This is a genomic window from Vibrio sp. HA2012, from assembly GCF_002812955.1.
In the GTDB taxonomy this organism is placed as follows: domain Bacteria; phylum Pseudomonadota; class Gammaproteobacteria; order Enterobacterales; family Vibrionaceae; genus Vibrio.
Genome location: NZ_PFXK01000001.1, coordinates 229,264 through 459,949 on the forward strand (window position 1 = coordinate 229,264; position 230,686 = coordinate 459,949).

The 230,686-nt window shown below is 44.4% G+C and carries 226 protein-coding genes, 4 tRNA genes, 1 pseudogene and 2 riboswitches (1 of these 233 cut by a window edge); of the genes and pseudogenes, 129 read left to right on the forward strand and 102 right to left on the reverse strand.

The window, feature by feature from the left end:
• The first annotated feature begins 74 nt into the window (after positions 1-74).
• Positions 75-275, forward strand: coding sequence for a DUF4250 domain-containing protein (locus CSW98_RS01025; protein WP_100798590.1), 201 nt, complete (start codon positions 75-77; stop codon positions 273-275).
• On the opposite strand, the gene CSW98_RS01030 is transcribed toward CSW98_RS01025, so the two are convergent.
• From CSW98_RS01030 to CSW98_RS01040, 3 genes are all read right to left on the reverse strand, one after another.
• Complete coding sequence (locus CSW98_RS01030) at positions 263-1,183, reverse strand: LysR substrate-binding domain-containing protein (protein ID WP_100798591.1); 921 nt, start codon at positions 1,181-1,183, stop codon at positions 263-265. The two genes, CSW98_RS01025 and CSW98_RS01030, sit on opposite strands and share 13 nt — an antisense overlap.
• A 99-nt stretch (positions 1,184-1,282) precedes the next feature.
• Positions 1,283-1,711, reverse strand: coding sequence for an META domain-containing protein (locus tag CSW98_RS01035; protein WP_100798592.1), 429 nt, complete (start codon positions 1,709-1,711; stop codon positions 1,283-1,285).
• Between the two features lie 153 nt (positions 1,712-1,864).
• The gene (locus tag CSW98_RS01040; RefSeq protein ID WP_100798593.1) at positions 1,865-3,067 is read right to left on the reverse strand and encodes an MFS transporter; all 1,203 of its coding nucleotides are present in this window, start codon (positions 3,065-3,067) and stop codon (positions 1,865-1,867) included.
• Between the two features lie 169 nt (positions 3,068-3,236).
• On the opposite strand from CSW98_RS01040, the gene CSW98_RS01045 reads away from it, so the two are divergent.
• Complete coding sequence (locus CSW98_RS01045) at positions 3,237-4,115, forward strand: LysR family transcriptional regulator (RefSeq protein WP_100798594.1); 879 nt, start codon at positions 3,237-3,239, stop codon at positions 4,113-4,115.
• Between the two features lie 14 nt (positions 4,116-4,129).
• Here the strand turns inward: CSW98_RS01045 and CSW98_RS01050 are convergent, their stop codons facing one another.
• From CSW98_RS01050 to radD, 4 genes are all read right to left on the reverse strand, one after another.
• Complete coding sequence (locus CSW98_RS01050) at positions 4,130-4,642, reverse strand: hypothetical protein (protein WP_100798595.1); 513 nt, start codon at positions 4,640-4,642, stop codon at positions 4,130-4,132.
• 228 nt (positions 4,643-4,870) lie between these two features.
• The gene (gene chrA, locus CSW98_RS01055; protein WP_100798596.1) at positions 4,871-6,010 is read right to left on the reverse strand and encodes a chromate efflux transporter; all 1,140 of its coding nucleotides are present in this window, start codon (positions 6,008-6,010) and stop codon (positions 4,871-4,873) included.
• Positions 6,011-6,257: 247 nt separating this feature from the next.
• On the reverse strand, positions 6,258-6,536 hold the full coding sequence (gene rplY / locus CSW98_RS01060; protein ID WP_100798597.1) for a 50S ribosomal protein L25: 279 nt from the start codon (positions 6,534-6,536) through the stop codon (positions 6,258-6,260).
• A 205-nt stretch (positions 6,537-6,741) separates the two neighbouring features.
• Positions 6,742-8,475: a DNA repair helicase RadD gene (radD, locus tag CSW98_RS01065; protein WP_100798598.1), complete on the reverse strand. Its 1,734-nt coding sequence runs from the start codon at positions 8,473-8,475 to the stop codon at positions 6,742-6,744.
• A 103-nt stretch (positions 8,476-8,578) separates the two neighbouring features.
• Here radD and rsuA point away from each other — a divergent pair, with 103 nt between their 5' ends.
• From rsuA to fabV, 10 genes are all read left to right on the forward strand, one after another.
• Entirely contained in the window at positions 8,579-9,277 is a 699-nt protein-coding gene (gene rsuA / locus CSW98_RS01070; RefSeq protein WP_100798599.1) for a 16S rRNA pseudouridine(516) synthase RsuA, read from the forward strand.
• 56 nt (positions 9,278-9,333) lie between these two features.
• Positions 9,334-10,521 carry a Bcr/CflA family multidrug efflux MFS transporter gene (locus CSW98_RS01075; RefSeq protein WP_100798600.1) on the forward strand — a complete coding sequence of 396 codons (1,188 nt, stop codon included), beginning with the start codon at positions 9,334-9,336 and terminating at the stop codon, positions 10,519-10,521.
• Positions 10,521-11,204: a DUF2913 family protein gene (locus CSW98_RS01080; protein WP_100798601.1), complete on the forward strand. Its 684-nt coding sequence runs from the start codon at positions 10,521-10,523 to the stop codon at positions 11,202-11,204. Before CSW98_RS01075 ends, CSW98_RS01080 begins: the two co-directional genes overlap by 1 nt.
• A complete protein-coding gene (locus tag CSW98_RS01085; RefSeq protein ID WP_100798602.1) occupies positions 11,204-12,583 on the forward strand; it encodes an MATE family efflux transporter in 1,380 nt (459 codons plus the stop codon). The genes CSW98_RS01080 and CSW98_RS01085 overlap by 1 nt, the downstream gene beginning before the upstream one ends.
• Before the next feature lie 270 nt (positions 12,584-12,853).
• The gene (locus tag CSW98_RS01090) at positions 12,854-13,525 is read left to right on the forward strand and encodes an ABC transporter ATP-binding protein (RefSeq protein ID WP_100799134.1); all 672 of its coding nucleotides are present in this window, start codon (positions 12,854-12,856) and stop codon (positions 13,523-13,525) included.
• Positions 13,506-15,962 (forward strand): ABC transporter permease, encoded by a 2,457-nt coding sequence (locus tag CSW98_RS01095; protein WP_100798603.1) that lies wholly within the window; start codon positions 13,506-13,508, stop codon positions 15,960-15,962. Before CSW98_RS01090 ends, CSW98_RS01095 begins: the two co-directional genes overlap by 20 nt.
• Positions 15,963-17,081 carry a lipocalin-like domain-containing protein gene (locus CSW98_RS01100; protein ID WP_100798604.1) on the forward strand — a complete coding sequence of 373 codons (1,119 nt, stop codon included), beginning with the start codon at positions 15,963-15,965 and terminating at the stop codon, positions 17,079-17,081.
• A gap of 157 nt (positions 17,082-17,238) precedes the next feature.
• The gene (nhaA, locus tag CSW98_RS01105) at positions 17,239-18,432 is read left to right on the forward strand and encodes a Na+/H+ antiporter NhaA (RefSeq protein WP_100798605.1); all 1,194 of its coding nucleotides are present in this window, start codon (positions 17,239-17,241) and stop codon (positions 18,430-18,432) included.
• 241 nt (positions 18,433-18,673) lie between these two features.
• A complete protein-coding gene (locus CSW98_RS01110) occupies positions 18,674-20,956 on the forward strand; it encodes an acyl-CoA dehydrogenase (RefSeq protein WP_100799135.1) in 2,283 nt (760 codons plus the stop codon).
• Between the two features lie 84 nt (positions 20,957-21,040).
• Positions 21,041-22,243: an enoyl-ACP reductase FabV gene (gene fabV, locus CSW98_RS01115; protein WP_100798606.1), complete on the forward strand. Its 1,203-nt coding sequence runs from the start codon at positions 21,041-21,043 to the stop codon at positions 22,241-22,243.
• Positions 22,244-22,315: 72 nt separating this feature from the next.
• On the opposite strand, the gene CSW98_RS01120 is transcribed toward fabV, so the two are convergent.
• Both CSW98_RS01120 and CSW98_RS01125 read right to left on the reverse strand, forming a co-directional pair.
• A complete protein-coding gene (locus CSW98_RS01120; RefSeq protein ID WP_100798607.1) occupies positions 22,316-23,998 on the reverse strand; it encodes an aspartate:alanine antiporter in 1,683 nt (560 codons plus the stop codon).
• Between the two features lie 203 nt (positions 23,999-24,201).
• Positions 24,202-24,465, reverse strand: a complete 264-nt coding sequence (locus CSW98_RS01125; protein WP_100798608.1) for a GrxA family glutaredoxin — start codon at positions 24,463-24,465, stop codon at positions 24,202-24,204.
• A 406-nt stretch (positions 24,466-24,871) separates the two neighbouring features.
• On the opposite strand from CSW98_RS01125, the gene CSW98_RS01130 reads away from it, so the two are divergent.
• Entirely contained in the window at positions 24,872-25,603 is a 732-nt protein-coding gene (locus tag CSW98_RS01130) for a substrate-binding periplasmic protein (RefSeq protein WP_100798609.1), read from the forward strand.
• 312 nt (positions 25,604-25,915) lie between these two features.
• On the forward strand, positions 25,916-27,142 hold the full coding sequence (locus CSW98_RS01135; RefSeq protein WP_100798610.1) for an iron-containing alcohol dehydrogenase: 1,227 nt from the start codon (positions 25,916-25,918) through the stop codon (positions 27,140-27,142).
• Positions 27,143-27,193: 51 nt separating this feature from the next.
• Here the strand turns inward: CSW98_RS01135 and CSW98_RS01140 are convergent, their stop codons facing one another.
• The 4 genes from CSW98_RS01140 to CSW98_RS01155 form a co-directional block, all read right to left on the reverse strand.
• A complete protein-coding gene (locus CSW98_RS01140) occupies positions 27,194-28,048 on the reverse strand; it encodes a MurR/RpiR family transcriptional regulator (protein ID WP_100798611.1) in 855 nt (284 codons plus the stop codon).
• A 258-nt stretch (positions 28,049-28,306) separates the two neighbouring features.
• Positions 28,307-29,971, reverse strand: a complete 1,665-nt coding sequence (panP, locus tag CSW98_RS01145; RefSeq protein WP_100798612.1) for a pyridoxal-dependent aspartate 1-decarboxylase PanP — start codon at positions 29,969-29,971, stop codon at positions 28,307-28,309.
• 104 nt (positions 29,972-30,075) lie between these two features.
• Positions 30,076-30,984 (reverse strand): LysO family transporter, encoded by a 909-nt coding sequence (locus tag CSW98_RS01150; protein WP_100798613.1) that lies wholly within the window; start codon positions 30,982-30,984, stop codon positions 30,076-30,078.
• A gap of 127 nt (positions 30,985-31,111) precedes the next feature.
• Entirely contained in the window at positions 31,112-32,032 is a 921-nt protein-coding gene (locus tag CSW98_RS01155; RefSeq protein ID WP_100798614.1) for an HDOD domain-containing protein, read from the reverse strand.
• Positions 32,033-32,433: 401 nt separating this feature from the next.
• Here CSW98_RS01155 and CSW98_RS01160 point away from each other — a divergent pair, with 401 nt between their 5' ends.
• The 6 genes from CSW98_RS01160 (at position 32,434) to CSW98_RS01185 (ending at position 38,870) form a co-directional block, all read left to right on the forward strand.
• Positions 32,434-33,024, forward strand: coding sequence for a TfoX/Sxy family DNA transformation protein (locus CSW98_RS01160; RefSeq protein ID WP_100798615.1), 591 nt, complete (start codon positions 32,434-32,436; stop codon positions 33,022-33,024).
• A gap of 202 nt (positions 33,025-33,226) precedes the next feature.
• Positions 33,227-34,255: an ABC transporter permease subunit gene (locus CSW98_RS01165; RefSeq protein WP_100798616.1), complete on the forward strand. Its 1,029-nt coding sequence runs from the start codon at positions 33,227-33,229 to the stop codon at positions 34,253-34,255.
• A 3-nt stretch (positions 34,256-34,258) separates the two neighbouring features.
• Positions 34,259-35,299, forward strand: a complete 1,041-nt coding sequence (locus CSW98_RS01170; protein WP_100798617.1) for an ABC transporter permease — start codon at positions 34,259-34,261, stop codon at positions 35,297-35,299.
• 31 nt (positions 35,300-35,330) lie between these two features.
• Complete coding sequence (locus CSW98_RS01175; RefSeq protein ID WP_100798618.1) at positions 35,331-37,160, forward strand: extracellular solute-binding protein; 1,830 nt, start codon at positions 35,331-35,333, stop codon at positions 37,158-37,160.
• A gap of 23 nt (positions 37,161-37,183) precedes the next feature.
• Positions 37,184-38,041, forward strand: a complete 858-nt coding sequence (locus CSW98_RS01180; protein WP_100799136.1) for an ABC transporter ATP-binding protein — start codon at positions 37,184-37,186, stop codon at positions 38,039-38,041.
• Between the two features lie 7 nt (positions 38,042-38,048).
• Entirely contained in the window at positions 38,049-38,870 is an 822-nt protein-coding gene (locus tag CSW98_RS01185) for an ABC transporter ATP-binding protein (protein ID WP_100798619.1), read from the forward strand.
• A gap of 37 nt (positions 38,871-38,907) precedes the next feature.
• On the opposite strand, the gene CSW98_RS01190 is transcribed toward CSW98_RS01185, so the two are convergent.
• The 3 genes from CSW98_RS01190 to CSW98_RS01200 all read right to left on the reverse strand — a co-directional run bounded on the left by CSW98_RS01190 (position 38,908) and on the right by CSW98_RS01200 (position 42,129).
• Positions 38,908-39,450, reverse strand: a complete 543-nt coding sequence (locus CSW98_RS01190) for a hypothetical protein (protein WP_100798620.1) — start codon at positions 39,448-39,450, stop codon at positions 38,908-38,910.
• Between the two features lie 217 nt (positions 39,451-39,667).
• Positions 39,668-40,165: a response regulator gene (locus CSW98_RS01195; protein WP_100798621.1), complete on the reverse strand. Its 498-nt coding sequence runs from the start codon at positions 40,163-40,165 to the stop codon at positions 39,668-39,670.
• A complete protein-coding gene (locus tag CSW98_RS01200; RefSeq protein ID WP_100798622.1) occupies positions 40,165-42,129 on the reverse strand; it encodes an ATP-binding protein in 1,965 nt (654 codons plus the stop codon). Before CSW98_RS01200 ends, CSW98_RS01195 begins: the two co-directional genes overlap by 1 nt.
• Positions 42,130-42,359: 230 nt before the next feature.
• On the opposite strand from CSW98_RS01200, the gene CSW98_RS01205 reads away from it, so the two are divergent.
• Together CSW98_RS01205 and serC are read left to right on the forward strand one after the other, a co-directional pair.
• On the forward strand, positions 42,360-43,595 hold the full coding sequence (locus CSW98_RS01205) for a DUF945 family protein (protein ID WP_100798623.1): 1,236 nt from the start codon (positions 42,360-42,362) through the stop codon (positions 43,593-43,595).
• Positions 43,596-43,792: 197 nt separating this feature from the next.
• The gene (serC, locus tag CSW98_RS01210) at positions 43,793-44,878 is read left to right on the forward strand and encodes a 3-phosphoserine/phosphohydroxythreonine transaminase (protein ID WP_100798624.1); all 1,086 of its coding nucleotides are present in this window, start codon (positions 43,793-43,795) and stop codon (positions 44,876-44,878) included.
• 110 nt (positions 44,879-44,988) lie between these two features.
• Here serC and cydC read toward each other — a convergent pair whose 3' ends face one another.
• The 7 genes from cydC to CSW98_RS01245 form a co-directional block, all read right to left on the reverse strand.
• A complete protein-coding gene (gene cydC / locus CSW98_RS01215; RefSeq protein WP_100798625.1) occupies positions 44,989-46,710 on the reverse strand; it encodes a heme ABC transporter ATP-binding protein/permease CydC in 1,722 nt (573 codons plus the stop codon).
• Positions 46,703-48,481 (reverse strand): heme ABC transporter permease/ATP-binding protein CydD, encoded by a 1,779-nt coding sequence (gene cydD, locus CSW98_RS01220; protein ID WP_100798626.1) that lies wholly within the window; start codon positions 48,479-48,481, stop codon positions 46,703-46,705. The genes cydC and cydD overlap by 8 nt, the downstream gene beginning before the upstream one ends.
• 109 nt (positions 48,482-48,590) lie before the next feature.
• Complete coding sequence (gene trxB / locus CSW98_RS01225; RefSeq protein ID WP_100798627.1) at positions 48,591-49,553, reverse strand: thioredoxin-disulfide reductase; 963 nt, start codon at positions 49,551-49,553, stop codon at positions 48,591-48,593.
• A 162-nt stretch (positions 49,554-49,715) separates the two neighbouring features.
• The gene (locus tag CSW98_RS01230) at positions 49,716-50,420 is read right to left on the reverse strand and encodes a TSCPD domain-containing protein (protein WP_100798628.1); all 705 of its coding nucleotides are present in this window, start codon (positions 50,418-50,420) and stop codon (positions 49,716-49,718) included.
• Between the two features lie 30 nt (positions 50,421-50,450).
• Positions 50,451-52,604, reverse strand: a complete 2,154-nt coding sequence (locus tag CSW98_RS01235) for an adenosylcobalamin-dependent ribonucleoside-diphosphate reductase (protein ID WP_100798629.1) — start codon at positions 52,602-52,604, stop codon at positions 50,451-50,453.
• 172 nt (positions 52,605-52,776) lie between these two features.
• Positions 52,777-53,418: a SanA/YdcF family protein gene (locus CSW98_RS01240; protein WP_232733457.1), complete on the reverse strand. Its 642-nt coding sequence runs from the start codon at positions 53,416-53,418 to the stop codon at positions 52,777-52,779.
• 21 nt (positions 53,419-53,439) lie between these two features.
• Positions 53,440-53,763, reverse strand: coding sequence for a DUF3392 domain-containing protein (locus tag CSW98_RS01245; protein ID WP_100798631.1), 324 nt, complete (start codon positions 53,761-53,763; stop codon positions 53,440-53,442).
• A 335-nt stretch (positions 53,764-54,098) separates the two neighbouring features.
• Between CSW98_RS01245 and CSW98_RS01250 the strand changes: the two genes are divergently transcribed.
• Entirely contained in the window at positions 54,099-54,476 is a 378-nt protein-coding gene (locus tag CSW98_RS01250) for a transporter (RefSeq protein WP_232733458.1), read from the forward strand.
• 166 nt (positions 54,477-54,642) lie between these two features.
• On the opposite strand, the gene CSW98_RS01255 is transcribed toward CSW98_RS01250, so the two are convergent.
• From CSW98_RS01255 to CSW98_RS01275, 5 genes are all read right to left on the reverse strand, one after another.
• The gene (locus CSW98_RS01255; RefSeq protein ID WP_100798633.1) at positions 54,643-55,749 is read right to left on the reverse strand and encodes a phosphoribosylaminoimidazolesuccinocarboxamide synthase; all 1,107 of its coding nucleotides are present in this window, start codon (positions 55,747-55,749) and stop codon (positions 54,643-54,645) included.
• A 152-nt stretch (positions 55,750-55,901) separates the two neighbouring features.
• Positions 55,902-56,264 carry a hypothetical protein gene (locus CSW98_RS01260; RefSeq protein ID WP_100798634.1) on the reverse strand — a complete coding sequence of 121 codons (363 nt, stop codon included), beginning with the start codon at positions 56,262-56,264 and terminating at the stop codon, positions 55,902-55,904.
• Positions 56,265-56,450: 186 nt separating this feature from the next.
• Positions 56,451-57,362: a J domain-containing protein gene (locus CSW98_RS01265; RefSeq protein ID WP_100798635.1), complete on the reverse strand. Its 912-nt coding sequence runs from the start codon at positions 57,360-57,362 to the stop codon at positions 56,451-56,453.
• A 13-nt stretch (positions 57,363-57,375) separates the two neighbouring features.
• Positions 57,376-58,068 (reverse strand): DUF2786 domain-containing protein, encoded by a 693-nt coding sequence (locus CSW98_RS01270; protein WP_100799137.1) that lies wholly within the window; start codon positions 58,066-58,068, stop codon positions 57,376-57,378.
• Positions 58,069-58,239: 171 nt separating this feature from the next.
• Entirely contained in the window at positions 58,240-58,926 is a 687-nt protein-coding gene (locus tag CSW98_RS01275; RefSeq protein WP_100798636.1) for a DUF3334 family protein, read from the reverse strand.
• Positions 58,927-59,120: 194 nt separating this feature from the next.
• Between CSW98_RS01275 and ydiJ the strand changes: the two genes are divergently transcribed.
• Together ydiJ and CSW98_RS01285 are read left to right on the forward strand one after the other, a co-directional pair.
• Positions 59,121-62,159, forward strand: a complete 3,039-nt coding sequence (ydiJ, locus tag CSW98_RS01280; RefSeq protein ID WP_100798637.1) for a D-2-hydroxyglutarate dehydrogenase YdiJ — start codon at positions 59,121-59,123, stop codon at positions 62,157-62,159.
• 2 nt (positions 62,160-62,161) lie between these two features.
• Positions 62,162-62,623 (forward strand): methyltransferase family protein, encoded by a 462-nt coding sequence (locus CSW98_RS01285; protein WP_100798638.1) that lies wholly within the window; start codon positions 62,162-62,164, stop codon positions 62,621-62,623.
• Positions 62,624-62,642: 19 nt separating this feature from the next.
• Here the strand turns inward: CSW98_RS01285 and CSW98_RS01290 are convergent, their stop codons facing one another.
• The gene (locus CSW98_RS01290) at positions 62,643-63,368 is read right to left on the reverse strand and encodes a DUF3581 domain-containing protein (protein ID WP_100798639.1); all 726 of its coding nucleotides are present in this window, start codon (positions 63,366-63,368) and stop codon (positions 62,643-62,645) included.
• 176 nt (positions 63,369-63,544) lie between these two features.
• On the opposite strand from CSW98_RS01290, the gene CSW98_RS01295 reads away from it, so the two are divergent.
• Positions 63,545-63,772, forward strand: a complete 228-nt coding sequence (locus CSW98_RS01295; protein WP_100798640.1) for a hypothetical protein — start codon at positions 63,545-63,547, stop codon at positions 63,770-63,772.
• Between the two features lie 137 nt (positions 63,773-63,909).
• Here CSW98_RS01295 and CSW98_RS01300 read toward each other — a convergent pair whose 3' ends face one another.
• Complete coding sequence (locus tag CSW98_RS01300; RefSeq protein ID WP_157810305.1) at positions 63,910-65,943, reverse strand: extracellular solute-binding protein; 2,034 nt, start codon at positions 65,941-65,943, stop codon at positions 63,910-63,912.
• A 516-nt stretch (positions 65,944-66,459) separates the two neighbouring features.
• Between CSW98_RS01300 and CSW98_RS01305 the strand changes: the two genes are divergently transcribed.
• Positions 66,460-67,665 (forward strand): tyrosine-type recombinase/integrase, encoded by a 1,206-nt coding sequence (locus CSW98_RS01305; protein ID WP_100798641.1) that lies wholly within the window; start codon positions 66,460-66,462, stop codon positions 67,663-67,665.
• Here the strand turns inward: CSW98_RS01305 and CSW98_RS01310 are convergent.
• A complete protein-coding gene (locus CSW98_RS01310) occupies positions 67,634-67,858 on the reverse strand; it encodes a hypothetical protein (RefSeq protein ID WP_198517250.1) in 225 nt (74 codons plus the stop codon). The genes CSW98_RS01305 and CSW98_RS01310 overlap by 32 nt on opposite strands.
• A gap of 114 nt (positions 67,859-67,972) precedes the next feature.
• Here CSW98_RS01310 and CSW98_RS17845 point away from each other — a divergent pair, with 114 nt between their 5' ends.
• Positions 67,973-68,053: a hypothetical protein gene (locus tag CSW98_RS17845; protein ID WP_443083644.1), complete on the forward strand. Its 81-nt coding sequence runs from the start codon at positions 67,973-67,975 to the stop codon at positions 68,051-68,053.
• Positions 68,054-68,144: 91 nt separating this feature from the next.
• Here the strand turns inward: CSW98_RS17845 and CSW98_RS01315 are convergent, their stop codons facing one another.
• From CSW98_RS01315 to CSW98_RS01375, 12 genes are all read right to left on the reverse strand, one after another.
• Positions 68,145-68,885 (reverse strand): substrate-binding periplasmic protein, encoded by a 741-nt coding sequence (locus CSW98_RS01315; RefSeq protein WP_157810306.1) that lies wholly within the window; start codon positions 68,883-68,885, stop codon positions 68,145-68,147.
• Between the two features lie 72 nt (positions 68,886-68,957).
• Positions 68,958-69,182 carry a hypothetical protein gene (locus CSW98_RS01320; protein ID WP_100798644.1) on the reverse strand — a complete coding sequence of 75 codons (225 nt, stop codon included), beginning with the start codon at positions 69,180-69,182 and terminating at the stop codon, positions 68,958-68,960.
• Positions 69,183-69,202: 20 nt separating this feature from the next.
• On the reverse strand, positions 69,203-69,520 hold the full coding sequence (locus tag CSW98_RS01325; protein ID WP_100798645.1) for a hypothetical protein: 318 nt from the start codon (positions 69,518-69,520) through the stop codon (positions 69,203-69,205).
• Positions 69,517-69,945, reverse strand: a complete 429-nt coding sequence (locus tag CSW98_RS01330) for a hypothetical protein (RefSeq protein WP_100798646.1) — start codon at positions 69,943-69,945, stop codon at positions 69,517-69,519. Before CSW98_RS01330 ends, CSW98_RS01325 begins: the two co-directional genes overlap by 4 nt.
• Positions 69,942-70,640 carry an ASCH domain-containing protein gene (locus CSW98_RS01335; RefSeq protein ID WP_100798647.1) on the reverse strand — a complete coding sequence of 233 codons (699 nt, stop codon included), beginning with the start codon at positions 70,638-70,640 and terminating at the stop codon, positions 69,942-69,944. Before CSW98_RS01335 ends, CSW98_RS01330 begins: the two co-directional genes overlap by 4 nt.
• A 9-nt stretch (positions 70,641-70,649) precedes the next feature.
• Positions 70,650-72,332, reverse strand: a complete 1,683-nt coding sequence (locus CSW98_RS01340; protein ID WP_100798648.1) for a phosphoadenosine phosphosulfate reductase domain-containing protein — start codon at positions 72,330-72,332, stop codon at positions 70,650-70,652.
• Positions 72,333-72,776, reverse strand: coding sequence for a hypothetical protein (locus CSW98_RS01345; protein ID WP_157810307.1), 444 nt, complete (start codon positions 72,774-72,776; stop codon positions 72,333-72,335). It abuts the gene before it with no gap.
• Between the two features lie 45 nt (positions 72,777-72,821).
• Positions 72,822-73,823, reverse strand: a complete 1,002-nt coding sequence (gene yejK / locus CSW98_RS01350; protein ID WP_100798650.1) for a nucleoid-associated protein YejK — start codon at positions 73,821-73,823, stop codon at positions 72,822-72,824.
• A gap of 80 nt (positions 73,824-73,903) precedes the next feature.
• Positions 73,904-74,200, reverse strand: coding sequence for a hypothetical protein (locus CSW98_RS01355; protein ID WP_100798651.1), 297 nt, complete (start codon positions 74,198-74,200; stop codon positions 73,904-73,906).
• A gap of 821 nt (positions 74,201-75,021) precedes the next feature.
• Positions 75,022-75,597, reverse strand: a complete 576-nt coding sequence (locus CSW98_RS01365) for a hypothetical protein (RefSeq protein ID WP_100798653.1) — start codon at positions 75,595-75,597, stop codon at positions 75,022-75,024.
• 27 nt (positions 75,598-75,624) lie between these two features.
• Positions 75,625-76,104, reverse strand: coding sequence for a helix-turn-helix domain-containing protein (locus CSW98_RS01370; RefSeq protein WP_100798654.1), 480 nt, complete (start codon positions 76,102-76,104; stop codon positions 75,625-75,627).
• A 620-nt stretch (positions 76,105-76,724) separates the two neighbouring features.
• Complete coding sequence (locus tag CSW98_RS01375; RefSeq protein ID WP_100798655.1) at positions 76,725-77,405, reverse strand: S24 family peptidase; 681 nt, start codon at positions 77,403-77,405, stop codon at positions 76,725-76,727.
• Between the two features lie 118 nt (positions 77,406-77,523).
• Between CSW98_RS01375 and CSW98_RS01380 the strand changes: the two genes are divergently transcribed.
• Genes CSW98_RS01380 through CSW98_RS01435 form a run of 13 tightly spaced genes read left to right on the forward strand, consistent with a single transcriptional unit; the run spans position 77,524 to position 83,995 of the window.
• Complete coding sequence (locus CSW98_RS01380) at positions 77,524-77,757, forward strand: hypothetical protein (protein WP_198517251.1); 234 nt, start codon at positions 77,524-77,526, stop codon at positions 77,755-77,757.
• The gene (locus CSW98_RS01385; RefSeq protein ID WP_100798656.1) at positions 77,754-78,146 is read left to right on the forward strand and encodes a hypothetical protein; all 393 of its coding nucleotides are present in this window, start codon (positions 77,754-77,756) and stop codon (positions 78,144-78,146) included. The genes CSW98_RS01380 and CSW98_RS01385 overlap by 4 nt, the downstream gene beginning before the upstream one ends.
• A gap of 2 nt (positions 78,147-78,148) precedes the next feature.
• Positions 78,149-78,373 carry a hypothetical protein gene (locus tag CSW98_RS01390; protein WP_100798657.1) on the forward strand — a complete coding sequence of 75 codons (225 nt, stop codon included), beginning with the start codon at positions 78,149-78,151 and terminating at the stop codon, positions 78,371-78,373.
• A 1-nt stretch (position 78,374) separates the two neighbouring features.
• Positions 78,375-78,755, forward strand: a complete 381-nt coding sequence (locus CSW98_RS01395) for an HNH endonuclease (protein ID WP_157810308.1) — start codon at positions 78,375-78,377, stop codon at positions 78,753-78,755.
• A complete protein-coding gene (locus CSW98_RS01400; RefSeq protein ID WP_100798659.1) occupies positions 78,752-79,582 on the forward strand; it encodes a phage replication initiator YdaU family protein in 831 nt (276 codons plus the stop codon). Before CSW98_RS01395 ends, CSW98_RS01400 begins: the two co-directional genes overlap by 4 nt.
• A gap of 6 nt (positions 79,583-79,588) precedes the next feature.
• A complete protein-coding gene (locus CSW98_RS01405; protein ID WP_100798660.1) occupies positions 79,589-80,230 on the forward strand; it encodes a DUF6475 domain-containing protein in 642 nt (213 codons plus the stop codon).
• A gap of 6 nt (positions 80,231-80,236) precedes the next feature.
• On the forward strand, positions 80,237-80,620 hold the full coding sequence (locus CSW98_RS17595; protein ID WP_198517252.1) for a hypothetical protein: 384 nt from the start codon (positions 80,237-80,239) through the stop codon (positions 80,618-80,620).
• Entirely contained in the window at positions 80,617-80,970 is a 354-nt protein-coding gene (locus tag CSW98_RS01410) for a hypothetical protein (protein ID WP_198517253.1), read from the forward strand. The genes CSW98_RS17595 and CSW98_RS01410 overlap by 4 nt, the downstream gene beginning before the upstream one ends.
• Positions 80,967-81,179, forward strand: a complete 213-nt coding sequence (locus tag CSW98_RS01415) for a hypothetical protein (protein WP_100798661.1) — start codon at positions 80,967-80,969, stop codon at positions 81,177-81,179. The genes CSW98_RS01410 and CSW98_RS01415 overlap by 4 nt, the downstream gene beginning before the upstream one ends.
• A 36-nt stretch (positions 81,180-81,215) precedes the next feature.
• Positions 81,216-81,686, forward strand: a complete 471-nt coding sequence (locus CSW98_RS01420) for a VRR-NUC domain-containing protein (protein ID WP_100798662.1) — start codon at positions 81,216-81,218, stop codon at positions 81,684-81,686.
• Positions 81,683-82,471, forward strand: coding sequence for a TIGR02642 family protein (locus tag CSW98_RS01425; RefSeq protein WP_100798663.1), 789 nt, complete (start codon positions 81,683-81,685; stop codon positions 82,469-82,471). Before CSW98_RS01420 ends, CSW98_RS01425 begins: the two co-directional genes overlap by 4 nt.
• A 14-nt stretch (positions 82,472-82,485) precedes the next feature.
• Complete coding sequence (locus CSW98_RS01430) at positions 82,486-82,788, forward strand: DUF4406 domain-containing protein (protein WP_100798664.1); 303 nt, start codon at positions 82,486-82,488, stop codon at positions 82,786-82,788.
• A gap of 13 nt (positions 82,789-82,801) precedes the next feature.
• Complete coding sequence (locus tag CSW98_RS01435) at positions 82,802-83,995, forward strand: tyrosine-type recombinase/integrase (protein WP_100798665.1); 1,194 nt, start codon at positions 82,802-82,804, stop codon at positions 83,993-83,995.
• On the opposite strand, the gene CSW98_RS01440 is transcribed toward CSW98_RS01435, so the two are convergent.
• Positions 83,985-84,323 (reverse strand): cell envelope integrity TolA C-terminal domain-containing protein, encoded by a 339-nt coding sequence (locus CSW98_RS01440; RefSeq protein ID WP_157810309.1) that lies wholly within the window; start codon positions 84,321-84,323, stop codon positions 83,985-83,987. The genes CSW98_RS01435 and CSW98_RS01440 overlap by 11 nt on opposite strands.
• Before the next feature lie 694 nt (positions 84,324-85,017).
• Here CSW98_RS01440 and CSW98_RS01445 point away from each other — a divergent pair.
• The 34 genes from CSW98_RS01445 to CSW98_RS01605 all read left to right on the forward strand — a co-directional run bounded on the left by CSW98_RS01445 (position 85,018) and on the right by CSW98_RS01605 (position 113,311).
• Complete coding sequence (locus CSW98_RS01445) at positions 85,018-85,674, forward strand: DUF8453 domain-containing protein (RefSeq protein ID WP_100798667.1); 657 nt, start codon at positions 85,018-85,020, stop codon at positions 85,672-85,674.
• Positions 85,675-86,374: 700 nt separating this feature from the next.
• Positions 86,375-86,713 (forward strand): hypothetical protein, encoded by a 339-nt coding sequence (locus tag CSW98_RS01455; RefSeq protein WP_100798669.1) that lies wholly within the window; start codon positions 86,375-86,377, stop codon positions 86,711-86,713.
• Positions 86,714-86,853: 140 nt separating this feature from the next.
• Positions 86,854-87,318, forward strand: coding sequence for an acyltransferase (locus CSW98_RS01460; protein WP_100798670.1), 465 nt, complete (start codon positions 86,854-86,856; stop codon positions 87,316-87,318).
• Between the two features lie 168 nt (positions 87,319-87,486).
• Positions 87,487-87,693 carry a hypothetical protein gene (locus tag CSW98_RS01465; protein ID WP_100798671.1) on the forward strand — a complete coding sequence of 69 codons (207 nt, stop codon included), beginning with the start codon at positions 87,487-87,489 and terminating at the stop codon, positions 87,691-87,693.
• On the forward strand, positions 87,690-88,214 hold the full coding sequence (locus CSW98_RS01470; protein ID WP_100798672.1) for a glycoside hydrolase family protein: 525 nt from the start codon (positions 87,690-87,692) through the stop codon (positions 88,212-88,214). The genes CSW98_RS01465 and CSW98_RS01470 overlap by 4 nt, the downstream gene beginning before the upstream one ends.
• Positions 88,207-88,539: a hypothetical protein gene (locus CSW98_RS17485; protein WP_157810310.1), complete on the forward strand. Its 333-nt coding sequence runs from the start codon at positions 88,207-88,209 to the stop codon at positions 88,537-88,539. The genes CSW98_RS01470 and CSW98_RS17485 overlap by 8 nt, the downstream gene beginning before the upstream one ends.
• Positions 88,448-88,732, forward strand: coding sequence for an Rz1-like lysis system protein LysC (gene lysC / locus CSW98_RS17850; RefSeq protein WP_443083641.1), 285 nt, complete (start codon positions 88,448-88,450; stop codon positions 88,730-88,732). Before CSW98_RS17485 ends, lysC begins: the two co-directional genes overlap by 92 nt.
• A gap of 66 nt (positions 88,733-88,798) precedes the next feature.
• Positions 88,799-89,212: a hypothetical protein gene (locus tag CSW98_RS17490; RefSeq protein WP_157810311.1), complete on the forward strand. Its 414-nt coding sequence runs from the start codon at positions 88,799-88,801 to the stop codon at positions 89,210-89,212.
• Positions 89,199-90,080, forward strand: a complete 882-nt coding sequence (locus CSW98_RS01480) for a terminase (RefSeq protein ID WP_100798673.1) — start codon at positions 89,199-89,201, stop codon at positions 90,078-90,080. Before CSW98_RS17490 ends, CSW98_RS01480 begins: the two co-directional genes overlap by 14 nt.
• Positions 90,073-90,363 (forward strand): hypothetical protein, encoded by a 291-nt coding sequence (locus tag CSW98_RS01485; RefSeq protein ID WP_100798674.1) that lies wholly within the window; start codon positions 90,073-90,075, stop codon positions 90,361-90,363. The genes CSW98_RS01480 and CSW98_RS01485 overlap by 8 nt, the downstream gene beginning before the upstream one ends.
• A 2-nt stretch (positions 90,364-90,365) precedes the next feature.
• The gene (locus CSW98_RS01490; RefSeq protein ID WP_100798675.1) at positions 90,366-91,346 is read left to right on the forward strand and encodes a LamG-like jellyroll fold domain-containing protein; all 981 of its coding nucleotides are present in this window, start codon (positions 90,366-90,368) and stop codon (positions 91,344-91,346) included.
• Positions 91,343-91,540 carry a hypothetical protein gene (locus tag CSW98_RS01495; RefSeq protein ID WP_100798676.1) on the forward strand — a complete coding sequence of 66 codons (198 nt, stop codon included), beginning with the start codon at positions 91,343-91,345 and terminating at the stop codon, positions 91,538-91,540. Before CSW98_RS01490 ends, CSW98_RS01495 begins: the two co-directional genes overlap by 4 nt.
• 116 nt (positions 91,541-91,656) lie before the next feature.
• Positions 91,657-93,315, forward strand: coding sequence for a terminase large subunit (locus CSW98_RS01500; RefSeq protein ID WP_100798677.1), 1,659 nt, complete (start codon positions 91,657-91,659; stop codon positions 93,313-93,315).
• Positions 93,315-95,405: a portal protein gene (locus CSW98_RS01505; protein ID WP_100798678.1), complete on the forward strand. Its 2,091-nt coding sequence runs from the start codon at positions 93,315-93,317 to the stop codon at positions 95,403-95,405. Before CSW98_RS01500 ends, CSW98_RS01505 begins: the two co-directional genes overlap by 1 nt.
• Positions 95,406-95,534: 129 nt before the next feature.
• A complete protein-coding gene (locus CSW98_RS01510; RefSeq protein WP_157810312.1) occupies positions 95,535-96,353 on the forward strand; it encodes a KilA-N domain-containing protein in 819 nt (272 codons plus the stop codon).
• 283 nt (positions 96,354-96,636) lie between these two features.
• Positions 96,637-97,239 carry a Rha family transcriptional regulator gene (locus tag CSW98_RS01515; protein ID WP_100798680.1) on the forward strand — a complete coding sequence of 201 codons (603 nt, stop codon included), beginning with the start codon at positions 96,637-96,639 and terminating at the stop codon, positions 97,237-97,239.
• A gap of 198 nt (positions 97,240-97,437) precedes the next feature.
• Complete coding sequence (locus CSW98_RS01520; RefSeq protein WP_100798681.1) at positions 97,438-97,935, forward strand: hypothetical protein; 498 nt, start codon at positions 97,438-97,440, stop codon at positions 97,933-97,935.
• A 144-nt stretch (positions 97,936-98,079) separates the two neighbouring features.
• Positions 98,080-98,736: a hypothetical protein gene (locus CSW98_RS01525; RefSeq protein ID WP_100798682.1), complete on the forward strand. Its 657-nt coding sequence runs from the start codon at positions 98,080-98,082 to the stop codon at positions 98,734-98,736.
• Between the two features lie 163 nt (positions 98,737-98,899).
• Positions 98,900-99,805 (forward strand): Gp49 family protein, encoded by a 906-nt coding sequence (locus CSW98_RS01530; protein ID WP_232733459.1) that lies wholly within the window; start codon positions 98,900-98,902, stop codon positions 99,803-99,805.
• 127 nt (positions 99,806-99,932) lie between these two features.
• The gene (locus CSW98_RS01535; protein ID WP_100798683.1) at positions 99,933-100,904 is read left to right on the forward strand and encodes a hypothetical protein; all 972 of its coding nucleotides are present in this window, start codon (positions 99,933-99,935) and stop codon (positions 100,902-100,904) included.
• 75 nt (positions 100,905-100,979) lie between these two features.
• The gene (locus tag CSW98_RS01540) at positions 100,980-102,194 is read left to right on the forward strand and encodes a N4-gp56 family major capsid protein (RefSeq protein ID WP_100798684.1); all 1,215 of its coding nucleotides are present in this window, start codon (positions 100,980-100,982) and stop codon (positions 102,192-102,194) included.
• A 54-nt stretch (positions 102,195-102,248) separates the two neighbouring features.
• Positions 102,249-102,626: a hypothetical protein gene (locus CSW98_RS01545; RefSeq protein ID WP_100798685.1), complete on the forward strand. Its 378-nt coding sequence runs from the start codon at positions 102,249-102,251 to the stop codon at positions 102,624-102,626.
• A 57-nt stretch (positions 102,627-102,683) separates the two neighbouring features.
• Positions 102,684-103,130 carry a hypothetical protein gene (locus tag CSW98_RS01550; RefSeq protein WP_100798686.1) on the forward strand — a complete coding sequence of 149 codons (447 nt, stop codon included), beginning with the start codon at positions 102,684-102,686 and terminating at the stop codon, positions 103,128-103,130.
• Positions 103,131-103,134: 4 nt separating this feature from the next.
• Positions 103,135-103,716: a hypothetical protein gene (locus CSW98_RS01555; protein WP_100798687.1), complete on the forward strand. Its 582-nt coding sequence runs from the start codon at positions 103,135-103,137 to the stop codon at positions 103,714-103,716.
• Positions 103,716-104,327, forward strand: a complete 612-nt coding sequence (locus tag CSW98_RS01560; protein ID WP_100798688.1) for a phage adaptor protein — start codon at positions 103,716-103,718, stop codon at positions 104,325-104,327. Before CSW98_RS01555 ends, CSW98_RS01560 begins: the two co-directional genes overlap by 1 nt.
• Entirely contained in the window at positions 104,324-106,363 is a 2,040-nt protein-coding gene (locus CSW98_RS01565) for a hypothetical protein (RefSeq protein WP_100798689.1), read from the forward strand. Before CSW98_RS01560 ends, CSW98_RS01565 begins: the two co-directional genes overlap by 4 nt.
• Positions 106,364-106,442: 79 nt before the next feature.
• A complete protein-coding gene (locus CSW98_RS01570; protein ID WP_100799142.1) occupies positions 106,443-108,047 on the forward strand; it encodes a hypothetical protein in 1,605 nt (534 codons plus the stop codon).
• Complete coding sequence (locus tag CSW98_RS01575; protein WP_100798690.1) at positions 108,047-109,795, forward strand: phage tail tip fiber protein; 1,749 nt, start codon at positions 108,047-108,049, stop codon at positions 109,793-109,795. The genes CSW98_RS01570 and CSW98_RS01575 overlap by 1 nt, the downstream gene beginning before the upstream one ends.
• Before the next feature lie 7 nt (positions 109,796-109,802).
• On the forward strand, positions 109,803-110,126 hold the full coding sequence (locus tag CSW98_RS01580) for a hypothetical protein (protein WP_100798691.1): 324 nt from the start codon (positions 109,803-109,805) through the stop codon (positions 110,124-110,126).
• Positions 110,126-110,530: a hypothetical protein gene (locus tag CSW98_RS01585; protein WP_100798692.1), complete on the forward strand. Its 405-nt coding sequence runs from the start codon at positions 110,126-110,128 to the stop codon at positions 110,528-110,530. Before CSW98_RS01580 ends, CSW98_RS01585 begins: the two co-directional genes overlap by 1 nt.
• On the forward strand, positions 110,517-111,176 hold the full coding sequence (locus CSW98_RS01590; RefSeq protein WP_198517254.1) for a hypothetical protein: 660 nt from the start codon (positions 110,517-110,519) through the stop codon (positions 111,174-111,176). The genes CSW98_RS01585 and CSW98_RS01590 overlap by 14 nt, the downstream gene beginning before the upstream one ends.
• A complete protein-coding gene (locus CSW98_RS01595) occupies positions 111,176-111,544 on the forward strand; it encodes a hypothetical protein (protein ID WP_100798693.1) in 369 nt (122 codons plus the stop codon). The genes CSW98_RS01590 and CSW98_RS01595 overlap by 1 nt, the downstream gene beginning before the upstream one ends.
• Positions 111,545-111,554: 10 nt before the next feature.
• Positions 111,555-111,794: a bacteriocin gene (locus CSW98_RS01600; RefSeq protein ID WP_100798694.1), complete on the forward strand. Its 240-nt coding sequence runs from the start codon at positions 111,555-111,557 to the stop codon at positions 111,792-111,794.
• Positions 111,794-113,311, forward strand: coding sequence for a hypothetical protein (locus CSW98_RS01605; protein WP_100798695.1), 1,518 nt, complete (start codon positions 111,794-111,796; stop codon positions 113,309-113,311). The genes CSW98_RS01600 and CSW98_RS01605 overlap by 1 nt, the downstream gene beginning before the upstream one ends.
• A gap of 30 nt (positions 113,312-113,341) precedes the next feature.
• Here CSW98_RS01605 and CSW98_RS01610 read toward each other — a convergent pair whose 3' ends face one another.
• From CSW98_RS01610 to CSW98_RS01620, 3 genes are read right to left on the reverse strand one after another with little or no spacing between them, the layout of a single operon-like run.
• Entirely contained in the window at positions 113,342-113,656 is a 315-nt protein-coding gene (locus CSW98_RS01610) for a helix-turn-helix domain-containing protein (protein WP_100798696.1), read from the reverse strand.
• Positions 113,657-113,682: 26 nt separating this feature from the next.
• Positions 113,683-114,132 (reverse strand): helix-turn-helix domain-containing protein, encoded by a 450-nt coding sequence (locus tag CSW98_RS01615; protein ID WP_100798697.1) that lies wholly within the window; start codon positions 114,130-114,132, stop codon positions 113,683-113,685.
• Positions 114,133-114,182: 50 nt separating this feature from the next.
• Positions 114,183-114,524, reverse strand: coding sequence for a DUF4258 domain-containing protein (locus tag CSW98_RS01620; protein WP_100798698.1), 342 nt, complete (start codon positions 114,522-114,524; stop codon positions 114,183-114,185).
• Positions 114,525-114,958: 434 nt separating this feature from the next.
• Between CSW98_RS01620 and CSW98_RS01625 the strand changes: the two genes are divergently transcribed.
• From CSW98_RS01625 to CSW98_RS01640, 4 genes are all read left to right on the forward strand, one after another.
• Positions 114,959-115,561: a Rha family transcriptional regulator gene (locus CSW98_RS01625; protein WP_100798699.1), complete on the forward strand. Its 603-nt coding sequence runs from the start codon at positions 114,959-114,961 to the stop codon at positions 115,559-115,561.
• A gap of 96 nt (positions 115,562-115,657) precedes the next feature.
• Positions 115,658-115,924: a BrnT family toxin gene (locus tag CSW98_RS01630; protein ID WP_100798700.1), complete on the forward strand. Its 267-nt coding sequence runs from the start codon at positions 115,658-115,660 to the stop codon at positions 115,922-115,924.
• The gene (gene brnA, locus CSW98_RS01635) at positions 115,911-116,156 is read left to right on the forward strand and encodes a type II toxin-antitoxin system BrnA family antitoxin (protein WP_100798701.1); all 246 of its coding nucleotides are present in this window, start codon (positions 115,911-115,913) and stop codon (positions 116,154-116,156) included. The genes CSW98_RS01630 and brnA overlap by 14 nt, the downstream gene beginning before the upstream one ends.
• Positions 116,157-116,335: 179 nt before the next feature.
• Positions 116,336-124,681 (forward strand): PLxRFG domain-containing protein, encoded by an 8,346-nt coding sequence (locus CSW98_RS01640; RefSeq protein ID WP_100798702.1) that lies wholly within the window; start codon positions 116,336-116,338, stop codon positions 124,679-124,681.
• Positions 124,682-125,069: 388 nt separating this feature from the next.
• On the opposite strand, the gene CSW98_RS17495 is transcribed toward CSW98_RS01640, so the two are convergent.
• From CSW98_RS17495 to CSW98_RS01655, 4 genes are all read right to left on the reverse strand, one after another.
• Positions 125,070-125,234: a hypothetical protein gene (locus CSW98_RS17495; RefSeq protein ID WP_157810313.1), complete on the reverse strand. Its 165-nt coding sequence runs from the start codon at positions 125,232-125,234 to the stop codon at positions 125,070-125,072.
• Positions 125,231-125,572 carry a type II toxin-antitoxin system HicB family antitoxin gene (locus CSW98_RS01645; RefSeq protein ID WP_100798703.1) on the reverse strand — a complete coding sequence of 114 codons (342 nt, stop codon included), beginning with the start codon at positions 125,570-125,572 and terminating at the stop codon, positions 125,231-125,233. Before CSW98_RS01645 ends, CSW98_RS17495 begins: the two co-directional genes overlap by 4 nt.
• The gene (locus tag CSW98_RS01650; RefSeq protein ID WP_100798704.1) at positions 125,569-125,823 is read right to left on the reverse strand and encodes a type II toxin-antitoxin system HicA family toxin; all 255 of its coding nucleotides are present in this window, start codon (positions 125,821-125,823) and stop codon (positions 125,569-125,571) included. Before CSW98_RS01650 ends, CSW98_RS01645 begins: the two co-directional genes overlap by 4 nt.
• 272 nt (positions 125,824-126,095) lie before the next feature.
• On the reverse strand, positions 126,096-126,806 hold the full coding sequence (locus CSW98_RS01655; protein ID WP_198517255.1) for a Rha family transcriptional regulator: 711 nt from the start codon (positions 126,804-126,806) through the stop codon (positions 126,096-126,098).
• 491 nt (positions 126,807-127,297) lie between these two features.
• Here CSW98_RS01655 and thrS point away from each other — a divergent pair, with 491 nt between their 5' ends.
• The 7 genes from thrS to pheT all read left to right on the forward strand — a co-directional run bounded on the left by thrS (position 127,298) and on the right by pheT (position 135,334).
• A complete protein-coding gene (gene thrS, locus CSW98_RS01660) occupies positions 127,298-129,223 on the forward strand; it encodes a threonine--tRNA ligase (RefSeq protein ID WP_100798706.1) in 1,926 nt (641 codons plus the stop codon).
• Between the two features lie 3 nt (positions 129,224-129,226).
• A complete protein-coding gene (gene infC, locus CSW98_RS01665) occupies positions 129,227-129,778 on the forward strand; it encodes a translation initiation factor IF-3 (RefSeq protein WP_100798707.1) in 552 nt (183 codons plus the stop codon).
• 105 nt (positions 129,779-129,883) lie between these two features.
• On the forward strand, positions 129,884-130,078 hold the full coding sequence (gene rpmI, locus CSW98_RS01670) for a 50S ribosomal protein L35 (RefSeq protein WP_100798708.1): 195 nt from the start codon (positions 129,884-129,886) through the stop codon (positions 130,076-130,078).
• Between the two features lie 42 nt (positions 130,079-130,120).
• Positions 130,121-130,474, forward strand: a complete 354-nt coding sequence (gene rplT / locus CSW98_RS01675) for a 50S ribosomal protein L20 (protein ID WP_040992521.1) — start codon at positions 130,121-130,123, stop codon at positions 130,472-130,474.
• 129 nt (positions 130,475-130,603) lie between these two features.
• Positions 130,604-131,713: a GGDEF domain-containing protein gene (locus CSW98_RS01680; RefSeq protein WP_100798709.1), complete on the forward strand. Its 1,110-nt coding sequence runs from the start codon at positions 130,604-130,606 to the stop codon at positions 131,711-131,713.
• Between the two features lie 217 nt (positions 131,714-131,930).
• The gene (gene pheS / locus CSW98_RS01685; protein ID WP_100798710.1) at positions 131,931-132,914 is read left to right on the forward strand and encodes a phenylalanine--tRNA ligase subunit alpha; all 984 of its coding nucleotides are present in this window, start codon (positions 131,931-131,933) and stop codon (positions 132,912-132,914) included.
• A 17-nt stretch (positions 132,915-132,931) separates the two neighbouring features.
• A complete protein-coding gene (pheT, locus tag CSW98_RS01690) occupies positions 132,932-135,334 on the forward strand; it encodes a phenylalanine--tRNA ligase subunit beta (protein ID WP_100798711.1) in 2,403 nt (800 codons plus the stop codon).
• A 67-nt stretch (positions 135,335-135,401) separates the two neighbouring features.
• On the opposite strand, the gene glgC is transcribed toward pheT, so the two are convergent.
• Positions 135,402-136,655: a glucose-1-phosphate adenylyltransferase gene (gene glgC / locus CSW98_RS01695; RefSeq protein WP_100798712.1), complete on the reverse strand. Its 1,254-nt coding sequence runs from the start codon at positions 136,653-136,655 to the stop codon at positions 135,402-135,404.
• A 582-nt stretch (positions 136,656-137,237) separates the two neighbouring features.
• Between glgC and ihfA the strand changes: the two genes are divergently transcribed.
• Positions 137,238-137,534, forward strand: coding sequence for an integration host factor subunit alpha (gene ihfA / locus CSW98_RS01700; RefSeq protein WP_100798713.1), 297 nt, complete (start codon positions 137,238-137,240; stop codon positions 137,532-137,534).
• Between the two features lie 88 nt (positions 137,535-137,622).
• Here the strand turns inward: ihfA and CSW98_RS01705 are convergent, their stop codons facing one another.
• On the reverse strand, positions 137,623-138,819 hold the full coding sequence (locus tag CSW98_RS01705; RefSeq protein WP_100798714.1) for a cystathionine beta-lyase: 1,197 nt from the start codon (positions 138,817-138,819) through the stop codon (positions 137,623-137,625).
• Positions 138,820-138,888: 69 nt separating this feature from the next.
• Positions 138,889-140,340: a cardiolipin synthase gene (gene cls / locus CSW98_RS01710; RefSeq protein WP_100798715.1), complete on the reverse strand. Its 1,452-nt coding sequence runs from the start codon at positions 140,338-140,340 to the stop codon at positions 138,889-138,891.
• A gap of 377 nt (positions 140,341-140,717) precedes the next feature.
• On the opposite strand from cls, the gene CSW98_RS01715 reads away from it, so the two are divergent.
• From CSW98_RS01715 to CSW98_RS17600, 5 genes are all read left to right on the forward strand, one after another.
• Positions 140,718-142,052, forward strand: a complete 1,335-nt coding sequence (locus tag CSW98_RS01715; RefSeq protein WP_100798716.1) for a sodium-dependent transporter — start codon at positions 140,718-140,720, stop codon at positions 142,050-142,052.
• A gap of 89 nt (positions 142,053-142,141) precedes the next feature.
• Positions 142,142-142,831 (forward strand): TIGR01621 family pseudouridine synthase, encoded by a 690-nt coding sequence (locus tag CSW98_RS01720; RefSeq protein ID WP_100798717.1) that lies wholly within the window; start codon positions 142,142-142,144, stop codon positions 142,829-142,831.
• A gap of 23 nt (positions 142,832-142,854) precedes the next feature.
• Positions 142,855-143,802 (forward strand): class I SAM-dependent methyltransferase, encoded by a 948-nt coding sequence (locus CSW98_RS01725; RefSeq protein WP_100798718.1) that lies wholly within the window; start codon positions 142,855-142,857, stop codon positions 143,800-143,802.
• 49 nt (positions 143,803-143,851) lie between these two features.
• On the forward strand, positions 143,852-145,081 hold the full coding sequence (pepT, locus tag CSW98_RS01730; RefSeq protein WP_100798719.1) for a peptidase T: 1,230 nt from the start codon (positions 143,852-143,854) through the stop codon (positions 145,079-145,081).
• 29 nt (positions 145,082-145,110) lie between these two features.
• Entirely contained in the window at positions 145,111-145,278 is a 168-nt protein-coding gene (locus CSW98_RS17600) for an entericidin EcnAB (protein WP_198517256.1), read from the forward strand.
• 65 nt (positions 145,279-145,343) lie between these two features.
• Here CSW98_RS17600 and CSW98_RS01735 read toward each other — a convergent pair whose 3' ends face one another.
• From CSW98_RS01735 to CSW98_RS01750, 4 genes are read right to left on the reverse strand one after another with little or no spacing between them, the layout of a single operon-like run.
• Positions 145,344-145,736, reverse strand: a complete 393-nt coding sequence (locus CSW98_RS01735) for a GspS/AspS pilotin family protein (protein WP_100798720.1) — start codon at positions 145,734-145,736, stop codon at positions 145,344-145,346.
• The gene (locus CSW98_RS01740; RefSeq protein WP_100798721.1) at positions 145,736-146,032 is read right to left on the reverse strand and encodes a YciI family protein; all 297 of its coding nucleotides are present in this window, start codon (positions 146,030-146,032) and stop codon (positions 145,736-145,738) included. Before CSW98_RS01740 ends, CSW98_RS01735 begins: the two co-directional genes overlap by 1 nt.
• A 10-nt stretch (positions 146,033-146,042) precedes the next feature.
• The gene (gene yciA, locus CSW98_RS01745) at positions 146,043-146,459 is read right to left on the reverse strand and encodes an acyl-CoA thioester hydrolase YciA (protein WP_100798722.1); all 417 of its coding nucleotides are present in this window, start codon (positions 146,457-146,459) and stop codon (positions 146,043-146,045) included.
• A 12-nt stretch (positions 146,460-146,471) separates the two neighbouring features.
• Positions 146,472-147,005, reverse strand: a complete 534-nt coding sequence (locus CSW98_RS01750) for a septation protein A (RefSeq protein WP_100798723.1) — start codon at positions 147,003-147,005, stop codon at positions 146,472-146,474.
• 247 nt (positions 147,006-147,252) lie between these two features.
• Between CSW98_RS01750 and CSW98_RS01755 the strand changes: the two genes are divergently transcribed.
• Positions 147,253-148,716, forward strand: a complete 1,464-nt coding sequence (locus CSW98_RS01755) for an FAD-dependent oxidoreductase (protein WP_100798724.1) — start codon at positions 147,253-147,255, stop codon at positions 148,714-148,716.
• A 65-nt stretch (positions 148,717-148,781) separates the two neighbouring features.
• Here CSW98_RS01755 and CSW98_RS01760 read toward each other — a convergent pair whose 3' ends face one another.
• From CSW98_RS01760 to CSW98_RS01790, 7 genes are all read right to left on the reverse strand, one after another.
• Positions 148,782-150,050: a dicarboxylate/amino acid:cation symporter gene (locus CSW98_RS01760; RefSeq protein WP_443083642.1), complete on the reverse strand. Its 1,269-nt coding sequence runs from the start codon at positions 150,048-150,050 to the stop codon at positions 148,782-148,784.
• Between the two features lie 289 nt (positions 150,051-150,339).
• On the reverse strand, positions 150,340-151,146 hold the full coding sequence (gene trpA / locus CSW98_RS01765; protein ID WP_100798726.1) for a tryptophan synthase subunit alpha: 807 nt from the start codon (positions 151,144-151,146) through the stop codon (positions 150,340-150,342).
• Positions 151,146-152,336, reverse strand: a complete 1,191-nt coding sequence (gene trpB / locus CSW98_RS01770) for a tryptophan synthase subunit beta (protein WP_100798727.1) — start codon at positions 152,334-152,336, stop codon at positions 151,146-151,148. Before trpB ends, trpA begins: the two co-directional genes overlap by 1 nt.
• A 14-nt stretch (positions 152,337-152,350) precedes the next feature.
• Positions 152,351-153,748, reverse strand: coding sequence for a bifunctional indole-3-glycerol-phosphate synthase TrpC/phosphoribosylanthranilate isomerase TrpF (gene trpCF / locus CSW98_RS01775; protein WP_198517257.1), 1,398 nt, complete (start codon positions 153,746-153,748; stop codon positions 152,351-152,353).
• A gap of 7 nt (positions 153,749-153,755) precedes the next feature.
• On the reverse strand, positions 153,756-154,754 hold the full coding sequence (gene trpD / locus CSW98_RS01780) for an anthranilate phosphoribosyltransferase (RefSeq protein WP_100798728.1): 999 nt from the start codon (positions 154,752-154,754) through the stop codon (positions 153,756-153,758).
• Between the two features lie 40 nt (positions 154,755-154,794).
• On the reverse strand, positions 154,795-155,373 hold the full coding sequence (locus CSW98_RS01785) for an aminodeoxychorismate/anthranilate synthase component II (protein ID WP_100798729.1): 579 nt from the start codon (positions 155,371-155,373) through the stop codon (positions 154,795-154,797).
• A 10-nt stretch (positions 155,374-155,383) separates the two neighbouring features.
• Entirely contained in the window at positions 155,384-156,949 is a 1,566-nt protein-coding gene (locus CSW98_RS01790; protein ID WP_100798730.1) for an anthranilate synthase component 1, read from the reverse strand.
• Between the two features lie 386 nt (positions 156,950-157,335).
• On the opposite strand from CSW98_RS01790, the gene rnm reads away from it, so the two are divergent.
• Together rnm and CSW98_RS01800 are read left to right on the forward strand one after the other, a co-directional pair.
• Positions 157,336-158,202 (forward strand): RNase RNM, encoded by an 867-nt coding sequence (gene rnm, locus CSW98_RS01795; protein WP_100798731.1) that lies wholly within the window; start codon positions 157,336-157,338, stop codon positions 158,200-158,202.
• An 8-nt stretch (positions 158,203-158,210) separates the two neighbouring features.
• Positions 158,211-158,831: an L-threonylcarbamoyladenylate synthase gene (locus tag CSW98_RS01800; RefSeq protein ID WP_100798732.1), complete on the forward strand. Its 621-nt coding sequence runs from the start codon at positions 158,211-158,213 to the stop codon at positions 158,829-158,831.
• A 57-nt stretch (positions 158,832-158,888) separates the two neighbouring features.
• On the opposite strand, the gene CSW98_RS01805 is transcribed toward CSW98_RS01800, so the two are convergent.
• A complete protein-coding gene (locus CSW98_RS01805) occupies positions 158,889-159,479 on the reverse strand; it encodes a DUF2057 family protein (protein WP_100798733.1) in 591 nt (196 codons plus the stop codon).
• A gap of 308 nt (positions 159,480-159,787) precedes the next feature.
• Between CSW98_RS01805 and CSW98_RS01810 the strand changes: the two genes are divergently transcribed.
• Complete coding sequence (locus CSW98_RS01810; protein ID WP_100798734.1) at positions 159,788-161,251, forward strand: cobyric acid synthase; 1,464 nt, start codon at positions 159,788-159,790, stop codon at positions 161,249-161,251.
• Between the two features lie 117 nt (positions 161,252-161,368).
• On the forward strand, positions 161,369-162,277 hold the full coding sequence (gene rluB, locus CSW98_RS01815) for a 23S rRNA pseudouridine(2605) synthase RluB (RefSeq protein WP_100798735.1): 909 nt from the start codon (positions 161,369-161,371) through the stop codon (positions 162,275-162,277).
• A 71-nt stretch (positions 162,278-162,348) separates the two neighbouring features.
• On the opposite strand, the gene CSW98_RS01820 is transcribed toward rluB, so the two are convergent.
• Together CSW98_RS01820 and efpL are read right to left on the reverse strand one after the other, a co-directional pair.
• Complete coding sequence (locus CSW98_RS01820) at positions 162,349-162,669, reverse strand: HI1450 family dsDNA-mimic protein (RefSeq protein WP_100798736.1); 321 nt, start codon at positions 162,667-162,669, stop codon at positions 162,349-162,351.
• Positions 162,670-162,706: 37 nt separating this feature from the next.
• A complete protein-coding gene (gene efpL, locus CSW98_RS01825) occupies positions 162,707-163,276 on the reverse strand; it encodes an elongation factor P-like protein EfpL (RefSeq protein ID WP_100798737.1) in 570 nt (189 codons plus the stop codon).
• Between the two features lie 147 nt (positions 163,277-163,423).
• On the opposite strand from efpL, the gene CSW98_RS01830 reads away from it, so the two are divergent.
• Positions 163,424-164,203 carry a nucleotidyltransferase domain-containing protein gene (locus CSW98_RS01830; RefSeq protein WP_157810314.1) on the forward strand — a complete coding sequence of 260 codons (780 nt, stop codon included), beginning with the start codon at positions 163,424-163,426 and terminating at the stop codon, positions 164,201-164,203.
• Positions 164,204-164,231: 28 nt separating this feature from the next.
• On the opposite strand, the gene CSW98_RS01835 is transcribed toward CSW98_RS01830, so the two are convergent.
• Positions 164,232-166,595 (reverse strand): DNA polymerase II, encoded by a 2,364-nt coding sequence (locus tag CSW98_RS01835; RefSeq protein WP_100798738.1) that lies wholly within the window; start codon positions 166,593-166,595, stop codon positions 164,232-164,234.
• A gap of 323 nt (positions 166,596-166,918) precedes the next feature.
• Between CSW98_RS01835 and uvrY the strand changes: the two genes are divergently transcribed.
• From uvrY to CSW98_RS01860, 5 genes are all read left to right on the forward strand, one after another.
• Positions 166,919-167,563, forward strand: a complete 645-nt coding sequence (gene uvrY / locus CSW98_RS01840; RefSeq protein WP_100798739.1) for a UvrY/SirA/GacA family response regulator transcription factor — start codon at positions 166,919-166,921, stop codon at positions 167,561-167,563.
• A gap of 6 nt (positions 167,564-167,569) precedes the next feature.
• Positions 167,570-169,402: an excinuclease ABC subunit UvrC gene (gene uvrC / locus CSW98_RS01845; RefSeq protein WP_100798740.1), complete on the forward strand. Its 1,833-nt coding sequence runs from the start codon at positions 167,570-167,572 to the stop codon at positions 169,400-169,402.
• 49 nt (positions 169,403-169,451) lie between these two features.
• Positions 169,452-170,009, forward strand: a complete 558-nt coding sequence (gene pgsA, locus CSW98_RS01850; RefSeq protein ID WP_100798741.1) for a CDP-diacylglycerol--glycerol-3-phosphate 3-phosphatidyltransferase — start codon at positions 169,452-169,454, stop codon at positions 170,007-170,009.
• A 207-nt stretch (positions 170,010-170,216) separates the two neighbouring features.
• A tRNA-Cys gene (locus CSW98_RS01855) sits at positions 170,217-170,290 on the forward strand.
• Between the two features lie 7 nt (positions 170,291-170,297).
• Positions 170,298-170,373: transfer RNA gene (locus CSW98_RS01860), tRNA-Gly, on the forward strand.
• Positions 170,374-170,491: 118 nt separating this feature from the next.
• On the opposite strand, the gene CSW98_RS01865 is transcribed toward CSW98_RS01860, so the two are convergent.
• From CSW98_RS01865 to amrB, 4 genes are all read right to left on the reverse strand, one after another.
• Positions 170,492-170,791 (reverse strand): isoamylase early set domain-containing protein, encoded by a 300-nt coding sequence (locus CSW98_RS01865; RefSeq protein ID WP_100798742.1) that lies wholly within the window; start codon positions 170,789-170,791, stop codon positions 170,492-170,494.
• 222 nt (positions 170,792-171,013) lie between these two features.
• A complete protein-coding gene (locus tag CSW98_RS01870; RefSeq protein WP_100798743.1) occupies positions 171,014-171,334 on the reverse strand; it encodes a hypothetical protein in 321 nt (106 codons plus the stop codon).
• Positions 171,335-171,459: 125 nt separating this feature from the next.
• The gene (gene amrA, locus CSW98_RS01875; RefSeq protein WP_100798744.1) at positions 171,460-172,053 is read right to left on the reverse strand and encodes an AmmeMemoRadiSam system protein A; all 594 of its coding nucleotides are present in this window, start codon (positions 172,051-172,053) and stop codon (positions 171,460-171,462) included.
• Positions 172,025-172,807, reverse strand: a complete 783-nt coding sequence (gene amrB / locus CSW98_RS01880; protein WP_100798745.1) for an AmmeMemoRadiSam system protein B — start codon at positions 172,805-172,807, stop codon at positions 172,025-172,027. The genes amrA and amrB overlap by 29 nt, the downstream gene beginning before the upstream one ends.
• 52 nt (positions 172,808-172,859) lie before the next feature.
• Between amrB and amrS the strand changes: the two genes are divergently transcribed.
• The 6 genes from amrS (at position 172,860) to CSW98_RS01910 (ending at position 177,861) form a co-directional block, all read left to right on the forward strand.
• Positions 172,860-173,906 carry an AmmeMemoRadiSam system radical SAM enzyme gene (amrS, locus tag CSW98_RS01885; protein WP_232733460.1) on the forward strand — a complete coding sequence of 349 codons (1,047 nt, stop codon included), beginning with the start codon at positions 172,860-172,862 and terminating at the stop codon, positions 173,904-173,906.
• A gap of 141 nt (positions 173,907-174,047) precedes the next feature.
• Positions 174,048-174,248: a hypothetical protein gene (locus CSW98_RS01890; protein WP_100798747.1), complete on the forward strand. Its 201-nt coding sequence runs from the start codon at positions 174,048-174,050 to the stop codon at positions 174,246-174,248.
• 244 nt (positions 174,249-174,492) lie between these two features.
• A tRNA-Leu gene (locus CSW98_RS01895) sits at positions 174,493-174,579 on the forward strand.
• A gap of 14 nt (positions 174,580-174,593) precedes the next feature.
• Positions 174,594-174,669, forward strand: a tRNA-Gly gene (locus CSW98_RS01900).
• Between the two features lie 92 nt (positions 174,670-174,761).
• Complete coding sequence (dbpA, locus tag CSW98_RS01905; protein WP_100798748.1) at positions 174,762-176,147, forward strand: ATP-dependent RNA helicase DbpA; 1,386 nt, start codon at positions 174,762-174,764, stop codon at positions 176,145-176,147.
• Between the two features lie 118 nt (positions 176,148-176,265).
• The gene (locus CSW98_RS01910) at positions 176,266-177,861 is read left to right on the forward strand and encodes an ABC-F family ATPase (RefSeq protein ID WP_100798749.1); all 1,596 of its coding nucleotides are present in this window, start codon (positions 176,266-176,268) and stop codon (positions 177,859-177,861) included.
• A gap of 72 nt (positions 177,862-177,933) precedes the next feature.
• On the opposite strand, the gene CSW98_RS01915 is transcribed toward CSW98_RS01910, so the two are convergent.
• On the reverse strand, positions 177,934-178,527 hold the full coding sequence (locus tag CSW98_RS01915; protein ID WP_100798750.1) for a hypothetical protein: 594 nt from the start codon (positions 178,525-178,527) through the stop codon (positions 177,934-177,936).
• A 264-nt stretch (positions 178,528-178,791) separates the two neighbouring features.
• On the opposite strand from CSW98_RS01915, the gene CSW98_RS01920 reads away from it, so the two are divergent.
• From CSW98_RS01920 to CSW98_RS01935, 4 genes are all read left to right on the forward strand, one after another.
• Positions 178,792-180,498: an EAL domain-containing protein gene (locus tag CSW98_RS01920; protein WP_100798751.1), complete on the forward strand. Its 1,707-nt coding sequence runs from the start codon at positions 178,792-178,794 to the stop codon at positions 180,496-180,498.
• Positions 180,499-180,813: 315 nt separating this feature from the next.
• Entirely contained in the window at positions 180,814-181,611 is a 798-nt protein-coding gene (locus CSW98_RS01925; RefSeq protein ID WP_100798752.1) for a transporter substrate-binding domain-containing protein, read from the forward strand.
• 58 nt (positions 181,612-181,669) lie between these two features.
• Positions 181,670-182,617: an amino acid ABC transporter permease gene (locus CSW98_RS01930; RefSeq protein WP_100798753.1), complete on the forward strand. Its 948-nt coding sequence runs from the start codon at positions 181,670-181,672 to the stop codon at positions 182,615-182,617.
• 22 nt (positions 182,618-182,639) lie between these two features.
• Positions 182,640-183,365, forward strand: a complete 726-nt coding sequence (locus CSW98_RS01935; protein ID WP_100798754.1) for an amino acid ABC transporter ATP-binding protein — start codon at positions 182,640-182,642, stop codon at positions 183,363-183,365.
• Positions 183,366-183,423: 58 nt separating this feature from the next.
• On the opposite strand, the gene nfsA is transcribed toward CSW98_RS01935, so the two are convergent.
• From nfsA to CSW98_RS01950, 3 genes are all read right to left on the reverse strand, one after another.
• A complete protein-coding gene (gene nfsA, locus CSW98_RS01940; protein ID WP_100798755.1) occupies positions 183,424-184,146 on the reverse strand; it encodes an oxygen-insensitive NADPH nitroreductase in 723 nt (240 codons plus the stop codon).
• Between the two features lie 89 nt (positions 184,147-184,235).
• On the reverse strand, positions 184,236-185,420 hold the full coding sequence (locus CSW98_RS01945; protein ID WP_157810315.1) for a cation:proton antiporter: 1,185 nt from the start codon (positions 185,418-185,420) through the stop codon (positions 184,236-184,238).
• A gap of 78 nt (positions 185,421-185,498) precedes the next feature.
• The gene (locus tag CSW98_RS01950; RefSeq protein ID WP_100798757.1) at positions 185,499-189,710 is read right to left on the reverse strand and encodes a transporter substrate-binding domain-containing protein; all 4,212 of its coding nucleotides are present in this window, start codon (positions 189,708-189,710) and stop codon (positions 185,499-185,501) included.
• A 201-nt stretch (positions 189,711-189,911) separates the two neighbouring features.
• Here CSW98_RS01950 and CSW98_RS01955 point away from each other — a divergent pair, with 201 nt between their 5' ends.
• Positions 189,912-190,559, forward strand: coding sequence for a LysE family translocator (locus CSW98_RS01955; protein WP_100798758.1), 648 nt, complete (start codon positions 189,912-189,914; stop codon positions 190,557-190,559).
• Positions 190,560-190,615: 56 nt separating this feature from the next.
• On the opposite strand, the gene CSW98_RS01960 is transcribed toward CSW98_RS01955, so the two are convergent.
• The 4 genes from CSW98_RS01960 to CSW98_RS01975 all read right to left on the reverse strand — a co-directional run bounded on the left by CSW98_RS01960 (position 190,616) and on the right by CSW98_RS01975 (position 194,061).
• Complete coding sequence (locus tag CSW98_RS01960) at positions 190,616-190,849, reverse strand: thioredoxin family protein (RefSeq protein ID WP_100798759.1); 234 nt, start codon at positions 190,847-190,849, stop codon at positions 190,616-190,618.
• Positions 190,850-190,872: 23 nt separating this feature from the next.
• Positions 190,873-192,174 carry a permease gene (locus CSW98_RS01965; protein ID WP_100798760.1) on the reverse strand — a complete coding sequence of 434 codons (1,302 nt, stop codon included), beginning with the start codon at positions 192,172-192,174 and terminating at the stop codon, positions 190,873-190,875.
• Positions 192,175-192,200: 26 nt separating this feature from the next.
• The gene (locus CSW98_RS01970; RefSeq protein ID WP_100798761.1) at positions 192,201-192,521 is read right to left on the reverse strand and encodes an ArsR/SmtB family transcription factor; all 321 of its coding nucleotides are present in this window, start codon (positions 192,519-192,521) and stop codon (positions 192,201-192,203) included.
• A gap of 160 nt (positions 192,522-192,681) precedes the next feature.
• The gene (locus tag CSW98_RS01975; RefSeq protein WP_100798762.1) at positions 192,682-194,061 is read right to left on the reverse strand and encodes an alanine/glycine:cation symporter family protein; all 1,380 of its coding nucleotides are present in this window, start codon (positions 194,059-194,061) and stop codon (positions 192,682-192,684) included.
• Between the two features lie 148 nt (positions 194,062-194,209).
• Positions 194,210-194,310, reverse strand: a riboswitch (glycine riboswitch).
• 2 nt (positions 194,311-194,312) lie between these two features.
• Positions 194,313-194,437: riboswitch (glycine riboswitch) on the reverse strand.
• Positions 194,438-194,638: 201 nt separating this feature from the next.
• On the opposite strand from CSW98_RS01975, the gene CSW98_RS17605 reads away from it, so the two are divergent.
• Both CSW98_RS17605 and CSW98_RS01980 read left to right on the forward strand, forming a co-directional pair.
• Complete coding sequence (locus CSW98_RS17605) at positions 194,639-194,797, forward strand: hypothetical protein (protein ID WP_198517258.1); 159 nt, start codon at positions 194,639-194,641, stop codon at positions 194,795-194,797.
• 25 nt (positions 194,798-194,822) lie between these two features.
• On the forward strand, positions 194,823-195,566 hold the full coding sequence (locus CSW98_RS01980; protein ID WP_232733461.1) for a chromosome partitioning protein ParA: 744 nt from the start codon (positions 194,823-194,825) through the stop codon (positions 195,564-195,566).
• A 12-nt stretch (positions 195,567-195,578) separates the two neighbouring features.
• On the opposite strand, the gene CSW98_RS01985 is transcribed toward CSW98_RS01980, so the two are convergent.
• The 4 genes from CSW98_RS01985 to CSW98_RS02000 are packed head-to-tail and all read right to left on the reverse strand — an operon-like array spanning position 195,579 to position 200,304.
• Complete coding sequence (locus CSW98_RS01985; protein WP_100798763.1) at positions 195,579-196,733, reverse strand: ABC transporter permease; 1,155 nt, start codon at positions 196,731-196,733, stop codon at positions 195,579-195,581.
• Complete coding sequence (locus tag CSW98_RS01990; RefSeq protein ID WP_100798764.1) at positions 196,720-197,877, reverse strand: ABC transporter permease; 1,158 nt, start codon at positions 197,875-197,877, stop codon at positions 196,720-196,722. Before CSW98_RS01990 ends, CSW98_RS01985 begins: the two co-directional genes overlap by 14 nt.
• Positions 197,878-197,881: 4 nt before the next feature.
• Positions 197,882-198,856, reverse strand: coding sequence for an HlyD family secretion protein (locus CSW98_RS01995; protein ID WP_100798765.1), 975 nt, complete (start codon positions 198,854-198,856; stop codon positions 197,882-197,884).
• A complete protein-coding gene (locus CSW98_RS02000) occupies positions 198,853-200,304 on the reverse strand; it encodes a TolC family protein (protein WP_100798766.1) in 1,452 nt (483 codons plus the stop codon). Before CSW98_RS02000 ends, CSW98_RS01995 begins: the two co-directional genes overlap by 4 nt.
• Before the next feature lie 189 nt (positions 200,305-200,493).
• Between CSW98_RS02000 and CSW98_RS02005 the strand changes: the two genes are divergently transcribed.
• Positions 200,494-200,979 carry a GNAT family N-acetyltransferase gene (locus CSW98_RS02005; RefSeq protein WP_100798767.1) on the forward strand — a complete coding sequence of 162 codons (486 nt, stop codon included), beginning with the start codon at positions 200,494-200,496 and terminating at the stop codon, positions 200,977-200,979.
• Between the two features lie 46 nt (positions 200,980-201,025).
• On the opposite strand, the gene yidA is transcribed toward CSW98_RS02005, so the two are convergent.
• A complete protein-coding gene (gene yidA / locus CSW98_RS02010; RefSeq protein WP_100798768.1) occupies positions 201,026-201,835 on the reverse strand; it encodes a sugar-phosphatase in 810 nt (269 codons plus the stop codon).
• A 152-nt stretch (positions 201,836-201,987) separates the two neighbouring features.
• On the opposite strand from yidA, the gene queC reads away from it, so the two are divergent.
• Positions 201,988-202,683, forward strand: a complete 696-nt coding sequence (gene queC, locus CSW98_RS02015) for a 7-cyano-7-deazaguanine synthase QueC (protein WP_100798769.1) — start codon at positions 201,988-201,990, stop codon at positions 202,681-202,683.
• Positions 202,684-202,742: 59 nt separating this feature from the next.
• On the opposite strand, the gene CSW98_RS02020 is transcribed toward queC, so the two are convergent.
• Entirely contained in the window at positions 202,743-203,096 is a 354-nt protein-coding gene (locus tag CSW98_RS02020; protein ID WP_100798770.1) for a DUF2750 domain-containing protein, read from the reverse strand.
• Between the two features lie 213 nt (positions 203,097-203,309).
• On the opposite strand from CSW98_RS02020, the gene nagK reads away from it, so the two are divergent.
• Entirely contained in the window at positions 203,310-204,224 is a 915-nt protein-coding gene (nagK, locus tag CSW98_RS02025; RefSeq protein ID WP_100798771.1) for an N-acetylglucosamine kinase, read from the forward strand.
• A 78-nt stretch (positions 204,225-204,302) separates the two neighbouring features.
• Here nagK and CSW98_RS02030 read toward each other — a convergent pair whose 3' ends face one another.
• From CSW98_RS02030 to mobA, 3 genes and pseudogenes are all read right to left on the reverse strand, one after another.
• Positions 204,303-204,569, reverse strand: a complete 267-nt coding sequence (locus CSW98_RS02030; protein ID WP_100798772.1) for a DUF2960 domain-containing protein — start codon at positions 204,567-204,569, stop codon at positions 204,303-204,305.
• Between the two features lie 13 nt (positions 204,570-204,582).
• A pseudogene (gene mobB, locus CSW98_RS02035) lies at positions 204,583-205,095 on the reverse strand (molybdopterin-guanine dinucleotide biosynthesis protein B); the annotation flags it as partial.
• Positions 205,092-205,664 (reverse strand): molybdenum cofactor guanylyltransferase MobA, encoded by a 573-nt coding sequence (mobA, locus tag CSW98_RS02040; RefSeq protein WP_100798774.1) that lies wholly within the window; start codon positions 205,662-205,664, stop codon positions 205,092-205,094. The gene mobA and the pseudogene mobB, both read right to left, overlap by 4 nt.
• Before the next feature lie 197 nt (positions 205,665-205,861).
• Here mobA and CSW98_RS02045 point away from each other — a divergent pair, with 197 nt between their 5' ends.
• The 3 genes from CSW98_RS02045 to CSW98_RS02055 all read left to right on the forward strand — a co-directional run bounded on the left by CSW98_RS02045 (position 205,862) and on the right by CSW98_RS02055 (position 210,866).
• Positions 205,862-207,307, forward strand: a complete 1,446-nt coding sequence (locus CSW98_RS02045) for a sigma-54-dependent transcriptional regulator (protein WP_100798775.1) — start codon at positions 205,862-205,864, stop codon at positions 207,305-207,307.
• A complete protein-coding gene (locus tag CSW98_RS02050) occupies positions 207,307-209,334 on the forward strand; it encodes a sensor histidine kinase (protein WP_100798776.1) in 2,028 nt (675 codons plus the stop codon). Before CSW98_RS02045 ends, CSW98_RS02050 begins: the two co-directional genes overlap by 1 nt.
• A gap of 311 nt (positions 209,335-209,645) precedes the next feature.
• The gene (locus CSW98_RS02055) at positions 209,646-210,866 is read left to right on the forward strand and encodes an ammonium transporter (RefSeq protein ID WP_100798777.1); all 1,221 of its coding nucleotides are present in this window, start codon (positions 209,646-209,648) and stop codon (positions 210,864-210,866) included.
• Between the two features lie 90 nt (positions 210,867-210,956).
• On the opposite strand, the gene cobB is transcribed toward CSW98_RS02055, so the two are convergent.
• The 5 genes from cobB to potA all read right to left on the reverse strand — a co-directional run bounded on the left by cobB (position 210,957) and on the right by potA (position 215,747).
• On the reverse strand, positions 210,957-211,667 hold the full coding sequence (cobB, locus tag CSW98_RS02060) for a Sir2 family NAD+-dependent deacetylase (protein WP_100798778.1): 711 nt from the start codon (positions 211,665-211,667) through the stop codon (positions 210,957-210,959).
• 155 nt (positions 211,668-211,822) lie between these two features.
• On the reverse strand, positions 211,823-212,863 hold the full coding sequence (locus CSW98_RS02065) for an extracellular solute-binding protein (protein ID WP_100799146.1): 1,041 nt from the start codon (positions 212,861-212,863) through the stop codon (positions 211,823-211,825).
• Positions 212,864-212,977: 114 nt separating this feature from the next.
• The gene (gene potC, locus CSW98_RS02070; protein WP_100798779.1) at positions 212,978-213,763 is read right to left on the reverse strand and encodes a spermidine/putrescine ABC transporter permease PotC; all 786 of its coding nucleotides are present in this window, start codon (positions 213,761-213,763) and stop codon (positions 212,978-212,980) included.
• Positions 213,760-214,620 carry a spermidine/putrescine ABC transporter permease PotB gene (gene potB / locus CSW98_RS02075; RefSeq protein ID WP_100798780.1) on the reverse strand — a complete coding sequence of 287 codons (861 nt, stop codon included), beginning with the start codon at positions 214,618-214,620 and terminating at the stop codon, positions 213,760-213,762. The genes potC and potB overlap by 4 nt, the downstream gene beginning before the upstream one ends.
• A complete protein-coding gene (gene potA / locus CSW98_RS02080) occupies positions 214,617-215,747 on the reverse strand; it encodes a spermidine/putrescine ABC transporter ATP-binding protein PotA (RefSeq protein ID WP_100798781.1) in 1,131 nt (376 codons plus the stop codon). Before potA ends, potB begins: the two co-directional genes overlap by 4 nt.
• 237 nt (positions 215,748-215,984) lie before the next feature.
• Here potA and CSW98_RS02085 point away from each other — a divergent pair, with 237 nt between their 5' ends.
• The 3 genes from CSW98_RS02085 (at position 215,985) to ttcA (ending at position 218,684) form a co-directional block, all read left to right on the forward strand.
• Positions 215,985-216,830: a DUF2189 domain-containing protein gene (locus tag CSW98_RS02085; RefSeq protein WP_100798782.1), complete on the forward strand. Its 846-nt coding sequence runs from the start codon at positions 215,985-215,987 to the stop codon at positions 216,828-216,830.
• Positions 216,823-217,701 (forward strand): glucosaminidase domain-containing protein, encoded by an 879-nt coding sequence (locus tag CSW98_RS02090; RefSeq protein WP_100798783.1) that lies wholly within the window; start codon positions 216,823-216,825, stop codon positions 217,699-217,701. The genes CSW98_RS02085 and CSW98_RS02090 overlap by 8 nt, the downstream gene beginning before the upstream one ends.
• A gap of 89 nt (positions 217,702-217,790) precedes the next feature.
• Complete coding sequence (gene ttcA, locus CSW98_RS02095; protein WP_100798784.1) at positions 217,791-218,684, forward strand: tRNA 2-thiocytidine(32) synthetase TtcA; 894 nt, start codon at positions 217,791-217,793, stop codon at positions 218,682-218,684.
• Positions 218,685-218,722: 38 nt separating this feature from the next.
• Here ttcA and uspE read toward each other — a convergent pair whose 3' ends face one another.
• A complete protein-coding gene (gene uspE / locus CSW98_RS02100; RefSeq protein WP_100798785.1) occupies positions 218,723-219,670 on the reverse strand; it encodes a universal stress protein UspE in 948 nt (315 codons plus the stop codon).
• Between the two features lie 174 nt (positions 219,671-219,844).
• A complete protein-coding gene (gene fnr / locus CSW98_RS02105; RefSeq protein WP_100798786.1) occupies positions 219,845-220,597 on the reverse strand; it encodes a fumarate/nitrate reduction transcriptional regulator Fnr in 753 nt (250 codons plus the stop codon).
• A gap of 295 nt (positions 220,598-220,892) precedes the next feature.
• On the opposite strand from fnr, the gene CSW98_RS02110 reads away from it, so the two are divergent.
• A complete protein-coding gene (locus CSW98_RS02110) occupies positions 220,893-222,107 on the forward strand; it encodes an FIST signal transduction protein (protein ID WP_100798787.1) in 1,215 nt (404 codons plus the stop codon).
• Between the two features lie 18 nt (positions 222,108-222,125).
• Positions 222,126-224,219: an ATP-binding protein gene (locus CSW98_RS02115; RefSeq protein WP_100798788.1), complete on the forward strand. Its 2,094-nt coding sequence runs from the start codon at positions 222,126-222,128 to the stop codon at positions 224,217-224,219.
• Between the two features lie 160 nt (positions 224,220-224,379).
• Here CSW98_RS02115 and CSW98_RS02120 read toward each other — a convergent pair whose 3' ends face one another.
• Both CSW98_RS02120 and matP read right to left on the reverse strand, forming a co-directional pair.
• A complete protein-coding gene (locus CSW98_RS02120) occupies positions 224,380-224,688 on the reverse strand; it encodes a DUF3634 family protein (RefSeq protein ID WP_100798789.1) in 309 nt (102 codons plus the stop codon).
• Positions 224,689-224,702: 14 nt separating this feature from the next.
• The gene (matP, locus tag CSW98_RS02125; RefSeq protein WP_100798790.1) at positions 224,703-225,152 is read right to left on the reverse strand and encodes a macrodomain Ter protein MatP; all 450 of its coding nucleotides are present in this window, start codon (positions 225,150-225,152) and stop codon (positions 224,703-224,705) included.
• Positions 225,153-225,338: 186 nt separating this feature from the next.
• Between matP and CSW98_RS02130 the strand changes: the two genes are divergently transcribed.
• Positions 225,339-226,994: a S16 family serine protease gene (locus tag CSW98_RS02130; RefSeq protein ID WP_100798791.1), complete on the forward strand. Its 1,656-nt coding sequence runs from the start codon at positions 225,339-225,341 to the stop codon at positions 226,992-226,994.
• A 65-nt stretch (positions 226,995-227,059) separates the two neighbouring features.
• Entirely contained in the window at positions 227,060-227,578 is a 519-nt protein-coding gene (fabA, locus tag CSW98_RS02135; RefSeq protein ID WP_100798792.1) for a bifunctional 3-hydroxydecanoyl-ACP dehydratase/trans-2-decenoyl-ACP isomerase, read from the forward strand.
• Positions 227,579-227,732: 154 nt separating this feature from the next.
• Here fabA and rmf read toward each other — a convergent pair whose 3' ends face one another.
• From rmf to CSW98_RS02150, 3 genes are all read right to left on the reverse strand, one after another.
• Positions 227,733-227,906: a ribosome modulation factor gene (rmf, locus tag CSW98_RS02140; RefSeq protein WP_100798793.1), complete on the reverse strand. Its 174-nt coding sequence runs from the start codon at positions 227,904-227,906 to the stop codon at positions 227,733-227,735.
• Between the two features lie 166 nt (positions 227,907-228,072).
• Positions 228,073-229,977 (reverse strand): DUF3466 family protein, encoded by a 1,905-nt coding sequence (locus CSW98_RS02145; RefSeq protein ID WP_100798794.1) that lies wholly within the window; start codon positions 229,975-229,977, stop codon positions 228,073-228,075.
• Positions 229,978-230,686: the final stretch of an ABC transporter ATP-binding protein gene (locus CSW98_RS02150; RefSeq protein ID WP_100798795.1), read on the reverse strand. It continues 1,214 nt past the right edge of the window; the window shows 709 of its 1,923 coding nt (coding positions 1,215-1,923); the start codon falls outside the window, past its right edge; its stop codon occupies positions 229,978-229,980.

The following is a 230,686-nucleotide window of genomic DNA, read 5'->3' on the forward strand; positions in this document are numbered from 1 at the left end:
TCTGCTTCCGACACTTTCATAATGCCGGATATGGGCTAATACTTATCTGTGTATCCAAGCAGAGGAGTACTATCATGGACTTGAGTAATGTACAAAATACCGACAGCATCATTTTACTGGGCATTGTAAATGAAAAGTTGCGTCTTGAATGTGATAGCTTTGAAGAGCTGGTCTCTAAATATGAAGTGGATGTTGAAAATCTGATAGGAAAACTGGATGTACTCGGATACCAGTATGATCCGCTCACAAACCAGTTTAAGTCCTACGAAAGATAAGGCAGTTTTATTCCTTCCAGATGATTCTCTGATTGCTGTCGTGCTGTGTTGAAGAAAGCCTGCAGGTAGCGTTTGTCGGCTTCGGCACTGCGTACGGCAGCAAAAAGACGGCGTTTCAGACCATCGCCCAGTGGCAGAGTGCTGATCAAGCCCTGACGGGAAAACTCGCTGATGGCCCAGTTTGGTAGAGAAGCGACACCCAGCCCGGCTGATACCATTTGTACCAGCATCAGGGTGTTGTCGGCCTGTTTCCATTTTTTCGGCTCTACTCCTGCCGGTTGCATAAAGTGTTTGACCACATCCAGTCTCTGTTTGGGGACAGGATACGAGAGCATGGTTTCATTACGCAGATCCTCCGGTTCAATATGGCTTTGAGCCGCAAGGGGATGATTGATTGCTGTTATCAGGCGCATCTCAAAGTCAAACAGTGGTTCATAATGCACATCTGCGCGGGGGAGAATATCAGAAGTGATGACCAGATCCAGCTCACCGGCCAGCAAGGCCGGAATGGGGTCAAAACCAAAACCAGAGGAAAAGTCTAGTGTGACGTTCGGCCAGGAAATCTGGTATTCCTTCAGTGCTGGCATCAGCCACTGGAAACAGGAATGGCAGTCTATAACCATATGCAGACGGCCGTTAATATCTTCTTTCAGTCCAGCCAGTTGTTGTTCGGCACTTATAATTTTAGGCAGCAGTTCGTCGGCCAACTTCAGTAATATTTCGCCTTCAGAGGTAAACTTTACCGGGCGGGTTTTACGCAGAAAAAGCTGACCACCGATACGTAATTCCAGATCTTTAATCTGATGGGATAATGCCGACTGAGTCAGGTGCAGCGATGTTGCTGTTGCGGTCAGTGAGCCTGTTTCTCGTAGAGAAGCGAGTGTTCGCAAATGCTTAACTTCTATCATTAATTAACCTAATGCCTTTTCAGCGTTTATGAGATTGCCTCATGATTCAGTTAATCTACCAGCCAATCAAAGCGGTGTAAACGTCTGGATGGCTATAAGTTATTGCTGTAAGTGCTTAAAGGTCAGCGTCTGATTTTTATTCGTAAGCTGCATCATCTCACCGGAAAGCGTGATGCTACTGTTTCCTGTCAGTAACTGAGACAATGAGTATTCTACGTCCATTACTTCACCGAAACATAACTTCTGAGTCTGATTCATCTTTTCTACGTGAAATTGGTTTTCTTTTAATACACCCAAACCGGAGAACTGGTTACAGCCGGTAAAACCGGAAGTTTGCATATCATCATCAACTTCCAGGTATGGCGTTTTTTTCTGCAGCATCGGGCTAAGTGGTTTACCGTCTATTTCTGCCAGAGTCCAGCGGTTGTGCTGTAAAGCGGCTTCTGTCAGGGCGTTGGTGGTATTGCCATTACATGCACAGGCTCCTATCGCGGCGGGTAGTAACAGTGCGGTTAACTTTGCTTTCATCAGTGATTCCGTAAACAGAGAGTAGATATTTTCTGAGTATATACCTAAGTGACCTCATGATGCAGGCTTCAGAGATATAGGTTAAATAAAGCATAAGCTAAGCAATGGAATCATCAGCCCAAGGATGCTGTTCGGGCTGATGAATATGGAGAATCAGGCAGCTTGCTGAGAGGCTTTTCTGCTTTTCAAGAACAGGAGATGGCAGATAGCAACAAGGAAAATGCACAGAATCAGTGTCAGTTGTGTAGTTTCCAGTACGCCAGCCCAGCCTTTAATTAAATAAGACGGCTCCAGAATAAAGACACCCGCACTGGCACCCGTATAGTAAAACAAACTGTATAGAGCCTGAGCACTGCCTTTGGCTTTTTTCACGCTGCGACTGACAAGCGCACTGGCTTGTGCATGACAGAAGAAAAAGCCCATTGCCATCAAGACCATGCCAAGAATCAACAGCAGCAGCTGTTCCCTACCCAGCAATAGATTTGCCACCAGCATCATCGTGATGCCAACAGCCATTCCCGTGATTAGGCTATGTTTTTTAGCATATTTCCCAGCAAATGAGGAACTGGTGGTTCCGCCCAACAGCGTAAGAAACATCATGCTGCGGATATCACTCGGCAGATGATAAGGGGCGGCCTCCAGCACCAGCATCAGGTAGTTGGATAGATTGACAAAGCAGCCAAAAGCCAGACCGATAATCAAATAAATAACCATCAGTTGTGGTCGTTTCAGATGGTGGCCAAAAGCCAGCAGGCTAGGTTTCAGATGAAATTCAGACGGGCGGAAGTGACGCTGCTTTGGCAGAGTAAAGCGGACGATTATAAACAGAATTACGCTGATAGTTCCGATAAGATAACCGGAAGCCTGCCAACTGCCGAAATACTCTGCACTGATCCCGGCAAGCAGACGGCAACTTATGCCACCGAGCGTATTAGCTGCAATGTAAAAACCGACGGCAGCCGGCAGCCAGCTTTTTCTCAGTTCATCCCCCAGCAGGGGAATCGCCACTGCTGGGCAAACAGCAAGAAACATGCCCTGAATAAATCGCAGAGTAAGAAATAACGGATAGTGGTCAATCAGTGGCAAAAGAAAAGAAATACAAAGACCCGCTGCGGTTCCGACCAGCAGAATATTGCACCGCCCAATAGCATCAGACCAGCTGGCAAAGAACAGCAGCCCCAGTCCCATACCGAATAGTGATGCAGACATGGCAAGACTGGCTGACATGGAAGAGACGGAAAAACTTTGCTGTAACTGAGGGAGTAACGGCTGCAGCCAGTAAATATTAGAAAAAGTGACAATAGAGCAGAGACAAACAGAGAGTGTCAATCGACGGTAATGGGTTAAATTTTTCACAGCTAATGAAACTCGGGATCAAAATAGTAAGAACAAGGAACCTGAATAGAATAACGACAGGATTACAATAAATAAAATATTCTATTTTTATACTATCTATAGTTTTTGTTTATGGTTAGAATCGGGGGGAGAAAAAACCACGGATAAGGTGGCACAGTAAGAGGTTTTTATGGAATTTCGGCAGTTAAAACATTTTATTGCTGTAGCAGAATCCGGAACGATATCTGCGGCATCACGTCAACTGAATTTGGCTCAGCCAGCGATAAGCAGCAGCATTAAGAAGCTTGAAGCAGAATTAAATATGCCATTATTGCACCGCAGGGAAAGGGGGGTCAGCCTGACCGGTGCCGGAACCCATTTTTTACAGCATGCCAGACAGATTTTACAGCAGGCCAGTGATGCAAAGTTATCAATGCTGGCTTTGGATGGATTGGAACAGGGTGAAGTTACCATCGGCGTACCCAGCATGATTGGCTCTTATTTTCTACCGCCTTTGCTGATGGCATTTAAGCACCAATATAGCAACCTGACGCTGAATATTTTTGATGATGGTACGCGGAATATTCGTCAACTGTTGCTGGATGGAGAACTGGAGTTGGGGGTTATTGCTGATACTTATCTGCGTCCGGAGCTGGATAGTGCCCCACTGGTACAGGAAGAAATGGTGGTTTGTATGTCTCCGGATCATCCGCTGGCAGAAAAGGAGCTGATAGAGTACAAGGATTTTCTTGCTTATGAATTGATACTGTTCCAGAAGAGTTATTACCACCATTCTCTGATTGAGAAGATCAGCCGTGAGATGCAGATAGTACCGAAAGTCGCTTTTTCTACCAACCTGCTGCCTCTGATTAAGTCGGTTATCCGGCAGGGGTATGCTATATCCCCCATGTGGAAAGTAGCGACACAGGACGATGACCAAATTATTACCCGGCCATTTAAAAAACCTTTTTATATTGATCTCAGTCTGGCATGGCGGCGCGACAGCTACCTCTCCAGAGCCAATCAGGTCTTTCGTGATTTTATTCTGGAGAATGCAGCTGCCGGTTAAGAGTAGCCCATCTGTCAATTTGATGTCAGGCTATCACACAGAGCCATTATTTCACTAATGGTTTCTTGTGACAGTTCTGCACAGTAGGCTGACGGGTTACTTTCATTGGTATCACACATGATCTTGGATTGTGACCCCGGGTTAATCCGAAGAACCTGACAGCTTCTGTCATCAAATTCGGTTGTAAAGTCATACTGAACAGCTACTTTTCTGGCAATATCAGCCGCGATATCTTCAGCGGTATCTTTAAAGGTTGCCCCGACTAACTGTGCAGTTTGTGAATCGGTTGAACTGATCACCTCGGCAACACCCGGGCATAAGCTGATAATTTGATGGGTGATTTCTGTACTCAGAGTAACCTGATCCATTGCTGGATCTTCTGGGTTGAAAGTTTCTCCGCTACTAAAATCACCACAGTCAATGGCCATACTAAAATCGGCACCCTGACCGGAAGCGGTTTGAGAATCTTCTGCTATTGCCGGTATGGCGAGTAAAGCTGCAAGTATTGATAATATTAGATATTTCATACCCTTACCTTCCTGTATCTGGCAAATGAAATAGCTGCAGAAACTATTCAGAGTTCGATTCTCTTAAATAACTTCCACCACTAGTCTAGTAATAGCAGAAACCGGAAGAAAGGCGTGTTTTATTATTAATACATTTGTCAATTTATCACTAAAAATTACATTGCCAGTAATAGGCACAGCAATAGTGGTTGCCATATTATTTAACGCAATATCTGCACTTGTACGGATTCATAGCAGTAATAAACCGGCAAAAAGAAACAGAGCCACCATCCATACCAGAGGCAGTTTAAGCTGTTTTTGCAAGAATAATCCCAGCAGAATCAGAGCGAAGTCAGATGAGTTGTTTACCGCACTAAGAAAGACAGGTTGATAAAGTGCGGCAGCAAGTAAACCCGCTACAGCGGCATTTACTCCGTTTAACGCTCCGCTGATTTTCGGAATAGAAGCCAGCTTTTGCCAGTGTTTCAGTACTCCCAGTAACAACAGGAACCCGGGAAGAAACACGCCGGCGGTTGCCAACAATGCTCCGGCTACCGGAGAATCCGGCTGCATAACATAACCGATATAGGTTGCAAAGGTGAACATGGGGCCGGGAACAGCCTGCGCGGCGGCATATCCGGTTAAAAATGCATCCGGGGAAATCTGTTCGCCGACGATATGTTGCAGAAGGGGTAACACGACATGTCCGCCACCGAACACCAGACTTCCTGTCTGGAAAAATGCACTGAACAGTCCCGGGAGTGTCTGTTGCGGCACAATCAACGGCAGGGCAAACAGCAGCAGAATAAACAGAATAAGGGGAAACCAGAATGGACGGAATGATTCTCCAGAATAAGGTTTTGTGTCTGATTGCAGGAACAGACTGCCGATAATCGCAGCCAGAATAAGCATCAGTATCTGAGTGAAAATTCCGGGAATGATCAGCTGAGCCATTGCTGTGAAGACGGCGATGCTGACGGGGAGCATCGTCTTGCAGAAGTTATTAAACATCCCCCATGCAGCATCAGCAACAACCACAACAGCCAGTAACTTCAGACCATGAATGGCTGATAGAAGTGCAGGTTCTCCCGACAAACCGGTACTTATGGAGGCCAGTACAAACATAATCATGATGGATGGAAGAGTAAATCCGAGAAAAGCAGCTACAGCTCCGGGCAGCCCGGCATGCCGGTAACCGATAGCAAACCCCACCTGGCTGGAACCGGGGCCGGGTAAAAATTGGCTGAGAGCAACAAGTTGTGCGTAATCGCCTTCGCTGAGCCATTGCAGTCTTTCGACAAAAGTCCGGCGGAAGTAACCGATATGAGCTGCCGGCCCCCCGAAACTAATCCAGCCTAGTGCAAAAAATATTTTAAAAACGGAAAACATGCTGCTTATCTCATCAATATGGTGAATGATAAATTCGGGATATATTGCTAATAATAGAACCCAGAATAATTACATTTTTATGACAGCGATAATATTGACGGTTGGTTAGGGGGGGGGGAAATAGCGAAACCCCAGATTGTTGGTAGCAATCTGGGGTTTCTGATTTTTAGATTTTCCAGTTGGTAAGACTGGTTTATCTGATATGCAAAAGGATTGGAATTATCCGATAATTCTTCTGGTAAAAGAATTAGATGCGGATGAAGTCCATGTGCTCAACTTTTGGCTTAAACACGTGACGCTGTACGTCTTGTGGCTTAACCTTAACTTCAGCACCGTTGATAACCAGAACGATACCTTCGTAGAACTCTGGCTTGTCCATTTGGTTGATCACGTCATCGTGGTTTAGAGCGATAGATACAGGTGCTTCAGTTCCACCATAAACGATTGCTGGGAATTGACCAGCGAGACGTAGGCGGCGGCTCGCACCCTTACCTAGCTCAGTACGTACTACTGCTTCGAATTTCATAGTATTTACTCTCAAATTGGGTAAAAAATAGATCCATTATCAACATAGCGACCTGGTCGATAATGCTAACCGTTCCGGAATAACGGGTTGTTACTCCTAAAACGAGCGCGGATACTATCATTATTGGTATTTTTGAGCAATAGCAGGACGATGTTTTTAGCCGTTCAGTGTAGATTTGTTTCCGGCTGACTTTTCTGTAACAGGATTAGTGCAGTTCATCGTCGAAAATCTTGTCTCTCAGTTTCCAGAAACGCCCGGATTTTCGGGCTATCACAAACTGTGGCAGACGAAATCTGTGCTGGTGGCTGACAACTTTCACCGGGGTGTTTTCTGTAAAGGGACGATGACGATCTGCCAGATGCGGGCGTACAAATTGCTGATGAAATGTCAGTTTCTGCTTCTGTGTGCTCAGTGACCAGAATTCATGCACCTGAGCATGGTTATCTCCGGTGTAGGTGACTTTCAGCTGATTTTTTCCTGACGAGTCTTTGTGCACTGAGAATTGCATCTCCCTGCACTCAAAGACTAGTGCATCTTTCAGACTCAGGGCTTCCCTCAGCTTTTTATCCGGATCGACGAGTGTTGTGTCACATTCATGGCAGATCCGGGCGGCAATATCATTGTCGGCTCCGCACTCATTACAGTATTTGGCCCGAAAGCGGTAGCCACAGTGTTCCCGTTCGCCATTTTCATCTTCAAAATAGCCCTGACAGCGACGACCGTAGTGCTCAAGCAAAAAACCATTTGTATCCAGTTTTCCCCAGAAATTATTGTTAAAACCACAGGCCGGGCAGGGAATAGTAATGATTTCGCTGGATGAATCCGGTTTAGGATCGCCAACCTCCGGCTGATAAAGATCGTAATTGTTACCAGCGTAATCAAGGATAAGACACTCCTGCTTCCCATCGGCCAGACGCAAACCTCGACCGACGATTTGCTGATAGAGGCTGACAGATTCTGTCGGTCTTAAAATTGCAATTAGATCAACATGTGGTGCATCAAAGCCAGTAGTCAAAACTGAGACATTGACCAGATATTTGATTTGCCGTTTTTTAAACTGACGGATAATCATATCCCGCTCGGTTGTTGGCGTATCACCAATGACAAGAGCAGACTCCCGATCAGGCAGAAGGCTGAGGATTTCTTCCGCATGACGGACGGTGGCTGCGAAAATCATAATACCGGCTCTGTCAGCTGCAAGCCGGATAATTTGCTGAATAATCTGGGGGGTGGCTCGTTTTGCATTTTCAATGACCATATCCAGTTCGGATTCTTTATATCTGCCGGTAGATGCAGGCTTCAATTGAGAAAAATCATAGCTGAGTACCGGGGCATCGATCATTTTTGCCGGGGTCAGAAATGCTTCATCCAGCAGATAGCGGATTGGCAGTTCGAAAATACAGTCCCGGAAAAAACGGGGTTCATCACTACGCACCTGACCCCGTGTGTGATACTGATAAATCCAGCCCAGTCCCAGACGATAAGGTGTTGCTGTCAAGCCCAGAACTTTTATCCCCGGATTCACAGCCTGAAGATGGGTGATCACCTTTTGGTAGCTGCTGTCTTTGTTATCGGGAACGCGGTGACACTCATCAATAATCAGCAGGGAAAACTGATTGGCAAAGGCATCCAGATTCCGAACCACTGATTGAACGGAGGCAAAAATGACCTGCTGATCCGTTTCTTTTCGTCCCAGACCTGCAGAAAAAACAGCGCCCTGCAATCCATATCCTTCATATTTGGCGTGATTTTGTTCTACCAGTTCTTTGACATGAGCCAGTACGAGTACTCGTCCTTTTGCCAGCCTGGCCAGTTCTGCAATAACCAGACTTTTTCCTGCTCCGGTCGGTAGAACAATTACTGCCGGAGATGAATGTTGACGGAAGTAGTGAATAACCGCCTTAACGGAATCACGCTGATAGGGACGCAGGGTATACATAAAAAGTGTGAAATAGCTCAACTATTGGGATAAAGGAGCATATAATAACGTATTCTTATCCGGATTGTCTCAGGCGTTCGGATGACACAAAAAAGAGGTATAAATGCGACTGGATAAATTTTTATGTGACGCTCTTGGCGCGACCCGAAAAGAAGCCATTAAAATCATCAGAAGTGGTGATGTTACGGTAGATGGTAATGTACAAAAAAGTGGTTCTTTTCAAGTAACGGAAGGTCTTTGTGTTGAATGGCAGGGAAAAGAGATAGCCATGCAGGGACCAAGATACATCATGTTGTATAAACCGGAAGGGTTTGTGTGCTCGCATGAAGATGGATTTAATCACACGGCATTTGTATTGCTGGATGAAGTCAGACAGGATGATTTGCACTTTGCAGGCAGGCTGGATGTGGATACTACCGGGCTGGTACTGATCACGGATGACGGTAAATGGTCTCATCGTATTACGTCCCCGAAACATAAGTGTGACAAAACATATTATGTCTGGCTGGCTGACCCTGTTCAGGATAATTATGCTGAATGCTTCAGACAGGGCATTGAACTCCGAAATGAAAGAGAGCGTACTCTTCCTGCCGAGCTGGAAGTCCGGGCTGAAAAAGAAGTTCGCCTTACCATACATGAAGGTAAATACCATCAGGTAAAACGTATGTTTGCGGCTTTAGGTAACAAAGTTGAAGCACTGCACCGGGAACGCATTGGCGACATCGTCCTGGATGAGTCGCTTGAACCGGGAGAATATCGTTATCTGACCGAACAGGAAATCAGTTCTGTCTGGAAAAAATAAGCATCAGCTATTTTTTCCGGAAAATAATCTTTTTATTCAAATAATACTGGAAAGCTATGTCAAATAAACAGGTGCAGCTTACATTTGTGCTGCTGTTGGTTCTTGGGGCAATAGGGGCTTTGACGCCTTTTGCTATAGATATGTATTTACCGGCAATGCCGATAATTGCAAAAGATTTAGGTGTGGATGCCGGTGCAGTGCAGATCACACTGACAACCTATACGGCAGGATTTGCTATTGGGCAGTTAATCCACGGGCCGCTTGCCGACAGCTTTGGTCGCAGACCTGTTTTGATCTTCGGCATCGTTTTTTTTGCTGTGGGGTCGGTTGCCTGCGCTCTGACATCTGATATCGACACTCTGACCTATATACGCGCTGCACAGGGTTTTGCCGGAGCGGCGGCTGCAGTGATTATCCAGGCAGTTGTACGCGACATGTTTGACCGGGAAGAATTTGCCCGTACTATGTCGTTTATTATCCTCGTTATCACAGTGGCGCCACTGATAGCACCTATGTTCGGCGGATATTTATCGGTCTGGTTTGGCTGGCGTTCTGTATTCTGGTTTCTGACGATTGTTGCCCTGTTGGTTATTTTGGCTGTGTACTGGAAGATCCCGGAGACCCTGCCGGAAGAAAAAAGACAGCCGCTGCGTCTTAAAACTACGATGCAAAATTATATTCGCCTGTCTATGAATCCGGTTGTGGTTGGTTTGGTATTATCCGGTGCATTTTCTTTTTCTGGTATGTTTGCATTTTTAACAGCGGGTTCGTTTGTTTACATCGACATTTATGGTGTGCCACCGACTCAGTTCGGCTATTTGTTTGGTCTGAATATTGTTTGTTTGATCACTATGACTAGTATCAACAGCCGGCTTGTTATCAGGAAAGGCTCTCATAGTATGATGCGCCTGGGGTTGACGATTCAGATGGTAGCGGGTCTCGGTTTGTTTATTGGTTGGCTGTTTGATCTGGGACTATGGGGTATTGTTCCGTTTGTGATGTGTTATGCCGGAACACTTTCCACGATTGGCAGTAATGCCACTGCTTTGTTGCTATCCGGTTATCCGGATATGGCCGGAACAGCCTCTTCGCTGGCCGGGACGTTGCGGTTTGGCATGGGATCGATTGTTGGCACCATCGTCGCGGCCATGCCGGGTGATGCCGCCTGGCCGATGATATTAATGATGAGTTTATGTGCATTGTTATCCGGAGTGATGTACTGGACATTAGGGAAAAAAGCGTAATGGCTGACTATTATATTGAATTACAGAATCTGGTTAATACTGCGCTGCTAGAGCTGGAACAAGAACACAACAAAGGCCGACTGGCCGATACCCCAGTAAGCAATACCCATTTTCTTGTTCGCTGGGTTACAAAAAGCCTGAAGACTCAACGTTTTCCCCGCAGTGTCGGTGATGACCTGACTCGCTGGCAGAAAGCAGGGCGAAGTAAAGGTACGGCATCTGATCTCTTGTTTACGTTCCGGAGTATTTCCGATTTCTACCGGCATCATTTTCCTGCTGATACGGAACCGAAAGCGATTACCGATAAAGATGTGGAAGCTTTCCTCGACCTGATGGAGAAAGAAAACTGGAGTGTATGTACAGAATATGATCTGACGGAGAAAATCCAGCTGTTTACCGAAGGAGATAACTCTCTGGTGTTGTGTGCAAAACAGTGTGTGGAATGTTTTGCCAAAACAGATATGGATGGTGACACTAATGATGCCGAAGTATTGATCAGACCTGTCAGTCTGTTTGTGCGGGGAAATCATGCCCGCTTTATTCAACTGGCAGCAGAAGCCGGATTTCTGGTACATAAAAGAACAGATTATAAATCCATCGTGAAATATCACGGCGAATATATTATCTATCCATTTAATAAGGGAACTCAGTTGGCTGAGATTCCAATCGGATTTAACCAATAATGCAAAATGCACTGACACTGGTTTTTCAGCATACCAGAGGGGAATTTATTCGTCGTCTGTTTGCTATTGCTTTGCCTATTACCCTGCAGAATATTCTTTTTTCCAGTCGTGGCTTGGTAGATGTACTGATGCTCGGTCAACTTGGTGAAGCGGATGTCGCTGCCGTAGGGGTAGCGAGCCGGGCGATGTTTGTTACGACCATTATGCTGGTTGGCGTAAATATGGGAGGAGCGTTATTGACGGCTCAGTACTGGGGTGCTGGAAATAAGCAGGGTGTGAAAGAGAGTACGGCACTTACTTGGATTATTGCCAATACCTTTGCCGCATTAGTGGTTGTACTGTTTTTGTTTTTCTCTGTTGATATTATGGGACTTGCTACTGATTCTCCGGAGGTTATTCAGCGTGGAAGTGATTATATTATTATCACCTCTTTTAGCATGTTTGCTGTTGCCTGTGTCAGTAGTATGGCGGTGGGGTTAAGAGCCATGCACCGGCCGGGTGTCAGTACTTTTTTCAGTGGAATAGGTATTTTATCCAATGTTGTTCTCAACTGGGTGCTGATATTTGGTCATCTGGGTATGCCGTCTATGGGAATAAAAGGGGCGGCTATTGCAACAGTATTAAGTGGAGTGATTGAAGTCGCCTGCTTATATTTTTTCCTGTATTCGCAGAACCATCTTCTGGCATTTCGTTTGGATGTTATTCGCTCTGCGTTGACTCAGGATAAAGTTATCCGTTTTTTGAAACTCTCATTACCGACAACATTTAATTTCTTTGCCTGGGCTGCCGGGATGTTTTCTTATCATGCCATCATGGGACAGACTGGCGTTCAGGGGTTGGCTGCTTTGTCAGTAATGACTCCGGTTGATCAGCTCTCGTTCAGTTTGCTTATTGGTATGGCAAATGCGGCCGGGGTACTGACGGGAAATACGATTGGAGCAAAAAAATATGACGCCGTCTACTATCAGTCAATCGGACTACTGATGCTTAGTGTTTTGGTGGGTATTTGTGTGTCTATCCTGCTTTATTTTGTCCAGGTTCCGATCCTAGATGCATTCAGTGCATTGACGGAGGAGACTCGACTTCTGGCGGATAAATTTATTCTAGTTCTGTGTGTCGGAATTATTATTCGTTCGGTTCCGTTGACTCTGGTGGTCGGGGTTCTTCGTGCTGGTGGTGACGTAAAATACTGCCTGTATCAGGATCTGGCAACTCAATGGCTGATTGGGGTTCCTGTTACTGCGTTGGCGGCTGTCTGGCTTGGTGTAAATCCGGAGTGGGTATATGCTCTGTTTCTGCTTGAAGAAGCGATTAAATGCTTCAGCAGTTTTTCCCGCCTTAAAAGTAAAAAGTGGATCCGGAATTTGATCGATAATTAATGTGCGGTCATCCGGATATTAATCTGTCTGGATGACGCAAATGTAAATTGCAGTAAGCAAATATTTATTTTACGCTCCAAAAATAATTAAAGAACAAAATACGTAATATTATTTTGATAAATTACAATTTTTTTTGATAAAAAATAGATATTAGTCGGTGGTTTTTGTTCGAATATTATTAATATTGTGATCAATTCATCAAAATGCTTTCGGAACAGATCAATTTGGTGTAGATTCTCTTTCCTGTTTTGCAGCCATGAGAATGTTTTAATGTTAAGACTGTCCGACCTGAGTAAAGGCTTTGTAGATGGTGGTGAATTTCATCCCGTGCTACAAGGGGCAGAACTTGAATTAAAACAGGGTGATCAACTGGCTTTGATGGGGGAGAGCGGCTCAGGTAAAAGTACGCTTTTGAACCTGATTTCCGGTCTGGATACCGTTGATTCTGGTGAAATATGGTTTCCCGGATTTCCGATGCATGACAGTGCTGAATCTAAACGTACAGCTTATCGCCGTAATAATATCGGCCATATATTTCAGCAATATAACCTCCTGCCTACGTTAAATATTGCAGATAACATTCGTTTTTGCCGTCAGCTTAAAGGCATGCAGGAGAATTCGAGTTTATGGCGACAGATCTTATCCGCTCTGGATCTGATGCCGCTTCTTGGCCGTTATCCGGAAGAAGTATCCGGCGGTCAGCAGCAGAGAGCTGCAATCGCACGGGCACTGTATATGGAGCCTAAATTGTTACTGGCCGATGAGCCGACTGGCAGTCTTGATGAACGGAATGCCGAGGCAGTAATGCGTCTGTTAACGTCACTAACCCGTAAACTTGAATGTACGCTGCTGCTGGTGACCCACAGCGAAAAAGTGTCCCGGCATATGGATGGCTGCATTCGGCTTCAGGGAGGACAACTGCATGTTGTGGCCCATAGCTAAAGCATTACTGGGTCATTATCGTCGTCATCCTCTGCAAATTGTTCTTGTCTGGCTTGGTCTTACTCTGGGCGTGTCCATCTATGTCGGTGTCGCAGCGATTAATCATCATGCGTTGCAGAGTTATGCCAGCGGTGAACGTTTATTTTCCCATGTGTTGCCTTATCGAATCAGCCCGAAACACAGCGCCACGAAAATTCCTCAGGGGTTTTATATTCAGTTGCGCAGAGAGGGCTTTTATCAGTGCGCTCCGTTCGACCTACTGCGTGGTGAAACCAGTGAAGGAAAAGATTTTGTCATTATCGGGGTTGATCCACTGGCTTTGGTGAATACGCATCCGGTAAAAGGTAGCGATATTATCTCGGTAACGGATATCATGCATCCGCCGTATCCTTTATTAGTCAGTGCGGATTTAGCTTCTTATCTGCAGAAAAAATCTGGTGAGTACATTGTTCTGGCGAACGGATATCATTTGGGTCCGATCCTGATTGATGACAAGAACCGTGTGGATGGTACGCGGGTCGTTGCAGATATGGCGCTGGTCCGGATGTTGAATAAAACCGGAGGGTTCTCTTTTATCGGCTGTGCGGATATGCCGGCAGAGAAGATTGAGCGGCTGAAACAGATGCTGCCTGATGGAATGAGTCTTTCTCATGGTTCCCGTACCGAACTGGAATCTCTGACCCGGGCTTTTCATATGAATTTGTCGGCAATGGGAATGCTGTCATTTGGCGTTGGTCTGTTTATCTTTTATCAGGCCATGTCACTTTCTTTTATTCAGCGGCAGCCCTTAGTCGGAATCCTGCGCCAAACCGGAGTATCAAGCTGGCAACTGATTCAGGCACTATTTATTGAGTTGCTTATTCTTATTGTCGTATGTTGGCTCTTTGGTAATGTCTTCGGTCTGATACTGGCTGATCAGTTAATGCCGTCGGTATCTATTACTCTTGCTGATCTTTATGACGCCAATGTCGGGTTTAATATTCACTGGAGTAAGGTCTGGCTGCTGGATAGTCTGCTGGTATGCATAGCTGGTACTTTATTATCCTGTAGCTGGCCGTTGATCCGTTTATTAAGAACTCAGCCGATAAGGCTGTCTGCACGCCTGTCGCTGGTGCGTTTCGCCGGGTTGGAGTTTTACTGGCAGGCACTGATTGCTTGTGCCTGTTTTCTTATTCTGATCACTGTTTATCAAACTCAGGATATGACACCGGAAAACGGCTTTTTGTTGATCGCATTGCTGATGCTCTGTGTCGCACTGTTTGCCCCGTTTATTATTTTCAATCTGTTTAATATCCTTTCTTATATATTGCGCTGGGTTAAAGTCCGCTGGTTATTTGCGGATGCGGCAGCCAGTATGAGCTATCGAGGTGTTGCAGTGATGGCATTTATGCTGGCAATGGCTGCAAATATTGCGATAGGAACAATGATTGGCAGCTTCAGGATCACAACAGACCACTGGCTGAGCCAGAAACTGGCTGCGGATATCTATATTTATCCAACTAATAATTCGGCTCCACGTATTGTTGAGTGGCTGACTCGTCAACCTGAGGTCGGGGATGTTTGGTGGCGCTGGCAGGATGAAGTCCGGACCCATTCAGGAATGCTGCAGGTTGTCAGTACCGGAGATTCTATCGGAGAGCAGGACGCACTGACGGTTAAACTCGCCATTCCTGATTACTGGTATCTTCTGCACAACTCTCAGGGAGTTATGGTGAGTGAATCAATGGCGCTGAAAAAAGGGATCCGTCCGGGGGATTTTCTTACAGTTGATGAGCTGGCTGATAGCAAGTGGCAGGTCCTCGGGGTGTATTACGATTATGGCAATCAGTATAACCAAATTATTATGTCGCATTCCAACTGGATAAAAGAGTTTACCGGACAGGGTAATGTCGGTCTGGAAGTACACCTTGTCGGGGGGGCGGATGCAGAAAGTCTGACCACCCGTCTGGACAGTTATTATCACCTTCCTCCTGAACGGGTATTTGATAACAGCAGCCTGCGTGATCAGGCGATGCGTATTTTTGACCGCACTTTTACGATTGCTGACACCCTGGGAAAACTGACGCTGGTGGTTGGTGTTTTTGGTATTTTCTTCGCGACAGTTGCCGGAGAAATGTCCCGGCAGCGTGATGTTGCATTGCTGCGCTGCTTTGGTATGTCAGCTAAGGAACTGATCACACTGAGTGCGGTACAGCTATTTATTTTTGGTGCCATTTCCGCTCTGATAGCCATTCCTTTGGGGCTGGCGATTGCAAAAATCATGGTAGAGGTGGTTCTTAAACAGTCTTTTGGCTGGTCGATCCAGTTCTACATGATGCCGTGGGACTATGTGTCGGTTTTTGTCTGGACTATGGCGGCCTTGCTGGTTGCTGGTGTTCTGCCACTATCTGAACTGGTCAGACGCACACCGATAAAGTCACTAAGGGATGCGCTATAGATGTTGTTCAGTGCTTCGTGTCCGTGGAAAAAACATATTCTGACCGCCGCTATCTTACTGGTGGTGGTTGCGCTGCTCATTATACTGAATGTGAGTTTTCCGGTAAAAAATTATCCGGCGAGCCAAGAGTCTGGTTCGAACAGAGTCCCGGAGACTGTTTTTGATATCGTGTCACCGGAACATCCCCTTAGCTTGCCGGATGATTTTCGTTTTCATCCCGGATATCAGAATGAAGTGTGGCGTTTTTTTGCTGATCTGATTGACGCTAAAGGGCAACGTTACACCATCCAGTGGAATTATTACCGCATTGCGCAGGACAGCCGTACGGCCAGTGGTTGGCAAAATTCTCAGTTGTATGTCGCGCAGGTGGTTGTTACCGCAGGAAAACGTGTATGGAGAGAGCAGCGTCTGGCTCGTGGCGGTATTGGTCAGTCTGGATTCCGCGCACACCCATTCCGGTTGTGGATTGATAACTGGAGCTGGCATGCTCTTGGGGCGGCTCCATTTCCCGGTATGCTGAATATCAGCAGCGATGATTTTTCTGTTCAGATTAATATGAGCACTGCAGGCGCTTATGTGTTGGATGGTCTCGGTGGTTATCAGAAGCAGCATGATATCTTTCCGATGGCAGCTTACCAGCTCAGTGCGCCTTTTCTGGATATTGCCGGAGAATTGACGCTGGAGGGACTTCCTGTTCCGGTTAAAGGCCGCGCTCATTTGACTAAAGTATGGGGAAACAACCTTATTAATAATGGCGCAGGACATCAGGATGAGTTTGTTTTGCATCTCAATGATGGCAGAAGTCTGGCACTGCACCGGGTTTTGTTCCGTCATCATGCTGCATTTAATTACGGCACACTGGCTGACAGACAAGGAAACACCATATACCTGCAGAATAAAGACGTGGATGTTTTCCCGGAATCCTATACGGATTTATCTGATGAGCTTCAGATTCCTGTACGCTGGATTATTTCTGTTCCGGAGCACCATATCCGATTGACGGTCAGTCCAGACAACAGTGAACTCTGGCACTCCTTTGTTATTCCTTACTGGGAAGGTTCCATAACAGCATCCGGTTCGCATAAAGCCCGTGGCTACATGCATTTGTCGGGATACTAGTCATAACCCATGTGTTTAGTTCGGGAAAATATTGATTAACAGTTAAACACATCGGATATTCCGATGTTTTAGTGCTAAACAAACGATTTTTTTCTTTACAGGGTACGATATACGCTCTACACCATAAAATAAAAAACAGATTTATTATGGTGATGAGATGACTGACGCGATTCGGTATTTTTTTAAAATGGAATCCGCTGCCGGGATTATCCTTGTAGTTGCTGCTGTACTGGCTATGCTGGTGGCTAATTCTCCTTTAGGGGATGTCTATACCTCTTTTTTACATACCTATGTATCGGGTATGTCTGTCGTTCACTGGATCAACGATGGCCTGATGGCTGTCTTTTTCCTGCTTATCGGATTAGAAGTTAAACGGGAACTGATGGAAGGGGCTCTGAAGTCCCGGGAAACGGCCATATTTCCTGCTATAGCGGCTGTTGGTGGCATGCTGGCTCCGGCATTAATTTATCTGCTATTTAATATGGGAAACACACTGGCACTCCAGGGGTGGGCTATTCCTGCAGCAACAGACATTGCGTTTGCTCTGGGTATCATGGCTTTGCTGGGAAGCCGGGTTCCGGTCGCACTAAAGGTATTTTTACTGGCACTGGCTATTATTGATGATCTCGGCGTTGTAGTGATTATTGCCTTTTTCTACAGCAGTGATCTGTCGGTTCTGTCTCTGGCTGTCGCTTTTCTGATGACGGGCGTACTGTTTATGTTGAATGCCCGACATGTCAGCAAATTGTCCTGGTATTTGATAGCCGGAGGGATCCTCTGGGTTGCCGTACTTAAATCAGGTGTACATGCTACGCTGGCCGGTGTTGTTATAGGGTTCGCAGTGCCACTGAGAGGCGCGGATACATCGTATTCTCCGCTGAAGCGACTCGAACATGCTCTTCACCCGTATGTTGCGTTCGCGATTCTACCGCTGTTTGCTTTTGCCAACGCCGGGATTTCTCTGGAGGGGATTTCTGTCTCCGGTCTCACAGCCATGCTTCCGTTGGGGGTGGCGTTTGGACTATTGATAGGTAAGCCTCTGGGAATCTTTACTTTTAGTTGGCTGTCGATAAAAACCGGACTGGCAAAATTACCCGAAGGCGTGGGGTTACGGGAAATTTTTGCGGTATCCGTTTTATGCGGAATCGGATTTACCATGTCGATATTTATCTCATCACTGGCATTTGCTGGTAATGAGCCTGCCTTTGATACTTATGCAAGGCTGGGAATCCTAATGGGATCAACAACCGCAGCGGTTACCGGGTATGTGCTGCTTAACCTGTTCTTGCCAAAATCTGGGGTAAAAAAAAGCCCAATCCAAAGTGGGCTGGGCAATAAACATAGGAGTTAATAAGAAAAGCAGCATACCTGAGTGAGCCAGTAAGAAATCATGTCTGGCGACTTGCAAGACTATCGAAAGGCACTGTTCACTACACTGGGTATAGACAGGAGTAACAGTGAACAGTTCCCTGATGACTGAAAAAAATTTCTGAAGCAGAATGAACCGTATCAAATAGCGTCTCTTTTTCAGGTAGGAATCTTTGTTTGCAGCTAAGATTTCTACAACAGAACAAAAAGATAGAGAGGCTGTTATGTGTTCGATCAGAAGACATTGGATCAGTGACCCTGCGTTCCGTTTTTTTAAGAAGGTACTGCCGCCCTTGTCTGAAACTGAGAAAGAAGCGATGGAATCCGGTAGTGTCTGGTGGGACGGAGAGCTGTTTTCTGGTCATCCCGACTGGCAAAAACTGCTGAACTATCCTAAACCAAGACTGACTCATGAAGAGCAGCAATTTATTGACCATCAGCTTGAGACTTTGCTGGCTATGCTGGATGATTATCAGATGGTTAAACGGGACAGAGATCTTCCTCCTGCCGTATGGGATTATCTGCGTAAGGAAGGTTTTTTTGCTTTTATTATCAGCAGACAATATGGTGGACATGGCTTTTCGGCTCTGGCAAATTCAACCATAGTGACAAAAATAGCCTCCCGGAGTGTCAGTGTCGCTTCCACTGTCATGGTTCCTAATTCTCTTGGACCGGCGGAGCTGTTGTCCCGTTATGGAACTGAAGCGCAAAAGCGGTTTTGGTTGCCACGTCTGGCGGATGGCAGAGATATTCCCTGCTTTGCGTTAACCAGTCCTGACGCTGGATCTGACGCAGGGAGCATTCCGGATGAAGGAATTGTCTGTCGGGATGTTTTTGATGGTGAGGAAACTATCGGCATAAAACTTCACTGGAATAAGCGTTATATCACATTGGCGCCTGTAGCGACAGTACTTGGTCTGGCCTTCAAGTTGTATGATCCAGATGGCCTCATTGGTGATAAAAAGCATATCGGCATCACGCTGGCACTTATTCCGGCGAACCATCCCGGTGTTGAAACGGGAGAACGGCACGACCCTATGGGACTGGCGTTTATGAACGGTCCGACACGGGGACATGATGTCTTTATTCCGCTGGACTGGATTATCGGTGGTCAGGCGTTTGCGGGTAAAGGCTGGCGTATGTTGATGGAATGCCTGTCGGCAGGACGTGGCATTTCTCTTCCCGCGATGGGAACAGCGATTGGTCATCTCACGGCTCGAACCTGCGGGGCATATGCCTATGTCCGGAAACAGTTCGGTTCTCCTATAGGAACGTTTGAAGGTGTAGCACAGAAACTGGGACGTATTGGAGGACTGACTTATCTGTTGGAAGCTACCAGAATTCTGACGACAACAGCTCTCGATCTGCAGGAAAGGCCGGGAATTGTAACGGCTATTGCCAAATCCCATATGACGGAGATGGCCCGAATCCTCATGAATGATGCTATGGACATTCATGGCGGGCGAGGGCTGCAACAGGGGCCAATGAACTATCTGGCACAGCATTATAGTGGAACACCGATAGCCATTACCGTAGAAGGCTCCAATATTCTGACCCGTAACCTGATGATATTCGGGCAGGGAGCCATTCGCTGTCACCCATATCTTTTGCATGAGATGGCAGCAGCAATGATATCCGATCCGGAAGAAGGTGCTGGTGAGTTTGATCGTCAGTTGCCCGGACACATCGTACATACCGTGAAAAATGCTATCGGTACACTGGTCGCTGGTATTACCGGAGCCAGATTCATCCGAAGTGGTATTAGTGGAGAAACCTGCGGTTATTATCGTGATCTGACCCGGATAAGCAGGGCTTTGGCATTGAGTGCAGAGATCGCAATGATCGTTTTGGGGGGGAATTTAAAGCGTAAAGAGATGATTTCTGCTCGGCTTGGTGATGTGCTCAGCTATCTTTATATGGCCTCGGCGGTACTGAAACGCTATGAAAATGATGGTCGTCAGCAGAGTGACCTTCCTTATGTTCATTACGGGGTTCAGCATTGTTTACATTATGCAGCCATTGCATTGCAGGAGACCTGTACGAATTTTCCGCAACCTTGGGTTGGTAAGCTGTTAAGCCTGTGGATGTTTCCGCTGGGGAATGGCTTTCGAAAACCAACGGATGCACTGACCATTCAGCTCGCTGAAACATTGATGATGCCTGGAGCCCATCGGGAAAGACTCACCTGTTTATGCTATGTCGGAGAGTCGGAAACAGACGCGGTGGGATTGGTTGAACGGGCTTTTCAGTCTCTTTATGCGATTCGTCCGCTGGAGCGAAAGCTGCGTCAGGCAGAGAAAGCAGGAAGGATTCCTTCTGGTGGAATGGATGAACCCCGGCTCAGACAGGCACAGGCATCGGGCATTCTCACTGCCACGGAAGTCGAAGCCATACTTAATGCTGAAAAATTGCGTACGATGGCCATTCAGGTTGATCACTTTAGCAAGGATTTCTCTGAAGTCTTGACCTTCGGCAATTCAGGCTCTATAAGAACTCCAACCACTTAGGAATTAAAAGGAAATGCTAAGAAAAAGGGTGCGCTCTCTCTCTTTACCTTTTATCCTTTGACCGTTTTGTTAAGGAAGTTGAATATGATCATCAAACCAAGAATTCGTGGATTTATCTGTACAACCACTCACCCTGTTGGTTGTGAAGCAAATGTAAAAGAGCAAATCGCATATACTAAGACTCAGGGGGCGATTAATAATGCACCTAAACGTGTGCTTGTTGTCGGTTCTTCCAGCGGCTATGGCTTGTCTTCCCGTATCGCTGCGGCTTTCGGTGGTGGAGCATCAACAATTGGTGTCTTCTTTGAAAAAGCCGGTACGGAGAAAAAAACGGGGACGGCAGGATTCTATAATGCGGCGGCTTTTGACAAGCTGGCTCATGCAGAAGGTCTGTATGCCAAGAGCCTGAATGGCGATGCGTTTTCAAATGAAGCGAAACAGAAGACCATCGAACTGATTAAAGAAGATTTGGGTCAGGTCGATATGGTGGTGTACTCACTGGCTTCACCAGTACGTAAAATGCCAGAAACCGGTGACGTGATCCGTTCTTCTCTGAAGCCAATCGGTGAGACCTACACATCTACAGCGGTTGACACTAATAAAGATGAAATTATCGAAACCAGTGTTGAACCGGCAACCGAACAGGAGATCAAGGACACAGTTACCGTTATGGGCGGTGAAGACTGGGAATTGTGGATCAATGCTCTTGCAGAAGCCGGTGTCTTGGCTGATGGCTGTAAAACCGTTGCGTATAGCTATATCGGTACTGAGCTGACCTGGCCAATCTACTGGGACGGTGCTCTGGGTCAGGCGAAAATGGATCTGGATCGAGCGGCTGATGCACTCAATACCAGGCTTGCTGCGACTGGCGGTAGCGCTAATGTTGCGGTACTGAAATCGGTCGTAACTCAGGCAAGTTCTGCAATTCCTGTCATGCCTCTGTATATCGCAATGGTATTTAAAAAAATGCGCGAAGAAGGGGTACATGAAGGTTGTATGGAACAAATATACCGCATGTTCAGTCAGCGTCTGTATAAAGAAGACGGCAGTGCTCCGGAAGTCGATGAGAAGAATCGTCTGCGTCTGGATGACTGGGAACTGCGAGATGATATCCAGGGACATTGTCGTCAGCTATGGCCTCAGATCACAACTGAAAACCTGAAAGAGCTGACTGATTACGAAGATTACAAAACCGAGTTCCTGAAACTGTTCGGCTTTGGTATTGAAAGTGTAGACTACGATGCTGATGTAAATCCGGCAGTGGCATTTGATGTAATTGATATTTGATAGAGATATCGTATGTCTGAAAAAACCGTTTGCTCTTGGCAAACGGTTTTTTATATAAACCGATTATCTCTATCAGCTCAGGATAATCAATATCGTCCCGGCCAGTGTCATCAGAATATTGGCGATAGCATAAGTGCCTGCGTAGCCGAGAGCAGGGATGGTTGAACGAGCATAATCGTTCACAATGTCCATTGCCGGAGCGCAGGTTCTGGCACCAATGATGGCTCCGAACAACAGAGCCCGGTTCATTTTAAACACATACGCACCAACCAGATACGCCATAACAACTGGAAGCACACTGACGACAAAGGCAACCGCGATAACCTGTATACCTACTTCACTCAGATAAGTAAAAACATCTGCACCGGCATTGAGTCCGATACCGACCATAAAAAACATCAGTCCGAGATCTTTCACCATATTCAGAGCTCCCTGAGGGACATAACCGAAAGTAGGGTGGTTGGCCCGCAGGAATCCCAATGTGATACCGGACAGCAGTAGTCCGACGGCATTACCCAGGCCAAAGGTAACCTGACCGAATGTCATCGTGATCAGACCAAACAGGATACCCAGAATGAAAAAGCTGCAGAATGCCAGTAGATCGGATATCTGGCTGTGGATAGAAATAAACCCGATGCGTTCGGCTAATCCGTGCACCCGGCTCTTTTCACCACTGACCTGAAGTATATCGCCTTTGGCCAGAACAATGTTCAGGTCCATCGGCATCTCAATCTGAGCTCGGACAACACGGTTCAGGAAACAGCCGTATTCGGCAAGATTAAGATCAGAAAGCTTCTTACCGGCAATGCTGTCACTTTTTACGACGATTTCTTCTTCGACAACTCTCAGATCAAGCAGGTTACGGTCGAATACTTCTTTTCCGTTCCTGAAACTGGGATCCAGCCGGGCATGGCTGTCCGGGTAGCCTACCAGTGCAATCTCGTCACCTTCCTGCAGAATGGCATCGCCGTCTGGATGGGCAAGGATACCGCTCCGGCGAATGCGTTCAATGTAACAGCCAGTTTGTCGGTAGATACCCAGTTCTCTAAGGTTTCTTCCGTCGATCCAGTCGATAAGCTCTTGCCCGACACGATAAGCCCGGATAATAGGCAGGTAGACCTTTCTTTGTCCGGCATTACCGATTCCTCTTTCCTGAGCAATACGTTCAGCACTGTCACGCAGATTTTCTTTTTGCAACTTGGGCAGAAGTTTTGCAAATAAAATCATGCTGATGAGACCGACAAGATAAGCAAGTGCATATCCGACGGACAGGTTTTGCATCACAATATTCATGTCCATATTGTGTGGCAGAGTCGCGAGCCCGGAATTTAGAGCATCTTGTGCACCGACCAGAACAGGGGTAGCGGTTAAGGCACCAGCCATCACACCTGCAGCAAGACCATATCCCAGCCCCAGATAATGGCTGGTAAAGTAGGTTAGACTGATGGCGGTCACCAGAACAATTAGGCTGAGTAGTAAATAATGCTTACCGTCACGGAAAAAAATACCAAAAAAGTTTGGGCCGGCTTCGATACCGACACAGTAGATAAACAGCATAAAGCCGATGGTCAGGGCTTCGTGGTTAAAAGAGAAGCCGATATTCCCCATGATGAGGGCTGTAAAAAGAACACCAATAGAGTTGCCCAGTTGTAGACTTCCGAAACGGATTTTGCCGATAGCAAGCCCGATAGCCAGAACAACAAAAATTAGCAGAATGGGATTTTGTTCAAGGATGATGGCGACATCTATATTCACGGTTTAGCTCAAACACACGTTGTGGCAAAAAGAAGAGTAATGAGAGAAATTGTATATGAATAATGAGAAATGATAAGGAAAAATTAGTGTTAACAGGAAAATAATGTGGGCGATTCAGCTATAGCAGCTTTATCTGCGGGGATCTGGCATAGATTACCCGGTAAAGCTGCTGAAGCGAATTTGTTCACTTAGGTTCAACAGGTCTAATTGTACAGTTCCAGATGTTCAACGGCATAAGCTTCAAATTCGGTGCATCCGCCGATATGTTTCTGATCAATAAAAATTTGTGGCACCGTAGTAACGGGTTTTCCTGCCCGTTTTTCCAGATCTGCTTTGGTGAGTCCGGCGACATTGATATCAATATAACTGTATGTGAAATTATCCCGCTTTGCCTGCAACTGTTCTGCGATTCTATGAGCTCTTACACAATATGGGCATCCCGGACGGCCAAAAATCTCAACAACCATGCATATTTCCTTATCTGTTCATTTGGAGTATTGCACTACTATGCATCAGGAATAGCAGGAAATAAAGAGGGAAACCGGCTTGCTTTATGCGGAGCATCTAAAAGTTTTTATCCATTTTGCTGATCCTTAGCCAATTAGGCTTAGTGATACGGTATTTACACAGTTCTATTTACACTCTTATTAAGAGTTTAGTTACTGGATAGAGCTAGGGTGATGTTGACCTGATTTTTTATCTCATTGTTGTTCCTTCAATCTTTAGCATCTCATGATTCTGATGTATTGATCAAATTTGCATACTTCTAAAATAGGATTGATCGACATCTTGATGCTATTATTAATTGACTGATACTAATAAAAATGTTGATGGTTATCGTAACTATATAACAAACTTTTTGGGTCTTATGTCATGAAATATTTATTGATAGTTATGCTCATAATTTCAATGCCAATTAATGCTGATACATTCAGAGCCCATTGCCGTGAAAGAGCTCCAGAACTAATACCTAGAGATGAAGGGTGTAGTGGCCCAGTTGCTGAAATTGTTGAGCTTGCAGTTCAACGAATGGGACACACCATAAAGTGGTCTAACGTACCTTGGGCAAGAACTATAACGGTTGCTGAGTTCGGTGATGTTGACATCATTCCGAGACATTCAATGAATGCTAAACGTGATGTTTTTCTTAATTCAGTAGCCTATGGTTACAGCATTCGAAAAGTGTATTACATGATTGCTCCCACAAAAAATATTAAAATTAACAAATTTGAAGATTTAATCCCATATAAAATTGGAGCATTGCGCGGGAGTTTTTATTCAGATTTATTTGCTAATTCATTAGGATTAAATAAATATTTTTTCAACAACACAGAGCAAATGGTAAATATGCTTGAGAGTGGTCGTATAGATATTGCTGTCACTTCTTCAAATCATGATGTAGAAAAGTTTCGAATGATAAAAGGTGTTAGAGAAGCAGAATATATAGAATATTTTTATAACGGTAGATATATAAGCATTCCTAAAAAATCGCCGATGTCAAAATATTATAATAATTTTCAAAGCATTATAAATGATATGGTCTCTTCTGGGGAGATAGGTGTAATATTCAACAAATATGGCCTTAAAGCACCAGCGCAGAAATAAGACATTTAGAGAATCCCTACGACCAAGATTCCGGTGATGACTTTTCTACTGGAATCCATGTCAACTTGTTAGTTGTGTGTTCTGACATTTTGATGACCATTAATTAATTCTATTTACAGGCCGCTTTTTCGGGATGTGCCCTTTTTGCCTAGAAAGTAGGCCTAAGATCAAACTTTTTGTTGAAATTTCTCCCTAAAATCAAACGTATGCTACTGTATTTATTAGTATTGTTTTTTGTTTGTTTTTGATAAAGAACTTACTCAAAAAACCACTTAACTATCTGTTATATATAGAAAATAAGGTGGGTTAGAATTGTTTCAGTTTATGACGGCGGCCAGAATTATTTTTGGTGAAGGGGCACTAGCCTCGTCCCTTTCTTTATTTAACCACTATGGGTACAGCGTACTGCTGGTGACCGGAAGAAATCACCAGAGAGCGGCTCAGGTTATAGGGTATCTGAATAGCCAGAATATGCGTTATCAGCATGTCTCTGTTTACGGGGAGCCTCATATTACAATGGTTGAGGAAACGGCGGTTATGGGGCGACGTTTTAAACCTGATATGGTTATAGCGATTGGTGGGGGGAGTGTGCTGGATATGGGAAAAGCTCTGTCTGCTATAATTCCTAACCACGGCGATGTGTATGATTATGTGGAAGTTGTCGGCAGAAATGTACCACTAAAAACAAAATGTTTGCCACTAATCGCCATCCCGACAACAGCCAGTACCGGAGCAGAAGTGACCAATAAGGCGGTACTCAGATCCGGGCAGGATAAAGTCAAAGTCAGCTTGCGCAGTCCAGACATCCTTCCCGATGTCGCTATTGTGGATCCTACTCTTACCTATGATACAGATGCGTATCTGTCTGGCCGGGGGGCAATGAAAACCTTTACCCATTTAATGGAATCTTACGTCTGTGGAGACCCTAACCCATTGGCTGACATGGTCTGTGAGGAAGGACTCCGGCGACTGAACCGGGCGATTATATCTGGATGTCTGGAAAATGATTTTAAGGCAAGGGCTGATCTTTCCTTTGCAGCAATGTTGGGGGGGATGGCAATCTCAAATACTAAGCTGGGGGCGGCGAACGGTCTTGCGTCATCTCTAGGTGGAAAGGTTCATGCTCCGCATAGTGTTATAACGGCAAGGCTCGGGCCTTTTGTTATGGAAGAAAATATCAGTGCTGCCAGGCAGGCAGGCAGGAGTGATCTGCTGCACCGTTACCGGAAAATTGCCCGTATAGTGTCAGGAAATCCTGATGCAGATGAAGAAGAAGGCGTTGAGTGGAGCCGAAATATGCTTGAGCGTTTTCATCTGCCTCTGCTGACGGAGTTTGATATCTGTTCAGTTTCTTTTGAACAGGTGGCTCGGGATGCAATGAAGTCTTCTTCTATCAAAGGGAATCCATTACCGTTAACGGAAGAACGGTTGATCCGTATTCTGCAAAAAGTCTGTGAGGGGCAAGGTGTCAAAACCCGACAGAATCCAGCAGATATTCCAGTAGAAAAAATACATATTAAAGAAGTCTCACACAGATAGGCTGAGACAGAGTCAACCCTCCCGCCGACTGCTACGGGGGAGGGAACATAATCAGAACTGAGTAATTTTATCGTAACGAGAGTCTTTTAGCGCTTCTTTTACACGCTTCAGGTTTTCTCTGAAACCAGTGCCACGTCTTAGTGTAAAGCCTGTGGCCAGAACATCAATAACTGTCATTTGTACTACACGGCTTGCCATTGGCATATATACGTCGGTGTCTTCCGGTACGTCAAGCGTAATGGAGAGAGAGGCCGCCCGATCCAGTGGTGAATCTTTTGCGGTTACAGCAATGACGGTAGCACCATTTTCTTTTGCCAGACCCGCAACCTCGACCAGACTTTTCGTTCTGCCTGTATGAGAAATCAGAACCACAACATCATTATCCGTGCAATTTATACAGCTCATGCGCTGCATAACAATGTCTTCAAAGCAGGCAATCGGGATATTAAAACGGATAAATTTATTCTGGGCATCTTTTGCTACTGCTGACGATGCGCCAAGCCCGAAAAAGGAAATTCGCTTCGCCTGAGTCAGAAGATCCACCGCACGGTTTACCTGAGCAGCATCAAGACTGTTTTTAGCTACGTCCAGACAAGCCATGGTTGATTCAAATATCTTATGTGTGTAAGCATCCGGACCATCATCTTCTTCCACATTACGGTTTACATAAGGCGTGCCATTGGCAAGGCTTTGTGCAAGGTGCAGCTTAAAATCGGGAAAACCCTTGGTATCCAGACGACGACAGAAACGGTTAACCGTCGGTTCACTGACGTCCGCCATTTTAGCCAGAGTTGCAATACTTGAGTGGATTGCCGTCTGGGGAGAAGCCATGATCACTTCAGCGACTTTACGTTCTGATTTGCTGAAGTTATCCAGACTTTTTTGTATCTTTTCTAGTGTATTCATAAGATTAGACAGTAAATTATATACTACTCACACGTCCATTCGTTGGAGCTATTTTACCTAGCCAGAATGAACCTACAACTTGATTTCAGTATAAACCTAAGTGTTCTGCTGACTGAAACAAAAGCACCTTAAAAACAGAATTTATTGGCGAGAATATGACAAACCTCAAACAAAATTTCAGTTTTGGAAGCCCGATAAAAGGCCGGTTAGTGCTAAGTTGCGGATAATCGGCCGGGAATGATTAGTTAATTACATAAATCAGAAAGAAAGTTTCAATTTGGTTGATGTGATTTCCTGAGCCAATTTATCAATTTCCTGTAGCAGTGAGTGACAGTGTCCGGCGATCTCCCTTTGTTCCTCCAGTACGGCTGACAGAATAGATTCTGTTGTCAGTGGATTGGCCAGAACGACTCGGAAGACAATGGTATCCCTGTGTCCCCATTGTCCTGGATTCAGTCGGGTGCGGGAAACAAATGATTTACCGGATTCCCTCTGTTTTTTCTGAATATATTTGGTCAGATCATTCAGCAGACGGTGTAATTTATCCTGTTGGTCTCCCGTTGCTATTTTCAGTGCAGCCTGTGCATAGCAAGGGACATAGCGGTAGGTGAGCAGACACAGCTCTGGTTCCGAAATCAGCTCAAAATCGTCCTGTTTCTTGATCAAATCGGCAAAATAACGAGCTTTATTAATACTCTGATCAATCAAGAGTTCGTATCCTGGCCGGCTAATGATATGCATACAGGCATACACCAGCATAGCCATGCCGGATCGGGATCCTTCCAGCGTGTGGCTGCCCAGGTCTTTAGAGCCCTGACGCAGAATATATTCGGCGTGATGTTCAATAACTGAAACGGCGTCCGGGTTCTTAAATAGTACCATTCCTGCTCCCATAGGCAGGTACAGCTGTTTGTGGGCATCGATCGTGATGGAATCAGCCAGTTCGATACCGTCCAGAAGATAGCGATTATTTTCTGACATCATGGTAGCTCCACCCCAGGCGGCATCTACATGAAAATGACATCCTTCCTGTTTGCTGATGGTGGCTATTTCCCGCAATGGGTCGATATTGCCGGTTTCTGTTGTACCGGCCACACCCACAATAGCAAATGGTTTAACGTTTTCGGCTTTTAATGCCTGAATTTTCTGTTTAAGATCCTGTGTACAGATGCGGTTATTGTCATCGGTTTTTACGGCGACAAGACGATTCTGGCCAATACCAAGCACATTCGCTGCTTTTTTCAGGGAATAGTGTCCTCGTTCCGATACCAGTATAGCGAGATCATCATAACCATAGTATTTCATGGCTCTAATCAGACCTTCATTTTCCACACCGGCAAAAGTACCGTCAGCTTTCAGCGCATTGTTCCTGGCTACCCAGAGTGCGGTGATATTAGCAATGGTTCCACCCGAACAGAAGGCTCCCAGAGAGTGATTGGCACTGTGCATCCAGCGAGTGTAAAAATCATCATTCTGTGCATAAAAGAGCTTATGCAGCATGCCCAAAACCTGACGTTCCAGAGGAGTAAACGCTTTTGAGGTCTCAATTTTTACCAGATTCTGATTCAAGGCGATCATAATCTTAGACAAGGGCATCAGGAAATAGGGAAGAGCCGATGTCATATGGCCAATAAAACTGGGCGCAGACGTATGCACAGAATGTGATACCAGTGTATCCAGAAGATGTTGAGTATGGTCTGAGACAAATGAAGGTTTTTCCGGCAGCGTTGGGTTAGCGAAGTCTTTCTCGATATCCTGCAGTTTTTTTTCTTCGGCAACAATGTGCTCTCTCAGAAACTGATTCAGGTTCTGAGACAGTTCAGCTTCAATTTTGGACAAGGTAGAGTCAGGTGCTTCCGGCACGGTAAAAATCCGGAGCAGGCTTTCAAGGCTGACATCTGCTGTTTTGTTTTCCGCTAACATACTCGTATTGCTTTTATATGTACTTATTTGATTCTGGCGGGACAATCTAAACGAAAACCGAACCAAAGTCCCGTTTTAATTCGGTAAACTCTTTTTTCCCTTTGCTACACAGGACCCAGAGAGACAAAAAACAGTATAAACAGGGGAACGACCAGACTGAGAATAAACCCGCTGACGATTGCAACAGGAACACAACGAACGCCTCCGCTTGTCTGAATTACCGGGAGAGTAAAATCCATAGCGGTTGCACCGGCATAGCCAATAGCGGTACAGGGTCTGTTTCTTATCATCAGTGGAATTGTAACCAGAGCTACAAGTTCCCTGAACAGCTCAAGCATAAAGGATGCTCCACCGAAGACGGGGCCAAATGCATCCCCCATCAGAATACCCGACAGGGAATACCAGCCAAAGCCGGATGCCATGGCCAGAGACTGATACAGCGGCAGGTCAAGGAGCAGTGCCGCGATGACACCGCCGAGCCATGAAGAAAGGATCATCACCAGAGAAATGAGCATTCCGTGCTTGTTCAACAGTATTTGTCTCAATGTCAGGCCACTGTTGCGTAACTGGATTCCGATGAAAAATAACAGCAGAAACAAAATCCATTCAATAGCGGTATCTACCCAGTACAGATTGAACGGTAACATGAGCCCTGCCACCAGTCCGCTGCCGACGATCATGATCAATATCAGTGAATCCTTTAGCATGCTGACAAGAGGAAGTGGTTTGCCGGATTGTTCTGATTTCAGTGGAAGTATCTTGTCGATAAGAGGCAAAACAGAATAGTTACAAAGACCGATCAATACAAAAAAACTTCCGCTATAGAGAAGAATGCTTTGTAGATTACTGCTGAGATTATCCAGAGCGGCGAGACTCATTCCCATCAGGAACAGGATGATATAGACAATATTGGCAGTATATCGGTTGATGGTATTCAGCAGGTTCCTGCTGGAAAGAGAAAACAGATATCCCAGGAGCAGAGGGGCAAAGATAAACAGCATTCCGGTAAACATAGCAAACGTCAAACAGCCTTGAAAATAGAGATAAAAACGGGGATACCCATGGTATCCCTATTTACGCAGTGAATAAATAAGCCGATCGATACTGACAAGATGACTGGCAGTTATAAGCGATCGATATCTACAGGCCAGTGGAATTCATTACGTCATGGATCCGGGTCTGAAAATCAGGTTCGCTGAGATTACTGAGCTCAAACAGCGCCTCAGCACCGACAAGATTAAATTCGACATAGTGGTCATCAATGTTTTCGTCCTGACGGCGGAACATCAGCAGATGGTTAGCCATCCGGGCAATGTCCAGATAGGAAATATCTTCTTTCGCCGTACCAGATTCTTTATTTGTCGCAACCTCGATAAAGTCATGGTCAAACCCCCATTCCTGCAGTACCAGTTTGCTGGTGGAAGGGCAGCGGGAATTAAAAATCTGCATAGCAAGATTGTGATCCAGATAATTACCGCGATCCAAATAGAGGTGATACTCATTAACCAGACAAAAAAGTCCGATGTCGGCCAATAGACCCACTAGCAGAGATTTCTCTTCTTCTAGATAGCTGTATTCTCCGTTGGAATGCTTCAGTATTTCCTGAGTAACCAGCACCATGGTTGCTGCCAGCTCTCGGGATACAGTCGCACTTTTGACCAGTATGGTGTTGCACTTTTTATCCAGATTAACGGAGTGTTTCATCTGCTCGATTGCCTGAGCAGTCACAATATCCCGGACACGCATGATTCCCAGACGGGAAACGGCAGTGTGAAGGTCGGTACAGGAAATATTTCTTCTGTTAAAAACTACAGAGTTGGCGACCCGGATTACGACGGCTGCCAGACTGGGGTCTTCAATAAGACAATCAGAAATTTCCGGAATACCGGTTTCTTTTTGGGTGCATAATTGTTGTATTTTCAGCACAACATCTGGAATAGGGGGAAGAGTAATTTTCCCCATGGTAATGGAGTGTTCAACAAGTTGAGCAAACTCAGATTCGAGGCTTTCTAAAAGGAGCGTCTTATTTTCTGGTAGCCAATAAAATGATAGATGATTCATGCTGATTTCTTTTCTGTAGCTTCTTTTCTAATAGTACAGTCTGATTCCTTAAATTAGCAACATAACATAAAGAAAAATCAGTGATATCGAGTCTGTTTCTAATTGCAAATAAGATTAATATTTTTTAGTTAAAAATTAACACGGCTTACAAATAGCAAAAAGTGTGATGCTTTGCTGCGAAAGTGTGATCTTTGGCGGGTTTATTTTTATCATTGGTCTTACTTATTTTTCGCTGTTAAGTATGATTGTATTGCTGCTGTGGAATATCCAATACCAATAAGAGAACAAAAAATGTTCTCAGAATAAAAAACAACATACCGCCCAGTTGATGGTTACATGTACCTGTGTGGTTTTTATTGATGCAACGGGGGGAAGAGTAACTGATGTTGGAGGTATAAATAATGGATATGGCTAAGCAGCCGTTTTGTGATTATGCCGTTAAATTTGGAAAGTATCAGATACGATCCATGTTTGGCGGTTTAGGTCTGTTTCAGGAGCAGGCGATGTACGCGTTACTTGCTGACGATATCGTTTTTATCCGCGGAGGTGGATCGTTAGACGACAGGCTGAAAAAGCTTGGGTGTGAAAAGTATCGCCATGTCAAAAAGCAGACAACAGCAACAGTCAATTATTACGATATTACCCACCTGTATGAGTCTCAGGATGGCAGGCTGGATGAGTTAATCCGGGCTTCAATAGAATATGCTATCGAGGACAGAAAGACCCAATATACGACAGGTCCTCTTCGGTTAAGAGATCTTCCTAATATGCAATTAACTCTGGAAAGAATGCTCAAAAAAGCGGGTATTGAGGATGTGGCTATGTTTATGGACCTCGGTGCAGAACGTGTATTTAAAAAGGTACAGGAGAAGTATGGCAATAATGTGGATATCCGTCTGCTCTGGCGCTTTGCCGGTGCGGTTGATGGTGTTCACTGGAGACTTTTACAGGAATCCCGAAAAGAGGCTTTGAGGAAAGCCTGTAATCTATAAGATACGGTCGTTTTCTGGCACGGTTTCAGAACAACAACATTTACACCAGAGACAGACACTAACCCGGCAGCGCCGGGTTTTTTTATCCATTTCTGAGAGCAGGTTTCCTGCATTGCACAAGGATCTTGAGGTTATTGGGGTATATCACTATGATAATCAATATGATGTACTAATTATTCCTGACCTGAGGGGACAGATCTGAGTGCTGGATTATTTTTTGCGCAGGATGGTACTGGTAATACCGACATTTATCGGTATCACTATTTTAATTTTTGCAATAACCCGTTTGGTTCCGGGTGGACCCGTGGAGCGCATGCTGGCTAGTATGCAGTTTGAGTCAGGGGAAACAGCGTCAGCTGTAACGGATGTCGGTGCCAGTTCAGCACTGTCGGATGATCAAATTGCACAGCTTAATGAATTCTATGGTTTGGATAAACCGGTTACAGAAGCTTATTTTGAATGGTTGACTAAGCTGGTGGCTCTGGACTTTGGAGAATCAACCCGCTATTACGAACCGGTTACAGGTATGATTGCTGAACGTTTGCCGGTTTCTCTTTTTTATGGTGGTATGACGTTCTTTTTTGCTTATTTTATCTCTATCCCTCTTGGCTACTATAAAGCGCTCAAGCATGGTTCCTGGTTTGATTCTGCATCTTCTATTCTTATTTTTATTGGTTATGCATTACCCGGATATGTAGTCGGTGTGCTTCTGATCACCTGGTTTGCCTATAGTCTGGAATGGTTCCCGATGGGGGCGTTTACCAGTGATGACTTTGACGACTATGCATCCTTGTATGAGCAGGTCAAAGATATCCTGTGGCATGCGGTTTTGCCGCTGATTTGTTACCTGATTGGTGATTTTGCTACCTTAACAATGACGATGAAAAATAACCTGATGGAGAACCTTTCGGCGGACTACATCCGTACAGCTATCGCGAAAGGTTTACCTTTTAATCAGGCCGTCCGGAAGCATGCTCTCAGAAATAGTCTGATCCCTGTTGCCAGCCATTTCGGTAATTCTCTGTTATTTTTTATGAGTGGTTCTTTTTTAATCGAAGTTATATTTGATATTGATGGCATTGGTCTTCTGGGGTATGAATCAATAGTAGAACGGGATTATCCGGTTGTTATGGGGATCGTCGCAATTAATGCCGCTATGCTATTAGTGGGAAATATTTTGTCTGATATTTGTGTTGCTCTGGTTGATCCGCGCGTTAAATTTGGGGGATAGAAAATGTTTCACTTTGATCCCTTAACACGGAAAAAAATAATGCGTTTTAAAGAGATAAAACGTGGGTACTGGTCATTTATTATTCTAATAACATTATTGATACTTTCCTTATTTGCTGAATTTTTCATCAATAGTAAAGCGCTGGTCGTAAAATATGAAAGTGAATATTATTTTCCCGTCATTAGCGATGTTATTTCCGGAACCCAGTTCGGGCTGGACTACAGTGCAGAAACCGATTATCGGGAATTAAAGCATCGTTTCACCGGGGACAGTAATAATTTTGTACTTATGCCAGTAATTCCGTGGAATCCTTATGAACAAGATTTTAGTGGTGACTACCCGCCGACAGCACCGGATGTGGAAAAGCAGCACTATCTCGGAACAGATGTTATCGGTAGAGATATTTTGGCACGATTGGTGTATGGGTTTCGTATCGCGATGGGATTTGCTCTGATCACAATGCTGATATCGTATGCAATAGGAACTGCTGTCGGATGTGCAATGGGCTTTTGGGGCGGAGCATTTGATTTGATTCTGCAGCGTTTGATAGAAATTTGGTCTATGGTGCCGTTTTTATATGTCATTATGATTTTGGTTTCGATTATTCAGCCTACATTTATGCTATTTGTCGGTATCAATGTGCTGTTTGGCTGGATGGGGATGACTTGGTACATGCGAACCATGACCTATAAAGAATCCGCTCGTGAGTATGTTCTGGCAGCCAAAGCTTTGGGAGCTTCAACAGCGAGAATCTTGTTTAAGCATATTCTTCCCAATACTATGGTGATGATAGTGACGCTCGCTCCATTTACGATTGCCGGTAATATTACGGCATTGACGGCTCTTGATTATTTGGGACTGGGGCTGATGCCACCGACCCCGAGTTGGGGCGAATTGTTACAGCAGGGCAAGTCAAATCTGGATTCTCCGTGGATAGTCATTTCTGTTGTGGTATCCATTGTGGCAGTTCTGGTTATGGTCACTTTTATCGGAGAAGCTGTCAGAGCTGCCTTCGATCCTAAAAAATTCACACGCTATAGCTAAAATCAGCGGCTATAAACGACAGGGATGTTTTATGAAAAAGTATCAACTAGTTTCGGGACTGTATCTTATTGTATGGGCGAGTTCTGTCTGTGCTGCACAGTTACCAGATAATTTACATTGGATCTCGAATATGAATGAGCCGCTGTTTGCCTCTGAAGAGGCTCGTTTTGGTGGTACGTTCCGGACTTATATCAGCAGTTTTCCCCAAACATTTCGGACAATAGGTCCGGACGCGAACGGAGCATTCAGAGCGTGGCTGCTGGATGCTCAGCCATCGCTTGTTACTAAACATCCGGATACAGGCAAATGGATCCCATCTATTGCTACTGAATGGGCATTTGGTTCGGATAATAAAACAGTATTTTACCATTTGAATCCCAAAGCTGAATGGTCTGATGGCGAGCCGGTCACCGCTGACGATTTCACCTTTATGCTGAAATTGATGCGTTCGAAAGATATCGTTGCGCCCTGGTATAACACCTATTACACCACGGTACTGAAAGAGATTTCCAGGTACGATGACCACACCATATCGGTAACACTGACTGAAGCGAAAGATAAGCAGGATTTACTATACAGTACCAATATGGCTCCGAGGCCGGAACATTTTTATGCACCAGTCAATGATAAAAACGGAGACGGTATATCCGATGATTTTGTGCGTCGCTATAACTTCAAAATAGAGCCGACCACATGGGCTTATGCTCTGGATAAGGTAAAAAAAGGGCGCTCATTAACCTTTAAGCACGTCGGTAAAGACTGGTGGGGTTACAGCAATCCCTATTATCGTAATAGGTATAATGTTGAGAAAATCCGGATTCAGGTTATCCGGGATACCGACATCGCGAAAAAACATTTCGAGAAAGGTGATCTGGATGCCTTTGCGGTGATTTTGCCTTCGTTGTGGCATGAGAAAACCCACAGTGAGCCGTATCAAAAAGGTTATATCCATAAGTACTGGGGGTTTAATCAAACTCCACAAGGAGCGGGCGGACTTTGGCTGAATACCGATAAATCGCTGCTCAGTGATATTAATGTGCGTAAAGGTATCGCCTTGGCAACTGATTTTGATGGCATGATCAAAAAAGTGCTGCGTGGCGATTATATGAGAAAGCCTAACGCTCTTGGGGTCGGACAGGGAAATTATACCAATACGGATGTGAAAGCTCCGCATTTCGATCCTAAACTGGCGGTTCAATATTTTATAAAGGCAGGATTTACCTCGATTGGTGAAGATGGTATCCGGATGAATGCTGGCGGAGAACGTTTATCATTTGCCATTACCTACGCAGCCCGGTTTCATACGCCGCGCATCGCTTACCTTAAAGAGCAGGCTAAGTTGGCTGGTCTGGAATTTACGCTTAATCTTATTGATGGTTCTTCGGCATTTAAATATGTTAATGAGAAGAAACATGATATCTCGTTTCACGATATGGGTTCCGGGGAAGTACCGCAATATTGGGAATATTTTCACTCCAGCAATGCACATAAACCGCAGACCAATAACTTCACCAATTTCAGTACACCGGAGCTGGACAGGTTGATTATGGATTACCGCAATGAATTCAGTACTGAAAAAAGAGAAGCACTATCCCGGCAAATTCAGAAAATTGTAGCTGATGCCAGTGTTATTGTACCGGGTTATATGGTGCCATATACGCGGGAAGCTTACTGGCGCTGGATGAAATTACCCCAGCAACCAATGACGAAAAAAACAGAAAGTTTGTTTAGCATTGGTGCACCTTATGATCTTGGAACCTACTGGATCGACCCAGATACCAGAAAAGAGACCTTATCCGCGATGGATAAGGGGACATCTTTTACTCCGGTAACTATCGTAAATGATACTTATAAATACTGATACCCGAGATTATGACAGACAAAATGACAGTAGATACAGTACCGGAAACTATTTTAAGTGTTCGGGATTTGGAAACCGAATTTCTGACGGATGAGGGGACGATTACGGTACTGAAAGGCGTCAGTTTTGATGTTAAAGCTGGGCAGACGCTCGGACTGGTCGGAGAATCCGGTTGTGGAAAGAGTGTCACATCTATGTCGGTTTTAGGCTTGCTACCTCAGCCTTATGGCAGGGTAACCGGGGGGAAAGTTCTCTATCGTGGTACGGATCTGCTGAGATTACCGGCAGAGCAGTGGCATACCATGCGGGGAAATCATATTTCTATTATCTTTCAGGATCCGATGACAGCACTCAACCCGGTACACAGTATCGGCAAACAATTGGATGAAGTGCTGGTACTGCACCGACCCGATTTGAGAAAGAAAGAACGCTGCCAGTATGCACTGGAGATGCTGGAAAAAGTCCGGATCCCTCAGCCGGAAAAAAGGATGAATGAGTACCCGCATAATTTGTCTGGTGGTATGCGGCAAAGGGTCATGATAGCAATGGCTCTGGCATGTAAACCGGACATTCTGATTTGTGATGAACCAACGACAGCTCTGGATGTTACGGTTCAGGCATCCATTCTGGAATTGATGCTCGATCTGCAACAGGAAACCGGAATGGCGATGATTTTTATTACCCATGACCTTGGTGTAGTGGCTGAAATTTGTGATGATGTTGCCGTTATGTACGATGGCAGAATTGTGGAATATGCGGATGTATTCAGTTTGTTTGATCATCCTCAGCATCCTTATACTGAAACATTGTTGAGTCTGATGCCGGGAATAAATAAGCCAGCCAAACAGATGATTGATATTAAACCGTACAATCCGGAGTAAAGGGCGGATGGATGAAATAATTCGTATTGAAGAGTTGGCACTGCATTTTACCTCTGGGGGCGGAGTGTTTCGTAAGGGATACTGCATAAAAGCGGTGGATGGGGTGTCATTGCATGTGTCCAGAGGTGAAACGCTCGGACTGGTCGGAGAATCTGGCTGCGGAAAAAGCACTTTGGGACGAGCGATCCTGAAGCTGTATAAGCCGACCAGCGGACGTATTTTTTTTGAAGGAAAAGATATCACCGGGCTGAGTAGCCGTGAGATGAGATCTCTCAGAAAGGAGATGCAGATCGTTTTTCAGGATCCGCTGGAATCCCTGAATTCACGTCATACGGTGGGAATGATTATTGAAGAACCTTTTATTATCCATAACATAGGTACGAAAGAAGAACGTAAACTGTGGGTGGAAGAATTACTGATAAAAGTCGGCTTACCGGTCAGCTCCGCAAACCGTTATCCGCATGAATTTTCCGGGGGACAGAGGCAGCGAATCGGTATTGCCCGGGCGATAGCCCTTAAACCTAAGCTACTGATATGTGATGAATCTGTATCTGCTCTCGATGTCTCTGTTCAGGCTCAGATCCTGAATTTACTGTTGAAACTGCAGCAGGAGATGGCACTGGCAATGATTTTTATCTCGCACGACCTTTCTGTGGTTAGGCATATTTCTGACAGAGTTGCGGTGATGTATTTTGGAAAAATTGTGGAATACGGAACTGTTCGGGAAATTTTTATAAATCCACAAGCGGAATATACTAAAACCTTACTTGCTGCTATTCCTGTGACTCACCCTTCGCAACGACGGAGAAAGCAAAAGGAGCCGCAATAGCGACTCCTTCTGAGCTCGGATAACCGGGAACAGGTGTTCAGAATTTAAAACGAGTCGTGAATACAACCTGATCGTCGTAAAAGCCGTTAACCGTACCTTCCAGACCTAGTGTAAACAGTTCGGTTGAATGAAAACGGGCGAATACAGTGCCCACGATGTCATCATCAGCATCAATATCCACATAACCCACGCGCCCACCAACTTCCAGTTGTGGACCAAGCCATTGGCGGACACCAATATTCAGTTCCAGACCCATCTCAGAATTCATATCGTCATTGTCAACCAAACGTCCCAGCATCTCACCTGTCAGGTCTGCCCAGTTGTTGATTGGTGCATGGAAACCCAGACCAGCAGAAAGGTTGTAATCTTGGTCGAATTCGGAATCTCCACGAACAATAGCGTGAGCATTAGGATGGATGGATTTACTGTATGCTCCGCCAAACGTTACCGGATTCATACCAATACGAGCTTCTATATAGTCGTAGCTAAAGTTGCTCATTGTTGTACGGTCGGGATCCTGAGCTGAAAATACACTGCTTGATGCCAGCAGAAGGCCAGCGGTAATTAGAATTTTACGCATAATAAAGTAAACCTATGTCCTGAATGTTTATTCCTGATGGCAGTATACCTGCTTTAGTCTGAGAGACAGTACTTGATTACTCATAAAGTTACCAAAATTTTGTCACTAAACCCTTTTCAGATTATAAATAAGCAAGTTAAATGCCATAAATACATATGCGTTTTTATTCAGCAAGTTTTTCCTGGGGTTGTTACTCTGGATTTCGTAGAAAATCACATTATTCGCCAAATTCACTTCGTTTCGCGGCAATGGCATTAAATATTTTTTCTGTATCGAGTACTTTTCCCCATGGCATCAGATCCGCCTCATTGTCTATCATGTACTGCGTTAGCTGCTGAGTCAAAGTTATGACGAGTTCGTCCTTCTGCCATGGTTTGGCTATGTAGTAATCAAGGCTGGCGCTATTGACCGCCTGAACGGTGTCTTCCAGATCCGCCTGACCGGTAAGCAGCAGTTTTTTGGCAGGACGGGTTGTTTCATACTGGTTGAGCTCAATAAGAAAACTGATCCCGGTCTGTTCCGGCATAATATGGTCACATAAAATAAGTGCCAATTTTATGTCGTCATCTGCGTATTCAGCAATAACCTCTTTGGCTTCCGCGACCGATTCGGCTCCTTCAATAATAAAATGCTCTTCAAAGCGGGATAGATCCTGCACAACACTGTCCAGAACTTCTCGTTCATCATCCACGCATAAAATCAGATATTTTTTCATTATTTTTCCTTATTCGGGTTAGTCAGATGAATAGGATTATTTTGTTCGAAGGGGAGCCAGACAATCATTCTGGTGTATTCTTCGGGGCTGGACTCTACTTCAATCCATCCGCCATGCTGTGCCATAATCTGCTGGCAGACAGAAAGCCCTATCCCCAGTCCAAAATTGCCTTCTTTTTTGGTTGTATAGTTCAGTTCAAATATTTGTTTCCTTTTTTCTTCCGGAATGCCGTGTCCATTGTCCTCAAAAATAATTCGGGCAAAGTTCTTAGCATGCTTTCTGGCAGTTTCTGTGCTGATTTTCAGGCAGCCTTTTTCCGGGAAAGCATCAATGGCATTAGAAATCAGGTTAGTCCACACCTGCTGTAATGCAATAGGAAGGCAGAGAATTTCCGGAAGAGGTTGATATTCTTTTATAACCTGATGGAGTTTGAGTCTGTTTTCAAAGATAACCAGAGTGTCTTCTATACCTTCATGAATATCGACCTTATGCATTTTTTCATCGTCTGGACGTGCATAGCCTTTGAGGCTTTTCACCATATCGGCAATACGTTTTGCACACACCTGAATCGACCTGAGGGTTGAACCGGTAATATGGTATTTTTCCAGACCACTTACCGTATTGTTCAGGCTCCTGCTTTCCCGGCTTAGCTGTAAAATTTCCTGTAGGTCTCTGTGCAGACCGAGCTGGACAATTTTCTTAGCCAGCTGTTTGTCACCGACTTGAGTAAGGATATCTTTACTCTTCTGGCGGATTTCTGACGTTGACATGGGACGAGACTGCATGGCTGCCCGGAGGATATGAGTTCCCAGCTCTTGATGAGATTCCGGTAACGGTGAATGGATCAGTTCATCAAGTCTGGTTGTCAGGGTATCCGCCCCCCGTAGAATTGCGGCCACCGGGTTATTCAGTTCATGAGCTACTCCGGCAACCAGCTGTCCGAGCATGGCCATTTTTTCCCGCTCGATCAATTGTTGATGAGCGCTTTCCAGTGACTCCAGTGTTTTCTGCAGTTCCATCTTGGTACAGATACTTCTTTGCAAACGGCGGTTAAAATGGCGCAGCAGCAGGTTGGTAAATAACGGCAGTAGCTCACTGTTGCTATGCATAACCTGTGAAAATACATCTTTATCCAGCTTTATCACCTTGGTTCGGGTCAGGGTAACCCCTGTAGAAAATGAACGTTCGCCGGTGACAAAGGACATTCCCCCTACAATGTTACCTTTGGTGTGCCTGACGACTTCTCTTTGTATGCCTGTATCATCGGTTTTATAGAGTGCCACTTCACCTTCCACGATAAACCAGAGAAAGCGGTTCGGTTCACCCTCTACCGTAAGAAGGTGGTCAGGTGAGTAGGTACGGCAGGCATTGGTTTCATCCTTCTCAGAGAAAAAATGCAGTAAAGCACCGATGACTTTATCTGCCAGATAAGAGTCACTTAGTTCATGAAAATCGTGGATAAATCCCGGCTGATATGAACCGACTCTCTGTTCGATATGAGCACTGAGAATGCGTGATTGATCCAATACGCTGCTGTAATGCAGCCAGTCTTCCTGTTTCAGGCTCAGGATAAAGGTCGTCAGCTCTCTGGTGGCAGTTTCCAGCAATACACCAGCATTGAATGGTCGGGTCAGACAATAATTCAGATGGCCTTCATTGATGGCTGTAATAATGGGGGCAGTATCGTTTTTTTCACAGATCAGAACGGTTCTGGAATTCTGACAATGAGACAGTTTAACGGTTTTGCCCAGAAATTCAGCCCCGGACAGAGATTTATCTGATGTGGTTACGAGCATTGCAACGGTTTGTTCCTGTTGCTGAATCTGAGTCATAAGTGACTCTGCTTCGTCCGGAGAACTGATACAGAATAGATCGAAATGTGTCGTTAGAGGCTCCAGCTCATTTTTAAAGCTTTCTGTCGCTGCTGGGTCATTCTCTAAATAGAGTAAAACGTATGGATTCACGCTAACCTCGGCTCAGTTTTATTGTCACTGTAGCAACTTTCCGGAGATCCGGATGAGATATAACCAGAAATATGATCTATTCAGTGTTTTTACTCCGAAAAGGCTGATTTGTCTCAAATTTTTAACTTTACCCAGGTTTTCGCCCTTATCTGTATTATCTTACCTGCAGTTCCTATAGACTTTGGCCGCTAAGGTTCGTTCATTTCGATGGGTTAGGTAGTAAGAAATATATGCAGCAATTAAAAAAAATAGCAATGGTAGGCGGTGCGATCGCACTGGCCGCATGCTGGCCTCTGGCCGTAGGACAAATAGGTCAGAAACTGGTGCACAATGGCATTCAGGATATGCAGATGCAAGGGTATTCTGCTGAGCTGATCAGCTATAAGCGGGGCTATCTGTCTTCTGTTGCAGTGACGCATTATGCTATTAGTGATCCTGTAACAAAACAGCGACTTGAGCAGGATGGTTTGCCAACGGAAATAAGTCTTAAACATAAGATACGACATAGCCTGTTTAGTATTAACACTGAAACTGTACCTGTAAGTGATGCTGATATTCCTGCAGTGCTACATACCACAACGCAGCTAAATGGTAATACAGAGTTTACTCTGTTTGTCGACACAATTAACCATACGAATGATGATGGTAGCCTGATTGAGGTTGCTTCTTCAGAAATGAAAGGACATGTTTCGGTATCGGGACAGGTAGATTTCATACTGGATGTACCGTCAGTTAATTTGGGGTTTGTTAATGGTGAGGCATTGCAGATCCATGAAATTAAAGGTTCCGGAGATGGAATAAAGGAAGACGGGTTCTTATTAGGATCGCATCAGTTTATGCTGAAAAATATTACGCTGACCGGAGCGGATAACGTTGCATTATTTCAGGGGAGTGACATTAGTTACCAGATCCGATCGCAAAAAAATAAGCAGAATGAGCGAATTGATTCAAGGCATATCCTACAGGGCAGTCAGTTTATTACCGCGGGTGAACATGTGGATAAGGCTCTGATTGATTTTACCTGGGGGGATCTGGATATTAAAACGATGCAGGCACTGACGGAACAGAACGAAGATGACCCTGCCTCTCTGAGTGCATCTGCAGATGCCTTTTTCAACAAAGGATTTTATTTTGCAGTGAATGACATGCAGATTTCTGTCGGTGATGGTGGATTGTTCGATACCAGGTGGAGACTGACACTACCAGAAGGTGTGGCGAATATCACTGCTGATATGAGTAAAATACTTCCTGTTTTGGAAGGTAATCTGAGCACTTTTATTTCTGGTGAAATGCTGGTCAGATATCCGTATTTCAAACCGGGACTGGATGAGTTGATTATGATGGAAATGGCGAAAGAGACAGAGAAGGGGATTCAAATCAATGCTGAGATTAAGCAGGGTAATGTTGAATTTGAAGGCGGAGCAAAAGTACCTTTATTTTCTTTGCTCTTACCCGTATTCCTTTAGATCTGGCTGCTGATAGTGCCGAAAAATCTGTTTTTTTACCTCAGGAGGCCTTCGGGCCTCTTTTTTATACTTTTTCTGTACCTGAAAACGTGGTATTACTTTAGATCCTGTTTACCTTTCTTTTTCTCCGGCTGGTACGGGCTGAAAGGTCAATAGTTCCAATGTCTTTATCATAATTAGCAGGAGCAATCGCCACCATGGATACGATTTATAATTTCAGTGCAGGACCGGCAGCATTACCAAAACCGGTGATGGAGCAGGCACAGTCAGAGCTGGTTAACTGGAATGGGTTGGGCACGTCCGTTATGGAAATCAGTCACCGTAGTAAAGAATTTATTCAGGTGGCAGAAGAGGCGGAGCAGGATCTGCGTGATTTACTGAATATTCCGGATAACTACAAAGTGCTTTTTTGCCAGGGCGGAGCTCGTGCTCAGTTTGCAGCTGTACCTTTGAACCTGTTGGGAGATGCAGAAACTGCAACGTATATTGATGGCGGATACTGGGCAGAAAGTGCTATCGATGAAGCCAAAAAATATTGTGAACCGGATGTTTTTGTCGCTAAAACGGAAAAAGACGGCAAAATTGCTATTCTTTCTGCTGATCAGTGGCAGATCGCAGATAAAGCTGCGTATGTGCATTTTTGTCCGAACGAAACGATTGACGGTATTGAAATCAATGATCTGCCGGTTACCGATAAACCTATCGTAGCGGATATGTCTTCTACGATTCTTTCCCGTGCAATCGATGTTTCAAAATATGCGGTTATCTATGCCGGTGCACAGAAGAACATCGGCCCTGCCGGTATCTGTATTGCTATTGTACGTGACGATATGCTGGGGCTGGCAAAAGACGTTCTTCCTAGCGTGTTGGATTACAAGGTACTGGCGGAAAAAGACTCAATGTTTAATACACCGCCTACTTTTGCGTGGTACCTGTCCGGTCTGGTGTTTAAATGGCTGAAAAGTATTGGTGGCGTAGCGGCGATGGAGAAGATCAACCGCGAAAAAGCGGCTTTGCTTTACAACTATATTGATCAGTCTTCATTTTATAAGAATGGTATTCATCCGGATAACCGTTCTATCATGAACGTACCGTTCCAGTTGGAAAAGCCTGAACTGGATGCTAAGTTCCTGGAGCTGGCGAAAGAGCAAGGGCTGGTGGCTTTGAAAGGGCATCGGGTCGTAGGGGGGATGCGGGCTTCTATCTACAATGCTATGCCTCTGGAAGGTGTGGCCGCACTCGTTGACTTTATGAAGAAATTTGAAGCCGAATACGCAGCCTGACAGCAGAGTAACGCCTGTGTATTATTCAGGTTGAGGTAAAAAGGCGGGAAGAAATCCCGCCTTTTTTATTACCAACTTCATGCGGCTCAAAGATTTTCCGGTGGCTGCTACTATAGGGTCTGGTGCAATTGATAGTAACGTCCTCTGGTATGCATCAGTTGCTGATGGGTACCTGATTCTGCAATCTTCCCAGCTTCCATCAGACAGATATAATCCATAGTCTCCAGATTGACCAGCCGGTGGGTGATGAAGATAACTGTTTTTCCGGCAAAATGCGCATTAAGCAGGGTCATGATTTGCTGTTCAGTTTGCTTATCCAGTCCTTCTGTCGGTTCATCAAGCAAAAGTATCGGAGCATCGTGTAATAATGCTCTTGCGATGCCTATGCGGCGTTTTTCTCCTCCGGAAAGTTGCCTGCCTCCATCACCCAGCCAGCAGTCCAAGCGCTTATCTTCAAGCAATGTATGCAGTCCGACCCTGAGCAGTATCTGTTCCAGTTCTGTATCTGTTGCTGTGGGTTTGGCCATTAGCAGATTTTCCCGCAGAGAACCGTTGAGGATGTCCACCCTCTGACTAACGACAGACATCGTTTCTCGCAGAGTTTTCTCACTTATCTTTGTCAGTGGTGTACCAGCTAGAGAAATCGAACCTCCAGTTACATCTCGGTAGCGGCACAGCAACTGAATCAGTGTTGATTTTCCTGAGCCGGTCTGACCGAGTATCGCCATTTTTTTGCCTGAGCCGAGAGATAAATTAACCGAATTCAGTGCCGGAGGTTGATCATCCGTGTAATGGAATGAAACATTATTGAAGACAATATCATACTGCTCTGAGTTGAGTTCACCGGCGTCTGGAAAGCAGACATCCGCTTTACTATGAGTAATCTCATTCAGACGGCGGGCAGAAGTGAGTGTCTGGCCAAGATGCTGAAATGCACCGGCGACAGGCATCAGGAGTTCAAAACTGGCCATAGTAGCGAAAGCAAGCATAGCGATTAGCGGATCTGGCGGATTTCCGCCGACGCCATCGGCTGCCAGCCATATTACCAGCGTGAGAGCCCAGCCATTGCATAGCATCAGTAAAGCACTGGCAATTCCTGTTAGATGGGCATTAACATATTGGTTAGACAGTAGTTTTTTCTGTGTTTTCAGAATGGTATCCAGATAGTGGCTTTCAGCACCGAACAATACCAGCTCACTGTGTCCTTCCAGCCAGTCTAGTGTTGATACACGCAATGCCGAGGTATGGTGTGTCTGTGCCTGGCCATTGTGTTTGCCTAACCGGTAGAAGAGTATTGGCCAGATTAGCAGCATACTACTCAGGATCATACCGAGGGTCAGGCCGATTGTCAGGTCAAAAAAGCAGAGAAACACTGTCAGAGTGATAATACCCAATGCCCCGACGAGCATAGGGCTGAACAGACGCAGGTAGACGTGATCCATAGCATCGACATCAGCAACCAGGCGGTTGAGCAGGTCACCGTCCCTGATATTGGATAAGCGCCCCGGAATCAGTGGGGTCAGCTTGCGGAAAAAAAACACCCGCAGCTCTGTGAGCAGTTTGAATGTGGCATTGTGACTGACAACTCTGTCTCCCCAGCGTCCTGCAGTCCGCCAGATGGCAAATCCGCGTACCCCTCCGCCCGGGAGCATATAATTGAAGGCCTCACGGGCAATCGACATGCCGGCCACTGCGGCAGCGGAAATAAACCACCCGGATAAGGTCAGCAGACCGACAGAAGCAAACAGCGTAGCAAATGCCAGTAATACTCCCAGAGACAAGCTGAACCAGTGTTGTCTATACAGCTTCAGAAAGGGGATTAACTCACGCATCAAGATCTCCTCTATTATTCTGGCTGCGGACTTTGAGCATTTCAGCAAAAAGCCCGGCAGATGAGGCCAGTTCTGAATAGGTGCCGGACTCGGTAATCGTTCCGGCCTGCATAACCAGAATATGGTCAACGGTTCTCAGGTGTTCAAGCTGATGGGTGACCATGAGTGTGGTTTTACCCTGAATGTTATTTTTGATCCCTTGCATTACCAGTTTTTCACTTCTGGCATCCAGGCTGGCGGTGGGTTCATCCAGCAGCCAGAAGTGTCCCTGCTGCAGCATGGCTCTTGCTAGTGCCAGCCTTTGTGCTTGTCCGACAGATAGACCGCCGGAGCGGTCACTGACTTGATAATCCAGACCATGCTGGCGGATAAATTCAGCAGAATACGAATCGTCAATAACCTCAGACAGAAGGGTATCGGAGATTGTGTTTTTACCCAGAGTGATGTTTTCTCTGATACTGCCATGCAGCAGGAGAGGGTTTTGACCTACCCAGCTAACCTGTTTTCGCCACTCACTCAGGTTACACTGATTCAGTTCAGTACCATTTATTTTCAGGCTGCCCTGATAGGGTAGAAATCCAAGTAGAGCATTAAGTAATGTTGTTTTTCCCGCTCCGCTGGGACCAACCAGAGCGCTGGTTTTGCCTGGATTCAGGGTAAAAGAAACCGGCCCAATCAGTGTTTTTCCTTCTGGGGTCAGAACGATAAGTTTGTCGGCTTCTATTTGGATAGAAGCCGGATTCGGCAGTGATTGGTCACCCCCTTGCATCGCAGAAACATCGGTTTCCAGAAACTGTACAATACTTTCGGCTGCACCAACAGCTTGGGCTTTTGCATGGTAAAAGGTTCCCAGATCTCGCAGGGGTTGGTAGAACTCCGGAGCCAGGATCAGAATAAACAATCCGGAGAATAAACTGACCGGTGTTGAGTAGTGCCCGAAATCCAGTTCGCCAATATAACTGAAACCGAAATAAACTGCCGTCAGGGCTATTGATATTGAGGTGAAAAATTCCAGTACGGCAGAAGAAAGAAAAGCTACTTTTAGCACATCCATCGTACGCAGGCGAAATATCTCGGAAGCGCCTCTGAGCACTTCTGTTTCTGCATCAGCCCGGTTAAACAGACGAATAGTGGTCATTGATTGTAACCGGTCGTAAAAATGTCCGGACAACCGTTGCAGGGCTTTGAAGTTTTTCTGGTTTGCTTCTGCGGCTTTTATGCCGACGAAAGCCATAAAGATAGGAATCAAAGGTGCGGTCAGCAAAAATATCAGCCCGGCAGCCCAGTTTACTGGAAAGACAACGAGTAGGATTAGCAGGGGCACTGCTCCCGCAAGAGTCATCTGTGGTAGGTAGCGGGAAAAAAAGTCCTGCATTTCTTCAACCTGTTCCAGTAATAATGTCGCCCATACCCCGGCAGGTTTTCCTTTAATATAAGCAGGTCCCAGAGTTCTGAGTTTATCCAGGATTAAACTACGGATGTAGATACGAACCTGTTCACCGCACCGAAACCCTGTCACTTCCCGCCCCCAGGAGCATACCGAACGACTCAGTACTGTGGCAGCCAGCCCAATAAAGTGAGGGATAAGTGCCATTTTATCATTTTGTTCAATAATAAGCTGATGCAGAATGTCAGCTAATAAAGCGGCTTGTCCCAGCAATAACAGGCTGGACATTACGCCAAGTGTAATATTTGCTATCAACCAGCGCCGGGCTAATTGGCTTTGTTGTGTTAACCATTTGTTGAGCTGTTTTTGTCTGATCTTATCCATTATAGAAGGCTTTATATTTATAATATGGAAGTGAAAGTAGTGATGGGATCCGGCGATAGCAGAATAAGGATACAAAGCAAACGACCTTGTATCCTTGCCGGTTCATGGCTTATTGATTATCAGCCAGTTCGTCCAGATACTTTTCTGCATCCAGTGCTGCCATACAGCCTGTACCCGCAGAAGTAATAGCCTGACGGTAGTTATGATCCATTACATCACCGGCAGCAAACACACCTTTTATACTGGTTTGAGTCGCATTGCCGTTTAATCCCGATTGCACAACGAGATAGCCGTTATGCATTTCCAACTGATCGGCAAAAATGGCTGTGTTTGGTTGATGGCCAATGGCAACAAAAACCCCCATAACATCCAGCTCTTCAGTAACCTCAGACTGGGTATCTTTTAAGCGGACACCTGTGACGCCCATATCATCGCCGAGAACCTCATCCAGTATTCGATCCGTATGCAGGATAATATTGCCGCTTTCAACTTTATCCTGCAGGCGTTGCAGCAGAATTTTTTCTGAGCGGAAGCCCTGACGGCGGTGTATTAGATGAACCTCAGATGCGATATTGGACAGATACAGGGCTTCTTCTACGGCCGTATTGCCCCCCCCGATCACGGCAACTTTCTGATTGCGATAAAAGAAACCGTCACAGGTAGCACAGGCGGAAACCCCCCGGCCTTTAAACGCTTCTTCAGATTCAAGTCCCAGATATTTTGCTGATGCTCCCGTAGCGATGATCAGAGCATCACAGGTATATGTTGCACTTTCACCGGTTAAACGGAAAGGGCGAACATTCAAATCCGTTTGGGTTATCTGGTCAAAAACTATCTCTGTGTTAAAGCGTTCGGCGTGAGCTTTCATCTGCTCCATCAATGCTGGTCCGGTCAGCTCTTCATTGCCACCGGGCCAGTTTTCAATTTCCGTTGTGGTAGTAAGCTGACCACCTTGCTGCATCCCGGTTATGATGACCGGATTTAGGTTAGCTCGGGCAGCGTAGACTGCCGCCGTGTATCCGGCTGGGCCAGATCCCAGGATAAGAAGACTATAGTGCTTTACTTCACTCATTCGTGATGACTCCATGGCTGATTTTATTTTTTGATTATAAAACTAATGTGGGGATAAAAACTAATAGATGCAAGGCTTAAGATATTCCTAACTGTACAGATCCCGATGAGAAAAAGGATCTGTACAGGGTAGAAAAGTAGCGACGACATTAAATAATACAGTTTAACCGCACTTTGACTCGCCGCAATTCAGGCAGGTTTGGCAGTTATCAATGATAACGACTGCTTTGGCATGACATTTATAACAAAGGGTGGCATTTTCCGGAAAACTGCTGCTATCATCCGGATTCTCTGCTTCTGCTGCTTCCGGAACCGATTCTGCCTCAATTCGGGTCAGTTCTTCTTTTTTGGATTCCAGAAAAGCCTTGCGGTGTTCATCCATTTCGGGTTTATCCAGTAAGCCTATTTCCAGCAAGTGTTGCTCGATGACATTGCCGATTTCAGCGATCAAAGAAGGTACATATTTCCCTTTGTTCCAGTATCCTCCGCGAGGATCGAATACAGAACGGAGTTCTTCAACCAAAAATGTACAGTCTCCGCCTTTACGAAAAACGGCGGACATGATTCGTGTCAGTGCAACTATCCACTGATAGTGTTCAAGGCTTTTGGAGTTGATAAACACCTCAAAGGGGCGACGTATTTCGTGTTCCGTGCCTTTGTTGAGGATTACGTCGTTGATAGTGATGAACAGAGAATGCTCAGATACGTGTTCCGGAGTTTTTAGCTTATATGTCGACCCCATCAGTTTTTCCGGGCGGACGATGGTTTCGTGCATTTGCTGTATTTCAGGCTGGGCTTCCTGATTCTGCTTTTCTTCATCGGATTTTATATTGAAGCCAATGATTTTTTTATCTATTTTCTTAACCATAGTGAATTCTCGAACAGGTTTATTCCAGACTTAATATTTACCGTAGTAGCCTTCTTTTAGTGCGTCATAAAGATTGGCTGCGGTATGGGTTTCTCCATCGTATTCAATCTCTTCGTTACCTTTTGCTTCCAAAAGACTGCCGTCTTCCAGCGTAAATACATAGGTTGTATTTTCCAGATCCTGCTCCCGGATCAGAACACCCTGAAAGACTTCCGGATTAAAGCGGAAGGTAGTACAACCTTTCAGACCTTTGTCATACGCTTCCATATAGATATCTTTAAAGGATTCAAACGAGAAATCGGTTGGTACATTCGCTGTTTTGGATATGGATGAGTCAATCCAGCGCTGGGCTGCAGCCTGAACCGCAACATGTTGAGATGGGGTAACATCATCGGCTGCAATAAAGTATTCAGGCAGCTTTTCATTTTCTTTTTCTGTATACGGCATTGCCTTAGCATTGACCAATTCCCGGTAGGCAAGCAGTTCGAAACTGAATACATCCACACTTTGTTTCGATTTTTTACCTTCGACGATAAGGTTGCGGGAGTAATGATGAGCAAAGCTCGGTTCGATACCGTTACTGGCATTATTGGCCAGTGACAAGGATATGGTGCCTGTTGGGGCAATCGATGTATGGTGGGTAAAACGACATCCGTGTTTTGCAATCTGTTCAACCAGTTCGGGCTCAATTGAAGCTAGTTGTTGCATATAACGACTGTATCGGGCGTGTAGTATTTTTCCTTTCACGCTATCGCCAATCTTTATGCCGTCATCGGCCATTTCCGGACGGAGGCGCATCAATCTCGGTGTGATTTCATAATCTTGTTCCATGATTGGGGCAGGGGCTTTCTCTTTTGCCAGGGCGAGACCTTCTCTCCAGCCTGCCATGGCCATCTCCCGAGAGACCCGATCGGTGAACGCGATCGATTCGTCACTGCCGTATTTTTTTCTTAACATGGTGAGGGTTGATCCCAGACCGAGAAAACCCATACCGTGACGGCGTTTACTTTCAATTTCAGCTCTTTGTTTTTCTAGTGGTAACTGATTGATTTCAACAACATTGTCCAGCATGCGGGTAAAAATAGTGACGACTTTCTGATAGGTATCCCAGTCAAAAAATGCCTGCTCAGTAAACGGATTGCGTACAAATTTTGTCAGATTAACTGACCCCAGCAGGCAGGCACCATAAGGTGGCAATGGCTGTTCACCACATGGGTTGGTTGCCCGAATTTCTTCGCAGAACCAGTTATTGTTCATCTGATTGACTTTATCAATAAGAATAAATCCCGGTTCGGCATAGTCATAGGTGGAAGCCATTATCATGTTCCACAGGTTACGGGCTGGTAGTGTGCGATAGATCTTACAGGCTACGCGTCCCTGACTGTCTTCTGCCAGTTCTTCTCTTATTGGCCAGTCAGTCCAGGTAATCGTAGGATCTTTGTTCAGATCAATACCATCCTGTCTGGCTTCCTTTGCAGTAATAGGGAAGATAAGCTGCCAGTCCTGATCGTGTTTGACGGCATGGATAAAATCTTCGGTAATCAGTAATGAGAGATTAAATTGCCTCAGTCGTCCATCTTCCCGTTTTGCCTTGATAAACTCGAGTATATCCGGATGACGGATGTCCATCGTTCCCATCTGAGCACCGCGTCTTCCTCCGGCTGAAGAGACGGTAAAGCACATTTTGTCATAAATATCCATAAAGGAAAGCGGGCCGGATGTATAGGCTCCAGCTCCCGAGACGAAGGCTCCGCGAGGGCGGAGGGTGGAAAAGTCATACCCAATCCCACAACCGGCTTTCAGCGTCAGTCCTGCTTCATGCACCTTATTCAATATATCGTCCATGGAATCATGAATGGTGCCGGATACAGTACAATTGATCGTTGATGTGGCGGGTTTATGCTCAAAGGCACCGGCATTAGAAACGATACGCCCTGCAGGGATAGCACCGTTCCGCAGCGCCCAAAGGAACGCTTCATACCATTTTTGCTGACTTTTAGTTTCCAGTGTGGAGAGTGCTGTGGCTATACGCTGAAAAGTGCCATCCAGATCCTGGTCGATAGGGACTCCCTGCTTTGTTTTGAGTCGGTACTTTTTATCCCAGATATCCAGTGAAGTCGGCTGATATTTGATGTCGGCAGTTGAAGAGTCAATGGTGTTTTTGGAATGGTAACTATTTGCCATGTCAGGATTTTTCCTTATATTAGCTGCGGTATCGTATGGTTTTCCGCCAGTTGAGCTATATAATCAAAACACTGAAATGCACATTATTCAAGCTTTGTTTATACTTGTTGATGCACTTACCGAGGTCAGTTTTACCTGCAGAGCTGGCCTGTTAAGGAGCCCTGATTCTATATTATTTAATGGGTTCTTTGGGGCCGAGAAATTTAGGTTGAGTATGAAAGATATAGAGATCGAGCATAGCCTTGACTCTTGCCAGTGTTTCTCTGGCCCGGATCATTCGGCCTGAATACTGAAGAGGACCGGGAACGGCAAGGCATACAGCGCTGATATGAAAATGATTAGCGATAAATAGCGCCCGTTCACAGTGAAATTGTTGTGTGATGATAATGAATTCATCCGCTTCAAATATTTCTCTGGCCCGGATAATCGAATCCAGCGTTCTGAATCCGGCATAGTCAAGATGGATGGCTTTCTCCGGTATATCGGCTTTTAGTAGATCGCGTTTCATTGTCCATGGCTCATTATAAGAGCGATGTGCATTGTCGCCACTGAGCAAAAATGCGCTGACTTTTCCTTTTTTGTACAGGCCAATGGCTGCTTCAATACGATGCGCATAGTAGTCGTTCAGGGTTTTCCCCAGATACTTACTGGTTCCCAGTACAAGAGCTACATTGAAATCCGGAAGATCATTGATCTGATGAAAAATCTGTCCTTCTGTCTGCCAACTGACAGAACGGTCAATCAACGTAATACCGGCTGCAAATAAAGCAACAGCAAGTATTAATATCAGAGTCCGATATGACGTTAGCGACATTTTCATCTGTTAAGGTTCACCCTATACATGGCGGTTTTTTTGAGCCCACATGCCAATTACAATAAAGCATACTATGATGGCTGCAAACATCGTACCCGGCTCAGTGGTACGTAAAGTATGTGACAGATAAGGAGTGGCTTTTACAATAGCCAATCCATAACCAAAAGCATTCAGCAATATAAAAGCAGCCGTACGGATAATAAAGTGATAACCCGCCAGCAGTTTTCGCATTAACCGGTTAATTTCTCCACCAAACATAACCAGCAGACAAGCGACCAGTGCGGTAGAAATTTCACCGGTGTAGGGAAGGATATATCTGCCAGCGGGAGCCATAATCTCTAACATCGTTGATTACTCATTCATTTTGCCTGTTATTGATATTAACAAAAAAAAAGAAAAATAGGGAAGTTAGTGTGTTATTTTATTGTTGCTCACATGTTTCTTGCGTGTTTAATTTTCTCGAAATAAAAACAGTCAGAATATTTGATATGCCGTGTTTTGCGTACATAAGTGATACTTAACAATAAAGAAGTGTATAAATTGTGTTAAAAAATAGTATTTATATTCTATTTAATCTTATTTTTAATAAATAGAAAGATTTTTCGAATATATTCTCTTGCCAGAAATTAAAGCTTGGGCGATAGTAGTATTATGTCGTTGCCAGTATGTCGGGGGGCATAATGGAAAAACAACAAACTATTTCTGCTGTATTTGATTACACAACATTTCTTGGGGCGTCGAGTTGTAAAAAATGGACGTTCCTTGAAGTATTCAGTTCTGTAGTTCCTATATTTGGAACCATCCTGAATAAAAAAGTTCAGGAAGATGTGATTCCAGAAGAGAGATTATGGCAGCATGCGATGAATGAGTTATCGACTCAGGACAGTGATGTACATAACCTTATCCGCTTACTGGAACTGGCTAAGGCTGAGGGGATAGATGAATTGACTTTAATGATGCCTTACGATCTGGACAGCCAGCAACTGAACTTCATTTCTGCCAGAACACGCACACATATACATCAATCTGCGCAGGATGAATTTACTATTTATTTGTAAATATATCAGCGGATACTTATTTTTGAGTATTTACTTTATTGTTTATTTTGTAAATATAAATAAAAAAGGTTCATCAGGAATGAACCTTTGGGTTAATCGTTTTCGTGGTCAGTTAAGACAATATTTTATTAACTAAAATAATTATTGATAGATCACAATATACAATTTACTCAACAATCAGATCATAGTTGTCGCGTAAGATATCAATAATCTCTTGTTTAGGATTCTCGCTCAAAGCAATTTTCTTACCGGTGATCTTTTCGGCAATGCCCAGATAGACATCAGAAATTTTGCGGATTTCAGATGCCGGGAGTGCATTATCACGAGCCAGTCTCATGCGCTCGTTCATTCGCTCTTTATTCAGCAGAATATCCGGATCAGGGAAATGATTTAGCAGAAACTGGCGGAAGCCTTCTTTTGAGTTCTCTACGATATTACCGGTCTGGTATTCTTTCGCATCCCAGATACGGGAAGAATCAGGAGTACCGACTTCATCCATATAGATTAATTTTTCAACACCTTTTGCATCGGTTACATAACCGAACTCGAATTTGGTATCGACAAAGATTTGGTCAACTTTACCCAGCGCATCACTGATCACCTGAAAGCCTTCTTTCAGAAGTTTTTCATACAGGGAAATATCTTCCGCTTTATTGAAATTAAATGCTGCAAAGTTGTCTTCTATACTTTGGCGGGAGATATTGACATCATCCGCTTCAGGAACGCCGGGAATGCCTTTCAGAATGCCTTTTGTCGATGGTGTGATAAGCAGTTCCGGCAGTGATTTATCTTTTTCGAGACCTTCAGGAAGGTGGATACCACAAAATTCACGTTCACCTTTTGCATAGGAGCGCCACATAGAGCCGGTAATATATTTGCGGCAGATAGCTTCAATCATGACTGGCTTAGCTTTTTGTACAATCCAGATAAAAGGGTGGGGAATATCAAGGATATGACTGTCAGCCAGACCATTTTCCTGAAATAGTTTAAACCAGTGGTTGGAGATTGCATTCAGTGCGGCACCTTTACCCGGTACACCTTTGAGGCCGTTTTCACCATGCCAGATACAGTCAAAGGCAGAAATCCGGTCACTGATGACCATAATCGCCAGAGGAGCATCAGGGGCAACATTGTAGCCTTTTTCTTTGATCAGTCGTTGACTGTCTTCTGCGGTCAGCCAGTAAACGGAACGCACCTTCCCGCTATGTACAGGTTTATCTGTACGGATTGGAAGATCATCATTTACGGCAAGAACTTGGTCGGCGAGGCTCATTTCAGGATTCCTTCTCTTCATACGCTAACGGGCGCATCATACCAGAACTTTGTAAAGTCTCCAGATAAAAAGGCAAACGTTTGCTCTGGCGTTTGCCGCACGTAAAAACTTTCCCGTCAACTGGTGATCCTGAGGTTACTTAACTTGATTAATTAATGGTATGTTCGTGAACAAGTATTCCGGGCAACAAAAAAGACTTCACAATGATGTTGTCTGGCTATCTGTTCAATGACGTGCCGGCTGCTGGCAGAAAGCTGGTCACTGGCAATAATAGCACTGGCAGTACCGGCCTTGATGGCTTTAATCACAATCTCTTCTTCTGAAAGGCTGGAGGAGTGTTTGATCTGGATGATGTTGTTACAGTTAATATGATAACGTGACAGCTCTTCATAGGAAGGTCTCGGGCATTCAGAAGTGAATAGAACCCATTGTTTTTTATGAGATAGCAGCGCTAAACGATCCGACAAAAGCGAAACAGATGAAGAAAAGCCGTTTGTTGTGTTTACCTGAAGCATATTAACTGTCCTTATATACATACTGTATGAATTAACAGTATGTTGTTTTGGACAGATATGCAAGCTTTTTTTGCTGAAAATAACAGCAGTTTTATTCAGGAAGTGGAACAGTGAAGGGAAAAGTTCTGTAGTACAAAATGGTACCAACAGACGATGCTAAGGGGAAAACAGCTTCTCTGATGAAAGTCAGCTGTTTTTTTTGTATTTAGAGATCAGTTTTACTGCCGCATTAAGACGTTGCATCTCACTGCTGCTACCACCGGCATCAGGGTGATAAATCCGGCAAAGTTTTTTGTACCTAAGTTTTAAGGTGTTGTCGTCCGGAAGATTATCCGGAGAATAGCCCAGTACGGCACAAGCAGTATTCAGTCTGGACTCTTTGCCCTGTTGCTGCTCTTTCTGTAACTGAGTATGCATTTTTACCATTTGTTTCTGCTGGAGGTTATGTTTTTTGCTGAGTTGATGAAGTTGTCGTGTCAGGCGGGCGGTATCCGATTTCAGTTTGTAAATGTGCTGACTTTCCTTCTGGCGGCGTGATCTTTTTACTACGGTGTACAGCAAGGCAAACAGTAGTACGGTTACAATGATGATGATGTCTGTCCGGATAGCATTATACTGCTCAGGCGGGGGAGATATTGGCTGTGGAATGTGGCTGTCATCAGAAGCGAGATCAAGCTGTTGAATTGCTGAAATTTGTCTGGCTCTGCGTTGGTTAAATTGCAGTTCCAGAACGCGGGAATAGGCCTCTTCCGCCTGAGGGTAGTGATGCTCTGCAGCTATCTGATACCAAACGGACGCCTGAATCAGATCCGGTGTCGGTTGTTGCTTTTCAAACCACAGTCCCAGTTCATATTGAGCCTGATTATTGCCAGTGGCGGCAGCCCGGGTATACCAATAGAGTATTTGCTGGGTATTTTTTTTCAGCCCGTCTTTTTGATAAGCATGAGCGAGTTCAAGTTGCGCCTGAATGTCTCCATTTTCTGCCTTATTTTGTACTTTATCTAAAGGTTCAGATCGGGTAGGCAGAGAAACAAAAAGTATCATGACGGATAACAGTATTACTATCGGGCGAGAAAAGTGAAAACGAGGATCGTTCATGATACTGGCTCTGTCAGGTTTTTTGTTTCAGCCTTTTTGAAGGCTGAGACCCATCTATAGGGCGGTTTACCGATATCTTTCGTCCTTTTTTCAGGCCGACTTCATAGTCTGCGGTCAGGTTTTTCATCGCTTCTTTTAATTGTTTCTTGAAGGTTTCCCTGTCGATGTTTTTGAATTCACGGTCAATATAGTTATTGATTTTGTTATTGGAGTCATCGTCTGGTGCAATTTCCGGTAGCTTTTCCAGTGCACCTTCGACCCAGCCGGAGACGAATGAATTTACTCTGCGGGTAACTTCAGCACTGCTGGTTCCTGAACCGGCAAAGCTGTTCCGGAACTGTCCGGTATGCTCATTCATTTCTCTGTAGATAATATCGAATGCAAAAGCAGCAAAAATCGCCCGGTCTGCTTCACCGATAAATTCTGCCCGCTTCAGTCCCTTATGATTGACCAACACGGCCTCAACCCCAAACTTTGTGTTGATTCCACGTATAACTCTTAATAGGGTAGAGCTGATGTGCGCAGGCAGCAAGTGTGTCGATTTGGTTTTACCCATTTTGATAAACTCAATATCATCTTTGTCCAGACCATATTTAAGCATCAGCCTGTGAGCCATCCTGATCGCCTGAGCGGCTTCGTTCACATTTGCTGAATTACCGAGTTCCAGGCACTTGGCAATTTTTTTCAGGGCTTTTTGTTTATCTATCGACATAATTACTGACTTTCAGATTTCTTCACTGGGGTGAGAAAAGTCAGCCATTTTACCGTTATCCACGAGTAAGCTCAAGGTGTACAGTGGTTTTTGTTTTTTAATTTATTGATATATAAATAAAAAAAGCTGCCAATAAGCAGCTTTAGGGGGTGAGTGTCTGTGTGGTTAAATGCCCAGTTCATCCAGCAGACTGTCCGCTGCACTCATGGAGATAGCATCTTCTTTCATGGCTTCAGTAGCGGCAAGTTTCATGCGTTCGGCTTCAAGAATCGCGTCCGGGCTTTCATCTTCTTCGATGTCAAAATCTTCCAACTGGATAAATTCTGTTTTATCCATCGCCAGCTCTAGATAGAAAATATTATTTTTCTCTGTAGAGAAAGTGACACGGCGAGCTTGAGGTCGATCCAGATTGGTATCTACCGAAAGCTGAACCTGTTTGGTGATTGCTAACATTTTGGGCTGGTTTTGGGTGATATTAGTTTTTAAATCTTTACGGATTTTATTGGTAAAGTCTCCAACCAGCTGGTTCATTAACTCTCCCAGAACATCGCCAACTTCATCTGAAGTATGAAGGATAGCCAGTTCTTCTTCAGGCATTCCCATGTTGCGCATGTAATTGGAATAAACTTCCAGAGCAGCCTGAGATGTAAAATTGATAACAACCAGTCCGGAAAAGCCGCCGTCAAACAGAACAAAACAGCCGAAGTCCGGGCGTAGACAAGTTTTATTGATTTTTTGCACCATGGCGGAATAAGTTGTTCTTGAGCCGGTTGCTTCTGTTAGTACAGAAGAAACAGACTGGCAGAGTTTCAGTAAAATATCATCAGTCGTGACAACGCGATTTTTTTTCATTTTTTTACCACTTACGAAAGAACGTGCGCTCATTATGAATAAAAACACGCATCGGGTCATTAAATTTGATGGGCATTTTTGTTTTTCTCAAATGACAAATGTTGTAAAGTGACCGCAATCATAAAAATGCAATTACTCAGAATGTATTGAACCCAGGCTGACAGGGATCAGCGCTATTGGGAGCAGGAAGCAGAATGTTACCAAGACTTGAACTCCAGACAGATATTGATCCGGTTGTGATTAAATATCTTGATGAACTTTCTTATGCCGGTTTTTCCGGTGATATCGAAACTCAATATTCCAGCCGGCTGGCTGTTGCCACGGATAACTCCGTCTATCAACAACTGCCTCAAGCCGTCATTCATCCCAGAACAACAGAGGATGTTGTTCTTATCGGTAAAATCAGTGCTAAACCCGAATATGAACGGGTGACCTTTTCTGCCCGTGGTGGCGGTACGGGGACTAATGGGCAGGCACTGACCCGCGGCATCGTTGTTGACTTGTCCAGACACATGAATAAGGTACTGGAAGTGAATGCCGAAGAAGGCTGGGTTCGGGTTCAGGCTGGTATCATTAAAGATCAGCTGAATGATGCGGTTCGTCAGTACGGGCTATTTTTTTCTCCTGAGCTTTCAACCAGTAACCGTGCAACCTTAGGCGGTATGATCAATACGGATGCATCGGGGCAAGGCTCTCTGGCGTACGGTAAAACGTCAGATCATGTATTGTCAATTCAGGCCGTGTTTGCAGACGGTTCTGTCTATGAAACGGATAATTCATCCGGTCAGCCCGTTGAGGGTGAACTCGCTTATACGGCGCTGCAGATAACGCAATCTGTCTGTACAGAAAAACGTCAACAGATCCTGGCGAAGTTCCCTCCGCTTAACCGTTTCCTTACCGGATATGATTTGAAGAATGCTCTGAGTGATGACGGCGAATTTAATCTGACGCGCGTGCTGTGTGGTTCAGAAGGTTCGCTGGCCTTTGTCACAGAAGCAAAACTGAATCTTACTCCCATTCCTAACGTCCGGACGTTGGTCAATATCAAATACAACAGCTTTGATGCGGCGCTGAGAAATGCTCCTCTAATGGTCGCTGCGAATGCACTGTCTGTGGAAACTATTGACTCAAAAGTGCTGAATCTGGCGAAGCAGGATATTGTCTGGCATACCGTCAGTGAGCTGATCACTGATGTACCTGATAAAAATATGCAGGGGATCAATATCGTTGAGTATGCTGGACAGGATGAAGCTGAAATCAGCCAACAAGTCGGTGCGTTGACCGAACGGCTGGAACAGATGGTTGAAAAAGAAGAAGCCGGTATCATTGGCTATCAGGTCTGTGACGATCTATCGAGTATCAACAAAATTTATGCCATGCGTAAAAAAGCGGTAGGCTTGCTTGGGGCGGCAGAAGGAAAAGCTAAACCGGTTCCTTTCACTGAAGATACGTGTGTGCCACCGGAAAATCTGGCCGATTTTATTGCTGAGTTCCGTACACTTCTGGACAGTAAGAATCTTCAATACGGTATGTTTGGCCATGTTGATGCCGGTGTGCTGCATGTGCGTCCTGCATTGGATATGTGTGATCCTGCACAGGAGATGCTGATGCAGGAGATTTCTGACCGGGTTGTGGCTCTGGTATCAAAATACGGTGGTCTGATGTGGGGCGAACACGGTAAAGGATTCCGTTCAGAATACGGACCAGAGTTCTTTGGTGAAGAGCTGTTTACGGAACTGCGTCGGGTTAAAGCGGCTTTTGACCCGCAGAATAAGATGAACCCGGGTAAAATCTGTACTCCGCTAGACAGTAATGCCGAACTGGTCAAAGTTTCAGGTACCAAGAGAGCCCATTATGACCGGCAGATTGATGTTGAAGTCCGGGATAGCTTTAAGCAGGCGATGGAGTGCAACGGTAATGGGCTCTGCTTTAATTATGACACCAGTTCACCCATGTGTCCGTCAATGAAGATTACTGCTGATCGCCGGCATTCTCCCAAAGGACGGGCGGGACTTGTCCGCGAATGGTTGCGTCAGTTGTCAGAGAAAGGTATCGATATTCTGGATCTTGAGCAGCAGACTCTGGAGCGTACACCAACAATTAAGATGATGATTGAACGGGTACGTAATAGCCTGAATAAGCGCCATGAAGACGATTTTTCTCATGAGGTTTATGAAGCGATGAATGGATGTCTGGCTTGTAAGGCATGTGCAACACAGTGCCCGATTAAAGTGGATGTTCCCAGTTTTCGTTCGCGTTTTCTGAATATTTATCATACACGTTATCAGCGTCCGCCTAAGGACTATCTGGTGGCGAACATTGAAACTATGTTGCCACTGATGGCTAAAGCTCCCAAATTGGTCAATGCAGCAATATCGCAAAAGTGGGTAGAAGATCTGACCAAATGGTCAGTAGGGTATGTTAATACGCCTTTGCTTTCGGTTCCTACGCTTAAGCAGAGAGTTGCAACGCAAGAGATCCGTCAATTTGATCTGCAGGCTCTGAGTGCTCTTTCTCAGCAGGAACGTGATGAATATGTTCTGGTCGTTCAAGATCCGTTTACCAGTTATTATGATGCGGAAGTAGTGGATGATTTTATCTCATTGATCAAAAAAGTGGGTAAAAAGCCGGTTCTGCTGCCGTTTAGACCCAATGGTAAGGCTCAGCATATTAAGGGTTTCCTGAAGCAGTTTGCCAAATCAGCGGAAAATACGGCGGCATTTTTATCACAACTGGCTGAACTTAATATACCTATGGTCGGCGTTGATCCGGCAATGGTACTTTGTTACCGGGATGAATATACCGAAATTCTGGGTGCCCGGCGTGGTCAGTTTGATGTGTTAATGGTACATGAGTGGATGTTGGATAAACTGGATACGTTTAAGATCAAAGGTCCTTCTTCCGAACCGCCGTGGTATCTGTTTGCACATTGTACAGAAAAAACGAAATTACCGAATGCAGAAAAAGAGTGGGTCACTATTTTTAAATTTTTTGGCGGAGTTCTTGAACCTGTGTCTGTCGGATGTTGCGGTATGGCAGGAACATTTGGTCATGAAGCGGATAAGCTACAGATGTCTCGTGATATTTATGACCTCAGTTGGGAACCTAACCTGCAAAAATTGCCTAAAGAACGCTGTCTGGTCACCGGATATTCATGCCGTAGTCAGGTAAAACGGTTTGAGGAGGCCAAACTGAAGCATCCTCTGCAGGCTTTGCTGATACTGCTTGGCTGACGATGAGGATTGTCGAACTGAAAATCCCACCGGTATTTTTGTTTATTGCTACTGGTGGGGTGATGTACGGACTGCATGCTGTCGGGTTGAGTTTATTTGTTCCCTTTCCGATGCGATTTGTTTTTTTTGCTGTTTGCTTTTTTGCCAGCGGCATTTTCGGACTAGGGGGCATTTATGAGTTCAGGAAGCATAAAACGTCGGTACATCCGGTTGACTTGCATAAGGCTGTAAAGGTGGTCGATTCCGGTATGTTCAGCTTTTCACGCAACCCCATGTATGTCGGCTTACTGCTTCTGCTGACAGGCTATGCGTATTATCTTCAGGATTTAATCAGTGTTGGCTTGTGTGGATTATTTGTATGGTATATGAACCGGTTCCAGATCACTCCGGAAGAGCGGCATCTTGAACAGAAATTTGGTCAGGAATATCTGGATTATAAACAGAAGGTAAGAAGGTGGTTCTAGTGACCACCTTGTTCTTTATTTAAGCGGCAGAGGCTATTTGTTCCAGAAATGCATTTTTGCGTTCGTGGAAAAGACAAACTAACGCATCGACGGTATCTTGATCATAAGGCTTCAGGCCGCTGGCTATCATGCGTTTTTTACCACTTCCAATGACAAGGTCGTTTTCTTTAAAAGCAAAGTTCATGGTAACGACTCCGCGCTTGCCTTCTACATCAAAGGTCGAGCCTGTATATTCTATTTCCGGATGTGTCATATCCAGACGTTCAAATTCAATTTCCATGCTTTCGTAAATAACCAGCGGGCGCTGGCCATTGATCATGACTTGTTGCTCTTCCATCAGAGGAACCATTATGTGTGGAAAGTTCATTCCGGAGAACTGTACGTAATTAGTCACTACATGCTCTATAAAGGCTGGGTCATAACTACGTTCGCCTTCCCGGGACATACTCAGGTACTCTTTACCGCTTTCATCAATAAGCGCACTTTCTTTTTCACACCGGTTTTCAACTTTCAGGCTGACTCCATCCGTCACCATGCCGGAAAAGGCGAAGCTCATCTTTTGGCTGATGCCTTCGGTCTTAAGCAGCACAGCAAAAAGAAGATCGCCCGGTACACAAAAACGTTTACTGTCTTCATCGTGGATAGGGTTGAAGTCACCTGCAACCTTCTTGGCAAAGTGGCTTGCCTGTTGACGTGTAAACAGGATTTGTTCGTTTTCGTTTGAAAAATAAGAAGTTAGAAACATGATTCTCTTTCTGTAGCCAAAACTGTGCTGAATTATATACAAAGTCATGACATAAATGGTCTATCCAGTGCGATTTATTTCGTTTTTTTACACGCGGACTAAACTTTAGGGCTACACTTAAAAAGTTAATAAATGGTTAACATGCAGAAAATTGTCAACCGAAAAGGATAAAAATTATGGCTAGGAAATTTACCCGCATTGAGTTTGAAGATGGTAGTGTTGTTGTAGTCAAAACTGCAGGCAGTGCCAGCAATAGCGATGAATACATGGTCGAGGGCAATCAGGTATCAAGCTGGGGATTTAATACCTGTTTCGAAAACATTTCTTATGGCAATCTGGTCAGCCGTGTCATTGATAATACAGGCAAGAGAGTCGTCAGAACGGTTTCTCATTCCATAAAATAGCTGTGGGGCTTGAGTTCTGAACGGAACGAATCATTAAAAATACAAGGGAAGCCGGTTGGCTTCCCTTTTTCGTTTGTAGTGAACCGCTTTCAGTAATGAGTAAAGAGACAAAACAAGGTGTAAGGACAGAAGCCGGTTTATTTCAGATAACCTGAATCACGCATTTGTTTAGAGACCTGAGCCTGAGATTGCTTGAGAGCTTCATTTACACTTATATTCCCCCGCAGTACTTCAGCTATATTTTCCCCGACCAGACTGCCGATACCGACGAATTCCGGTATCCCGACATACTGAACGCCCACATACGGAACCTGCGTCTGTGTCTGTGCTTTTATACTGACGTTTTTCAGTGCATTTAATACAAACGGTGCAAAAGGTGCTTTTTGCTGGTATTCCGCCGTTGAGTAGGTTGAAAGACGAGTTCCCGGAGGCACTGAAATCCAGCCGGAGTTTTTGGCAACACGTTGAATATATTCTCTGGATGTTGCCCAGTGGATAAATGTCATGGCTGCATCTTTATTGACTGAGGATTTGGGAATAGCAAGCGCCCATGACCACAGCCAGTTAGCCGGTCTGATATTCTTCGGCGCAGCAGCGAAACCGACTTTATCTGCAACAGATGAAAAATCAGGGTTATATAATTGTCCGGCGGCAACAGTAACATCTACCCATATTGCACAATGTCCCTGAGCAAACAGGTTCAGATTTTCCAGATAGCCATTTTGAACACTATCTGGAGGGCCGTATTGCGAGATAAGCGTGACATAATAGTTTAATGCCGTCTCCCATTCCGGGGTTGTTAACTGAGGCTCCCATTTCTGGTTAAACCATTGCCCTCCAAAAGCATTGACAAAAGAGGTAACGATGCTGGTGTTCTGCCCCCAGTCAGCTTTTCCTCTCAGGCATATCCCATATGTGCTGTTTTCCGGAGAATGCAGTTGTTGTGAAAATTTCTGAATGTCTGCAAATGTCGGCTGAGAAGGCATATGTATACCTGCGAGCTTAAACAGATCCTTACGGTAATAAGTCATAATGCTCTCGGCATAAAATGGAGCAGCGTATAATTTATTTCTATAAGAAAGGGCTTCTCTCAGTGCTGGGAGAATATCTTCCGGCTGGTAATCATCAGGGAGCGTATCTAATGGCGTAAGCCAGTGTTTTTCTGCCCAGATAGGTACTTCGTAGTTGCCTATCGTCATCACATCAAAATGTGCTTCAGAGAGGGCCAGGTCGCTCAGCAGTCTGTGTCTGAGCACATATTCTTCCATTTCTTGCCATTCGAGTTTGATTCCGGGGTGTTGCTGCTCAAACTCATCGGACAGAGAACGCATAATTCTCATATCGGGATTATTTACGGTACCTATCGTCAGATGAACACTATCGTCGTGAACGGTACTACCGGGCAGCAATCCATGGCGAACCCTGATATTGTGTAATGTACCGTCTTTTTGCATTCCGTTCAGACCACGGTTAAATGCAGTGGACAGAGTGTCACTGATCCCTGAAAATTTTGAAAATGCGATATGGAATTTTTCTTCAGATAATTCGGGTCGGACAAACTCTAATCTTCCGATGTAGTGTGGGCGTTTATCTATCATCAGCTTTGCTGCTGTATATTTATCGATTAAAGCAAAATTGACTCGTCCTGCATACAACATGTCCAGACTTTGCAAATCCCGATCAACTTTGATTAGTTTTATATCGGGAAACAAGTTGATGAGTGGCAGCAAACCGCTGTCCCGTACTAATGCGACCCGCAAATTTGCCAGAGTCTGTAACTTTTCCATCAGGCTATGAACCGTATATATCGCATAAGGAAAATGGTCTTCCTTTCGTTTCAACAATCCAACACTTCCTCCGGGAAAAGGTGCCGACATAATGAATTCTTTATCGATCCTGTCACCGGGGTATACCGGAACGATACCATCCAGTTTTAATTTTGGCAGCAGAGCCTTTGCCCTTGCCCATGGATAAAAAACAAGCTCAGTTGTATATCCCTCACGCCGGAAGGCTTCAGAGACGATATCACTAACATAGCCGTTGTTTGGTAGATTTTGGCCGATATAGGGTTCTCGTTCCCCAGTGACCAGATGGACAGTCTTGCTCTGTGCAGACGTGGAAGGAATGAAAAGCATCAGGAGTAACATACAACACGCTTTGTTTATTGGCATACATTCCTCCTTAAATATTTAAGTAAGTATAGTCGGAGAAAAAGATCTTACATGCGTTGTGGTAAATACCCGAGCCAGTGAATTTTATATAAATTAATGTTATAAGGTAGCGGTTTTGTGTTCCATCAGATACAATGCGCAACGTCACAAATCATAAGGTTAATTCGCGTTACTTCATTCTTTTCTCTGATTATAAGTGCGTAGGTATTCCTGAATTTGTACCAAATTGTAATTGGGTGATTCTGGTTTACTTCTAATTTTATGATTTTTCTGACAAAATAAACTAACCATGTGTTGCTTGGTGTAAGTCACAGCTAGATTTTTAGCAAAATTCCACCCCTAAATAATCCATTCAAAATCATTCAGATTATTCATTAAAATCAATTTGTTACATAGATTATAGGCTAAGATTTTAATCTGATAACTTGTGTTTTATTCGATTTTTTTCACTTGCATTCAAAAAAAATTTGTACCAAATTTGTACCAAATATTTTTGGTACAACAATTAGGGAAAACATGTCTTTCACCGATGCTTGGCTTAGAGCTACTAACGGTAAGCCATACAAAGGAAAAGCTGAGATTACCTATCGTAATGGTGTTGGTGTTCGTGTCAGCCCGAAAGGTAAGATCACTTGGATCTATCGTGCTCTTGTAAATGGCAAGCCCATAAAAATGAAAATAGGCGAGTACCCGGGTATGAAAATATCAGGTGCTATGGGTGCTGCTGAAAAATTAATTGAAGATACGAAACGAGGCGTTGATCCTCGCGCTGGCATTCAATCAAAGAAAAGTCCAGTTACTATCAATTACGTCATTGACTACTGGTTAGAAAACCATGCCAAACGAAATGTGAAGCAATGGCCAGCACTTGAAAAAATGTTTAGAACCGATATTTCAAAGACGTTGGGTAACTGCTTGGTTTCAGAACTGGAATTAGTAGACTACTTAAATGCGTTTGCTCAAGCCCGTAAGCGAGTAAGCGAAAAACATGCAGCAAACCTGATGGCGAGATTCAAAACGGTTCTGTCATACGCTGTACGCCATAGCCTTATTAAATTTAATCCTATTGCTGAATTGATTAAAACTGACGTTGGTAAGCCTGTAACAGCGAAAAAGAGCAAGCAATCTATAAATGCTGTGCGCCCACTATGGGAAGGTATCTCACAAATTCACATTCATGAAAGTAATAAAAACTTTTTACGCTTGATGATGATTTTTGCAAATAGGGCAAACGAACTAAGGCTTGCAAAGAAAAGTGATTTTGATTTGAATGAGATGATCTGGACCGTTCCGGAGGCCCATAATAAGACAAGAAAAAAAAATGGTGGGGAAATAAAAAGAGCCATACCGCCGTTGGCTTTAGAAGTGATTAAAAATCAGTTAATGCTATATCCGAACTTTAAGATTATGTTTCCGGCTGTAGCGATAGATGAAGATCGCCCAATGTCGGCTAACACTCCAGGTAATTTTGGTGAGAAACTTGCTGATTATATTCAGAGCAAAGGTTATCCGAGGACCACTAACCATGATATGCGCCGCACAGCTCGTAATATCTGGGAGCAAATAGGTATTCCATATCATGTTAGTGAAACAATGCTAGGCCACAAAGTCCATACAGGCGTTCAGGCGCACTATCTGGACTATGCGTACATTGATGAACAAAGAGAGGCGTATGCCAAATGGTGTGACATTATTCTAACGGGATCACCTGTCCAGGCTTAATCATTCCTTGCTCAACAGCCCAATCACGGAAGGCTGCGTATGGCCGGCAACCTTTCATGCCTGGAATCGGTTTCGGTAGTCCGAAATTGTGAGTCAGTCTCCATAGCGTAGGCTGGCTCACTCCGAGCAACTCTTTAATGCGAGAGTCTTTGATTATTAACGGTTCTGTGATTTCTGTATGATTGTTGGTCATGGTCATTACCTCAATAATTTTCCTCCTCCCTGATTCGTTATAGAAGAAGGATTCAATTTGTTTGTTGTGCTCTTCAAATTGGTCAGCAGGTATTTACTGCTTTGATTTAAAATAATAAATGATAATTTTGGACATGCTGAAGGAAATCGAGTTTTAGTTACTTTTGCGGAACAGATTAGTTTTTGGCGACTGTGAACTTCTGTTTAATTGGGTGTTTTCCTCAGGGTTTTCTGAGGCATCATTAGTTAGGGAGCAGTACATCCGGATAACATATATTATGCTAATGTTAGTACAGCCATTTATCATATATTTTTTGTAATTCACCGGTTTTCTTCATTTGCTCAATAGCATTAAAGATACTCTTAGCGATTTCATCAGGAAAGTTTGGTCCTGTTGCAATGTAGACATGTTTAACATCACCAATGGAAGGTCCTATTTGCAAATCATTGGCGTTCTGTCCAATTTGTTTCCAAGAGTACATAGCAATGACATCTGAATCAGCAATAATGTGGACTCTTTTATATAAAAGTTTCATTGCATTTTTTTGTGCTGTTTTTGCTCCGCTATCAAGCGATAAGCCTATTTCATTTAACATCGGTATTATGGCATGTCCATGTACAACGCCAATTTTTTCCCCATTTATTTCACTTATTGATTTTAAGGGTGGGAATTGTCCAAATGTGTAGAATCGGTATTCTGTAGCCATAATTTCTGCAACCCATTTGTATTTATCTTCTCGTATACTTGAGCGCGTAAAAGGTATAATGGCAATTAGCTCATCTTTAGACTCTTGAATTTTTCGTGTAGCTCTTATCCAGGGGGTGTGGAAGTCGAGCTTAAATGTGGGAGCTCCGTAGTCAGTTGCCTTATTAAGAATATCGACTGCAATACCAACAGGTTTCCCTTCAGAAATGCCACAAAATGGCATAGCTTCCAGCGCATAAACTTTAACGGTTGCAGCAAAAAGGCTTTTACTAACAATTAATTGTATAATCAGTAGTAAAAAGAGACATAGTTTTTTAATCATTGTATCGTCCTGAACAATCGGTAACCTATAATCCATTATAGGCTAATTATTATACACTACTGATTAGATTATCTATAGGTGACTTAGTAGAGAGGAACACAAATCTGTTACTTCGTCTGGTTCATCAGCAATAAGCACGATGTCCCTAAGCCCGTCTTTTAACAAAGCAATTTGCTCGCGCTGCTCTTCGCTTTCTCTGGCTTTACGCAGTGCGTAGTCCATCAGGCTTTCGTCTTCAGCCATATCGGCAGGGTAAGGGATGGTGTAGGAAGGTTGGGGTAATTGTGCTTGGCTCATATGGCCTCCAGATTGAATTTTTAACAAAATACGGAATTTAACAGGGTGGTGCGTGTGTCTGTTTTGTTTTGGACTTGGCGGTCCGGAACAAGAACAATGGCGTGTCGCAATGCGCCGGAAGAATTGTCATGAGTAAAGGGGAAGGAGCCTTCCAGCCGGTACAGTGCGCTACGGATCGCCGCTTTTGGTAGCCCAAGCGTTGCCTCTAATTCATTGACAGAGAAAGCCCCGCCATCTTCAATCAGGAACTTACCTACCACGATTCTGGCAGAGCCTGGATTGAAGGTGGCATTAAGCTTGGCAATGGCTTCTTTTATTACCTCGTCTTGTTTTTTCATGCGGCCTCCTGCAATAGCGCCTTTAGCTCTTCCAGTTTGGCGAACGGGCTATCGTCTGAGCTTTCCCAGGGAAATTCACCAGAAAATCCCATAATTGGTTTAACCACGCTTAGATATTGCATAATTGTCATATCCATTAGTCGCTTGCATTTCACCCTTGATTTGATCATGCTCAGCCGAAGGGGCTCCATTTCAAGATTAAAATCAATCCCAACCTCTTTCGCGCCTAGTGATAGTTCAGCCATGTGAATCACTGCATTTACCGCTCTTTCAAAGTTTCCAATCAATTGGCGGCCTGATTTAACGTGAGTTACTTCAAATCGCCCAAACTCACACATAGTTACAGCAAGCCCATCACAACCATGTAAGGTGTAAGCCGGAACATCAGTCCAACCGGAAGGTGTTATTACCTTTATCGTGATCATATGGCCTCCAGTTCTGCTAATACATCGTTGATGTTTTTATGGATAACCTCGAATTCGATTACCCAGACGTAAGGGTTCGGATTATCAGTTCCATAAAGATCACACCAGAGCCTTAAGAATGAATATCGATGAGGATTTTCTAGTGGCTTGTTTGTATCTTGATATGGTGTAACTCCCTCTTTAATGGCTTGTTCTTCGGTGATATCTTTAACTCGCTCAATCCGAACATCAGCTACTCTCAGGGTTAATCGGCTGGCCCACTTAGGCATATGGATTGATGGAGTCCAGCGACTAACCAATCTTTCTGTCGTAATGTCGTAGAATTCAGGTTTTGGGTCTGTTGCTGCATAAGTGCAATATTTGGGATCGTTGAATTTATCTTTGTTTTCCCAATATTCTCTCTCCATTTCCTGATCAAATAGCGGACCTTGAAATGTCTCGCGAACCCAAATCAGATCATCAACAAAGCAAGGGGCGGTAACCAAATTACTCTGTGGGAAGTCTGTTCCTACGCCTTTACGAACCAGAGCACCCCATTTCCCTTTTTTGGGGTGTGAGCTGGTTATTTTGGATAACTTTCTGTCATGCAGCTCCCAGCCGCCTGGAATATTTAGTGGCCGACGAGTAACAGTCTTTCGCCCGTCCAGCAGAGCTTTCACCATTTCGGTATTGAAGATCATTGGTTTTGCTTTCATGCGGCCTCCTTATTCGCAGAATATATGCTCACCAAACTGACAGTTCATAACGCTGCCGTCGTACTCTATTGGCTCGCCTTTTCGATCGGTCATTGCCCACTTGATAACATCATGGATGCCTACGCCAACCATCCCAGCACGAGGTATAAAGAACCCTGTATTGAAGTCTTTAAACGGAACACCTTCTTTATCGGCTCTCCAGTAGGAGTATCTGTTCAGGTGTTTAATGACCCGCTCTATCTGAGCTATCCTCTGAACCGCTTCTTCATCTTGTGCAAATTGACGAATCTCGGCTTTGTTAGACATAATGCAAGGCCAGCAGCCCACGCGATCAGCTCCCTGTAGATACAAAGGGTTAGGTTCTATCCCTAAGTATTTATGTAACGCAAATACATCCTGAACTTTCCATTTATGAATAGGTAGGAACGTAAACAGAAACCCGTCACCTCTTGGATCTTCACTAAGCCAGTTATAAGTAGAACGCTTCACTGATTCCTCAGCTCTAACACCGGACCAGTTGATCACCTCGCCGTCACACTCAGAAAGAGCGATTTCCAGAACCTGATGCTGAGAAACTTCTATCTTCAGCTCTCTGGTGCAGAATCTGGCCAGCCTAGTTGGCATAGAGCCGTGAACAATACACAAATCAAAAAATACGTTACCAGTTGGCTTGGTAAGCGAAACCGCCAATTCAATCTGCTCATCTGTCATTGGTGGGATAACCTCACCCGCATATACCCCCTGGCGGATGACATAAGGTTTTGCCCATGTTTCTCTGATCCTTTTTCTGCGATATTCAAAACGTGACTCGGGAATTTCCAGTTTGTACATTTCAACCGGTTGAGAGCCACTCCCAATATTGTCATGAAGTGTTTTGATATATTCGTAGGTATCAGGATGCTCGTTATCGGTATCACAGAAAATTGCCCGGTAACGCCCCTCAGTAGCAATATTGCAGATTGCTTTTGTTACCGTAGAGTCTTTACCACCCGACACGCTAACGATATGCTCGCGCTCCATATCATCAGCGCAAAAACTCGTACGATAAGCCGCTATGGTTTCATCGAGTAATGTTTTTACATCGGAGAAATGGATGGCTGGAGCCGTTAGCACTGATTTTGGTTTTTCTTCTTTAGGGCATTGATCATCAATCCAATGCAACTCAGTAACATTTGAATCAACCGATAGATCCCACACTTGCCAGCAGTAAAATACAGCACTGCTTAACCCGTTATCATACCCACCTTTATTGCATTTAACCCGGTGAACAAATAGATAGACTCTGGTTGGCGGTTTTTCTTTATAAATACCGTTAAAGCGATCTTTGGTTTCAAGAGAATTTACTCTGGCAAAAACAGCTACTTTTTGGTTTGTGGTAGATAAAGCCTTGCTTATAAATTCTTTCAATAAAGAAAAAGGAGGGTTCATAATCGTATTATCAACAAGGCTATCTAAATCTAGATAATCAATGTTAGGCGTTCCATACCCCCAATCGTATAGGTCGATACTTTCAACGCTTTGGTGTCCGGTCATTTTAAGCACTTTACTGATGTCACCCTTCCCGCAACCAGGATCGCGGATTAAGCCGCTGAACTTTTCTCGTTTTAAGAGTGCAGCAACCGCCCAGTGAGGTGTGGTATATAGGTCTGAATTAAGAGCATCAGTGTTTCGTTTTGTATTTGGTGTAGCCATTTAATCGTTACCCCTCGCTTTGTCCTCATGCTCGGCAATGAACTCTTTCCATGCGCCCATCTGAGTGAAGATCTTATCGGCGACTTCATCAGAAGGTTCGTTATTGATGGCACTGGCTATCCATGCGGCGGTGAGGAAGTGGTTGGCGTTGCATTCTTTATCAAGAAAATTCCAGTGCAGGTCGGCTACCTGCTCCCGGATTTGTTCGTGTTTACACGGCTCTGATGTGGTTACCACAAATGACTTCAGGTATTCCCGCCCGTTGTTGTCCCGCATTAGCGCATAGCAGGAGACAGACCATTTAACCTGTACCCTGCCTAATGATTCAGCGAGAACTTTGGTAATGCTAACGGGGTCACCCTGCTTTGAATAAACCAGGGTGCCATCAACCATGTTGGCGACAAAGACTACGTGATTTTCGTTGAGGATACGGCGGGTTTGCATTTGTTGTAACTTGATGAGCCGAGCGCGTTCAGCTTTGGTCATTGCTTACACTCTGCGGATTAGTTGATCTCTCAGGTTTGGTGGAGTGCCTTTAATGGTCAACGTATCTGTTTCCGGTTCATAGAAAATGCGCTCACCAAGAATGATGGCATCAAAGGATATGGTTAGTCCGCCTCCACAGCCTTTAAACTTGTCCAGTTTTTCAATGGTGGGTTTGTCGGTAGGGAAGGTAGGCTCCAGCTCGTAACCCTGTTGTTCGGTATACTGCTGGAATGTTACTCCGCTTTCACTTGCTGGGATTTCTCCAGACAGCTCGGTAATAACAATCTCTTCACCTGCAGAAAGCTGATCTTTGCAGTAGTCTTTAACCTGTTTCCTTAGAGAGAGACTTTCTTCCTTGTCCAACTGGTCGTCAGCAATGAAATCTTCAATAGCCTGTACCAGAACCTGATTCTGTGCCTTAACATCCAGACCGCTTTCTATCTGGAGGAAATCAAAGAAGAAGTCAGCTACTTTGCGGCCTACTCGTCCTTTCAGGAAGCTGATATAACGATTGGAATCTGGATCAGTTTCAAAAGTTGTCAGGTCTATTCTGGCGGCAATGGTCATGGCGGCCACATCAAGATGGTCTGTTGCGCCTACATCGAGCTGAGTATCTACTTGCAGCCCCTGAATTGATGGAATGATGGCTACAAACAGATATTCAGTCGCCAGGCTGCGATATTCAGCAAATACCAATACGCCAGTATCCGCGAAAGGGTATTTACATAGCTCGTCTTTAAGGCGCTCAGCGTTAGTGCTGGTGAACTGCAGAAAGCCAATTTGGTTATTTCTGAGTTGCTGTAACCCGATTTTAAATTCACTGTCGGATAGGAATAGTCCGAAGCCTTTACCGGCCTTTGCGCTGTAGGCGCGATGCAGCTCTGAAACCAGAGCTTCAGTTGCGGCATTATCAGGAAGAGGGTCAGAGCGGTAGTTAACGATCAGTTCGTCTACATCGTTTGTGTCGATCTGATGAAGTATTGCATTGGATATCGATATGGTCATTGGTCGTTACCTATTGTTTCCAGATCTAACATGATGTGTGTTTTCATCATTGACGTTCCTTTATTGGTTGTTGGTACTGGTTAGCGCACAGCGCCGGATAAATACTGCTTGGTTCGGTAGATAACTTCTTCCTGATCCAAAAAATCATCCAGGAAGTTATCTACATCGTGTAGGTGGCAGGTTGGGTCGCTTCTTTTTGCTCTGACAAAATTAGTGAAGTGGCCCCAGGTAAAGCCGATAAATTCACCCTGACGAACTAGCGCTGTTTTTCCGTTCTGGGCGATAAAATCATCAATGGCATTCAGGTTGCTTTCTGGCGAGTGAATGGCGTGAAGTGTCGGACTTGTAGAGAGATTTTGCGCTGCCTGAGTTTTCATGTATGATCTCCTTTGTAGATGGCTTCTTGGTCGTTGCTGTCTTGACCTTCCTTGCTTGGTCGTTAGGATGGTCGTTACCTCTGGCGTGAACTTTGGTCGGTTAGCGCCCCGATAGCCCAGCCTTAGTGCTGGGCTTTTTGGTTCATACGGCAGAGAAAATTGAAGCCCCTCGACCTCCTCCAGAGGCGAAATATGGTAAAGACCAGCGTTCTTTTAAAACCAAGGGGCATAATTCGGAATTCGGGAAAAGACGCCCCAAACAAAGAAGGTAAGGGGCGATTCAAACAACGTTGGCTAGGTGAAGTGATTAACACTTCCTACAGAGCAGTGGATTACTACGCTGTAGGAAATGATCTCAGTCTAGTTCCTGAGCGCCAACGCTATGCAGGTAGTTAGGCTACATAACGATTCGCGTCTTTCCGCTTGTCATAATGATCACCCCGTTAAGGAGGTCAGGGCTCATTCCGGCAAAATATTGCTGCTAATCTACGTCCCGATCACTTCCGGGCTTCAGCTTCCTTTTTTAAGGCACGGATTACGTTCATGCCAGCGACACCGTCTTTTGCATCCCACTCGGGTATATGATTTGGATAAGCACCTGAGTTAGTATTGGAAACGCTAACTTACAAAACCAGCAAAGGTGCTTAAAATTATGAAAATGTTTAGATTTACTTATAAGCCAGATGGAACTAATCCATTCCCTTGGCAATCTGATGCTGCTTTCACGGTATTTTCCCCTAGTGGGCCGCATGTCTATTCTGTCGATACGTCCGACCCGGAAAGCCCAATAGTCGTTAAAACCATTTGGGTATCCGAAGCAATTAAGAGTCAGTATCAAAAGCATCTAGAACGCTATGAACTAACGGAGGAAGAGATAACTCATGATCGTCTTGTTGAGCTTGGTGCCAATCGGCATTTTTAAAGTTGGAGCAAACAAGGTTTTCTTTTAACCAGTTATCAAACTCACTTGGCGGCATTAGGCGTTTGTTAATGTCGCTTGTGAAACTAATGAAAGAGAAATCATTTTCCCGTTTTTTAACTTCCCCGAGAATCTCATCAATATCACCAGAAATCAGTTCAATGCCCAAAAGCTCCACAGGAACATCTTTCCATGTAGTGTATTCTTTGGTCCAATTAATCCCGCCATCCATGAGCAAGTCAAGCTGTCTATGGATATGACAATCATCGCGACTAGCAACCTTTGTAAAAGCTGCAAACCCCGCCACAACCAAGCTATTAAATCGTCCGGCCAAGCAAAGCGTTACGCTTAAAAAGGACTCAGGCTTCTCTGGTTCAATCAGCGAGGCTATGGCTTCAAGTAACTTGTCATAATCTCGGTAGCGGATGGTTTTCCGTGGCTCGCTAAATAGGAACCGCTGCTCTATGAATGGAATCATAATCTCCCCTAGTAACAAATAAGCCCGTTAAGTCAGGCTTTCTTCTTCGTAAAGCATTGACACCAAGGTGTTTAGGTTAAACGCTTCAGTATCATTCACTCTTGCCAGGTTTCTGCTATGCAAATAAAGGCCTTCGTGTTCAATTGAGTCTGCTACAGCTTTTGCTTTTGCTTCAATCGAGCGCCAAACATGAAGCGAAAGCGGTTGATTACTTGTTATCACCGAAACTTCTGTTGGCGAATCGCCTTCCTGTTCAGGCTCAACTTTTTCAAACACTGGCTCGCCATCGCCATAAACTAACCATTCGGGGGAGCAGCAGAGGAGCTTACATGAAGCCATCAACAAGCGATCTTTCATGGAAGAAATTACGTTATTCTCTAAATGAGAAATATTCATTCTTGTTGGATTCAGTGACGGATCCACTTGTTTAAGAGCTTCAGCCATTCCATCTTGAGTTAACCCTGTTGCTTCGCGTGCAATGCGGAAGCGATCTCCAATAGTTTCCATAATTCCTCCTGTTAATTTGAAAGCTCTTTAGTGTATTCCACACATCGACCAAAATGTGCAGAAAGTTTTGGTAACGAACCTGAATAAACCAAACATGCAGATCTATCTATACCAAAGAGCTTTCAAATCGACTCTGTTTCCAAAGCCTATTTTGTCTCTACCTCACCGCCGAGACGGGCGGGGTTGTATGCATTACGGGTCATTCTCTCGGTTAAGCCATATCAGCTATATCAGCCGTCTGGTTCTTCCAAACGTTGGTTCCTTATCTGGGGAATCTGATACCCGGTCGCCGTAAGAGGCATGCAAGTCTATTTCAGTGAATTTCTGTCCTCCGTCACTGGGTTACTCGGAGTGACCTAACCGGATAGTCCGGGTAGTCGTTCATGGTTCGGTTTATTAAAGAGCACATCAGCGAGAGTCTGAGGGACTGCGTAACTGATGTGGCTAATGTAAGTTATTTTACGTAAATAGATCAACCTGACGAGAGTAAATAAATTTACAATTTTAGTGAAACGAGATCTGAATCACATTTATTCCGTTAGGTTATGAGTGTTATATGAATAAAAAAGCCCTATTTAAGGGCTTTTAAGTAGTCAGGGGAGTTTGTAAGTGGAGGGTTATTAAACGGGTTTTACATGGCTGACTACTGTACCAACAACGCGGCAATTTCCGTTGATTGAAAGAAAACGTAGCTCTGCGGGATAGTCAGGGTTTAGTGCTTTCAGCATTTTCCGTCCATCCAATTCGAGAAATTGTTTAAAGGTAGCTTCGTTACTGTCTTCCAATAATGCCACAATAAATTGTCCGCTTTTCGGTTCTAATTTTTCCGGATCTACATAAATTAAATCACCGTCTTCAAAGCGGGTAAGCATTGAGTCTCCTTTCACTCTTAAGGCAAATGTGAGAGGAGAGCATTTTACTGGACAAGGGTGATAATCAGCTTGGTCTAAGGGAGTGTTGTCAGAAACAGTCGTCCATGATCCCGCTTGAACCCAGTTAATTTCAGGAACCATTTGATGTACGTCTGGACCCGGTTCGACATTATAATTTGTTTTCGTTGTATCATTGGCTGAAATTGGTTCGATGCCATATACCAGCCAATCTGGACGACAGTCTAGGGCTTTAGATAGAGCTAGTAGTAATTTGTCTCTCATGCTCTTTTGAGTGGCATTTTCCAATTGACTCAAGGTTATTCTGGTGAAGTTGATGCTTGGGTCTATTTTTCTAACCTTACTTTCTAGAATTGATTGCGTTAAGCCTAACGATTCACGCCTGTACTTTAATCTCTCACCTAAATCCATATTCAAGTCACTTAAAATTTTAGATGTAATTATTCTTACACAATTAAATAGATTTTCCTTACGTCGTGATATTTACATTTAGTGTAAATATATTTACTCTTGGGTGTGGAGGGTTCGTATGAAAATCAATTTGTTTCAAATTTTATTAAATCGGTTTGGAACCGAGGCGAATATAGCCAGAGCTTTTGGTTTGAAGCGAGCTGCTTACCTAAAGCAAAGAGTGCCTGAAAATATCGCTTTGCTCTGCCATTTAGATCCAACCATCCCGTATACCTACCATCCTAGCCATTACGGGAAGAATTACGAGGGGCTGTCTCTCGAATTAACCAAACCAGAGGTAAACGACCAATGAAAATTACTCACATCAAAGAGCGGCTTAACCAGTTGAGTAAGAACCGCACCGTAGGAAAAGAAGGGCTGAGTATCCGTGAAGTCCGGAATACTCAGATTAAGCAGCGCTTTACCGCTGACGAAGGCGATTTCATTAATTCTTTGGCCAGCACGATGGGGGTTTCTCGTGCTGTACTGAGCAATGCCTTGTTTGTTGAGGCGATTATCGATTTGCTTGCTGATGATCAGGCATTGTGTGATGAGGTGATGCGTCGTTGGAATTACACCAATGGTACTCGTCTGTCATTTTTCGATGAAATCTATGCACGAACTAAAACCAGTGAACCTATTGAGGGTGAATATACCCGGGTTCAGCCTGATTCTGACGTTCATTCAATGGTAGGGAGATAGTCATGAAACCGGATCCGTTTAAAAACTTATTCCAAGACGAAATAGAACTGGGTTCGGAGTTTGTTGAACTGGTTATTGATGAGACCGCGAAGCGACGCGGCCTCCGTCATGATCAGGTTCGTGCGTCATTGTTGGCTAAATTAAACAAAATTGACCGCGAGCAACAAATTCTTACTGAGGGGCTAAGTGGCGCATACATCCATGCTACGCCAATGGGGGTGTATTGATATGGCGAGATCAATCAGTTGGGCGAAAAGGCTTGCTGTATGGAATAAGACTAATGGGCATTGCGGATACTGTGGTACCGCTTTAGATATTGAGCCATCGCCAAAACCAAATTCATTCACAGTAGATCATGTCGTTCCTGTTTCCAGAGGAGGCAAACACGACATTGATAATCTGATACCGGCCTGTCGAACCTGTAATGGCAGTAAGAATACAAAAACTCTTTCTGAATTCAGAGAGTGGAAAACGTGGAAAGATATTGTAGTTGAGAATGGTTTTTCGATTAGCCAGTTAACTTGGATGTTAAATAGCACAAATCTTCGAGAGCAATTTCCGAGAGAGTCGGTTGTTTTTCACTTTGAGAAAAGGGGTGAGTTGAAATGAGATTCACTCTATTAATCAACCAATCTAAATCTCTTGAATGGGGAATTAGTTATCAACAGGCAGCGCTGTTTAGCTGCCTATACGAAATTCAGTCGTGGGCTAAGTTTGAGATTGTAGATGGTAAGCCATATTACTGGGCGGCTAAAAACAAAATTCTTGAAGAAATCCCACTCATTTTTGATAAGCCGGACACGCTGAAAAGACACTTTATTGCACTCGAAAAAGCGGGACTTATTGAGCGTGTAACAGTGCGAAATATGCCTTATATCTGCATTACTGAAAAGGGCAAGGAATGGAATAAAACCAATCCAAATAACGGCGAAAATAAAGCCGTGAAAAAAATCACGACCTCTGAATCAGAAGATGATAGAGCCGTGAAAAATATCACGACTGGTAGTGAAAAAGATCACGACCTAGCCGTGAAAAAAATCACGACAATAAGTATATCAGATCAAAATACCAGTATTAGTAATAAAAAAAATAAACAAAAAAGCACTCTCGACTTTTCAGGCTGGCCCTCTGAACCAAGTGAGCAAATTTTCACAGACTGGAAAACTGTCCGAGATAAAAAACGAGCCCCAATCACTCAGACCGTAATTAACCGGCTTGCACCAAAGCTGGAACGTGCTCGTGATGAGCTGGGAATGAGTGTCGATGATGTGCTTGGTATTTGTGTTGAGCGGGGTTGGCAGGGATTTGAAATTGAATGGATCCAAAAGGTGGACGTCGCAATCCCAATACATAACCGCCAGGCTTCTCTGGAAGGCCGTAATCGTCAAGCTATTGATGACTGGATTGGTGGAAGAACATTTGAGCAAGGGGAGTAATGACCAGTGACTAACGACCAGAAACAAAGTTTTGCGCAGGTGCTATCAGATACGCTTAGCTTGTATCGATTTGAACTTACTCCTTCACTGCTTGAGATTTGGTGGGAAGACCTTTCTCACTTTGATTTGGAAGCGGTTAGACAGGCACTTTCAATGCACCGAAGAAACCCGGATAACGGACAGTTTGCACCAAAGCCAGCTGATGTAGTCAGGCTTCTTGGCGGTACATCTAAAGACAGAGCAATCATTGCCTGGAATAAGGTTAACAAGGCCATTTCTAGTGTTGGTGCCTACAACTCTGTTGTCTTCGATGATCCGCTAATCCATGCAATTGTGAATGATATGGGGGGGTGGTCAGGGGTGTGTATGGGCGATAAGGAAGAACTGTCATTTCGACAAAAAGAATTCGAAAACCGGTATCGCACATATTTGTTTAATCCTCCCATGAGTTACCCGAAGGTTCTTGCTGGGATTTCAGAAATTCAAAATGTAGCAACGGGGTTTGATGTCGATCCGCCACTTGCTGTCGGGAACAGAGAAGGCTGCAAGCTTGTATATCGTGGAGGAGAAGAACAAAACCAGCCTCTAAAAATAATGAGTAACAAATCAAACGTAGTCTCTATCAGCAGTGCGATTAACGCGAGGTAACGACCAATGGAATTTACGACTAACGAAATTGAACATATGCGCGAACAACTGGCCTGTAATGCATTTAAGGCTTTGACGAGGCATATCCCCGGCCAACGTGCTGAAGTCTATACGAGTATTGCTGAGCATTTAAATGTTTCAAAGGGACTGGTAGCGAACTTTGGAGCCAGATCTGCCAGTAAAAAACACGCAGAGAAGCTGTCTGAATTTGCGCTTTCTCGCGGGATCCGGCTGTATGCGTATCAGTTTTATCCAACCATTAAGATTTGCCTTGCATGGCTGGAACATGATTACCGGTGTGATCGCGGGAAACACCCCAGTAAGCACATTTTTCACCATTGGGATCGGGATATGGGTAGTCTGAAAGTAACGGCACAGGAGGCCGCATGAGTTTAGAACACTGGAAGAACAGTGCGGCGTATAAGCGCATTAACTGGAACGGCCAAATGGGTCGGGTGATCAACGTGCTGGCTGGGTATCAGTATTTAACTCTGCGTGAAATCGAAGCCCGTATCCGTGATATCGAACTAGCAAAAAAGCGAGAAAACTCCGGTTACAAAATGAGCCTGGATACTCAGGCGGCTATATCTGCTCGCATTCGCGAAGTCAGCCCCTGTCGGCATGGTTTGGTGAAACAGAAGACGATGGAAGTGGTAGAGGGCAAGCAGGTTTGGCGTTATCGCCTGCTGCCAGCTGTGTCAATTAAGCGAGTGGCGGAAATGATCGGGGTGGTAGCATGAAACTGATTAAAACTACCATCATCGCGGCATTGTGTGCGCTTCTGGCTGTGGTTATCGGGTATGTGATTAATTCTGTGTTCGATTACTTCCGGTATACCAGCATTAAATCTATTGCGTTGTATATCGCTATGTGTGTGGTGTTCTATCTTGCTTATGTTTTTTCTCAGTCTGGCAAAGATGATGAGCGTGAGCACTGGGAGGACAAATAATGGCTGTACATCAGTTAATGAATTTCTGAGGTAATTATGGACGCAGATATCTATGACATTACGAAAGCACTGGGCCGACTGGATGAGAAAAACGGGAAGCTGAAGAAGAAGCGCAGAGAACCTGAGGCGGAAGAGTGTGCTGATGTAATCCGTTGGGCTCGCAAAACGAAAATTGCCGGTGTTGTCGTGGGTGACTTTTTGACTCATGTGATGAATGAAGCTAAGCGCGGCCAGAAAGCGAAATCAGACTTTCACCGGCTTGGTGGTCAGAAGGGTTATCCGGATTACATTCTGGATGTGGCTCGTTGTGGTTTCCATGGTTTACGAATCGAAATGAAAGCCCCTGAGCAGTACCGGCCTAGCATTACGGATGATCAGCGAAAGTGGGAAAGACGCCTGAGGAGTCAGGAATATCTGTTTGCATATTGTTACAGCGCGGAAGAAATGAAGCAGCTGATTACTGATTACCTTACTGAAACATTAGACCTTGGAGGGGACGCAGCATGAGCGATAAGGCAATTGAATTGTTTATTCGTATGCACTTGGAGAAAACGCCAACTCTGCAGCGTGGCCGACAGGTATTAACCGGAGATGTAATTATGGCAGCGATGGGTGCAGTTCAGCATCAGCAACCCCTTGGTTGTGATTTGATTAGCGCTCGATGGCTGGATGATCTGCAAGCCATGCGCAGAGTAGAAACATGGATTATGGGGTGGTCTAAAAGTTCATCCCGGCCAGAACTTATGTTTCAGGTGGGACTGGTTGCTTTGGCTGTCTTTTGCGGAAAGCCGACTGCAGATCAGGAGCGCAAGCTGATTTCTCTATGGAAACGACATAGCGCACAAGGACACCGGAGTGACCGTCTGGTTAAACGATATCAGACGAAGATTGATTTTCTTAACCGGCAGTTTGCTGATACTGAATTCAGACAGAAGCAGAATATGAAAGAAGTGAATGAGCTTGAGAGGTTGATTGAAAAAGAAAAATCCCGGTTGCATGTATGGGCAACGGAAAAAACGCGGGAAAGTTTTCAATGTCCGAAATGTTCCGGAAGTGGTTTGAGTGCGTCAGGTCAATGCTGTAATGAATGTGGTGGTTTCGGACATTTTGCACCGAAAGCTGAAAATGTTCGTCAGCACCTGAGAAAAACCGGGATTGCCCGGGTATCGGATAAGCTTTGGAATAGAGAAATTAAACCGCAGTTTGAAGCATTGCTGTCTCGGTTTCATCAGGAGCATGATGAAACAGCAAGAGTGCTGGGGAAGCGGTTGCATGAGGAAAGAGCTGCGTAGCCTAAGGAATAACAATGAAAATCTATATTGCGGGCCCAATGACGGGCTATGAAAACTTTAACCGTGCTGCTTTTCATAAAAAAGCGGAGGCTCTGAATGAGCAAGGGCATTATGTTTTAAATCCGGCTACATTGCCTGATGGCTTGAGCCAACCAGAATACATGGATATTTGTTTCGCTATGATCCGGGCGGCAGATGCTATTCACTTCCTACCGGGTTGGGAAAAGTCGGAAGGTGCTGTGGCTGAGTATCATTACGGTAAGAAGATTGGCCTTCAGCTGCTGTGCGCTGAAACTCAGCTGTCTCTGGTTGCGTAGGGGAAGATAGACAATGGCTACTCATGTCGTCAGCTTTTCTGATGCTGCTATCCGCCGGCTGTCTTCCAATGAAGCTGTTACTCAGTTGCGTGATCCTCGTTACCCATTGCGGTTTCGATATGGGAAAAATCGTAAAACCGGCAATTGGTATTTTTATAAGTGCGTTAAAGGCCGGGAGATTTGGCGAAAGATCGGGAGCTGGGACCAGTTGGGCGCTAAAGAGGTGATTGCTATGTTGCCGGATATCTCAGCCAGATTAGCTGTAGAGCCAGAAGCGGATTCAGTCAGTGAAGATTTTATAACCCTGGCTGATCTATTGACCTGGTACCGTGACCGAAGCAGAACAGACAGCAATTTAGGCCGCTCCCGCCGCAGTACAATTCGATGGGCGATAAACCGGCACCTGCTTCCCCGCATTGGCATGATGAGCCTGAATGACGTGAATCATGCGGAGCTGGATGAACTTCTGTTCTGGGCGATGCAGGAGAGCTATTCCACCGCGACTGTGCGTTCTGTCTGGAATGTACTCAAGCAGGCCATGAAGCGTGCTCATAAGTTAAAGCATATTACGGTGAATCCTATCGGTGGCTATCAATTCAGTGATTTTATCGACCAGGCCATTGCCGCTAAAACGACAGAGATTCATCCGTATCAGATCCCTGCCGTGTTAGGGCAGATTCAGTCTGTACCTAAGCCGGGTCAAATGCTGAGTTTACTGATGCTGCTGCATGGTACCCGTATTGGTGAAACCAGACTGGCAAAGTGGGATCAGATTAGTTTTGAAACCGGACGCTGGCATATTCCAGCAAAGAACACGAAAACCAAGCGAGCGCATGAACTGCCTTTGACGCTGATGGCTGTTAATATTCTGCGGAAGTACCGGCAGTGGCAAAAGGAGCATGGTTATACGGGCGCGTTCCTGTTCCCGAATAACCTTAAGCGTGGCTCTGTCAGTAATAACGTAGCAAATGAGTGGATCCGCGATATCAGCGGAGGCGACTGGCGTAGTCACTCCCTAAGGAAAGTAGCCCGAACTGTCTGGATGGACTTAAGCATTGATTACATGGTTGGTGAAATGCTGCTGAACCATGCAATGAGTAAATTGGATCAGGCTTATATTCATACTTTCGCTGAAAAACAAAAGTCGGCGGCATTAGAGAAGTATCACGCTTGGCTGAGTGATAAGGGTGAGCTTTTTATGGTCTGATAGTTTCTCTGAACTTCGTCAGTTCTCTGGCAATTTTCCAATCTGCAGGTAAAGGAAAGCGGTTAATACTCCAAACAGCATTGAATGCTTTTCGACACAGCTCTCCCTGATTCTCCATATCCACATATTCTACGTGACCCTCTCTGGTCAGATATACCGTCAACTCGCATGCATTCCCTTTAAACGCAGAAACATCATCTAACTTACGATCAATAATCTGGTTATAGACAGCCATATACCGCTGAATTTTTACCGGATCAGGCGTGGTGTCAGCATACGCAATCGAAGAGCATAGCAATATAAGTGGAGTGGTGATTCTCGCTTTCATGTGGATTCTATTGTTTAAGTTGTGTGGCGATGTGTCCAAATTTGGACGCATCTATTTTGATATCTGATGATAACCAAACGTAGTCTGGTTCACTATCAAAATTCCTTTCTTTTAAATGCTTCTCACCGAGACATTACCGAGATACAGATATTTACCCATTCAGCCCAAACCCATACTGGTTAAGGGATAAGGCTGGTTTTGTGGTTTTATCACAGAGGACAATAATTATTTATTATTTTCCTACTTCGATATGACTGTTCCCCCCCTCTTTGCCCGAAAGATTCATTAAAACTCACTCGCAATCCACGATTAAATACATATGGTATTGCTGAAAATACGGCACGTTCATATCTTAATGCTTTAGTGAAAATGAAGTTATTGCTGTCAACCAAAGATGGACGAACAACATTGTATCTTTGTCCATCGGATCTTATTGAACGCCTCAAGGTGTAGCTGGCTCAGGCATTTGCCAAGTTGAACTGATATCCGCTTTGCTTGAATCTGAACCCTGCCTTTTCGGTGGGGTTTTTTATGTGGCAGATAATGTAAACGGTAATGTCCAGTGATCTATGTGTGGTGATTATATGATTCTCTTTGTATATCATCATTTATGATGGCATGATTGGCTGTGTGTTAGATGGAATGAATCGGTATAAGAAGCGTTAGCACATTTATGACAACTACGGTGGATTAGATGGAAGTAGAATTACTAATTGATATTTCAACAATTTTGAGTGGACTGTCTACTGTAGCAATTGCTGTTTTAACAGTTTTTCTCTGGAGAGAAAATAGGCTACTGAGAAAAGCTGGTTCTGAACCAAAGTTAGTTGCATATTTTGAACCTCATCCTGATGGAACTGGTGGATTAAATATATCGGTTGCGAATGTAGGAACTGGTCCAGCTCGTGATGTTTATATTCAATTTAAAGGTGAGGAGTCTGACTTCACTAATTACGATCTGATTCTTGATTGTACAGAAAAAAGGGGACCACTTACCCTGATACCTCAAGGTGAGAAAATCTCGGTTTTGTTTGCAATAGGTTACCAGCTTTTTAAGCCAAAAAATGGCAGTGAACGTAAGCCATTACCGCCATTCTCAGTTGCACTAGAGTGGAGAAACCTAGATGGAAAAGCAGTTTTTCGAGACGAATATAAACTTGATGTTAAACCTTATGGCAGCTTACCTGGATTTGTAAATAAGCCATACCTTCTAAAAATAGTTAACTCAATTGATGGTGTCAGTAATAGTGTTTCTAGGCTCAATAAGGATGTAACCGGGTTGGTAAATATCATTGAAGCAAACAGGCTAGAGGAGGCACGGGTACAGAAACATAAGGGCAACAGTGACTAAAAATGTGCTAACAAACAATTTAAGAGTGATTCAGCACGCGTGGCATTTTTGGTTTGGGTCAAATTAGGTGTTTACGGTGGTTGTATTAAGTGTAGTGGCTGCGTGCTTCACACCTTAATTGGGCGTTAGTACTGGATTGGCATCAAAGGTAAAATTTCCGGAGTTTATCGGTTTCTTTTCCTAGCTTTACACCTGTTCAAATGTGCCTTTCACGTTCTTTCCGGTGGCACTATATGTGTAGAGTTTGTTGTAACTTCACCGTTTACGGTTTCTAACTTTCTGGTTTTTTCTCTGGTGCGGCTTCTTTGGTGTGGTTGGTTTTGTGAGTCAGAAATGCTTTTCTCTGGCGCTGCTGTTTAGTTTCGAAGCCTGTATCCTTTGTTAATTTAAAAACAGTGAACAAGGGCAGTTTGGCATGGTTTTCTTCTAGCCAGCTTACGTTTTGAGATTGAGTTTTAGTTTGGCAGTTGTCCCTTTAGCTTCAGCGTTTTAAACCACAAGTTTCATGCTATATTTCAATATCTTGGCGTGTGCCAAAGGCTTTAGGGACAGCGTACTAACAAACAATTCAAGAGGGATTCGTAACGCGTGGCATTTTTACTATGCGTTAATTTTAGTGGTTAAGGTGGCTTGCGGCGACGTCGGTGTTGCGTTACTCACCCCTTAATTGGGCGTTAAGTTAATAAGAGGAAATTTGATAATGGCACGAGATTTTGAACTGAAGTTTGTCGATCGAGAATTAGCAAACGAGTTAAGAAACTTGAAAATTGATGACCTTCAAGTTGGTCAACGAATCAACTTTACCGACTGTGCAGACCCAGAGGTAATGGCTGCATCAAATCAAGTGCTAACCTTTATTGTTACTTCAGGCAGTTCAGTCGCTTTGAGTCTGTTTTCAGCTTGGCTCTATGACAAGCTGAAAGGTAAAAAATCGAACAATAGTATTAAGATTAACGGCATAGAAGTATCTGGAAACAGCAATAACCTCAAAATAGAAATTCATAACCACATCAATGGTGCCAAAGACGCTGAAAAATAAACTTAACAAAGCATTCAAGAGGGATTCACAACGCTTGGCAGTTTTGGTTTGAATTAGCTTAAGTGTTTACGGCACAATGGTTTAGTTTGGGTGGTGGCGTTGTTCACCCCTTAATGCGGCGTTAGGTTTTCGGAGGTAAAATGGCCAATCCACGAATTTTGAAGGTTCAAGTGAAAGATGTTACCTGTGGTGAAGGTGTCACTATTATTGAGCCTGCTAATGTTTATGGCTGCGAGCTGAGAACTGGTGTGTTTGTTGGACCGTTTGTTGAAATACAGAAAAACTCAATTATTGGCGAGCGTACTAAAATCCAATCTCATAGCTTTATCTGTGAGTACGTCACTATTGGAAGTGACTGCTTCATTGGTCATGGTGTCATGTTTGCCAATGATCTTTTCAAAAGTGGTCAACCTGACCCAAATCCAGATAATTGGGGACGCACAGTTATCGCTAACAATGTGACAATCGGGTCAAATGCTACAGTGTTGTCTGTCAACATTTGTAGTGATGTGGTCATTGGTGCAGGTAGTGTTGTAACTAAAGACATTACAGAGAAAGGTATTTACGCTGGTAATCCAGCTAGAAAGTTACGCGACTTGCCTTGAGTACAAACCTAACAAAGCGTTTAAGAGTGATTCGCAACGCTTGGCATTTTAATCTGATTCATTCCTCTTAACACAGAATTGCTTTCTGCCGAAAACTGCGGCAATATCATCCCATCATGTAAAGCCTCGTCTTCCGGACGGGGCTTTTTGCGTTTATGGGGTTTAGAAATGAACGATCATCTATCGGACAAGATAACCGCATGGTTTGTTTATCTGATTAGTGCTTGCGGAGCTTGGTTATCAACGATGTCGGTTGAATGGTGGCAATTTCTCAGTAGTTTGGTGCTAGGGATCATCATGTTGGTGATTAATTATCGGCACAAGAAGGCGATTGAGAAGATAGCGCGTGAGCAGGGAGTGAACTTCGACCAATGAGATTCAATAAACTCATCGGTACGGTTCTGTTTGGTGCCATTGCAGTAACGGGGGCGCTTGAAGGTAAGCGGAACGTTGCGTATCAGGATATCGGTGGTGTTTATACGGCATGCTATGGTGAGACGGACGGAATAAGGTCAGACGATAGCTTTACCGACACCCAATGCGCCCAGATGCTGGCAGTATCACTCAGCTATCACAATGAGCCATTAGAAACGCTTAATTACCAGCTTTCCCCAAACGTCCATATTGCTGCACTTGATTTTAATTACAACACCGGAGCATTAGAGCGATCGACGCTTTATAAAAAGCTACAGCGTAACGAGTATGCGTGCGGAGAATTCAATCGTTGGGTGTATGCGGCTGGCAAGGACTGCCGCCTGAGAGAGAACAGCTGCTACGGCATTGTTATTCGTCGGGATATTGAAACCAGATTGTGCACTGGAGAGCTGTCAGTAAGAGAAGCGTTATCTCTGCTTGGTCACGCTAAAACCGATAAACAGGTGCTTTCCGGTGAGTAAATACATCACTGTAGCTGCAGCAGCGTTAATTCTGAGCATAATTGCTCTGCTAACTTTTCAGATTTCACGTACAAGCGCGAAAAACGATGAATTAACCAAAGAAGTCGCGCAAATACAGCTCCAGTCGGCCATGCAAGTAAACATCATCAATCAGTATTCACAGGAACGTGAGTACATGAATCAACTTCTCACTGAAAGAGCAACACGCTCAGCCAAACAGGAGAAAGTCCTTAATGACCAAATCAAGAAGCTTCAAAGCGATATGCGCAATATCAGCTGCATTATTCCTCAGTCCGTTACTGACGAGCTGCGCAAGTCCTACTGAGATTGTTGTCCAGAAAGAATTCATATTGCCGCCGGCAGGGCTGATAGTTCCCTGTGCTAAGCCAGCCGTAATCGGCACCTGGCCAGAAGTGGTGACAGAAGATATTCCCAAACTCAAATCGGCATTGGGTGAATGCGCCACTCAAGCTGATGAGTATCTGAAATGGCGAAAACAGCGGGAAGACTCTGGTTAGTGTTCAGGAATAGCGCATTAATTAACTTTGGCATAACAGAGGCTCATTTTCGGATGGACCTCGATTATGTTTAAGAAAACAAAAAACCCAGAGTGTTGGCGCACTTTGGGTTTTTCTATATCCACCGTTATTGGAGTAACGAGGACTTATGGAATATTTTATCAAATTAATTCAGGAAATTCGAATCATGAGCGAAAAGTTAGTCAACTGGCGGTTCATTTTAATCTGGATGGTGTTCTTTGCTTTCGGTTTGTCCTCAGTGATTACGGCTGTTTCTCACGTTATCGAAGCAATGAAATAAGTATGAATAAAACCGGAAGAGTTACCAACGTAATCGGATACAACGGCAAATCGGCAAGAGTGGTCTTAAATTCCGGTAGAAGAATAACAGTACGCACTTCTCACAGGCCTTTAATTGGTGATGTGGTTGTAGAAGGCGAGTTAAGTAGAGAGTTAGCGGTTAAGCATGGCAAAGAATGACTGGACAGCATTACAAGCTCAGTTTGAACATGACCATGATAAATATGGTACGAGTGCAAAAGACTGGTGCGAAGCAAAGGGGCTGAATTACCAAAGCGCAAGACGTTATATCAAAGTGCGCACTGCGCAAAACGATAATGCGCAAAGTGCGCAAAAACAAACTGCGCAATCTAAAAGTGCGCAAAGTGCGCAGAATAAAGCGAAGCCAGAAAAGAAAAAGGTTCTAGGGGAAAAATCACAGCAAGACAAATCTGATAGCTCCAACTCTACCGCCAGAGATTCAGAGAATCACAAAGCCGACAAGCCGCAGCGTGACGAGAAAGGCCTTTTCCTGCCGGGTAATACGGTATCAATTGGCTGTCCGGGCAATCCAAAGCCAAGTTATTCGTTTGAGCCGGGCAATCAGTTGCAGAGGAAAGGCGGTATTTATGCAAGGCTTTTTCCAGACACCAAGCAGGTATTCTTTGATTTTAGCGAGATAGCAACACTTGATGATGAGTTGATGTTAGCGAGAACGCAGCTTCAATCTGCTATCGAATATGCCGAGATGATTAGTGAGGATTTGCGCAATGCGAGGTCAATGGATGAACGCATTTCACTGTATGACAATCTGAACAAAACACAGCAGGGCATCGGCTTTCTGATGAACAAGGTGGAGTCGATGACTAAAACGTTATCGTCTCTTCAGATTGATGCGGTGAACAAGGAAAAAATCATTCAGGATACAAAACGAATAAAAGCAGCAGCGAGAAAGTTGGCGCTTGAAGCAGACAAACTGCAGAGCGAAGGCAAGGGTGATGATACCCCGGTTAGTAGCATTGTTTCTGATATCCAATCTATGGGTAAGACAGGGTTAATGAGTGAGTGAATTTATGGGTAATACAACGAAGAATATTATTGGTCCAGCAGATGGCTGGGTTAAATTAACAAATGGTGAGGATAAAGGGTCTTTGCGACATATTCGTGGCGGGATCCTGAAAATCACTCAAGCCAGCGCCATGCCTGATGACAATGCCCCTGAAATGGATGAGCTAAGCGAAAGCTGTAAATCTTTTGTCTACTTCGGGCTCGGTGCAAATACGGGTTATCTTTACGGCAGGGCTGAGAATGTGGGTGTTGAGTTCTCCGTCACTCCGGCAGTTGAGTCTTAATCATGCCTGTTGCGATAAGAACCCGGGATAACTTGTTTAAGCTGAATCTTATCACTGCACAGATGCGGTCATATCTGTATTTTGACGGTAATTCATATGTTCAGTTTGCTCCCGTTGTAATGAGCGGAACAAGAACAATATCGTTTTATGTCTATTTTGACGATGTATCTTCTACTACGTCACACTATATGTACGGAAATACAGAGGGATACGCGTCAAGGTTTGTAATCTCTTATAGCGGCAGATTCAACATACGAGCAAACCAAAGTGATAACAATTCGAATTTCACAGAAAAGTCCGTATTCACTAGCGGTATTATTCATTATGTTGAAGTAACAATCACAGATACAACGTGTTCAGTGAAAGTGAATGGTATTGAAGAATACTCAGAAACAATTCCGACTGCAGATACATATATTAATCTATTTGGTTCTAATGGCACTTCGGTGTATGGGAGTTTCTATCTATATGATGTCAGCTTAAATGGTGAGCGAGTCTATAAATTGAATGAGGGAGCCGGGATAATTGTTGCTGATAGCCTGAATCCTGATGGAGATGAGCTTGTTATTAATGGTACGTTTGATGAAAACGTTGAAGAATGGTCAGACGGTGGAATTAATGCTGTGGTGTCTTGGGACGATGGCCGGCTACAGCTTACACAAAGTGCAACATATACTTCATCAATTCAATTAGTCTCTGTAGAGGCAGGGAAATCTTATCTGTTCAGTGGGGAAGTTAATCGAGGTGATATCTTTGCTTACTTACAGGTTCGGTCACTTGCTGGGGATATCTTATTAGAAATAAGAGAAGATGGATTAAATACTGGAGTATTTACTGCTGTAGATAGTGCTGTAACTATCAGGTTGCATGGAGGTAATGCTCTAGGGTCTGCGTGGTTTGATAACATCTCAATTAAAGAAACCACATCAGGTCAGATTAATAATTATCAGGACTCTCTCTGGAATCAAGGGCTACCATCATGAGTTTACAATATAAGATAGTGTCTGCTGAGGAATACGTATCTACAGAAAGTTATGTAGGCTATGACATCAGATATCCGAGTGCACCACATAATCCAGATAAAACTGAATACCTGATCTGTGGGGAAGGAGCTATGACCGAAACAGAAATGAACGCGTACAAACATGCAAACTGGCCTCAGCCGGAAGACAATTAGACATCAGGGAAAAGTTAACTATGCTTAAACTGGTAATGTATAAAAGCTCTTTTCAATGATAGTACCTTGTTTTCCCCCTTTTAACCGCCTTCGGGCGGTTTTTTCTTGTCTGGCTTATGGAAACTCAAGAAGAAACTGATTACATCCAATCGAAACTCAGCGATAAGTGGTGGCGTCTCGATAATCTCTACATGATAGAAAACGAACAGGGGCAGCTTGTCCGTTTTCGTTTAAGGCCAGCGCAAAAGCTGTTGTTCCAGATGATGTGGTTCCTGAACATCATTTTGAAAGCCAGACAGTTGGGATTCTCTACTGCAATTGATATCTATCTGCTTGATGAAGCGTTGTTTAACCGGAATATAAAATGCGGGATTATTGCTCAGGATAAGAATGCCGCCGGTGAGATATTCAGGACTAAGATAGAAATTCCTTTTGATAATTTGCCTTCCTGGCTAAAAACAAAATTCAGTATTAAGTCGCGTCGCTCAGGTTCTACCGGTGGCGCGATTTTCTTTGAGCACGGATCCAGTATTCAGGTTGCTACGTCTTTCCGTTCCGGTACGGTTCAAAGACTGCATATCTCAGAGCATGGGAAGATATGCGCCAAGTACCCGGAGAAAGCGAAGGAAGTCAGAACCGGTACACTCAATGCTATTCATGAGGGTTGTATCGCTTTTATTGAATCCACGGCGGAAGGTGTGGGCGGTGATTTTCATGCTATGTCGATGCGAGCTATGGAGTTGACACGAAGTACCAGTGAATTGTCTAAGCTGGAATGGAAGTTTCACTTTTTTGCATGGTGGCAGGATCCCAAATACCGGGCTCCGGTACCGGATAGAGGACTCGTACTGAGTAAGACTCATCAGGAATATTTCGCCGCAATTGAAAGAGCCATGAACTGTAAGCTGGATGATGAGCAAAAGCAGTGGTATGTGCTTAAAGAAGCCGACCAGGGCGAAGAGATGAAACAGGAATTCCCATCGACGCCTTTAGAGGCGTTTCTTGTTTCTGGACGCCGGGTATTTAATGCTATTGATGCAATGAACGCTGAGGCTGAATGTGAGGCTCCGTTGATTGTGTACGATATTGAACCGGTGACGGGCAATAAAACCAAGATGGCAAAACCGGATAAGCTGGATGAGCAAGGGCAGAAAACCTTGCATAACATGCTGCTGGTTTGGGAACTGCCGGATCCGGATGAGGATTATGCTATCGGTGTTGATATCGCAGAGGGTTTAGAGCACGGCGACCGTTCCAGTATTGATGTAGTGAAGAAATCCAATGGTGAGCAAATCGCTCACTGGTTCGGCCATATTGATGTTGAACTCTTGGCACATTTAGCTGCTCATATCGGCATCTGGTACAACAAAGCGTTTATTGGTCCAGAACGAAATAACCACGGTCATGCCTTTATCCTCAAGCTAAAAGATATCTATTCCGGCAGTCGCATTTATGCGGAGCAGTATATCGACCGGGAAGATGAAGACGAGACTGTTAAGCTTGGCTGGCTCACGACCAAACACAGCAAGCCTATTCTTACCGAAGGGTTTAAAACGCTACTCAAAAACGGTATTTCCGGGATCCGCTGGATTGGCACCGCTTCTGAAGTTCACACCTACGTTTATGACAAGAAGGGCAGCATGAATGCTCAGGAAGGTTGTTTCGATGACCAGTTAATGAGTTACATGATTGCTCAGGAAATGCGGGCAAGAATGCCAGCAAGACCCAAAAAACAAGATACTCCACGCGATAAAAAACATTGGATGGCGCACTAATGACCATTGAACTGAAAAAGAAAATCATCGACCAGACTAAACTGCTGGATATGCTGTCTGATATCGACGGCCAGCCAAATTGGCGTAGCAAGGCTAAAATAGCACATGCCTATTATGATGGTGACCAGCTTCCGGAAGAGGTGATCACCGTGTTGCGTGACCGTGCTCAGCCGGAAACCATGCACAATCTGGTAGCTCCGGCCATTGACGGCGTGTTGGGGATGGAAGCTAAAACCAGAACCGATCTGATGGTGATGGCGGATGATCCAGACGAACAAATGGAAATGTTAGCTGAAGCTGTGAATGCTGAATTCTCTGACGCTGCCCGGTTAGCTCGCTTGGATAAGGCTCGCTCTGATGCGTATTCAAATCAGATTAAATGTGGTGTCGGTTTTGTTGAAGCTTACCGAAATCCAGATCCGTTTGGTGCCCGATACAAGGTTAAGAATGTGCCGAGAGATGAAGTTTACTGGGACTGGTTTTCTAATGAAGCAGATTGGTCAGATTGTCGCTGGGTTATGCGCCAGCGCTGGATTGATATTGATGAACTGACGTCACTGGTGCCGAGCAAAGCTAAGGTTCTGGAACTAGCAGCAAATGATTTTAAAGGCTTTGTTGATACCGAGTTGATTGATGGTGTCGATCCGTCTCTGGTGAGTGCATGGGAAGAATACAGCAGTTGGACTCGGGAGCAGACCGAATACCTGAGCCAGAACCGAAAACGGATTAAGCTGCAGATCATCTATATCCGTAAGTTTGAGCGCATGATGGTGCTGCGCTTTGGAAATGGCCGGGTGATCCAGTACAAACCGGATTATGTGCCGCATCAGGTGGCATTAGCGCTGGGTAAAGCCCAGCTGGAAAATGCCTCTGTCAGTAAAATCTATGAAAGCTGGTTTGCTGGTCCTCATCATCTGGGGGACAGAGAATGTCAGGCTCCTAAGGGAATGTTTCCTATTATTCCATTCTTTGGCTACCGAAAAGATTCCAATGGTGAGCCCTATGGTTTAGTTGCCCGGGCGATTCCCGCTCAGAATGAGGTGAACTTACGTCGGATCAAACTCACCTGGTTGTTGCAGGCTAAACGGATTATTGCCGATCAGGATGCAACCAATATGAGCCGGGCTCAGTTACTGGAAGAAGTAGAACGAGCTGACGGATATATTGAGCTGAATCCGGACAGGAAAAACAAGAAGACCATATCTGAAGCCTTTCAGGTGCAGCAGGATTTTAATGTAGCTGCTCAGCAATTCACGGTAATGCAGGAGTCTATGAAGCTGATCCAAGATACCATGGGGATTTACTCTGCATTTCTGGGGCAGGAAGGTGGTGCGGATTCCGGAGTGGCGATTGCCAATCTGGTAGAGCAAGGGGCAACGACTCTGGCCGAGATTAACGATAATTACCGGTTCGGTTGTCAGCTTGTCGGGGAATTACTGTTGGGGTACATATTGGAAGATATGAAGATCCACCGTAACAGAGAGATAGTGATTAACCGGGAAGATAAGCATAAGCGCAAAACGGTGGTGGTGAATCAGGAAACCGAAGAGGGGTTAACGAACGACATTACCCGCCTGCGTGCTCATATCACATTGGCACCGATCCAGCAGACAACAGCGTATAAATCTCAGTTAGCTGACCGCATGATGCAGTTGACAGCCCAACTACCACCACAAGTACAGGCTGCAGTTATCGACTTGGTAGCAGAGCTGTCCGATATCCCTAACAAATCTGAGTTCATGGAGCGAGTACGCGGAGCGTTGGATATTCCAAAAGATCAGGATGATATGACGCCGGAAGAGCAGCAGGCGTTTATGGCTAAGAAACAGCAGGAACAGGAGCAAATGGCGCTGGCCATGCGTGAAATGTCGGCCAAGGTCGCCAAACTGGAAGCTGAAGCCGAGAAGGTGAAAGCCGGCGCGAACCGGGAACAGGTTTCAGCGGATAGTCAGCGGTACGATGATGCTAAGAAGCAGGCAGAAACAGCGATGATCCTGAAGCAGATGGAGCAACTAACTCAGGAAATTACCGTGATGAAAGGACAGTTTGAGCAGAACCTACAGCAGCAGATTGATGCGATAGCGTTGTGATATTCACAGCTTGAGTAACTCAGCCCCTCGGCAAACGATTTTTATGTGCTATCCTACTCAACTGTGCCTATGCAACTAACCACTGCGCAACTAGGTACTGACATTTGTAATAATAATGAGGTAACACACATGACCAATATCAATACAGATCTTCCTGTTATCGCCGGAATTCAAATCACCACTGACTCAGAAGGGCGCTTTAACCTGAATGCGCTTCATAAGGCTAGTAATGCTGGTAAACATAAAGCGCCTAACGAATGGTTGCGCACCAAGCAGGCTCAAGAATTAATTCTTGAGCTAGAGACCCAGACCGGGAATTCTCGGTCTGCTATAAAAGTAAACAATGGCGGTATAAATCAAGGTACCTTTGCCCATGAGCTTTTGGTTGTGTCTTATGCTGCGTGGATTAGCGCAAAGTTTCAGCTTGAGGTTAACCAAGTCTTCTTGGATCTGAAATCAGGAAAACATCAAGCATCACCATCAACTCTGGATCAAAAGATAGATATTGAGCTTAAGCTGATAAAGGTGGCTTCAGAAGTGCTTAATCTTTCTGAGTCCGGGAAACTGGGTATGTTCCAAAACTTTGCAGAACAGCATGGGCTACCTTCCGCCATCCTTCCTGACTACGCGGTTGATAAATCAGAAGGTTCAACCATTGATAGCAGTGAGCCAACCTTTTCTGCTACTCAGGGGCTTAGGGAGTATAACGTTGGGATCAGCGCGATGGCCTTTAACAAGCTGCTGGTTGCTCATGGGATTCTTGAACAGCTCACTCGTAAATCATCATCCGGTAAGCCAAAGAAGTTCTGGTCGATAACCAAGTATGGTTTACGGTATGGTAAGAATCTGACCAATCACAAAAACCAGAAAGAAACGCAGGCACACTGGTATCGATCGTCATTCCATGATCTCCTTATCGCAGTGGGTTTGATTGAAGAAGCCGCTTAAGCCAGTAACCCATTGACAACCCATAACACGCACTCTATCCTACAAAGGCACTGGCAAAATCCAGTGCCGGGATTAGCCTCTCGAATTGACTTACAAGGCGCATGTCGCCAGCTTCGTGTTGGTTTTTTTATGCGTAAAATCCGCACATCTGAATTATGGTGGGCTGGATAGGAGCACTCCGGTGCGCCGTTTCCTTGTAGGCGGTAAGGCTAATCCTGTTCAGTTCACCACCCGATTTTAGCCTTTCGATGGTGAACTCCAGTTAATTACAAGGAGCTACACCATGACTAACACCGCTCTACCTATTGCACAGCTTAACCCGCAAGATCTTGTTTTTGTTTCACAAACCGATCAACTGGTTACTGATACGTTTCTTGTTGCAAAATACTTTAGCAAGCTGCATAAAAATGTTTTGCAGAAGATCCAAAATCTAGACTGCCCTAGTGAATTTACACGGCTTAATTTTCAGCTTTGCCATAAAAACAATGAGTTACAGAATGGAAAGCTACAACCCTTCTACCAAATGACCAAAGATGGCTTTATGTATTTGGTGATGAATTTTACTGGTAAAAAAGCTGCCACGATCAAAGTAGCTTACATCAACGCTTTCAACCTGATGGCAGATAAACTCAACAAAAAAGCCGCCGAATTACCAGCACCATCTCAGCCCCTCAGTTACTCAACCCGTGTCGCGTTAACCATTGAGAACGGCAATGTCGTTCATTCTAGCCAGATCCCGGACGATGCTTTTATCGTGACCAAAAATCGCCTCTGCGCTCTGTTAAATGAACCGGGCTTATTCTCAATAGAGGAAATGGCTCAACTGGCACAATGTTCAAGTCGCAGACTGGCTGAACTGGCTCAGGCATTTGCCCGATTAAACTGATACCTGCCTTGTTTGAATCTGAACCCTGCCTTTTCGGCGGGGTTTTTTATGTAGCAGATAATGTAAACGGTAATGTGCAGTGATCGATGTGTGGTAATCATATGATTTCGTTTGAGTATGCAATGTGATGATGGCATGATTGATGGTGTGTTAGGTGGAATGAATCGGTATAAGAAGCGTTAAATTACTAGGGAATTTATGAAGCAAGACGATATATTTATTCGTGTGATTCAATATGCAGTAGAGAAAAATGGTGCATTTGATTTAATACAGATGTTTGAAGAGCTTGAAGTGTCAGGTTCTCAAAAAAGTATGTTAGCCGATCAAATAGGACACGGTAACTTGTTAGCTCACAACAAGAATCATGACATCATCAATCGCTGTGTAAAAGAAACTAGAGCGGTGGATGTTTGGTGCTCTGCAGTTGACCGGTTTCGTTTACTTGAATATCAAGAACTCACAGAGGCTAGAGAAAGCTCATTGTCCGCAAACAAAATGGCGACAAAGGCAATTGTAATTTCTATTATCTCTTTTTTAAGTGGAATTGCCTTCTCTTGGTATCAAGTGTCGAATCCTATTACTTTGCCCAAACAACACTATAAAGAAATGTCAAACATTGTTGAATTATTGAGTAGCAAATCTAGAAGTGACGAAGCTATAGTCTTAGAAGTCAACAAGGAAACCGAGAAAAAGTAATTTAACAAAGCATTTAAGAGTGATTCCCAACGCTTAGCATTTTTCATTTGATCGTCAGGTTTTGTGTTTACGGTGGTATGGTTAAGGTTTGGTGGTAGCGTTGCTCACCACTTAAGTGGGCTATAAAGATACAGGAGTTCGACTGTGAATTTAGATTTGGTTTCCTTTGTGGAGAAGCTAGTAGGTTTCCTAGAGTCGGGAAACTATATTGGCGTTTTACTTGTTCTTGCCTTTTCGGTTCTTGTTAATTTACCGAAAATTACGGAACAGTATTTATCGCATAAAAGACGCAGGCTCGACACATTGACAAAGCTAAAAAACTTAGAAGAGCTAGATTCTCGTTTAAAAAGCCATATCAAATCTGAAATTGAAGTTGAAGTATTTCGTCTTACACACAATGTAAAAGTTAGCACAGTGCTTCTTAATGGGCTTCTATCCTTAAAAGAGAAAGTTGGAGATCAAGTATCCTTCACACATATCCTTCGCTGTAGCCGTTTAGTCCCCGATCTTTCTAAAGTAAATGAAGCCAGCTTTCAGATAAAAATTGCAAAATCAGATTATGCATATGCCATCTATAATTCTTTCTTTGGCTTGTTGGGGTTCTTTGGCGGCTTTTTCTGGTTTACTTATAGTATGGCAATGCTGTTGTCTGTGCCAAACTTTCAAAGTCTTTTTGTTTCTGGCTTGATGCTTTTGGGCGGTTTTGGCATGTTGATCCAAACTACACCGTTTTTTTCAACAAGGATAATTAATAAGCAGTTGTTGGCAAACTGTTTAGATTGCGGTGAAAAATGTTTATAACAAAGCGGTTAAGATAGATTCGCAACGCTTGGCATTTTAATCTGATTCATTCCTCTTAACACAGAATTGCTTTCTGCCGAAAACTGCGGCAATATCAACCCATCGTGCGAAACCCTGCCTTTTTAGGTGGGGTTTTTTATTGGGCGCAATTCAGGAATTTCAAATGACAATGAAAAGTGTGTTATCGGTGGCTCTGGGATCAGAGTCAGAAGGAATGGTTCATATCGGCAACTTTATGCGTGATTACCTTTGTACAAAAGAGGTTAAGGCTGCACGTATTATCGCTATCGGTCGCGTAGACGATGGTATGGATATCACTATCGCAGATCCAATGGATGAAAGCATTCATGCTCCGTACTCACTGACACTGGATATGATTACCCGATACACGCCAACGGTGGGTGATTATCTAGTGCTGTATTCTGACGACTATGTTTCTGTTAGTCCGAAAGATGTCTTTGAAAGCGGCTATATCATGTTTGGTGAGATGGAGCCGCAAACCAAAGTCGAGAAATCTCATATTGATGCATTGGTCGCTTCGTTGGAATTCAAATTCGCTCGTGTTGAAGACACGACAGTGACTGGCTGCTGGGCATATCTGCCAAATGGTTTCAAAGTTGGCTATGGTGAATCTGCCTGCGTGGATCCGAATAACTTCAATGAAGCTGATGGTCAGAAGTATGCTAAAGAACGCTGCATTCAGAACGCGACCAATAAGCTTTGGGAGTTGGAAGGATATCTACTGAAGGTAACGGGAGCTACCAGTAATCCGTCTAATTGCTTTGATGAAGAAGAAATCCAGTCAAAAGAAAGTAATCGCCCGGGATTCAGGCTTTATGAAAGTAAGCCGACAATAAGAGAAGCTTATCAGATTCGGGCTGATGACTTTTTTGAACCATTAGTTGGTTCGTCAGAATTGTCAGACAGAATGAAAATTAACATCGGCGGTATTGAATACATCTTCGCTTATCATGAGCCTGTTAAGGCTGGCGACTACGTGGTATTCCTGACGGAAAGTGATATTTACCACTGTAATCAAGAAGTGTTTGTTGAGCGCAATATCATTTAATAACAAATTAAAGCAATAAATAACCGGAGGCTAACGCTTCCGGTTTTTTTATGCCTGTGAGTCAGGTGGCTTTTGCGAGAGCTACCGAGCGCACAGACAGCGATACGTCTACACAGGAGAGAAAGCAATGAGTCTAGAAGACTTCGAATTAACCGGTAATGAAACACCAGAAGAAATTGAGGCAATGCTGGATCAGCTCGAAACTGACGAGTTAGAGACGGATGAACCGGCAGAGCCTGAAGCCCAAACGACCACCACTGATGCATCTAAAGTCGATAACCCTGAAGAGTCGGCGTCTTCAGAAGATGAACCAGAAGAGTCGGGTGAGGATGAACAACCCGGCGGGGTTCAGGCCAAAGATGGCAAGAACATTATCCCGTATGACGTACTTGAGCAGCAGCGTGAAGCGAATAAGCAACTTCAGCAGGAGCTGGAACAACTCAAATCACGCGAAAACGACTGGCAGGCGAAAGAACGTTTGCTTGAAGTCCGTAATAAACAGCTTGAGAAACTGGGTGTTGATCCGGAAGACCTACCGGAAAACTTCAAAGTTACTGATGAGCAGTTAGATGCTCTGGCCGATGACTATCCGGATATCGGCAAAATTATTCGCGGCTTGGTCGCCAAAGTTAATTCGTTTGAACAACCGGGTAAGGTTGAACAATCCAGCCAGTCACAAGAACCGTCAAACCCGGTAGCGGATGCTATCGCGGGGAATAGTGAGTTAAGTGCCTGGCAAAAAGAAAGCGGCGAACTTTGGAGTAAAGCTCTGGAAGTCGATGACCAATTGCAAACCGATCCGCAGTGGCAGAATAAGCCATTGGCTGAACGTTTTGCTGAAGTTGTGAAAGTAGTGAAAGAGCAGAATGCTCAGGCTACCAAGCAGCAGGAAGCAGACGCAAAGCAAAAGGCGAAACAGGAAGAGGATAAGCTCAGCGATGCCTTACCAAATTCGCCATCAGAAGTAGGGCAGACAACCACGCATCAGCGTTCTACCCGGGAGATACTGGAAACCGGCACCGAAGCTGATATCCAGTCTGCATTCTCAGGTATGAGCCCGGCGCAGATAGAAGCCTTACTTTCTGAACTTGATACCTAATTACGGCGTGTAGACGCCATATCGTTTAAAGAGCCCTGCCCTAACCGGTGGGGCTTTTTGTTTGGAGAATTTGTAATGACAACAATCACATCAGCTCAGGCGCGGAAGATCCAACAAGCCGCGCTGTTTACAGCTTCGCAGACCAATCGCTCTTTTGTGAATATGTTCACTGAAGAAGCGCCGAAAGTCGCCACTGGCGATAAAAAAGGGGAACGCCAGACGTCACCGCATGCCCCTATTGTCCGTATTTCAGATCTAAGCAAAACAGCCGGTGATACGGTCGATATGCAGATCGTCCACAATCTGTCTAAACGTCCGACTATGGGCGATCAGAAGATTGCAGGCCGTGGTGAATCTCTGGACTTCACCGACTTTGAACTGAAGATTGACCAAGGTCGTCATCAGGTGGATGCCGGCGGTAAGATGAGCCAGCAGCGTACCGTGCATGATCTGCGTAAGACAGCCCGTACTTTGCTGGGTCCATACTTTAACAATCTGCAAGATCAGCGCGCTACGTTCCATCTGGCCGGGGCTCGTGGTGATTTCTTTCAGGATAATATGATTATCCCTTTGGCAGGGCATGAAGAGTATTCCTCTATCATGGTTAACGATATCACGCCGCCAACCTACGATCGCCATTTCTTTGGTGGTGATGCAACCAGCTTTGAAGGTCTGGATCAGGCCGATGTGTTTAGTCTGGAAACGGTCGATAACCTGAGTCTGTATCTGGAAGAAATGGCACATCCGCTTCAGCCGGTGCGTTTTTCCGGGGATGATCTGGCTGGGGATGAGCCGTTTTATGTGCTGAATGTAACCCCTCGTCAGTGGTACGACTGGTCACAAACCTCTACCTATAAAGACTGGCAGCAATTGGTTGCGGCGGCCATTAACCGTGGCCGTAACTTTAAGCACCCGGTGTTCAGTGGTGAGTGTGCGATGAAGGGTAATATTCTGGTACGTAAGTATAAGGGTGCGCCGGTTCGTTTTAACACGGGTTCGAAAGTCGATATCTGTACCAATACGGATGCCGCAACGGTGGCACAGGTAACGGCGGGGACGACTATTGATCGGGCGATTCTGCTGGGTGGTCAGGCGCTGGCAACGGCATGGGGTAAAACTCAGAATGGTAGCCAGTTCTCTATCCATGAAGAGAAGACCGATGCCGGTAACCGCACTGAAATCACTATCGGTTGGATGAACGGTGAGAAGAAAATCCGCTTTAAGGATAAAGCTGGCCGTATCAATGACCATGGTGTGATGGCGCTGGATACAGCGGTAAGCGCGAAATAAATAACAGGGCGGGGTTAACCCGCCTTTGTTGTATCTGATTTGGAGAAAGAAGTTATGGCAACAATTAAAGCCCCAACCATGCAAGACCGCATCTATGTTGGTACGCATGGCAATCTATCGGTCGCTAAGTCCAAAGTGGCGCTTGCCGCTGCAGCGATTGGTGATGTTGTGGAAATGCTGGAAGTACCGATTGGTATCGATATTCAGGGTGTCCGTGTATCTACAACCGGTCTGGGTGCCGGGGTAAAAGGTACTGTGAAGCTGGGTGATACCACAATTAAAGCGGATCTGGATTTGGCAGCAGAAGCTGTGGTGGATATTCCTTGTGATATTTACACCAAAGCGAAGCAGAACCTGACGGTGACCATTTCCGGTGCAGCGGCTACCGGCACGCTGAAGGTGAATCCACAGTATATGGCGGTCGGCTACTAAGCCAGACGACTCAGTTACAGGGGCGCTTGCGTCCCTTTTCTTTTGGAGAAAAATACGATGAGCAAAGTAGCCATTGCATACATTGGTCCCAAGCCAAGCAAGAAAGATACGATCACCGGCTCCCGCCAGGTGTTTCCCCGGATGACGCCGATTGATGTTGATGAAGCTGTTGCTGCAAATCTTCTGCGTTATGACCAGGTGTTTGTGAAAGCCGATAAACTGAAAACGGCTCAGGCATTACAAGATGAAGCTGAAAAGGCAAAGGAACAAGCTGAAGCCGAAGCAAAAGCCAAAGTTGAGCAGGAAGTGTTTGACGCTGATTTTACCGTGATGGTCGCCGGTGAGAAGTACGATCTGAAAAAAATGGGTTGCCCGAAAATAGAAGCCCTGTTGGTAGGGGCGGACATTGAACTGGAACCTAAGAATGCTCAGGAAGCAGCAGACGATTACAAACTGCGTGTCCGTGATGCACTGCGTGTGCTGGAAGCGGACAATCAGGAGTAAGTCAATGAACATGGTTCCCGTTTCTGATTTTCTGCCCGGTGTGCGGCAACTGGTCCACAGTCCAATCCAAAAAGAAATGGATCAGGCTATTGTCCGGTCGGCCATTAAATTCAGTCGTGACAGTCTGGCTGTTCTGCATAAACGCAGCATTGATAATGTGTTTGATGGGGAAGTGGTGAGTTTTGTTGCTAAATCCGGCATCAATCGCAGAACACCTGGTAGCCTGAAAGCGGCAGAGGTGTTTTCTGTTAGTGCGGATGGTGAGGTCATGATAAGTGGGACGGATTACACCGCGCTCAGTCTGGATGAACTGCAGTTTCTTCATGACAGTATAAAGGTGGAGATTTCCGGGGCTGTGGAGCCAACACCTGCTGCTGAGTACCTGCCGGATGTCTTATACAAAGACTGGGTTGATGCAATCTGTCACGGTGCGGCGTATTACCTGCTGTTACCGACCGACCCGAACCGGGCAGCGATTTATGAACGGGAACTGATTGAAGGGATACGAAAGGCGAAGCGCTGGCGAATAGAAAGCAGTGCAGATGTCGCGATCCGTATTATCAACCGAAACAGGAGCTTTTTCTGATGGCCTCTACCGTTTTTAGCCTGACTGACCGAGTCGCAATTGCGCTGATTGATAAAAACTATGTCCGCTGGTCGAAAGAAAATCATGTTAACAGTCTGAACGATGCCATATCTACCATCGTGATGATGCGTCCGGATCTGTCTATTGTAGTGGAATCGGTTGAGGTTGCTGCCGGGCAATGCCGGATACGATTGCCTGCAGATGCTTACAAGCTGTTATCAGTGAATCATTTTGATGGTATCGCGATTATACCGGTGAGTCTGAGCGAACTTAACTGGAAATATCCGTCATGGCGGGTGACCTCCGGTACACCGTCAAACTGGGTAAAACACGATACCGATGAATTAACCTTCTTCCTGTTTCCTCAGCCAGAGAATGCCGGTGTGGTTGAAGTTGAATATTCCCGTCTGAAAAAAGTAGCGGATGATGAGGCGATTATTCCTCTGCCGGATATTTATGAACCTCTTCTGTTTGATTACATGATGTACCGGGCGTATTCGCGGGACGGACAGAACGAATCCGAACAGGCTAAGGCCAACACTCATCTTCAGGCATTTCAGTTGGCACTGACCGGGAAAACCCAGTCGGATAATACGGGGGCGAAAGCATGATCACTCTTACCGGTATTATGACGGATATCGGCGGGAACATTATTCCTTATGCTCTGATTGAAATTGTTTCTACTGAAAATTCTGGCTCGTCCTTTATTAACGCCAGCATTACGTACCGGTGTGATGCTGGCGGGGCGTATCAGTTTACTATCAAACCGGGTATGTATTCTCTTTATGCTCAAATCAGTCATCAGTCTGATCTGGAAGAGATCGGGCAGTTTGCTGTGCTGGATTCATACAGTGGGGACTATGACTTAGAAACACTGATTGAGCTAAGTGATCCATATCGTCCGGAACTGGTGATTGAGGTTGAAAACACCGCCGCTACGGTGCAGGCTAACGCTGACGCGGTAGATGAGGCATTAGAGGTGGTGCAATCACTGGCAGATACAGTAAATACTCAGGCTCAGGCTGTCAGTGACAATGCTGCGTTAGTCAGCAGCAACACAGCCACAGTTACTGAACTGTCCGGGCAGGTGCAGGTTAACGCTGCCAGTGTGGCAGAGTCCGCTTTGGCGGCTTCTGCTGCTGCGACAACCGCTACTGAGGCTGAGACTTCTGCTGTCGCGTCTTCTGGTCTGGCTGAGCAATCGGCAGGCCGTGCGGCCATTTCTGAAAGTAATGCGGCATTGTCTGAGAATAATGCTGCTACATCTGAAGCCAATGCGGCGGCATCGGCTCTGTCTGCGAATACGGCTAAAACCACGGCTCAGGTTAGTGCCAGTACTGCGGCGGCTTCCGAGGGTAATGCGGTAGCATCAGAAATGAAAGCGGCCACATCGGCTACAAATGCAGCAAATTCTGAGTCAAATGCGGCGATTTCAGAAGCGAATGCATTAAGTAGCGAAACATTAGCGGCTGAGCATTTAACGGCCATTCAAAGCATTTATGATAATTTTGATGATCGGTATTTGGGTGTATTTGCCTCTGCTCCAGTGACAGATAATGACGAGAATACACTGAAGATAGGAGCCATTTATTTCGATTCATCCCTGAACCATACGATGTTTTATAACGGCTCTGAATGGGAAGATCCTGAACTGGCTGCGACTCAGGCGGCAGCACAGGCTCAATCATTTGCCATAGCTTCTGCAAGTAGCGAAACCAATGCGGCTAACAGTGAAGCGGCGGCAGAGCTGAGTGAAACCAATGCAGCTAATTCTGAAGCTAATGCTTCTGCATCCGCAAGTGCAGCGGCAATTTCGGAAGCCAATGCCGCGGCGTCAGAGGCGAATACTCAAACCTTGGCGGAAACTGCGGCTAATGCCATGAATGATTATATTGGTAAAACGTCTGCAACGGGAGCCGCTGTAATGCCAGCAGGTACAGAGGCTCAGAGGCCTGATGCAGTTACAAATCCAGCACCTTATCTACGCTACAACACGGATACCGGCGAATATGAGGCGTTTAACGTCAATGCGGCTGAATGGGGCCCTGTCGGTGGTGCTGGTGAAAGTGTTATATACTCCGTAAAAACGGCAGGGCAATACACATTACCACCGGGATGGGAGCTACCAGCTGGTAGCTATTCAGGAAGTAACCTTTCATATGATACTGCGGATGTCGTTGAGATAGAGCTAAAGAAAGAGAAGTATGCGAGAACCGCCTATTTTGAAGTGTACATCTCAGCGCTGCATGCCAGTGGGAATGCGTCAGCACTAAGTTTCGCAGCCTGTTATCCCGGAAAACCTTCAATTAAGGCATGTGCGCAGATGCGAGCTCAGGATGTAGTGATAGAGACAGTAAGTGATGCTTTCACTGTTGAGGCTAATGGAGGGGCTTTGTACTTTGACACTGCTGTTTACAACTCCACTAATGGTGATACTTACCTCACACTGAACCATCCTTTCCGATGGACTGCGGATATACCAGCTTCAGAGGATGACACAGGTTATTTCACGATAGCTCTTCCTGTAAAAATGTATAACTCATCGACAGCGGGCGTGTTTGACGTATACCTAATAAACAGTAGTACTACAGCCAAAGTGACCGTGACACCTATCACGACTGACATCGACATTGATATGACGCCATAGAGCCACATTTACAGATGAATTTTCATAGCGCAAATACCCAATGCCACCACAAGGTGGTTTTTTTGTTTCCGGGGATCCGATGTTAATTGATATCAGTTTGATGAAAGGGGAAACTCCCCGCCTTAAACCACACCTTCTTGCCGATGAAGCTGCTACTTTGGCTAAAGACTGTCAGTTTGAAAGGGGAATACTGGCTCCGGTTACCGATAATCTGGTCAGTTTTTCTACTCCAATATCTCCGTTAACGTTGTTTAAATATAACGAGCACTGGCTGTGCTGGGCTGGTAAAACGCATGCAATTCACAATCCAATGGCTCAGGATTCATACGATCGTGTTTACTGGACTGGAGAAGAAAAGCCCAGAGTGACCGCACAGGATATTGCGCTGGATGGTAATGGTTATGGTCCTACTGCCTGGTATGACTTGGGTGTGCCGGTTCCGGCTTCAGCTCCGATTGTCACCGATGTGGATACTTCCACCGGGGAAGATCCAGAAGCAGGGGAACTGGACAGCTATGACGATGAAGATCGGGTGTATGTTCAGACCTATGTTACTCGGTTTGGTGAAGAAGGTGCGCCCGGGGATCCAAGCAATACAGTTGTTATCGAAAAACCCGGTTCCACAGTGAGCATTACTCTGGCTCAGCCAGGGGAGAATACTCACAATATTACTCATACCCGACTGTACCGATCGGTGACTTCTACGACAGGCAGTGAATATATTCAGGTCGCAGAGCTGCCTATATCGCAGGAAACTTATCAAGACTCAGAGCGTGATGCCAGTGGAGCTACGCTGGAAACGTACGATTATGATGTTCCGGATGAAAATATGCAGGGGCTTTGCCAGATGGCAAACGGAATTTGTGCCGGGTTTGCTGGCAATGAAGTCATGTTTTCTGAGGCCTATTTGCCGTATGCATGGCCGTCTGGGTATCGTGGGACAACGGAGCATGAAATCATGGCGATTGCTGCTATTGGTAACTCATTGGCCGTTGCGACTAAAGGTTATCCGTATGTCTTTTCAGGTGTGACGCCAAGTGCTATTACCGGTACCAAGTTAAATGCAGAGCAGGCCTGTGTGTCTGCCGAGTCTCTTGTTGTTTTATCTGGCATGGCTTTTTATGCTTCTCCGGATGGTCTGATTGCGATTAGCAGTGATGGTGCGACAAATGTTACTGACCAGCTTATTACCCGTGATCAGTGGCAGGCTTTTAATCCTTCTACTATCAAGGCAACTTCTGTTGAGGGTAAGTATATTGCTCAATACGATGGTGGGGCATTTATCTTTGATCCGGTTTCCCGGGACTTTATTCGAAGTACTGACAGTTGGGATTGTGCCTGCAATGATTTGGAAACCGATACGTTGTATGTGGCCGTTGGGTCTGAAGTCTCTCAGTGGCGGGGTGGCAGTACGCCTTTAATGTTCGAGTGGCAGAGCAAAGAGTTTTTGTTGCCGATGAATTCAGTCATGAGCAGCGCCCGGATCCAGTCGCCTAATCCCGAATTGCTTGCTGTGGATTTTTTTGCCGGTGGTGAATTAGTGATGTCATTGGGTGTTGGTGAGCTGACTCATGAGGCATTTCGTCTCCCGTCGGTTCGTGCGTTTAAATGGCAGATCAAAGTGTCTGGCTCAGCAGAAGTTGAACGCATTCTTGTGGCAAGTAGCATGCAGGAGTTGTCTTAATGGCGACAGTCAAACGAGGATTCCGGGCTGGCCGTAATGAGCAGGCGACTCAGGAGAACATAGAGCTGTTAACCGGGCAGCGTGGAAACGGGCTGGATCGGGCAATCACTCTCAGAGATTTAGCATCTGTGGGGCTGGCTGGCGTCAGTAAAACTTCAAGTGGGAGCTATGTTATTTCTTCCGGTTCTGGAAATTCTTCCTCTGATGTTGTTATCGCATTCCCAACTGCACCAACCGGATTTCAGATCACCGGTGGGTTTGGTTCTATTATGCTTCGTTGGGATGCGCCAAGGTATCCCGGGCATGCCTACACTGAAGTATGGCGGGGAACGGTTGAGACTTTTGCTGATGCTGCACTTATTGCAACAACACCCGCGACAGTCTTTGGTGATATTGTAAATACCGGTTCATCATATTATTACTGGATCCGGCATGTGAATGCTAATAACCGGGCGGGAGCCTATAACGCAACGCTTGGGACATTAGGGAAAACCAGTCAGGATATATCGGATATCATTGACGATATTGGTGAACAGATGCGTGAGAGTTCGTTAATTGAAGAGCTGTCTTCTTCGGTTGATGATATTAATGCCAATGGCTCAACTGCTTATCAGGAAATGTGGTCAAAAAAAGTCTCAGTTGGAAGTATCACGGCAGGCATCGGTATTCTGGCGGACAGTGAAGGAAACAGTCAGGTCGCAATTGCAGCCAGTCAGGTGTTTGTCTTTGATCCCAATGTCTCTGATTCATTAACACCACTGTTAGCGGTCAGTGATGGTGTCGTAACTATCCCTAAGGCATTTATCGAAGAAGCCACTATTCAGGTTATTCAGGCGCAGGAAATTACGGCGGATCATGTCAGTGCCGGGATTTCGATTGAATCACCATTGATCACTGGTGGTGAGTTAAAAATAGGGGGCGGTGGTGAGTATGCCGATGAGAACGGAGAATATTGGCATACAAGGCTGACAGCAACTGGGCATTTAATGAGTGATAATGTCACTCTGTCTGGTCATATAGATGCTCAAACCGGATCATTCCGAGGTGATCTGGATTGCTCGGGAACCATTTCTGGTGGGAAGTTTATTGGAGGGGTGGTGACGAGTTCGGTCATTATTGCTTCTGAAATCTACGGTTCAAGCCGGTATATTCTGGCCAACTCTGATAGCAATGAAGCGACAATAGAATACTATACGGATGAACCGGACGTTCCTGTATCTGGTAACTATCTGGTTTCATATTTAAGTGGAACCGGCACGCTTGGCGAGTGGGATGGCGTCACATTTACAATTCCAGTAGCAAATGCTTTTGACCGAAAATCTCCCATGACAAAAGAGAGAAGCTGTTACGCTAAGATCCCCGCAGCGGCTTTGGATTTCTATTCAGAGTCTGGATTTTTTTGGGACACAGGCAGTGGCACTCAGATCAATATTACAATGCAAACTATTGACCGGGCTACAGGAGCAGTCCTTGCCACAACAACGAATAACGGATATCGGGATGCCGATGATGGTCAGTCATGGGCGTTTACCCATCAAGGGCTCGTGTGGCAATGTGCTTTAACTTCAACGGAGGTTAGAGGCTCATCGTTCAGGATTTACAACCGGGAAGGTATATGGGGGAGCCTAGATCCTGCGACTCATGGTTATATAAGAGTTAGTGTCTATATCCCCGAGCATATCTATGGCCCGGGTGTCGTTATGCGTGCGAAATGCAATATTAACAATGAAGCCCCGCTAGCACAGTGAGATTGAGATGAAACGAAAATTTGTTTTTACTGATCGCAATGGTATCCAGCAAACAGATATTGAGATATTCACTGATGAACCAGAGTATTATTTACAGCTTTCTATTATGAAAACCAATTTTTATCTCAGGCACAGATCATTAGAAAAAGCGTGGGTAAAAGACGAGCTGAATAAAACGGATTTTATTTATATGCCGGATGCCCGAGTAGATGGTGAGCTGATTGCTGGTACTGAAAAGCACCAAGATCTTGTCGAATATCGTTCGGCTTTGCATCAGTATGATTGTTTGGCTTCAGAAAGGCCAGTCAGGCCTGAATGGTTTAATAGTTAATGAATATCGCAAAAGCTGACTATGTGCAGCATCGTAAGAAAATACTCCCACTAATCCGGCAATCTGCACGTAAAAACCGGCACGATTTTGCTGATAACGTTGATAAGGCTCTGCTCTCTGGCAGAGCTTTTTTGTTTATAGCGGAAGATGGTTTCTTTGTTCTGGAGCCAATGGGAAAGGGAGTCGTTGAAGTCGTCTTTGCTTTTTCCTTTGGTGGTCATGCCTGCCGCGTTTACCAGCCGGTTATTGATCAACTTGCCCGGGATATCGGCGCAGATCATCTTTATTTTGAAACCACTTTGAGAGGCTTTGCCGTGTTAGCCAAAGAACTTGGGTACGTCAAACAATCACAGCGCGGTCGTGTGACTAAATGGGTGAGAGAGGTTCCTTATGGGGAAAAGTAGCAGTTCGCAAAAAGAAACGTCCTATGAAAAAGCTGCTGCTGCAGTTGCGGCAGAGCAGTGGGACATTTACGAAAACGAGTTATCTCAGTATGAAGATAATTTTATCCAGAGGGTCGGAAATTATAACTCAGACTCAAACATGGCAAACGTTAAGTCCGATACAGATCTGGCGTATAACTCAGCGTATGCCGACAACCGGGAGCAGACTGCTGAGAGTATGGCTGCATCGGGCATCGATCCAAGCAGTGGTAAGTTTCAGGGTGCTCAGGCAGATATCACAACCAGTCAGGCTATGAGTCAGGCTGATGCCGTTAACCGGGCTCAGTCTTCAGAGCAGGATAAGTATATCGCCGGATTAAGTGATGTGGTTTCTATTGGTCAGGGTGAAAAGGCTGAAGCCATGGCTGGATTAAGTGACGTTGCAAGCATGAGTGCCAGTAAAGCGGCTGGTGATGCTCAGAATGATTTTAATAGCAGAGCAGCAACTCAGCAATTGGTTGGATCCGTTGCTGGAGCCGGGTTGCGGAGTTATCAGAATTCAGTGACACAAGCTGGAAATAACAACCTTCAACCCAATAGTGCGTGGTCATTGGCTGATAACAAGAAAGATAACCCTTACATGAACACACATAACGGAGGCCGCTAATGGGCGTTGCATCTGATACGTATGCGCAACTAACCAGAGATATGTATGACGACTGGTATCAACGTTTTTACCCAAGACAAAAAGAGCTGCTGGAGAAGACCCAAACCGGAGAGCTGTTAAACGAACAATTAGCCCGGGCGGATGAAAATGCAGCTGGCTCTCTTTCTGATGCGCAGGAAGCTGAGTCCAACAAAATGGCGCGCTATGGGTTAAGTTCCGGAGTGGATTCAGGTCAGAAAGCCAAGCTGGCACTTTCCAATGCAGCAACCAAGAACAGTCTTCGTGATTATGAAAAAGATCGCTCTATGAGTGTGTTGTCCGGTGCCGGATATGCACTTAAAGATGCCGCCTCATCGTCTAACAGTTAAGGGAAGCACTATGTCATACAGTTTATTAAGTCTGGCAAACGACACAAAGAAAAATGCTATGCAGGGGCTGCGGGATGCCGCTGTCCGGGAGACGGAACGGGAAGCCAATAATGAAAAGCTGAAAGCCGCAGAACAGCAGCAGACGATGGGTGCTGTTGGGGCTGGCGCGAGTATTGGTGCATCAGTCGGTGGTCCATGGGGAGCCGTCATCGGTGCCGGGGTAGGACTTATTGCAGGGGAGTTATTCTAATGAGTGGATTAGATACACGCGGGTTTATGGACGGGGCGCTTCGCGGATATGACCTTATGGACAGGCATTATGCCCGGGAGACATCATTGCGTCAGGCTGATGAACGGATGAAGATGGCTAAGGCCAGTCATGAAATGGGGCTAAAACAGGCCGACCAGCAAATGAGGCTGGCTGCTGAACGATCTGCGCAGGATAAGGCTAAATTTGAATACGATTACGGTACGGTTGGTGAGGATGGGCAGCGGACTGGTGGTCGTCTGGCGGATGCTGATGAACGGGCAAAAAAAGAGTCAGAGGCCACATTAAAGCTACGCGATGCTCAGTTGAAAGCAAGTGAATCCACAATTGAGATGAATAACTACAACTTCACTCAGAGCAAGAAAAAGAACTACATCTCTGAAAACTTGCCTCTTATTCAGCAAATGTGGAAGAGATCTAATGAAACCGGTGAGTTCGATGATATTTTCGATAATCCTAATATTAAGGGTGGGGCTTATGATCCACGGCGTTATCTGGATAAAAAAGTGAATGCCGCATTTGATACTATTGAAGAAAAACTGCCTCAGATCGTAAAGGGTAATGGCAGTTATGAAGACCCTGAATTTGTAGATGCACTTGGCGTGATGTACCAGAATCAGATCAAAGGCGCAGTCGGGCAGCAGGATCCCATTACCGGTAAAACCATCAAAGACGCCAAGCTTGGCAGTGTGCATCTGGCTCAGGATATTAATCCCGATATACCAGGTGATCAGCCGGGAATTGTGTTGACCACACTGGTGAACTACGGTGATGGTAAATGGGTGGCAAAACCGATCACCAATAACCGTAGTACGGATCCAAACGATACGGTTAAAGTCATTCCGCTTGAAACAGCGATGCAGGATATTACCACTCAACTTGGATTACGCCGACAAGCCTCCACATCAAAGGCTTATCAGCAGCTGTTTGGTACAAAGAATAAGGATAGTGAAAATAAGCTGGATGATGCGTTAATTGATCTGGAAACGGAAAAAGCTAAGGCAATCGGAAAGCTGGACAAATCTGTCTTGTCTGATGAGCAATATCAGTCAACCGTTCAGCAAATTAATGCACAGTTTGAACAATCAAAGCAGACCTTAACGCGTCAGTTATCTGGATCTTCGTCTGATGATACGGGCAGTCATCATTCAGCCCAAACCAGTGTACCTACATGGGCAAACGGTGATCAGAAAAAGCTCGCCTTTGCCAAAGCATTACAGGCTCAGGGGATGGATGTCCGTTCTTTAACACCGGATGAACTGCAATCAAGATACGATGCAGCGTTAACAATGAAAGCAAACAAAAATGTGGACAATGGACTGGTTGCCAGATTTAAAAAAGAGCCTGATTATATTCCGCCTGGAAAACGTGAAGAGCCCAATCCTTATCAAGTCGTTGCCGGCTCTAACTTAGGGCAATACGGTCTGAATGATGTCGTTAATGACATTAATCATCTCGGAGGGAATGGGAACAGAGGCGTGAAGCCTTATGGATATTGATTAGAACAAGCCCTGAAGAGGGCTTGTTTTTTATAATTCAGCGATATGGGAAAGAGTTTCTGGGTGTCGCTGAACGAGTTTTAGCAGGGTTATTGCTTGCCCGTTAGGTGCACTGCGGCCCTGTTCCCAGTTCTCTAACGTTCTCGCTGAGGTGTGAAGTAGGTTCGCAAAAACACCACGAGATATATTTAATGTTTCACGAATATTTAAAATCTCTTTTGGCGAAATATTCAGTTCTTTAATTTCATCCGCTTTATGAGTTTTAAGCGTCAGTTTACCTTCAGAGTGTTGCTTGGCTTCAGCAAGCGATGAGCTTAGCTCAGCAAACAGGTCACGATTGCTCATTACGCCATTCTTCATAAATCCAATTCTTATATAGCTTTAAGCCAGTGGTTGTCTCGTTCTTCGAGAACTATATCAATCATCAGGACTTCAGCTTCGGCATTAGCTAACTTTTGAAGTAGTAGGCCTAAATTACTGTCTTCATCGATAGACTCAAGGAATAGTTGTCTCATTGTCGCATCAACGTTTTTAGGGATTGAGGTTTCACCTTTCTCCCAGCGACCAACTGTTTGCTGGTCAACGCCGAGCAGCTCTCCAAGCACTCGTCTTGAATGGTTGAAGTGTTGACGTAAAAACTTAAATTCGCTTCCTGTTAGTGGCTGGTTTTTTTCTACAAGCTGAATAGCAATGGCAATATGCAAGCCATTCATATCATCAATGCTTAGGTATTCTTCACCATCGATAATTTCCAGAGTGTAGCCATTCTTTAGATGCACATTGGGTAAACCACACTCTTTGTAGTGGTATAATGCATTCATTGTTGTACTCCAATCCTATATAACCTGTTAAGTATTTGTAATAATTATGTTTATATATTTATAACTGTAATTATAAAAATTTGCGGGTCATCTTCGTGACGCTTGAGTGTTAAAGGCACTCTGATTGATTCTCCAGAGGCAATGCCTTCAACGTTCATTTTCCAATCGCCTCTTTCCGTCTGGTATGGACCTTCATGAAAGCGATTGGATGTACTTTTTAACACACACAAGACCTGTTGAATGGTAATATCTCTTTCTTCAAGCCTTTCCCTTGCGTGTTTAGAAAACTTCACTCTTCCTGTGTGGTTTTCTGCCAGATCCCGAAGAATTCGTTTAGCGGACTTGGCTGTTAACGGAAACTCAGCAATCGTTAAAGGTTCTGATTTACTCATTCAGTGACTTTGCCTAGCTTTGTATTTGTATCATTTTGATATAAGGATGAACGATATATGAGAATTCGTCAATAAAAACATATCAATTTGATATAAATTATCCAACCCATTGACAAACTACCAACACGCACCTTATTCTACAAAGGCACTGGCAAAATCCAGTGCCGGGATTGGTCTCCCGCAAGTTCTAAGGCGCGTGTCGCCAACTAAGTGTTGGTTTTTTTATGCGTAAAATCCAAGTTCAGAATAAGTAACTTGTTGAAACTAAAGCAAACCCGAATTTTCGGGACTGCAGAATAAGTCTTATGGTGGACTGGATGAGGGCACGAAAGTGCACCGTTTCCTTAGAGCGGCAAGACCAACCTCGTTCAGTTCACCACCCATTGAATTGGTCTTCGTGTGTGGTGATCTCAAAATAATCTAAGGGGTCAACCATGAATACAACTTCAATTTCCATTACATCTGCAAAAACGTCAGACCTAGTTTTTATATCTCAAACTAATGAGTTAGTAACTGATTCATTCCACGTAGCTAAGTATTTTGGTAAGCGCCACGACCACGTACTTGAGAAGATAAAAAACTTGGCCTGCACCCCTGATTTCACAGCCCGCAATTTTGCGGTTTGCCATAAAAACAATGACTTACAAAATGGAAAGATTCAGCCTTTCTACCAAATGACCAAAGACGGGTTTATATTTTTGGTGATGGGCTTCACCGGAAAGCGAGCTGCACTAGTTAAAGAAGCTTATATTAATGCCTTTAATCAAATGGCAGATCAACTCAACAAAAAAGCCGCTGAATTACCATCGCCATCTCAGCCCCTCAGTTACTCTACCCGAGTTGCGCTAACGATTGAAAACGGTCATGTGGTGAATTCCAGTCCTATCCCGGACGATGCTTTCATCGTAACGAAAAATCGCCTCTGCGCTCTGTTAAATGAACCGGGCTTATTCTCAATAGAAGAAATGGCTCAACTGGCACAATGTTCAAGTCGTAGACTGGCTGAACTGGCTCAGGCATTTGCCAGATTAAACTGATACCCGCTTTGCTTGAATCTGAACCCTGCCTTTTCGGTGGGGTTTCATCAACAAACAGAATTTGCCTAATGAGTAAAAAGGGTGTAATTTTTACTCATGATTAAATTTGAGTTTGATGAAAACAAAAGTAGAAGTAATCTCGAAAAACACGGTATTGATTTCCATACAGCTCAAGGGTTGTGGAATGATTCAGACCTTATCGAGATTCCTGCTAACACTAGTGATGAACCAAGATATTTGGTCGTTGGCTTACTAAACGGTAAGCATTGGTCAGGAGTAATAACCTACCGAGACACAAATATCAGGATCATCTCTGTTCGACGCTCACGGAAAACGGAGGTAAGTCTTTATGAAAGCGCATGAATTTGATGCCAAGTTTGAAAGTGACGACGATGATGTGGTAATGGACTTAGATCTGTCGCAAGCCAAAAGACCAATGCATAAGCAAAAAAGAGTCAATGTGGATTTTCCAGCTTGGATGCTTGAATCTCTTGATAGAGAAGCAAGTCGTATTGGCGTAACCCGTCAGTCAATCATTAAAATTTGGCTGGCAGAAAGGTTAGAAAGTGTATCCCATCATTCAAGTCTGAGATAAAAGGTACACGAAGAATTTAAAGGGGTTTCCAGTGTGAGACGCAATAGAAAAGTAATTTACTCAGAATTGCTTTTTGCCGAAAACTGGGGGTATATTGTCCCATCATTGAATAACTCTGCTTACAGGCCGCTCCTTCGGGACGCGGCCTTTTTTTATGCCTATTCTTCGGAGAATAACCAATGCAAGATAACGCATTACTTGGTGAAAACCCTAACGCTACTGTTAGTGCTCAGACAGATATGAGCTTTGATCTTCCTGATAATTTTGAACAGGAGTACCAAAAACGGCAAACACTTAAAGCCCCGGCTAAAGATTACGATATTACAGGCGGAGATTTTGTAAAGTCTGTCGGCGTCGGGGCGCTTGGTATGGTTTCCGGATTGGGGGAACTGTCCGAGCAATTAACGGGCTATGGCGAGGGATTGCGTGATGTGGCTCAGTCCGGGTCGGATTACCTGGTCGATTCCATGACTGATGACGGTAAAGCCGCTTTGAGTGCAGAACTGTTTACTGAAAAAGATGGCAAATTAGGTGTCGGTCAGGGTGCTGGTGATATTGATGTCTGGGCAATGAAGTTTGCTCAGGGAATCGGTTCTCTTGCTGGCGGTATGATCCCCGGTGGTGCAGCTGGCAGTGTAACCAGAATGGTTGCCTCTTCCATGTTAAAGCGGGGAGCGTCTAAGCTTGTCGCTGAGCAGGTTGCCTCAAGGACGGCCTCTATTCTTGGGGAAACGGCGGCAACAGGCACCTTTATTGCTGGCTCTCATGGTAGTGCTATGCAGGATGGTCGCCAGCAGGTTTTGGATATGGATGCCGGTTGGCTGGCCGATAATTCCGAGCATTTTCAGAATTCGTTAAGCCGTATTGTGAATGATCCTAACAATCAGGGGATGAGCAGTACGGAAATGGTGAATCTTGCTAAAGAAGAAACAGCTAACTTTGTCAGTAAAACTATTATGGGTGATCCAGCTACCATTGCTGCGTCTATTGCCGGTGCATACGGTGATAAATTGCTTTTTGGCGCTGTGGCCGGAAAAGCCAGTAAAGGCATATTGAAAGGTGCAGGCAAGGGAGCATTAACTGAGGCCAGCACTGAAGCGTTGGAAAATGTCGGTCAGACGTATGGTACTAATGTTGCCATGAATGAGGTTGCCGGTACGAATCGTGATCCATGGGAAGGAGCGGCAAAAAATGCTCTGGAAGGTGCGGCAATTGGTGCGTTAACCGGTTCGGTACCGGGTGCTGTCGGTGGGATGCGCGGTAAGAGTGACAATGTAACTGAAGAACCAGAGAATAACGATACTCAGGAATCAGAAGAACCAGAAGTTGAGCCGGTACAAGGTCATGTTGACCCTATACCAGAACAGCCTATAAAAACTCAAGTCGAAGCGCTTACCGAAACGCCATTGCCAGCTCAACAAGCAGAACAACCTCAAGATGATTACCAGCCTTTCAGCTCTGCTAAACCGGCAGCATTAGTAACTGATCTAAATAAAGCCATTGAAGAATTAAAAACTCAGGATCGAAGTGATGAACGGGCAAGGCAGGCAAGACAAGATCTTGCCCGGTATGCAGATACCCTGACGAATCCGGACAACCTTCAGCCTGATGTTTTGGAAGCGGTACGGCAAAACGCTAAGCAGATCGTGGATAACTACTGGGGGGTGGCTCCGGAGACAGAACCAGAACAGAGTCAAAAGCAGGAGCCGCTGAATGTCGATAGTAATAATTCACAACAGGATGATCCTGAACAACAGGTTCAGAAGCAGCAGCTTTCTGATGCGATTAGCCGTGGAGAACTTGGATTTGCAGACGAAGAGGCTCAGCGGAATGCTCGTTTTGCTGAAGGGTTGCAAAAGGCAATGGAAATTAGCCCAGCGGCCGTTCTGCAGGTAGCACAAGGAAGAAGAGAGGGGCGATTTAGTCAGGAACGGGCTATTCATGCACTTCAAATGGTGATCAACTCTGTTAGTTCCCAAGATACGAATACGCAGCCAGTCACTGATCCTGATAGTGAGCGTGAACTGGAACTAAGAACAGCGGCCAATCGGGAACGGGTTCATCGTGGCGATTACGAATCCCAGCCGGAAACTGAACGGGTTAAGAATGGCTTTAAGTGGCAGCAAAATCAGGAGCATACCAGTGCGTTTTATCGGGATGCAGGGAAAGAGCGTTCAGTGAATGAGCCGTTTGCCTCCGGTATTGAAAATCAACATGCCCCAGCGGGTACAGTTCTTATTGAAGATGAAGACACAAAAAGAGCCTCAGAAGGTCGCCTGACGAGAAGCCAGATCGATGATCTCAAATCTCACGCTGCAAATCGCCAACAAGAACGGACTAATCACCCCATCAAAACCGGTATGACGAAACGCTTACGCCGGAAAATTCAACGTTCAAAAGGCTTCGATACAGAAACGGTACTGGATGAGTTCCGTAACAGTGAAAAACGCCTACAGGCTTATCAGAATGAGGCAAGAATTCAGGCGGAGCGAGAGGCGAAAAATCCGGAAAACATTCAGCGTAGAAAATCAGCTCAGGCATTGTTTGAAGAAAAGATTTCCTCTCCGGAGGCGAAACAGTTCGCGGAAAGTCTGATCACTGATTCCATTAAGCGAGTAGATGAAACTCTGAATAAAAGTGCCGGTACAGTGCTTGAAATGGATGGGCAACAGATTTCTTTACCAAAAGTGAAAGGCCAGATGGCAAACAGTATTCGTAATCTGGCGAATAAGTTTATTGGTAAGACTGCAGCACTGGATGAAAACTTGAGAGCGAAGCGGGCGGTGAGTGAAGAGTCAAAGTCAGAAGAACCCTCACAAATTAGAGAGCCTGAACAGAAAATTGAAGATTTTGGCGAGAAAATTGGAGATGCGAGAAAAGACGTTTGGGCTGATTATGCTGCAGTTCTTTCTCATATGGAAAACACAGGTGATGTTCCGCTGAGTAAATCATTCCCTGAACCGGATTACAAAAAGCTCGTTGATAATGGTCTGAGCAAGGATACAGCCGCACTTATTGCTGTACTGCGAAATTCTTTACCAACAAAACCAAGAGTGGCTCATCGGCTTGGTGTGTGGGTGAATCATACTAATGGTGTAAAAGAGTTTGTGGCTGGGTTGCTGGATGGTTCTAAGCGAATAGAAGACTTATCTCAAAAGTATGTTGCCTACCGTGAATCCAGTCAGGATATTCTGAGAACATTACCCAGTCTAGCTAAAGCAGATCTATCGGTATTGAAAGAAGCGTCTAATTACCGGATAACGTCCGGAAGTTATTCTATGTTTGGGGGAAAACGCTACAGTCCATCCAAAACTTTCTATCATATTTCGTATAAAGGAAAAGAGCAGACCTCTACAGCTAGCGAAAATCTGAATGATGTACAGCAGACGTTGGATAACTTGATCGCTGATTTGAACCAGAATGGCGTGAAAGAAAAACAATCCAATATCGGGGTATATCAGGATCGCCATACTAAACAGGTGTTTTTGGGTTGGAAGGGAAGTAAAGGTGTTCTTCGTATTCAGAACTTCGACACATCCAAGATCGCGCGTGATTATCTGAACATACACCGGGATAAGGTAGAAGATCGGCTGGCTAAGTTGAAGAGAATACCTAACCTGCGTAGAGAAAGTAATTCAGTTAGGGTTGGTCCAAGTCGATATAACGGTAATGTTACTCCGGATTTATTTGCAAAAGAATTTGGTTTCAGAGGGGTAGAGTTTGGCAATTGGGTTGAACAAGGTAAGCGCCAGCGTGATCTGAATGATGCGTATGACGGGTTGATGGATTTAGCTGAAATTCTTGGGATCCCGCCAAAGGCAATTTCTCTTAACGGTGAGCTTGGGCTGGCATTTGGTGCTCGTGGTAAAGGTGGGAAAGATCCTGCATCAGCGCATTATGAACCGGGTAAAGTGGTTATCAACTTAACCAAAAAAGCAGGGGCAGGCAGTCTGGCTCATGAGTGGTTTCATGCATTAGACCATTACTTTGGTCGAAGTGGTGGCCCATCGGATTCATTCATCTCTGAATCTCCTTATATAAAACGAACCGGACAGCGAGAGCAGGTTCAAAATGCTTTTAAAGAACTTTCAAAGGTGTTGGTTAATAGTGATTTGGAATCGCGCAGCCGGGAACTGGATAAAACAAAGAGTAAGCAGTATTACTCTGAAGTTGTAGAACTGGGGGCACGTTCTTTTGAAAGTTACATCATCGATCAATTATATAAGCAGGACATGAGCAATGACTATTTAGCTAATATTACATCTGAGGAAGGTTGGAATGCGCTAAATGAGCTTGAAGATAGTATTCATCCTTATCCCTATCCAACGGTTTCAGATAAAGAAATTATTTTCCCAGCTTTTGAAAATTTGTTCACTGTTCTGGAGACCAAACCAACAGATAAAGGGATTGCTTTATTCTCCCGAGAATCAGTTACCCATGATAAACCATCAACAGGCATGACTCTGAAGGGAGCCAAACTTGCAGCAGATCAATGGCTGAGGGACTACAAAGGCGGAGCCGGCGTAAAAGTCACAGTCGTAAAAACGCAAGCGGAAGCCGAAGGAATCATGGGTATGCAGTTTGATGGCAGTGTTGTACATGCACTTTATAGAGATTCCACCGGTGAAGTGGTTGTGGTAGCAGATAACATTGCGAACCCTAAAGAACTGCGTAAAAAGCTGCGTCATGAAATTCTGGTTCACCATGGACTGAAAGCCGTGGTGGGAGACAGTGAGTATCAAAATATTCTGACTCGTATTTATCGTGGCAGGAATTCCCCTTATCTGAAAGAGCTGTGGGAGCACATAGGCACGCATTACGGACAGGCCAGTCCGATTGACCAGGTAGAAGAAGTTTTGGCGTATGCAGCCGAATCAGAGCGAACCCGGGTTCAGCAATGGTTTGATGGTATTGTTGAGATGATTGCTCATGCTCTGCGTAAAGTCGGCCTGATGAAGCCGTCAGATATGACGAAAGCTGAACTGAATAACATCATTAAAACCCTGACTGACCGAACAAAAGCGGTTGAACATTGGTTAGATCCAGCTCAGAACCCTAAACCTAATTCATCAACTAAGTTGTCTCAGGCGAAGTTTTCTAAATCCTCTCGGGTTCCGGATGATGTAAAGGTGATTAAAGGAGAGCCGATTAAAGGGCAGACTATTAAAGAGAAGCGTTTATACGCTCAGCAGCAAGGTTTTAAGCATGCAGGCTTATATATCAACAAAGATAGTGGTTTTGAGATAACAGTTGGTCGTAAAGGGGTCAAACACACGACAGCCAGAAAGGCGTTTGATGACTTGCTTTCCTCTATGAAATTCCTGGATAAAATAATTGAAGATTCAAGCTATCTGGGAACCGAGTCAGACAATAAGGGCAACGCCAATGTAAAAGCTCATCACTACTTTGGTATTAAGTACGAGGTAAATGGAAACACGCATGACGTTGTTGTCGATGTAAGGGAAATGCCGGACGGAAAGTTTTACTACGATCATTCTTTTGAGAGGGAGTTATCAGCTTCCGGTGACAACAGTTCAGGGCCATTGCCTACTTCCCCTAGAACCCGTAACAATACTAGCAGAGTTGCGGAAGCTGAAGGTTTATCAGACTCAGATGACGACAGTTCGGGGCCGCGCCTACTCACACAAGGACCCATAATCCCAAGCATGGGGGCTGAACCTGACACTTCAAATATAAGCAGTGCCGCTAAAAAAATCAACAACTCAGACGGTGATATAAAATTTTCCAAAACCCGGAAAATGACACTGGACGAAGCACTGGCTCAGGATACACCACACGAGCGGTTCACCGGTGTTTTGAATGCTATTTCCCGGGGAATGAATCGACTGAAAGAGTCTAAGGTTGGTGGTGCAATCCGTGGGGATATTGGTTTAGGGGCGATTACCCTTCGTCAATTAGCCGATCTGGCAAAAGATAAGTTGCCACAGCTGAGCCAGTATGTGGATACAGTTCATCTAATGCTTACCCGCCGAAACCAGCTGGCCTTTGATGCCCATGATATGGCTGATGGTATTCGCAAATGGGCGGCAAAAAACCGGAAGCATGCGGATGAAATGTTTGATATTGCTCATCTGGCGACGGTCGAAGGGGTAGATCCCGAGCAGCCGTTTAAGTCAGCAAAAGAGACAATAGAAAAACGGATCCAGCATTTAGAACTGGTGAATCAGGGAAGCCATAAAACCAATGAACAAATGGCTGAACTGAAAGAGCTTACGAATATGCTGAAGGCTGAGCCCAATCGGAAAAAGAAGCATGCTCAACTTAAAAAGCGGTTTGATAAATTGCCTGAAGAAGCCAAGCAACATTACCGGGCAATGCGTGATAAATACAAAGAGCGGCATGATCTGTATAAACGATTACTGGAAGAGCAGATCAGTAATGCTGCTGTTGATGGTCGCATTAAAAGGACGCGTATCGCTGATATGAAATCTCAGTTTGAGCTCCAGGAAGTGATGGCCCCTTATTTCCCACTATCCCGTTTTGGTGATTACTGGATCAGTGTCGCTGACGAGAACGGCGAAAAACGATTCATGATGTATGAAAGCGAGAAGCAGCAGCAAGAAGCCAAAAAGAAACTGGAATCTCAGGGTTATGATGTGTTCTCTGGATATAAGCTGGATAAAGACCCAAGAATGGAAGGTGCAAGCTTAGGCTTTGTGGTTGATCTGATGAGTAAGGTTGAAGAAGCCAAGCTGAACGAGGTGAAAAAGGCGGAACTGAAAGACGCCATTTATCAGATGTACCTGCAGGCATTGCCTAGCCGCTCTATGCGTAAGCAGTTCATGCACCGTCAGAAAGTGAAAGGGTGGAGTAATGATGCTTTACGTGCACTGGCCGAGAACATGGTGAAAGGTTCTTACCAGTTAGCTCGTTTGGAGTACGCTGATGAACTTACCCGGTTAGCCAGCGAGACTGCAAAAACTGCAGGTAAAAGTGGTGATAACCAAGCTTCCCGGTATTCTAATGAGTTGATGAAGCGTCATGAATGGGTGATGAATCCTAAGCATTCTTCAGGGGCTCAGAAAATCACCTCTCTCGGGTTCCTGTATATGCTCGGCTTCTCTCCTGCTGCAGCGGCAATTAACACTACTCAGAACTTTGTCGTCGCTCTTCCTATGATCGGCAGTAAATTCGGATTCGCGGCAGCAAGCCGGGAACTGGGTAAAGCGACCATGGAATTTATTCATGCTAAAGGTAGCATCAAGAGTAAGCTAACAAATCTGGATGAACTGGCGGCATTTGATCACTGGTACGACAGCGGCTTATTGGATGCTACAAATGCCCATGATCTGGCGGGAATGGCGGAAGGGCAAAATTGGAAATACAACCCGGCATACGAGAAGTTTTCCGGCTGGATGTCGGCATTGTTCCATAAAGCCGAAGTCTTTAACCGGGAAACTACTGCTCTGGCCGGTTATCGCCTTGCTCGTAAAAATGGCACGCCCCATAACGAAGCGGTTCAGTACGCAGAGAAAATGACCTGGGATGCTCATTTTGACTATACCAACGTGAACCGTGCGCGCTACATGCAGTCACCGACCATGAAGGTGGCTACTCAGTTTAAGCAATACAGCCAGAATATGACCTATTACCTGATGCGTAATGCTTATCTGTCTATGAAAGGTATGGACGAGAAGGAACGCTCAGGAGCCAGAAAACAGCTTATTGGTACGCTTGGTGTCACAGCTCTATTGGCTGGGATCTCTGCTTTACCACTTAGCCTGATTTACGGTGTTGCTAATGGCTTGAATGCTGTCTTTGGTGATGATGACGAGCCGTATGATGCCGAAACCGAATTTAAAACTTATCTGGCGGATGTATTCGGCTCTGATATGGCAGACAAGATCATCTATGGTGCCGGCGGCGCTGGCTTGTCTCCACGTATTTCGCTGGATGGTATGTGGCTTAGGGATGCTAACCGGGATATGGAAGGGGAAGACACTTGGAGTTTTTATGCTAAGCAGGCAGCAGGTCCAGTTCTTGGCGGTATCTTGGTACAAGCAATGATAGCTAAGGATAAAATGGCTGATGGAGATTATTACCGGGCTATTGAGGGTATGGTTCCAAAAGTCTTCAAGGATGGCATGAAAGCTTACCGCTATGCGGAAGAGGGCGCGCTTAACAGCCGTGGTGATGCGTACCGGGAAGCGGAGGATTTCTCAACGTTGGATCTCGGCTTGCAAGCAATGGGTATGACTCCGGATGAACTTTCCAAACAGTACCAGCTGAACAATGCCCGTAAGCAGTATGAGCAACATGTATTGGATCGCCGCTCTAATCTGATGAAAGCCTATTACCTGGCATGGAAGCAGCGAGATACCGGCCTGATGCTGGAAACCCAGAAAGCGATCGGTAAATTTAACCGGAAGTATCCGAAGCTTGCTTTAACGTCTCAGAAAATTAAACAGTCGATAAAGACTCGTCAGCGGTACAGTCAAAGAAGTTCCAGCGGGGTGAATCTGAATAAGAACCTGAGAAATTTTGAGAGTGAGGTGGTTTGGTAAAATGAATTAGTCTGAATGTAATCTGTCGGTTTCGTTTCCTCGATGTGACTAGAACTGACAGGTTGCCCTAAATCGGTTCTGCCCGTGCGACCTGAAGTCGTATGAAGCGTTGTTCACCACGATAAGAGTGAACCTGATCTGCACCAGCAATGCTGGACAACACACTAAGATATTTTTAATAAGATAAGTTATCCGAGTGAAGCTAAATTAGTTAAGCGACTAACTCAGAAATGTCCAAATGTGAGTTACGATACCAACAGGTCGCCTGTACGATCTAGTCGTGACCAACCAGTAAGATCGAGTATGAGTTACTACAGGTAAAACACAGTCTGATTAAGAATAAACCCTCCTGAAGCGGAGGGTTTAATCGAATTCTTTTCGTTCCGGATTATGCCGTTTGACACTCTTTTTCGGTCAGTTCGGGAACATCTTTTTCTAATTGAGATAGAGAATTCCAAGTCATGCCAAATCGCTCAGATGGTGTTTTGCCATTTTCGTATAGAGATGCGACAAACTTTTTGATGTCACTTCTATCTGCTTGAACGAGTTTCATGCTGAATGTTCAATGTAATCATTGACCGCTTTTTCTATCACCGCATTTAAGCTAATGCTTTTAGAAAGCGCGATCTCATTAAGTTGTGAATGCATTTCTGGTGAAATCCGTACATTAAATTTGCCAGAGAAATTCTTATACGGCTCAATGCCACGTTCCTGACACATTTCTAAAAAGATACTTAGAGACTTTGCACCTTCTTCTTCCAGCTCTGCAATGCTTTCACCGTAGAAATCCGCGCCACCGTTCAAACCCACAAACTCACCACGAAAAGTTTCAGCATCGGGATCGTAATCAATAAGAGCTTTAACTCCGCTGATAACCATTAAATTTTTCATGCCTTTACTCCGTTTCTTTCTAACCACTTCTTGACGCTTACTACTGCGCCCTTATCCGTTTCTTTGTGAGGGTGGGGACGATGAAACACTTGCACCTCACCAAATAATACTATGCCAACTCGTGAGCCTTCTCGTTCTTCTACCTCAGCGCCTAACGCCATAAAAAGAGCTTCGATGTCTGGCCATTTGATAGAACTGCTTACAGGTCGAGAAAAAATAGCCGTTAACGTTTTTCTATGTTTCTTGTTCATAAGCCCCCTCGAACCGTTAAAATAATAGTACCACTATTCAGTACCATTGCAAGCGTGTTTGATACTATTTTTTAGTACCACAATGAAAAGGTATGTGCCGGCGTCTGAATGTCTGAGAACTCGCGCCATCTGTTCAAGACTGACCTAGCGATTGCCGCATTAGTAACAATTATCAGGAGAGAGCAAAAAGATCATGATGAACTTATCTACAGTTTCAGGGGATAACTGCTGGGATAAAACAACCCCTCACCAGAGGGGCTGATATTATTAGATCAAGCAGCTTCCTGTATTAATCCGGTATGTGACAGCAATTGATAAAACGTTGAGCGATACCAGTGAGCCTGTGTCTCGTTTTGATTACGAGGATTGGATAGATTCTTACCGTAGCGTAAACCGTGTTCGGTAATTGACCAGAATTTCTTTTCTTTCCCGGATGATGATTTACGGGTTAACTGTGTGATAATGCCATGAGTAGCAAGCAGCTTGTTAAATGCCGATGCACTGATACCAGCGTTAAACTCTTTTAGCCCCTGAGTAGCTGAGAAAGTTGGTTCACTACTATCGAAAGTGGATCCGATTGGCTTATCTACGGTGTAGGCCGGGAGTGAAGCAGACGAAAGCCCGTTAATCTCAGCAATTCGCTGTAACATGCTCAGAGTGCTTGATTCAGAAAGGTGAAGCATTTCAGTGGCCGCTTTAGCGAGCATTAATTCAAGCTCAAACTTTTGCGCTATCGACGGAGATGTTTTAGTTTCCAGCTCTTTCCATCTTTTCACTAATGCTGCAGTAAATTCTGGCGATAGTTGAGCAACCACAATGTATGAGTGTTCTTCATTGACGTGATAAACGGTTAACGGACGGCCGGTACCCTTTTCCACAGTCTGTGTAAAAGTAATTAGTCCTTTACTTGAGAGTGTTTCAATAGTTCTCTTAACACTATCGTGTCGCGAGCTCACAACATCAGCAATTTCACGACTGCTCATGGTCAAAGTCTGGTCAGTAGATAGATCTGTTCTAAGGTTGATATTCATTTGGTCATTACCTCATTGGTTTAAAGAGCTTTTGTCGGCCACAAGTTGGTCGGATGGCCGAATTACGATCAGTTTAATGATCAATCAGTTTCACTTCAACTAAAAATATAGGGTAGAAAAGCCTGTTAATTTAGAAGGTACTTTCGTAATGGAAGTGCCTTTTAATTTGTACCAAATTTATGAATTGGTACAAGCTGATATAAAATAACATTTGCTGTGGTTTTAGTTGCGTCAGTCAGATACAATGGACAAACCCAATAGATACAAGGGTAGGTATTCAGTTTAATTCATGGGCTTTATCTTGCATACATTCGTATTTGTACCAAATTTTGTACCAAATGGACTGAATGAGTTAATTTTGTTTCTTTAAGTATTTGAAATTTTTAGAAATATATAAAAAGCACGTGTTGCTTGGTGTGCAACACCACTGTAAAGGATATATCATGCCTGTAATTACTCTTCCTGACGGTAGTCAACGTCAATTTGATAACCCTGTAACAACAATGCAAGTGGCTGAATCTATCGGTCCGGGTCTTGCTAAAGCGACTATTGCCGGTCGTGTCGATGGTGTCCGAGTCGATGCTTGTGATCTGATTGAAAATGATGCAAGCCTGGAAATTATTACTACCAAAGATGCCGATGGTCTGGAAATTGTGCGCCATTCCTGTGCACATTTGCTGGGTCATGCGATTAAGCAACTTTTCCCGGATACTAAAATGGCTATTGGTCCGACGATCGATAGCGGCTTCTATTATGATATTGATCTTGACCGCTCTCTGACGCAAGAGGATCTGGATGCGTTGGAAAAACGTATGCTGGAGCTGGCAAAGACCAAGTATCAGGTTATCAAGAAAAATGTAAGCTGGCAGGAAGCCCGCGATACCTTTGAGGCTCGCGGTGAAACCTATAAGATGGAAATTCTGGATGAAAACGTGTCAAAAGATGATCGTCCGGGTTTATACCATCATGAAGAATATATTGATATGTGTCGCGGGCCGCATGTTCCTAACATGGGATTCTGTCAGCATTTCACATTGCTGAATGTCGCAGGTGCATACTGGCGCGGTAACAGCGATAATAAAATGCTGCAACGTATTTACGGTACTGCTTTTCACGATAAAAAAGCGTTGAAAGCGCACCTGACCCGTCTGGAAGAAGCGGCTAAACGCGATCACCGTAAACTGGGCAAACAGCTTGATCTGTTCCACATGCAGCAGGAAGCTCCGGGTATGGTGTTCTGGCATCATAATGGCTGGTCTGTTTTCCGTGATCTGGAAGTATTTATCCGTGCAAAACTGGATGAATACGGCTATCAGGAAGTGAAAGGTCCGTTGATGATGGATCGAGTCCTCTGGGAACGCTCCGGCCACTGGGATAAATACGCGGATGCGATGTTTACTACCAGCTCTGAGAACCGTGATTATGCCATTAAGCCGATGAACTGTCCGGGTCATGTTCAGATCTTTAATCAGGGTCTGAAATCGTATCGTGATCTACCTCTGCGTATGGCTGAGTTCGGTTCATGTCACCGAAACGAACCATCAGGTGCGTTACATGGCCTGATGCGTGTACGTGGCTTTACTCAGGATGATGCACACGTTTTCTGTACTGAAGATCAGATCCAGGAAGAAGTGACTGGTTGTATCAAGATGGTTTATGATACATATCAGACATTTGGTTTTTATGATATCGAAGTGAAACTGTCTACTCGTCCTGAAATGCGTGTGGGTTCAGATGAAATCTGGGATCGTTCTGAAGAAGCTCTGAAAGAGTCTCTGGAAAATCTGGATATCAAATATGAAATTCAGGAAGGTGAAGGGGCGTTCTACGGGCCTAAGATTGAGTTCACACTTCACGATTGCTTAGACCGTGCATGGCAATGTGGTACAGTACAGCTGGACTTCAACCTTCCAGGCCGTCTGGGTGCGACTTATGTAGGTGAAAACAACGAACGTCTGGTGCCGGTTATGATTCACCGGGCTATTTTAGGTTCCCTTGAGCGTTTCATCGGTATTCTTATTGAAGAGTACGCAGGTTTCTTCCCAACATGGCTGGCACCCGAGCAGGCCGTTATCATGAATATTACGGATAAACAGTCTGATTATGTTCAGGAAGTTGCAGAAAAACTGCAAAAATGTGGATTTAGAGTCAAAGCAGACTTGAGAAATGAAAAGATTGGCTTTAAAATCCGCGAACACACTTTAAAGCGTGTACCGTATATGCTTGTCTGTGGTGACCAGGAAATGGAAGCCGGTGAAATTGCTGTACGTACTCGTAAAGGTAAAGACCTCGGTAAATTTAAGATTGAAGACTTCATTGCACGTCTTCAGGAAGAGGTTTCAAGCCGTAAGCTCAATCTGGAGGAATAAGCTATTAAAGGCGGAAGACGCGGCCAACAACCGGCCAAACAAAACCAGCACCGTTTAAACGGTGAAATTCGTGGCGTTCGTGAAGTTCGTTTAACAGGCGCAGATGGTGAATCAGTAGGTATCGTTAAGATTGGTGAAGCACTAGCTGCAGCTGAAGAAGCTGGTATGGATCTCGTTGAGATCAGCCCTAACGCCGAGCCACCAGTCTGTCGTGTGATGGACTATGGTAAGTTCCTCTTCGAGAAGAGCAAAGCTGCGAAAGAGCAGAAGAAGAAGCAAAAACAGATCCAGATTAAGGAAGTAAAATTCCGTCCTGGGACTGATATCGGAGACTATCAGGTAAAACTACGCAACCTGACTGGTTTCCTTGAAGAAGGCAACAAAGTGAAAGTAACAATTCGCTTCCGTGGCCGAGAAATGGCTCACCAAGAGATCGGTGTTGACGTTCTGAATCGTTTGAAAGAAGACACGGCAGAATTTGCTGTTGTGGAATCTTTCCCTACGAGAATTGAAGGTCGTCAAATGATTATGGTGTTAGCCCCTAAGAAGAAGTAATTAACGGCTTTGCAAGTAATACAGCCCGACTGCTGTAAGGCAGTTGGGTTTTATTCGCCCTGATTACTATGTTTATTTAACAACTACAATGCGGAGTTCTTCATCATGCCTAAGATGAAAACCAACAAAGGTGCTGCTAAGCGTTTCAAAAAAACTGCTGGTGGTATTAAGTACAAGCACGCGACTAAACGTCACATTCTGACTAAGCGTACTACTAAGAACAAGCGTCAGCTACGTCCAAACTCAATCCTTCCAAAATGTGAAGTGGCGGGTGTTGTACGTATGATGCCATACGCTTAATTCTTTTTAGTTTATTTAATAGTTTAGTTTAGGAGAGACATAATGCCTCGCGTAAAACGTGGTGTACAAGCTCGTGCACGTCATAAGAAAGTTCTGAAGCAAGCCAAAGGTTACTACGGTGCACGTTCTCGTGTATATCGCGTAGCTTTCCAGGCGGTAACTAAAGCGGGTCAATACGCTTACCGTGACCGTCGTACAAAGAAACGCCAATTCCGTCAACTGTGGATTGCACGTATCAATGCTGCATCTCGCCAGAATGGTCTGTCTTACAGCCGTTTCATTAACGGTCTTAAGAAAGCCTCTATCGAGATCGATCGTAAGATTCTGGCTGATATCGCAGTATTCGACAAAGCTGCATTTGCAGTTCTTGTTGAAAAAGCAAAAGCTGCTCTTTAATTAGCAGTAAATCAGACTTTAAAGAGGAGACCGAATGGTCTCCTTTTTTTTATCTCTAATTTTCCTAATGCTGTTTTTGTTGTTATATAATTGTGAAGATTTACTTTTCATTTAAAGAGCATATCAGGGATGAAATCGTTTCAGTGGAATGAATATTATGAAACCGGCATTGCCGAAATTGATGAGCAGCACTTGTCTCTGGTCGGATTGCTTAATGAATACGGAACTCTGATTGCAGAAGACAGAATTTCTTTGCAGGAACTTAAGTCTGCAACAGAACAGCTAAAAAATTATGCCGTTTATCATTTCAGAGAAGAAGAAAATCTGATGCTCCGGAGCGGGGTTGATAAACGTCATGTGACTGCTCATTGCGGCCAGCACCAGAAATTTGTTGATGATGTGCAGGAGTTTTCTCGTGCAATTCTGAACAGAGATGCGGAAGGGCATCTAGCGAAACAACTTTTTGAATATCTAGCCCAGTGGCTGGTCTATCACATCCTCGGTAGTGATCAGAACATGGCTAATCAGATTGCCGCCATTCAGGGGGGGGATAGTGCAGAAGATGCTTATAGCAAAGAAGAGCATGCTCATAAAGCATCTCTCGGGCCGCTGCTCACAGCATTACAAACCATGTTTGAGCATGTGTCGGCAAGAAACAAGGAGTTGATACTTCTTAACCAATCATTGGAAAAGATAGTGGAAGAACGAACGAGTCAGTTGATTGATGCTAATCAGAAGCTAGAGCTTTTATCTTATACAGATGTTCTGACTCAGTTACCTAACCGCCGCTATGGATTACAGGAACTGGATAAGGCATGGGAAGTCACAGTTAAAAATAATCTGCCTCTTACTTGTATGCTGGTTGATATCGATAAATTTAAAGAAGTGAACGATACAGCCGGACACGCTATGGGAGATGAGGTTCTGGCTGAAATAGCGATGCGTCTGCGCCAGAACCTGAGGCCGGAAGATACAGTTTGCCGTTTGGGAGGGGATGAATTTTTGATTATTTGTCCCGATATTCATTTAGATAAGGCGGTATTACTGGCTGAGGAAATATTAGTCCACGTACAGGAGGCAGAAGTGTATTCTGACTCTTATTGCTGGAAGGGCAGCGTCAGTATTGGTGTCGCTGACCGTCATACAGATATGCGCTGTAGCCGTGAGTTGATTTCAAAGGCGGATCAGGCGGTATACAAAGCAAAAGGATCCGGGCGCAATCAAGTTTGTTATTTCTGAAGAGCTGGTTCGGAATAAAGTGTTTGCATAAACGTGAGTATATTTTTCCTGAAAGGTACATTTTGGTGCTAAACCTGTCTGGTGCATAGAAAAGTTTTTCCTTATTCGGTGCTTTAGCCATAATTCGATTTGGCTTTATGGCTTGGTTTTATTACTATGTACAGCTATTCAAAAAACATTCCGTAACGGACACTACCGAAGGGTAGATGAGGAACTAATGCAACATCTACAAGAGATTATTGCTAACGCAACGTCAGCGATTAACAGTGCTGATTCGTTAGTTGCACTTGATGAAGTGCGAGTGCAGTTTTTAGGCAAAAAAGGGGAGCTGACGGTTCAGCTTCAGAGCTTGGGGAAATTACCACCGGAAGAGCGTCGTAGCGCTGGTCAGGAAATCAACAAAGCAAAAGGTGTCGTTCAGCAGGCAATTGCTGCCCGCAAAGAGGCATTGCAACAGGCTGAGCTGGAAACCAAACTGGCTGCAGAGACGATTGATGTGACCCTTCCGGGGCGCCGTATCGAAAATGGTGGTCTGCATCCGGTAACCCGAACTATCGAACGTATCGAAAGCTTCTTTGGAGAGCTGGGCTTTACCGTAGAGTCAGGTCCTGAAATTGAAGATGATTTCCATAACTTCGATGCGCTGAATATTGCAGAGGATCACCCGGCTCGTACTGACCACGACACTTTCTTTTTCAATCCTAAGCTGATGCTGCGTACACATACTTCAGGTGTACAGATCCGTACCATGGAAAATGGGAAACCACCATTCCGCTTCATTGCTCCTGGACGTGTATATCGTAACGATTATGACCAGACTCATACACCAATGTTTCATCAGGTAGAAGGCCTTTTGGTTGATGAGAATGTTAATTTCGCACAGCTTAAAGGTATTCTGAACGACTTCCTGTGTAACTTTTTTGAAGAAGATTTGGAAGTACGTTTCCGTCCGTCTTATTTCCCGTTTACTGAGCCTTCAGCAGAAGTTGATGTAAAAGGTAAAAACGGCAAATGGCTTGAGGTTCTGGGCTGCGGTATGGTTCATCCGAACGTACTGCGCAGTGTCGGAATCGACCCTGAGAAATACTCTGGTTTCGCATTTGGTATGGGTGTTGAGCGTCTGACCATGCTTCGTTACGGTGTAAACGATCTGCGGGCATTCTTTGAAAACGATCTTCGTTTCCTAAAACAGTTTAAGTAATTCAGGGGTAAGTCAAAATGAAATTCAGCGAATCATGGCTTCGTGAGTGGGTTAACCCTGCGGTTACAACTGACGAACTAACACATCAGATCACTATGGCTGGTCTGGAAGTCGATGATGTTCTTCCTGTTGCCGGTGAATTTACCGGTGTTAAAGTCGGCCACGTTGTGGAATGCGGTCAGCATCCCGATGCGGATAAACTCCGTGTCACTAAAGTTGATGTGGGCGAGGAAGAGCTTCTGGACATCGTATGCGGTGCACCAAATTGCCGTCAGGGTCTGAAAGTTGCAGTTGCTACAGTCGGAGCTGTTCTCCCGGGTGATTTCAAAATCAAAAAAGCCAAACTGCGTGGTCAGCCTTCATTCGGCATGCTTTGTTCATTCTCTGAACTCGGTATCGATGCTGATTCTGACGGTATTATGGAATTACCACAGGATGCTGTTATCGGTACGGATTTCCGTAAATTTCTGGATTTGAATGATGTCACCGTGGATGTTGATCTGACATCTAACCGTGCAGACTGTTTCAGTATCCGCGGTATGGCTCGTGAAGTTGGTGTGCTGAATCGTGCTGACGTAACAGCTCCTGAAGTTGTTGAGGTTATTCCGGCTATTGATGACACCATTTCTATTGATATCAAAGCTCCAGCAGCATGCCCGCGCTATCTTGGACGAATCGTAAAAAATGTGAATGTTTCTGCAGATACACCTATCTGGATGCAGGAAAAACTGCGCCGCTGCGGTATCCGTTCTATCGATCCTGTCGTTGATATCACCAACTATGTGCTGCTAGAACAGGGTCAGCCTATGCACGCGTTCGATTTGGCAAAAATTGACAGCGGTATTATCGTCCGTATGGCTGAGCAGGGTGAAAAACTGACGCTTCTTGATGGTACACAAGCGGAGTTGAATGCAGACACTTTAGTCGTCGCTGACCATAACAAGGCACTGGCACTGGCTGGTATTTTTGGTGGTGAAGGTTCTGGTGTTAATGCAGAAACAAAAGATGTATTGCTGGAGTGTGCATTTTTTGCCCCTGATTATATTCGTGGCCGTGCTCGTAACTATGGTCTGCACACGGATTCTTCTATGCGTTATGAGCGTGGTGTCGATTATGCACTGCAACACAGTGCGATGGAAAGAGCGACACAACTGCTGGTTGATATCTGCGGTGGTGAAGCCGCTCCTGTAGTTGCCGCTGAGTCCGAAGCGGATCTGCCGGTTCCAAATACAGTGACACTACGCCGCAGTAAGCTGGATAACCTGCTGGGTCATTCTGTGCCTGCAGAAGATGTCACGGAGATCCTTGAACGTCTGGGTCTAACGGTTACGACGACGGACGATGGCTGGATGGCAACGGCACCGACATGGCGTTTTGATATTGCTATCGAACAGGATCTGGTTGAAGAAGTTGGCCGTATTTACGGCTATAACAATATTCCCAATCAGGCGCCTCAGGCTGCTCTGACGATGAACCTGCATAAAGAAGCGTATCAGCCAATGAAGCGGGTACGGGATCTTCTGGTTGATCGTGGTTATCACGAAGCAATTACTTACAGTTTTGTTGAACCAGAGCAACAGAAGCTGATTGTACCGGATATTGAGCCTATTATTCTGCCATTCCCGATTTCAGCAGAGATGTCAGCAATGCGTCTTGGACTGATTCAGGGATTGCTGAATACAGTGGTACATAATCAGAAACGTCAGCAACCGCGTGTACGACTGTTTGAACAAGGGTTGCGTTTTATCCCGGATGAAACCGCAGAAAATGGTATGCGTCAGGAAACCATGCTGGCTGGCGTTATTGCGGGCACCCGTAGTAATGAACACTGGGATATTGAGTCAAATACAGTCGACTTTTTCGATATGAAAGGGGATCTGGAAGCGATTCTTGAACTGACAGCTCATGAAAAAGCGTATTCATTGAAAGCCATCAGACATCCTGCGCTGCATCCGGGACAGGCAGCTGCAATAGTGGTTGATGCTGGTCTTGCGACAGAGAAAGAAGTCGGTATTATCGGTACGGTTCATCCTGAGCTGGAACGTAAGTTTGGCCTGAACGGACGTACGGTTGTGTTCGAAGTTGAGTGGGCCGCCATTAATACCCGTGTTCTTCCTGAAGCTGTTGCTGTCTCTAAATTCCCGTCTAACCGCCGTGATATTGCTGTTGTTGTGGATGATTCAGTGGTATCAGGTGACATCATCGCTACCTGTCTGAATGCTGGTGGTGAATATCTGACTGATGCAAAACTGTTTGATGTCTATACAGGTAAAGGGGTTGAAGAGGGCAAGAAAAGTCTGGCGATTGCACTGATGCTTCAGTCTGTTGAACGTACACTGGAAGAGGCAGATATTGCCGGGGCTGTTGAAGCAATTGTGACTGCAGTGTCTGATCAATTTGCGGCAACATTGCGTGATTAATATTTGTCAGTGAAACGATTATAAAAATGCCTCACCGTTTCGTGTGAGGCATTTTTTTGTTTGGTATTTATAAAAACATATCCGAGGTTACCAGAATTACCCCTCCTGGTGAGACAGTATATTTTTGTGCATCCTGCTCTGGATTTTCACCAATAACAGTTCCGTCCGGGATCTTACAGCCTTCTCCGACAATCACTTTAGTCAGACGACAGTTTCTTCCGACTTCTGAGTGAGGAAGCAAAATAGAGTCTCTAATGTTCGAATAGCTATGGGTACGTACCCCGATAGAAATCATCGAGCGCTCTATGGCTGAACCAGAAACAATAACACCACCGGAAACCACGGAATCGACAGCATAGCCCCGACGGCCATCATCATTAAATACGAACTTAGCCCCCGGTCCCTGATGAGCATTCGTAATGATAGGCCAGTTATAAGAGTATAAATCCAGTTCCGGATCCGGAGAAAGCAGATCCATGGTGGCAGCATAGTATTCATCAAGGTTACCCACATCACGCCAGTATGCCGTACGACCAGGGTGTCCTCTTTCTGTGAATACATAACCACAAACCTTATGTCGTCCTAACAGTCCCGGAATAATGTTGTGGCCAAAGTCATGGTTGTAGTTCGGATCCTCAAGGGCAGAGATCAACTCTTCACTTAAAATGTCAGTATTGAAAATATAAATTCCCATAGACACCAGAGCCTTTGACGGATCATTCGGATCTGCCATCGGGTTTTCAGGTTTTTCTACGAAGGTCTGGATCTCACCGTTTGCATTAAGTCCCATTACGCCAAAGGATGAGGCTTCTTCAATTGGTTTATGGATACAGGCGACTGTTACGGCTGCATCATTTTCGACATGAAAATTCAGCATCCGTGAGTAATCCATTTTATAGATATGATCTCCACCCAGAATCAGAACCCGGGAGGTTTTCTGTCTTTTTATCAGATCCAGATTCTGATAAACGGCATCAGCCGTACCTCGATACCATGCTTCCCCTGTTCGTTGTTGAGCCGGAATGATCTGAACACCTTCTCCTATAGCTGGAGATAGAATCTGCCAGCCTTCCTGAAGATGCTCAATCAGATCCTGAGCCATGTATTGAGTGAGTACGCCGACGCGGCGTATACCAGAATTAATACAGTTAGAAAGTGTGAAATCAATAATACGGAACTTACCACCAAAGGAGACGGCAGGTTTCGCATTTTGGCTTGTGAGTTGTTTTAGTCGTGTTCCTTTACCTCCCGCGAGAATCAGAGCACTTGTATCTCTTACCAGCTGATTAGTATCAGTATGCGAATAGTTGTTATTTGACATAACGAAAAGCCTTTAAAAATGAAATTGTAATAATGATTATGGTGCTGCAGATGTAGAGCTTACGGGGACATTTACAGCAACAAAGATAAATTACTATGATATTCAACGTGTAATTGTCGAGCTGGTCACTGTTTAGAAAAGTAATATAATAAGTTCATATTTTTTTAAGAATTGGTAATGAAAATGTGAACTAAGTGGAATTCTAAATGCTTATGCTACAGATTTCAATGCTTGATGTTTTGCTATTTTTTGTCTCAACCCAATGAATTAACTCATAAATTTCACTTAATTGTGAACTGGTCTTTGTTTGGAATATTCCTTTGAATATGTTAAAAAAAAGGAGTTTTTTAATGATTTATATCTGATATTTGTAATTAAATGCTAAAAAAAAGCGTACGGTTTGATGCCTGTCTCAAAAAAACAGGGTTTTCAGGATAAGAAATGAAATAAAAAAATGGCGAAAATCATAAGGTTGGCATACACTTTCAGAGAAATAGCCGGTATCTCGTTGTCGGCTAAGCAAAAATGCTTTGGCGCTACGATTATGTAGCAATGTTTAACACAGCTTTGAGGGAAGTTTTTATGGCGCTCACAAAGGCCGATCTGGCTGAGAACCTGTTTGAAAAACTCGGATTCAGTAAACGGGATGCCAAAGAGACGGTTGAGGTATTTTTCGAAGAAGTGCGCAAGGCTTTGGAAAATGGCGAGCAAGTAAAACTGTCTGGATTTGGTAACTTCGATCTTCGGGACAAGAGTGAACGACCAGGTCGAAACCCAAAAACCGGTGAGGACATTCCAATTACAGCTCGACGTGTTGTTACCTTCCGTCCGGGACAAAAGCTAAAAGCCCGGGTTGAAAGTATCAGAGCCGAGAAGTAGCTTGGCCGATGAATAAGACCACACGGAACTCCCTGTTAATATGATTTCCTCAGGGAGAAGACGGTGGTCTTTTTTTGTCTGAATCAGGTTACTTTTCTGCCTCAATAACAGCGTTGTATCGTGCAAAACCTTCTGTCAGATCTGCAATCAGATCCTCTGTGTTTTCCAGCCCGATGTGAACCCTGAATAAGGTACCAGGGAAATCAGGAGCCGCAATGGTTCTCAGCTGTCTGAACGAATCGGGTTCATTTGCCAGTATTAGGCTTTCAAAGCCGCCCCATGAATAGCCCATAGAGAAATGGTGCATACCATCCAGAAGAGCGATTGTTGCCTTAGGATGACTACTTTTCATCACAAATGAAAACAAGCCATTGCATCCGGTAAAATCCCGGATATAAAATTCGTGACCGGGGCAGCTTTTCAGCGCAGGATGACGGACATGGTCGACCTCTGCGCGTTCAGCCAGCCACCTGGCGACTTTAAGGCCGTTTTCCTGATGTTGTTTCAGGCGTACGTCCAGTGTACGTAAGCCCCTCAGTCCCAAATAGGCATCATCCGGAGATACACACTGTCCCAGCAGATAGCTCTCTTCTCTTAAAGTATCCCAACACCGGGCATTTGCCACAGCAGTACCCAGCATTACATCAGAATGACCGACAATATATTTTGTCGCTGCCTGAACTGAGATATCAACACCATAGTCGAACGGAGAAAAGTTGACACCGGCTCCCCAGGTGTTGTCGATGATAACAATGAGATCATGCTTGTGGGCGATGTGTGTAAGCTTGGGAACATCCTGAACTTCCATCGTGATAGAGCCAGGAGATTCCAGAAATAATATTCTGGTATTTGGCTGGATGAGTGACTCCAGACCATCGCCAATCATTGGGTCATAGTAAGTAGTGTCAATTCCGAATCTCTTCAGAGTATGATTGCAGAAATCACGAGTTGGTTCGTAACAGGTATCGACCATCAAAATGTGGTCGCCGGCTTGCAGAAATGCCAGTAATGCACTGGTGATTGCAGCAGTACCGCAAGGGTAGAGTGCACAGCCTGCTCCACCTTCTATTTCAGCCATTGCTTCCTGAAAAGCAAAATGGGTTGTAGTACCGCGCCGGCCATAAAAAAGGGTTTTATGCATACGATTAGCGGTTGCTTTCTGCTTATCCGCTACGCTGTTGAAGGTTATGGTTGATGCTCTCTGAACAGGAGGGTTAACGGCACCATTGGTCCATTTTTTATCTCTTCCTGCTGAAATCAAACGGGTTTGTCGTTGTTGTGACATGACTTTCCTTTTTGTTCTATTGGTTTGGTGACGAACTCTGGATGGGGATACCGGCTTTAAGCTGCATTGTTATAACAGTGGTCCAAACAGAGAGAATAGGCGTTCCTGAAACTTGTGCATAAGGGTTCGGTTACGCCATTGTTCTGCATCAACCCTAAATGCCTGTCCGATATAAGATGTTTGCAGATGATATAAATTTTGTGTGAATGTCCCGTCATCAACAGCTAGCGTGACCTCGAAGTTCAGCCACAGGCTACGCATATCCAGATTGACCGTTCCGACCAGACAGTAATTCTCATCAATAACTACGGATTTGGTATGCAGTAGTCCGCCAAAAAATTCATAAATTTCGACACCGGCATCAAGCAGCTCGGCATAATAGGCTTTTGATGCCCACTGAACCATGAGAGAATCATTTTTGTGTGGGATAATCAGCTCGGTTTTTATTCCTCGCTGAGCGGTTGTCTTTATCGTTTCCAGAAGCTCTTCACTGGGGACAAAATAAGGTGTGGTGATACGCACGGATTTTTCAGCCTGGTTGATCGCTAGTATCAGAGCTTGCTGAATCAGATTTTCCGGCATACCGGGCCCTGACGGAATAACCTGAACAGGAAGACATTTATTTCCGTTTAACTGACAGATTGGCTGACAAGGTAGTACTCTGGTGCCTGTTTCTACTTCCCAGTCCCAGGCATGAATAGCAGAAAGGATGTTAACCGTCGGGCCTGTGATCCGGACAATGACATCCACCCATTCTCCGACACCTGCATCTTGTTTAAAAAAAGCAGGATCCACCATGTTCATTGAACCTGTATAGGCAATTTCATCATCGATAGTAATGATTTTTCTGTGCTGACGGATATCCAGCCGGCGAAAAAACATTCGCAGTGGGGTTACCTTCAGAGCCTGAATGATGTCGATACCAGCAGATTCAAACATGCCAACCCAATGGCTGTTAAAAAAATAGTGACTACCGGCAGAATCAAGTAAAATTTTTACATTAACGCCACGCTTGGCTGCTCTTATTAAAGCTGCCGCCACTGCATCCGCCAAACCACCCTGATGCCAGATATAAAATTCTATTCTGATCTGAAACTTCGCATTCTGAATATCTTGCATAATACTGCGCAGTATCTGATCCGGATCGCTCTGTAGTGTCAGTGTATTGCCGCAGAGAGCTGGAATTCCCATTCTGTGTGTGCAGAGGTCATCAATTTTTTTGATCGGGGCACACATCATTTCCGGAACGTGAGCCTGACAGTTATACAGGTCATTAAACCAGCTTTGATAGCGGTTAAACATTTTTTGTGCACGCTCCGCCCGGGTTCGTCCAAGGTTCAGTTCACCGATCAGAAAATAAAAAATAACACCGAAGACCGGAAGGATATAGATTATCATCAGCCATGCCAGCGACACACTGACAGAACTGCGCTTCATTACGACCCGGATGGTCACACCGGCGACAAGCATCCAGTAAGTAAGCACACTGATAAGAGTGATGATGTGGTAGAACTTTTCCATATGACCCTGATTGCTTAACGTGGTATCACTGTTATTAATCTGATAATACTACCTTTTCTATATTTTTCTGAAGTTGTTCTTTATGCCTTATTTTTCTTTCTTATATTGCACCATTAGACTAGTACGCAGAAAGATGAATATAGCAAAAACAGGCTGGGCATAAGGTCAAAAAACGGATCGGGGTCAAAAAAGAAGCATTTAAGGCGGAAAATAGAAGTAAATAGCGAAAAAAACACCAAGCGGACTTTTAATTTTAGTCACAAACTGTTTTACTTGCCACGTTTTAAACATCAGATCTTTTTATTTGTGTGTACAGATATCTTTACACCTTTCTGGTGTTTGTTTACAAACACAACATAAATCAACGGAAAAATATAATGGCAAGTAATTCAAGAGGTCAATTTTCATCGAAATTTGGCTTTATTATGGCTGCGGCAGGTTCAGCTGTCGGGCTTGGTAATATCTGGGGGTTCCCGACACAAACAGCAAGTAATGGCGGAGCTGCATTCCTGTTTGTGTATTTGGCCATGGTTTGTGTACTGGCCTATCCTATGCTGGTTGCAGAACTGACTATCGGTCGTTACGGGCAGTCAAATCCTATCCAGTCACTGAAAAATGTCTGGCCTAAAGGTAAGGTAGGGGCGGTATTGCTGGGTACAATCGCAATGATGGTTGCGTCTCTTATTCTTAGTTTTTACTCTATTGTCGCCGGTTGGCTGGTCGGCAGTTTTGCAGGAAGTGGATTTGAGATTCTGGGTATGCAGAGTGCGGCTGACTGGGTCACTGGCTTTGGTGAATCACGTAATCTACTGCTGATGATCATTTTTATGGCAATGACTGCGCATGTTGTGAAAAATGGTGTTCATGATGGTATTGAAGCCTGGTCTTCCCGTTTGATGCCAATTCTGTTCGTTCTTTTTGCTGTACTAATTGCTTATATCTTTACTCAGGATGGTGCAAGCGAAGGGCTGAAGATGTACTTGATCCCTGATTTTTCCATGATCACACCCAAACTTCTGGTCAGTGCCATGGGGCAGTCATTCTTTTCACTGTCTCTGGGGTGTGCAACCATCATGGTGTATGGCTCTTATCTGAGTAAAGATGTGAATCTGCCTAAGACCGCTATGCAAGTCGCAATGGTTGATACTGCCGTTGCTATCGGAGCCGGTCTTTTGATCCTTCCTGCTATGTTTGTAGCGAAAAATAATGGTGTAGAAATTTTCTCTGAGACTGGTGAGCTATTAAGTTCTGATACTCTGGTGTTTACCGTTCTGCCAAATATGTTTCATACTATGGGGATGATGGGGAATATTGTCAGCCTGGTTTTCTTCCTGCTGATGATTATTGCCGCTCTGACTTCATCGATTTCGATGCTGGAAGTTCCTGTTGCATGTGCTATTGAAGAACTGAACCAGAAACGTACTACAGCTGTAATTTGGATTGCCGGTGTTATTACTGCGATTGCTGCTGTGATTGTATTTAATTTTGGTGCATTGTTTGGTCTGGTAATTAAAATCACAACAGTTTACGGTCAGCCTCTTCTTGGGCTTTGCTGGGCACTGCTGGTTGGCTGGGTATGGAGCCGGGATAAAGTGCTGACAGAGATTAAACAGGGCTATCCTGAGCTGGAAAAAGGTGTGTTCTGGAAAATCTGGCCATGGTATGTGCGTGTTGTTTGTCCTGTACTGATGCTGTTGGTATTCTTCGCATAATTCCTTGTTGAAACATACTTTCTGCATGACAAAGCTGGTTTCTTTTGTCTGAGCCGCTATACTTGGCGCTTGTACAGAAGGCCAGCTTTATGTTTGATATTCTTTATACCCATCCTGATTTTATTCTTATCAATAAACATCCTGACGTTAGTGTCCATAAAGATAATGGCGACATTATGCTGACACAGGAAGTCGCTAAAGCCGTTAATGATGAACGTCTTTATCTGGTACACCGTCTGGATAAAATGACCTCAGGCATTCTTTTACTGGCGAGAACTCATTCTGCTGCCAGTCAATTGTCACAATTGTTTGCCGACCGGAATGTTGAAAAATACTACCTTGCTTTGGGCAGTAAAAAACCGAAGAAAAAGCAGGGAGTGGTCAAAGGGGATATGCAGCGTTCCCGCCGTGCAGGCTGGAAGTTGCTTCCAAGTCAGAATAATCCGGCTATTACGCAGTTTTTTTCTCTGGCCGGAGAGCCCGGAGAACGTTTTTTCCTTTGTAAACCTTACACGGGGAAGACACACCAAATTCGGGTGGCACTGAAGTCGCTTGGTTCCCCTATTGTGGGTGACCCGATTTATCTCCCTTCTGATAAGGCTGACCGTGGCTACCTGCATGCTTACGCTATCAGCTTTACTTATGCCAACGAAACCTACCGTTTTATTTGTAACCCAAATGATTACCCTGCTATGGGGCAAAGATGGGCAACAGAGGAGGCCAGGCATGTATTGCAGGAATGGCTTCAGCCGTGGGCATTGACCTGGCCGGTAATTTAATTTTTCTGATGGATTTAGTCGTAATGCAACAGGCAGAATTGCAACATTTCTTCTCTCATATTCATACCCAGTTACAACAGGCTCCGGATGAAATTCGACGTTTGTTCCATGGCCGGGGCAAATGTTGGCCAGGGCTGGAGCAGTTGACCTGTGACTGGCTACAGGGGCAATTGGTTGTCAGTGTGTTTAAGCCGGTGGATGGCGCTTTTCTTCAGACACTGAAAGCGGGTCTTTCTGCTCTTTCTCAGACAGCTCTGTGGCAAGGAAAACAAGGTCGAGCGATACTGCTTCAACATCGGTATCAGAATGGAGCGCCTGCAGAGATTCTGGCCGGTGAGCTTGATGCATCTCCGGTAGTTACTGAGGATGGGTTAAAATTCCAGCTCGAGCTGGGACGTAATCAGAATTCAGGGTTGTTTCTTGATATGCGCAGAGGAAGACGCTGGGTTCAGGCAAGGGCAAAAGATAAACGGGTTCTGAATTTATTTGCTTATACCTGTGGTTTTTCTGTTGCAGCGATTGAGGGCGGAGCAGAAAAAGTGGTTAATGTCGATATGGCCAAAGCTTCCCTGAGCAAAGGTCGGGATAACCATCGCCTGAACGGACATGATACCGGTAAAATCAGCTTCTTTGCTCATGACATTTTCAAATCCTGGGGCAAAATAAAGAAAGCCGGTCCCTATGATTTGGTTGTTATTGATCCGCCATCCTTTCAAAAGGGCAGCTTTGCATTGAGCAAAGATTATAAAAAGATTCTGCGTCGGTTACCTGAACTGTTAACAAGCGGCGGCGAAGTTCTGGCTTGTGTTAACTCTCCGGCAGTCGGTTCTGACTTTTTGGTTGAGAGTATGCAGGAAGAGTCTCCGGGGATTCAGTTTCAATACCGTCTGGATAATCCGCCCGAATTTTCTGATCTTGATGACGATTCCAGTCTGAAGGCAATGGTTTTCAAAAAAATGGTCTCTAAATAAAAATAACAATAGATAGATTCTGATATCTCACTGATTATTAGGAAATAAAATGAATAACTTAGTTAACCGATTTATGCATTATGTCACTTTCGATACACAATCCGATGCGGATAGCCTCTCCTGTCCCAGTACTCCGGGACAGCTGGTTCTGGCGCAGGAACTGAAAAATGAACTGATTTCTATCGGCTTGTCGGAGGTTACTCTGGATGAAAATGGCTATCTGATGGCTACCTTGCCGTCTAATGTGGATTATGACGTTCCGGTTATCGGTTTTATTGCACATATGGATACGGCTCCGGATGAAACGGGGAAAAATGTAAGCCCTCAAGTAGTAAAAAACTATCAGGGTGGGGCGATTCTGTTGGGCAACAGTGGTGAGATGCTATTGCCGGAACAGTATCCGGATCTGGATAATTTGCTCGGGCATGATTTGATCACAACGGATGGTACAACATTACTTGGTGCTGACAATAAAGCCGGAATAGCTGAAATAATAACAGCGATGGAACATTTGCTTACCAATACAGATATCCCTCATGGTGATATCCGTATCTGTTTTACACCGGACGAGGAAATCGGTCGTGGGGCAGATCATTTTGATGTGGATGGTTTTGGTGCTGAATGGGCATATACGATTGATGGTGGTTTGGTAGGGGAACTGGAATATGAAAATTTTAACGCCAGCTCAGCTAAAGTTGTTTGTCACGGTGTGAGTGTGCATCCCGGCACAGCAAAAGGAAAACTGGTTAATTCTATGCTGATTGCCGCCCAGTTCCAGCTTATGATGCCAAAAGATGAAACGCCGGAATGTACGGATGGATATGAAGGATTTTATCATCTGACATCGATCAAATCTGGTATTGCAACGACTGAGCTACACTATATTATTCGTGATTTTGAGCGCAGTGGTCTTGAGCGGCGTAAAGTGTTTATGCAGGGAAAAGTTGACGAGCTGAACACTATATTGTCAAAGGGGAGTGTCAGCCTTGAAATTTCTGACAGCTACTTCAACATGAAAGAAATGGTAGAGCCCCATAAGCATATTATTGAACTTGCCCATCAGGCTATGCAGGCGTGCGGGGTTGAACCTATGGTTAAACCGATCCGTGGCGGTACGGATGGTGCCCGTCTTTCCTTTATGGGACTACCGTGTCCGAATATTTTTACTGGCGGGTATAACTTTCACGGTATTCATGAGTTTATCAGCATTAACGGTATGCAGAAAACGGTCGAAGTCATTATGAACATTGCTGAAAAAACCGCGATAAGGCAACAATAATCAGGTTATTTTTACGAAAGGTATACGGAATGAAATATGCGCTTATTACTCTGACGATCGCCCTATTTTTAAGTGGATGTGCAGAGACCTGGAAAGGTGTGAAACAAGATTCCTCTACAATCTGGGATAAAACCAAACAGACCACTGGGGACGTTGTTCAGGGAACAAAAGAAGCCATTCATAAAGCAACAGAGTAACTAGGAAAAATACCCTCTGTCATTTTGCAGTGTGACGCAGTTACTGGGAAATGACAGGGGATCAGTTATTGATTTTCTGCGCAGCTACTTGCGGAAATACGCTGATCAACCAGCAGTTTTCCGCGAGGGTTTCTCATTTTTATCTGATATTCCAGTCCGAGTTCCAGATTAGTTTTGATCTCTTTATTCGCACAGTAAAAATGAATACTTGATTTCAGCAATTCATCAATCGGTTTCTGTCCGTTGTAGAGCATCATCAGCGTGACAGTTCTGCCGTGTGATTTTGCTTGCATCACAGTAAGAGGTCCGTGCTCAATCGGAAGGTTAGCTGAAAGTATATCTGCCCTGTGTCTGGCAATCGCTTCGAGTTGCTCTTGTTTATCCATACCTGACGAACAGGCAGTCAGGGCAATAAGCAGTACCGGTATCAGGACTTTTAGCGGAGAGAAGTTTATCATCAGAACACTTTCTTAAATGGCTTAACAATAACGTTTTGATAAACACCGGCTGCGACATACGGATCCGCATCGGCCCATGTTTTTGCATCATCTAAGGTGGCAAAATCAGCGATAACAGTGGAACCGGTGAAACCTGCTTCGCCCGGATTTTCGCTGTCAATGGCAGGCATCGGGCCCGCTGTTAGCAGACGGCCTTCATTCTGGAGTGATTGCAGGCGTTCCAGGTGCTTTTCCCGCACACTCAAGCGTTTTTCAAGAGAGTCTGCAACATCCTGAGAAAAAATAACGTACCACATATCCTTATCCTTACTTTGTTAATCTTTTTACCGGCCTTGGGCGGCCTTCGCTATCGATTGCGACATAATTGAATGTCGCCTCACACACTTGATAACGCTCACCGACGCTATCGATGTTTACGGGTTTAACCCAAACTTCCAGGCTAACGGAAAGGGATGTATTACCTATACGGGTACACTCTCCGTGAACACAGACGACATCCCCAACCCTGACTGGCTGTTTGAAGGTAATACTGGACACCGAAACCGTCACCACACGACCATGAGAAATTTCTTTTGCCAGAATAGCACCGGCAAGGTCAATCTGCGACATAATCCACCCACCGAAAATATCGCCGTTAGCATTGGTATCTGCTGGCATAGCCAGTGTTCTCAGTAATAACTGGCCACGGGGAATCGCATCGTTATCAATATGTTTTCTTATCATACGGGGGTTCCCTCAGGACTCTTCTTTAGGCATGTGTTTGTAAATATAGACACCGGTCAGCAGCATAAAACTAAATGTCGCCGCCAGCAGACCAAATACCTTGAAACTTACCCATACATCCAGTGGCAGTCGAAAAGCGACATAAACATTAATGGCAGCACACAAGGTAAAAAATCCAACCCAGGCCCAGTTGATCCTGCTCCAGACATATTCCGGCAGGGTAATCTCTTTACCTAACATGCCCTTAATAACTGGTTTTCCCATAGCATGAGTAACCAGCAGACCGATAGCAAACAGAGCATAAATAATGGTGACTTTCCATTTTATAAAGTCATCATTATGGAAGAAGATGGTCATACCGCCAAAAATGCTGACAATAATGAATGTTACTAACTGCATTTTTTCCACTTTCTTATACAGAAAGTAGGTCAGAGCGATTTGGAGAGCGGTGGCAACAATCAGAGCCCCGGTTGCTGCGTAGATATCATACATCTTATAGAGAGCAAAAAAGATGATGAGAGGTATAAAATCAATAAGTTGCTTCATGTACAGCCTGCATTTTCAGTAAGATCTTGCATAGTCTATCGGATCCGTCACCAGAGCTGAACACTCAAATAAGAGACTGCAGCCGAAAAACCGTGAAACAAAGCCATTCTATCCTATTTCAGGGTCTGAACCCATACCTGAATCGCGGTTCGTGTATGGTGAATGAAACCTTATGAAAAATGTGATTTTATTACTACAGTCATCTGATTAGAATGAAAGGAAATATACTTCCGGAAATTAAGCCGCTATGCCATTAAATAAGACAACATCTGTTAGTGCTCCTCATGCCGCGATTATCGGAGGTGGTATTGCCGGTTCAACAGCGGCCATTCATCTGGCTGAGCAGGGGATAAAGGTAACCTTATTTGAACAGGGACCAGGACTGGTAAACGGGCCACCGATTTGCCACTTACATGCTGGAGGGAATTTGTACAGGGAGATCTCGAACAAACAGTGTATTGAATTGCTGAAGCAGTCTGTTGAAACCGTGCGTCTGTACCCTCATGCGGTGAATATTCGCCCAACGGTTATCGCCACTCCCAAAAAGGACAAAAATAGTGCTCAGGCATTGTTACCCCGATTGGAGGCGATTCGTTCAGCGTATCGGGAACTGGTTGCTGAGGACGAGGAAAATGCAGTTCTGGGTTCTCCAGAGGATTATTTCCGGCTTTATCATCGGGAAGAATTGGAGATGATTGCAAAACGTAAGCAGCCGTCAGAGCCGGCAGTGTTTGACGACTGGATGATTCCTTTTGCCAGAGAGGTTCGGCTGGATGCCCTGAAATACCCGGTTGTGGCCGTACAGGAGTTTGGTCTGAGTTTGTTCCGGCTGGCTGCGAGTGTCACCCTTGCACTTAATAATCATCCTTACTGTACGGTACAGATCGGATGCACTTTGCAATCGGCTGAACGCCAGAGACATAACTGGATTCTGGGGTATCAGGACGCTCAGGGTCAGGAGCAGAACATCGAGGTGGACTATCTGATTAATGCAGCAGGATACAGAACCGGTATGGTGGATGATCTGGCCGGGCAGCCCCGGCAACGTTTGGTTGAGTTTAAATCAGCCTATATTACCCGCTGGCCGGTATCCGATATGAGCTGGCCTGAAGTCATCTTTCACGGTGAACGGGGAACCCCGCAGGGAATGGCTCAACTGACACCTTATGCTGACGGGTATTTTCAGTTGCACGGGATGACAGAAAATATCACTTTATTCAAAGGGGGATTAGTCGCTTCAGGCAGCATGAGTTCACAGCCCAAGTTACCGGATCCTTTGGAGCGGAAAATAACAAGTGGCTGGTCCGAAGACGTGATGGAACAGCGAACAGAGCGAGCCATTGAGCATATGAGTCAGTATATACCAAATTTTCATTTGGCAGAATTTGGTGGTAAGCCGTTATTCGGCGCTCAGCAGATCCCCGGTACGGATGCGACATTAAGAGCGGTTGATGTTTCATTTACCGACAACAGTTATGCCCGAGTGGAAATCGTTAAGGCCTCATCAGCGTATCAGGCAGCAAAGCGGATCAGACAGCAACTGGTACTGGAATGGGCAGAAAAAACAAAGGTTGGTTGTGACGGCGTCACCTTGTCGCCAGAAAAACAGCATCCTCGACTGGCAGATTTAAAGAGAGAAGAGGTCGAACGCCTGGCAATACGGCTTGCACAAAGCCGTCACTACCCGGAAGCTTTGGCAAAATTTACCTGATAAAAAGCCACTCGTTGTGGAGTGGCTTTCTCTATTCCCTGAATGTATTTCGGTAAAGCAGGGGGTTATGCTTCCTGCTCTTCCAGTTCAGCTTGAACAGCTTCTTCTTCAATCAGGGCGTCAACTATAACCGCACAGGCCGCATCGCCTGTGATATTCAGAGCCGTGCGAATCATATCGAAAATACGGTCCAGAGCGAACAGAAGCGGCAAGCCTTCAATCGGAATACCGGCAGACAACAGAACGGCCACCACGAGGAAAGAAGGCCCTGGAACACCAGCCTGGCCTACTGCGCCTAATGTTGCAGTCAGGATTATGGCAATATAAGCCCCCATGCTCAGATCAATATTGAATAGCTGAGCAAAGAAGATGGCAACCAAGCCATAGTAGATTGCGTTGCCGGACATATTGATGGTTGCGCCCAGAGGCAGAACAAAAGAAGCCGTTGAGTTACGAACGTTCAGATCATGCTCTACAGTATCCATTGTCACCGGTAGCGTTGCCATCGAAGATGCTGTTGACAGTGCAACTGCCTGAGGTTTTTTCATCGCAGACAGGAATTTACGGGCAGATTGCTTAGTAAGCAGCTGGATCATGGCAGGATAGACGACAAAGCCGAAGATAAGAATCGCTGCAACATAAACAACAAACAGTTTCAGGACGACAGTCAGTGCGCTGAAGCCAAAGGTACCGACAGCTTCTGCCATCAGGCCGAAGACTCCCAGAGGTGCAATTAGCATTACCTTGTTAATCATCCAGATCATGGCATCAACAATCGCGTTCACACCTTGGATAAGTGGTGCACGACGCTCTTTTTCCAGCTTGGATACGGCAATACCAAAAAACAGGCAGAAAACCAGAATCTGCAGAATATTGGCTTCATTCAGTGACTGGAAAACGTTGGTTGGGATCATACCAGTAATGGTTGCCCAGAAAGTTGGTAGTTCACCTTTTGAAGCATATTCGGAAGAGAACATACTCTGGATACCGGAGACATCAATCCCTGAACCCGGCTGGAAGATTTCACCCATTACCAGCGCCAGAGCAACAGCCAGAGCCGATGTCACAGCGAAGAAACCTAGTGTAACCACACCCACCTTGCCGGCTGACTGGCTGTCTCCAAGACCGGCAGCACCGGAAATTAGTGCAACAGCAACCAGAGGGATAACCAGCATCTTAATCAGATTGATAAAGATATCACCCAGAGGCGCGAATACAGAGGCAGAGTCCCCCATGGTGGCGCCAGCAATTGTACCGAGCACCATAGCAATAACGACCTGAACACCGATATTGCTCAGTAAGTTTTTTTCTTTCGACACGTAAGAGATCTCCATTCTTAATAATCGAACATTGAACATGTTGTGTATGAAATAACCCACTACATAGCTGGTTATGATTAGAGGTTCATACCAGATTAACGGACAATGTGTGGTTTTATATCGGGTACAGTGTTGTACATGCAATACTCTCTTTGTGCAAGGGCAGAAGTAACAAAAATCGTTTTAAAAGGTTAAATTGGATAATTATGCTGAGGAAACGTTTGCGTGGCGAAAGGAGTGCATAAAAACAACGCCACTCCGGTTGAGAGTGACGTTAATGATCAGACGGATATTGAAATCAGGATTACAGTTGTGTGGCAGCCTTCATGGAGGAAATAAAATTGGCCAGTTCTTTTAACATCTTGTCTTCATCATCAAGGTTAGATTCAATAATCTTCACGACAGCAGAACCGGAAATAGCACCGGCAGCGCCCGCAGTAATCGCTTCTTTAACCTGTTCTGGCTGTGATATACCAAAACCAAGCAGTGCCGGTGGGGCATCGAACTCTTTCAGTCTGTCCAGCATATGATTTACTGGCATTTTTGCTTTGGTTTCTGTGCCGGTTACACCCGCCCGGGACAGAAGATATGTGTAGCCTCCGCCCAGCTCAACGACTTCTTTTAATGTATCATCACTGGCTGTCGGAGGAGCGATAAAGATAGCATGTACACCATGTTCCTTTGCGGCATAGATAAAGTCGGAACTTTCTTTTGTCGGTACATCAGCCACCAGAACGGAATCGACCCCGGCTTCGGCACAACGTTTATAGAAGTTATCGATACCGCGTGAATAGACCAGATTGGCGTACATCAGCAATCCGACAGGTAATTCAGGGTATTTGATGCGGATTTGTTTGATCAGATCAAAGCAGATATCCGGTGTTGTTTGTGCATTGAGTGCCCGGATATTTGCTCCCTGAATGGTCGGACCATCGGCTGAAGGGTCAGAAAATGGGAATCCCAGCTCCAGTGCATCGGCACCGGAGGCGGCAAGTGTGTCTATGACCTTAAAAGATAACTCAGGGGTCGGATCTCCAAGGGTAACAAAAGGTACAAATGCCCCTTGTTTTTTGTCTTTCAGGCGGGCAAAAAGAGATTGATAGCGATCCATTACATAACTCCTTTTTCTTCTAAGATCTTGTGGACGGTGAAAATGTCTTTGTCACCTCTGCCGGAGAGATTGACCACCAGGAGCTGTTCCTTCTGCGGATTGTCTCGTACCATTTTTAATGCATGAGCCAGCGCATGGGAGGACTCCAGGGCAGGAATAATACCTTCGTGTCGTGCCAGTTCCTGAAATGCATCCAGCGCTTCATCGTCAGTAATAGAATCATATTCCGCACGGCCAATTGCATTAAGATGTGCATGCTGAGGGCCAACGGAAGGGAAATCCAGACCTGCAGAGATGGAATAAGACTCTTCTATTTGTCCATGTTCATCTTGCATCAGTGGTGATTTCATACCAAAGAAAATTCCCATCCGTCCATGTTTCAGTGGTGCACCATGCTGGTCAGTATCAATACCTTTACCAGCAGGCTCAACGCCGATCAGGCGTACAGATGTTTCTTCAATAAAATCTGCAAACATACCGATAGCATTGGATCCTCCGCCAACGCAGGCAATTACAGCATCAGGAAGACGACCTTCTTTTGCTAGGATCTGGTGCTTGGTTTCTTCTCCGATCATACGCTGAAATTCCCGTACTATGGTTGGAAATGGATGCGGGCCAGCTGCCGTTCCCAGCAGATAATGGGATGTTTCATAGCTCGCAGACCAGTCACGCAGGGCTTCGTTACAGGCATCTTTCAGAGTGGCTGAACCGGAATGTACGGGGATAACTTCTGCCCCCATCAGTTTCATGCGGAACACATTCGGACTCTGACGCTGAACATCTTTTGCTCCCATATAAACCCGGCACTTCAACCCCATCAGTGCGCAGGCCAGAGCGGTTGCAACCCCGTGCTGTCCGGCTCCTGTTTCGGCAATAATTTCGGTTTTACCCATGCGTTTTGCCAGCAGAGCCTGTCCGAGAACCTGATTGGTTTTGTGCGCTCCGCCATGCAACAAATCTTCACGTTTAAGATACAGCTTGCTCTGAGTTCCATTAGTCAGGTTACGACACAGTGTCAGGGCTGTAGGACGCCCGGCATATTCCTGCAGCAATCCCATAAATTCGGCCTGAAATTCAGGATCTTTCTGTGCATCAATAAATGCCTGCTCCAGTTGTTCCAGTGCCGGAACAAGAATTTGTGGTACATATTGTCCACCAAAGTCGCCAAAATAGGCTTCTAGCTTAGCCATTGTTTAATTCCTTTTTAATAATTTCTGATATTCTCAAATGCCTGCTTCAGCCTCTGCGGATCTTTTTTCCCGGGGATATTTTCTACACCCGAGTTCAGATCCAGACCGAGACAGCCCAGAGAGGCCGCTTGCTTTACGTTGTCCGGATTCAGTCCGCCGGCCAGCATGATATTGTGAGTATCATCCAGAAGTGACCAGTCAAAACGGATCCCGGTTCCGCCGGAGCATGTTCCTACTTTGCTGTCCAGTAAATGACGTTCTATATTCTGTTGCATAAGTTCAGGAACTGATTCGCTGACACCGTAAGCCTTCCAGATGCAGCATAGTGCTGGTAACTGATCATGCAGTATATTGATAAACTCCTGCGTTTCTTCCCCGTGCAATTGAACGGCAAACAGACCCAGAGTTCTGACCGTTTCAGCAATTAATTCAACAGGCTGATTCTGAAATACGCCCACATATTTTAAGGGTGCAGCATGCATGATCTTAGCTGCGGTATTTATATCAATTCTGCGTTTGGATTGTTCGGCAAAGATAAGTCCGCCATAGACAGCCCCAGCCTGGTAGGCGGCTGTAGCATCGTCTGCTGAGGTGAGCCCACACACTTTATTTTCTCCCAGCAGAACACGTCTCACGGCCAGTTCCAGATTATCTTCTTCCATCAAAGATGAACCGATCAGAAAACCATTCGCAAACCGGCTTAAATCATGAACCTGCTGGTTGGTATGGATGCCGGATTCGGAAATAATGGTCGTACCTTCAGGAAGACGGGGTGCCAGTGTTTTTGTTCTGTTCAGATCAATGCTTAAATCCCGCAAATTGCGGTTGTTGATGCCCACAACTTTAGCCTGCAGAGCAATGGCTCTTTCCAGCTCATCTTCATTACTGACTTCGGTCAGAATCCCCATATTCAGCGAGTGCGCCACTTCGGCCAGTTCACGGTATTTTTCATCATCCAGAACGGACAGCATCAATAAAATGGCATCTGCCTGATAGTAGCGTGCCAAATAGACCTGATACGTATCGAGCATAAAGTCTTTGCATAGTAGCGGTTGCGTGGCAATAGCACGGATTTGTGGCAGAAACTCAAAATTACCCTGAAAATATTTTTCATCGGTGAGTACCGAAATTGCACTGGCATGATTTTTATATACAGATGCAATGTAGTTAAGGTCAAAATCATCGCGGATCAGCCCCTTGGAAGGGGAGGCTTTTTTACATTCCAGAATAAATTCAGTCCGGCCGGTAGCGAGCGCCTGATAAAAACTGCGATCTGCAGGAAGCAGGTCTCCTTTGAAACTTTCCAGCGGCTGAGCCTGTTTACGTTTTTCCACCCAGATCTGTTTATCAGCCACAATCTTTGCCAGTACCTGAGCCATTTCTCGGTTTTGTTGTGATATATATTCTGACATTCGTTATTTAGCCTCTTTTTGCCAGTTGCAGAACCAGCTCATATGCCTTCCCTGAGTTTATGACCTCAATGGCTTTTTGAGTATTTGCTTTCAGGTCTTCATGACCAAACAGGCGCAGCAATAGTGCGACGTTAACGGCAACGGCGGCGACCTGAGCTTCACTGCCTTTTCCGGTAAGAATATGGGTAATAATTTCCCGGTTCTCATCGGGGTTTCCGCCCTGAATCGCTTCCAGAGGATGAACGTTAACACCAAAGTCTGCCGGTGTCAGTGTGTATTCCCGGATCTCACCATTGATAATTTCAGCGACCAGAGTGTCACCATGAATTGCTACTTCATCCAGTCCGCTGCCAAAAACAACAGCAGCACGCTTCATACCTATTTTTGCCATCGTTTCGGCGATAGGGCGTACCAGAGAGGCATCATAGACTCCCATCAGTTCAATGTTCGGCCGGGCCGGATTAATTAGTGGGCCAAGGATATTGAATATGGTTCGGGTTTTCATTGCCTGACGTACAGGCATCGCATGGCGAACACCCCCGTGATACTGAGGAGCAAAAAGGAATGCGACCCCCAGATCATCCATGGCTTGACGGGTATCTTCGGCGCTCATTGCCAGGTTGATACCAAATGAGTCCAGCAGATCAGATGAACCGGATTTGCTGGATACTCCACGATTACCGTGTTTCGCAACTTTAACACCGCAGGCAGCGGCAACAAATGCGGCTGTGGTGGAAATATTAATGGTATTTGCTCCGTCTCCGCCGGTACCAACAATATCCGCGAAATCATAATCCGGACGGGGAAACGGGCTGGCATTTTTTAGCAGAGCAGATACCGCGCCTGCAATTTCGTCCGGAGTTTCTCCTTTGATCTTCAATGCGGTCAGAACAGCACCCAGAAGGATAGGATCCATTTCGCCTTTAATAATGGTGTCAAACAGCTGCTGACTTTCGTGCTGTGTCAGCGATTGTTGTGCATACAGTTTATTGATGATCGCTTGCATAATTCTTCCTGTCATTTTCTGTTAATGGTTACTGGCTGGATCAGCTCAGTGCCCATTCAATGCTGTTTGCCAGCAAAGTGGCTCCATAAGTGGTCATAATCGATTCCGGGTGAAACTGAAATCCGCATATCCGATCCTGTTCATGTACAACGGACATCACCAGACCATTAACTTCTGCGGTAATGCTGAGTACATCAGGAACCTCTGTAGCGACCAGAGAGTGGTAACGCGCAACAGACATAGGTGAAGGCAGTCCCTGATAAACGGGGTGATTCTGATGTTCCATCATTGATACTTTTCCATGCACAATTTCACCAGCTCCGGAGACAGTACCGCCATAGGCTTCTACAATGGCCTGATGACCAAGACAGATACCAATAATGGGGACTTTGCCTTTCAGTATCTGGAGTAATTCTGGCATACAGCCGGCTTCTGAGGGCGCTCCTGGTCCAGGAGAAAGAACAACAACCGGCCTATCCATTCTTCTAACTGCATTGGCGATGACCTGCGCAGGAATATGGTTCCGATAGATAGTGACGGTGTGACCCAGTGAACGGAACTGGGCAACAAGGTTATAGGTAAAGGAGTCAAAGTTATCTACAAATACAATATCAGTCATATCATTTCCTTTACGCTGTATGGGCTTTCTGAATTGCGGAAATAACCGCCTGAGCTTTGTTGCGGGTTTCGTCGGCTTCTGCCTGAGGGTCAGAATCAAAAACTACACCGGCTCCCGCCTGAACCTGAGCGACGCCATCTTCTACATAGGCAGAGCGGATCACGATACAGGTATCAAATTCACCTTCTCCGGAGAAGTAGCCGACTGCGCCGCCGTAGCTGCCTCGCCGGGTTTTCTCAACATCACGGATAAGTTGCATAGCCCGAATCTTCGGTGCACCGGTTAGTGTGCCCATATTCATACTGGCCTGATAAGCATGTAATGCGTCCAGATCACCTCTGAGTTGTCCGACCACCCGGGATACCAAATGCATTACGTGGCTGTAGCGGTCCGTTTTCAGCAAATCGGCAACGTGGCGCGTACCAGCTTCAGAAATCCTTGCTACATCATTGCGGGCCAGATCGACCAGCATCATATGCTCGGCGTTTTCTTTTAAATCACTACGCAGATCAAGCTCGATCCGGCTGTCCAGATCAAAGTCGATAGAGCCATCTGCTTTTTTACCGCGATGGCGAGTACCGGCAATCGGATAGATTTCGATTTGGTTGGTTTCTGCGCAATATTTCAGGGCACTTTCCGGAGAGGCGCCGAATAGAGTAAACAACGCATCATGCATATAAAACATATAAGGGCTGGGGTTACTTTGCTTCAGTTCTTTGTAGGCTGGAAGGGGGGCTGGACAAGGCAAAGTAAAGCGGCGGGAAGGGACAACCTGAAAAATATCACCTTTAATAATATGTTGCTTCAGATCGGATACGATCTGACAAAAATCGGTATCAGAAATGCTGGCAACGGGTTCACACTGAACGAGTTTCTCTGTTTCCCGCAGAGGCGCAGGTTGATGGCTCAGGCTCTGAATCTCCATCAGGCGGTTTTTCAGGGTGTGTCTTGTGTATTCAGAACCATCAAACAGGCTGGCCTGAACGGTACAGGATCGTGCCTGATGGTCAATGATCATCAGAGTTTCAGCCAGATAGAATACATAATCCGGGCAGCGGTTAATCTCACCGGCATCTCCGAGCGGTTCGAAGTTTGCGACCATATCATAGGCAAACACTCCTCCCATAAAAAGACCGAATTTGTCAGTATGATTCTGATTAAAGCTGTGACGAATAATTCTCAGAGCATCAAACGTGGATGGTTCGCGCAGGCGGCTGTCTTCGTCGAGATTTTCGTCCGGACGGCTGAAATGCATTATCAGCTTAGACTCTTCTTCAGAGACGCTGATATGGTCTGATAAATGCGCCCGGATACGTTTTAGCACCTGATGTCCGTTTTCAGTCAGTGCCTCAAGCTCAACATCATGCTCCCGACAGATAAGACGCACAGCGGCATCGATAAGAAGCATACTTTTCAGATCTTCTTTTGAATCAATATCAGCTGACTCAAGCAACAGACTATTGGTTTTATCTGCACACAGTACCTGAAAAAGACGGGTCGGGTCGTCAGAATAAGGTACATCGCAGTGGAATGTTTCCAGCAGACCTTGCTCTTTAATGTTTATGGCCTTATTCATAAGACCTCCTGTATATTTGTTATTAAATCCGTTTGTTATCCATATTGACACAATGCTTTCTGATTCCCAATGGGCATTATCAGTGTGGCAGTGAAGAGATAAATAAACAAAAAGCCCGCGGGTCAGGCGGGCTTTTTGTTCTTGTTACGCTATCAGAAATATGTGTCAGCCCACCCGATCTGTCGTCCAGGTTTGCCACCAGTTGAATTGTACAAAACCACTGAGAAAAGAGTGGAGAAAAATTTTTTCTATCGTTTGATGTTGTGTTTCTTGTAACATGATGTTGCTCAACAAGTTTTGCATTCTGAAATTATGTACTAGTTAACTAGTTTGAGTATGAAAAGTCAAGCCCTAAATTATAATTTATCCAGATTAGCTAGAAATTAATGAAAATAGATCTACACAGCCATACAACTGCCTCTGACGGACATTTATCGCCCGAAGAGCTGATCAACCGAGCTATTGAGTTTGGAATCTCAGTTCTTGCCATCACAGATCACGATAATGTGGATGGACTGGAGGCTGCTCATCAACATATTCAGACGCATCAACTGGATATTCAACTTATTGACGGTATTGAAATTTCAACGCTGTGGGAAAATAAAGACATTCATATCGCGGGGTTGAATATTGACCGCAACAGTGATGCCCTTAACCATTTCATTACCGGACAAAAGCAAAGACGGGAAGAAAGAGCAAAAGAGATTGCCCGGCGTCTAGAAAAGGTAACCCGGGAAGGGGTGTATGATGATGTTTGCGAAATAGCCGGTGATGCCGCTATTACCCGTGCGCATTTTGCCCGCTGGCTGGTTAACCATGGTTATGCAGATACGATGCAAAAAGTATTCAAAAAATATCTGACCCGGAAGAATCCCGGTTATGTACCGCCTAACTGGTGCTCTCTCGCTGAGGCTGTAGCCGTAATTCATGCTTCCGGAGGACTGGCGGTACTCGCGCATCCGGGAAGATATGACCTGACGGCAAAATGGATTAAGAGGCTGATTGCTGCTTTTGTAGAGGCTGGTGGAGACGGGATGGAAGTAGCCCAGCCACAACAGGCACAACATGAAAGACGCAATTTGGCTGATTATGCTATACAATACAAACTATTAGCCTCGCAGGGTTCTGATTTTCACTATCCTTCTTCTTGGGTAGAGTTAGGACGGAACCTCTGGCTACCTTCCGGTGTTGAACCGGTCTGGAAAGATTGGGATATTATTCCAATAAAAAATATCGGTAATCCCGATAGTTAGGAGTTGTTATGAGCCAGTTTTTTTATGTACATCCGGATAACCCGCAAACCCGTCTGATCAGTCAGGCAGTGGCTATTATCCGTAATGGTGGTGTAGTTATTTATCCGACTGATTCCGGTTATGCACTTGGTTGCCAGCTTGAGAACAAACAGGCTTTGGAAAGAATATGCCGTATCCGGAAAATTGATGACAAACACAATTTTACTCTGCTTTGCCGCGACTTATCTGAGTTGTCACTTTATGCCCGAGTGGATAATGCAGCATTCCGTTTGCTGAAAAATAATACCCCCGGACCTTACACCTTTATATTTAAAGGCACAAAAGAAGTTCCGCGACGCCTGATGAATGCCAAACGTAAAACGATTGGTATCCGCGTACCCGATAATAAAATTGCCTTGGATCTTCTGGAAGCACTGGGTGAACCTTTAATGTCCACTTCGTTGATTCTGCCTGGTAATAGTACAACCGAATCCGATCCGGATGAGATACGGGATCAATTGGAACATGCTGTCGATTTGATTATGAATGGGGGGTATCTCGGTGAGCAACCGACAACGGTTATCGATTTTAGTGATGATGAGGCCGTTGTACTCAGAGTTGGAGCCGGTGATCCTGAACCATTTACATAACATTTCCATCCAATGCCGGTCAGACCGGCGGCCATTACGGGTCGCCGGTGCTGCGGATTATTTCTTATTGTGGATAATCCACTGAGAGAATTTTTCCTGATCCATTGCCGATGCTTTCAGGTACCACTCCTTCAATTGTTCAAAATCCGGTACAGCATTGTCACCGGCGAATGTATCCAGTGGGATATCGATAGGAATATTGTTTTCTCGGTTATATCTGGCGATAAGTCGGTCGAGATCACTGTAAGGGAGAAACCCTTTTTTCCCTTCTATCGGCGCATACTCGTAGTGCAGTTCTTTTCCTCCTGCCATCAGCTTTATAGCTGGCTGACCTTCAAAATGTTTTTTCGCCTGAGAAAGTTCATTAAATTCCGGAGCGATGATAGAAATATCCTGCTCACCGGCATCAAACATAAGAAGAAAAGGATTAGATTCAAAAGACTGCCTGTTAGAACCACGACCCATAGTGGTAAAGATTTTTACTGCTACCTGAGTAAAGCCGGATTCGATACTTACAACATCAGTGTCAGATGCTGTTTCCACACCATTTACCATCAATAGCCGGACACTTCTTTCCGGAGTTAATTCTGCGGCTGACACGGAACAAGTCAGACATGCGGCAAGCAGAGTGTAATAAGCTGATTTCATACCATTTATAACCTTGATTAATGAGGTCTGTGATTATTGTTTAATATCTGGAGAATGACTACTCCGGGTGGTTTCATTTTAGAAAAATTGAGCTTTTTTTACCTATTTAGAAATAAATGAAACATCGTCCTTTGTATCGATAGTGCAGAATGGATGGTTTTTCCGGCGACACGGCTTTTTACCTGTTAACAGGCAGGTTTTTATTGTTAATATATCAAAACCGGAAGCAAATAAACTCTGGCAAAACAAACACCTTCAGGTTACTTCGGTATACCCATAAATGCATAAATACGGATAGTAATAGTAGTATGAATAAGAGAGCTGATGCCTTAATGGTGCAGGGAACGACCTCTGATGCAGGGAAAAGTGTTCTGGTTGCGGGTTTATGCCGCGTGTTGGCGCGAAAAGGAATAAAGGTCGCTCCCTTTAAACCGCAAAATATGGCGCTGAACAGTGCGGTTACCCGGGATGGTGGGGAAATAGGAAGAGCTCAGGCTGTACAGGCATTTGCCAGCGGTATTGAACCAACAACCGATATGAATCCGGTCCTGCTTAAACCTAATACGGATATCGGTGCACAGATCATTGTTCAGGGAAAAGCGCTGACGGATATGGATGCGAAAAGCTATCATGCGTATAAGCCGAAAGTCATGCCTTATGTGATGGAGTCATTTGAACGCCTGCAACAGGAGTATGCTTGTATTATTATTGAAGGTGCAGGCAGTCCGGCAGAAATTAATCTTCGTGACCGTGATATTGCGAATATGGGATTCGCCGAAGAAGCCGATATTCCGGTCATTATTGTGGCCGATATTGATCGGGGTGGAGTATTTGCTCATCTGTGTGGAACACTGGATCTGCTGAGTCAATCAGAACAGGCGCGGGTCATCGGTTTTGTTATTAATCGCTTTCGTGGTGACATTGCACTGCTCCAACCGGGCCTAGACTGGCTGGAAGAGAAAACCGGAAAACCGGTTATTGGAGTTCTTCCTTATCTGCATGGATTGATGCTTGAAGCAGAAGATGCGATAGACATTCAACAGTTACACAATGATCAGCCACAACTGAAAGTAGTGGTACCTGTATTACAGAGGATCAGCAATCATACTGATTTTGATCCTCTTCGCATGCATCCCGGCATTGATCTTGAGTTTGTGGGGAAAGACCGGCCATTACCTGCTGCTGATCTGATTATTCTTCCCGGTTCAAAATCGGTTATCAGTGATCTGAATTTTCTTCGGGAACAGGGTTGGGATAAGCAGATAGAACGTCATCTGCGCTTTGGTGGGAAAGTGATGGGGATCTGTGGCGGATATCAAATGCTGGGGGAAAAGATTTCAGATCCTCAGGGTATCGAAAGTGATATTATCGAAGCGACTGGATTGGGTTTTCTGCCTGTTACTACGGAGTTGAAACAACATAAGCAATTGACTCGGGAAAAGGGGAGTCTGCAGCTACCGGGGCAGGAAAAAGTCAAGGTTTCCGGATATGAGATCCATGCAGGGGTAACAATGATAACCAGAGAGACAGCCCCTCTCTGGCTTGGTGAAAAAGCCGATGGTTGTCTGGGGATGGAACAACAGGTGTTTGGCACCTATCTGCACGGCATCTTTGAGCAACCGGAGGCTTGTGGGGCAATTTTACGCTGGGCTGGCCTGAATGATGCCGAAGGTATCGATTTTGCGCAGATACGGGAAAATGGCATTAATCGTATTGCTGATGCGATAGAACAGCATATGGATTTGGAAAGACTCTGGTCATTGATAAAGTAATTTTAAAAGAACAAACGATCCGGCAGAAAATTCGTGTATAATCTTTTGCCGCGAAAATCTCGGGGTTATGTTTGTTTCAATGGTCTGACGTCTGAGAAGACGACAAAAGGTATCTTAATGAGCGAAAAATTACAGAAAATTTTAGCACGCGCTGGTCATGGTTCCCGTCGGGAATTGGAAGCTTTGATCAAAGCTGGTCGGGTCAGTGTTAACGGCATGGTAGCAAAACTGGGCGAACGTCTGGAAGATGAAAATGTTACTGTGCGTATCGATGGTCATACTGTGTCTATCAAGGCTCAGGAAGAAGCCGTTTGTCGCGTACTTGCTTACTATAAGCCGGAAGGTGAATTATGTACCCGTCACGACCCGGAAGGACGTCGGACCGTATTTGACCGTCTGCCTAAAATTCGTGGTGCCCGCTGGATTTCTGTCGGTCGTCTGGATGCCAACACTTCTGGTCTGTTGTTATTTACTACTGACGGTGAACTGGCTAACCGCTTAATGCATCCAAGTCGTCAGGTTGAGCGTGAATATCTTGTTCGTGTCTTTGGTGATGTGACTGAACAGAAAGTGCGTAATCTGGTTAAAGGGGTGGAGCTGGAAGATGGTCTTGCCCGTTTTGAAGATGTTGTTTATGCCGGCGGGGAAGGAATGAACCACACCTTCTATGTTGTTATTAATGAAGGACGTAACCGTGAAGTTCGCCGTCTTTGGGAGTCTCAGGATACGACGGTAAGCCGTCTTAAGCGTGTACGCTACGGCGATATTTTTCTGGAAAAAACATTACCACGTGGCGGCTGGATGGAGTTGGAGCTGAAACAGGTCAACTATCTGCGTGAACTGGTCGAATTGCAGCCAGAAAGAACGACTATGATTGATCTGCAGAATACATCACGTAAACGTGAACGCTCCCGCAGTCAGAAAATCCGTCGAGCCGTTAAACGTCATGAAGAGCGGGTAAGTACACCAAAAGGGCGTTCTAACCAGCGGCGTAAGACCCCGGTAACAAAATCCCGCAGTCGTTAATTCGGACAAATTGTATAAAAAAAGGATTGGTCACAGACCAATCCTTTTTTATATCCGGGAATAAATCAAAATCAGTCCCGCTTCCAGAGCATATGGCAGAACTTATGTTCAGGATCTCTGCTGACCAGCATTCGGGCAAAAACATCGTCCAGCTCATCGGTTTCTTTGTTAACAAGCCCGATATGCACTTCTGCGTAGCGTTCTTTATCAATACTAAACCCAACATGCTGTTCCCAGTCATTATCTGTATCGACAACGCCGGCTGCACCTCTGTCTTCAAATTGGGCTGAAAATAGTAGTACATCGGCCGCTTCGAGATTATCCGGAGCCATCTCCAGAAAAATATCGTAGGCGACTTCGATAACATCATCGTATGAAATAAGTTCAGTCATTCTGGTTAATACCTTGTTTTTTGGCTTAGGGCGAAGCTTAGTCTGCCCGACCCATAAATTTACATTCGGCCGTATTGATCTTGATTTTTTCTCCGGTAGAAATGTATTCAGGCACCTGCACGGTCAAACCTGTAGAGAAGCGGGCTGGTTTGGTGCGGGCAGAAGCAGACGCACCCTTAATCGAAGGATCGGTTTCCTCGATAATCATATCGACAGAAGCCGGCAATTCAATAGCAGCTGCTTCACCATTAATCAACACAATCTGAACACCCTGAGTTTCTTCTGTGATGAACAGCAGTTCGTCCTGAATATCTTCTTTATTGAAGTTGTACTGGGTGTAATCTTCATTATCCATAAAGATATACTCATCACCATCAATATAAGAGAACATCACCTGACGTTTATTCATTTCAACGGTATCCAACATCTCATCGCTTTTAAACGATTCTTCAACTTTGGCACCTGTCGCCAGATCTTTAAAACGGAACTTATAGATTTTTGCACCACCACGGCCACCCGGAGTGGTGATGTCGAAATCTTTAACCAGCAGAACTTTTCCGTTGTAGCTAACTGCAAAGCCCTTTTTAATATCACTTGCCTTTGGCATGATTGTGTCCTTCAGACTGTAATTAACACTTAAGAGTATTGAAAAATGGTAAATTGGGGCAAAAGCAGAAAAATACAACCTCTTGATTGAATTTCTCTGCGAAGCGATCATAATCCCATTTATTGTGACAGTGTTAGGATTTTCTTTTTGAACACACCAGCTTCATTACCGGTTATCAATCCTTCTGAACCTTTTCAGGATACATATAGTGACGTCATCTCTGAGTTAACCCGCTATCTGCAAGGGGGGCTGGAGTCTAACCTCCATAGTGTGTATTTGTTTGGTAGTGTTGCCCGGAAAACGGCCGTCCCGGGACGTTCAAATCTGGATGTGGTTGTTATTACTCACCGGAGCCTGAGCAGTAAGGCATCCAGCGTTATGAGCACGATAAAGTGGCGGTTCAAACGAGCCTATCCTTTTATAACCGACGTTGATTTTCAGTTTGCCCTCGTCCGAGATGTGTTGGATATCGGTAATATATTCACCTGGGGATTTATGCTGAAACATTGCTGTGTCTGTTTGCATGGTGATGATCTTTCTACCCGTTTTGGTGAATTTGAGCCCAGTTGGGAAATAGCCAAATACTGGAATATGGATGTAGATGAATGGTTGGCACTGTATCGTAAGAAAATTGCATCTGCCAAAAGTGAAACAGAACAGATTAAAGCACAACAGGTAATTGCAAAAAAACTGCTGAGAGCCAGTTATTCTTTAATCATGCATAAAGATAAGCAGTGGATTGAAGCCCCTTTAGCGTGTGGCCGGCAATTCCTGCATTACCATCCTGAAAAGGAAACCGAAATAAACCGGCTTGGGATTCTGTTGTCAGGCAGACCGGTAGCAAAACGGTCTGTAATTGGTCTGCTGGACAATTATGGTCAGTGGCTGGTTAGAGCCTACAAGAAGACTGAATTTAAAATTGGCTGATATCTGTGCCAGAGGGGCTGACAATCATTTAAAACAGCCCAAGTTGCGGAGCTGTTATTGCATCAAAATCCAGTCCGATAAACGGCAGAATAGCATCCGCTACGGGTTTCAGTTGTTTATCAATATAGTGCTGATAGTCAATAGGGCTTTGCCGGTATTCTTTTGGTTCAGGGCCGTTTAGTGTAAACAGATATTCAATCGTCCCCCGGTTCTGGTATTGGAGTGGGCGTCCTGTTCTGGCATTAATGTCATCGGCCAGGCGCGCAGCCCGTACCTGAGGTGGAATATTCTTCTGATAATCAGTTAACTTCCGGCGTAGCCGCTTCTGATAGGTTAAAGCATCATCGTAGTAACCACTTGTTGTTGCTGCAATATAGTCACGGATGTAGGTTGTGGGATCTTTACCGTGGAAAATTAGTGTATACAGTTCTTTCTGAAAGCGTTGGGACAGTGGTGTCCAATCGGTTCTTACACTCTCCAGACCTTTAAATATCAATTGTTCATTTTCGGCTTCACCAATCAGTCCGGCATAACGTTTTTTAGACCCCGTCTCGGCCCCACGAATTGTCGGCATCAAAAATTTCCGGTAGTGAGTCTCATATTCCAGCTCCAGACAAGAATCCAAACCAAATTCATCTTTCAGGTAAGTCTTCCACCACTGGTTAATATGAACCATCAACTGTTTGCCTATTGCATCGGCCTGTTTTTGTGTCATTTGAGTCTTGAGAGAGACAAAGGTTGAATCAGTATCACCATAGATAACCTGATATCCCTGTTCTTCTATAAGCATTCTTGTCTGCTTCATTATTTCATGTCCACGCATCGTAATCGAAGAAGCTAGGCGGACATCAAAAAAACGACATCCAGAAGAACCAAGAACACCATAAAAGGAATTCATAATGATTTTTATGGCCTGAGAAAAAGCTTTTTCGTTATTCTGTTTGGCAATATCTCTGGCGGCCCAGAGCTCTTCAATCATATGTGGCAGAAAATGTTTTTGGCGGTGAAATTGTCCACCGCGAAAACCGGGTACTGCCTGATCCGGTGCTTTCCCTGATTCTAGCTTTAAGCCTTCTATTAAACCCATAGGGTCGATAAGGAAGGAGCGAATAATTGAGGGATAAAGGCTTTTGAAATCAAGAACCAGAACCGAATCATACAGACCAGGTATAGAGTCCATCACATACCCACCAGGGCTGGCCTGCCAGTTTTCCGGAACCATATTCGGGGCAACATAACCGGCTCGGTGAAGCTGGGGAAGGTAGAGGTTGGTAAATGCAGCGACAGATCCTCCGAGCCGGTCAAGTTCCAGCCCCGTCAGCCTGGAACGTTCAATAAGAAATTCAATCAAATGAGTGTGTTCAAAAATTTTATTAACCAGAATACAGTCCTGAAGATTGTAGCGGGCCAGAGCCGGCTTATTGTTTCTGAACATCTGATTGATTTCATCCATACGGTCATAGGCATTATGGATAGATTTACCTTCTCCCAGCAGCTCCTGTGAGACGGATTCCAGAGACCAGGAACGAAAGTGGTATGTGGCGGTTTTAAGTGAATCAATACCATCAAGAACAACCCTGCCGGGGACCGTAATGAATCCCTGCTGATTCTGCTGTCCCTGACGAAAATAGGCGGCCTGCCTGTCCCGGCCAATGGTCAGACGAAGTTTATGCCATTCAGCTCGCCTGCATAGCAGACGAAAATCAAAATCGATAACGTTCCAGCCGAGTATCAGATCCGGATCAAAGCATTGAAACCAGTCGATCAGAGCAAGTAATAATGCTTTCTCATCTTTTACCCACTGAATCCTTGTGTCTGTTTCCTGCTCTTCACCGATCATAATAACCCTGCTATCGGCCTGACTGGCAAGACCGACAGAATAAAGAATACCTTTTTCCGAGCATTCTATATCCAGAGAAACACGGGTGAGATCCGGATGGTAATCGGCTTTTTTACATTTGACGTCTGTGTAGCGGCTGTGATTCCTGAATACTGTTTGGTTTCCGGCAAATGCAATACTACCCCGGATGAAACGTTCCATTAAATATCGTTCCGGCAGGCGGATGTCAGCCTCAAATACGCTGATGTGCTCCTGTCGCAGTAAGCTGATAAGTTGCTGACTCTGTTTGACACTACAGGCATAGCATGCTGACACAGGCTGTGCAGAAAAATCCTGCATGGTCAGTGGCTTGAACCGGATATCCAGATGGTGTTGTTCAGCAATTTGGATAATAGGTGATTCGTCACGCTGTAACGTAAAAAATACCGATGGCTGCTCAGGGATAATCAACTGAGTCGGCCCCGAAGCAGTACTTACCCATAGTTCAATCTGCGAGTAACCGGCATTTTCTCGTGTCTGTCGGGTTAGGATAAAACCTTTGTCCTGATTCACATATCACCTGTCCGGATTATTTTCGCCACAAATAGTAGCAATTAGCCTGAGAAAAGGATAGTGTTGTGAGTTAGTGTTATTTGTTAAAAATAGTTTATAAATTAGTCACTTGCTCAATGCTACGTTTTATCTTCCGGATAAGAGGGTGAAACCGGACACGCCACCGGGGATAATTGCTTGCTAAAAAGGGCTGTATGACGCATATTATTTCTGACTAATTCGCTGCTGCCTTGACGGGTATCTGGCTGATTAATTGTTGAAGGTTTATTGCAGTCCACAGCATGAGTGGGTGCAGAGCCAATGTGAGTTGTGGAGATACAAGTTTGATTAATGTTTTCCTTGTAGATGATCACGAGCTGGTTCGCACAGGGATTCGACGTATCATTGAAGACGTCCGTGGGATGAAAGTAGCAGGGGAAGCTGATAGCGGTGAAGAATCTGTAAAATGGTGCCGTAGCAACCATGCCGATGTAATTCTGATGGATATGAATATGCCCGGTATTGGTGGCCTTGAGGCAACGAAAAAAATACTACGTATTAATCCGGACATAAAGATTATTGTATTAACTGTACATACGGAAAATCCGTTTCCGACGAAAGTGATGCAAGCAGGTGCAGCCGGTTATCTGACGAAAGGGGCGGGGCCGGATGAGATGGTCAATGCGATTCGTTTGGTGCATAGCGGGCAACGGTATATTTCCCCTGAAATCGCACAACAAATGGCATTAAGCCAGTTTTCATCCTCATCTGACAACCCGTTTAAAGATCTTTCTGAACGGGAATTACAGATAATGATGATGATCACTAAGGGACAAAAAGTTACTGATATTTCCGAACAGCTGAATTTGAGTCCTAAGACTGTAAACAGCTATCGTTACCGGCTTTTTAGCAAATTGAATATCAGTGGTGACGTAGAGTTAACCCATTTAGCGATCCGTCACGGAATGCTGGATACCGAGACACTATAAATTCTGATGGTTCGTACTTTTGACTCGGTTGCTTTCTTAAAGACAGTCACAAATCAGCCGGGCGTATACAGAATGTATAACGCCCTGGATGATATCATCTATGTCGGAAAGGCGAAGGATCTTAAGAAGCGCCTTTCCAGCTATTTCCGCAACAATCTGAATAGTGAAAAAACCAGAGCACTGGTCAGTCATATTAATAAAATTGATGTCACTGTTACTCATACAGAAACTGAGGCATTAATCCTTGAGCACAATTATATTAAGCAGTATCTGCCTAAGTACAATGTACTGCTGCGGGATGATAAATCTTATCCTTTTATTTTTATCAGCGACCATAAACATCCCCGTCTTTCTATGATGCGCGGAGCGAAGAAGCGTAAAGGGGAGTATTTCGGCCCTTACCCTGATTCCGGAGCCGTGAGGGAAACCTTGCATCTTATTCAAAAAATATTTCCTGTCCGGCAATGTGAAGATACCGTCTACAGTAACCGAACCCGACCTTGTCTTATGTATCAGATTGGCCGTTGTGCTGCTCCCTGTGTAAGCACTCTGATTTCTGATGATGCTTACCGGGAACTGGTTAATGACGTGCGCTTGTTTCTGCAGGGAAAAGATAATCTGGTACTTGAATCACTGGTCAGTCGTATGGAAACAGCAAGTCAGACTCTGCATTTCGAAGAGGCCGCCAGATACCGGGATCAGATTCAGGCTATTCGGCGGGTTCAGGAACAGCAATTTGTTTCCGAAGACAGTATGGATGATATAGATGTTCTGGGATTCGCTCAGGAAAGTGGTATCGCCTGTATCTATATTCTGATGATCCGGCAGGGCAAGATTCTCGGTAGTCGCAGTCACTTTCCAAAGATCCCGGATAATACGGCTCGGGAAGAAGTCTTTTCCAGTTTTTTAAGCCAGTACTATCTGGGATACAGTGAAGCCAGAACCATTCCATCCCGGGTAATTATGAATCAGAACTTGCTGGAGGATGTAATCCCGCTTCAGGGAGCACTCAGTGATATTGCAGGCCGAAAGGTAACCTTACATATTTCCCCGACAGGAATTCGAAGACGATATCTGAAACTTGCGAATACTAATGCCCTTACGGCTATCACAACCCAAATCAATCATAAAATGACAATTGGTCAGAGAGTCAGTGCATTACAGAAGGCGCTGGGTATTGATTCAATTCGGAGAATGGAGTGCTTTGATATCAGTCATACAATGGGGGAAAGTACGGTTGCATCTTGTGTTGTATTCAATCATGAAGGCCCGGTAAAACAGGAGTATCGTCGTTATAATATTGCCGGGATTACCGGAGGTGATGATTATGCGGCCATGGGACAAGTACTGGAACGTCGTTACAGCAAACAACTCGATATAGATAAAATACCGGATATTATTTTTATTGATGGTGGGAAAGGGCAGCTTAACCGGGCGAATGAAATCATTTGCTCCCACTGGCAGGACTGGCCTAAAAGACCTTTGTTAATTGGTATTGCTAAAGGAGTGACCCGTAAACCGGGATTAGAAACACTGATCACGGTTGATGGTAATGAGTTTAACCTACCGGCGGATGCACCAGCATTACACCTCATTCAACATATTCGAGATGAAAGTCATGATCATGCCATTGCCGGGCACCGGGCCAGACGAGCAAAAACCAGACGCACCAGCCCACTGGAAGGCATTGAGGGAGTAGGACCCAAACGCCGTCAGACATTGCTAAAATACATGGGAGGACTGCAGGAACTTAAACGGGCAACTGTCGATGAAATCAGCAAAGTTCCCGGTATCAGCCAGGCTTTAGCAGAAAAAATACATCAGGCATTGAAACAGTAGTAAAATTCGCGCACCATGGATAGCGCGATACATAAGAGCCAATAAAAATATGCGTTTAACAATCCCTAACATTTTGACACTACTTCGCCTGATACTTATTCCGGTCCTTGTAGTTATCTTTTACCTGCCTTATCACTGGGCACCATTTGCTGCTGCTATGGTGTTCTGGCTGGCGGGCGTAACCGACTATTTCGATGGTATGCTGGCAAGAAAATTAGGTCAGACATCACGGTTCGGTGCTTTTTTAGATCCGGTTGCCGACAAGGTGATTGTGGCGACAGCGCTGATACTGATCACGGAACATTACGCCACAATATGGATTACTATTCCGGCTTTAACCATGATTGCCCGTGAAATTATCATTTCCGCCTTACGTGAATGGATGGCTGAAATAGGTAAACGTTCAAGTGTTGCTGTCTCCTGGGTTGGAAAGGTAAAAACACTCGCGCAGATGTTCGCCCTCTGGGTGCTTATCTGGCGTTATGACGACTGGATGGTCTGGCTTGGATATGCCGCCCTGTATGTGGCGACCGTATTAACGTACTGGTCAATGATTCAGTATCTGAAAGCCGCAAAAGGCGATCTGCTGGCTGAAGAACATCAGTAATTGTACGGGGAAAGTTTTATTATTCTCTGAGCCGCAAGGGAGAGTTTATCTTTGGTGGCTCAGTTAAACCGGTTATTCTGTCTGTTTTGTTTGTAAAGTAGCCAAACAATGCATAAAACACAAATTTGTGTTGACTCATATCGGTGAATCCGTAAAATGCCTCCCGTACTCAAGAGGAACCCAAACGGTTCTTTTCTGAGTTTCAGAGGCGCGTTGGCAGAGTGGCTATGCAGCGGATTGCAAATCCGTGGACCTCGGTTCGACTCCGGGACGCGCCTCCATATTAATGCGACACTAGCTCAGTTGGTAGAGCGCAACCTTGCCAAGGTTGAGGTCACGAGTTCGAACCTCGTGTGTCGCTCCAGATTAAGAAGCCCTGATATCATGTCAGGGCTTTGTTTTTTCTATTTCCTTGTCACAAAAGAAAAGACGCCGAGCAGGCGCCTTATTTCAATTCATCATGAATGTGCAGAAAGAAGTAGTCAGGCTTCTTTTGTATGTAACAAACTGTTATCACTGCCAAAATCGTTACCGATATATTCGTCAGCGACAGGATCATTTTCCCATACAGACTCATTTATCAGGTAGCGGAACTGGAAGCTATCATCCTTAGGAAGGCGCATTTTGTGACTGAACACCTTGGATTTTTTGTTCAGTTTCATTGGTTCGGCCTGCCATTCATTGAAGTCTCCTGCAAGCGAAACACTATTTTCATCGCTCTGCGGCCACTCAAACGTGACTTCAACTTCATCTTTAGTTTTAAAAAAACGCTTTTTTATCATCTTAATTCCCTATAAACAAATAGCCAAGACGGTTAATTTGTAGAACAAATGTAACATCTTATCAAGTGTTTTTGTCTGTATATGTAAAGCTTGTTGATGATTTTTTATGAAACGGATTGCTTCGTGGCTTTTTTGTTAACGGGTAATGTCTGATTTGCATCTCTCATACCACTTTCATCCCGGGTATCCAGGATGGGGCTGCTAAAGGTTCATAAGATGTTTTTAAGCAGCAAGAGGGAAGCAATATCCCCTCACTGTTGCAATAATCTGACTTAATCCGAAAAGAGCCGCATACTCTGCTGTTGTGCAAGGATGATGGTCGGTTTTTTTGCACAGAATATGGCGTAAAGACGCAACAGAGAGTTCGATTCGGTCATTTTCGTTGTAATGAAAGCTGACAAGATAACCAATCAGTTCTTTTTCAAAAGTACTTTGATCCAGTGGGTCGAATCCATCCGCTTTAATCTCTATGTCTGTTGTTGTCAGTGTTTGTGGCTCTCCTTTAAACATGTAGTTTACTACAATATCTATCGGGGTTGTCATTGCTAGCCTCCTGCCTGTTTCTGACGATAAATAATATCAAGCTTGTTGTTCAGGTTGTGTGTTTGTTAATTATTTATGAAAAGATCGTATCTAAGGAAGGTTCTGTCAAGTAAAGGGAATCATATTTATACTCGTATATAAAATGCTTCTTTCTGACTCGTAACCTCAAATGTCTGAATACGAATCGATGCAGACCAATAAGACGACTTCCAGCCTGCTTTTCTCTTCAGGTGACGAATAAAGTCTCTGGGGTTATAAACTTGTTCCCAGACCTGAGGGAGGAACAGAGCATGATGGGACTGATCTGACAAAATAAGCCCGACACGATTTTTCATCAGATAGCTTGCGAGTTCTTGTTCTGATAATACCTTTAATTCATGTGGCTGATTCAGTACAGAGACTTCCAGTGTGAGTTTGTCTAATTGTTCACTCTTCAAAGGCGGGAAACGGGGATCCTGAAAACTTGCTGCACGGGCTTTGTTATAGACTTCATCCAGTAAAGGCAATCTCGGTTCGACGGACCCCAGACATCCCTGAAGTTCTCCGTTGACTTCAAGCGTAACAAAACAGGCCGCTGGCTGCTGTAAATGAAAACTGTACAAGCTGGGATCCAGATCCGTATAGTGGTTTGCCAGATAATCAGTTACTGCTTTTCTGGCAACACTGAGCAGTTCCGACAACTCTTCAGTGCTATAAGGTTGAAACAATGTAGCTGACATAACCGACCACTCTCTCTTTTGTTTCGCTGGTATCACCTGAATTGAGTAATTGAAGCCGTTCCAACTGGTAACCATGCTTATCAGCAAGTACAAGCAATGTATTTATCCCTGTACAGCCACAAGCCTGCTCCGGTTTAAGAATGGGCTGATAGTCTTCTATTAAATCGCAACTGTTCAGATCGATATTCATCGCGTCCATATAGGTATGGAAATGGCTTAAATCACTGCTTATAACCAATAGGGTGCTTTCATCCCAAAGCGGGTCAATGATACCGGCCAGAATTTCTGGTGCAATATTTCCGGTTAGAACGGGAAGTAGTGTAAATTCATCAAGACTTAACTGCAGAAATGGCAGTTGTACCTCTAGCGAATGCTCCGGTGCATGTAGTTGATCCGTAACTTGTACCTCTGGGTGCCGGATAAGCTGTTTTATACCCGGTTTATCTATACGAATATCGCCGAGAGGCGTCGTATAGACATCCGCTTTTGGCACTGCGCAGCCGTCAAAATAAAAATGATGGCTAGGACCAACCAAGATGACCTTGTGAAAATGGTCTGATTGTAATTTCACGTGAGCATAGGCTTTTGCTGCAATTTCACCGGAATACATATATCCGGCATGAGGAACAATAATGGCGCGCAGAGGTGATTCATACTCTGGCGGGCAGGCAAGCCACTGAGTCAATTGACTGCGAAGAGTTGTGGGTAAGCGGGCATAAAACTGTCCTGCGACTGCAGGGGTACGGATATTCATAACGCTCAGGCTCTGTTTTCCGGACTATAGTTAAGTATAGAAGTGATTTCTTGTGAAAAGCCATATGATTTCTCCTGTTGCCGGACATTATAGGACTCGCTACTGGCATAAACTTGATGACGGTAGGGTGGTTTGCGACCTCTGCCCCAGAACCTGTGCTCTACGGGAAGGAAAAAGAGGCGCGTGTTTTATACGCCGGGCTTGTCATGGTGAAATTATTCTGAGCAGCTACGGGAGAACCAGTGGCCTTGCTGTTGACCCGATAGAAAAAAAACCATTGAACCATTTTTATCCCGGAAGTACGGTGCTCTCTTTTGGTACATCTGGATGCAACCTCGCCTGTAAATTTTGTCAGAACTGGAACATCAGTAACTCAAGAGACGTTTCCATATCAAGCATAGAAGCGACACCGGAACAGATCGCTATCCTGGCAAAAAAACAGCGGTGTCAAAGTGTTGCTTTTACTTATAATGATCCCGTGATCTTTCTGGAATATGCCAGAGATACTGCGATAGCTTGTCATGCTATGAATATTAAAACAGTCGCTGTGAGTGCCGGGTATATTTGTAATGCCCCCAGACGAGAATTTTTCCGTCACATTGATGCTGCAAATATTGATCTGAAAGCGTTCAGCGAGCGATTTTACCAAAAACTATGTGCCGCCACTCTGGCTCCGGTACTTGATACTCTACTATATCTGAAACATGAAACTGATGTCTGGCTTGAGATTACAACACTGCTTATTCCCGGTGAAAATGACAGTAATAAAGAACTTACAGAAATGACCCGGTGGATCGTGGATAATCTCGGTGCAGACATACCGTTACATTTTAGTGCTTTTCACCCGGCATTTAAGATGCAAAATAAACCTTCGACCTCTTTGGAAACTTTGTTGCGAGCAAGAACAATAGCTCAGCAACAGGGACTTCGTTATGTGTATACCGGAAATATCAGTAACAGTGACACAGAAAGCACCTATTGTCCGGTATGTCAGCATCTTCTGATTCAACGAGACAGATACCAGATCAGTCTTTTTACTCTGAACGACAACTCGTATTGCCCGGAATGTCATACAAGGATTGCTGGAATATTCAACTGATCTAATGAAATGGTATTAATATCGGTTGAGCTTTAACCGGAATATGGTTCACACTTAATACAAAAGTTGATTGGCAGCTGTTTGGAGAAAGAGTAAATTTGTAAAAATTATGTTGCAAATGGATAGAGATCCGGAGGCATTATGGCATGTATTGAAGGTAAAGCAGAGCAGGGGATGTACTTGTGCAGTCAGTGCTATGTTGTCGTCAGTGTAAAAGGTGACAATCAGATTCTACCGAAATGTCCTTGCTGTGAATCAGAGGTTTTTTTATCCAAAGATGGCATTGAGTACCATGCTGAACAGCAAACGATCCCAGACAACAGGTTCTCTCAGAGATACTGATGCTTAAACAATCATTGCTTTTCTGATAGCCTGTGTTACCCGCAGGCTTTTGTCTGTTCTTTTTTTCCTGATTTTAAATTTTTTGTTGCCAAAATAGCCTGGCAGGCCGAAATTTAGCCATCCAGTTCAAAACATTATATTTTCTTGTTGACGAAAAATCTGAATGCAGTAAAGTACACCCCGTTCCCGGCACAATGAGTTGCAGGGATGAATCAAGATGGTGTCTCCATCGCTGATATAGCGTGCCCTGATGGTGGAATTGGTAGACACAAGGGATTTAAAATCCCTCGGCGTTCGCGCTGTGCCGGTTCAAGTCCGGCTCGGGGCACCATTTAGAGACAAAATGCGACACTAGCTCAGTTGGTAGAGCGCAACCTTGCCAAGGTTGAGGTCACGAGTTCGAACCTCGTGTGTCGCTCCAGATTTAAGGCCCCGGCAGAAATGTCGGGGCCTTGCTATTTTTGGCGCTATACTCACCATCAATGCAGTTTTTCTTATAGTAAGGAATACCCTTTGAACCAGTCTGCTTTTTCTTCACTACCTCTTTCCCCAGTACTTTTAAATAATTTGGATTCACTGGGATATACCGCGATGACACCGATACAGGCTCAGAGTCTTCCTCTTATGTTGCAGGGAAAAGATGTCATTGGTCAGGGAAAAACCGGTTCAGGAAAAACTGCAGCATTTGGTTTAACGGTATTAAGTAATCTGAATGTAAAACGGTTTCGGGTTCAGTCTCTGGTGCTGTGTCCAACCAGAGAACTTGCTGACCAGGTGGCAAAAGAAATCCGTAAGCTGGGCAGGACCATTCATAATATTAAGGTTCTTACCCTATGTGGTGGTATGCCCATGGGGCCTCAGATAGGCTCGCTAGAGCATGGGGCTCATATCTTAGTTGGTACGCCGGGGAGAATTTTAGACCACTTAGAGAAAGGAAGAATCGATCTCTCGGAACTGAATACACTGGTACTGGATGAAGCAGACCGGATGCTGGATATGGGGTTTCAGGATGCGATGGAAGCCATTATTCAGGCAGCACCATCTGAACGGCAAACACTACTATTTAGTGCAACGTTTCCGGATCAGATACAGTCAGTATCCCAGCGGATTATGCTTCAGCCTACCCTGGTAAAGGTTGAGTCAACCCATGCTAATTCCAGTATTCATCAGGCATTTTATCAGGTTAACAGTCATGAAGAACGGCTCATCGCCGTTAAAAAACTTTTGCTGACACGTCAGCCTGAATCAGCGGTTATTTTCTGCAATACCAAAAAAGAAGTTCAGGAAGTGGCCGATGAACTTTATCACGATGGCTACAGTGTGATTGATTTACATGGCGATCTGGAACAAAGAGAACGGGATCAGTCTCTGGTGCAATTTGCCAACAAAAGTATTTCAATCCTGATAGCAACCGATGTCGCGGCTCGGGGACTGGATGTGGATAATCTGGATATGGTGATCAACTATCAGCTTTCCCGTGATCCGGAAGTGCATGTACACCGTATAGGCAGAACGGGACGAGCTGGCAATAAAGGACTCGCCTGTAGCCTGTTTAGTGAAAAAGAGGCTTACCGGGTCGCGTTGATCGATGAATTTATGGATCTTCCGATTACGCCGGTTTCTCTTCCAGGAGATGACGTTTTATCGGCAACACCTTATGCTGCTGCTATGGTAACGATCGAAATTGCCGGTGGGAAAAAACAGAAAGTCCGTGCCGGTGATATTCTGGGGGCTCTGACCGGAGAAAATGGTATCTCAGGAAAACAGGTGGGAAAAATAAACCTGTTTGATATGCGTTCTTATGTGGCTGTTGAAAAACATATTGCGAAAAATGCTCTGAAAAAATTGGAATCAGGAAAAATAAAGGGAAGGAATTTTCGAGCCAGAATCCTGCGCTGAATCTGTTTTTTTAATTAAGGGTGATGAAGTTCACGAAAACTGCTAAAATCGCCTGAATTTTGAGAAGTCGGTCTCTGACCGGCTTTTTGTGTCTTTATACGGATAATTAGGTATTCCTGTGTTAACAACTGCAAACATCACCATGCAATTTGGCGATAAACCACTGTTTGAAAATATTTCTGTCAAATTCGGCAACGGAAATCGTTACGGTTTGATCGGAGCAAACGGTAGTGGTAAATCAACGTTTATGAAAATTCTGGGTGGAGAACTGGAACCGTCTTCCGGCACCGTATCCTCAGATCCTAACGAACGCATGGCCAAATTGGGGCAGGATCAGTTTGCGTTTGAAAATTATACTGTTGTTGACACTGTCATTATGGGACATAAAGAGCTCTGGACAATTAAAGAAGAGCGTGAACGTATATACGCTTTACCTGAAATGTCAGATGAAGACGGAATGAGAGTCGGTGATCTGGAGACTGAATTTGCTGAAATGGATGGATATTCAGCGGAAGCTCGAGCAGAAGAATTGCTGTTGGGGTTGGGTATTCCACAGGAACAGCACTACGGCTTGATGAGTGAAGTGGCACCGGGACTTAAAGTTCGGGTACTTCTGGCTCAGGTTCTGTTTGCTGAGCCAGAGATAATGTTGCTCGATGAACCGACCAACAACCTTGACATGCATACTATTGCATGGCTGGAGGATACACTTCTGGCCCGTAACTGTACCATGATTATTATTTCGCACGACCGTCACTTCCTTAATTCTGTTTGTACTCATATGGCTGATCTGGACTATGGTGAACTGCGTATGTTCCACGGTAATTATGATGAATACATGATTGCTGCAGAACAAGCCCGAGAGCGTTTACACGCTGATAATGCCAAGAAAAAAGCTCAGATTGCAGAGTTGCAGACCTTTGTCAGCCGCTTCTCTGCCAATGCGTCTAAAGCAAAACAGGCAACTTCCCGACAGAAACAACTGGAAAAAATCCAGCTTGAAGAGGTAAAACCATCCAGCCGGCAATCCCCGTTTATACGTTTCGACCAGGAGAAAAAGCTGTTCCGTACCGCACTGGAAGTGGAAGGACTAAAGCAGGGCTATGGAGATAACATTCTGATTAATGGTGTCAATCTGATGGTAGAAGTCGGAGAACGCATCGCTATTATTGGTGAGAATGGTATTGGTAAATCCACATTCCTCAATACATTAGCAGGTGTTATGCAGCCAATGGCCGGTATGGTGAAATGGTCGGAAAATAGCAATATCGGCTTTTACGCTCAGGACCATGCGCACGAATTTGCAGAGGATATGAATCTTCTGGACTGGATGGCGCAGTGGAAAAAAGAGGGCGAAGATGAGCAGGTTGTTCGTGGTATTCTGGGACGGATGCTGTTTTCCCAAAATGATATTAAGAAATCTGTCACAGTCCTTTCCGGTGGTGAACAGGGACGTATGTTGTTTGGTAAGCTGATCATGCAAAGAGCCAATATGTTGCTGATGGATGAGCCGACCAACCATATGGATATGGAGTCGATCGAATCTCTGAATCTGGCTCTGGAAAATTATCAGGGAACATTATTCTTCGTATCTCATGACCGCCAGTTTGTTTCCTCAATTGCAACCCGGATCATTGAAATTACCAAAGATGGTATCAGTGATTTTCATGGAACATATGATGAATACCTGAGTAAACAAGGACTAAGAGGTTAATCAATCTCACATAAAAAAATCCCCGGAAACCGGGGATTGGCTCGTCTATGTCGTAATACAGAACCGTGGACGTTATTTAGTTAGTCGTTCACGGTTCTGCATCAGCAGATTCATTGCGTCGAGGTACTGATACAATCCGCCGCCATCAAGCTGATACATATCAATCTCACCTTCTTCTAAAGTTAGCCCCTTACTGCGAGCTTCTTTTTTCAGTCCAGCCTTTCTCAACAGAGGATACAGAAGTCCCTTATTTTCTTTTTCTGCGTCTAGGATAACTTGTCTGAGTTGGTCATTAAGCTGAAACAATTCATCTTCTTCTTTCTTGGGCAGAACAATACCCGGGGAAAACTTTCCGTGTAATAAAAGTCCGGCAAAATAGGCCACCAAAAGGCCAATTGCTGTCAGCATGTTAATACCAATAAACAAATAACTGACAATCATGACAAGAATTGAAAGTCCACCGACCCAACCCAGCCGGTATAAAACCCGTCTTATTCTTTGCTTACGTTCGGCCTGTATAAGAATCTTATTCAGGGCAAGTAACCGCTGACAGCCACCTTTCAGGTGGTTTTCATACAAATCAACTGCAGCAGCAGAAGCCGTTATCTTTTTTTCGGGAGAGAGCTCCCGTTCAGATAACCGGTTGTCAGACTCTATTTGCGTCATTCCACTTCCTTAACTAATCACTGAGACGTGGATTACTTTACCTTAAAAACATAGTTTCGTTCTCAGATTAACAAATCAATATCCATAGACATTAACACTTTAATTGGTTTTTATGGTGTAAAGCTTACAGGGCAAGCTCATATTGCATTAATGTGAAATATAAAAGAAGCTCACAATTTGGGTGTATTATCAATTGTCGGAGCTGATCATGCTGTGCTAGTATAAATTTCGTATTTGTCAATATTCATATGAGTGGTTGTATCAATGTCGGATGTAGTTCAGCGTCGATTTATGAGTATGTTCGACACAGCTGTCGAAGGATTGTGGATTATGACTCCTGATGGAGACATATCCTTTTTCAACCATTCATTCTATAAGCAATTCAATTTTAACCCTGAAGGGGCTCACCTAAATGACTGGGTTGCTCTGATCCACCCGGATGATCAACCGGAGTTTACCGATAGGGTTGATGACCATCTCAGATCTGCATATTCGGATAAAAAACTGATTAGCCAGTATCGGGTATTAAAGAAAGACGGTTCTTATTGTTGGATTGAAGCCTTTGGGTCAGTAAAAAGGGATGAACAGGGCGAGTATATGGTGGGAAACCACCGGGATATTACCTCTCAGAAAAAGCTTGAGTCCTCCATTAGACGTCTGGCTTTTTGTGATAAAGCCTCAGGACTCCCCAATCACGATCAGTTAAAAATAGACCTGAAAAATCGACGTTCCGAAATCACCCTGCTGCATATCCACCTGAAAAGAATCCAATCATATATTAACCAGTACGGCGAACTGGTTATGCAGGAAGTGATTGACCGGACCATTCAGTGTCTGGATATCTTTAAACCGTATATCAGTAAATTTTACCGGAATTCAACAGAAACCTTTTCTGTGGTCTTATATACGCCGATCACTGAACAGCAACTTGCCGGGCTATGTCAGAATTTTATTTATATGTTTTCCCGGCATGCAGATCAGAATGGTGCCCTTTATATCGACAGTGTCTGTATAGGGGCTTATCCCTGCCATGACCTGAAACTGAGCCCGAATGAAGTCATTAACTGGGCAGCACAGACATCAGAGTACGCTTACCGGAACGAATCCTGTCAATGGGCGATCTGTAATGACGCAATAAAGAAAAAAGTGGAACGTTATTTCTACATTGAGAGTAAGCTTAAATCGGCTATCAGTAATGATGAAATATCAGTACGTCTTCAGCCAATCGTTTGCGCTAAAACACGTCAACTCCTTAGTTTTGAAGCTCTTGCTCGCTGGGATAAAAGCCGGATAGGTGAAATATATCCGGATGAATTTATTCCGGTGGCAGAACGTAAGGGACTGATTAGCCAACTGGGGGAAAAAGTACTGGCTCAGGCAAGTAGCTTTATCGCTTATTATAATAAGATCTGGGACACTGACGTTAAAGTCAATGTAAATGTGTCGGTGTTACAGTTACTGGACGGCACTTTTCCGGATAAGGCACTGGACATTGTTAGGGATGAAGGAGCAACGCCGGATAATGTCGTACTGGAACTGACAGAATCTGTATTACTGGAAGATAAATTCCAGGCCATGAATCAACTTCGGCAATTACAGTCATTCGGTTTTCGTCTAGCGATGGATGATTTTGGATCCGGACACAGTTCTGTTACCGGATTTTTTAAGTTACCGTTTCAGCAGTTAAAGATCGATAAAGAGCTGGTTAATGATTCCATGCGAGAAGCAGAACCGTTTGCTTACCTGGAGTTTTTAACCATGCTGTGCAGTATTCGGGGGATTGGTGTCACGATTGAAGGGATTGAAACAGAAGAAATGATGGAGCGGTTTATACAAATGGACGTCTCATCGTTTCAGGGATATCTGATAGCGAAGCCGTTAACTCTTGAATCCGCAATGGAGTATAGAGGCCATCAATATTATGATGCCGTACAGACTATTGAACAGCTAGCTATTCCTAATATAGCCTGACGTTACGTCCGGTTACAGCCTTAGCCCCATTATGGTGCAATATCGCATCTTTGTGTTTATTGTTGGTGCGCATTTAACTTTACTTGTGTTCTTTCTGAACCGATCTCACCCGCTCTCAGACTACTTTTCCTGGTATTCCCTTATTTCAGTTTTACTGGCATACAAACTGCACTCAATAGGTTGAATATGCCTCAGGATGTTTTTATCTCTCACTGAGAAATCGTGCATTTAGCCATATTTTGTGGCATATTTATTCGTGATATATGAATTAATATGTTGCTGATTTCTAATTTTTTATAAAATGGATGTTACAAGATGAAAAAAACGATAACTAAAATCGTTGCCTCCGGTGCATTGGCAATGGCTTCAGTGGGGGCTTCCGCAGGAGAAGTTTTGGATAATGTTGTTAAAACTGGTGAACTGAGAGCCTGTTTTGACGCCGGTTATATGCCATTCGAAATGAAGGCCAAAAACGGAAGTTATATCGGTTTTGATATCGACCTCGGTAAAGTGATGGCAAAACAGATGGGGGTGAAGTACGTTCCGGTCAATACTGCATTCGATGGTATAGTGCCTACACTGTTGACCGGTAAATGTGATCTGATTATGGCAGGTATGACGATTAATGCAGAACGTAATATGAAGGTCAACTTTGCTGATCCGTACATTGTTGTCGGCCAGTCTATTATTCTTAGCCCAGAACTGGAAGGTAAGGTTACAAGCTATAAAGATCTGAATGATCCTAAATACACGATAACCAGTAAGCTGAATACCACCGGGGAACAGGCAGTAAAAAGATTACTGAACAAAGCCAAGTATAATTCATTTGAAACAGAAACCGATGCTGTTATTGAAGTACTTAACGGTAAGGCTGATGCCATGGTATACGATATGCCATTTGTTTCTATTTACACAGCACAGAACCCGGGGAAAGTTGTCTCTATTCTTGAACCCTTTACCTACGAACCCCTGGGCTGGGCGGTAAAACAAGGTGATCCGGATATGATCAACTTTCTGAATAACTTCCTTCGTCAAATCAAAGGCGACGGAACCTATGAGCGTATTTATGACAAATGGTTTAAGAGTGATGCCTGGTTAAAACAGCTCAATTAATGTTGTTAAACAATCAGGGGAGGAAACTCCCCTGATTCAGTTTATATTTGGAAAATTTATGCAGAAAAACACAAAAAAGTGGGTATGGCACCTGTTGTTCGGTGTGGTACTCAGTCTTATTGGGTTTGGTATCTATACGGCCTCACAAAAGATTAACTATAACTGGCAGTGGGAACGAGTACTTCCCTATCTTATCGATACATCTCCGACAGAAATTCGGGCCGAAGCAGATGGCACAATCCGTGTAGAAGAGGATGGTTCTATTACTCTTATATACGATAACGGCGATCCCTCTGCTGTTGTATCGAATTTTTCTCAGGCCATGGTCTCTGATGGTGATCTGGTGTTTGCCGGGGATACACTGGCATTGTTAAAGCAGAGAAAAATGGGCGTTTTGCTAAAGGGGTTGTTAATAACGGTTGAACTTTCTGTTATTTCACTATTTTTTGCAATTATTATTGGTTTAATTGCCGCACTGATGCGCATATCGAATAATCCACTAACTAAGAACTTTTCGTTACTGTATGTGGAAGTTATTCGTGGTACACCACTTCTGGTACAGATCTTTATCGTATACTTCTTTTTGGGAACCGTATTCGATCTGGAACGTTTTACCGCGGGCATTACTGCACTTTCTATCTTTACCGGCGCTTATATCGCTGAAATTATCCGTTCAGGTATTCAGTCTATTCCATCAGGACAAATGGAAGCTGCACGTTCTCTGGGAATGACTTATACCAAGGCTATGACCTATGTCATTCTGCCTCAGGCGTTGAAAAGAACCTTACCACCGATGGCTGGACAACTGATTAACCTGATCAAAGATTCTTCTCTGGTTTCCGTTATCTCTATTACTGATTTGACAAAAGCAGGCAGGGAAGTCGTCAGCGGAAGTTTTGCTGCTTTTGAAGTCTGGTTTATAGTGGCAGGTCTCTATCTTGTTTTGACTTCTGCATTATCTATTGGTATTCAACGTATTGAAAAAAGGCTGGCAAGCAGTGACTAGATCTGAATATACCGGTAACGACATGATTGTTGCCACCGATGTTGACAAAATTTACCCCAACAGCTGTCATGCCCTGAAGAAAGTCTCTGCCAGAGTTAAACGCGGTGAAGTGGTCGTTATTATTGGCCCGTCTGGTTCTGGTAAATCAACATTTTTACGAACGCTGAACCAGTTAGAAACGATCTCCAGTGGCAGCATCACTATCGACGGCATTGATATGTATAACAAAGCAACAGATATTAATGCATTACGTGAAAATGTCGGTATGGTGTTTCAGTCATTCAATCTGTTTCCGCATCTATCCGTTAAAGATAATGTGATGCTGGCTCCACTGAAAGTGACTAAACGGGATAAAGCAGATGCTGAGCAGGAAGCCGAGTCCTTGCTTTATCGCGTCGGTCTGGCGGATAAAATGGATGTGTATCCCAGTCAATTATCCGGGGGACAGCAGCAACGGGTTGCTATTGCCCGGGCATTGGCGATGAAACCGGATCTGATGCTTTTTGATGAGCCTACATCAGCATTAGATCCAGAGATGGTTGGAGAAGTACTTGATGTAATGAAAGCTCTGGCAAAAGAAGGGATGACCATGGTTGTGGTTACCCATGAAATGGGTTTTGCCCGAGAAGTGGCAGATCGCGTCCTGTTTATGGAAGATGGTCAGCTACTGGTTGAGGGTGAACCTGATAGTCTATTTGATTCACCACCTCACCCAAGGTTGCAGAAATTCCTTTCCAGCATATTGTAGAATTTATTGGAAATATCGAATGAATAAGCCCTATGCCAGAGGGCTTATTTTTTAAGTCTTATTTTTTTGCCAATCCTTTTGCATGAAAGTAGCCAAGCATATGCGGCCTTAAATCTTTGGACAGCATATTCATCATAGATTCTGACCAGTTGGTATCTTTTGTGTTACTGCTTCTTGACCGATAATAATCCGACATGACCTGATCATAGTGTGCGATCTGTTCTTTATCCGGTTTCTGATAAGTATTTTCATGTACAAAAATGTCTGTACTAAACCTTGGCTTACTATCCGGAGCCTGATCTGGATGCCCCAGACACATTCCATACAGAACAGCACAATATTCGGGCAGTTCCAGTACTTCATCAACCTGCAGAGGGTTATTTCTTAATCCACCGATATAGACGCCTCCCAAACCCATTGATTCAGCCGCTAGCAAACAGTTCTGTGCCATGATAGTGGCATCAACCGCACCAATTAATGTTAGTTCCATTGAATCGAGTTTCAGATCCGGATTGAGACTATGATGGCGTTGATAATCGATACAAAAAACAAGAAATTCAGCTGCACTTTCAATATAAGGCTGATTGCCGCCCAATTCTGCCAGTCGGGATCTTTTGGCTTTATCTGTCACCCGAATAATAGAAATACACTGGATAAGGTTTGAAGAAGACCCGGCTCTTCCGGCTGCAAAAATTTGTTCCATTTGCGACTCAGAGATAGGGGTGTCGGTAAATTTACGTATAGAACGGTGATGTAGGATAGTTTCGATAGCAGGGGTCATAAAATCTCCGTATAGGTCATTGACGCGTCAGAGTAGATATATTACAGGGAGTTTCCATGCATAGTAAATTAGTTGTATTCCGGATAGAACTAGTGGCTCTTGCGGGGGATCTCTCCAGCTTTATTTAAGTGCCAGTGAGTAACCAAAGGGCCGAAGAGTTCAAATAATACTGTCGTTGTAACAGCGATAGTCAATACTAAACGACCTAATCCGGGAAAACGTTCACTGACTAATAACCCCATACCGATAGCAACACCAGCCTGTGGCAGCAGACAACCGCCCAGATGCTGTACAACGTTTGGTGGAGATTTTGCGAGTCTGGAAAATAGCTGCGCGCCGAAAAGCTTTCCCAGAGTGCGAGCGACTATATAAGCTGATGTTATATAACCAAGAGAGCCCAAAGACGAAAAATCCATACTAATTCCGGAAAGAATAAAAAAGATCACCAGAAAAGGATCGCTGGCTGTTTCTATATCATAGAATGGTCTTTCAACATGTTTTGCCATCCGAGATACTGTCGCCCCCAGAGCCATACAGGCTAACAGGTAAGAAACCTGCAGATACAGAGCACTGCCCCCACAGATAAAAACAAAGCCCATAGCTTCGACAACCGTTGGTTCACCAGGTCTGTTCCGCCCAATGATGTGTGACATAGGAATACCAACAGCAATACCTATCGCTAAAGCTCCGGCAATTTCCCACGCTCCGTGAATCATGTAGCTGATACTGTGTTGCCCGCCGTTAAGGTTACTGGCAATGACCAGCAGCAGACTGAAAATAATAATGCCCCAGGCATCATCAACGGCAACGACACTTTTGAGTATCTTAGAAACCGGCCCCTTGGCTTTGAATTCTCTGATGACATCGATCGTTGCAGCCGGATCCGTTGCGGTCGCAATACCAGCCAGAACTAGGGCCAGAGTTATGTCGGATGAGACAAAAAACACAGCAATAAAAACACTGATAGCAGGAACAAGAGATACACCGAGTGAAATAAACAAAATCTGCCAGCGTTCCGAAATAATATCCCGTCCGAAAAAACTTTCGCCAAGCAGAAAACCGACCATTGCCAGAGCCAGATGGGAAACAGTGCTGAAGTATTGTGAAAATTCTTCTGGAATTAAATTTAATCCACTAGGGCCGGAAAGGATCCCGATGCAAAGAAGAATCGTCACACGGGGAATATGTGCTTTTGAGCTAATGATATGAGCTGTCCAGCCTATCAGAAACAGCACGCCCAAAATGAGCAATTCGGGGATTTTATCAGGCAGCACTATTTTATCTTAATGCCTCTTTACTTAAAAAGGTCTCTTTAAGCATAAGTGACAATTTACTGATATGCTGTGAATTTTTTACCTATCATCATAATTTGTTACCTTGTTACGACCTTGTTGTTTTGAATGATAAAGCGCTTCATCTGCACGGGATAACAGGCTATGGATTGATTCTCCCGTTCTTAACGTTGCAATACCAATACAGACCGTTACCTGTTTAACGGTATTAAAAGGATACTTTTCTATATTTTCTCGTAATTTTTCAGCCATTTCTGCTAACTGAACTTTGTCGGCATGAGGAACAATAATCAGAAATTCTTCTCCTCCCCACCGGCCGACTACGTCACTCTGACGAGTGGAAGAAGAGATTATCTGAGCAAATTCAATCAGAGTTGAATCACCGACATGATGTCCAAAAGTATCATTAACCCGCTTAAAATGATCAATGTCTAGGATCATAACAGCAAATATACTCTTGTACCTGTTGGCCAGATCCAACTGGTGAGCAAGCATTTCATCAAGTTTGTGGCGATTATAGAGACCGGTCAGTCTGTCGGTCAAAGCCAGCTTTTCAAGTTGTTTTTCGTAAGATAGAGTTTGTGTTATATCACGAGACAAACCAATAAAGCGCATTTCTCCAGTTTCTTTATCTACGACCAATCGTGCATTGACTTCAGTCCATACAGTGGAGCCATCCCTGCGGGGCTGTTCAATTCTAAAGGTATGCATCTGCGGTTTTTTACCGCTTTGAACGGCTTCAATTTCAGCTTGCATTGTTTTTAAAACCTGCTGCCGTGAGCCTTCACAAATAACTTTATCTAAAGGCTGTAGTATCACTTCCTCTGCGATATAACCGCGCAATTTCTCAACTGACGGGCTGATATAAATAAACTTACCTTGAGTACTCATCACCCAGACAACGTCATCCATATTTTCCGCCAGCCAGAAATATTTTTTGTACGCTAATTGCAATTGCCGGTTTTTTTCTGCAATAGTCTGATTGATCTTAAATAATTCTCTATGGCGCCAAAAACCTACTAAAGAGATAAGCCCAAAACCAATAATAACTTTATACAGGAGGGAATAATCAATCCGGGATTCATAGCGAATAGCAAGCCATTTATTGTATATCGTTCTGATAGTTTCAGGATTAACACTATCGAGAGCCTTCTGCATTATACCTAATAATAGAGGTTCATCGTTTCTGGTTGCTACACTCAGCTCGAACTCTTTGTTCAGTTTTCCGGCTATACGGATATCGGTTATGCCCTCTTTTTGTATTGCCGAAGCCAGAGGCGGTAGCGCATCAACATAACCAAAAACCTCTCCGTTTCTTACCATCTGAATACCATGCAGACGAGAATCAACCAGAATAATATCAATATCAGGCTGCTCATTGCTTAATAGTTCAGCTGATGCATAGCCTTTCAGCATAGACAGTTTTTTGCCTGCCAGAGGTGCCATATTATCAATATAAATTTCAGTGTTTCTGGTGGCAACAACAGAAGGGAATGAGACGTAGGGTCGGGTAAAATTCATATATTCCAGTCGATCCGGAGTTTTCATTGCCAGAGAGAACATATCGCATTTACGCTGTTTTGCCAGATCAATACTTTCCTGCCAGTTGTGAGATGGAACAAGTTGCAGGTTAAGTCCGCTGTTTTTCATTACTTCCTGCAGGATATCTGCAGTGATACCCGTATGTTTCGCTTCCGCATCGATACCTTCAAGAGGCATCCAGTCAGGATCGACACACATTGTTATCTGTTTTTTCTTTTCCAGATAATGACGTTCATCATTAGTCCATGCAAGAGCAGGGCGTTGCATATTGGTCGTCATGGAACCGAACCAGAGATTACTTAAAGAAATCAGAGAGGAAGGAGAAATTGATGCGATAGCTTTATCGATCAGTCCGAGCAGAACAGGCTGGTTTTTCGGTGTTGCAATATAAAGATTGTTGGCTCCCGACGGAATATTCCAGGTTCCCTGAACCGTAAGTCCGAGATAGTGATTCTGGTTTATCAGGTAGCGAAGAACATTTCCGTAGTCGGCAGCAAAATCGGCACTGCCATTACGTACAGCTTCAATAGCTTCGAGTGTATTGTCTGTGAGATGAAAATTGAATTTGTCAGCATAGTTATTTTGTAGATATTCGGTCTGTTCCCAGCCTTTCGGCGTAGCAATCGTTGTGCCGTATAAATCTTCCAGTGAGTCTATCGGTCTGAAACTGCTGCGTGTGACGAAATTAGTCGTGTCTTTAATAATAGGCTGGGAGAATTGTCCGCATTGACTTATTTTCTCTGAGCGGTCTGACGGATGCAGAATATCAATTTTTCCTTTACAGAACATATCAACTAACTCTTCCCAGGATTTACCACTAACGAATTCAACCTTTATATTTAGTTGTTTTGCAATTAACTGAATCAATCCGACAGAATAGCCTGCTGGTTGATTGTCTATAACAAAATCGTACGGAGGCCAGTCTGTTTCGTTAGAGATACGTAATATTTTTTTCTCCTGTAAATAAGCGGCTTCCTGCTCAGTAAGCAGCATCGATCCGGTATTGTTGTCATGTTTTGAATTTTCATTGGCAAGAAAGTTCGTTCCAAGCCATTTATTAACCAGCTTCATTCTTTCTGTTGCCGTAATATCATCCATTGCTTTCTGGATAATAGACTTAAGTACAGGTCTATCAGACCGAATACCGAAACGCAGATCTTCTTCAGATATGGAAGGAAGCTGTAATTCACCGGCTATACGCAAATTGGTATAGGCATGTTTTGTGACTAGGGCATTAATATTGGTTAAGTTCTGCATCAAAGCATCTATCTGACCATAGACCAGGGCCTTGGTCAGTTCTTCATAGGTTTCGTAAATAATCAGATCAAAAGTGTTCAGTTTTTTCAGTTCACTGGTATAAAAAACATCTTTCAATATACCGACTTTTTTCCCGACAAGGCTATTCAGATCCTCGAACTTACCAAAATCATCTCTGACGTAGATCATGATTGGAATTTCGTAATAGGGCTCGGTAAAAAGAGTAAAAGACAACCGTTCTTTTTTATATGAAATACTGGTGATCATATCGACTTTTTTGGCTTTAAAAGCATCGAGTCCTTTGTTCCATATTTCTATGACAGGTTCAAAGGTAAGTCCGGTTTTCTCACTTAATATGTCCAGAAGATCATGTTCAAAACCATCCACATTATTTTGGGTGGTAAAACTGAAAGGTGTAAAATCAGGCATCATGGCAACAGAGACTTTACGATTGACCCGGATATAACTGATTTCCTCCTCAGTCAGTGCAATCTGAGGATGCTCGGTCGTATATATAAAAGAATGACTATTATAAGATTCTTCTGGTTCGGTCAGGCCAACTTCAGTGAACAGGTTACTGATACGATTGACTTGCTTTGGATCTATGCTGCCTATCGGATAAGTTTTAGGCTGAATAATGCGAACCGTTTGCCGTGCTTCAAAAAGGAGGTGTTCACGGCTTTTGTGCTGAGAATTATATTTATCAATAATAAGGTCAACAATCTCTTCCGGATGTTTAAGCGCATATTCCCAGCCACGATTACTGGCGTTGATAAAAGCATCTGTCAGCTCCGGATGTATTTCTGTAAAAGTTTTTGACGTAAACAGATTGACATCGTAAAGCTCAACACCATAGTTGTTCGGGTCAATGATATTATAGGGAATCCCGTCTTTTTGCAGCGAAAAGGGTTCGTTGGTTAAGAAGACTGAAACCGCATCCACTTTTTTATCAATAAAATCCTGCATATTGAATGTCGGAGGAACAGCGTCGACTTCGCTCGTATCGACTCTGAAAGTGTTAAACATCTGGGTGTAGTTGGCATTTTCGATATCTTGTTTTGAGATCATCAACTTTTTACCAACCAGGTCAGAAGGCAGGCGAATATCAGGCTGGGTAACCAGCGCCAGCGGAGAACGTTTAAAATAGTTAGCCAGTATCATGACCGGCTTTCCCTGCATGCCCAGTTCGATAAGACCGCTTCCCCAGATACCGAAGTCAGCCTTACCAGAGAGAACTTCCTCCGCAACATTCAAACCATTCTGATACTCCCGGATGTCAACATTTATCCCGGCATCTCGATAGTATCCCAACTCTTTTGCAGCATAAAAACCTGCAAATTCAAACTGATGCTTCCACTGAAGGCGAAGCGATACTGTTTGAGTGTCCGCAACACAATTGCCGGTAGCCAAAAGCAGAAAGACACAAACCAGTAAGTGCTGTATATATCGATAAGTCATTCTGCTTGTCTGCATGCCGGTTCCTTTTTGTCTTGCTGACTTAACAAATATAACACCATGAAATGTTTGTGTTGCAGTATTGTTATCATAATTAACAAATTAAATCAGATCTGTTGTGGTGATGACTACAATCATATTTATGAATGACCGCTTTTCTTGGTTGGTATTCCCACTATTTCCTGATATAACGATGGCCTACACTTTGTTGAGGCATTTATGTATATTCAAAATTTCGAAGCTTTTCTGATTGCCATTACAATTCTGACCCTTACTCCGGGTATCGATACGGCATTAGTGATAAAAAACAGCAGCCGTTCCGGTGTTAAAGACGGTTGTGTTACCAGCTTTGGTATCTGTAGTGGTTTGTTTGTTCATGCCACATTTTCTTCTGTGGGGATCTCTGCGATTCTGCTTCAGTCAGCACAACTTTTTCAGGTAATGAAATGGATAGGGGCTTTGTACCTTATCTGGCTGGGAATCAACTCCCTGAAAGCAACCTATAAAGGCGTTAAAGGCATCGAGGTTGAAGAAAGTGACGGGCACAGGGTATTTTCAGCAAGACGCTCGTTACGCGAAGGGTTTCTTTCTAATGTACTGAATCCTAAAACAGCCGTGTTTTATCTGGCTTTTTTACCTCAGTTTATCAATCCTGAGCATTCTCTTTTTGTTCAGTCATTTATGATGGCTGGTATTCATTTTCTGATTGCAATGATATGGCAGAGTGGTGTTGCTACTGCTGTCACTTCAGCCCAACAGTTGGTGAAAAACTCATCATTATTAACCTGGATGGAAGGTATTACAGGAAGTGTACTGATTGCACTTGGCATAAAATTAATCATGGATGATGGTGTGGAGGCCAGTTAATTTACCCCATCAAAACCCGCTTCCCTGAGCCTGATCAGGGAAGCGGATCCAGAAGATTATTGCTGTAATATACTCTTAAGCTCATCAACTGCAGGAACCTTACCCATCACCTTGATCTCTCCATCCACAGCCAGAGCAGGGGTGAGCATTGCACCTAATGCTACAATCTGGTTAATATCTGTTATTTTTTCCAGTTCATAATCCAACTGAAGCTCTTTTGCTGCCGTATCAGCGGCTTCCGCCAGCTTTTGACACTTAAGACAACCAGTACCTAATATTTGAATTTTCATAGCAACTCTCCGAATAGTGTGTTTTAACCAAAAAAGGCCCCGAATATTATTCCACTAATGGTTGCCATTACGACGACCAGACTGATAAATACAATGGTTTTACGGCTTCCGAGTACGCTATGGATAACCAGCATATTCGGCAGACTTAATGCTGGCCCGGACAAAAGCAGAGCCAGTGCAGGACCTTTTCCCATACCATTTCCAATCAGCCCTTGCAGGATTGGCACTTCTGTCAGTGTAGCGAAATACATAAAGGCACCGGCAAAAGAAGCAAAGAAATTAGCCGATAAGGAGTTTCCGCCAACAGCCTGCGAAACCCACTCAGAGGGAATAAGACCTTCATGCCCGACTCGTCCCAGCAATGCTCCGGCAATCAAAACACCGAATAATAATAAGGGCATAATCTGTTTAGCGAATGCCCATGAAGATGAAAACCACTCTGACGCTTCACCTTTGTCAGTACTGGTAAAGACAGAGAGACCAATTATCCCGGCAGAGAAAGCGAGTAAAGGTTGTGCTGGAAAAACCAGTGCCAACATGACAACAGCAATACCTGTCAGAGTAACTTTCCACCATGCCATATTGAACCAGCGCACCAGAATGATACTCAGAGTAAATGCAAAAAGTGAGGTGACGACCCATTTAAAATGGTAGATGGTCGCCCAGATACCCGTAATTTCAGCCGGCTTTCCCCAGTTAGCAAAAACCAGAATACCAATCATAGAGGAAAAATAGAGGCCGTTTTGCCAGAGTGAACGTTTTACGTCTTCTTCCGGTAAAACCATCTGTGCTGCTGCTTTTTGGTTCTCTTCTTTGATAAAAATAAAATGCATCAACACACCAATAATGACACTGAAAACAATCGCTCCGATGGCTCGGGCAATACCCAGCTCACTGCCAAGAATCCGAGCTGTCAGGATAATGGCCAGTACGTTGATTGCCGGTCCCGAGTAGAGAAATGTTGTTGCGGGTCCCAGTCCTGCCCCCATGCGGTAAATGCCGGTAAACAGCGGAAGAACCGTACAGGAACAAACGGCAAGAATAGAGCCCGAGACAGAAGCAACACCATAAGCCAGTATCTTATTGGCCTTGGCACCAAGATACTTCATAACAGATGCCTGACTGACAAAAACAGCGATCGCACCCGCAATAAAAAATGCAGGAATTAAACAGAGCAGTACATGTTCCTGGGCATACCACTTAGTCAGATACAGCGCTTCCATCACAGCATTATCAAAACGCTCAGTTCCGACAGGCAGATAGAAAAATATAAGAAATATACCAGTAATAACCGTCAGTATTTTCCATTCAGATTTCCAGTTCATACCTCTTCTCCGTACCTGTGATTAAGTTAGCCGACTAAAGCAGTCTGTTCTGTTGCATGAGAGCTAATAATGGTTTCTATGCAACGCATAGACTGAAGAAGGCAGGGAACTTTTAACCGGTAAAAAACTTGTTTACCTCGTTTGTCGCTATCAATAATTCCGGCTTGTTTTAAGACAGAAAGATGTTTGGAAATAGTAGAGAAATCGGCATCAATACGTTCAACAAATTCACAGACACAACGCTCGCCATCGACCAGCTGTTCAGCCATCCAAAGGCGGGTAGGGTGGGCCAGAGCCTTAAGCACTCTGGCTTTTGCTTCGTATAATCGTTTATCTTTTTCGTTCATATTTTCCGTTCATAGCATTTATTATTTGCATATATGGCAAAATAGCCAAGTATTAACAATAAATCAACATCTTTTCTGTATTTTGTGTTGATTACGCCAGACCGGTAAATAAAAAACCCGCCGAAGCGGGTATGTATTTAACCTGAATACGGGTCAGTGCTTAGCTTTCAGTAACCGTATCGTATTTCTTCAGTGAAGCCATTTGGCTAAAGAACTGTTTGGTCTCTTCTGCAACGACATTGCGCAGCATAATCAGACCGATCAGGTTAGGTATTGCCATCAGACCGTTAACAATATCGGCAATCAGCCAGATCATATCCAGTTTCAGAAATGCCCCGGATGCAACCAGTGCCAAAAAAATGATTTTGTATGGTAATACGGCTTTCGTTCCCATCAGGAATACTACGCAGCGTTCACCATAGTAGTTCCAGCCCAAAATAGTGGTAAAGGCAAAAAACATCAGGCCAATAGATACCAGCATCGGACCGATAGTTTCAGAGCTCAGACCAACAGCAAAGGCATGTGTAGTCATCTCTGCTCCGGCGAAATCACTCTGCCATGCACCAGTAAGAATCAAAGCAAGGCCGGTCATAGTACAGATGATAATAGTATCAAAGAAGGTCCCCGTCATAGAGATCAGTCCCTGACGCACACAAGAATCTGTTTTTGCCGCTGCCGCCGCCATTGGCGCACTGCCCAAACCCGACTCATTAGAAAACACTCCCCGGGCGACACCGGACTGAATTGCAACCATAATGGTTGCCCCGAGGAAGCCGCCAGTTGCTGCGGTTTGTGTAAAGGCAGAAGTGATGACCAGCACGACAGCGTCCACCAGTTGATCTGCATTGGCAACCAGCACGCTCAGACAGGCCAGCACATAGAATACGGCCATTGCTGGAACTACTTTACCCGCAACGTTTGCAATAGAACGGATACCACCTATAGTCACAAAAGCAACCAGCAGAGTCAGAAAAGCAGCAGCCACACCACGGGATAGCCCGAATGACAATTCAGAAGCATCAAGAATGGCGTTAACCTGAGGAAATGTACCGATACCAAAGCAGGCAACACCCAGAGCAAATACAGCGAACAGAGTTGCAAGAACCTTAGAACCGACACCGTATTGAAGATAGAACATTGGGCCGCCAACCATTTGGCCTTTGTCATCTGTTTTTCTGTATTTTACCGCCAGCAGGCATTCTGCATATTTAGTTGCCATACCAAATACCGCTGCCAGCCACATCCAGAACAATGCGCCGGGACCACCCAGTTTAATTGCTGTCGCAACACCAACGATATTACCAGTACCTATGGTTGCCGACAGTGCAGTGCACAGTGCAGCAAAACTGGAAACATCACCCTGAGAACTGTTGGTGCTACTTTTACTGAACACTAACTTCAGAGCTGTAGGAAGATGGCGGAATTGCAGAAGTCCGAGACGAAAAGTGAAATAAACACCGGTACCGACCAATAAGATCAACAGCGGAGGTCCCCAGACCAGACTATCAACAGTTTGTAAAAAAGATTGGAAGTTATTCATGATTTCCCCTTAAAAATAAATACGTTAAGGAGAAGAGGGAAAGGGGCGTGATCAAACAATCACACAACAGTAAGAATAAGGGTCACTGAACAGATGTGAGAAAACACATTATCAGTTACCCAAAACACATAGTTAATTACTTTCCACTCCTCTGTCCTTTTGCCTGAGAGTTTCCTCCGATCTGACGATCAAAGTTGCTCCTTCGGCGGCTGGTTTATATCGTTCTGATATTTCAGCTCTCTCCAGAGGTTCCTCCAACTACAGTCCTTGTCTGGCCATTAGGCACCGACACCTGAAAGATTTACTTCTTCGGCGGACAAATGTCATACGTTTTAAGCAAAACGAAGGGCAGATGTCTCTCTCCTGCAGTCTTCACCGGAACAAATACCTGTATAGATAAGTATCACAGGTATTCTGTAGCGCGCATCCTACAAAAAAAATGAGCGCCTGTCAGCAAAGAATGTACTAATTGAACAAATAATCAGCGCAAGGAGAAGGGAATGGCAGGTAAACACGGAAAAAAAAGTGAAATTATATATAATTAGGCAATAAGCCCTGCTATATGGAGCAAAATAAGATGACCCGATTATTTGCCATTGGTGTATTAATAGCACTGGCGGTGTTGTTATTCCGTTACCGGACTAATGAAAAAATTCAAACCGGTGTTATCATCGCACTGATCACAGGGATTATGTTATATACCATCATCATAGTGATTAGCGAATTAATACGCTGAGCCGGATAACGTGGAGTTGTATTGAGTGAAAGATCTGAATGGTCAGGATAACGTTGTTGTTATTGAAGAACGGGACAAACGGACTTATCTGTATATTATAGTTGCAGCGGTCTTTGGCCTTGCTATCGGAGGGCTTGCTGGGTCAATTGTCACCCAGAGCCGTTGGGAAACCGCTTATCACCAGTTACAGGAAAAACAGCAACAAAAGACTGAAGCGGTGATTTCTTCTGCTGACAAGCAGAAAGAACCTGCAACTTCGATAGATATTGATGCTATCGTGGATAAACGTGTGACCGAACAACTGGAATCAGAAGTCAGTATACTGAAAAAAGAATTTGATGCACAACTTCTTGCTTCGCAGAAAATAGTAACTGAACTGGAGAAGGTGAATATTGAGCTGGAAACCAGAATCAAAGTACAGCAGGATTCCATAAAGCAAGAACAGGAAGAAAATGCTCAGTTACTACAGAAAACAGAGATGCAGGAAATGGTTTTTGAACGTTCCAGAGAATTGTTTCAACGGGAACTGAAGATCAAACAGGAACTGGAAAAACTGCAGCAGGAGCGGGAAGCACTAGAGCCACAAGTGCAACAATACCAAAAAGACTGTGATGCCTATCTTGAAGGTAATGACTGGGATGTGGCAGAAGACTCTTGTGACAAGCATGATGAGGCCAATTCAAGACTGAGTCAGATTGATCAGATGATAGAAGTCCATAAGCTGGATCTTCGTCAAATCCAGCAAATTGCCGGAGAAATTGGCTTATAGATTTTGGAACCGTTAATATTTCACGGCCTGACTGATGGGGGATTGTTGCTGCCGGCGGTACGAGTAGCAGGCAACGCTCCCCCAACCAATAACCTGTCCCCACAATAGTGTCCACTGAGGGAGTATTTGGGAAAACTCTGCTCCCATCTGGTTAACCGCCATCATGCTCTGAATAGCCGGTGTACTGGGAAACAGGCAACTCAGCCAGATTACGGGCTCAGGTATGGCTTCCAGGGGCCAGATAAAGCCAGCACTGAATATTAAGGGCATTGAACTGATTAACACGACAAAAGTGACAAGTTCCCTTCTGGGTAACAAGGCTCCCAGCCAGACCCCGATACAGGCACTGCTGATAAAAAACGGAGCCAGTAACCGCAGGATTAGAAAACTGTCAGCCAACTGATTAATCTGGTAGAAATCAAAGCTGAAACCAAAGTAAAACATGGCCAAAAGGTAATAGATACAAACCAGTAATCCTATCCTTATGCTCAACAGTTTTACGGGACAAACTTTTTTCCAGTATCCGTTCCCGTACTTCTCTGTTCCGCCCATCAGACCGGCTCCCATAGCCAGAGTCTGCTGTAGGATCAGGATAAATACCCCCGGAATAACATAATCAACATAGCCGAGCACAGGGTTAAACACCGGCTTCATATTAACCTGGATCTGAGAGTACTGTTCCTGAGCAGAGGCTAGTGGTTCCCCCTCCATCAGTAAACGCAATACCTTAGCTTTGGCTCCTAAGGTAGCACCAGCCTGTGCAAGTCCCTGAACAATCGTGCCGTAGACCAGAAAATAAGAGGCATCTCCCGCATAGGCAAGCACCGGACTTTTCCCCAGTAACAGGTCACGATAAAAGTGTTCGGGTATGACCAGAATGCCCCGAACTTCCCGGTTAAGAAACTGCTGCTTCGCCTGCTCAACCGTGTAAGCATGTTTAATGATCTTTACCTGTGGTGTCGCATTGACCATTCGCTCTAACTGACGGCTGAGTGCACTGTTATCCAGATTAACCAGAGTAATTTCCTGCTCTGTCGGCACCTGATGGATATAAGGCAACGGATACAGGAACGAGTAAAAAATGACGCCACCAAATACAGTAAGCAAAATCACCGGATTGCGGAAGATGGCCAGTAGTTCTTTTTTTGCCAAATCAGTCAGACTCATGTTGAATCTCCTGATATTTAAGATGTTTTCTGATCAGTAACACCATTAGGAAAAAAGGCAGAAGATATCCCAGTATCGGAGGGGTAAATCGAAGGATAGTTTGCCATGGCGCGACACCGTAACTAAATTGTTCAATTTGCGCCTCAATATAATAGCTGACTGGCAGGAAACTCCGCCATACCTGAGCAAGAAAGGGCATATCTGTTGCCGGAAAAGTTACCCCCATAAAGGCAAAACTTGGCGCGGTAAAAACCGCTGAAAAACTCATTGCACGGGCGGGATCCCATGTCAGAAAGAAGAATAAGCACCCCATAATCATAGCTGCGATCGCTGTTAAAAACTGTGCATACAGTAAAGGCAACAGACTTCCTGCTAATGGCCATTTTAAACCAAGAGAGAACCAGAGTAAGAAAATATATCCCAGTAACAGATATACAGGCAGATAACATGCACAAAGTGAAATGAGCCGCCGAACCGGCCGGGCACCAAACATGGCCACTAATCCATAAATCCGGTCATTGGCGCTTAAAAACAATATAGTCGTCACTACAATAAATATTTGCCACAATGCGGGGATAATGGCTGAGACCAGAAACTGAGCATAGTTAGAATTCAGGTTAAATAAGGGGGTGATCTGATTACGGACAGTCACCGTTTTACCCTGAGCACTCAGTATAGACATTTTTCCTTTTGACAGTTGTTTCTGTATTCCTGCCTGAGCACTGAACGTGCCGGCAGCCAGATTGACAGCACTGTTAATCAGCTTACCGATTAAGATGTACTGACTGTTATAAAAAACGGAAATACGGGGTGGAGTATTAAGATACACATCCCGTTCAAAATGCCGGGGAATCACTACATAAGCATATATTTCACCAGCTACCAACGCAGTTTTAGCCTCGGGAACAGAGACATAATACCGGTCTGCCTGCATTACTGAAGTCGCATCAAGTTCCCGGACCAGTGTTTGCGAAAGAGGGCTTTTTTCCAGATCAACAATACCGACAGGCAAATCCCGGATCAACCCTTGAGAGAAAATCCACCAAAGTATAAAGCCCAGAAGCACAGGCAACCAGGTCAGTGAAGATAACAGCCATTTATCATTAGCCAGAACATGCCACTGATTGGGTTTTATATTCTGCATATGATTACAGCTCTACAGCAACACTCATTCCGGTCCGGAATTCATCCGATGACTCAACCGGTCTGGCTTCGACTTCGAAGGTTCTCAAATCAAAGCCCTGTGATGCATCAGTAGAACGCCAAGTGGCAAAATCCCCCATAACGGCGATATGACTGACTTCAAACAAAACTTCTTTATCTAACGCAGGCAGATAAGCCGAAAATGTATCGCCTTTACGGAAATATTTCAGCCAATCTTCCCGAACATTGAATATTGCCCAGCAGTCCTGTGTATCAATCACAGTAACGACGGGAAAACCCTGTGGTGCCAGTTCGCCGCTATTCAGTAACACCTGAGACACTTCACCATTAAACCAGCTCTTTATACGGGTATCTGCTGCATAGGCTTCGATCTCAGCAACAGCACCTTCAGCCATACGTGCTTTTTCACTGGCAGCCTGAATGGTTTCTGAACGCGCCCCTTCCTGTGTCATCTGATACATCTGGTAAGCAGCACTTTCAGTATACCTGGCTGCTTGCCATTGAGTCAGGGCTTCATCACGCTTTTGCTCAGCAATCACACCTTCCTTATACAGGTTGTCTACCCTGCGATAGGTTTTTTCTGCAAGCAGGGCGGCAGTCTGAGCTTTTTTCCACTGATCTTCAGCCGCCTTTTTCTGTTGTTCTCTGGCCCCGTTCTCTGCTTCCTGAGCCAGCGCACCTGCCGCCGCTTTTCCAGCCAGAGCCTGTGCCAGCTTCGCATCGATTTCAGGGCTGTAGAGAGTAAAGATCAGATCTCCTTTCTCTACCTGATCCCCTTTTTGTACCATAACTTTATCGATACGCCCGGCAACTTTAGACGAAATACTGTACTGCTGCGCTTCTATTTGCCCCTGTATCCGGATTGGTTTAGGCTGATGTGCCAGATAAAAGCTGTATCCTATCCAGCCGGCAACGGAAAGAACGCTAACCGCAATAATAGCAGGCTTAACTATTTTCATAACGGATTCTCCGGAGCAACTGAGGGTTCAGATATATATTCATAGTGCACAAATGTATCCATTTCATTACTAAGAGCCAGAAGCCGGTTCAGTGCAATTAAATAATTAAACCGGGCGACCTGTTGTTGTGTTTTGATACCAGCCAGATACAGTTCTGCATCAACGACATCAAGCGAGGTTGACAACCCCTGAGAGAACGCAGTTCTTCGTAATTTCAGGTTCTCTTGTGCCAACATCAGACTCGTGTCCAATCCTTCAGCTTCTTCAATAGCCTGTTCTGCTTCAGAATAGGTTTTTTCAACCAACACCGTCAAATCACTAATGGCCTGTCGGCGGGCATGCTCCACCTGCATAATGGCACTTCTGGCCGCTGCCGTGTTTTCTGAACGGCCATGGGTATCGATAAGATTAATATTCACCCCAATACCAACCATCCAGTCTGGCACCAGTTTGCTGGCCAGATTATCTTCTTCATAAAGGTTATAGTTTCCGTACAGATAGACTTCCGGATAATAATTACCCAATTCAGCTTCTAACAGATTGCGGCTTTGTTTATCTTTTGCAGCCAGTAATTTTAATCCGGGATAGGTTGCCAGAGTCTGCTCGGAAAAAGCAGATAAAGGTGGCAGACTGTGATTAATAAACAGATGGGTCTGTGGTGTTATGCTCTCCGGCTGATTTAAGATCTTGGTCAAAGCCGAAGTAACGATAGCCAGATCCCGCTGAGCTTTTTTCCGGTCAACAACCGCTTTCATCAACGAAGCTTCAGCCTGCAGTCTCTCAACTTTGGCTATCTGCCCCTGCTGTTCCAGTTTAACGGCAAATTCTTTATGCTGGATCAGTCCGCGTTCCACGGACAATCGGGTCTCCAGAACGTTTTTGGCCAGTACAACGCTGAAATAATACTTAGCCAAATCCTCATATTGTGCCTGAGTTTCCATCTCCAGCAGCGATTCAGCTTCCTCTGTTTGACCTTGAGCAATTTTTTGTGCTGCAGTAATCCGGCCGCCGGTAAAAATCGGCCAGATAGCCCGAACCGAGGAGTTCACCATATCTTTGTCTGCAATTGTGGAAACCGCAGGTAATGCACTGAGGCTGGAAACCAACGACGCCAGACTTGTTGACCCCAGTGAGCTGATAAGACCCGGTATTGCAGCTTTCGTTGTACTGTCAAGGCTATTTATCAGATCATCGGCAGACAGGGTAACGTCATCATCCAGCCGGGTATAAGTTGCACCGAGGGAAATCGATGGATAATTTAACGCATCTTTGGATTTTTCCAGCAACCGGTAGCGTTCAACATTCGCCCTCTGAGAAGCAAGTGAGCTGTTTTTTTCCTGCAGTACTTTCCATGCCTCATTAAAGTGCATTTCTTTTCCCTGAATGGGTAAAGTGAAAAGAAAAAAGCCAAGGGAGAGAACAGTCAATACCTGAGAATTTCTAATCATACTAAAACTGTATCTGTGTAAGTATCTGAAATAGAGTATATGCTCTATTTTAGTCTAATGCATGAGAAATAACATAATTATGTTATCTGGATAAAGAGGATTTTGCTCAGAACGATACCGAAGCAGGCTAAGAACAGATAAAATAAATAGATCCGTGATAAATGTAGGTTATGAAAGCTCAGTAATTACATGAATAATATTAAAATTCGCAGTGCTGTTATCGGTGATCTGGAACAACTGAATGATATGATGTTTGCTCTGCATGATTTTCATCATCAGTCATGCCCTGAACATTTCAAAACAGCAGAAGATATCGAACAGGAAAAAAGTATTGCCCGTTATCTGGATCTGCCCGAGTGTGTTGTGTTCGTCGCCGTAGAAGGAAACAGAGTTGTTGGATTCATCAGTGGCCATTTTTGTGAACTGATTTCCACTGTGAGCAGACCCGTTGAAATGGGTAGTATTGATGAGCTGTATGTGCTGCCTGAAAAGCGTCATACCGGCGTTGGCGAAAATTTATTCCGGAAACTGGAACAGACTTTTGACGATTATGCAGTACAGCAGATTTTTGTTGAAGTGTGGGATTTCAATCAGGACGCTATAGGATTCTATAACAAGGTTGGGTTTAATCCGCATATTCACTGGATGCGGAAGGCCATAAAGGTGGACGATTAACAGATACTGGTACGGATAACCTGTACCAGTATTTGCCGGGACAGACTTACGCGTTAAGAATAAATTTTTCAATCGCAGTAGCAACACCATGATCATCATTTGAGTCAGTCACATAATCGGCTATTGCCTTCGTCTGTTCCATGGCATTCCCCATCGCAATACCAAGACCGGCATACTCAAGCATATGGTGATCATTTTCAGCATCCCCCATACAGATAACCTGATCCGGAGTCAGACCCAGATAGTCAGCAACCATTTTAACTCCGGCACCTTTATTACTGTTTTTATTCAAAAATTCCAGGAAAAAAGGGGAGCTGCGTACAATAGTAAACTGGTCATAGAGCGCCTCTGGGAAAGCGGAGATAGCCTTGTCCAGCAGTTCAGGTTCATCGATCAGCATGGTTTTAATTATCTGGTGATCATCATCCAGTTCAAAAAAGTCCATAGTAGTGACTTCAAGGCCGTTAATATCGGCTTCATGTTGCGTGTATTTACTGTTTTTAGGTGTGATCAGGCCATATTTCTGACTGAATGCATGAATATTAACGCCCAGTTTCTGGCTTAAAGCAGCCAGCTGTTTATTCTCTTTACCGGTAAGGATCTGGCTGCGGATCACCTCACCATCAGATACCCGCTGCACCAACGACGCATTGTAGCTGAGTACAAAATCATTTTCAGAAGTCATATTCAGTTCTCTAACCTGAGCCATCATACCTTCGACAGGGCGCCCAGAGGCAAGAACAACCGTAACGCCAAGAGCACGAGCTTTTGCGATAGCCTCTCTATTTCGCTGCGATATCATTTTCTGGCTGTTCAGCAATGTGCCGTCCATATCCAGTGCAACAAGTTTATACATAGAAATACCTGATGTGTTGTCTGCAATAATCCGCTGAGAATAACACAGGAAGATAAAAGAATCCTGAGCAAAAACTTCTCCGGATACATATTGCTATTCTGCACGGACTCCTTTATGGTCTGGCCGATATTGATTTTATATAGGGTAATCCGATGAAAAAAGCGGTTGTAGTATTCAGTGGAGGACAGGACTCAACAACCTGCCTTGTTCAGGCACTAAAGCAATACGATGAAGTTCATGCTATTACGTTTGATTATGGTCAGAGGCATAAACTGGAAATTGAGATTGCTCAGAAACTAACCCAAAAATTGGGGGTTACCGCACATAAAATATTGGATGTCGGTTTGCTGAATGAGCTGGCAGTCAGTTCACTGACCCGGGATGATATACCCGTATCCCATGAGTTACAGGATAACGGATTACCAAATTCTTTTGTTCCCGGACGAAATATCCTGTTCCTGACACTAGCTGGTATTTATGCTTATCAGATTGGTGCAGATGTTATCATTACCGGTGTATGCGAAACCGATTTTTCCGGATATCCAGATTGTCGGAATGAATTTATTAAAGCTATGAATACTGCTTTGGTCAAAGGTATGGATCGGCAACTAGCGATAGAAACGCCCCTGATGTGGCTGAACAAAGCAGAAACCTGGGCTCTGGCTGATAAAAATGACGCACTGGAACTTGTCCGCAATGAAACGTTAACATGTTATAACGGTGTTGTTGGTGATGGGTGTGGAGATTGTCCGTCCTGCAGCCTACGCAAAGCCGGACTGGATGCCTATCTGAATAGTAAAGATGAGGTAACGGCATCGCTTGAGAGTAAGCAGACAAAATATAAATAATGCCCGATTCTGCCGGGCTTCCATGCCCGGTTATTGTTCAGCACTGATTGATAGAAGAATTACAGGTACATTTTTGCTAGTTCTGAAGGTTCGACTTCTTTTCCTTCCAGATCCGCATTCCAGTTTGTTCCGATAAGTACGCCATCTTCATTCAACGTAATCATCCAGTCCTCGACAAAGATATCCAATGGTATTTCAACAACATCAAAATCTTCCCACTCTTCCACATTATGTACTTCTGCATCTTCTCTGGACGACCAGAATGGCATGACCTCTGTCTCTTCAAATTCAGCAGAGTCACAGGCCAGCCAGCCGTCTTCTTCGTTGCGTAGCCCCCAAACCAGCTGGTTTTTCTTTGTTTCGGTAACAAACAACTCCAGATTAGCTTGTGCATCGGATGTTAAATTGCTCATGATTATATTCCTGCGCATGGTTTCAATGCCTGAATGGTAGCAGGAAATCAGGCAGTTATCTGTTTATTTATTTTTTGTTTTTATACAAATGTCACTTCGATATAAATGCAGAATAAATTCGTCATTGGTCACGGAATGCAGGCTGAGAGATATGGATAATGCACCAGATTGTTTTTTTTGCTCCGGGATTGGAGCTTTTTCAGGAGAGATAATATGTATTACGGCTTTGATGTTGGCGGCACTAAAATCGAATTTGGTGCATTTAATGAAAAACTGGAAAGAGTAGCGACAGAACGAGTGCCAACTCCGGGTGATGATTACCAGAAGCTGATTGATACATTAGCGGGATTAATCAAAAAATATGATACTGAGCTGGGAGTTGAGGGAAAAATAGGAATTGGTCTGCCCGGTATGGAAGATGCCGAAACCGGTGCGGTTCTAACCGTAAATATTGAAGCGGCAAAAGGCAAATTGCTGCGCAAGGATCTCGAGGCAGTTGTTGGCCGTGAAGTTCGTATTGAAAACGACGCGAACTGTTTTGCTTTGTCAGAAGCCTGGGACGATGAGTTGCAGGGGGAGGAATCGGTTGCAGGATTGATTCTGGGTACCGGATTTGGTGGCGGACTTGTATTTAAAGGTAAAATATTTTCAGGCTGTAACCACGTAGCTGGTGAGGTAGGGCATATGCGTTTGCCTATTGATGCCTGGTTCCATCTGGGAGACAGTGGAAAGGCTCCTCTGTTTGATTGCGGATGTGATAAAAAAGGATGTCTGGACAATTATCTGTCTGGTCGTGGTTTTGAACAGCTATATGAGCATTATTATGCGGAGAAGAAAAAAGCCATTGATATTATTCAGGCACAGGCTGAAGGTGAACCTAAAGCAGTAGAACATGTAGAGCGCTTTATGGAATTACTGGCCATCTGTTTTGCCAGTATTTTCACAGCCATTGATCCACATGTTGTTGTACTTGGTGGCGGGTTGTCCAACTATGATCTGATCTATGAAGAGTTACCGAAACGCCTGCCTAAGTATCTGCTTTCTGTTGCAAAATGTCCGAAGATTATGAAAGCAAAACACGGTGATTCGGGCGGTGTTCGCGGCGCGGCATTCCTGAATATAAAATAACCATTCGTTCAGCCACTCTTTTTACTTACTAAGGATTCAGGGTGGCTGAATTTTTAACATGAAGGTCTCTTCGGAAAGTCAGTTTTTCTTCTTCCCTACACCCCGGTTCTCTTTTTGTGCCAACGTTATTTTCCCGAAACCTAATTTTTTGAAGTAATTGTCCCGGTAATCGCGGACCGCTTTTGTATCTGATACAGCTTCTATCTGTTGCTCCATTTTCAGAAATTCGGAAAGATCTATGCCCTCAGCTTCCGCCACTGCTTCGTGAATAGTTCGGTGTTTTTCATAGGAAAAAGGAAGTGTCTTTTCTTGCTGTTTATAGATATAAATAATTGTGCGTGCCATATACTTACTTACGGTTAAATGTGTGAACAAAATCAATTACAAATTGACAAATAGCAGGAACATCATTGATGTTCATCTGCTGCAGAGACGTCTCAACCTGACCATCAGAGGCGATAGCGATAATACTGCGGTCATCCGGATAGAGCCAGGGCTTCCCGGTTGCTTTTCTGTGTAATTCTAACTTGGGAAAAGAGAGATTTTTGCATCCTTCCACCAAAATAATATCCAGTTTTGTACAATCAAAACGGCTTAACAGGTACTCAAAACCGGACTCTTTTTCTGGTGTTTCTGTCATCAGAACATGACGCTGCCCGGAGGCCAGCAACACTTGCTCTGCACCCGCTTTGCGCAGCCGATAACTGTCTTTTCCCGGGGTATCTACATCAAAATCATGATGGGCATGTTTTAATATGGCGACCCGTATCCCCTGTTTTTTCAGTTGGGGGAGCAGGGCTTCAAGCAAAGTGGTTTTTCCGGTGCCACTGTAAGCAGCAAATCCAAGAACAGGAAGATCAAATGGCATCATAACTGGTCTGCTTCGTTATTACTTAACTCATCAGGAGTATTCAGATTGATAAATAATGATGGTGAGTCAGAGAAATCAATGTATCTGGTGTCGCACTGTAACAGAAATAACTTCATCTTCCGATCTCCATTTTGTAGAAAAGATTCCAGTTGCGGCAGTATCCGTCTGTTCCACAGACTGAATACAGGCTGTACGATATTGCCATCATAGGCCACCAGAATATCAGCTGGCTTATGTATTTCTGCGCTCATCCTGCTGACAAAGTCTTCTGAAATATATGGACTGTCACAGGGAATAAAGCCAACCCATTCCGTCTCAAGCTGGCTCAGACCAGCATGGATACCTGCCAACGGTCCGTAAAATCCGGGGATTAAGTCTCTGATAACCGGAGCATAATCTGAATAAAACCCGAAATTCCGGTTTGCATTGATAAACACAGGAAACTGCTGCTGTGTGAATGGCTTCAGGGAATGCTCTATCAGAGGACGGGTCTTGTATATCAGTAGTCCTTTGTCTTTTCCTCCCATACGAGAGGCTTGTCCGCCAGCTAGTATTACCCAACTGATCATACTTATGTATCCTTAATCATCAGGTTCCTGCCTGACACTATAACGTGTCCGGGAAGATAAGATTGAATTTTCATCGTGTAAAGTGAAAAAGATACATAAAACACCTTATTTCTACCTACGTGACATAGTTCTTATAACCGAAATAGGCTACTCTGTTTCCATTAAAGGCAAGCATTTCATGTTGTTGAAATATTAGAATGAATCATTTTTCAGGCAAACCCACCAACCGCTACCAGAGTGTTTCAATCCTTATCGTTGATGATGAACCAGGGATGCAACAGATTTTATTTAAAGCGTTGAGTAAAACGTTCTCTAAAGTTGACTGTGCCGGAAGCATAGAGGAAGCAGAGAAGCTACGTAAACAAAGACACTACGATCTGGTTGTTCTGGATATCAATCTGCCTGATCGATCCGGTACAGACTGGCATGAGGTATTCGAATGCCGGGAGCACATTACCGATGTGATTTTTATGACCGGATATGCTGATCTGGATACAGCTGTCAAAGCCCTGAAGCTCGGTGCTGCCGATTTTATTCTGAAACCGTTTAATCTGGAGCAGATGCTGAAAGCCGTTCAGCAATGTCTGGATAAACGAATTGAGAGCCGGCTGAAAGTTGCACTACAACGTGATGTCAAACGACATATTGATAGTACAATTATTGGCGGTTCAGAAAAGACCCGACAAATTGTCCGGACAATTGCGCAATTTGCCCCCTCAAAAGCATCAGTTCTGATTCAGGGAGAATCCGGGACAGGTAAAGAACTTATCGCCAGAGGCTTACATGACGCTAGTGGCAGAAGTGGCCCGTTCGTTCCCGTTAACTGTGGCTCAATGTCTGAATCTTTACTGGAAAGTGAGTTATTCGGTGAATTCGATTCCGTTACCAACAATATCGAAGCAGAAGCAAGGGAAGGATTGTTTCAGATTGCTGACGGAGGAACCCTATTTCTGGATGAAATCAGTGAAATGCCACTGAGTGTTCAGTCTGCGCTGCTCCGGGTTCTGGAAGAGCGGAAGATTCGTCCCGTAGGTTCAAACAGGTTGGTCAATGTGGATATCCGTGTCGTTGCGGCAACGAACAAAAATATCAAGCAAGTAATACAGGAAGGGCGATTCAGGGAAGATCTGTTTTATCGCTTGAATGTATTAGCCATACAGGTTCCTCCGTTGAGAGAAAGAAAAACCGATTTAATCGACCTTGTTCCGTACTTTAATAAAAAACTGGCCGATGAGCTGAGTATGCCATTACTGGAGTGGAGTGAAGAAGATATCCTGACCATGCATCAGTATGAGTGGCCGGGAAATGTCAGAGAGCTCAAGAACTTATTGGAAAGGTGTATCCTTATCGGTAAACCGGTAGCAAAGTACTGGAGAGAGCTGAACTTCGAAAGTTCCCGCTCAGACAGCCGGATATCTGTGACATTGTCACATGGTGCGGTCTCTACAGCGATCTCAGACTTCAATAATAATCATATGGGATATCCAACCGACTGGACGCTGAAAGAAGTAGAAAAAGCCCATATAAAACAGGTTGTAAAATTCTGCGACGGGAATAAAGCAGCAGCGGCGAAAGAATTAGGAGTATCCAGAAAAACGCTGGACAGAAAATACAAAGAGTGGGAATGTCAGGATCGTAACTAATGGGTGAATACTGTACTTCCGGCGGGATCCGGAGAATTGTCTGTAAAATACAGACTAAGGTTCGCTATCGTCTCCTGTTTCTTACTTCAATGCCGGTTTTCATCACTATGCTGGCTCTGGTGATGATCACCATATACTGGGCAACGCATTATACCTGGCAAGATACTCTGAATGACGTTGCTGAACGTTTGAAAACAGCAGAGAACCAGTTTCAGAATCGGCAGAATATGCAGGTGGAAAACCTGTATATGATTGGTGAATCGTATCTATTTCGTCAGGAACTGCTGCATTCTTCCGGAGAAAAAGAACTTAACATCTGGTTACAAGACCATGAGTTCCCTTCACTGCAAAAACATCAGCACATCTTTGATTGTCTGCGCTGGCAATCAGTCAACCGTACTGAAGCCGCATTTTTAACCCATCCTACGGCACGTGTATTCTATCAGGTACTGGAAAGCTCAGAACTTCAGGATTGGTGTGAATCAGCCGTCAGTCAGGCAATTGTCCCTATTCATCAGTCAGGTTCTCAGGAAACCAGGGCATTAGTTAGCCGGGCGTTATATCCGGTTTATGCAGAAGACGGAACCTTACAGGGGTATCTCGACAGCATCCTTTTACTGAATAATAACCAGCAGATTGTCGATGATATCAGAGATCAGGTTTATCCGGAGATCGGCTCTTATTCAACAAAAACAGGCGCTGTGACAATTTTCCTTAATGATTTACGAATAAGTACCAATATTCTGATTGATGACTATAATCCAGAAAGCCGAGCAGTCGGCACCCGGGTGTCACCGATAGTCAGACAAACCGTACTAGAGGATGGTGATTTCTATCTTGACCGGGCATACGTACATAACACCTGGTACGCTTCCGGATATAAACCACTACGGGATCTGAATGACTCTATTATTGGAATGCTGTATGTAGGGCATCAAATCTGGCCTTTACTTGAAGCATATCTTATCAATCTGGGTGAAATTGCCCTGATGATCATATCCGTATTACTGCTCAGTGCTTATATCGTGCATTTCGGAACTCGGGATCTATTTCATCCGATAGAGAAAATTTCCTCTGTCGTACAGGCAATCCAGCAGGGCCAGGATAAAAGGATCGGCGATCTGGCACTTGTTCCCGAACATGAACTGGCTAATTTGGCAAAACAATTCGACCAAATGTTAGATCTGCTTGCCTTTCGTAACCAGCAGATAAAACAGGCGACAGCTGAATTAGAGACTAAAGTCTCGGAACGGACAGCCAGCTTACACGATAAAACAATCCAACTGGAACACCACATAAAGCTACTGAATCAAACCAGAGACAAGCTGATCGTCAGTGAAAAACTTGCTGCTCTCGGTCAATTGACCGCCGGCATCGCGCATGAAATAAACAATCCTGTCGCAGTTATTCTCGGTAATGTTGAGTTAATTCAGATGGAGTTAGGGGATAGAACTCAAGATATTGAGGAAGAACTTGTCGTCATTTTTGAGCAAATTAAGCGGATCAGGAACATTACTCAGAGCCTATTACAATACAGCAGGAGTGGAGCAGACAAAGAATTATTTATCCGGCAGGATATTAACAGCATTGTGGTGGAGAGTATTACACTGGTAAAAACCGGCTCCAAGCGAAAGGATGTTACTTTCTACACAGAATATACCGCGACCGAGTTTATCGAATGCAGCCGTAACCAGTTGCTGCAGGTATTAATAAACTTATTGGTTAATGCCGTACAATCCATGGCTGAAAGAGGAACCATTACTGTCCGGACAGAAAACTGGTATGAAAATTCAGAACTGAAAGGAAGCATTATTCACATTCAGGATGAAGGATGTGGAATCAAAGAGGAGGATCTTTCAAAATTATTTGATCCTTTTTATACAACTAAGCCAGAGGGAACAGGACTCGGTCTGTCGGTTTCACAAGGTTTGCTGCATCGTATCGGCGGAGAGATGCGGGTCAGTTCCGCAAGTGAAAAAGGAACCTGTTTCAGCCTGCACCTACACACAAATGCTCAATTCAGTTAGTTTTGGTGCACTTCTCGTGTTTCACTCTGGTGCAATAAATCCTCATTTTGGTGCATCACCAAAGCGTAACAGACAATAACTGTTCTGGAAATTACACTGAAAGTGAAACATAAAGAAGATACAAAACAATATCTTATATCAATATCTTGGTTTTTTCTCTTTGATTTTATTTTATGGAACGCTATTTGCTATCTGGAGGAAAAATAAATAAGTAACCATTTTGGTTCAACTATGAATCGTGGTGCACAAAAAATGAGCGCGCCCCTAAAGATGGTTCAGACATACTCAAAAATAGCGGAGTAGTATCGAGAATGAGCAATAGTATCAGTCAAGTCCATAGTGCCGTGCAGACGCTGACACAAAGTTCTGACACCCTGTTTCTTCTACTGGGAGCTATCATGGTTTTCCTTATGCATGCCGGTTTTGCTTTCCTTGAAGTAGGTACGGTGCGAAAGAAGAATCAAGTGAATGCCTTGGTAAAAATCCTTGCCGATTTTGGTGTTTCTGCAGTTGCCTACTTTTTTATTGGTTACTGGGTCGCTTACGATGCCAACTTTTTTTCAAGTGCAGAAACGCTGTCAGCAGGTAATGGCTATGAACTGGTTAAATTCTTCTTTCTGTTGACGTTTGCAGCAGCTATCCCAGCCATTGTCTCCGGTGGTATTGCAGAAAGAGCCCGATTTTATCCAATTCTCCTGGCAACAATGTTTACCGTCGGTTTCGTATATCCTTTTTTCGAAGGGATCATATGGAATGGAAACTTTGGTATTCAGGCGTGGTTTACCGCGACATTTGGTGCCGGGTTCCATGATTTTGCCGGATCAGTCGTCGTACATGCCGTTGGTGGGTGGATTGCTCTGATTGCCGTTACATTTCTTGGTATGCGCAAAGGGCGTATCCGTGCAGGAAAACATACTAACTTTGCTCCGTCAAACATCCCGTTTCTGGCTCTCGGTGCCTGGATTTTATGCGTAGGGTGGTTTGGCTTTAACGTAATGTCTGCCCAGACACTGAATGGTATTAGTGGACTAGTTGCCATGAATTCTCTGATGGCAATGGTCGGTGGTATACTTGCCTCTCTGATTGCCGGTAAAAATGACCCGGGCTTTATCCATAATGGCCCGCTGGCCGGGCTGGTGGCTGTTTGTGCAGGCTCTGACCTTATGCATCCTCTTGGTGCTTTGGTAACCGGTGCAATTGCTGGAGCCGGTTTTGTATGGCTGTTCACATTGCTGCAAAATAAAACCAAAATTGATGATGTTCTGGGTGTTTGGCCTCTGCATGGTGTATGTGGAGCGTGGGGGGGGATTGCCGCCGGTATTTTTGGTCAAACCACTTTCGGAGGTCTGGGCGGGATAAGTTTTACCGTTCAGCTGCTTGGCACTGTGCTGGGTATTGTCATTGCACTATCCGGGGCTGCTATCGTGTATGGAACACTGAATAAAGTAACCGGGCTAAGATTGTCAGAAGAGGATGAGTTTAATGGTGCAGATCTGGCAATCCACAAAATCAGCTCGGTTAACGAAGAGTAGTTTTTCTGATGAAAAATAGTTTTACGCTCTGATTCAGAGAAGAAGGCAGACATATTTGTCTGCCTTCTTCTTTTTAAAAATAAGGACAAGTTATTCTAATAATTCACTGACTAATTTAGGCACTTCGATACTTGCTTTACCATAGCGTTTTTCTGCAAATTCACTTTCTACAGCACTGGGCTCAAGATTAATTTCAATCGTATGTGCTCCATAAAACTTTGCATTATGCACAAGGCCTGCCGCCGGATAAACAACCCCGGATGTACCAATAGAAATAAAGAGATCAGCCTGTTCTATCACAGCATAAATGTCATCCATTCTCAGGGGCATTTCTCCAAACCAGACGATGTGTGGCCGCATTTGTGCAGGTACCTGACAGCATGTACACAAATCGCCGGTGCAAAGATCTACTGTCTGTTCCACAACCTGACCAGATCTGCAACAGCGAGCTTTCAGCAACTCACCATGCATATGAATAACCTGTTTGCTTCCGCCGAGTTCGTGCAGGTTATCAATGTTCTGGGTAATGACGGTAACGTTTCCTTCAAAATTTTGTTCCAGCTTCCCTAGAGCTATATGCGCAGCATTCGGCTTTATAGATTCGTCCTGAAGTGCTCTTCTGCGTTGATTATAAAAGTCCTGAACCAGATCCGGATTGGAGGAAAATCCTTCAGGTGTAGCAACATCTTCAATACGGTGATTTTCCCACAAACCATCATGCGCACGAAAAGTCTGGATTCCTGATTCTGCCGAAATTCCGGCACCGGTTAAAATAACAATATTTCTGTATGGAAAATGCATTTTGTTCTTCCTCTATGAGAGGGTATATACCTCACATCTGACACTGTAACTCAAAGGTGCTTGTTCAGTAAAAACAGATTAATAATATCAAGGTAAAAAAAAGATGACACTCCCGACAGAGGCCATCTCCTTTTAGTTCTGTGATTAATGCTTCGTTAGTGACTGACTTTCAGTTTCTGGAAGTATTCTTCATAAAGGGTAGCGGCTTCACCCACCTCATCTTGCCAGAAGCCGGAATCCATCACGTCCTGTGGCGGAAAAACCGAAGGATCGTCAGCAAATTCTTTTGGCAGCAGCGGATAAGCTGACTTTACCGGTGTCGGATAACCAATCTCAACGGCAATTTTAGCTGCATTTTCTGGACGTAGCAGGAAATCAATCATCTTATGTGCGGCATCGGTATTAACCGCTCCAGATGGAATTGCCAGGCTGTCCATCCAGAAAATAGTTCCTTTTTCAGGCCAGATAATCTCGATATTGGCACCTTCAGTACGAGCCATATAGGCAGAACCATTCCAAAGCATGCCAAGAGAAGTTTCACCTGCCAGATATGGATTGGCCGGAAAATCTGAATTGAAGACGAGTACATTCGGCATCAGCTTCTTCAGTTCTTCATAAGCCGCTTTGATTTCATCCGGATCCGTCGTATTGGTTGAATAGCCAAGACGAACCAGAGCAATGTGGAAAAATTCCCGGGCATCGTCCATCATCATCAGTTGACCTTCCCACTTCGTATCCCAGAAGTCGTTCCAGCTTTTCACTGAACCTGAATCCAGCATATCAGAATTAATCCCAATACCGGTTGCACCCCATATATAAGGAATAGAGTAACGGTTATCCGGATCAAAAGATTTATTCAGATAGTTGGGGTCTAAATCTTTAAAATGATTCAGTTTTGTTTTTTCGATCTCCTGCAGCATACCTTCTTTGCGCATTTTGGATACAAAATAAGTAGAAGGGACCACAAGATCATAACCTTCACCCTGTGTTTTCAGCTTGGCATACATGGTTTCGTTCGACTCGTAAGTCGAGTAGATAACCTTGATACCTGTCTCACTGGTGAATTCTTCCAGAATTGAATTTGGAATATATTCTGACCAATTGTAGAAATAAAGTTCTTCATCTGCCGCAAGAGCAGATGTTGAGAGGGCAGTAGTGCATAAGGCACAAGAGAGAACCTTAGTCCATTTTTTCATCATAATTTCCACTAAGACGATTAATAACTATATCCTGTTGATAACTATATTCTTCTGAGCTCAACTGAATCCGATATATTCTGAGGTTACTTCGGTACATTTTTCAATGCAATATTATTTGGCTGCCTGTGCATGAATTTTCTCTCGAGTGAGCCACTGAGACAAAACAACAAGAACAAGGGAGATTCCCAGCATAATAGTTGCCAGAGCGTTGACTTCCGGCGATATACCGACCTTAACCATTGAGTATATTTTCAAAGGTAAAATTTCATAGGTCGGACCGGTTACAAACGAACTGATAATGACGTCATCCAGTGAAAGAGTAAAACTCAATAGCCATCCGGCAGCAACCGCCGGCTTAGCCAGGGGAAAAATAATTCTCCGCAGAATAATCCATTCACTGGCCCCCAGATCTTTGGCAGCCTCCAGCATCTTAACATCAAATCCGTTTAATCGGCTGTATACCGTAACCACAACAAAAGGTAGACAGAAAGTAATATGAGAGACAAACAGAGTGAAAAAACCTAACCCGGCACCTAATACCAAAAACAGCGCCAGTAATGAGATAGCCATAACGATGTCCGGTGACATCATTACCACAAACAGTAAACCGTTTACCAGAGCTTTCCCCTTAAAACGGTAACGAAACAGGGCTACAGCTGCCAGACTGCCGATCAGGGTTGCTGCTGTAGCAGAGAACACAGCAATATTCAGAGAGTGCCAGGCCGCCTGCATCAGACTATCATTGTTGACCAGTTCGCTATACCACTTTGCAGTAAAGCCATCCCACTTCATACCAAACTTATTCGCATTAAATGAGTTGGCTATCAGCACGATAATCGGCAGGTAGAGAAAAATATAAACAATACTGGTGAAACTAAAATTGACAACTCTTCTCATGATTCAAACTCCGCTTTGCGATTCAGGAGTTTTCCTGCCCGATAGTAAGCATAAAGCATGATCGCCATCAATATCGTCATCGCAATACTGGTTGCCGCACCAAATGGCCAATCCCGGGCATTCAGAACCTGACTTTTAATAACATTGCCGATCAGCAGATTCTTGGCTCCGCCAAGTAAATCAGAAACGTAAAACATTCCCAGAGCAGGAAGCAATACCAGCAAACAACCACCTATGACACCTGGCATCGTCAAAGGAAAAATCACTTTAATAAAAGTTTGTATCTTTCCGGCCCCCAGATCACGGGCAGCTTCTATATAGGTTTTATCCAGTTTTTCAATTGCAGAATAGAGTGGCAGGATCATAAAAGGCAACAAAATATATACCAGACCGATCATAACTGCCGTTTCTGTATACATAATCCTGAGAGGCTTATCGATAATATCCAGAGCCAGCAGGCTACTATTTACAATGCCTCTTGTGCCCAGAACAATTTTTAATCCATAGGTTCGGATCAGAGAGTTTGTCCAGAAAGGGACTATAACCAAAAACAGCATCACTGGTCGCCACTTCTCCGGCATTTTGGCAACGATATAGGCAAACGGATAGCCGATCAACAGACACAGCAAGGTTGCAATAAGCGCCATATACAAAGAATGCCATAGTACCTGAGCATATAACGGATCCAGCAGGCGGGAATAATTTTCCAGCGTCAGGGTGAGTTCGATAAGGTCAGATTCACTTCTGGTCAGAAAGCTGGTTCCGATGATCATCAGATTCGGCAGAAATACAAACACAATCAACCAGCCAACAATCAGGCTGATAATGCTATTCTGCAAGCTTATCTTTTTGCTCATTTTTTCAATACCACTTCCCAACTTTCAACCCAGCTCACAGCGACTTTCTGCCCCAGAGAGTGATCAACATCGGGATCATCTTCATTAAAGAATTCGCTGACCATAATCCTGTCACCACATTCAAGTTCAAGAACAGAATCCAGAGTCATACCCTTATAGGTTCTTTCCACTACATGCCCGACAATGCCTTTCTGTTCAGTCTCTTTGATCTCTTCAATTCTGAGATCTTCCGGACGCAATAATACCTGCAATTCATCTCCGACATTAACCGGTGTATCGTAGTAGACGACGGCTTCACTATCACCTATCATGACTAAAATACGTTTTTCATCTAACCGTTTCACGGTAGTGGCATCAAATACATTGATTTCCCCAATAAAACGGGCAACAAAAAGGTTTTTGGGCTCTTCATAAATTTCTTTTGGTGACCCATCCTGCTCAATCACACCGTCCCGCATTACAATAATACGGTCAGACATAGAAAGAGCTTCTTCTTGATCATGAGTAACAAAAATAAAGGTGATACCCAACTGTCTCTGAAGCTGTTTCAGCTCTATCTGCATCTGTTTTCTGAGTTTGTAATCAAGGGCAGAAAGAGACTCATCCAACAGCAGAACTTTTGGCTTATTCACCACAGCCCGGGCAATAGCAACACGTTGCTGCTGCCCACCTGAAAGTTGTTGTGGCTTACGCTGCGCCATTTCTTCCAGGCGAACCATTTTCAACGCATCAAGTACCCGTGATTCGATATCAGAAACGGGGACATTCTGCATTCGCAGCCCAAAAGCGACGTTGTCAAAGACGGTCATATGTGGAAATAAAGCATAACTCTGAAATACGGTATTTACAGAACGATGCTCTGGGGGAGTATTGGTGACGTTGTCACCAGCAAGAACGATTGCACCTTTATCGGCTTGTTCAAAACCTGCGATCATCCTCAAAACAGTTGTCTTACCACAGCCAGAAGGGCCCAGAATAGTGAGAAATTCACCGTGATTAACGTTCAGATTTAAGTTACTGATGATCTCTTTTCCATCAAAACTTTTCGTTACCCCTTGTATCTGTACAACCGGTATCTCTGATGCTTGCTTTTCCAATGTCTGATTGTCTCCACCATCGGAGGACATACGAGGCTTCCCGCATGCCCATGACCATATTGTTATTTGCACTATTTCACCAGAAAGAAAAGCTTCTGGATAGCTTTTTATTGCTGATTTCAGGCGAATAAAAAATAAAGGTCAGCAAAACCTTCCACAGTGTGTAACAATTTAACTGTAGCAGCCGGTTTTCATCGTTACACACAGCTATGAAAGACAGGCTCACCTTAGTATAATCAACGGAATTTTTATATTAGATACGTAGTTATGACGCATAGCATTGAAAAAAGCTTTATTTTAGGTGGTTCCATTGAAACTGCATTGTCCGGAAAATACGAGCTAAACCCCATAGCTATTTTCAGAGAAGCCATAAAACATACCTTAAAGCATTTTGCTTCGTTTATGCCTTCGATCGTTATCTTAGTACTGGTGCAAGTGAGTATTTTTTATATCGCACTTCAGTTACAAGTTGGTGATCCTATCACATTATTATTCAACATAATGGCACAACCGGAGAGTCTGAATACCGGTGTTCTTAATGCCATTATGATCGCCAATTTCAGCTATGAAGTTATCAGTGCTCCAATTTATGCCGGAATTTGTCTGATGGGTATGAGTCATGCCGCCGGTTTAAAAACGAAACCGAAACATATACTCAAAGGCCTGCAGTTTACAGTACCTGTTATTCTGGCCACAATGATGGCTCTTATCGGTCAGGGAGTAGCCGGACAGCTCTTTTTTGCTCTGTCACTTTACCTGACCGTCGCTTTCAGTAATTCCACGCTTCTGATTTGTGAAAAACGCATTGCCCCAATATCAGCACTTTTACTATCACTTCGCGCAGTGAATAAGAAGCTCATTCCACTGATTACAATCTACCTTGTTATCATGGCCTTATTTGCGTTTTCAACCTTTTTCTACGGCATTCCGATGCTTTTTGTTCTGCCACTTTACTTTCATGTAAAAGGCATTATCTATCGCAATATGTTCGGTATCACACTGAAAATCATTACGACGGATAATGATGACTCCGAACATGGTCCGGAAAACACGGAAAACACCCCGACATCAACACATTCTGACAATAAGGATTCTGATATTTTCAATGCATAAAGTTGTAGCAAAGTTGTTTGAAAATACCCGGTTATCCGGCCTGATAAATTTACAAACTACTCATCCCATACAGAACCGGTATAAACTCAGTATTGCTTTGGTATTGTCCATAGCCCTGATAAGCTGTGTTTATCACACCACGAATCAATCTGAATCAAAGGAAGATATTCTGGTGATTCCGTCTTTAGTTACATTAGGCAAAAAGCCTGATTTTGGTGCTATCCTCGATATAACAGAGAAGAAACGAGCATTTTTTGCTTATCTCGTTCCCGGGATTAAGGCTGAAAATCAACGAATTCTTAACGAACGACATTATATTTCCGGTATACAAGAAAGTCTCACGGTTAACCAACTAACAGAGTCGCAGCTAAAATCGGCCGAAAAACTGGCTAAATTATATCAGTTGCCCCTGCATAAAGGTAACGTGACTCAGAATTGGCTGAATGAGATGAAAAAACGAGTCAATGTATTGCCCGAAACTCTGGTACTGACTCAGGCAGCGAATGAATCCGCATGGGGGACATCCCGATTTGCGCAAAAGGGAAATAACTATTTTGGCCAGTGGTGTTATCAGAAAGGCTGTGGACTGATTCCTCTGCAGAGAAACGATAGTGCAACACACGAAGTGGCAAAATTTCCTTCAGCAGCAGAGTCTATTCATCGTTATTTTATGAATGTGAACCGCAATCAGGCCTATTCAGAACTACGAAATATCCGGGCAAATATTGCAGAACAGGGCGGGGATCTTCTAAGCAGTGATTCTGCAACACAGTTGGCTAATGGGTTAATACGGTATTCAGAACGAGGGCAGGACTACGTTGATGATTTGCAGGCAATGATTAGGCATAACGACGAGTTCTGGCAGCAATAGAATTTTATTCCAAAATGCGTATAATCCACGCCCTGTAAAAATCCGTCAGGAAGTCAATGATCGACACCGTCGAAATATGAGAAGTCGTAATGAAGCAGAAAGATACCCGTAAAGAGACCTTAGAATACAACAAACTCCAAAAACGCCTGCGGAGAAACGTTGGTAATGCCATTATTGATTACAATATGATTGAAGAAAATGATGTTGTAATGGCATGTATCAGTGGGGGCAAAGACTCATTTGCCATGCTGGATATTCTACTAAATCTGCAAAAAGCAGCACCGATTAAGTTTGATATTGTTGCTGTAAATCTTGATCAGAAACAACCCGGATTTCCTGAACATATCCTGCCGGAATACTTCGACAGCCTGAATATCCCATACTATATCGTGGATAAAGATACCTATTCCGTCGTTAAAGAGAAAATACAGGAAGGTAAAACTACATGTGGCTTATGTTCCCGGCTACGTCGTGGTACTTTATACTCTTTTGCCGAAAAAATAGGAGCCACTAAAATAGCTCTCGGTCACCATCTTGATGATATTGTCGAGACCTTGTTTCTGAATATGTTCCATGGTTCACGAATGAAAGCAATGCCACCAAAGCTGCGTTCTGATGATGGCCGGAATATCGTCATTCGCCCACTGACATACTGCAGAGAAAAAGATCTTATACGCTATGCTGAATATAAGGCTTTCCCGGTTATCCCATGTAATCTGTGCGGATCTCAGGAAAATCTTCAGCGTCAGGCCATTAAGGCTATGCTACTTGAATGGGATAAGAAAACTCCAGGAAGGGTAGAGAGTATTTTTAAATCACTGCAAAATGTTAGCCCAAGCCAGTTAGCTGACAAAGAACTGTTCGATTTTGTTGATCTTCCGTTAGACAGAGAAGGTAACCGAGCTGAATATCAATTTTCAGAGGCGGTTGTCTCTTCCACCAATATTGATGAATCTATGTTTATTGATGTTGCCAATATCTAAAAAAATCCCCGTTTCCGGGGATTTTTCATAAAATACGCTTAATTGCTCTGGTTAGGATCCAGAGGGCTGATATAGCCTTTAGGTTTTAATGCCAGTACATCACAATTGATCTTATCAATCACATGTTCGGCAGTGTTGCCGATAAATACCGCGGATAATCCTGTACGTCCGGTTGTTCCTAAAATCACAAGCCCGGCATCCAGCTCTTTTGCCAGTTGAGGAACCACATCCTCAGGCAAGCCTTGTTCGACCCGGGTCTGCTCTTCTGCAATTTCATGTTTTTGCCTCAGAGCTTTCATTGTTTTTAGGTGATGGCTACGTACCGCATCAGTATAAGTTGCAGGATCAAATTCCGGCAGCTCGATAGTGATATTTGCAGGAGTAACAGGATAGCAGTTAATCAGATACGGTTTAGCATCCAGACGAATACACAGACTTTTTAACTGCTCAACCATTGCATCATTCAGTTCCTGGTGGGTCGGATTCTCAGACCCCACATGCACGGAAGCAAGAATATTGCCATTTTCCGGCCAGTCGTGGTTTTTCACCAGCAGGACCGGACATGGACACTTCCGCAGTAAGTGCCAGTCAGTTGGGGTAAAAATAACTGATTCAAGCACGTCATGTTTACGAGTTGCTTTCAATAAAACATCATGAGAGCCCTCAAATACTTCACTGATAATGGCTTCATACGGCCGATTATGCCATACCACTTTCACATCAAAATCAATGGAGTCATTAATATAAGGTTCAGCGACTTCTTTCATCCATGCTTCTCTCTGATGAATCACACCTTTCCGCATGGCATTTCTTTCATCACTGGACAACATAGATGTCATTTCATAAGAGAAATCATAGATAGATAAAAAGAAAGTGATGTGGCTTTTACAGGCACTTTTTCGGGAAAGTTGAACCGCTCTGGCCAGAGCTGGCTGTGCTTCGTTGTTAACATCGGCGATGACGAGGATCTTGCTGTATATACTCATAATAACTCCTTTTTTATGGAGCAGAACCAAAGAGTTAACTTGATCTACTGTTGTAAATGTAGCGCATCTGGAAAAAATATATTAGAAAAAAATAGCTTAGAGGGGAAGAAACATGAAGTGGCTCATTAATGAGCCACTTTTTGCAAAATAAAAGGAAGAAGAGGAAAAAGTCTGCTACTGAGCTGGCGAAATCCCTGCTAACTGTTTTAATGCCTGATGATCGAGAATAGTAATGTATTTACCTTTTACACTCAGAATATCGGACTTCTGAAAACGACCGAGTAACCGGCTTATGGTTTCGACAGTCAGCCCTAAATAATTACCAATATCCCCTCGGGTCATCGTTAAACGAAACTCTCTCGGGCTAAAACCTCTCTGAGAAAAGCGAGTAGAAAGGTTATAAAGAAAAGCAGCAAGCCTTTCTTCTGCATTTTTCTTTGATAGCAGCAGGATCATGTCCTGATCACCTTTAATTTCACTGCTCATCAAACGCATAATCTGCTGCCGAAGCTTTGGCATTTTTCCTGAAAGGTCATCCAGAATTTCGTAAGGAATTTCACAAACCATTGAAGTTTCCAGAGCCTGAGCAAAAGAAGGATGCAAGTTGGAGTTGATGGCATCGAACCCAACTAAATCACCAGCCAGATGGAATGCAGTAATCTGTTCATCTCCCTGCTCAGTTATCGTATAGCTTTTAATCGTCCCGGAACGAATGGCATAAAGCGATTTCAGCTCATCCCCGGCTTTAAACAACTCCTGTCCTTTCTGAATCGGCTTTTTTCTTTCAATAATCTGATCGAGCTGATCCAGTTCGGTATCATTTAGCGTAAAGGGAATACAAAGCTGAGAGATGCTGCAATCCTGACAGTGAATAGCACAACCACCTGATTGAATTCTCTTTGTTACTATAGTTTTTTCAGAAATCATAACTTCCAGACTGCTAATTTGATATACATCAATATTCTAGCATTGACGATAGTTAAAAGGTAGTTAAAAAAAGCCTTGTTAAACAAGTGGATATATAAGTTTTTAGGAAATATGACATAAATTTGAATTTCAGACCTTCCTTGTAAAGACCCTAGCATCCCCCACCAATAGGCAACAAGGTTTATATGAATGGTTATTTTGCAAAATAACGCATATTTAGGCACATAAATACTTACGCTTTATTTCATTGTAAGATATAACCTAACAATAACTTATACAAAATACCTATATAAATATGCAACTGGCTTCCGCCTTTTCAAAGAACACAGATATCAATGATGCGATTATTTCGCTTAAGTCACAGTTCTCTGAAACCATCAAACCCTCATTTATGGTTTGTTATTACACAGAAAATTATGATGCAAAAGTATTGTCGCTGGCTCTGCGTAAAGCATTTCCCGGCGTTAACTTCCATGGATGTAGTTCCTGCCGGGGAGTAATGACGGATAAAGGCTACCATCTTGCACCGGCCATCGCACTGCTTGCTATTGAAGACACTGGTTCATCAGCATATGGAACTGCATTAACTACATTCAGATCAAAATCAGATATGACAACCATCAATATTGTTGAATGTACCAATCAATTGGTAGAAGAAGCGATAGAGAAAGCCGATAGAAGAGGGGAATTACCCAGTCTTCTGCTCTTACACGCCTCTGTCGGTTATGAAGAATTGATTATTGAAACAATAAAAAATAAATTTGGTTTTCATATTCCCCTAATTGGTGGAAGTGCTGCAGATAACGGCAGTTTCGAGCGTTGCTCGTTTCTGACCGAACAAGGTACGGCTCAGGTAGGTATATCTGTGTCGGTATTTTATCCTTCAACCGCAATATCAACATATTTCAGCAGCGGATATCTACCGACGGAGATGCATGGAATTGCAACTAAAGTAGAAGGCAGAACCCTGTATGAAATAGATCATCAGCCTGCTTTGGATACTTATCAGAAATGGATATATGAGTGTTCGGGAGAATACCGGACAGGACGTTATCTATTTGACCAAACGATGGCTTATCCTCTGGGTAGAATAGTTGGTTATCTGTACGATAAGCCATTTTATAAGTTATCACATCTCAGAAAAGCAACGGCAGATGGAGGAATCCATGTATTCTCTGACATTAAAGAAGGGGATCATCTTTATCTGATGCAGGGCTCTTCAGAGTTGTTAGTAAAACGTTCCAGCAGAGTCGTTGAAGCAGCCAAAAACGAAAATATATTTAATTCACCTCTAAATGGAGGGATAAATATCTTCTGTGCCGGTTCCATGGTATTAGTGAAAGATAGAATGGATGAGGTATACGAGTTACTACGTATCGCTTATGAAAAGAAACCATTCATCTGTCCTTTTACATTCGGTGAACAGGGACGGTTCATTAACGAAGAAAACGTACATGGTAATCTTATGGCCTCAACTGCCTTGTTCTATGCTAATGCTGTAGAAAGTTAAATCACAACTGGTATCAATATGGATATACTTGAGCAAGAATCACTTCAGGAAGCTTTGCAGGAACTTCGTCGTAGTACAGAAAGAGAACGCCGGCTGGCAGAAGAAAATCAGGCCATTCTGACTACAATCTCAGCGATTAGTAATGCCAATAACCGGCAACAAATTTTTAATGAGCTTCTGAACGTACTCAGAAAATATATCTGTTTTGATGATGCTCTCGTCTTAATGAAAACAGACAGAAAAGAACCGTTTTCAACTCTTCTAAGTACAAATAATACTTATGACGGCATTTTCTGGGAAGAAGAAAGTAAGTTTACCCGAGCATTGCAAGGTGAGTGCATCCTGCTGTATGAACCCAGAAAGTTTGATGAATTCAGCCATCTTGAGGATAGCCTCCGGATGCAACTTGAAAGTGCCCTAATCATAGGGATAAGTACGGAAATTAGTCAGTCTCTTATTATTCTAATCAGTAAAGAAAAGGGACAGATCACCATCAAGTCCAAAAATATTCTGCAGAGATTTCGTCCACTTATCGAACGGGCTGTTATCGATATTGATCATAAAGAGAGATTACAGTCTCTGGTTATGGCTCGTACAGAAGAATTATTGCAAAACAGACAACGGTTTCACGATTTTGCCAATAGCGTCGGAGACTGGCTATGGGAAACCGACGCAGAACTTAACTTTACCTATTACGGCAATGATAATATTGATTTCCTGACCATTAAAAATAATAACCTGAAGGATACTCTTTGTTCCTGCACCTGTGATTGTAATGTACGCAACAATCTGACTGAGATTATTGCTGCCATTGAAAACAGGGATGCTTTCAGAGAACAGGAAATATGCATTGGTAATAATAGCCAATGGCTAAGTATCAGTGGCAGAACATACTATTCAGATGGTGGTGATTTTCTTGGCTATCGAGGTTCGGCAAAAGATATTACTGCTAAAATAAAGCAATTATCTGATCTGAAGAAAGCACAACAGGAAGCTCTGGAAGCAAGCCGAGCCAAATCTGAATTTCTGGCTATGATGAGCCATGAAATAAGAACACCACTGAATACCGTTTTGGGGTTACTTGATGTTCTGCAACATGCCCCCGTCGTTCACGAGCAGCATATCTTGCAGAAAATGGAATTATCAGCAGAATTATTACTGGCTATTATCAGTGATATTCTGGATCTTTCACGTATAGAGTCCGGACATTTTTCTTTAGATAATCAACACAGTCAGTTGAAAGAGCTTATTACCAACAGTGTTCAGCATCATCTACCATATGCACAGAAAAAACATATCTGGCTGGAAACACTGTTTACAGATGATATTCCAGACACTATCTGGATTGATCCAACCCGATTGTCACAAATTTTATTCAATCTTGTCGGTAATGCTGTCAAATTTACCGCAGAAGGAAAAGTCTGCATTCGGGTTCATCAGGAAGACATGAAGCAGTTGTATATTGAGGTTCATGATACAGGCATAGGTATAGCCCAGCATACTATCAGTACGCTTTTCCAACCGTTCAAACAAGCTGATGGTACGATTACACGAAAATTTGGCGGTACAGGGCTCGGACTGACAATTACAAAAAAGCTCCTTGATTTAATGGGTGGCACTATCAAGGTAAATAGCATTGAAGGGAAGGGAAGCAACTTTATCGTCACAATACCAATCATAGCCCCAAATCAATCACCATATTCTCTTCAGCAAGAAGTCCGCAATGAAAAAATAACCTCCAAACAAATTTTGGTAGCAGAAGATAATAAAACCAATCAAATGGTCATCAAACTTATGCTGAATAAACTAGGGCATAAAGTAATCCTCGCGAATAATGGTCAGGAAGCGTTGGATATACTGCTCAAGGAAGAGAAGAATATTGACCTGGTGTTTATGGATATGTCTATGCCAGTATTGGACGGTTTATCTGCAACCAGAAAAATACGTTCAGCAGGAATAACATTACCCGTTATTGCTCTAACAGCTCATGCCATGGAAACCGATAAATACGACTGTCTGGAAGCCGGTATGAATGCATTTATAACAAAACCTATCCGAGCAAAGGAATTAGAAAAGATCATTAATACACGCTCTGGTTATTCAAACCGTTAACACTTAAATAGAACGAGTAATCGAATCGGAACAATTTAACTCCTAAGGCCAACAAATATAACGATAACGTTTAACAGAAAACACGAATCAAACAGACTTACCAATACAGTAAATTTAACATAATATACCTAATGCGCACTTTAAGATGAGGTGTTGGTATTTAAGCTCGTTTCCTTCCTTTATGCTTGAGTCCCTGATGTGGAAATACGTTACGGATTCTTTGCTGGATCTTGTGTGGCACCGATTTGGTGAACGTTAATTTGCTACCTGAACGTGTTGAATACACTTTAATTGTGCCTGTAAACGGTGTTTTTCTGGCAATTTCTTTGCAGTTCTGTCCAAATCCCTGTGGAATGTTTCCGTAGGACTTATCTAATTCACCATCTTTAAATATCAGCCTCATCACTGGACGATCAACGGCAACCAGCCACAAGATTAACAATGCTGCTATAGCTATGACGTAAAGCATACAAACTCCCTTTATTACTCAGATAAAAGCTTACTGAGGTCTTCTTTCAGGCTACTGACCGCCAGACTGGCTTTTTCACTACGGGAAGCTTCACTAAGCAAGTATTCGATAGCATCCGATAGCGTACAGCCTAGTTCAGTGGCGCGGTTCGATAGTTTTTCCCAAACACGATAATCCAGATCAATGGATTTCTTTTTCGTATGTTGTTGCTCTGCATTAAAATGTCTTTTTCGTTTTGCCCGAATCGCTTGTTTAAGCTTATTATCCAGCTCAAAAGACATATGTTTATCAATCCATTCCAGAACTTTTACTGGTTCATATTCAAGCATTTTAAGTTGTTGAATAGCATGGTCTACTTCACTGGTATCAATGTGCCGGGTAATAGATTCTCCATCTTTCCATTTTTTTACCAGATACTGCCATTTCCAACCACATTCGAGATTTTCAAGCTGTTGATATTTCATCGTAAGTCCCTGATTTTTTACCTTTTGGTGACAGCGTAACCCTAACTTACTTATTGAGCAACCTGCAACTGGAAAAAATGTTAACTATTTCTCTGTTAGACGTAGCAAGGTCTCGAAATTTACCTGTGCCCGGTAACTCTAAAGTGTATAATCAGGCTCTTTATTTCCTTTTTATATTAAATCTCAATGATTCAAGAAGACTGGCGTTCCGTCACACCTCAGACAGATAGTTATCTGGAATATTTCAATAAGTTGGCGGATTACCGCTCCCTATCCTTCTTAGATATGCAGCCAAGGCTTCGTGCAGCATTGCTTCGCTTCGAACAGTTGAAAAACTGGACAAAAGTACTGCTAATTAACTCTCCGGATAATGCGATTTACCGAAATGCTGTTATTAATGCGATACAAGATCCATCATTAGCAAACAAAAAACATACCGTTGTAAAAGCAGAAACGCTTGAAATAGAATCTATTCTGGGACGTTACAAAGCAAAAGACGGTGAGGTGGTGTCTCAGTCAAAAGGACTGCTGGAAAAAGCCGATAGTGGCTATCTGGTTGTCTCTGCAAACCTGATCATGGCAAACCCCTCTTCCTGGATGATCTTGAAATCAGCCCTTCTGGGAGAAGCATTTTCACCGATCAGTGTTGACCCTAAGCATATTGCGGACAAAACACCATCACATAAAGTAGATGTAAAGCTAATCGTCATCGGCGATCGAGAGCAAATGAGCGAACTGGACTATTTTGATTCAGACATTCAGTCCGGATTTTGCATTTTCACTGAAATTGAGCTTGATATAAAAATACACAAAGACTCCATTGAATCCTATCTTCGATATCTGAAAGGCTTGTGTGAATCATTTCGTTTGCCATTGCTGGAATGTTCAGGATTACAGCGCTTGGTTGCAGCTGGAGCCCGTGAATGTGAAGATCAAGAGTTTATGCCCTTATGTCTGCAGTGGCACAATTCTCTACTTAGTGAAGCAGCTCTGGAATCAGAGCAGAAAATGATTTCCGGTGAACATCTGAACGCTGCAATAGAAAATAAATACTACCGGGAATCCTATCTGCCCAACCGGGCAATTGATGATATTCTCGATGGTCAGGTCTTCATTGAAACAGAAGGAGAATGTGTTGGTCAGGTCAATGGCCTAACCGTTATCGAAGTTCCGGGACATCCGGTTTCCTATGGTGAACCAGCCCGCATATCCTGTGTTATACATTTTGGTGACGGAGATATTACGGATGTTGAGCGCAAAGCCGAATTAGGTGGAAACCTGCATGCTAAAGGCATGATGATTATGCAGGCTTTTGTCAGTAGCGCTCTGGATCTGGATGAACCACTGCCCTATTCAGCATCTGTCGTTTTTGAACAGTCCTACTGTGAGGTCGATGGAGACAGTGCCTCGCTCGCTGAACTATGTTCTCTTGTCAGCGCTCTTTCTGAAGTTCCCATTAACCAGCAAATTGCGGTTACTGGTGCGGTGGATCAATTTGGCCGAGTGCAGGCTGTCGGCGGGCTGAATGAAAAAATAGAAGGCTTTTACCATGTGTGTCAGCATAAAGGACTAACAGGTAAACAAGGCGTTATCTTACCCAAAACTAACCTGAAACATCTTTCTCTGAATAATGATGTTATTGAAAGCATTCGCAGCGGAGAATTTCATATCTGGTCAGTGGAAAATGTGGATGAAACGATAGCCCTTATTACAGGAAAGCAGTTCAGAGGAGATGATGACGACACCATTATAAGTCGAATATCTGAGCGTATTGAAAATTTTACCCGAACTGAGATGAATGAAGGACTGATTCAACGCATAAAGAACCGGTTTGTGAACTGATCGGACTTGATTAGCATACACGTGTTCACTAACATGCTCGTACTAAATTCTGGAGTGATAAAATAATGCAAAACAGACGTAGTTCCTATAATCGTGAAGACCTGCTAGCCTCAAGCCGAGGTGAACTGTTTGGTGAAGGTTACCCTCAACTTCCTGCACCTAACATGCTAATGATGGATAGAGTAAACCTGATGACTGAAGACGGTGGTGAATTCGGTAAAGGTTACATTGAAGCTGAATTAGATATTACTCCTGATCTATGGTTTTTTGACTGCCACTTCCCTGGGGATCCTGTAATGCCAGGCTGTCTGGGACTTGATGCAATGTGGCAACTGGTTGGTTTCTTCCTTGGATGGGTTGGCGGCGAAGGCAAAGGTCGAGCTTTGGGTGTAGGTGAAGTAAAATTCACCGGTCAGATCCTGCCAACCGCTAAAAAAGTTACTTATCAAATCAATATGAAGCGCGTAATTAACCGCAAACTGGTAATGGGACTGGCCGATGGCCGGGTACTGGTTGATGGTAAAGAAATCTATGTCGCTAAGGATCTGAAAGTAGGCCTTTTTAAGGATACATCCAGCTTTTAATAAACAATTTTATTTGTACATTATTTTTAGTAAAGACAACTTCCGAGTTGTCTTTATTTGTAACAAAAGATTTAGTTATAGTGCGTTAAGGTGATTTTATAAGACCCCTTGCGGGGTCTGTTCCTTTAATCGACATTGTGTATGGGAGGGTTAATTACTTATAGAGACCAGTCTGAATATCATCTCTGGCGTTACGCCATCCACCTAGCCAATACGATCTCGCATCCGTCTGCTGATAAGGGCACGCTTCCATTGAACGTCCGTTTACACCAGCTTTATAACCTTGTGACTGAGCTCGTTCTAGGCGATCACGCTTCTGTCTCTTCATAGTGCAGTTCCTCATACAGTGAGTTGTTTTCCTAACGTACGACTATTACTTCTTGATGGAGTATTTGTTACTCCACTGTTAAGATTGCTCCAACTAAACATTTTTCTCAAGCACAAAAAAAGCACAGATTCAAAATTGTGAACCTGTGCTATTTGAAGTTTAGCAATTATGCAAATTTGCGCCGAAGGCTAAAAAAGCCAAGCAACATAATGCCTATCCAGCCAAACCCTGCACCAGAGCGCGAAGTCGAACTAGAACTGCTATCAGAATCCGCCCTTTCAACAATATCTGAACTGGAAGTTCCCGAAATTGGAACCAGCTTAACCGCGACGACTTCCTCATCACTGTCACAGGTAGCAAAGTGCGCAGTAGAATTGTATCCACCACTACACTTAAATGCCGATGCAGCAATCACACCAGCATCATTAATATCAGCAGCGTTAAAAATGCGGTACTCATTATTATCGCTGCTGTATGTTCCACCATTGGTCAAGTCATCCAACAACCATGCCTGATTGCCGAATACCGCCATTCGGGTAGAATCCGAGTTAGTACCATTATATGGATAGATAAACCCGCGACGACGACGTTTTTTTCCACTCTCTTCCCGGTGAGTCTCAGCATCAATCTGGCCAACAATTTCGTTGTAATTGTTAATGGCATTTACCTCACCACCAGCACCGGTAAAGAAGATACCACCGCTAAAATAGCTAGCACTAGGAGAACCCGTACTGGCATCAGCAACAAACAAGCGGTTATTATAAGCACCGCTTTCAGCGGTTTCACGCTTTGATTCCCCGATAACCAACAGATTCTCATTAATATCTTTAGCAATACTGTTACTATAAATATAATCATCACCATCTTGCAGCTTAGCATTGGAGATAAAAACAGAACTCCATGCTTCAGGGCCAACAGCAAAACTACTGGTGGAAGCCGGATAAAAGACTGCCGCCTCCATCATAATGTTATCGTCGCTGCTATCGTATTCAGAGTTAAACCCGACCATTACAGGTAAACCATCATAGTCATAGTCGTCACTAGCTGCAGCAAGAGCTACACCACGAATACCCGCTTCAGCTGATTCTTCATCAAGGTTAGAACTTGTTACACTGCTGTGCCAATCGACAGCCACCTCGCCAGTAAGAGAAGTACCACTGGCACTAGTAACATCCCAATAATAGGCTTTCTGGGCAAAGGCTATATTCTGGCAAGCTTCCAGCGCTGCTGGCGTACTGCTCGAAGCACAGGTATCCAGATCCCCCTCATAATCTTTATCAGAATCTGTATAATCAAAAACTGCGACGGCGGCAGAGCCAACAGCATACGTGGATCCACCATAAGTAAATGTATCGAAGGCCATCGTGCGGCCCATCGTTTCTACAATACTGCTATCCTGATACGGCAGCAGCAGTGTAGAACCATAGAACCCCCGGTTACGATAGGTCAGTGCATAATTGCCACTTAAATCAAAATAACCACTGGATGTATTACCCACAGGGGTCGTTCCAGCCAATGCATTTATGACTATGTTTTTAGTTGAGCTTTCAGGAGATGATGTACTTCCCTGTGGATCTTCATCTGGATCCGGAGAACTGACCGAACTGGTTGTGCTCAATCCACTATCATTGATAAATGCCGTCGCGTTTGAGGTATAGGTTCCTAGATCCCAAGCCTCACGTTCACGATAAAGCCCACCTGCGCCATCAATCCCATACCACTGATAATATGCCCAGCTTTCACAAGTGTTATAACCCAGTTCACTACCACAGTAAGTTTCCAGATCATCCTGATCCAAGATATAAAAACCATTATCGTAATTAAACGGTACTTCCTGCTTATAAGAAAAACCCATCGTACCTTCCAGAGTATCCCCAGCCAGAAGGTAATCTGTACCTGTACCGCAATCACTGGTGAAACAACTTGTCGTTCCTGTCTGAATAGCAGAGCCATAGGCTTCAGTACCTGATGGCTGTTCAATCTCTACGACCCGATATAGCGCAGCATTAGCGTGTGTGGCAGCCATAATAAAAGTGGCTAACGCCGATAATTTAAATGTTTTACTACTCATTTAATGTTCAAATTCCTGTTGCATCGCTTCAAGCTCTTCCCAGCGCTCAAAGGCGGTTTCCAGTTCCTGCTCCGTAGCAGATAATTTATTTAATACCGATTGCGTTTCTTCTACAGACTTAGAAAAGAAAGCTGAATCATTGACCTGATGTTGTAACGATTCGATTTCGGATTCCAATTCTTCCAGCCTTGCCGGCAACGCTTCTAATTCGCGCTGTAGCTTATACGATAATTTTTTAGGTTTATTGCGTGGTTGGTTATTTTTGGGAGTTTCCTCAACCACTTTCTGCATAACCGGTACGATTTCAGCCTGACGAGCCAGTCTAACCTGTTCCCTTTGCTGCTGAGCATCGTGATACCCACCAACAAACTCTTCGATTCTACCCTCACCTTCAAAAATCCAGCTGGTTGTCACTGTATTATCAACAAATTGCCGGTCGTGACTGACTAAAAGTAACGTACCCTCATAATTGGCAAGCAAATCTTCCAAAAGTTCCAAAGTTTCGATATCTAAATCGTTGGTTGGTTCATCCAGCACCAGCAGGTTATTGGATTTAAGAAAAATTCTTGCTAATAATAGACGGTTTTTCTCCCCTCCGGACAAAGCCTTAACCGGCGTTCTTGCTCTTTTGGGAGAAAAAAGAAAGTCCTGCAGATAACCAAGTGCATGGCGCTGACGCCCGCCAACCATAACCTCTTGCTTACCATCG

Bases quoted from the DNA above. Each gene is read 5' to 3' on its own strand.
- CSW98_RS02145 (WP_100798794.1), bottom strand. From the start codon at position 229,977: ATGAGTAGTAAAACATTTAAATTATCGGCGTTAGCCACTTTTATTATG.
- CSW98_RS01310 (WP_198517250.1), bottom strand. From the start codon at position 67,858: ATGACCAACAATCATACAGAAATCACAGAACCGTTAATAATCAAAGAC.
- trpCF (WP_198517257.1), bottom strand. From the start codon at position 153,748: ATGTCAGAATATATATCACAACAAAACCGAGAAATGGCTCAGGTACTG.
- CSW98_RS01800 (WP_100798732.1), top strand. From the start codon at position 158,211: ATGAGCCAGTTTTTTTATGTACATCCGGATAACCCGCAAACCCGTCTG.
- CSW98_RS01300 (WP_157810305.1), bottom strand. From the start codon at position 65,943: ATGCCAATAAACAAAGCGTGTTGTATGTTACTCCTGATGCTTTTCATT.
- CSW98_RS01995 (WP_100798765.1), bottom strand. From the start codon at position 198,856: ATGAAAATAGTTAAGCCTGCTATTATTGCGGTTAGCGTTCTTTCCGTT.
- amrB (WP_100798745.1), bottom strand. From the start codon at position 172,807: ATGAATATCCGTACCCCTGCAGTCGCAGGACAGTTTTATGCCCGCTTA.
- trxB (WP_100798627.1), bottom strand. From the start codon at position 49,553: ATGAGTGAAGTAAAGCACTATAGTCTTCTTATCCTGGGATCTGGCCCA.
- CSW98_RS01425 (WP_100798663.1), top strand. From the start codon at position 81,683: ATGAGCGATAAGGCAATTGAATTGTTTATTCGTATGCACTTGGAGAAA.
- CSW98_RS01345 (WP_157810307.1), bottom strand. From the start codon at position 72,776: ATGCAAACCCGCCGTATCCTCAACGAAAATCACGTAGTCTTTGTCGCC.
- CSW98_RS01550 (WP_100798686.1), top strand. From the start codon at position 102,684: ATGAGCAAAGTAGCCATTGCATACATTGGTCCCAAGCCAAGCAAGAAA.
- fnr (WP_100798786.1), bottom strand. From the start codon at position 220,597: ATGATTTCTGAAAAAACTATAGTAACAAAGAGAATTCAATCAGGTGGT.
- CSW98_RS01705 (WP_100798714.1), bottom strand. From the start codon at position 138,819: ATGTCACAACAACGACAAACCCGTTTGATTTCAGCAGGAAGAGATAAA.
- CSW98_RS01085 (WP_100798602.1), top strand. From the start codon at position 11,204: ATGCAAAATGCACTGACACTGGTTTTTCAGCATACCAGAGGGGAATTT.
- thrS (WP_100798706.1), top strand. From the start codon at position 127,298: ATGCCTGTAATTACTCTTCCTGACGGTAGTCAACGTCAATTTGATAAC.
- CSW98_RS01190 (WP_100798620.1), bottom strand. From the start codon at position 39,450: ATGCGTAAAATTCTAATTACCGCTGGCCTTCTGCTGGCATCAAGCAGT.
- CSW98_RS01410 (WP_198517253.1), top strand. From the start codon at position 80,617: ATGAGTTTAGAACACTGGAAGAACAGTGCGGCGTATAAGCGCATTAAC.
- CSW98_RS17605 (WP_198517258.1), top strand. From the start codon at position 194,639: ATGACCCGATTATTTGCCATTGGTGTATTAATAGCACTGGCGGTGTTG.
- CSW98_RS01445 (WP_100798667.1), top strand. From the start codon at position 85,018: ATGGAAGTAGAATTACTAATTGATATTTCAACAATTTTGAGTGGACTG.
- CSW98_RS01465 (WP_100798671.1), top strand. From the start codon at position 87,487: ATGAACGATCATCTATCGGACAAGATAACCGCATGGTTTGTTTATCTG.
- CSW98_RS01090 (WP_100799134.1), top strand. From the start codon at position 12,854: ATGTTAAGACTGTCCGACCTGAGTAAAGGCTTTGTAGATGGTGGTGAA.
- CSW98_RS01600 (WP_100798694.1), top strand. From the start codon at position 111,555: ATGTCATACAGTTTATTAAGTCTGGCAAACGACACAAAGAAAAATGCT.
- CSW98_RS01110 (WP_100799135.1), top strand. From the start codon at position 18,674: ATGTGTTCGATCAGAAGACATTGGATCAGTGACCCTGCGTTCCGTTTT.
- CSW98_RS01560 (WP_100798688.1), top strand. From the start codon at position 103,716: ATGGCCTCTACCGTTTTTAGCCTGACTGACCGAGTCGCAATTGCGCTG.
- rsuA (WP_100798599.1), top strand. From the start codon at position 8,579: ATGCGACTGGATAAATTTTTATGTGACGCTCTTGGCGCGACCCGAAAA.
- uvrC (WP_100798740.1), top strand. From the start codon at position 167,570: ATGGTTCGTACTTTTGACTCGGTTGCTTTCTTAAAGACAGTCACAAAT.
- CSW98_RS02050 (WP_100798776.1), top strand. From the start codon at position 207,307: ATGGGTGAATACTGTACTTCCGGCGGGATCCGGAGAATTGTCTGTAAA.
- ttcA (WP_100798784.1), top strand. From the start codon at position 217,791: ATGAAGCAGAAAGATACCCGTAAAGAGACCTTAGAATACAACAAACTC.
- CSW98_RS01080 (WP_100798601.1), top strand. From the start codon at position 10,521: ATGGCTGACTATTATATTGAATTACAGAATCTGGTTAATACTGCGCTG.
- CSW98_RS01590 (WP_198517254.1), top strand. From the start codon at position 110,517: ATGGGGAAAAGTAGCAGTTCGCAAAAAGAAACGTCCTATGAAAAAGCT.
- serC (WP_100798624.1), top strand. From the start codon at position 43,793: ATGGATACGATTTATAATTTCAGTGCAGGACCGGCAGCATTACCAAAA.
- CSW98_RS01570 (WP_100799142.1), top strand. From the start codon at position 106,443: ATGTTAATTGATATCAGTTTGATGAAAGGGGAAACTCCCCGCCTTAAA.
- CSW98_RS01330 (WP_100798646.1), bottom strand. From the start codon at position 69,945: ATGATCACGATAAAGGTAATAACACCTTCCGGTTGGACTGATGTTCCG.
- CSW98_RS01265 (WP_100798635.1), bottom strand. From the start codon at position 57,362: ATGAACGATCCTCGTTTTCACTTTTCTCGCCCGATAGTAATACTGTTA.
- rplT (WP_040992521.1), top strand. From the start codon at position 130,121: ATGCCTCGCGTAAAACGTGGTGTACAAGCTCGTGCACGTCATAAGAAA.
- CSW98_RS01720 (WP_100798717.1), top strand. From the start codon at position 142,142: ATGTTTGATATTCTTTATACCCATCCTGATTTTATTCTTATCAATAAA.
- CSW98_RS01160 (WP_100798615.1), top strand. From the start codon at position 32,434: ATGGATATGGCTAAGCAGCCGTTTTGTGATTATGCCGTTAAATTTGGA.
- CSW98_RS17495 (WP_157810313.1), bottom strand. From the start codon at position 125,234: ATGAAACTCGTTCAAGCAGATAGAAGTGACATCAAAAAGTTTGTCGCA.
- CSW98_RS01290 (WP_100798639.1), bottom strand. From the start codon at position 63,368: ATGTTTCTAACTTCTTATTTTTCAAACGAAAACGAACAAATCCTGTTT.
- CSW98_RS01870 (WP_100798743.1), bottom strand. From the start codon at position 171,334: ATGACAACCCCGATAGATATTGTAGTAAACTACATGTTTAAAGGAGAG.
- CSW98_RS01230 (WP_100798628.1), bottom strand. From the start codon at position 50,420: ATGGTTAAGAAAATAGATAAAAAAATCATTGGCTTCAATATAAAATCC.
- CSW98_RS02085 (WP_100798782.1), top strand. From the start codon at position 215,985: ATGACGCATAGCATTGAAAAAAGCTTTATTTTAGGTGGTTCCATTGAA.
- CSW98_RS01810 (WP_100798734.1), top strand. From the start codon at position 159,788: ATGAATAAGAGAGCTGATGCCTTAATGGTGCAGGGAACGACCTCTGAT.
- rnm (WP_100798731.1), top strand. From the start codon at position 157,336: ATGAAAATAGATCTACACAGCCATACAACTGCCTCTGACGGACATTTA.
- CSW98_RS01915 (WP_100798750.1), bottom strand. From the start codon at position 178,527: ATGACGCAAATAGAGTCTGACAACCGGTTATCTGAACGGGAGCTCTCT.
- CSW98_RS01035 (WP_100798592.1), bottom strand. From the start codon at position 1,711: ATGAAAGCAAAGTTAACCGCACTGTTACTACCCGCCGCGATAGGAGCC.
- CSW98_RS01760 (WP_443083642.1), bottom strand. From the start codon at position 150,050: ATGGAGATCTCTTACGTGTCGAAAGAAAAAAACTTACTGAGCAATATC.
- CSW98_RS17490 (WP_157810311.1), top strand. From the start codon at position 88,799: ATGTTTAAGAAAACAAAAAACCCAGAGTGTTGGCGCACTTTGGGTTTT.
- queC (WP_100798769.1), top strand. From the start codon at position 201,988: ATGAAAAAAGCGGTTGTAGTATTCAGTGGAGGACAGGACTCAACAACC.
- CSW98_RS01975 (WP_100798762.1), bottom strand. From the start codon at position 194,061: ATGAATAACTTCCAATCTTTTTTACAAACTGTTGATAGTCTGGTCTGG.
- CSW98_RS01520 (WP_100798681.1), top strand. From the start codon at position 97,438: ATGAAGCAAGACGATATATTTATTCGTGTGATTCAATATGCAGTAGAG.
- CSW98_RS01540 (WP_100798684.1), top strand. From the start codon at position 100,980: ATGACAACAATCACATCAGCTCAGGCGCGGAAGATCCAACAAGCCGCG.
- nfsA (WP_100798755.1), bottom strand. From the start codon at position 184,146: ATGACCCCTGCTATCGAAACTATCCTACATCACCGTTCTATACGTAAA.
- trpB (WP_100798727.1), bottom strand. From the start codon at position 152,336: ATGGCTAAGCTAGAAGCCTATTTTGGCGACTTTGGTGGACAATATGTA.
- CSW98_RS01805 (WP_100798733.1), bottom strand. From the start codon at position 159,479: ATGAAATCAGCTTATTACACTCTGCTTGCCGCATGTCTGACTTGTTCC.
- cobB (WP_100798778.1), bottom strand. From the start codon at position 211,667: ATGCATTTTCCATACAGAAATATTGTTATTTTAACCGGTGCCGGAATT.
- CSW98_RS01455 (WP_100798669.1), top strand. From the start codon at position 86,375: ATGGCACGAGATTTTGAACTGAAGTTTGTCGATCGAGAATTAGCAAAC.
- CSW98_RS01435 (WP_100798665.1), top strand. From the start codon at position 82,802: ATGGCTACTCATGTCGTCAGCTTTTCTGATGCTGCTATCCGCCGGCTG.
- CSW98_RS01305 (WP_100798641.1), top strand. From the start codon at position 66,460: ATGTCTTTCACCGATGCTTGGCTTAGAGCTACTAACGGTAAGCCATAC.
- CSW98_RS01735 (WP_100798720.1), bottom strand. From the start codon at position 145,736: ATGATAAACTTCTCTCCGCTAAAAGTCCTGATACCGGTACTGCTTATT.
- CSW98_RS01925 (WP_100798752.1), top strand. From the start codon at position 180,814: ATGAAAAAAACGATAACTAAAATCGTTGCCTCCGGTGCATTGGCAATG.
- CSW98_RS01125 (WP_100798608.1), bottom strand. From the start codon at position 24,465: ATGGTTGTTGAGATTTTTGGCCGTCCGGGATGCCCATATTGTGTAAGA.
- pheS (WP_100798710.1), top strand. From the start codon at position 131,931: ATGCAACATCTACAAGAGATTATTGCTAACGCAACGTCAGCGATTAAC.
- fabA (WP_100798792.1), top strand. From the start codon at position 227,060: ATGCAAAACAGACGTAGTTCCTATAATCGTGAAGACCTGCTAGCCTCA.
- CSW98_RS02045 (WP_100798775.1), top strand. From the start codon at position 205,862: ATGAATCATTTTTCAGGCAAACCCACCAACCGCTACCAGAGTGTTTCA.
- CSW98_RS01440 (WP_157810309.1), bottom strand. From the start codon at position 84,323: ATGAAAGCGAGAATCACCACTCCACTTATATTGCTATGCTCTTCGATT.
- CSW98_RS01615 (WP_100798697.1), bottom strand. From the start codon at position 114,132: ATGAATGCATTATACCACTACAAAGAGTGTGGTTTACCCAATGTGCAT.
- brnA (WP_100798701.1), top strand. From the start codon at position 115,911: ATGAAAGCGCATGAATTTGATGCCAAGTTTGAAAGTGACGACGATGAT.
- CSW98_RS01285 (WP_100798638.1), top strand. From the start codon at position 62,162: ATGAGGATTGTCGAACTGAAAATCCCACCGGTATTTTTGTTTATTGCT.
- CSW98_RS01095 (WP_100798603.1), top strand. From the start codon at position 13,506: ATGTTGTGGCCCATAGCTAAAGCATTACTGGGTCATTATCGTCGTCAT.
- CSW98_RS01260 (WP_100798634.1), bottom strand. From the start codon at position 56,264: ATGCTTCAGGTAAACACAACAAACGGCTTTTCTTCATCTGTTTCGCTT.
- CSW98_RS01630 (WP_100798700.1), top strand. From the start codon at position 115,658: ATGATTAAATTTGAGTTTGATGAAAACAAAAGTAGAAGTAATCTCGAA.
- CSW98_RS01170 (WP_100798617.1), top strand. From the start codon at position 34,259: ATGTTTCACTTTGATCCCTTAACACGGAAAAAAATAATGCGTTTTAAA.
- CSW98_RS01250 (WP_232733458.1), top strand. From the start codon at position 54,099: ATGGAAAAACAACAAACTATTTCTGCTGTATTTGATTACACAACATTT.
- CSW98_RS01970 (WP_100798761.1), bottom strand. From the start codon at position 192,521: ATGAACGAAAAAGATAAACGATTATACGAAGCAAAAGCCAGAGTGCTT.
- CSW98_RS01785 (WP_100798729.1), bottom strand. From the start codon at position 155,373: ATGACTGATATTGTATTTGTAGATAACTTTGACTCCTTTACCTATAAC.
- radD (WP_100798598.1), bottom strand. From the start codon at position 8,475: ATGTATACCCTGCGTCCCTATCAGCGTGATTCCGTTAAGGCGGTTATT.
- CSW98_RS01400 (WP_100798659.1), top strand. From the start codon at position 78,752: ATGAGATTCACTCTATTAATCAACCAATCTAAATCTCTTGAATGGGGA.
- CSW98_RS17595 (WP_198517252.1), top strand. From the start codon at position 80,237: ATGGAATTTACGACTAACGAAATTGAACATATGCGCGAACAACTGGCC.
- CSW98_RS01565 (WP_100798689.1), top strand. From the start codon at position 104,324: ATGATCACTCTTACCGGTATTATGACGGATATCGGCGGGAACATTATT.
- CSW98_RS01535 (WP_100798683.1), top strand. From the start codon at position 99,933: ATGAGTCTAGAAGACTTCGAATTAACCGGTAATGAAACACCAGAAGAA.
- CSW98_RS17600 (WP_198517256.1), top strand. From the start codon at position 145,111: ATGAAATATGCGCTTATTACTCTGACGATCGCCCTATTTTTAAGTGGA.
- cydC (WP_100798625.1), bottom strand. From the start codon at position 46,710: ATGCGTGAGTTAATCCCCTTTCTGAAGCTGTATAGACAACACTGGTTC.
- CSW98_RS01380 (WP_198517251.1), top strand. From the start codon at position 77,524: ATGAAAATCAATTTGTTTCAAATTTTATTAAATCGGTTTGGAACCGAG.
- CSW98_RS01650 (WP_100798704.1), bottom strand. From the start codon at position 125,823: ATGAACAAGAAACATAGAAAAACGTTAACGGCTATTTTTTCTCGACCT.
- CSW98_RS01415 (WP_100798661.1), top strand. From the start codon at position 80,967: ATGAAACTGATTAAAACTACCATCATCGCGGCATTGTGTGCGCTTCTG.
- trpA (WP_100798726.1), bottom strand. From the start codon at position 151,146: ATGGATCGCTATCAATCTCTTTTTGCCCGCCTGAAAGACAAAAAACAA.
- CSW98_RS01505 (WP_100798678.1), top strand. From the start codon at position 93,315: ATGACCATTGAACTGAAAAAGAAAATCATCGACCAGACTAAACTGCTG.
- CSW98_RS01205 (WP_100798623.1), top strand. From the start codon at position 42,360: ATGCAGCAATTAAAAAAAATAGCAATGGTAGGCGGTGCGATCGCACTG.
- CSW98_RS01680 (WP_100798709.1), top strand. From the start codon at position 130,604: ATGAAATCGTTTCAGTGGAATGAATATTATGAAACCGGCATTGCCGAA.
- CSW98_RS02020 (WP_100798770.1), bottom strand. From the start codon at position 203,096: ATGAGCAATTTAACATCCGATGCACAAGCTAATCTGGAGTTGTTTGTT.
- CSW98_RS01955 (WP_100798758.1), top strand. From the start codon at position 189,912: ATGTATATTCAAAATTTCGAAGCTTTTCTGATTGCCATTACAATTCTG.
- CSW98_RS01750 (WP_100798723.1), bottom strand. From the start codon at position 147,005: ATGAAGCAACTTATTGATTTTATACCTCTCATCATCTTTTTTGCTCTC.
- CSW98_RS01480 (WP_100798673.1), top strand. From the start codon at position 89,199: ATGGCAAAGAATGACTGGACAGCATTACAAGCTCAGTTTGAACATGAC.
- nhaA (WP_100798605.1), top strand. From the start codon at position 17,239: ATGACTGACGCGATTCGGTATTTTTTTAAAATGGAATCCGCTGCCGGG.
- pepT (WP_100798719.1), top strand. From the start codon at position 143,852: ATGAATAACTTAGTTAACCGATTTATGCATTATGTCACTTTCGATACA.
- CSW98_RS01495 (WP_100798676.1), top strand. From the start codon at position 91,343: ATGAGTTTACAATATAAGATAGTGTCTGCTGAGGAATACGTATCTACA.
- CSW98_RS01580 (WP_100798691.1), top strand. From the start codon at position 109,803: ATGAAACGAAAATTTGTTTTTACTGATCGCAATGGTATCCAGCAAACA.
- CSW98_RS01920 (WP_100798751.1), top strand. From the start codon at position 178,792: ATGTCGGATGTAGTTCAGCGTCGATTTATGAGTATGTTCGACACAGCT.
- potC (WP_100798779.1), bottom strand. From the start codon at position 213,763: ATGAGAAGAGTTGTCAATTTTAGTTTCACCAGTATTGTTTATATTTTT.
- pheT (WP_100798711.1), top strand. From the start codon at position 132,932: ATGAAATTCAGCGAATCATGGCTTCGTGAGTGGGTTAACCCTGCGGTT.
- CSW98_RS01395 (WP_157810308.1), top strand. From the start codon at position 78,375: ATGGCGAGATCAATCAGTTGGGCGAAAAGGCTTGCTGTATGGAATAAG.
- nagK (WP_100798771.1), top strand. From the start codon at position 203,310: ATGTATTACGGCTTTGATGTTGGCGGCACTAAAATCGAATTTGGTGCA.
- ydiJ (WP_100798637.1), top strand. From the start codon at position 59,121: ATGTTACCAAGACTTGAACTCCAGACAGATATTGATCCGGTTGTGATT.
- CSW98_RS01030 (WP_100798591.1), bottom strand. From the start codon at position 1,183: ATGATAGAAGTTAAGCATTTGCGAACACTCGCTTCTCTACGAGAAACA.
- rluB (WP_100798735.1), top strand. From the start codon at position 161,369: ATGAGCGAAAAATTACAGAAAATTTTAGCACGCGCTGGTCATGGTTCC.
- CSW98_RS02120 (WP_100798789.1), bottom strand. From the start codon at position 224,688: ATGCTTTACGTCATAGCTATAGCAGCATTGTTAATCTTGTGGCTGGTT.
- yciA (WP_100798722.1), bottom strand. From the start codon at position 146,459: ATGATAAGAAAACATATTGATAACGATGCGATTCCCCGTGGCCAGTTA.
- pgsA (WP_100798741.1), top strand. From the start codon at position 169,452: ATGCGTTTAACAATCCCTAACATTTTGACACTACTTCGCCTGATACTT.
- CSW98_RS01545 (WP_100798685.1), top strand. From the start codon at position 102,249: ATGGCAACAATTAAAGCCCCAACCATGCAAGACCGCATCTATGTTGGT.
- CSW98_RS01430 (WP_100798664.1), top strand. From the start codon at position 82,486: ATGAAAATCTATATTGCGGGCCCAATGACGGGCTATGAAAACTTTAAC.
- CSW98_RS01275 (WP_100798636.1), bottom strand. From the start codon at position 58,926: ATGAAAAAAAATCGCGTTGTCACGACTGATGATATTTTACTGAAACTC.
- potB (WP_100798780.1), bottom strand. From the start codon at position 214,620: ATGAGCAAAAAGATAAGCTTGCAGAATAGCATTATCAGCCTGATTGTT.
- CSW98_RS01610 (WP_100798696.1), bottom strand. From the start codon at position 113,656: ATGAGCAATCGTGACCTGTTTGCTGAGCTAAGCTCATCGCTTGCTGAA.
- uspE (WP_100798785.1), bottom strand. From the start codon at position 219,670: ATGAGTATATACAGCAAGATCCTCGTCATCGCCGATGTTAACAACGAA.
- CSW98_RS01295 (WP_100798640.1), top strand. From the start codon at position 63,545: ATGGCTAGGAAATTTACCCGCATTGAGTTTGAAGATGGTAGTGTTGTT.
- CSW98_RS01645 (WP_100798703.1), bottom strand. From the start codon at position 125,572: ATGAAAAATTTAATGGTTATCAGCGGAGTTAAAGCTCTTATTGATTAC.
- CSW98_RS01075 (WP_100798600.1), top strand. From the start codon at position 9,334: ATGTCAAATAAACAGGTGCAGCTTACATTTGTGCTGCTGTTGGTTCTT.
- CSW98_RS01130 (WP_100798609.1), top strand. From the start codon at position 24,872: ATGAAATATTTATTGATAGTTATGCTCATAATTTCAATGCCAATTAAT.
- CSW98_RS01625 (WP_100798699.1), top strand. From the start codon at position 114,959: ATGAATACAACTTCAATTTCCATTACATCTGCAAAAACGTCAGACCTA.
- CSW98_RS01045 (WP_100798594.1), top strand. From the start codon at position 3,237: ATGGAATTTCGGCAGTTAAAACATTTTATTGCTGTAGCAGAATCCGGA.
- rpmI (WP_100798708.1), top strand. From the start codon at position 129,884: ATGCCTAAGATGAAAACCAACAAAGGTGCTGCTAAGCGTTTCAAAAAA.
- CSW98_RS01175 (WP_100798618.1), top strand. From the start codon at position 35,331: ATGAAAAAGTATCAACTAGTTTCGGGACTGTATCTTATTGTATGGGCG.
- CSW98_RS01390 (WP_100798657.1), top strand. From the start codon at position 78,149: ATGAAACCGGATCCGTTTAAAAACTTATTCCAAGACGAAATAGAACTG.
- CSW98_RS01620 (WP_100798698.1), bottom strand. From the start codon at position 114,524: ATGAGTAAATCAGAACCTTTAACGATTGCTGAGTTTCCGTTAACAGCC.
- trpD (WP_100798728.1), bottom strand. From the start codon at position 154,754: ATGCAAGCGATCATCAATAAACTGTATGCACAACAATCGCTGACACAG.
- cydD (WP_100798626.1), bottom strand. From the start codon at position 48,481: ATGGATAAGATCAGACAAAAACAGCTCAACAAATGGTTAACACAACAA.
- CSW98_RS01655 (WP_198517255.1), bottom strand. From the start codon at position 126,806: ATGAGCAGTCGTGAAATTGCTGATGTTGTGAGCTCGCGACACGATAGT.
- CSW98_RS01585 (WP_100798692.1), top strand. From the start codon at position 110,126: ATGAATATCGCAAAAGCTGACTATGTGCAGCATCGTAAGAAAATACTC.
- rmf (WP_100798793.1), bottom strand. From the start codon at position 227,906: ATGAAGAGACAGAAGCGTGATCGCCTAGAACGAGCTCAGTCACAAGGT.
- efpL (WP_100798737.1), bottom strand. From the start codon at position 163,276: ATGCCAAAGGCAAGTGATATTAAAAAGGGCTTTGCAGTTAGCTACAAC.
- CSW98_RS01985 (WP_100798763.1), bottom strand. From the start codon at position 196,733: ATGAGTCTGACTGATTTGGCAAAAAAAGAACTACTGGCCATCTTCCGC.
- CSW98_RS01195 (WP_100798621.1), bottom strand. From the start codon at position 40,165: ATGAAAAAATATCTGATTTTATGCGTGGATGATGAACGAGAAGTTCTG.
- yidA (WP_100798768.1), bottom strand. From the start codon at position 201,835: ATGTATAAACTTGTTGCACTGGATATGGACGGCACATTGCTGAACAGC.
- CSW98_RS01420 (WP_100798662.1), top strand. From the start codon at position 81,216: ATGGACGCAGATATCTATGACATTACGAAAGCACTGGGCCGACTGGAT.
- CSW98_RS01715 (WP_100798716.1), top strand. From the start codon at position 140,718: ATGGCAAGTAATTCAAGAGGTCAATTTTCATCGAAATTTGGCTTTATT.
- CSW98_RS01530 (WP_232733459.1), top strand. From the start codon at position 98,900: ATGACAATGAAAAGTGTGTTATCGGTGGCTCTGGGATCAGAGTCAGAA.
- chrA (WP_100798596.1), bottom strand. From the start codon at position 6,010: ATGTTTTCCGTTTTTAAAATATTTTTTGCACTAGGCTGGATTAGTTTC.
- CSW98_RS01755 (WP_100798724.1), top strand. From the start codon at position 147,253: ATGCCATTAAATAAGACAACATCTGTTAGTGCTCCTCATGCCGCGATT.
- fabV (WP_100798606.1), top strand. From the start codon at position 21,041: ATGATCATCAAACCAAGAATTCGTGGATTTATCTGTACAACCACTCAC.
- CSW98_RS01640 (WP_100798702.1), top strand. From the start codon at position 116,336: ATGCAAGATAACGCATTACTTGGTGAAAACCCTAACGCTACTGTTAGT.
- CSW98_RS01375 (WP_100798655.1), bottom strand. From the start codon at position 77,405: ATGGATTTAGGTGAGAGATTAAAGTACAGGCGTGAATCGTTAGGCTTA.
- CSW98_RS01515 (WP_100798680.1), top strand. From the start codon at position 96,637: ATGACTAACACCGCTCTACCTATTGCACAGCTTAACCCGCAAGATCTT.
- yejK (WP_100798650.1), bottom strand. From the start codon at position 73,823: ATGACCATATCGATATCCAATGCAATACTTCATCAGATCGACACAAAC.
- CSW98_RS02130 (WP_100798791.1), top strand. From the start codon at position 225,339: ATGATTCAAGAAGACTGGCGTTCCGTCACACCTCAGACAGATAGTTAT.
- CSW98_RS01150 (WP_100798613.1), bottom strand. From the start codon at position 30,984: ATGTTTACCGGAATGCTGTTTATCTTTGCCCCTCTGCTCCTGGGATAT.
- CSW98_RS01595 (WP_100798693.1), top strand. From the start codon at position 111,176: ATGGGCGTTGCATCTGATACGTATGCGCAACTAACCAGAGATATGTAT.
- CSW98_RS02090 (WP_100798783.1), top strand. From the start codon at position 216,823: ATGCATAAAGTTGTAGCAAAGTTGTTTGAAAATACCCGGTTATCCGGC.
- CSW98_RS01740 (WP_100798721.1), bottom strand. From the start codon at position 146,032: ATGTGGTACGTTATTTTTTCTCAGGATGTTGCAGACTCTCTTGAAAAA.
- CSW98_RS01320 (WP_100798644.1), bottom strand. From the start codon at position 69,182: ATGAGCCAAGCACAATTACCCCAACCTTCCTACACCATCCCTTACCCT.
- CSW98_RS01335 (WP_100798647.1), bottom strand. From the start codon at position 70,640: ATGAAAGCAAAACCAATGATCTTCAATACCGAAATGGTGAAAGCTCTG.
- CSW98_RS02065 (WP_100799146.1), bottom strand. From the start codon at position 212,863: ATGAAAAAATGGACTAAGGTTCTCTCTTGTGCCTTATGCACTACTGCC.
- CSW98_RS01790 (WP_100798730.1), bottom strand. From the start codon at position 156,949: ATGAATAAGGCCATAAACATTAAAGAGCAAGGTCTGCTGGAAACATTC.
- rplY (WP_100798597.1), bottom strand. From the start codon at position 6,536: ATGAAATTCGAAGCAGTAGTACGTACTGAGCTAGGTAAGGGTGCGAGC.
- CSW98_RS01340 (WP_100798648.1), bottom strand. From the start codon at position 72,332: ATGGCTACACCAAATACAAAACGAAACACTGATGCTCTTAATTCAGAC.
- glgC (WP_100798712.1), bottom strand. From the start codon at position 136,655: ATGTCAAATAACAACTATTCGCATACTGATACTAATCAGCTGGTAAGA.
- CSW98_RS01725 (WP_100798718.1), top strand. From the start codon at position 142,855: ATGCAACAGGCAGAATTGCAACATTTCTTCTCTCATATTCATACCCAG.
- cls (WP_100798715.1), bottom strand. From the start codon at position 140,340: ATGGAAAAGTTCTACCACATCATCACTCTTATCAGTGTGCTTACTTAC.
- CSW98_RS01235 (WP_100798629.1), bottom strand. From the start codon at position 52,604: ATGGCAAATAGTTACCATTCCAAAAACACCATTGACTCTTCAACTGCC.
- CSW98_RS02005 (WP_100798767.1), top strand. From the start codon at position 200,494: ATGAATAATATTAAAATTCGCAGTGCTGTTATCGGTGATCTGGAACAA.
- CSW98_RS01325 (WP_100798645.1), bottom strand. From the start codon at position 69,520: ATGAAAAAACAAGACGAGGTAATAAAAGAAGCCATTGCCAAGCTTAAT.
- CSW98_RS01155 (WP_100798614.1), bottom strand. From the start codon at position 32,032: ATGAATCATCTATCATTTTATTGGCTACCAGAAAATAAGACGCTCCTT.
- CSW98_RS01500 (WP_100798677.1), top strand. From the start codon at position 91,657: ATGGAAACTCAAGAAGAAACTGATTACATCCAATCGAAACTCAGCGAT.
- matP (WP_100798790.1), bottom strand. From the start codon at position 225,152: ATGAAATATCAACAGCTTGAAAATCTCGAATGTGGTTGGAAATGGCAG.
- CSW98_RS01960 (WP_100798759.1), bottom strand. From the start codon at position 190,849: ATGAAAATTCAAATATTAGGTACTGGTTGTCTTAAGTGTCAAAAGCTG.
- CSW98_RS01930 (WP_100798753.1), top strand. From the start codon at position 181,670: ATGCAGAAAAACACAAAAAAGTGGGTATGGCACCTGTTGTTCGGTGTG.
- mobA (WP_100798774.1), bottom strand. From the start codon at position 205,664: ATGATCAGTTGGGTAATACTAGCTGGCGGACAAGCCTCTCGTATGGGA.
- CSW98_RS01255 (WP_100798633.1), bottom strand. From the start codon at position 55,749: ATGAGCCTCGCCGACCAAGTTCTTGCCGTAAATGATGATCTTCCAATC.
- CSW98_RS01935 (WP_100798754.1), top strand. From the start codon at position 182,640: ATGATTGTTGCCACCGATGTTGACAAAATTTACCCCAACAGCTGTCAT.
- CSW98_RS01355 (WP_100798651.1), bottom strand. From the start codon at position 74,200: ATGAAAACTCAGGCAGCGCAAAATCTCTCTACAAGTCCGACACTTCAC.
- CSW98_RS01180 (WP_100799136.1), top strand. From the start codon at position 37,184: ATGACAGTAGATACAGTACCGGAAACTATTTTAAGTGTTCGGGATTTG.
- CSW98_RS02115 (WP_100798788.1), top strand. From the start codon at position 222,126: ATGGATATACTTGAGCAAGAATCACTTCAGGAAGCTTTGCAGGAACTT.
- CSW98_RS01245 (WP_100798631.1), bottom strand. From the start codon at position 53,763: ATGTTAGAGATTATGGCTCCCGCTGGCAGATATATCCTTCCCTACACC.
- CSW98_RS01820 (WP_100798736.1), bottom strand. From the start codon at position 162,669: ATGACTGAACTTATTTCATACGATGATGTTATCGAAGTCGCCTACGAT.
- CSW98_RS01140 (WP_100798611.1), bottom strand. From the start codon at position 28,048: ATGAATACACTAGAAAAGATACAAAAAAGTCTGGATAACTTCAGCAAA.
- CSW98_RS01490 (WP_100798675.1), top strand. From the start codon at position 90,366: ATGCCTGTTGCGATAAGAACCCGGGATAACTTGTTTAAGCTGAATCTT.
- CSW98_RS01865 (WP_100798742.1), bottom strand. From the start codon at position 170,791: ATGATAAAAAAGCGTTTTTTTAAAACTAAAGATGAAGTTGAAGTCACG.
- CSW98_RS01555 (WP_100798687.1), top strand. From the start codon at position 103,135: ATGAACATGGTTCCCGTTTCTGATTTTCTGCCCGGTGTGCGGCAACTG.
- CSW98_RS01460 (WP_100798670.1), top strand. From the start codon at position 86,854: ATGGCCAATCCACGAATTTTGAAGGTTCAAGTGAAAGATGTTACCTGT.
- CSW98_RS01370 (WP_100798654.1), bottom strand. From the start codon at position 76,104: ATGGAAACTATTGGAGATCGCTTCCGCATTGCACGCGAAGCAACAGGG.
- potA (WP_100798781.1), bottom strand. From the start codon at position 215,747: ATGTCCTCCGATGGTGGAGACAATCAGACATTGGAAAAGCAAGCATCA.
- amrA (WP_100798744.1), bottom strand. From the start codon at position 172,053: ATGTCAGCTACATTGTTTCAACCTTATAGCACTGAAGAGTTGTCGGAA.
- CSW98_RS01470 (WP_100798672.1), top strand. From the start codon at position 87,690: ATGAGATTCAATAAACTCATCGGTACGGTTCTGTTTGGTGCCATTGCA.
- CSW98_RS02055 (WP_100798777.1), top strand. From the start codon at position 209,646: ATGAGCAATAGTATCAGTCAAGTCCATAGTGCCGTGCAGACGCTGACA.
- CSW98_RS01315 (WP_157810306.1), bottom strand. From the start codon at position 68,885: ATGATTAAAAAACTATGTCTCTTTTTACTACTGATTATACAATTAATT.
- CSW98_RS01950 (WP_100798757.1), bottom strand. From the start codon at position 189,710: ATGCAGACAAGCAGAATGACTTATCGATATATACAGCACTTACTGGTT.
- lysC (WP_443083641.1), top strand. From the start codon at position 88,448: ATGACCAAATCAAGAAGCTTCAAAGCGATATGCGCAATATCAGCTGCA.
- CSW98_RS01100 (WP_100798604.1), top strand. From the start codon at position 15,963: ATGTTGTTCAGTGCTTCGTGTCCGTGGAAAAAACATATTCTGACCGCC.
- CSW98_RS01510 (WP_157810312.1), top strand. From the start codon at position 95,535: ATGACCAATATCAATACAGATCTTCCTGTTATCGCCGGAATTCAAATC.
- CSW98_RS01050 (WP_100798595.1), bottom strand. From the start codon at position 4,642: ATGAAATATCTAATATTATCAATACTTGCAGCTTTACTCGCCATACCG.
- ihfA (WP_100798713.1), top strand. From the start codon at position 137,238: ATGGCGCTCACAAAGGCCGATCTGGCTGAGAACCTGTTTGAAAAACTC.
- CSW98_RS01890 (WP_100798747.1), top strand. From the start codon at position 174,048: ATGGCATGTATTGAAGGTAAAGCAGAGCAGGGGATGTACTTGTGCAGT.
- CSW98_RS01365 (WP_100798653.1), bottom strand. From the start codon at position 75,597: ATGATTCCATTCATAGAGCAGCGGTTCCTATTTAGCGAGCCACGGAAA.
- CSW98_RS01240 (WP_232733457.1), bottom strand. From the start codon at position 53,418: ATGTCGCTAACGTCATATCGGACTCTGATATTAATACTTGCTGTTGCT.
- CSW98_RS01575 (WP_100798690.1), top strand. From the start codon at position 108,047: ATGGCGACAGTCAAACGAGGATTCCGGGCTGGCCGTAATGAGCAGGCG.
- CSW98_RS01025 (WP_100798590.1), top strand. From the start codon at position 75: ATGGACTTGAGTAATGTACAAAATACCGACAGCATCATTTTACTGGGC.
- CSW98_RS01965 (WP_100798760.1), bottom strand. From the start codon at position 192,174: ATGAACTGGAAATCTGAATGGAAAATACTGACGGTTATTACTGGTATA.
- CSW98_RS01990 (WP_100798764.1), bottom strand. From the start codon at position 197,877: ATGCAGAATATAAAACCCAATCAGTGGCATGTTCTGGCTAATGATAAA.
- CSW98_RS02000 (WP_100798766.1), bottom strand. From the start codon at position 200,304: ATGATTAGAAATTCTCAGGTATTGACTGTTCTCTCCCTTGGCTTTTTT.
- CSW98_RS01605 (WP_100798695.1), top strand. From the start codon at position 111,794: ATGAGTGGATTAGATACACGCGGGTTTATGGACGGGGCGCTTCGCGGA.
- CSW98_RS02030 (WP_100798772.1), bottom strand. From the start codon at position 204,569: ATGGCACGCACAATTATTTATATCTATAAACAGCAAGAAAAGACACTT.
- CSW98_RS01185 (WP_100798619.1), top strand. From the start codon at position 38,049: ATGGATGAAATAATTCGTATTGAAGAGTTGGCACTGCATTTTACCTCT.
- panP (WP_100798612.1), bottom strand. From the start codon at position 29,971: ATGTTAGCGGAAAACAAAACAGCAGATGTCAGCCTTGAAAGCCTGCTC.
- CSW98_RS02110 (WP_100798787.1), top strand. From the start codon at position 220,893: ATGCAACTGGCTTCCGCCTTTTCAAAGAACACAGATATCAATGATGCG.
- CSW98_RS01385 (WP_100798656.1), top strand. From the start codon at position 77,754: ATGAAAATTACTCACATCAAAGAGCGGCTTAACCAGTTGAGTAAGAAC.